The organism is Prodigiosinella confusarubida, from assembly GCF_002847015.1.
In the GTDB taxonomy this organism is placed as follows: Bacteria; Pseudomonadota; Gammaproteobacteria; order Enterobacterales; family Enterobacteriaceae; genus Prodigiosinella; species Prodigiosinella aquatilis.
The window spans coordinates 3,283,668-3,514,353 of sequence record NZ_CP025085.1; the positions used below are offsets into that span (position 1 = coordinate 3,283,668).

Here is a 230,686-nt window from a genome sequence, read left to right on the forward strand (position 1 = left end):
CCTGAACACGCCTATCAAACGCGGCGAGATACTGATTGAATCCATCACACTGATTAAGCCTACCGCTGGCACGCTGCGCGGCATCGGCCTGGCTGCGCTAGCCAATGCCGATGTGGAGGCGTTAATTAAAGTACTACCCCGTATGACCTACCCTTCTTTGACGGAAGCTGACGTGATCGCACTGGAACTGCCAGATCTGATCGTACTGGCGGGCAAGGTGATCGGTTTTTTGTCACCGAGCTTGGCACACTAACGCTGCCTTCCAGCCTGACGGTTGACGATTTGATGGCCGACATTGCAGTCGTTTTTCATTGGCCGCCATCAGAGCTTTACCCCATGAGCCTGGCTGAGCTTGTTCACTGGCGTGCCAAGGCGTTACAACGAAATGGACAACCCAATGAATAGTTCCCCTCAGCTGCGAGCATTCGCACTTGCCACTACTCAGGCGTCATATCGCCTTTATGACGCCGAGCAAGGTATTAAGTCGGTCAATGATAGTCTGGACACTATCCAGGCGAATTTTAGAAAACTGACCGAACTGGCCGATTTAGTCTCTCAGGGCAGCACGCATGTTATTGATCTCATCAATGATGGTAAAAAACTCGCCAAAACGGCAAGCAGCCTGAAAGATCGGGTAAAGGCGCTTAAAGCGCCTTTTATTCCCACGGTTGCACAACGTAAAACGCAAAACACCGCCACTAACAGCACTGAACCATTAAAAAATGTAAATAATTCAGAGTCATCTAACAAAAACAGAAGCATTGAACAGAAAAACCGCCCCCAAAAAGTCAATGCAAAATCAAAACCGCGTCGCAATAAAAAACAGAAGCTGAAAACGGGCAATCGTCCGCAAGGTAACATCGCCCGTCATCCTCAGACACAACCCGAAAATACGACTGGCAGCACTCCCCACATGGAAAAAAACAGCGTGGGAAAAGGACAGAAACTGATTGCCAGGGTCAGGAAAGGGGCAGGAACCGCCAAGGTATTTGCGCAGAAAAGCGCCGCTCTGGCACAAGCATTCGGTGAAAAAAGTGCGGAATTTCTTAAACCAGGCTATGACTTCTCCCAGAAAAACGCTGAATTACAGGCTAGCCTGGGCCTGAATTCAAACTCGACCGATGCCAGCAGACTTAAAGATCAAGCACGCCACATTGCTGACACCACCCCGCTTTCGCCTGCTGAGGCAACAGATGCACAGCTGACCATCAAAAAACTGGGCGGCAATAAAGATACCATCCTGGCAGCAGCGCCAACGACAGTTGCCATGTCTCAGACTAATGGCGGAAGTATTGAAGATAATGCGGCGATGTTGCTTAAAACACGTGATGCATTTGGACTCGCCAGCAGTGCATTACCTCACTTGGGCGATGTCATTACCACCACACTTCAACAAAGCGAAACGACTTTCGACGGATTCAAAACCGCAATAGACACAGTCGCGCCGGTCGCCAAATCGGCCGGTATGAGTGTAGAAGAAACCAGTGTAATGCTCGGTGCTCTGGCACATGCAGGCATTACAGGAAGCGAGGCGGGAAATGGCAGTCTGGCAGTACTGGAGAGTTTAAAAAATCCGACAGAGGTGGCTCAACAAGCGCTGGGACAATTAGGTGTAACTACCGTTGATGCTAGCGGACAGGCCAAATCTTTATTTGCCGTACTGGATGAATTGCATTCCAGTTTTAAACGCCAAAACATCGATGCTTCACAGCGTGACCAATACATGAATACCCTATTCGGTCCGCAGGGAGCCACTTCCGCTAACGCCTTAATGACCCAGTCGCAAAACGGCACGGTTTCACAGCTGACCGATAATATCAGCAACGCAGACGGCAGTGTTAACACAGCGTTATCCGTACGACAGAACAGCCTGTCCGGCGATATCAGTGCGCTTCAGTCAAGCTGGGAAGGACTCAGAACCGACATTTTCACCCAGCAAGATGGAGCAATTCGTGATTTGACTCAATCAGCAACTCACTATCTGTCACTACTCGACCAGTGGATTCAAAAGAACCCCGCCGTTGCCAGCACAATAGGCAATATTCTGGCTGCCGCAGAAACATTCGCTTCTGTCGTCGCAACCATTGGTTCGGTAGCGCAGACAGTGATTAGTGCCATCGATGGCATTATGTCAGCAGGCAAATTAATCGGGCCGCTGTTTATCACAGTTTTTCGTCTGGTTGGATCACTACTGAGCCTATTGATGACACCAGTAGGACTTATCGCCCTCGGTGTCGCTGCTGTTGTTGGTGGAGGATATGCCTTATGGAAATTCTTTAGTGGCAACGATGATGCGAAGAAGAAGCTAAATGAAGCCCAGGATCGCATGAGTAGCAACAGTGAAAATCCGCTTTTAGCGGAGTCCGCAAATAAATATCTCAGTGAACACAACAAAGCCAAAGAAACGCTGAATCTGCCACAAAGCAACCCCATTACCGATGCGCAATCCGCTGTATCGTCCGGGAATGTGAGTGCCGACGCCGGGAATACGCTGGGCAACGCGACAGAAAACCGCAATTACACCGCGCTGGCACCCGTGAATAACAGAAGCTATACCGACAGCAGTGTCATCAATAACAACGTACAGGTAACCGTGCCGGAAGGTTCCTATCGCGAGCAGATAAAACAGTACATCGACGACGCGCTGAATAAACAAGCTCAGGAACATCAGAATCGCCAGTTGAATTATATGACCGCCGACGCCCTTAATTAAGGAATTATTGCTCATGATGTTAACCCTAGGACTATTTGTTTTTCACCTCCGGACCCTGCCCTATTCGACCTTGAAGCGAGATGTGAGTTATCGCTGGAAAGGAAACGAACGAATTGGATTACGTAATGCTTATCAATATCTTGGGAAAGGAGATGAATCGATAACTCTTGCCGGCACGTTAATGCCCGAGGTTTCTGGCATTACCAGCAGATTATCGATGGCAGCCTTGGAATATATGGCAGCGTCAGGTCGGTCCTGGCCGCTGATTGAAGGTAGCGGCACCATTTACGGCATGTTTGTCGTCGAAAGCTTTAACTATACCGGCTCTCAACTCTTTTCAGACGGCAGTGCCCGCAGCATCGCATTCACCCTGACGCTCAAGCGTATTGATGAATCACTCATTTCAACATTTGGCGATCTTTACGACCAGGCAACGCAGTTATACAACGACAAGGTCGCCCCCGCATTGTCTGAGGCGACGAGTGCTATTGGAGGATTGCTGTCGTGATTACCAATAATCGCATTGATATTGGCGCCCAAATGGCGCCAGATTTTCTGATCACGTTAATAAAAAACGAGACTGCCGCTTCATCGAGTACAACCAAGTTGCAACAGAACAGTGTCAACATCAGCCAGCGTCTAATCTCAATGAGTCTTGAAGATAATATTGGTTTTACGTCAGATAGCCTGACAATAACCCTGGATGACAGCGACGGGCAGTTACAGATGCCGCAGCGTGGAGAAAAGATAGCCGTCAGTATTGGCTGGAAAGGTCAATGGCTAACGCGGAAAGGGAGTTATATCGTCGATCAAATCACTTATACCGGTGCCACAGATAAGATCACAGTGATGGCCCGCAGCGTGGATTTTCGTGGCACGTTTAATAGCCCGCGTAGTGATTCCTATCACGCGACGACACTTGGCGATATTGCCAAAACCATTGCTGAACGCAATGAACTGAGCGTTGCGATCGACACGTCATTGTCCCTGAAAACCATCGAGCATGTTGACCAATCAAACGAATCGGATGTGAAATTCATCAGCCGGATAGCCCGTCAATATGGTGCCACGGTGACCCTTAAAAACGATGTGCTGATCCTATTTATCGCTGGTTACGGGAAATCGATTAGCGGTAAGTCACTGGCCACCGGGTTGATTGAACGCCGTGATGGCGATTCGCATAAACTCTCTATTGTGGACCGGAAATCGAAACCGGTGGTGATAGCAAAATGGCACGATTACAGAGACGCAAAAACACATTTCGTGAAGATTTCAACCAGGGAAGTTCAAACGACTGACCCCACCATTACACATCCCAAGGCACAATCAACGACCACCGCGCAACAAACGTCGGGGAACTTGCTATCCGGCGATCAACAAAACACCACCACACTGTCAAAAAGTTATGCAAATAAAGACGACGCCACGCAGTCAGCTGTTAGCCAGTGGGCACAGCTTCAGCGCGAAGGCGTTCAATTCACACTTAGGCTTGCCAAAGGGATGGAAAAACTGATCCCCGGCATGTTAGTGAATATCAAGGGTTTCAAGCAGATCATTGATGATAGGCTCTGGAATATCAAAAAGTTGACGCACACCATTTCCAGCACGGGTTTTGTCACCGAAATGGAACTGGATGTGATGATGCTCGACCTGGAATACGATATTGAATACGGCATTGAGAATGAAAAAAAATCGTAGGGCGAATTTGCAAACTTTTAAGTTTGCAAATTCGAATTTAATGCTACAATGAACCTGTAACGTACTTGATTAACCCGAACATATAAGGTGATTTCAAAATGATGCATTGTCCATTGTGCCGCCACGCCGCCCATGCCCGTTCCAGTCGCTATCTTTCAGAAAATACGAAAGAACGTTATCACCAGTGTACTAATGTGAATTGTGGTCATACATTCGTGACGATGGAAGCGGTTACGCGTTCCATTATGGTTCCGGGAAAAACCGAACCCGTTGAAGAACAGCGCAGCGATAAATCCAATACTCTCAGTGTCTGAGTTTCTTTAGTCTCCTCTCCTTCTCTGTCCGTCTTCCCCACCGCCCGGTGGGGTTTTTTGATCATATCACCGCGCGCGTAATCATTGCCTGCCCCTCGTGATACCCCCGTTATATTAGAAAAACTTATTATTGACGCACAATCACCTGTGCTTTTAATATCAGTTTGCTTTTACTGATTTTCAGTCACTTGCCGTGCCAACACGTTCGGATAAACCGTTGAGCGCGGTAAGCAGATAAACCTTCATGACGATGGTGTTACTTCCCGCCTGCACTATCAAAAATCAGACTTTATTTCCATTTCATAAACTCTGATGTCAGGATTGATTTTTATGGACAAATTTCTTCGTTACACACTTGTAATTCTATTTATGGGGATATGCATGACTGCTGAGGCCGACACCCAGGCATACCGTGCCAGCGTGTTATATTTTGTCGCCGACCCGCAGCACGATGCACAGGCGACTCATTTCCTTGAAGATGGTTTACTGGTTATCCGCGACGGTAAAGTCGTTGAAGCCATTGATTACACCAGCGTACCGACTGCTCGCCTGAAGAGACTTCCCATCACCGATTATCGCGGCAAACTACTCTTGCCCGGATTCATTGATACGCATATCCATTTTCCACAAACAGAAATGATTGCGTCTTATGGTGAACAATTGCTGGCGTGGCTCAATACCTATACTTTCCCTACCGAACGCAAGTTTGCTAACGCAGACTATGCCCGGCAGCGTGCTGATTTTTTTATTCAGGAGCTACTGCGTAACGGCACCACCACCGCGATGGTGTTCGCCACGGTGTATCCACAATCGGTTGATGCCCTGTTCAACGCGGCGGCCCAAAAAAATATGCGGCTGATTACAGGTAAAGTAATGATGGACCGCAACGCGCCCGATTATTTGCGCGATACGGCGCAGCAAAGCTATGAGGACAGTAAGGCGCTGATCAAAAAATGGCATCACCATGGGCGGCTGCTGTATGCGGTGACGCCACGCTTCGCGCCCACATCAACGCCGGAGCAGTTGGCGCTGGCGGGTCGTCTGCTTAAAGAATTCCCGGATGTCTATTTGCAAACGCATCTTAGCGAAAACAAAAATGAAATTGCCTGGGTAGAATCGCTGTTTCCGGAAAGAAAAAATTATCTGGATGTCTATGCACACTATGGTCTGACCGGGTCTCATTCCGTATTTGCCCATGCAGTTCATCTGGATAGCGATGAAATCCATACGCTATCTGCCAGTCACTCTGCCGTAGCATTTTGCCCAACCTCAAATCTGTTTCTGGGCAGTGGTCTGTTCCGGCTGCGTCCGCTGAAAAACGCCGGTATCCGCGTCGGTATGGGAACCGATGTCGGCGCAGGAACCAGTTTTTCACTGTTGCAGACACTGAATGAAGGCTACAAAGTGCAGCAATTACAAGGCGAAAAACTGTCAGCGCGCGAAGGGTTATATCAGGCGACATTGGGTGGTGCCACGGCATTATCACTGGATGATAAAATAGGGAATTTCCTGCCCGGTAAAGAAGCGGATTTTGTGGTATTGGACTGGGCCGCCACACCGTTACAACAGTTGCGGCAGAGTCAGGCCCACTCGCTGGATGAAAAGCTATTTGCCTTGATGATGCAAGGTGATGATCGCAACATTCTGGCGACCTATGTCAACGGCACTCGCGTCTACTCGCGCTTATAGTGCGAAAAACCGGGTACGGCGGGTACCCGGTTTTTCTACGATCCCCGGCAAGCTGTCGCTACCGCCATTTAGCAGCATAAATTCCTGGTAATCCGCCCGGCCACCGCTTTCCTGCATCTAAAGATATAGTAGTTATAATTATGTCATCACTATCGCATGGCCGGCTATCCCATGCTTTTCAACTCCACAGGAAGGAGAATTAACAATCCACAACAACTCAATATATAAGGCATAAACATGACGCCTCTTGGACCTGACAGTACTGAGGAACAGCGGAGCACTCTTCTGCGAATGATGAATATTCTTGATGCGCAACCGATCGAAGAAATGGAACACATCACGCGCATTGCCCAGTCCTTTTTTCAGGTCAGTAATATAGTAATTTCGTTGCTGGATACCAAACGGCAGTGGTTTTTACCGCGCCAGAATCCGCCCAGGTCGGAGGCACTGCTGATTGCCAACGATTCACATGAAGACGCGCATTTTTACAACGATCCGACAGTGACCGATGAAAAACACATCCAGTTTCATGCCTGCTATCCATTGTGCTCTGTTCACGGTATCTCGTTAGGCACACTCTGTTTGTATCACAATAAACCGAGAGCATTTACCACTACACAACTTGAGCAGTTAGGTGCCCTGGCATATATGATACAAACCTGCCTGCAGAAAATGGAGATAGAAGCCGAGTCAGCAATCACACATGATATGCTGCGCAAAACCAACTATATCAACACGCAGATTTTCTCACGATCCGCCATCGGACTGGTGCTGATGTCACTGGACAAGCGGCCTTTAAAAGTCAATCCGGCCATATGCACCATGCTGGGTTATAGCGAAAAGCAGTTATTAAACACAGCGATGAAAGATATTACTTTCCAGGATGATTTATCGATATCAAATGCGTTGTATGGCCAAATACTGCGGGATGATGAGCATCATGGGGTGATCCAGAAACGGTATATCACCGCTGATGGCTCTCTGTTATGGGCAATGGTATCAATTTCCATGTTGTACAACCCGGATGGTAGCCAATATGGACTACTGCTGGCGATCAGTGATATCAGCGAGCAGAAAGACGCTGAATCAGCACTCATCACCTTAAGTCATGACCTGGAACAACACGTTGAACAACGCACCCAAGAACTGCAACGCAGTCACAACTTTATTCAGGATATTACCGACCATATTCCGGCGATGATCTCCTGCATTAGCCCAGACAATACCTTTACCTTTGCTAACCGCCATCTGCGTTCACTATTGGGATACAGTGACAATAGTTTTTATCATCTGGATATCCGCGGTATTATACATCCGGATATCGTAAATCTCTTTATCAGGAAACTGGAAGAGTCACGTCAGCAACACAAACCGATATTTTTTGACCATTCCATTGATATTCCTCCGAAAAAGAAAATCACGCTCCATACTGAAATGGTCCCGGCCAAATCGCCGGAAGATGGTACCTACGTGCTTTCCACGGATATTACTAAGCTGACATCACTGCGCGATCAGCTTGAGTTTGAAGCCAATCACGACCATCTGACCGGGCTACCCAATCGACGAGCGATAATTGCCTATCTGACCCATCTCGCCGGGAAACAACGCCACAGAGGTTTGGCTCTGCTGTTTTTCGATATTGATAACCTCAAATATTATAATGACCACTACGATCATGATTTTGGTGATCGGGTTATCAAGGCTTTTGCCCGTATTCTACGCAAACACACTCGCTCCGATGATCTGATTGGTCGATTATCCGGTGACGAATTTGTAATGATCGTCCATGAGAAAAAGAATCTGATTAAAGAGGTGGATGCCATTAGCAGGAAACTGAAGTTCTATATTGAAAGACCCATACTGATCAAAGGGGAAACCCTGTCTTTGTCAGCCAGTATGGGAAATACCCTGTTGAGCAAAGATGTCAAATTAGATGTAAGTGAATTTATTCGTCAGGCTGATGCCGCGATGTATCATGTTAAACGGAATAGAAGCCGGAAGGCCTGAACAAAACGGTGTCATTCTCACCAAAAAGTTTACTGCTGGCTTCATTGAAGCTGAATCAGGGTTAATTTTTTGGAAAAAAACGCCCCGGTGTCGATGTAATACTGATTCCAAAAGGTTTCAGGTTTATTGGTCGGCGTGTGGCCGAAAATGAACAAATCGGCCCCGGTTATCGGACCGCCAATCTTGTTCATCGCGTTACTGATACGCTTCCTGTTCCAGAGAACCTGGTTCAGATCGATAGTTTGTTCAAACGCATAGACGTCCGACGGATAATCCGCGTGAGCGATCACCGTCACGCTTCCACCCGCATTAACCTCAATGACATAGGGTAATTGAGCCGCGTTCACCAACAACGCGTTGACCAATAGCGCCTGATTATGCTCAAGACGAAAATACCAGCCACCCCCGTTATACACCCAGTTGGTGATGTTCCCGTCGTCGCGCAGACTGTCGATCGCCATTTGCTCATGATTGCCTCGCACAGCCCTGAACCATTTCTGATTAATCAGTTCAAGGCATTCCACACTCTGAGGACCGCGGTCTATCAGGTCACCAACCGAAATCAGCAAGTCCTGTCCGGTGTCGAAGCCAACGTCATCAAGTTTGCTCAGCAGCAACTGGTAGCAACCATGCAAATCACCTACAACATAGATGTGCGACCACGCTGAACCATCAATTCGTTGATAGATATCCATTGCCGTTGCCCCGCAAAACAGAGTGATAAATTAAAAAGACAGAGAACATGCATTACATCATTATAATAATGATTAATTATTTCGCTTGTATCTGTCCGTTTTATATCATATTTATATTCTATCGTTTTACACCGCTTCACGACGAAATAGTGATTTTGACCCTTTCAATATTGTTATCTACAGTTAAAACGTTAGCTATATATACCCGATAGAATTCAATATGCAGGAAAGTGACACGCCTATAGGTACTGCCGCACTTACCTAAGTAAGTGATTCAGATAAATAATGGCACTGACATATTCGCCATTTAAAAAATATCGGGTATCTCACTTAATGTAATATTCACGATACAGGAACAAATATAATGCAGAGAAAAATCACTCCGCGGTGTTGCGGTGTCGCTACCACTTCAGCATTACTCGTGTTACTCGTCACCTCCGCTAGTGCGTTAGCCGCTAATGTCAGCGGCACACTCACCAATTACAAGGGCAGCGGCACGAATTTTACCTATGTCGAACAAAAGTACGGCGGTGCTGGTGCGGGTCCTCGTGGTATCCGCATTATGTCGGGCACCCGTGACCAGACGTATAAATTCAGCCCTAATCCGCATGATGATCGCTGGTATAACAAGAATCAGACGGCATTCTACAAGCAAGCTGCTGAAGCATTGGCCGACGCCTACCTGGCCAAGACGACCAATCCCATGTTCCCAAGATATGGTTTTAAATCCACCATTGGTAACGTTGAGTATACTTATAATCAGCCATAATGTGGCTGGTAGCACAGCGACGGACTCGACGATTTATCATGATAATCGTCTGTCCATTCAGAGAATGGATTCTAATGATATTGTCGATGGCCTGTAAATATTGAGCATTTATTTCAGGCCAGATAAAAACACCATACATTCACGCCGCGATATTAAATATCACCCGTATTGAAAGTACATTTCGTTTTAATAGACGCTATTCAGATACTGCAATCCGTATCATGTTATACTGAACATCCTTCTGTTGAGTACCCATTCATGAAATCAGATGACACGCTAGACTGGTATCCAGCCCAGCTCCCCCCCGTTAAAATCATATTAGGCAATGCGGTGCTTGAGGTTTCAAAACTCGGTCGCCCCATTAATACCAGAACGTTGCTTGAGTTTCTTCAGGTAACTCAGGAAAAACAAAAACGGCGTGATGACAAAATCGCCATGCAAACAGCCATTGATGTACTTAGAGATAATCAGAGAATACATGGACGAATTTAATGATTAAAAACCGTCGCCACCGCCTGACCGGGACAACGGCTGGCTACAACAGTGTTACACACCATGCCGGTTTTTTTTCACATGATGTTTGCCGGGGTGGCGTTTGTTACTGCCGGAAACGGTCAAATGTCGACGTTAAATAGCTTTCTGAAAGCCCGCTTGCCATCAGGGGTTATGGTTACTTCCCTGAAACCTGGTGTTTTGGTTAACCATCCCTTCTGCTCACAGGTAATGAAGAATGCCGCCCCCGCCGCCCCGCCGAGATGAAATCGTCTTTCACTCCAGTCGAGACAAGCGCAACACGCCTTACGCCGCGTTTTCGGATCAAGCACTACGCCCAATTTCTGAAACTGCATACTGCCAGTGGGTGTCATTGCGGCGCCATCAGGGGTAACCCAACCGTTATTCGCCATATAGTCGTAAATTCTTACAGCGATTTCTCCAGCCAGGTGATCATAGCAAGTGCGGGCATGACGTATTTTTAGTGGCGCACGGGTTTTCGGTGGCGGAGTCCTTTTCCATGAAACGCCCATGATTGTTTCAACCAGTTCAGCAATATCACATCCGGCAAGGCGATAATAACGATACCGCCCCTGGGATAAGCAAACTATCAATTTACGCTCCACGAGTCTGGCCAGGTGAGTGCTGGCGGTTGAAGAAGCGATATCAGCAACGGCACTCAGCTCGGTTGCCGTCCATGCGCGACCGTCCATCAGTGCGCACAGCATTTTTACGCGTGAAGCATCAGACAGGGCAGCGGCGATGGCTGCCACGGAAAGCTCCAGTGAGTCGTCATCTTCAATAGGTTCGCTATTTTTATGCATGCTCACTGAGGTAAAACAGCCCATTTTTCGGTTACTTTGTCAGCAACAGTATTATTGTCCGTGACAAGGATTAGTTGATTTTCATGATCGCTGTATTGAGTAAGGATGTTGATTCCGTTTTCAGCCAGCACCGTCGCTATTTCACCCAGTTCTCCGGGTCGCGCCTGCCTGAGCTTTCTGATCAGCGGCTTTTGTACATTTTGTACCTGGAACCCTTCAGTCTCAAGCACTGAACAAGCCTTTTTGCCATCGTTGACCAAGAAGTGGGCGTGACTTTCATTACCGATGGCGAACACACCACCGCCCTCAAGACCGACGCCGTGGCGGCCCAGAACAGTCCCGAGGGAGGCTAACGCGCCAGGTACGTTTTTCAATACAACATGAACATCATACATCTGATTATCCTTTTGTATTTGATGAGTAATCTCTGATTACGTTGACAATACGAATCCTGTAGAAAGAAAAAATGGACTCACGTCCTTCAGCCTGGGCTGCTTTGTGAAAAACATTCTCCTTCCATAGAGTTACCGCGTTTTCATCCCGCCACCAGGATAACGAAAGTATTTTCCCCGGTGTTGACACACTTTGGAATCGCTCAATGGCAATGAATCCATCTATATCGGCAAGCCGCGGTTTTAGTTCTGCTGCGAGCTGTAGGTAACGCGCTTGTTTGGCTGGAACCGTATCCGCTTCAAAAAGTACCGCTATCATGATTTTTACCTCTGATATTCGAGTGAGCGTCACTTTACTGGTTTCATGGTTGAATACTTCGATGGTGAGCGAAATAAGAATGGAGTAATGGTGCTTTTTCCTGCCGCGTTGACATCGGCACCGTTCCCACGGTATTTCGCTGCAAAAAAATGAGTGGGTAGAAATTTAACCAAATATCAAAACCAGCATTATTGCAAGCATTGCCGGCATACTATTTTTGCGGTCCGTTATTCTGGCCATTTGCAGTCGGTTGAAATAAGGAAGGTCCGCTAATGGACCTTCCTCTTCAGGAGTTACTTTTTATATTGGCAGGCACTCTGCTTTACCAAGCATTTGCATCTTCACAGACAACGGTCTGTCTGGTTTTCTGCTACGGCTGGCAGTGACATAACCAGTTGAAACCAAGCCTTATTCCGGCTTTCAGCTTCGCTATTCCCCCGTCCAACCCCGAAGACAAGATCATTTTGCCATGTTGCCCAGACGTAACTCATAATCTGCGAATCCCGGGTCCGGTGGCTATCCCATTGTGGTTGCAAATTATATTGAGTGGCATCTGGTCGTTCTTCATCATGGCTGAATTTCTTGGCCTCAACGTCGAAGAAAGCCAGAAACTGGCGATATAAAAACTCGTGCCCCAGTTCCTTATTACAGATATCAGCCATCACCTGGATATGCTGTTGAAAACGAATTAACAGCGGACGGGGTGGACGAATACCGTAATAATAATCCAGTAAATACCCCAGCCCCCCTTTACCCGACTGTCCATTAATCCTGATGATCCCTTCGTAATTACGTCCTATATCATGTGGATCAAGCGGTAAATAAGGTACATCCCAATATGTCCGATATTTTTGTAACTCCAGAGATTTACGGATTGCATCCTGATGCGAGCCAGAGAATGCTGTGAATACCAGACTACCTGCATAAGGGTGGCGAGCCGGTACAGCCATACCGGTGGAGGATTCATAAATATTCACCACCTTAGGTAGGGAGCGGAAATCGATCATGGGATCAATGCCCTGGACGAGCATATTAAGTCCAAGCGTCACCAGGTCGACATTACCGGTTCGTTCTCCGTTGCCAAACAGCGTTCCTTCGACACGTTCGGCACCGGCGAGCATGGCCATCTCCGCTGCTGCAACCGCACATCCACGATCGTTATGCGGGTGGATACAGAGGGTCACTTTATCCCGGTGATGCAATTGCCCAGATATCCACTCTATTTGATCTGCATAGACATTGGGTGTACTCAGTTCAACGGTCGCAGGGAGGTTGATGATAATATTGCGTCCCGTTTCGCCAACCCACAGATCGATAACCGCATTGCAGATTTCCACTGCAAAATCCATTTCGGTAGCAGTAAAACTTTCCGGCGAATATTGCAGAATCCAGCGTTGCTCAATGGGTTCCATTGCAGCCATCAGCCAACGGATGCCCTGCAATGCCAGTTCTGTCACCTGCGTACAGGAAAGATTAAAAACCTGCTCCCGCTGTTGTGGTGAGGTGGAGTTATAGAGATGAATGACCGCCTCTGGCACGCCGCGTAATGATGCTACGGTTTCAGCAATCAGACTTTCCCTTGCCTGTGTCAATACCTGTATCCGCACATCATCAGGAATCAACTGCTTATCAATTAATGCACGAACAAATTGATAGTCAGTTTCGGAGGCCGCGGGAAAACCCACCTCGATCTCCTTGTATCCCATTGCAATCAGTTGATGGTAAAGCGCCAGCTTCTGTTGCATTTGCATAGGCTCGGGTAATGCCTGATTACCATCACGCAAGTCAACGCTACACCAACGGGGGGCTTGCTTTAACATTCTGTCCGGCCACTGCCGTTCCTGCCAGCTAAATGGTGTTGAATGACGGTACTTCACACCAGAGAGTTGTGCTGTCATGCCGTTTCCCTCGATGTTGTGACTTCCACTTTCGGAAAGAAAATCAGTGCAATAACAGCACACAATGCCGATGCCAGCCAGACGCTACTCCAGCTCATTGAGGTTTGTAGCCAGGGAATGGCAATTGGCGTGATAAACATCACCACAAAAACACTGGTATTTCCCATTGCCAGTGCGGTTCCTGCCCTCTTTGCCCCGGCCATTGAAGCAAGTTCCGTATATGCCACACCATGCCATGCTGAAACCACCATGCCAGACAGAATAAACAGGCCGACCAACAGTAAAACTATTTCCCGCGTGTGCGATAACGTTGGCCATAACCACACCAGTACACTCAATAGAACAAAAGAGAGGATGCTTAACAGCGTACAGCCACGAAGATAACCTTTGCGGTTTTTCTTCTTGTCGGTCCAGCGCCCGCTCCAGATACGCAGTACCATGGCACCAATCTGAATCACCGCAAGGCAGACGGAAACCACGACCACATCAATATGTGCAAAGTCATGCAGAAATACGGAACCGAACGTCAGTAGCGCAAACTGTGGGCCGCATAAAATGCCAATTGCCAGCACGATCTTCCAGATCGCCGGGTCCTGCAATGGCCCTTTGCCGGTTATGGGGGCGGCAACGGCTGTCACATGTCTTTTTTCTCTTGCAAGATCAGGTTCGTGCAACCAGAGCCAGGCATAGTATCCGGCGACAACACACAGCAACGCGGAAACGATAAATAGAACGACAAACCCATAACGTGCTGCCAGCCAGGGCAGCAAAAGCGCTCCCAACCCATACCCCATAGGAACCGCCGTCTGGCGGATACTCATCGCCAGACCCCGTTCCCCTTCCTGAAACCAGGCCATGATCGCCCTACCACTGGAGCCATTGACACTACTTCCCAGCAACCCGATACCCAGAACGCCGGCAATCAACAGCCAATAGGCTGGCACAAAACCGTTATGCGGCGCCGCAAATGCCGCCATCAACAACAACATGGCACCGGTGCTTAACAGCCCGGTAATCAAAACCGGCCGATCACCCCACCGGTCTGTCATTAACCCCCAGGGCAGCTCACTGATAGCGATCCCAAGCCCCAGCATCCCGAGGACAAACCCCAACTCAGCATTAGTAATATGGTAATCGGCCCGCATAAAAACAGCCGTCGCAGGCAATCCGCCGACGACCATAGAGAAGCATGCATTGGCGGCCACACCAATACTTAGTACTTTCCAGCGATGGCGTACACCACGCAGTGTTGTTGTCACAGTATCAGTCATTGGATTGCCTCCGGTGATTTTTTCGGTGCTGTAATAAGCGAGAGTTCTGCCGTTGTAGACAAGGTTGCTATGCTGCTGATAACTTCCAGGCCAGCCTGATGTTTCACTTCACTGATTGCGGATACCGCATCCTTCAGCACTATGATGTTAAAACCACGATCATGAGCACTCATCGCCGTTGCCAGAACAACAAATTCGGTTGATATGCCAGCAAGGATCAGGGTATCTACGCCCATACTTCGCAGCGTTAGCTCCAGGTTAGTTTGGTAAAATGGATCAACGCGGTGTTTGCGAATAACGTTCTCTTTAGAAAGTGGCGCTAACTCGGCGATAATATCTGTCGACCACGTATTGAAGCACAGCAGGTGATTGTGGCGTGCTATGTCAAATATTTCAGATCCGACCGGACATTCGACATAGTTTTCAGAAAACCCGACCACCACATGCAATACAGGAATTTGGCTGGCGCGAGCCAGTTCAAGCGCCTGGGCTGCATGTTTCACCACATCATTTTCTTTGGCCTGCTGAAAATAGCCCATCTGTGCGTATACACCATGGGGGTGGACAATTTCATTGAGAAAATCCAACATCAGTAACGCCATTTTCTTCATTGTCTAATATCCTGATTCAGGTTCGGGACGACGGGTAAGGCCGTCAGAATGTGTTCTGCAATAGCATCCGCATCACAAATAAAATCCGTCCAATAGCCCGGACGACTACTCCCCGCAGACATAAACCATCGTGTGTGTTCACTGGGTATTCCGATAACATAGAGTTGCCGGACAGCTTCTCCCTGCTGGTTTAGAGGATGGAAAGGTGCACGTGTTACAGCAACGCCCCCGGTTACCACCCGTGTATGGCCATCTTCCGGCGTAAAGTTTTGCCAGATACCACGCTGGCAGAGTGCCTGGGTAAGCGGTGATATATCCCGTGCCAGATCCTGGGAAGGTACCCTGGCATCCAGGAGTGTCTGTACATGCCAGACGGCGCCTTCGACCTGTGGAGAGGTGAGTTCAAAACAGCCCGACGCATCATCACAGGAAATCTGCATATGTGGCCCGACGACATGCAGAATATTTGCATCTATCAGCGCCAGCATTTGTCTTGTGCGATACCGTGGTGGACCTGCAGAAAGCAACGCACTAACGGGAGAATAACGGTGGAGAAACGCATCCCTGAAGGATGACGGCGTCAATCCACCGAAATCGACCACTCTGCGGACAAGGCCGCGCGTATCGCGCAGCGTATCCAGGGCAGCCTTCAGTGGGTTATCAACATTCCCCCCTTCGGCCTCCAGATAATCACGGACAAGCTCTTCGCGAAGTACGGCACGGAAATGGTCCGCTGAGATAAACTGGCGAGCGCCGAACGGATCCCCAAGCTGATAAATATCCAGCGCAGGTAAGTCTGTAACACCAAAATTTCGAGCGATATCGGGAAGGGAGTCAAACGCCTCTTCAGGCAAGGACTGTATATAATGACGGAATTCATTTTCTGCCGATGCACCATAGCGCTGACGGATTACAGTGGCGTACCATGTCAGATTGACCTCTGCCATTAGCAGAGGTAACACCTCACGATCAAAGTCAACTTGTCCTCGCAGGGCAAGTGCCTCGGCATGCTCAGGTGTAAACAGAACACTCTCATAGCGAAAATTATGGTGCTTCTGATTCCGTCCACGGCCAGGAATCGGCAAACTACTCCGCGAACCGGCAATTAATTGAGGTTCACGACCCGAAGGCAGGTAGCGCAGCGAACCGTCAGGTTGTTCTTTGAATTCGCCTCCTCGCGCGGTTGTCAACGCCGCCATTACATCCAAAAAAGAGAGTCCCAAACCCAGGATGCCGACATGACTCCCTGCAGGGATCGTATCCAGCGGCATATCTGCCGCCGAATCACCCTGGATCCAGCGCAGTCCTGGGTGGTTTTCAGCGAAGTTTTGCCATTGCTGTTCCTGAATTGAGAGCCGATTTTTAGGATGTCCGGTGGCAATGACGACGCGATCCACCGTCAGCGTCTTGCCATCCAGAAAATGTAAAGTTGCCTGCTGTTCGTCAACAGGAATGATATCGACAACCTCTGCTTGTCGAGGGAAAAAACGCTGTGTATCGGTGAGTGATTTTTTAATACAGTCCAGGACAAACTGCATGTATTCACCATAGAGTGCCCGTGGAGCCCAGGCATTGGTGCCAGGAAAATCATCGCGAGTCTGTTTCCACCAGATTGCCAGGGACGGTCCACTGCCAGGTCTGGCATTTTCGACATCTCCCTCGCCAGAAAAGGCGGACACCTCTTCGGCAACAGTGTTCATTACAAAGCAACTGTCTTGATCCTGGCGCCATATCCGCCCGGTTCCTGGATGCTGTTTGTCGATGTAGTGGATATCGATCTCAGCATTCGGCTGGCTCTGCAACCTGGCGGCTAAACGTTCCAGTACGGACAGCGCCCGTGGACCGTTGCCGATAATGGCAATACGTAGCGGCGTCGTCATGACACCTCCCGTAATACATCATATTTGGCAATAGACTGTGTGATGCTATCCATTGCAGCGACAATAGTTTCCATTGCTCCCGCAAAAGATAATCTGATCGCCATTGATTCTTCTTTGCCAAATGCGGTTCCGGGGGTTACAGCGACATGCGCATGGGTGAGCAACCAGTGCGTAAATGCCTGTGCATCTCCCATATCCAGCCCACTGATATCGGCATAGACATACAGTCCTCCCTCGGGGGCCCGGCATTCGATACCGTCTATCATATTCAGGCAACTGACCATAAAATCACGGCGTTTTCGGTATTCCGTTACCATATCAAGCATGGGTTGCCTATCACCTATTAGTGCGGCCAGTCCCCCTTGCTGGATAAATGAACCTGCGCAACCCACACTGTGTTGCTGTACCTTCAGCATTTCATTCAGCAGGTATTCCGGAGCGCAGAGATAGCCCAAGCGCCATCCCGTCATTGCCCAGGCTTTAGAGAAACCACTAATCGTTACCGTCCGCTCGAACATTCCAGGCTCGGCCGCAATGCTCCGATGAGGATCGGGAATGTAGCGTATGTGTTCATAGATCTCATCCATGACGACGAATAGATCATGTTCCTGAGCAACCTGACAGACAGCCTGAATTTCATCCTCAGTAAGAATGCGCCCGGTTGGGTTATTTGGATTGTTGAGCAGTAATACACGCGTTTTGTTGGTGATACAGCTCTTCAATGCCTTACGGGTTAACTGAAACTGATTCTCACGCTTTAACGGTAAGGCAACTGCTTTTGCTCCAGCCATTTCAGCCATCGCTATATAACTCACCCAACAAGGTGAAGGGATAACAATCTCATCCTCTGGATTAAGTAATGTCATCAGGGTAATAAATAATGCATGTTTCGCTGAGGGGGTAACGATAATATTTTTATCCCAACTAACAGGGAGATGATTTTCCTCAAAAAACTGATTAGCTATTGCTTTTAACAAGCTGGGAGATCCTTTGCTTGCTGTATAATGTGTAATACCATTTTTCATAGCTGAAACAGTAAAGTTTACTATATATTCAGGTGTGGCAAAATCTGGCTCTCCCCCACCCAAATCATAAATCACTTTACCTTCCGCTTTCATTAATTTCACTTTATCAAGAATGGCATAGGTTTCAGAAAGGCCTATGCGTTTAACACGATCGGCTACGCATCTCATATTAGATTTTCTGCTTTTAATAGATGGAAGAATTATTTTTATAACGAATTAATCATTAACACGCCCAAATATTCCATTGTCCCAGTAGTCCTTATACTGCGCTGCTTGTTTCTCGTCACGAAAGGCATATGTTTTTAATAGCCAGCGACGCGCAGCATTTTCTTTATTCTGAATATCAATTTTCTCCCGATTATGCAAACCATCCTGGTTAGCAAAAACCAACAGATCCCCCTGAATAATACGGTGGCGTTGTTTTTCTGCTTTTGTCATTGCCTGCATAAAAGCAATCAGTGCTTCTTTTGCCTGAACCGGAGCACATGGAGCAACCTGGGTCAATGTGTCCAAATAACGAATACTGTGATGGTTTTTAAGGATAGCATGGTCTGGCGAACTGATCTGACGGCTATTTGTCTCACGGGAATAAACATCAAACTCCGTTCTGTACCATGGCTGACGCAGTGCTTCCTGCAACTCTTCTGACAAATGCTTTATTAGCTCTTTGCCATCAATATAGCCGGTAAAAATCAGTTCTTCATCAGGACAACGTAAACCGAGTAGCGTGACAAAATCAGCACGTACCGCATGTGCTGTACGATCGTTGTGATAAACAAGTTCGCTGTCACTGAACCCGGTTAATTGTCCACTGTATTTCCGAATTGCAACGACATCAGTAAAGAAGTCTCCATTATGGCGACTGCCATATGCCAGAAGTGGTGTGCCTGTTAATAATGAAAAGGTTTCAAGTAATGCTTCACCAATAAACGTTTTTTTCTTTTTATATTTATCTGCAAGTGGATTGTCAGGGTCTAATTCCGGAATATCAGTATCTCGTGGGCAATTACGTAAAACATGAATATCACTGATACCCTGTTTTCTTTCATCCTTTATTGAATTGCAAATATCAACAAAAAAGCCTGGCACTCTTTTTAATTGGCAAAGCTCACTGACTACATATTTAAATTCTTGATAGTGTACATAAGGACTTATAACAATTTGATTAAAAAAATGAGTTAATTGCTTATTCTCTTCATCTGAGAAATGATAAAAAGGCTTCATGATTTTTTGCATCCTGTCAATGGAATTGTAATTAATCAACTGTACTGAATTTTCAAATCATTGAATGAAATTATTTCACCCTTTATTGCACTGGCAACCACCGTAGAAGGACTGGCAAGCCAGACTTTTCCTGGTCCGGAACGTCCCGGGAAATTTCGATTAATCGCACTGATCGTTACCTGGTTGTTATTAATAGAGGAACCAGGGCCGCAATTTGCGCAGGCACCACAAGCAGGTTTCAATAATATTGCCCCGACTTTTTCGAAAGTCTCCAGATATCCTTGTTCGCGGCAATATTCATAAACATCCATAGTGCCAAATTGAAGATATAACATGACGTCTGATGAGCGTTTTTTCCCTCGCTGTACCGCCCAGTGGAGAACCTTATGATACTCATCAAAGTCATCCCGTTTGCCTGCAGTACATGATCCCCCGTAAGCAATGTCGATTTTTACAGGTTCAGTCAGTTGCGACAACGCCAGACCATTACCCGGATCGCCGGGATAAGCAACCATGGGGGTCAGTTCCCGACAGTCAATTTCTATAACGGAGGCATAACTCGCGCCTTCATCACTGCACATCCACGGTTCAATAGTGAAGCTAATACCACGACGCTCTTTCAGAAACGCAACCGTATTGGCATCAGGCGCAATCAGTCCGGACACGCCGCCCAGTTCGGCAACCATGTTGGTCAGCGTGATACGATCATCAATAGATAATCGTTCAATAGTATCGCCACAGAACTCAAAGACCTTGCCAATTCCGTTGCCCTGACGGATCCATTCCGTAGCCAGCAGGCGGAGTATCATATCTTTTGCACCAGTTCCTTCTGGCAAAATACCGGTGAAAACGACCCGCACGCTTTCAGGCAGCGTCAGACGAAAGGCTCCAGTTACCATGCTAGCTGCCATATCTGTGCTGCCGACACCGATGGCGAGGCAGCCCAATGCCCCACAATGTGGGGTATGGGAGTCAGTACCGATAATCAACTGGCCTGGCAGTGCATAGCGTTCAGCCATAAGGGCATGCGAGATACCTTCTGCGCCATCACCATCTGAATTATAACGGTGTGCATTAAGTCCCCATTCCTGGGTAAATGCCCGGTGCGCAGCCAGCAAATGTTCAAGATCGCCAGTTAACTGCTGTTCCACATGAACCTTACTTTGATACATGTAAGGAAGATGATCTTCGAAGGTAATGATCGATTCAGGCTGCCAAAGTGCCAGATCATGGCCAAAGGTGCGTCTTAGCATATGGCCGCACATGGCGGTGTAGTATTCATGAATAAAACGCCAATCCGGGCGTAGTTGTACTACATTGCCTGAAGAATGGGTTTCAGCATTGCCTGAAGAATGGGTTTCAGCGAGTACATGGTGGGCAATAATCTTCTCGCATAACGTCATGGCTTTCCCTGTCATGACGGTTTCAGCCAGCTTTGGCGCGCCCTGCTGTTCCAGTTGTGTTTTCCACCAGGACAGCAGCCCACCAGACTGAATAACTCGACGAGAAGTCTCTCCTCGATCGGCAGTAATCTCCTCAAGCGTGACGGTTTCGCCTCGTTCCAGCCTGGCAATCAATCCCATATCGGTCGATGTCAGCAGACCGATATTATCTGCATTCTGTCGATAGATACGCTCAAAACTTTCAGCGACTACCAGTTGTATCCCCGCCGCTTTTTCCGCTACCGGACTGTGTTCACGCGACGAGCCTTTACCGTAGCGCAAGCCACCTACCACAATATTTATGCCGGATTTTATAATGGCGTTTTTACCGATGGGGTTCTCGCTTCCGCATTTTAGTCCAGTCCAGACAAAGCTCCCCAGTCGCTCGTCATAATATGCCAGCGCCGGAATGGGGGTAATTTCATCCGTTGAAATGTTATTGCGCAAAGGCCGGGAGGACGCCAGTGTTAATTCCTCCCCACGCAACTGAGCTGCGATTTTTTGAGGGTCCTCCGCCAGAAATAAAATTCTGGCCTGCATCAGAGTGGGTTTCATGCTACAGCACCCGTCAATTCTGACTCTACACGATCACCCCATGTTGCATATATCAGTGCACCCTGAGGTGTGCGCCAGGCATGCTGACTCCCTGGCGCATAACAGATAAGGTCACCTGGATGATAAACACCATTGTCATCTTCAAATGATCCATCCAGAATCAGAAATGTTTCATGTCCTTTATGGAAATGGGATTTTGCCGATGCTCCAGGAGCGCAATGCACCAGTGCAATGCGCTGTCCGGAATCATTATGGAAAATGTCAAAAATACGTGCGTTCTGGCGACCAAGCGCACTATGTTCGTCCCATTTAATAGTATTAATGTCTTTAATCACCGAAAATAAATTCATGGTAACGGGTAAACCGTTATTCATTTCTTTTCTCCATAAGACCAGCATGACCTTTAGTTGAGCATTTCAATCACTCCAGCGATGGCCTGTTTGTAATAAGCTTCGGACTGTGTCGCCCGGGCAATAACAAACGCTCCCTGCATGACTGAAATAAGTGTTAATGCTGTATTTTTAACATTCAGATTGGCGGAGAACTCTCCGGATGCTTTACCGAATTCGAGTACCTTCTCTATCTCGCCAATCAACCATTCGAAATTATTTGCAATCGGTTCACGGAGTAAGTCATTACCGATAATTTCACTGTCCTGCGCCAATCCTCCCATTCGACAACCAGAAAGAATGTCGCGCTCACGCTGCAAGTAGTTCTCAATGCGTTCACGGGCACTTTTCTGGGTATGTAAAATTCCGGAAATCTCATGTTGCAATTCCTCGGCATTACGCAGAATTGTCTGACGAGCCAGATCTGCTTTACCTTTGAAGTGGTGGTACATGCTTCCCTGCCCTACACCAGAAACCTGCTGTATCTCTTTCGGGCTAGTGTTGGAGTACCCCTTCGTCCACAAAAGTTCTTGCATCGTTTTTATCAGTGCGTCTTTAGCTTTCATTTTGTACCTATTAGTATGTAAAATGGCAATCACAAAAAAATAAAAAGTTGTTAATTCTAAAATCATAAAGTTTGTCTATTGTTAATTTTATGTTTACTTTTGTGTCCAGCATAAAAAACCATTCCTTCATCCTTATGTGCGAGCGATCACAGTTCAGTGTCTTAACATCAATGCGTTTACTAACACAGCATTGGTAACAGTAAACGTCTTGGTAGTGTGTCTGATTGAGGTTGCTTTTCATTCCACCCTGCTCCTTAGCATGTAACAAAAATGGAAACTTTCGGAAGTGTAGCATGCTCAGAGAATAGGCTAAGCAGTCAGATGGCGAGCAAAACGAGGATGGAGTAATGGTGTTTGAACGACGCTCAATCCGATTTTGTCATAGTCTTTGTTAAATATATTATCGAAGCTCCTTACGAAGCGCCATTCTGTAGATCTCAGGCACATGTTGAGAGCGTTAATAATTCTGTATCACGTTAAAAATCACTACAACGTAATCACTTTATTGAGGCAACCTTCAAAATAAATCACTAAGCGGGACAATGTCAAATTTCAGCTCTGGATCGGCATTATCCATTTTTCCCGCGCACGCATCCGCCCCAGACAAAGTAACATTAACAGGTTGTTTTTATTAGTAAAAATGCCATTTTTTAGCAGCTTTCTAAATTGACGTTACACCGATTCAATCGCATGTGTCGTGTAAATCACGTTACGGATCGTCGCCGGATGCCGGAAGTAACACGACAGGTTGACCCATTTTCTGCGCCACAACGGAAGCACCGCCGGATACTGGCTGCCCCATTTATCCTTCAGCTCGTCCAACGTGTTTTCTGCCGCCTTTTCGATACCGCAACGGTAAACCGGTCTGAAGCGCCTTCAGCGCTTTATCAAAGTGGAATGTTGTCGGTATTTTATTCAAGTGACACAGAGTCTCTAACACTCCCCCACATAATCTATGGCCTGAGACCAAAAATCCCGTACACTTTGGCTTCAGATAGATACAAAAGGAGTTGTCATGAAATACGTAATGTCAGCATTAGTGGCTGTACTAGTTACCTTCAATGCCTATGCCGTCGATGTCTCGCCTATCTATGGACGAATTCAGATTGTTGATGCATTCCCAGATTATCGCGTTCAGGTAGTGAGTGCATTTGCAGATCTTGATGTCAAAGTTGTTAATGCCTTTGCAGATGCTCCCGGCAAGTGGCAGATAGTAAATAATTTTCCTGATTATAAAATACAGATTGTTAATAACGCTGCTGACTTCAAAATCAAATACGTCGATGCATTTCCGGGTGTTCGTTAAAAGGCATCGTAACGACAGTTAGCCAGTGAGTAGTACACCTTCGATTAAAATCATTACGTCGGGGTTATCAAACGGCACCCGCTGTTTTTATTGCTCCTCCGGCCGGAATATAGCACTCTGGGTTATCAACTTTACTAGTCAGGTGTTTTTATGGATCATCCGGTTAAAAAATTAATACAAAATGCAGATATCGCTATAACAGCGGAGGATTTCGATACCTTAATGACCTTCTACTCCGATGATGCCGTACTGATTATCAAACCAGAGTTGCAAGCAGTGGGTAAACAGCAGATTAAAAAAGCTTTTATCGCTATCGCTGAATACTTCAACCACAGCATTGAAGTCAGCCAGGGTGACATGATGGTTATAGAATCTGGCGATACGGCATTGGTTATTATGGAAACAATGCTGAAGACTCAAGATATACATGGTATCCAGAATGACATAACCCGCAAGGCAACCTATGTCTTTCGTAAGTACGATGACGAGAAATGGCTATGTGTTATTGATAACTCCTACGGTACTGACCTGCTAACCAATACACATGAATAAAATGACAGTAAAAAACCGCTCCGGTGAAATACCCAAGATATAAGGCTTACTTAATCAAAGCGACGAGGTTAATTTTTCAGTGTTTTTGTGTGGCTGTGGTCGTTTCACTGGCTCCAGCGTTGTTGGATACTCCAGCGCATTACCTGGTATTTTAGCCCCAGTTCCCGGCGGCCAGCTCATTATCCAGTATCTGATCACCTGGAGAGGCTTATAGGGCATATGAGTTCACGCTAATCAGATAACATAAAACCCACCGTCAGGTGGGTTTTATAGTTTGTTGAATAAATCAGATTCAGTGCAAATTCCCGGCGATAAATACATCTCAGGCAACAGGCGAATTATTAGGTTGCACTTACCGCTTACGACGACAAAATTATTACCACACACTCTCTTTTCCATCTATTACATATTTCAGTATATATTCAGTTGGTGATGTGGGGATCTTGGTATTTTTCTTATATTCCATATAACTTTCTACCGTCATCCATTTATGTAACCACCACGCATGCTCTGGGCCAGCTGTAAAAAAAACCTCATTTGTAACTGGGTTAATGAGGGTAAAACTAATTTCTTTCTTATGCTGATGATCCGGCCACCACATTTTAGGCTGCCAGCTTTTGTAATAAATTCCAACTTCAGCGCCAAACCCACCCACGAGCCCCGGCATGTAAGATGGGCAAAAACCCTTCCAGAGTTGGATTACCACATCACGACCATTAACCTTTGTGTCAATAACCTTAGTGTCATATTCAGGCCAATGCATTAGAGCCGTGCATGGGAATGCTTCTGCTAAACCTTCAGGAGGAAGCTCAGTGAATTTATAACTCATTATTTTCCCCTTTTTATATTTACTTTCTATACCCAAAATAATTCGAGTTGCAGGAAGGCGGCAAATGAGCGAATCTCGATGAGCTTACTCAGGTAAGTGATTCGGGTGAGCGAACGCAGCCAACACACCTGCAACTTGAAGTATAACGGGTATATATTCAAAGATTGTGTGTAGTAGTCAATAAAAATGGGCTATCTTTTTCAAGTTTAACGGCTTTGTTGAATAAATCGAACTTTTGGTCACTATTGGGATTAGATCACTCTCTTCCTGATGACATCCTGGCATTCCGTAGCAAAACAGGCATGCAAAATTATCCAACTGAGAAAAATACAGCAAGGTGCGTATCGTCCGCTGGTTGGCTCCTGCTTTTAAACTCTGGCATTCGGTGTCGATTTTCACTGACCGTGAGACAACCCGCTAGCCGACCACCTGATATTCCAGGTCTATAATTTTCGGTTGGCAACGCCCCCTTTCCAGTTGTTCCATTTCAGTGGGGATAATCAGCATATTGCGACACGGTTGTTAGACAATACCCAATGCAGCCGGAATGGCGTTGAATTTTTCCTATTTTCCTGTTTTTTTGTCATCGGTGTTGAAATTCATGACATTCTCCTTTATTTTTAGGCCGTTAGTTCGTTCAACGCTATCTGACTACTTCTCAAAAGTGACAGTGTGCGGTTAAATGCTATCTATAACATATGAACAAATATGCACCATTCGTCAATGCCTGGACTGCATATAAACAGTCTCTACCTTGAGTAAGTGAACGTTTATAGCCTGCAATTTAATTTTCCTCTGGAGGATAGCCAGATTATGGGAATGGCCAGGTGAACATTGAAATTTCACCAAAAATTTATTTGGGATGATGCAAAAAAGACACGTGCAAAAGAATTCTTCTCGAGAGAAGTATAGGCGCACGGCGGCTTCCACTGAGAAAACCCTGGGTTGATTTAGATGTGAGCCAGACAATCTACTTTCAGAAAAAAAAGAGGATGTTAACTATAATGGCAACAAGAATTAAAATGGAAAACCTCAAAACGGGCGAGTGTGTGGATGGTTTTTATGGCTATTCATGGACGAGTCTTTTCTTTGGTTTTCTTCCCGCGTTGTTCCGAAAAGACTTCATTACTTTTATTGGTTATTTCGTTATATGGGCGATATTAGCCACATTTACCTTAGGTGTGGGTAGTTTGCTAGTGACCATAGCGTGGTCTTTCATCTATAACAAATACTATACGACGAATTTGCTGAAGAAAGGTTTTGCCTTTGCTGGCAATCATACTGAAAACGAGATAGCCGCAGGTCGTATCGGGGTAAAACTGAATTCTCAGAATTGTTTGACCGTCTCCTGAGACCAGCCAGCCTCGATCAGATAACAGCCTCATCTCTATGGGGTTGTTTATCTAATCCCGTAGATCCAGTGACACAAATCCTGCCTGACGACGGGGTTTTATACGAGACAGACGTTATTCTTGCGTTAAATAGAGAGAATCATTAAACGCATCTTTCTGTTCTTTCAAATAATCTCAACCGCAGTTATTGCGGCACTATAAGTACCTGTTTCTACAGGGATATCAACGATCTTAGTCCCAATATTCAGTATAAAATCTGGTTTGTACTTGCTGGAATATTTTACTGCTGTGGTTATCTCTAATTTAGCCGGGACTTTGAGGCTAATACTTTCCGGTAGCGCTTTTTAGCATCATCTTTTTTAGCGCCATTAATTGCATCAGTAAATTCCTGGATTTTATACTTAATAGCACTCTTATAATCATCGGCATTACCTTCTAGCATCAAGAAATCATTTGCGCTTTTGTCTTCAAAAATCATTTCTACCGATATGTGGACAAGCTAAAAGCAAAAATTCACTGATATATTGAGAGTCCACCTGTAAGCATCCTGGTAAACCGAACCATTCAGATAATAAACCAGTAACTGAGTGCGGTGGTGCTCTTCTTCCAGATGTTCCCGTTCTTCTTTCCGTTTTGCGTAATACGTTTTCACGGTAAAAAATGCCGAGATAACAGCACCAATGGCAAAAATGTGGTCTTGAAGGCTTAGGGTAGAAAAAAATGCCAATGAACCAGAGGTGGTTAATATAAAAATAAGTGTTGTGTTATACGCAACACATGATATAGTGTTTCTCATGACGCAACAGCAGGAAAGCGATTAATGATTAAAAGCTTCAAGCATAAAGGGTTGCGTCAGTTCTTCGAAAAAGGCTCCACCGCAGGAATAGACGCAAAACAAGCTGGGAAAATCAGGCTTCGTCTCGCGGTTATTGATGCAGCGGAAGAGATAAAGGATATTGACCGCCCTGGCTACAGTCTCCACCCGTTAACCGGAGACAAAAAAGGGCAATGGTCCATAACCGTCACAGGGAACTGGCGCATTACATTTGAATTTATCGATGGGAATGCCTACATCGTTAATTATGAGGATTACCACTGATGACTATGCATAATCCCCCGCATCCGGGGGAAATCATTGCCGAAACCCTAGAAGAATTGGGTGTAGGCATCAGAGAACTAGCCAGGGCACTCGGTGTAGCGCCTTCCACTGTACAACGTCTTGTTGCAGGGAATGCTGCTATCAGTCCTGAAATGGCAGTAAAACTATCTGCCGTTCTGGGTAGTTCGGCGAAATTCTGGCTAAACCTTCAGGGCAATTACAGTCTATGGGTAGCTCAGCAGACCGTTGACACGTCAACCTTGCACAAACTTGTTGCTGCATGATAAGAGGCCACTACGGTGGCCTGAGTTTGATGACAACGTCTCTATAGCGGCGATAATGAGAAGATCGTAAAGACGCTGCAAGTCCCTCCCTGTAAGCTCAAGCCGCGCCATCCCTGGCGCGGATGCTTTACTCTTCTCTCTCATTATCACCGTTCTGACGCTATACGTAGGTTTGTCAACGGTCTGAGGCCACTACGGTGGCCTTCATGTAATTACAGAATGCTCTAAAATTGAAGGCTATCGGACTAACCATTGCTGGCGTGATAGAAACATGTCGGAACACCAGTAAAACTGATTACCTGACAAGCGCCGGTGTCAGAAAAATTAGCCCGGACGGACTGATGAACGCAGACAGTCTGGCAAAAGGATTTGTAACAGCGAGGAACGCGACAGGGAACACTTTTGATGAAAATCCACCGACATTTCATGAGATAAGACGCCTGGCTGGCAGATTATATGAGAAAGCATATGGAAAGGAATTCGCTCAGAAGCTACTGGGTCACAAGTCAGCAAAAATGACCGATAAGTATCTGGATACAAGGGGAAAGGAATACACTTATCTGTAAAAGGCCGGATATCGAATTTCGGACAAATTTCGGACATTTTCGGACAAATGAAAATAAATTGTTTAAAATCAATGCATTAAAAAAAGACCGAATACGATTCCTGTATCCGGTCTAGGGAAATGGCTCTAGGGAAAGAGCCGTGCGCTAAAAGTTGGCATTGTTCAATCTGTACTAGCTTACCGTTCAAGCATAGACAACCCTCACTGGTTTGCCAGTTTGTTGCGCAGGTAGGTTCTTAAAAACGGAATTTTATGTACACTTTGTGACAATTTGCGCAAACCCAAAATTTAACCGGCATCAGTCACCGATATATGTTAAGGACACAGTAATAACGCCCGGTCAATAAAGGGTTGCAGGCTTTTTTTCTGACCCGGGTGTTCAGGATCGTCCCGTCGGATAATATCGATGGATTGCGCCGTAACCTTTCCGGTTTGCATCTGTACCTGAGCCGTATCATTGAGTGGATATTGCATTAGCGTACTGGGATTAAGCACGTACAATGCGCGGTCCGCACGACACATTAATTGAACTTCCTCTCGAGTAAACGCCCAACGTTCACCGTATTCCAGCTTACTGATAGTGACCAGTTGAGCCGCCGCCAATGTGTTGCCGGACAACGTGGTTAAAACAAGTGATAACAGTAGTTTCTTCATCATGATATTCCGCAGCAGTGTTGCTTTCAGCACAGTACATAACTGAGCGCTATTAGCCTGAAATTCAGTCGGTTGTTGGCGGATCATAGCCGCTGTATTCAATGAAGTCGAGCCAGCGGAATAGACCCGGTCAAAGGGCAGAGCAATCAGGCTAGGCGTGGGGAGGTGATCCCTTTCGAAACCACCTCACGCCTTGATAATAGAAAGGAATATTATGCGGTGCTTAAACAAAATCAGGCCGAGGCGGACGTGCCGATCGACATTTTTTTGAGATCCTGGTCGATAAAGAACAGACCACCTTCGGTGTTGTTGACCATAGCCAGCTTGTCCAAAATAGATTTGAACAGTTTTTCTTCTTCATGCTGCTCGGAAACATACCACTGTAGGAAGTTAAACGTGGAATAGTCATGCTGCGACATCGCAGCGTGGGCCAGTTCGTTGATTTTACCCGTAATGAGTTGCTCATGCTCATATGTCAACTTGAACACATCTGTCAACGATGAAAAATCGACTGGTGGCGCCGCAATGGTACCCAGCACAGGCATACTGCCGGTATCATTCAGATAATTAAACAGCCGATGCATGTGCTGCATTTCTTCCTGCGATTGCGATTTCAAAAATAGGGATGCGCCTTCATATCCTTTGTCGCCGCACCAGGCGCTCATCTGCAAATACAAATTTGCAGAGTAAAACTCCAGGTTGAGCTGATCGTTCAACTGCTTAACCATCGCTTTTTTTAACATGACAACCCCTTATTTTACTGGCCAAGTGACTGGTACTGCTTTCAGTATGCACTGAAATAATAAAATTAAAAACAGATCATCAACCCGATGTCGCCACCCTCGCTTACCTCCTGCAAGGCAACAGGCATAGCAGGTATTGTCTGACAGCACTGCATATAGGCATACGTTAACCAATAGAAATATATACCCGTTATACTTCAAGTTGCAGATGTGTTGGCTGCGTTCGTTCACCCGAATCACTTACCTGAGTAAGCTCCTCGGGATTCACTCTCTTTCCGCCTTCCTGCAACTCGAATTATTTGGGGTATAAAAAATAGTGTAAACAATGAGTTGCTAGACTTATTTTCCACTGGGGTCATTAATTATTACCTGCATAGTTCGTTATAATTAATGCCATTTTTTTAGCTTAATTTCCCCACATAGAGTAAGTGTTCTTATTCTACCTACTCCTTGCCATTTGTCGGGGACTGATTTATTTTCTGTGCGCGGCATGTGTAACTGTAATAGACAGAGGAATATCAGTATGAGTCACAATCTGGCGGAACTTCCATTCGAAGAGATGGAAAAGGTAAATGTGGATCTGGCTGCTTCCGGTGTGGCATTCAAAGAGCGTTATAATATGCCGGTTATTCCTCAGGAGATTGAGCAACAACAGCCGGAGCATCTACGCAGCTATTTTCGTGAACGGGTGAGTTATTATCGCCAACTGTCACTCCAATTTTCCACCCTGCCCTATGAGCCGAAAGCCAAGTAATGCCATGTGCATGTACATAATCAGGCCATGCTGGCCATTGGCGGGTATCAAGCCGGTGCCTGAGTGGCAAAAATGCTGACCAGCATGAGTACCACTGTCGCGAGAGCAAGTTCCAGTTGCGTCAGGCGTATCAGTTTGTGCCGTGCCGTGGCGCTTTCCTGCCGCAAGCGAGGAACCAGCCAGTAACGATTAGCCAGGGCTATCATTACCATTAGCGCGACGAGAAAAATCTTCACCGACAACAGCTGGCTGTAAAGGGCGAAGCTAACCAGTGGAAAGCCAAGGATCATCACGCTATTGACGATCCCGGTCATGATGACAAGCGCCACAGCCAGATGACCATAACGAGAGAAGCGCATCATGATGCATATAGCATCGGTGCGGTTTTGCATCTGCCTATCCCGCATCAGAATCAATAGTGGCAACAGCCCGCCTACCCAAAATGAAGCGGCGATCAGATGCACAACCTGATTGATACGCTGTAGTGCGCCAGGCCAACCATCCAGCATCACTGCATGTCCGACAAACGCTAACCCACACAGTTGAGCGAGACCGGATACCAACAATACTCGTTGTCGCACCTCGCCACGCAAGGTAAATGCCATACCGGCGATGAGCGGCAGGATTATCTGCCAGCGCCATGCCATACCGAACTCGGTGCCCAGCACCGCTTGCCATGTTTGCCGGTCAGCGATGTTATGCCAGTCACCGATGAAGCCGAGACAGTGGGATTAAAACGATTAATCCCTGCTCAGCCACAAACCGCTGGGATCCATGCCTGCAATTTTTCAAAATCCCGACGTAAAACCACCGAATCATCATTCACAAACGTCAGGATACCGGCAGTGTCAATTAATGATCGTGAATCGACGTCTTGCCCCACGGTAATATGCCAGTCAATATGGTACACACTCTCTATATCTGGTTGATTGAGTGAGAGTACTTTACCGTGACCAACCGGCAAGAGGGCCGAGACAACATTATTTTTTACTTCAGGTTTGATATCCGCCAGTGCGGGAGAGTCTGCGGACAATAACAGATTGGCATCAATAAGATTGATATTGCTATTTTTAGTATGATAAGGCACGCCGATACCACCTGGGACTCTGGCCGCTATTTCAAGAAAAATGATCTCGCCGGAATCTTTAACAAAGAGTTCATGATGCGTAGAACCATCACTAAATCCGAGGGTAGTGATAATATTCTGATTAAAGGCAAAAAGTTTATTATAAAGCTCATGAGAACTGACCGGATATACCGATAGTGGTTTGCCGAGTACAAAATCAAAATTAGTGCATCCTAATTCAAGTATCCCGGAAAAAACCACTTTCCCATTCCTGATAAACGAATCACACTGATACATCTTCCCGCTGATAAACTCATCGACCTCATAATCAAATACATGTTCATCATGATTTATCATGTCCACTGCGGTACAGAGATCATCAACACTATCAACGATTTTGACATTGAAGCTGCCAGCACCAGACGTCGGTTTTATAATTAATTTACTGCCCAGTTTTGCTACCAATTCATGGTAATATGTTACGGCATCATTTTTAATTGATTCAATGTCTAAGCGTTCGAATTTAGGCAGTGCCTGTGGAAAAATAGCGTTTACGGCTTTTTTCATTTCTATTTTGTCACGGAATTGACAGATTATTTCTGGTCTATCGCCAGCAATGTTAAACTTCGCTCTCAACTCGGCAGCCAACAGAACGTTATCTTCCTGCTGGCAGAAAATAGCCAGGTCATTCACACTACCCGCGCGTTTTATTTCCGCCGCCAAGATATGTGATACCTCGTCAAAATCCAATACCGGTCGTAGGCTATTTTCGAATGAACCGCTAACTTTATAGAGTCTTGTAATATGGTTTTTAATGTGAGGGTGTACCTCTTCACTCTCATGAATAATTAATATCACATCGATGTTTTCTTTAAGATAAGAAAGAACCGACTCTGATGCGAAATGCAAATAAGATTGAGAAACCAAAATTATTGACTTTTTCATATTAACGCTTCCTATGATACATTACATTCATTCTATGGAGTAAACGACTATCATCTTTTACATATCGTGGCTGAATATTATATCCTCTGTGCAGCGTGCTCATATTATCCCATAGCACCAGGTCATGAGGATTGTACACATGCCGATAGCATTGCGCATTTTCAATAATGAAATCTTCAAGCTCATTTAATATTTCCAATGAGTCCTGCGCAGATACTCCCGGTATAAACATTGCCGTACCCGATATGGCAAATAATGATTTTTGACCTGTACAGGGGTGTGTTTGAATCATTTTGTGTAACACCGGCTGCATGTCAGCTTTCTGCTGCGAGGTCAGCTTCTGTTCGCTGGCTTCAGGATTAGTCTGCTTTCTTCGGTTGCCGAAAATATGCGTGATGACCACATCGTCCAGATCACATTGACATAGCGTGGTTATTTTATCAGTAAGACGGGTATTACATTTAAGCTCATCAAGGCCGTCAACCAGATCAATAAAGTGTGTTTCTCCGCCCTGACGTTGCGTTCTCACTGAATATAACGCAGTAGCAATACCGGTAATCGGTTTATATGACATATCGCTGTGCCAATATGCCCCGCCATCAGTCACCCCTTCAGGCTGACCTTGATGATCAACAAAGTTGGAAATTTTTATAATATCGGGATAATCCGGTAGCGCGAACTCTTGTAATACATGTCTGATGGGCTGACCTAAGGATGAGATGAAATCATAATAATCCTTATAGGTAAAACCAACATTTTTTATAACCAAAACTTTATATCGATAAAGCCATTCGGAAATGGTAGCAGCATCAACCTCATTTACGCTATCAATCTCGAGAGCGAAATTATTTTGTAGTAAAGTAGACTTCATGCTAATACTCCGTTATCTGCATGTCATTAACCGATCTGGCACCCGCCAGCGTTCCACAAACGTAAAGACCGCTTAGCCCAGTTTTCCCTTTTACGTTATCCACAAACCCTTCATGGTTGAGTTTTAACGACGGTATATCATTTTCAGGAATACAGCCCTCGGTACCAATCGCCGAAATAAACAACGTTTCAGCCGTCGAAATACACAACTGTTTTTCCGTATTATTCTGCCGCGACGTATTATCACAAGACGATATATAACTGGCATTATTGATCGATAAATTTGCTATATGACACGCATTTTCGCACTCTAATAAATTCACAACTAATTCATCGTTATAGAATGCAAGAGAGGTATAGATAAAAAAATTAAGTGGTGTTATTAATGGATCGGTTTGACTTTTCCATATACGTTCAATAACTGATTGTGTCGGTGCCCGTAGAGCATAACGGTCATTCGTCTCTTGTGGAAATACACCCAAATAATTTTTTGCTAATATGGTGGTATTCAGCCCCGCCGCCGCCGCTGACTCGGCCAGTTGAAACGCAGAGTTTCCACCGCCGATAATAATGGCCTGTTTGTATTCCCTTAAGGCTGGATTACCCTTTATCAATAATTTATAAGCATCAAAACAGGTAATGGTATTAAACTGATATAGCGCTTCAGAAATACGTTTAGGCTGTATACCTGTGGCCAGAACCAGATGCGTGGCACGATATCCGTCAACACCTTGTCGGTTACTCACTTTACAGATGAAAACATTATCATCATGCGTAATGAAAACCACATCACCTATAATCCGTTCGACGGGTTGATTATCAATATAATGACTGACATAGGTAATATATTCATCGGCGGTTGGGGAAAATGTCAACTGTGACATAAAGTTATCCAACCCTATTGCACTGTCCGGAAGCTCCAGTTCATGACAATAAGATTGTAGTCGTCGGCTGCCCATCATGCTCATTGTGCCGCCAGGCTGTTTATAAATCATTAAAACAGAGGCGTTGTTCATTGCCAGCCGGTGCGCTTCAATTGCCGCTGACGGGCCGCCACCGACAATGATGTAGTCATACATAGTCAGACTCCCTTGACATTGTTGATGAACGCAATCTTTTGCCGACTTCAGCAATTAATGTTGAATTGACGGCAAATGAAAAACGCAGCCAACAGCGGGTATTTTCTTCTAAGAAGCCATCCAGTGGTAATGGTGTAACACCGTAATTATCGGTTAACATTTCACAAATTTGAAAGGCACTTAAATTCTCAACGCCTTTCAATCTCGCCATGATAAAATGGCCTCCATCTGGATTTATGACGTCAAAGCCAAAATTAATCAGGGCATTACGCAAATCATCTCTTTTCAACCGATAATGATGCCGGATCGCTTCCAGCCGGGAATCTTCTATTCCATTGATCATTTCCGCCGCAGCCTGTTGAATAATGCCAGGAGAACAATTTGACATATATCGATGCGCATCACGTGCGTGCTCAATAGCGGGTCCGTTACCGGTTAACCACCCGATTCTGGCTCCGGTGGCCGCGAGTGATTTAGACAGTGAACCGGCAATAATAGCCGTCTTCCCCTGAAGAAGAGAATAAGGCGTTTTATAATGGCTATAATTAAAATCCCGATAAACATCATCAAATAACAGTGCCGTATGATTGTTGCTTATTATATCGAAAAGATGATTCCAGTCGTCGGGAGTCAGAACATATCCTGTCGGGTTATGTGGAGAATTGATGAGAATAACGCTTTTAGATAAAGTGGCTTTCCTTTCTATCGTATCGAGATCTAACGCTAATTTACCCTTTTGCACCAAAAAAGGCACTGAGACAAAATGCAAACCAGACAGTTTTGCCATTCCCGTATAGTAAGAATAATAGGGTTCAGTAACAATAAGTTGCGTATAACCTACCTGACGATATGCATGCATCGCACACAACAAAGATTCAGTACATCCTGATGTTATTGTCACCTCGTCAAAACAATCATTATAAAATCTGGATTTTACTGCATCCTGTAAACAGTCCATACCATTGGTTGGCATATATTGCCAGTTAACCTTCTTTTGGACGCTTATTGCCGTTTCCCAAGCGGCATCCATACAGTTCTCAGGAATACCTTGCGATAAATTAACAGAGTTTTTATTGCGTGCCATTTCAGACATCATCTGAAATATACGAACAGTATCCGGTAAAGATAAATCCCTCATCATCCCTCCAGAAAGCATCAGCTAATGCAATAAACATCGACGAGTACAATATTTTTAGATATTGCACTCGTGTCTATACCCTAAATAATGCGCGTTGCAGAAAGGCAGCCGAGTGAATGCCCAGTCACGGAGATAAATCAGTGACTGGGGTGAACAAGGACAACCAACTCACTTACAACGGGGTATATTCTACGATTTCGCGCTCTATTGATGTATTGATGCTTATTATGCGGCCATCTTTAACGCTAACTGATTCAGCCCATGCCAGAAATCATTTAATATGGCCAGAACCTGTTCCGCTCCGCTGATAATCTCTTCGCAGGCGGTTTCATCTGTAGCCGCCGCAAACAAAGCATCCTGGATCCAGTCAACATGGTTGCATTCGATAAGAATATGAAGATAAAAATAGTTAAAATCTTCATGCTTCCATCCGTCGTATAACCGGAATCCTTCATAGAGATTCGCTATCATGGGAAAGCCGAATTCCTCTATGACATAGTGAGCACCAATAGCATAATTAGGTGATTCACTCAGAAATAGCCGTCTCAAGCCATTCACTAAATTCTCTGCTTCAGGAATATAGTGGGCTTTCTGGTAATCATCTAACTTAACACCAATTCCTTCGAGAGATTTTTCGAACATAATATAGTGTGGTTCACCTTTGCCATCACCCAGTTCAGAGACGACTGTCCGGCATATTTTTAAGCGAATGAGTTCATCATCTACTCTTGGTGCCAGGCCAGATAGAATTTGGGGGAATGTCCGGATGTAATAATAATACTGTTGAAAAATATCCTTTACCGTATTTAGTGGCAACTTTTCTTGCTGAAATGTTTTATAAAAAACATTTTCGTTTATGCCCGAACTGTCAATCATTTCTCTGATCGTGTTGACAAGAACATTACCGCTTTGCGTTTCCTGATAAGACATAACTACTCCTTACTTAGCGTTGATAATATTACTCGTTTTTTATCTGATGATATCCACAGATTCGTCATAATTAAAGAAAAACATACCATTACAATAAGTACCGGAACAATAATGCTGCTCCAGGGTGAATAGATATACTCCACAGCCAGTGCAATAACCGGAACCAATGGTGTGATAACGGAAACACGAACGGCACCCAGCTCGGAGATAGAATATTGTAGGCAAAAAATAGGTATAATGACAAACAATATAGACAGTAGTGTTAATTTAAACACGACTGAAATATTGGTGCTAAGTAATTCTACTAATTGATGTCTGGCAAGAAATCCGGTCACCATCAGCAGAATAAAAAATCGGGTAGCCAGTATATTTACCGTAGAGGCATTTCCGTTTATATGCATTCTTGAAGAGAAATACACATAAACGCCGCCAGTGCTACCTGCTAATGAAGCCAGTAAAATTCCGGTGATAACATTGGAATAATTGGCATTATCTGATGATGCTGAATAGATTCGCGCGGCAACGAGCATAAAGATAAACAAGGCAATAATAAAAGGCCCCATGGCCGACATACTTCTAAAGCGCTGCTGCCCGACAAAAAGCCCAATGAGTAATACAATAACCGGCACCCATCCTTGATATATTGCAGACTCAACTGATGCTTCAATTCTTTGTAATGCCATGAACATAAAGAGCCAGCTGGTTAACGTTAGTACATTAATAATAAAAACATTTTTTTTATTTTCTTTAACAAACTGTAATGGTTGCGATTTTTTTACTATACTCATCAATAAAAAAAACACTTGTGCCAGTAGCAGAGTAAAGAATGTCAATGTCGAGCCGCTAATCGACGAGAAAGACGATGAAACCCACACCGCTGAAATGGAAGTAAACAAGCAGTAAATAATAATGCATGTCCATCCGTTGAAATTAAGGCCTCTTCGTATTAATTGAAGCATTATTCATACGTCCTATTAAATGAACCCGTTACTGATTCATAAATTTCACTTAACCTATCTTTAACACAACAAGATATGTATCGACAATGAATATTTACATATTGATTTTTTATATAAATTGGAATTATAGACTGAGGAAATTATATTTAAATGATGTAAAAAACCTCAATTAATCAAATAATCCCATACCAGTGCAATAAATTAACATTCACATCGTGAATATCACCAAAATAGTGCATAGCAATCGTACTATATTATGGATAAATAGGAATAGTATTATGTACAAATTGGAATAATGAAAATCATAGTCCACAGAATTAAATGATCAATTAATGTGTTCATGTCATATTGAATACATTAATTGCATGAATGTGTATCTATTTATATCCACCATGACGAGCGACAGAAAGGCAGTAATAGGTCAACCCCGATAAGCTTACACCGCTAACGTGATTCCGTTGAGGAATAAATCTGCCAGGGACCGAGGCGAACGCCGCTTGCTGTGGCGCATAAATAGGCGAATCATGCGATCAATACACCGACAACGGGAAAGATAACGGGGTTATCACTTGCCATTTGTCAGAGACTGTTTTACTTTTTGCCGCGCTTAACAGAGGAGTATCAGTATGAGTCACAATCTGGCGGAACTTCCATTCGAAGAGATGGAAAAGGTAAATGTGGATCTGGCTGCTTCCGGTGTGGCATTCAAAGAGCGTTATAATATGCCGGTTATTCCTCAGGAGATTGAGCAACAACAGCCGGAGCATCTACGCAGCTATTTTCGTGAACGGGTGAGTTATTATCGCCAACTGTCACTCCAATTTTCCACCCTGCCCTATGAGCCGAAAGCCAAGTAATGCCATGTGCATGTACATAATCAGGCCATGCTGGCCATTGGCGGGTATCAAGCCGGTGCCTGAGTGGCAAAAATGCTGACCAGCATGAGTACCACTGTCGCGAGAGCAAGTTCCAGTTGCGTCAGGCGTATCAGTTTGTGCCGTGCCGTGGCGCTTTCCTGCCGCAAGCGAGGAACCAGCCAGTAACGATTAGCCAGGGCTATCATTACCATTAGCGCGACGAGAAAAATCTTCACCGACAACAGCTGGCTGTAAAGGGCGAAGCTGACCAGTGGAAAGCCAAGGATCATCACGCTATTGACGATCCCGGTCATGATGACAAGCGCCACAGCCAGATGACCATAACGAGAGAAGCGCATCATGATGCATATAGCATCGGTGCGGTTTTGCATCTGCCTATCCCGCATCAGAATCAATAGTGGCAACAGCCCGCCTACCCAAAATGAAGCGGCGATCAGATGCACAACCTGATTGATACGCTGTAGTGCGCCAGGCCAACCATCCAGCATCACTGCATGTCCGACAAACGCTAACCCACACAGTTGAGCGAGACCGGATACCAACAATACTCGTTGTCGCACCTCGCCACGCAAGGTAAATGCCATACCGGCGATGAGCGGCAGGATTATCTGCCAGCGCCATGCCATACCGAACTCGGTGCCCAGCACCGCTTGCCATGTTCCCCAGTCAGTGATGTTATGCCAGTCACCGCTCATTAGTCCTGTTTGCACTGCCAGCAGTGTGCTGGCGCTCAACAACGCCAGCCAGACCATGCTCATCAGGATCGAATGCAAACGCGCAGCCAATTGCGGCCTGAAATGCTTAGGTGAAAGCAATGCGCTGTAAAATGCACTGCCCGTCAGTAACATCACCGAGGTAAAATGCAGCCAGCGCAACAGGATGTACAGGGTTTCTAGCGTCATGATTTACTTCACGCGGAAGGTATAGGCTCCTTTGGTTTTATGACCGTCCACTGACAACGCATGCCACTTCACCTGATAACGTCCACTCGACAGCGGTTTTGCCAATACGACGCTCAACTGATTATGCATCCCTGGCGTGAGCTCGGTTTTAGCCGTTGAAATTCGTTGATGATGGCTTCCGGTGAGTTCAATACCCGTGAAAACCGGCTCAATATCTTCAGAGAAGTTCAGCTTCAATACTTTTGGTGAGACATTAACTTGTGTATTGGCTGCCGGCTCCTGACTTTTCAGATGGGCATGCGCCAACACCGGTGAGGAAAAAACGACAGTAATCGCTAACGCAGCAGTACTCAAAATGGCAGGTGATTTTAGGTTAAACACGGTTTTCTCCAGTAATATTGCGGCGAGAGTGGCACCGGGAGGCGTCCCGGAGAATCCGCAGCATATCTGCCAGACTACGTTATGTCGAGACGGCCACCGATTGGGTACAACCCGACATGTCTTGTCAAACCACGCATCAGCCATCAGTACAATGCCGGCGCGGCGCGGCAAGCAGTGGTATGACAGGATTGTGGCAGTGTCCAGCGAGGTGCGCAGATGACATTTTTAGACATTAAAAACTGTTTTTTTCGCTTGCATCTGTACGCAAACAGGAGGTTAATGAACAGGCAAACCACACTTTTACCAAGAGAGGTAGATATGAGTAAAGGAATGGACAGCAAAAAGAACAGTAAAAAGAAACCCTTGAAAACAGTCGCTGAAAAACGGGCTGAAAGGCGTGCCAAAAAAGGCCAACAAACAGACATTGTTTAACCCCAACCTTGCCACGACAAGTAAACCCGCGCCAGCGGGTTTACTCTGAGTCACCCTCTGACTAGACCTTTTCCCGAATCATCAGGATAAACGCATACTCCAGCGCAATATCCTCGTAATGTGTAAAGCGACCAGACTTGCCACCGTGACCGGATTCCATGTCGGTATAGAGCAGTAGCAGGTTGTCATCGGTTTTGAATTCCCGCAATTTAGCTACCCACTTTGCCGGTTCCCAGTATTGCACCTGAGAATCATGTAAGCCGGTGGTCACCATCATGTGTGGGTAACGCTGGGCCTTCACACCATCATAGGGACTGTATCGCTCAATGTAACGATAATAGTCGGGATCATTTGGATTTCCCCACTCATCATACTCACCGGTCGTTAGTGGAATCGACTCATCCAGCATGGTAGTTAATACATCCACAAACGGCACCTGCGCGACTACGCCCTTAAACAATTCCGGTGCCATATTCACTACCGCGCCCATCAATAATCCCCCCGCGCTGCCGCCCATAGCGAACACCTGGTGTGGATCGCCATAGTCTTGCGCCAGTAGCGCGCGGGAAACATCGATAAAATCGGTAAAGGTGTGCATTTTATTCAGCAAACGGCCATCGTCATGCCACGGTTGTCCCAACTCACCCCCGCCACGAATATGGGCCAGCGCAAAGACAAACCCCCGGTCGAGCAGACTGAGACGGCTGACACTGAACTCAGGGTCCATACTGCTGCCATAAGCGCCGTAGCCATACACCAACAGCGGATTTTTCCCCAGTTGGCACGTCTGGCGATGGTATACCAGTGATACCGGTATCTCTTCACCGTCGCGCGCGATAATCCAGAGTCGCTCGCTACAATAATCCTCAGTGTTGAAATTTTTCACTTCGGCCTGCTTCAATCGTTGCTGCTGGCCGGTAGCCATATCCAACTCATACAGTGTGCCGGGCGTTGTCATTGAGGAGTAGCCATAGCGCAGTCGTGAGGTTTCCGGCGTCGGGTTATACGCCAGCCAGGTCACATAGCTGGGGTCGCTAAAATTGATGCACTGCGCCGTACCACTCTGCCAATCGATATAGCGAATGTGGGTCAACCCTCGCGACCGTTCTTCCACCACATACCAATCGCGGAACAACGAGAATCCTTCCAGAATACATTCCGTTCTTGGAGCAATCAGAGTCCCCCACTGCGCCTCCTGCCCGTCAGAGGCACGATACAGGCCGAACGTTTTACCCTCTCTGTTGGAGCGGAGATAAAAATAGTCCCCATAATGGTCGAGATCATATTCATGATCCTTACGGCGCGGTACAAACATCTGCGGCATGGCTTGCGGATCACGGGCATCGAGCAACAGGACTTCACTGTTGGTGGTACTGCTGAGATGAATCAGGATGTAACGTTCAGAGGTGGTTTTTTCCAGGCTGACGTAATAGGTATCGTCCTGTTCTTCGTAAATCAGTGCATCTTGCTGAGGATCGCTGCCGATGCGATGGCGGTAAACCTGATATGGCAGCAGCGTCTGCGGATGTTTGCGCACATAATAGATGGCCGTGGAATCGGCGGACCATTCGGTGACAGCCGAAACATGTTCGATCAGGTCCGGCAACCATTCGCCGGTGGTGAGATCACGCAGGCGCACATCATATTGGCGACGGGAGAGGAAATCTTCCGAAACCGTCATCAGACGATTGTCCGGGCTGACATCCAGTGATCCCATGTCGTAAAAGTCGCCATTTTCCGCTCGCTGGTTGCCATCCAGTAACGTTTCCCACGGTTCCGTCGCTGACGCTGGCTGGCGCAGATAAACCGCATAATCTTTACCCGGCTCATAACGGTTCTGATAGCGGTAGCCATTCTTTACATAAGGTACGGAGGTATCTTCACGGGGAATACGCTGCACCATTTCATCATAGAGCGCCTGTTTTTGCTCTTGGCAGGGCGCCATAACCTGTTCGCTATAGCGGTTTTCCTGCTCCAGCCAGCTCAGTACATCCGGATTGTTACGCTGGTCATCGCGCAGCCAGTAATAGTTATCGATGCGGGTTTCTCCATGCCGGGTTAATGGATGGGGACGCTTTTCAGCGCGCGGGGCTTTCATGACACGTAATTCCTTCTGGTGAAAAAATAAAATTCGCTATGCAGGAGCATCAGACAATGGGGGAAAAGAGTGGCACGAATTTTCATCCGAATCCAGGCGTGATCACGCATCCCGATAACAGTTGCTGTGCATTTAGCTATAATCCGGTACGGATGCGTACGCAAACGTTTTCGTTTATACTGCGGCGATTTTTACAACCCGATCAGGTACTAAAGTTATGTTAACAATGGGAACGGCTCTGCGTCCCGGCGCGACCCGCGTTATGTTGCTGGGCTCTGGCGAACTGGGAAAAGAAGTGGCGATTGAATGTCAGCGTCTGGGGATCGAGGTCATTGCCGTCGACCGCTATGCTGATGCACCGGCGATGCAGGTTGCCCACCGCAGCCATGTCATTAACATGCTGGATGGCGAGGCGTTAAAGCAGTTGGTGGAAAGCGAACGTCCGGATTATATCGTGCCGGAAATTGAAGCCATTGCCACCGATATGCTGGTCGTGCTGGAGCAACAGGGGCATCATGTCGTGCCCTGCGCGCAAGCCACCCGGCTGACCATGAACCGTGAAGGCATTCGTCGTCTGGCGGCTGAAACCCTGGGACTCCCCACCTCCCGTTATCATTTCGCCGACAGTGAAGCCAGCTTCCATCAGGCGGTTAACGCCATCGGTTACCCGTGTATTGTAAAACCGGTAATGAGCTCTTCTGGTAAAGGTCAGAGCCTGATTCGTGAACCACAGCAACTGGAACGTGCCTGGCGTTATGCGCAGGAAGGCGGTCGGGCCGGCGGTGGCAAAGTGATTGTGGAAGGGTTGGTGCAATTTGATTTTGAAATCACATTGCTGACCATCCATGCCGTTGACGGTATCCATTTCTGCGACCCGATTGGTCATCGTCAGGAAGATGGCGACTATCGCGAGTCCTGGCAACCGCAACAGATGAGCAGTGAAGCACTGGCGCGGGCCAGGCACATTGCCAGCGAAGTGGTGAAAGCGTTAGGTGGTTTCGGTCTGTTCGGCGTTGAACTGTTTGTCTGTGGTGATGAGGTTATTTTCAGCGAGGTTTCTCCCCGGCCACACGATACCGGGATGGTCACGCTGATCTCTCAGGACCTGTCTGAATTTGCGCTGCATGTGCGGGCGTTTCTGGGTTTGCCGATTGGCGCCATCCGTCAGTATGGCCCATCCGCCTCAGCGGTGATCCTGCCGGAGCTGACCAGTAATGACGTTCGCTTCCACGGATTGGAACAGGCGCTGCAAGCGCATACCCAGATCCGACTGTTCGGCAAACCGGAGATTAGCGGCAAGCGCCGTATGGGCGTGGCGCTGTCCACTGCGGAAAATACGGATGCGGCGGTCCAACTGGCAAAAGCGACGGCCAGCGCGGTGAAAGTCAGCGGCTGAACGCCCCTGCTTGAAGATGGGTGGATCAGGCCAGGCGTTATCTTCGGGAAAGGATGTCTGACACCAACACGAATTGAATGGGTAACCGATAGATTCCCGCCCGTTGGGCGGGAATGAGGGACTTATGCCTTGGCGCCAGCCACCGCTTCGCGAGCCAGTTCAGTGATCCGCGCATAATCACCGCTTTCCAATGCATCCACCGGTACCAACCAGGAACCCCCTACGCACAGCACGCTTTTCAGTGCCAGATAATCACGATAGTTTTTCGGTGTGATCCCACCGGTCGGGCAGAAACGGATTTTCCCGAATGGTCCGGCAATGGCCTGTAGCGCCTTCACACCACCATTGGCTTCCGCCGGGAAGAATTTGAATTCACGCAATCCATAATCCATCCCCAGCATCAATTCAGACACCGTGCTAATACCCGGAATCAATGGAATGGTGCCGTCAATAGCCGCTTTCAGCAGCGGTTCGGTCAGACCCGGACTAATGGCAAACTGCGCACCGGCTTCAGTCACTTGCGCCAATTGCTGTGGGTTGGTCACCGTACCGGCACCGACAATAGCGTCTGGGACTTCTTTGGCAATCAGGCGAATCGCGTCTACCGCGCAGTCAGTACGTAGTGTCAGTTCCAGCACACGGACACCACCAGCTACCAGGGCTTTTGCCATGGGTACGGCATGTTCCAACTTGTTAATCACAATCACAGGAACAACCGGACCGGCTGTCAAAATCTGTTCCGCACTGGTCTTCCAGTTTTTCATCTAGGGTAATCTCCAGTCATGCCTTCAAGAGGCATCATTAATTGTCTGGCGCGCCCCTGCCACAGGGATCCACAGTTACCCACGGATGTCCGACCGCACCGTTAGCTACACACAAAAAACCGGCAAACGACCACCCCAAAAACCAGGGTGGTGGCGCCATTACTCTACTTCATTCCAGGAGCGTCCATCGCGGGTAATCATCGCAACCGAGGCAACCGGGCCCCAGTTCCCCGCCGGATAAGGCTTCGGTAAATCATTGTCCATGCCCCAGGCTTCCATAATGGAATCAACCCATTTCCAGGCTTCTTCTACTTCATCACGACGAACAAACAGCGCCTGAATGCCGCGCATGGTTTCCAGCAGCAAACGCTCATAGGCGTCAGCCAGATGCTGTTGATTAAAGGTTTCGGAGAAACTCAGATCCAGCTTGGTGGTTTGCAACCGGTGTTTATGCTCCAGCCCTGGGATCTTGTTCAGGATCTGGATTTCAATACCTTCATCCGGCTGTAAACGAATAATCAGCTTGTTCTGCGGTAATTGCTGATAAGAATCATGAAACAGATTCAACACCGGATTTTTGAAATACACCACCACTTCAGAACATTTGCTCGGCAGTCGCTTACCGGTACGCAGGTAAAATGGCACGCCGGACCAGCGCCAATCGTCAATATCCACACGAATCGCCACGAACGTTTCGGTGCTGCTGGACTTATTGGCGCCCTCTTCTTCCAGATAGCCGGGCACTTTCTTACCTTGTACAAAACCCGAGGTATACTGCCCGCGTACCGTGGTTTCATGCACGTTGGTACGGTCGATACGGCGCAGCGAGCGCAGCACCTTCACTTTTTCATCACGGATGCGGTCAGTGCTGAGATCAGATGGCGGCGACATGGCAATGATGGTCAGGATTTGCAACAGATGGTTTTGGATCATGTCACGCATTTGACCGGCCTGGTCAAAATAGCCCCAACGTCCTTCAATCCCCACTTCTTCCGCCACGGTAATCTGCACATGGTCAATAGTGCGATTATCCCAGTTGTTCGCGAACAGCGAATTGGCAAAACGCAGCGCCAGCAGGTTCAGTACGGTTTCTTTACCCAGATAGTGGTCGATGCGATAGACCTGGCACTCGTTAAAGTACTCCGCCACCTGATCGTTAATTACCCGTGACGACGCCAGATCAGTACCCAGCGGTTTTTCCATCACCACACGAGCCGGTTCTTTGTTCAGCCCGGCTTTACCCAGGCCACGACAGATCGCACCAAAGGTGCTGGGCGGCATGGCAAAATAGTTAATGGTGGCGCGATTTTCTTGATCGAGCATCGCTCCCAGGCGCTCAAACCCGGCGGTATCCTCAACATCCAGTTGGCAGAAATCCAGACGTTCGCTCAGTGTTTTCCATAATGTTGCATCCAGCGGCTCTTTGAGAAAGGTATCAAACGCTTCCTTCACCACCTCGATATAAGCGGTTTTATCCCACTCCGCCCGGCCCACGCCGATAATACGGGTATCCGGGTGAATATGGCCTGCTTTTTCCAATTGATACAGTGAAGGCAGCAATTTACGGCGCGCCAGATCGCCCTTCGCACCGAAAATCACCAGGTCACACGCCTGGGCTGTAGAAGTTACCGCCATTTTCAATCTCCTCATAGCAGGATGCTGTAATTTTATTACAGTAATAATGTACTCTTTTTGACTATAACCAGTAAACCCGTAATAAAATAACAAGAAATATTGCCTCTACTGTGACAATACTTCATATCGCAGGTGTAAACACGGGTAAATAGGCTACAAAATCATCAAAAAAAGAAATTTTCTGTCTTTTATGACAGTTGATTACTATTCTGAAAGTTAGACACAAGTCATGTTCTGGAAAAAAAGCACATAACTTCGCATGTTGTTCTCTAACAACCTTTACAGGGCCGTAGTATATTTCCACAAACCCCGTATTGGTTTCACCTTTGGCTGAAATCGAAAATACCATAGATGGTCTTTGTCTTATGAATATGCTGGAAAAAATCCAGAGCTATCTGGAGCTGCTGAGTAAATCTGAACGAAAAGTGGCTGAAGTCATCCTCGCATCACCCCAGACAGCCATTCATTCCAGTATCGCCACACTGGCCGGTGTGGCTGAAGTCAGTGAACCCACGGTCAATCGATTCTGTCGCCGCCTTGAGACCAAGGGTTTCCCTGATTTTAAACTACATCTGGCCCAAAGTCTGGCTAATGGCACACCTTATGTGAACCGCAATGTAGAAGAAGATGATACGGTGGAGGCCTACACCAGTAAGATCTTTGAATCCACCATGGCGGGATTGGAACACGTGAAATCCTGTCTGGATATTGCTGCCATCAATCGCGCCGTGGATCTGCTCACGCAAGCCAAGAAGATCTCTTTCTTCGGGTTTGGTGCGTCGGCGGCCGTCGCTCACGATGCCATGAATAAATTTTTCCGTTTTAATATTCCGGTGGTTTACTTTGATGATCTGGTGATGCAGCGTATGGGCTGCATGAACTCGGGTGAAGGCGATGTGGTGGTGTTGATTTCGCACACCGGCCGCACGAAAAGCCTGGTGGAAATGGCACATCTGGCCCGTGAAAACGATGCCACCGTTATCGCCATTACCTCAGACGATACACCGCTGTCCAGGGAAGCCTCACTCACTCTACGCGTGGAAGTACCGGAAGATACTGATGTCTATATGCCAATGGTATCGCGAATTGCCCAGCTTACATTGATTGATGTGCTGGCCACCGGATTTACCTTGCGTCGCGGCGCAAAATTCCGGGATAACTTGAAGCGTGTCAAGGAAGCATTACGAGAATCGCGTTTTGATAAGGAAGAACGATTCAGCAAACCCTTTGGTTAATTTGGTATGATGCAGGGTGAGGGTGTACTTCTTTTAGCGGTACGGGCAGCTCACCCATATAATAATCAATAACCTCACGGCATCCGGATAACAATGGTGAAATAGTTTTATTGTAAAAGTAGTATTTCATTCGCGTTATCCGACGTTACCGCACTACAACAGCTTCACTAGTCAACGGAGTTATACATGTCCAGACGGCTCAGAAGAACCAAAATTGTTACTACACTGGGGCCGGCTACTGACCGCGACAATAATCTGGAAAAGATTATTGCCGCAGGCGCGAATGTAGTCCGCCTGAATTTTTCTCATGGCATCCCCGAAGATCATATAATCCGTGCCAATAAAGTTCGTGAAATTGCGGCCAGACTCGGCCGCCATGTTGCTATTCTGGGCGATCTCCAGGGTCCCAAAATCCGCGTTTCCACCTTCAAGGAAGGTAAAGTTTTCCTCAATATCGGTGATAAATTCCTGCTTGATGCCAACATGACCAAGGGCGAAGGCGATAAGGAAAAAGTCGGTATTGACTATAAAGGCCTGCCAGGTGACGTCGTGCCGGGTGATATTCTGCTGCTGGATGATGGCCGGGTGCAGTTGAAAGTATTGAAAGTGGAAAACATGAAGGTGTTTACCGAAGTGACGGTAGGCGGCCCACTTTCCAACAACAAAGGCATCAATAAGCTGGGTGGTGGTCTTTCTGCCGAAGCGCTGACTGAAAAAGACAAAGAAGACATCCTCACCGCCGCCAAAATCAATGTGGATTACCTGGCAATTTCCTTCCCGCGTACCGGCGAAGACCTGAACTATGCTCGTCGTCTGGCCCGTGATGCGGGTTGTAACGCTAAAATTGTTGCCAAAGTGGAACGTGCGGAAGCCGTCGCCAGCGACGAAGCGATGGATGATATCATTCTGGCGTCTGACGTAGTCATGGTGGCACGTGGCGACCTGGGTGTGGAAATTGGCGACGCGGAACTGGTTGGTATCCAGAAAAAACTGATTCGTCGTGCCCGTAAACTGAATCGTGCAGTGATCACCGCTACGCAGATGATGGAATCGATGATTACCAATCCAATGCCAACCCGTGCGGAAGTAATGGACGTCGCCAACGCCGTGTTGGATGGTACCGACGCCGTCATGCTCTCGGCGGAAACCGCGGCGGGTCAGTATCCGGCGGAAACCGTGGCCGCCATGGCAAAAGTGTGTCTGGGCGCGGAAAAAATCCCCAGCATCAACATATCCAAACATCGTCTTGACGTGCAGTTTGACAACATCGAAGAGTCTATTGCGATGTCTGCCATGTACGCGGCCAATCATCTGAAAGGGGTGACCGCGATTATTGCCATGACCGAATCTGGCCGTACCGCGCTGATGATGTCCCGTATCAGTTCTGGTCTGCCGATTTTCGCCATGTCTCGTCATGAACACACGCTCAACCTGACCGCATTGTATCGTGGCGTCACACCCGTACAGTTTACCGGCTACACTGACGGCGTTGTGGCCGCCAACGACGCCGTGCTCATATTGCGCGACAAAGGTTTTCTGGTGTCCGGCGATCTGGTGATCGTCACTCAGGGTGATGTGATGGGAACCATAGGCACAACGAATACAATCCGTATTCTGCGGGTGGAATAACCGGTTGATTCCCGCTCAGCAAGCGGGAATCCCCCTGTCTAATCAATAAAAAATATCCGATGTGACCCCCGTTTTTCACGGGGATCACTGCACTTGCTCTAAACACTCGCCCTGAATCCTGATGCGCCACGGTTACTTACGCGGATAAAGATCCTTGCGTAAATATGGCTCTGTCTCGCCTGATTTACGTGTTTTCAGTATTTTCAGAATCCAGGTGTATTGTTCCGGGTAAGGTCGCACCAGCGTTTCGACCTCTTCATTCATCCGCCGGGCAATATAAGTATCATCGGCACCGTCCAGATCGCTCATCGGCGGGCGAATATAGACTTCCAATCGGGATTCTTTCGCGTTATATACCGGGAATAACGGCACAATCTCGGCCCGGCACACTTTCATCAAACGCCCTACCGCAGGCAATGTGGCTTTATAGGTCGCGAAGAAATCCACAAATTCACTGTGTTCCGGCCCATGATCCTGGTCAGGAAGATAATATCCCCAATACCCTTTTCTTACCGAGTTGATAAACGGTTTGATACCGTCATTACGTGCATGCACACGCCCACCGAAGCGGATACGCAATGCATTCCACAGATAATCCACCAGGGGATTTTTCTGATTATGCATCATGGCCGCGATCCGGTGACCACGCCAACTGATCAGCATCGCCGGGACATCCACAGCCCAGCCATGTGGCACCAGAAAAATAATATTACGCTGCTGGGCTTCCAGTTGTTCAATGATCTCATAACCATGCCAGCGCACTCGTTCATTCACCCGCCGGGGAGAAATGACCGCCAGCTCCATCATCAAAATCATGGACTGTGTGGCGGTGGCAAACATGTCATCAATGATTTTTTCCCGCTGTAACTCGGGTACATCCGGCATGCAATACAGCAGATTGATGCGAGCACGTCGCCGTGCGCCACGTGACACACGCCCGACCAGACGGCCAAGCGCCCCCAGTACCGGGTCACGCAGACGCCCAGGAATGCAGGCAACCACGATCATCATCCCAACACTCAGCCACACCCCCCAATAACGCGGATGAAAAAACTCACGACGGAACCGGGGAATATATTCAATGTTAGCTTTTTGCTCTTTTTCCATGCATCAACTCTTCATAACAATTACGCGGCAATAATAATTGCTAACCATTGTTTCGCAATTAACCTCACCGATATAGCAGAAAATCGTGACATAACCGCGAATAAAAAACAGCCGGCAGCACACTGGCTACCGGCTGGATAAATGAACTCAGGTATTAATCAAACTGCAACTGGGGCGCCATTTTACGTACCTGAGCCAGATAATCGCGGCGCTCTTTACCGCTCAACCCTTCAGAACGTGGCAGTTTCGCCGTTAGCGGATTTACCGCCTGCTGATTGATCCAAACCTCATAATGCAGATGTGGTCCGGTTGAACGGCCCGTATTACCAGAGAATGCAATACGTTCACCGCGTTTCACCTTCTCACCGGGTTTCACCAGCAGCCGATGCAAGTGCATATAACGCGTAGTGTACTGGCGTCCATGACGAATAGCGATATAACTCCCTGCCAGGGGATCACGTTTAGCCACCACGACTTCACCGTCACCGGTCGCCAACACTGGCGTACCAACCGGCATAGCAAAATCGACACCTCTATGTGGTGCCACACGCCCCGTTACCGGGTTAAGGCGCCGCGGATTAAAGTTGGAAGAAACCCGGAACTGTTTCATGGTGGGGAAACGCAAGAAACCGCGTGAAAGTCCTGAACCTTCCCGATCGTAGAATTTGCCGTCGTCAGCACGGAACGCATAATAATCTTTGCCGCCGCTTCTCAGACGTACACCCAGCAGTTCGCTCTGCTCATTGTGGCCAGCCAGCACTTCGCGGGACATCAATACCGCAAAACTGTCATCTTTATGCAATTTGCGGAAATCCAACTGCCACTGCAATGCTTTGATGACTTCCCTAATCTCGTTGGTGGTTAATCCGACACTGCGGGCGCTGTTAACAAAACTGCTAGTCAGCCGTCCGGCGATTACACTGTTATGCCACTCACCTTCAACATTCTCGATGGATTCTTTGAAATTATCGCCAATGCGTTGATAGGTCCGGGATTCACGACGGGAAACCTGCCAGTGCAGGCTTTGCAACAGACCGGTATCACCCAGTTGCCAGGTGATCTGCTGACCGATTTTCAGATTACGCAATGCGGGATTCTGCTCAGCCAGTGCAGTGATATCGGCGATATCAATACCATACTGAGTCAGAATACTGCTGAGGGTATCACCAGCCGACACCACATACTCGTGAGATCCGCTATCATCAGACACTTTATCGTCCAGCTCATCAGACGGGATATCCTGCCCCGGTGCTGGCTGATCAAGTGGTTCGCTGTTCATTTCCGTAGATTCTGCAGAGGCTGTCGGAGGCGCGGCAGGAGTGGCATCCAACGGTTCACTTGCAGACGGAGTGAGTGATTGTGAAGATAGGGTTTCAGTTTTACTGCCAGGCGTATTAGTAACCGGAGGATAAACAAATGGCCGCCAGACAGCGACGGCCAGGGTGACTACAGTTAGCGACCCCAGCATCACGCGGTGGGGTCTGGGTAGACTGTTATACGCCAGAGCGATAGTTCGGACTATCTGCTGCACTTATTCGCATCCTCATTATTTTTTCTCCAGGCAGCTCAGATATTCGTTAGACAATTTCAGCAGAAAATGCGTGTAGCTGTCTTTATCCAGAGCGACGTTGCTTCCCAATGGATCGAGTACGCCGATACGCACACCCGTTCCCTTAGCGACAGCATCAATAACTGCTGGCCTGAATTGTGGCTCAGCAAAAACGCAAACGGCCTTATGCTCAACCAACTGAGTTCGTATTTGATGTAAACGCTGCGCACCAGGCTGGATGGCCGGGTTGATCGTAAAATGACCAAGTGGCTTTAATCCATAGTGTTTCTCAAAATAGCCGTAGGCATCATGAAACACGAAATAGCCTTTCCCTTGCACAGGCGACAGCATATTACCAATATTTTTATCCGTTTGTGCAAGTTTCTCAGTGAAATAACGCAGATTGCCGTCTAATTTGTCTCTATTCTGTGGCATAAGTTCCAATAATTTATCATGTATAGCGACAGCGGCGGCTTTTGCTATCACTGGCGACATCCAGATATGCATGTTGATATCCCCATGATGATGCCCGTCGCCATCATCATCTTCCGCCTCCGCGGTGGCATCATGTGCAGAATTCGCTGTCATTTCATGCTCGTGATGCAGTGGTGCTTTCAACAATTCAGCCTTGATGGCCGGCACATCCGCCAGTGAAATCTGCCTGGCTGCGGCGACCTGCTGTAGTGGTTTAGCCAGAAACGCCTCCATGTCAGGACCGATCCAAATAACCAAATCCGCAGACCGTAAATGCTGGACATCAGACGGGCGCAGAGCATAATCGTGGGGCGATGCGCCATCGGGCAACAAAATATCTACCGGCGTGACGCCATCCGCAATCGCGGCGGCGATAAATCCCAGTGGGCGAATTGATGTCAGTACGGCGGCTGAGGCCACGGGTATTGACGCAACTGACGTCAAAAGCACGCTGGCAGTCAGTACAGATTTCAGCCAGTTATTTAAGTGATGCGTGGGCATAGCAAGTCTTCCATCGATTTCAACATGAATTTCGTTATATTATAACGTCATAAAGTACTTTCAAACTGAGTTATATGTCTACTCTGGTCACGCTTGATAATATTTCTGTGCAATTTGGCAATCGGCGCGTGTTGACCGATATTTCCCTCACCCTTCAGGCAGGGCGGATTTTAACCCTGCTCGGTCCGAACGGTGCCGGAAAATCGACACTGGTGCGGGTGGTTCTGGGTTTACTCTCTCCCGATAATGGCAATATTCAGCGTGTCCCGAATCTGCGTATCGGTTACGTGCCGCAAAAATTGCATCTGGACGCCACACTGCCGTTGACCGTCAGCCGCTTTATGCAGCTGCGCCCCGGCGTAAAAAAGCAGGATATTATGCCGGCGCTTAAACGCGTCCAGGCCGGACATCTGCTGGACCAACCGATGCAAAAACTCTCTGGCGGGGAAAACCAGCGTGTCCTGCTGGCCCGCGCCATTCTCACCAATCCGCAGTTATTGGTGCTGGACGAACCCACCCAGGGTGTCGACGTCAATGGTCAATTGGCACTGTATGAACTGATTAACCAGTTGCGACAAGAGCTTAACTGCGGCGTACTGATGGTTTCTCACGATTTACATCTGGTTATGGCCAAGACCGATGAAGTGCTGTGCCTTAATCAACATGTCTGCTGTTCTGGAACGCCTGAAGTGGTTTCCCTGCATCCGGAATTTCTGGCGATGTTCGGTCACCGCGGCGCGGAACAACTGGCTATCTACCGTCACCACCATAACCACCGGCATGACTTGAATGGACGCGTTATTTTGAAAAAACAGGATGGGAACGACAAATGATTGAGCTGTTGTTTCCCGGTTGGCTGGCGGGGGTTTTTCTGGCCATAGCGGCAGGCCCGCTGGGGTCGTTCGTTGTCTGGCGTCGAATGTCCTATTTTGGCGATACGCTGGCACACGCGTCATTACTGGGCGTCGCACTGGGTCTGCTGCTGGATGTGAATCTGTTTTATGCGGTGCTCGCTGTCACACTGGTATTGTCGCTGGGGTTGGTCTGGTTGGAACAACGCCCTAATCTGGCGATTGATACTTTGTTGGGCATTATGGCCCACAGTGCGCTGTCGCTGGGGTTGGTGGTGGTCAGCCTGATGAATAATGTTCGCGTGGATCTGATGGCCTACTTGTTTGGTGATCTGCTTTCCGTTACCACTCGCGATTTACTGCTGATTGGCCCTGGTATCGTGCTGGTGGTCATAGTTCTGTGCTGGCAATGGCGCGCGCTGTTATCCATGACCATCAGCCCGGAACTGGCCCATGTCGATGGTATCCATCTGCAACGCACCAAACTGTTATTGATGTTGATAACCGCATTAACCATTGGGTTGGCGATGAAATTTGTTGGGGCGCTGATTATTACTTCGCTGTTAATCATCCCTGCCGCCACTGCCCGTCGCTTTGCCCGCACGCCGGAACAAATGGCCGGAGTAGCGGTGATTATCGGGATTCTGGCGGTAACGGGTGGACTGGCGGTTTCTGCCGATCTCAATACACCGGCCGGCCCGTCGGTTGTATTGTGCGCATCACTGCTGTTTATGCTGAGTCTGCTAAAGAAGCAGGCCGCGTAACGCAACCTGTCTGCATCAACAATGAGTAGATCCCCGTTTCGACGGGGATAACCACGGTGACGGAATGCGGCGGTAGTCCGAATAACATGCACGAATAACAGATAGTACGGATGGCCGAATCAAGGCAAGTGGCGAGGCCATTACTCCTCGCGAGTCAGGCCAAAATGACGGTAAGCGTGCTGAGTGGCGATACGCCCACGCGGTGTCCGTTGCAAAAAGCCTTGCTGAATCAGATAAGGCTCCAGCACATCTTCAATGGTTTCACGCTCTTCACCGATGGCCGCTGCCAGGTTATCCAACCCTACCGGCCCACCCATAAATTTATCGATCACAGCCAACAGCAGTTTGCGGTCCATAAAATCAAATCCTTCAATATCTACCGCCAGCATATCCATCGCCTGAACGGCCACGTCCAGCGTAATCGTGCCATCCGATTTCACTTCAGAAAAGTCACGTACCCGGCGCAACAGCCGGTTGGCAATACGTGGCGTACCGCGGGAACGACGAGCCAATTCCAGTGCGCCATCTTCCGTCATCTCCAGCCCCAGACACAGTGCGCTACGGCTGACAATATGCTGCAAGTCCGCGACCTGATAAAACTCCAGACGCTGCACGATCCCGAAACGGTCACGCAGCGGAGAGGTCAGCGACCCGGCACGGGTGGTCGCGCCAATCAGCGTAAACGGGGGTAAATCCAGTTTAATGGAGCGCGCCGCCGGCCCTTCACCAATCATGATATCCAACTGATAATCTTCCATAGCCGGATAAAGCACTTCTTCTACTACTGGCGATAGACGGTGAATTTCATCAATAAACAGCACGTCGTGGGGTTCAAGATTGGTCAGTAACGCCGCCAGGTCACCCGCTTTCTCCAGCACCGGGCCGGATGTGGTACGCAAATTGACCCCCATTTCGTTCGCGACAATATTGGCCAGTGTGGTTTTACCCAGCCCCGGCGGGCCGAAAATCAGCAGATGATCCAACGCGTCACCACGCTTGCGCGCCGCCTGAATAAATATATCCATCTGCTCACGGACTTTCGGCTGTCCGACGTACTCCGACAACAGTTTAGGCCGGATAGCCCGGTCGAAGATCTCTTCCTCTTCAACAACAATCGGCGCAATCAAACGATCAGCTTCAATCATGAATACCTCACAGTACCGCGCGTAACGCGTCCCTGATCAGGGTTTCGCAGGTAGAATCCGGACGGGATACCTTGCTTATCATCCGGCTGGCGTCCTGCGGTTTATAGCCCAGTGATACCAGCGCGGCTTCCGCTTCTGCCAGTGGATCCGCTACCGGTTCGCTCACGGGCGTTAACGGTGGCAAGGCCATGTTACCCGGTGAATTGAACAGATCGCCATTCAGTCCCTTGAAGCGGTCTTTCATTTCCACCACCAGCCGCTCCGCAGTTTTCTTGCCTACGCCCGGCAGTTTGATCAGGACGCCAATTTCCTGCCGCTCCACCGCGCTGACAAACTGCTGCGCCGACATGCCGGACAAAATCGCCAGTGCCAGTTTCGGCCCCACACCGTTAACCTTGATCAGCTCGCGGAACAGTGAACGCTCCTGCTTGTTATTGAACCCAAACAGCAGTTGCGCATCTTCCCGCACCACAAAATGGGTGAAGATCACCGCTTCCTGGCCAAGATCTGGCAGTTCGTAAAAACAGGTCATCGGCATATGGACTTCATAGCCCACACCGTTGGCTTCAATCAATACCTGCGGTGGTTGTTTCTCCAGAACGATGCCTCTGATACGACCTATCACGTGTTGTTTTCCTTATGGGACTAACCTGGAACAAGGCGTATAGCTTATAACACAAAAAAAATATCTGATACAAAAAAGCTGGATGCATATCCAGATATTGTTGAGAATAAAAGGAAAGTCTCCGGCATCGGTATGACCACCATAAAATACCGGAGATATCAGTGAAGAATCGCGGTTCATCACCCCTGACGGCTGGGTTCTGCTGTCGGGTTATGCAGGGCGTCGTAATTTTTCCAGCGGTAGTTGCACAGCGAGATCACCCAGCAGGCGACAAACAGCGCCACGACATAGAATCCGGCGTTGCCGAGTTGCGCATTGAAGGCCTCGACCACGCCCCACAGCCCGGCATGCAGGTCAAGTTTGTCCGCCAGTAGTCCCAGCGCTTCCATACCGCCGATAAAGACCGCCACCACTACCGACGTCGCCGTAATGGTCATATTGTAGTAGAGCTTGCGCTGCGGTTTACTGAACGCCCAGCCATAAGCGCCGACCATCACCACATTATCCAGTGTATCCACCAGTGCCATGCCGCAGGTAAACAACGCCGGGAAAAACATGATCGACCAGATTGACATGCCCTGTGAAGCGCCGGCCGCCGAGATACCTAATACGCCAATTTCGGTAGCCGTATCAAATCCCAGTCCGAACAGCAGACCAACCAGATACATGTGCCAGCTTTTGCGCACCAGACGGAATGTTGAACGGAAAATCCAGCCCATCACCCCTGACGCGGGAATATCGTCCATCTGATCAGGCGCCTCGCCCATCCCTTGTTTGAATTGTTGAAAACGTTTCCAGACATCGCGCAGAATCACCAGATTCACCAATGCCATCAACAACAGGAACCCGGCTGAAACCAGCGTGCCGATGACGCCCCCCACTTCATGAAACCAGGCCATATCATCCCGCAGCGCCGTCGCGGTGGCGGCCAGCGCCAGTGACGCCAGAATAACGATGGTGGAATGTCCCAGCGAAAACCAGGTCCCGACACTCAGCGGCCGTTTCCCCTCTTGCATCATTTTCCGGGTGACATTATCGATGGCGGCGATATGGTCCGCATCCACCGCATGGCGCAGTCCGAAGCACCAGGCCAGCAAACTGGTCGCCATCAAGGCACCATGTTCATGAAACAGACGCCATGCCAGCAGCCATACCAACGCGTTAACCATCACCAGACCGCCCAACATCACCATCGAGCGTGGATTGTCCCTGAAAAGCGAAGACAGCATGTGAAAACCTTTTGTCAGTCCGGCGGGCGATCACCGTCGGGTTCATTGCGAGTATGAGATTTTATAAATTGTTCATACATCACTGTGTTATCACAGATCAAAGGAAGGCTAATTATGACGGATGTGTTTGCCCAAAGGCGAAGATGGCGTTGCTCAACGGCGAGAGTTGAACCGGATAACGGAAAGCGGCATCAGAACAAGGGGTGGGCTGCCTTTCCTGGTAAAAACAGCGCTTCGGTCAGGAAAGGCAGTAAAATATCACACGCCAATCAACGAAGACGTCCGCGGGCCATCGTAAGCTTATCGACACTGATACGAGTAAGGTTCTGGCTGAAATGACAGTGCGTGATGGCAATGGCCAGCGCGTCGGCCGCGTCCGATTGCGGGCTGGCGGGTAACTTCAACAACACGCGTACCATGTGCTGCACCTGCTTTTTGTCGGCGGCACCGGTACCGACTACGGTCTGTTTTACCTGACGCGCCGCATACTCGAACACCGGCAGATCCTGATTTACGCCCGCCACAATAGCCGCGCCGCGCGCCTGTCCCAGTTTAAGCGCCGAGTCCGCATTCTTGGCCATAAACACCTGCTCTATCGCCAGACAGTCGGGATGAAACTGGGTAATGATCTCACTGACGCCGGCAAAGATCAGCTTCAGACGGCTGGGGAGATCGTCCACCACAGTGCGGATGCAACCGCTACCGATATAACTGAGCTGCCTGCCCCGTTGCTGGACGATACCGTAACCGGTGACACGGGAACCGGGGTCGATGCCCAGAATAATTGTCATCAGTTACTCCCCGGACACTGATTGATGCCATGTGGCAATGCCATCACAGCAATGCCGCCACCTCGTCGGAGATCTCACCATTGTGGTAAACCTCCTGCACGTCGTCGCAGTCTTCCAGCATATCGATCAAGCGCATCAGTTTCGGTGCGGTTTCTGCATCCATATCCGCGCTGGTGGACGCGACCATTGATACCTCGGCGGATTCTGCCACCAGACCAGACGCATCCAGCGCATCTTTCACCTGACCGAATGTTTCCCACGGTGTGAAGACGTCAATAGCGCCATCATCATACGTCACGATATCGTCAGCACCCGCTTCCAGCGCCGCATCCATCACCGTATCTTCATCCAGACCCGGCGCATAGGAAATGACGCCCTTCTTGGTGAACAGATAGGCAACCGAGCCATCCGTTCCCAGGTTGCCGCCGCTTTTGCTAAAGGCGTGGCGAACTTCGGAAACCGTACGATTACGGTTGTCGCTCAGACACTCCACCATCACGGCAGTGCCGCCGGGGCCGTAACCTTCATAAATGATAGTTTCCATGTTGGCATCATCATCGCCCCCTACACCACGGGCAATAGCGCGGTTCAGGGTATCGCGTGTCATGTTATTGGACAGCGCTTTGTCGACAGCGGCACGCAGACGCGGGTTGGCACCGGGATCACCCCCGCCCAGTCTGGCGGCGGTGACCAGTTCACGGATAATTTTGGTGAAAATCTTACCGCGTTTGGAATCCTGTGCTGCTTTACGATGCTTGGTGTTGGCCCACTTACTATGACCTGCCATAAAAATCTCCGAAAAAAGCCTGTTCAGGCCGGATAAATAACAAATTCTTCAATCGCCTGCCGGTTGCTCCACGACTTGGTGAGCTGCGCGGCACTGGGGGCATCAAGCCACTGGTAAGCCAGATGTTCGGTTAGCTCCACCTCACGCTCTTTGGGCAACACCAGACAGAACCAGGATTCTGTATTGTGCGTCACCCCCGGGGCATAGCGATGTCTCAGATAAGCAAATATCTCAAATTCCACACAGCGCTGGCAATCGATCAACGATAGCGACTCTGCGCCGATATCAATGTTAACCTCTTCCTTAACTTCACGCTGTGCGGTAAACCACGCACTTTCACCTTCCTCCAGGCTGCCGGTCACCGACTGCCAGAAATCAGGATCATCGCGTCGTTGAAGCATCAGCACCCGTCCGGTATCAGCAGCATAAATCACTACCAGCACCGAAACGGGTCGCTTGTATGTCATAGCTGTTCTCTGCTTTTCTCTGCGTCCTTCGCATCCTGTGCGGATTTCCCTTTACCCACCACCGCAATGGAAAGCTCTTCCAGTGCCGTCGAATTGGCAAAGCTCGGCGCTTCCGTCATCAGACAAGCCGCCGCCGTGGTTTTCGGGAAGGCAATCACATCACGGATATTATCGGTGCCGGTCAGCAGCATCACCAGACGATCCAGGCCAAAAGCCAGACCGGCGTGCGGCGGCGTACCGAATTTCAGTGCATCCAGCAGAAAACCGAACTTCTCACGCTGTTCCTGCTCGTTGATACCCAAAATGCGGAACACCGTCTGTTGCATATCACCATTATGAATACGCACGGAACCACCACCCACTTCATAACCGTTCAACACCATGTCATAGGCATTGGCAATGGCGGACACCGGGTTGGCTTCCAGCGCTGCCGGCGTCATGTCACGCGGCGCGGTGAACGGATGGTGCATGGCCGTCAGACCACCCTCACCGTCATCCTCAAACATCGGGAAGTCAATCACCCACAACGGTTGCCAGCTATTTTCATCGGTCAGTTTCAGGTCGCGACCCAGTTTCAGACGTAGTGCGCCCAGCGCGTCGGTGACAATGCTGGCACTGTCGGCACCAAAGAACAGGATGTCACCATCCGTCGCCGCTGTGCGATCCAACAGCGCGCTCAGGATGTCATTGGTCAGGAACTTGGCCACCGGGCTTTGTATACCCTCCAGCCCCTTGGCCCGCTCATTGACTTTGATGTAGGCCAGCCCTCGGGCGCCATAGATTTCAATAAACTTGGTATATTCATCAATCTGCTTACGGCTGAGTCCCGCCCCGCCCGGTACGCGAATAGCGGCCACGCGGCCTTTCGGATCGTTAGCCGGGCCGGAGAAGACTTTGAATTCAACGTCTTTTAGCAGATCAGCCACATCCACCAGTTCCAGCGGGTTACGCAGGTCCGGTTTGTCGGAACCGAAACGGCGCATGGCTTCAGCAAACGTCATCACCGGGAAGTCACCCAGTTCCACGCCTTTGATTTCCAGCCACAATTCACGCACCAGTTTTTCCATCACTTCACGCACCTGCGGCGCGGTCATAAATGAGGTTTCCACATCGATCTGGGTGAATTCCGGCTGACGGTCGGCACGCAGGTCTTCGTCACGGAAACATTTGACTATCTGGTAGTAGCGGTCAAAACCGGACATCATCAATAACTGCTTGAACAGTTGCGGAGACTGCGGCAGCGCATAAAACTTGCCTTTGTGGACACGGCTCGGCACCAGGTAGTCACGTGCGCCTTCCGGTGTGGCTTTGGTCAGCATCGGCGTTTCGATATCCAGGAAACCGTGGCCGTCCATGAAGCGACGCACAAAACTGGTAATACGGGCGCGGGTTTTCAGACGCTGCGCCATTTCCGGGCGACGCAAGTCCAGATAGCGATATTTCAGTCGCGCTTCTTCGGTATTGACCTGATTGGAATCCAGCGGCAGCGGCTCGGCGCGGTTGATAATAGTCAGCGTCGTCGCCAACACCTCCACTTCCCCGGTAGCCATGTCTTTATTAATCTGGCTGTCCGGACGGGCACGTACCAGACCAGTAAGCTGAATACAGAATTCATTGCGCAGTTCAGAAGCCAACTTAAAGGCGTCCTGACGATCCGGGTCGAAAAATACCTGAACCAGACCTTCACGGTCGCGCATATCAATAAAAATCAAACCACCCAGATCACGGCGACGGTTGACCCAACCACACAATGTCACTTCCTGGCCCATATGGGCCGAGTTCAACTGCCCACAATATTCAGTACGCATTACGATGTCCTTTTACTCAGCCGCTGCTACCACGCCTTCCCCACTCAGATAGCTGATGGGAAAAAGCGGTCTGTTTTGCCGGACGGCATAGTTTTTCTGGATTACTGTCCGATGAAAAAAGGGGGACATTATAAAGGAAATTCCCCCCAACGATAAGTACGATGGTAGCGGTCTACGTGTTGTCCCGCCTACTCTTTTTTACTGTTGGCGTTATCGGTTAACAAAATGGAGGTTATTATGAAAGGAATTTGTTACCGGGCTGACGTTATTTTATCAGGGTTAACCTATGTATATCGGATTACCACAATGGCAACATCCCGCCTGGGGGCGGCTGGGATTACGAGATCTGGCAGACTACGCACGCTATTTTAACTGCGTGGAAGGCAACACCACATTTTATGCCCTGCCATCATCGGATGTTGTACTGCGCTGGCGTGACATGACCCACGATAACTTCCGCTTCTGTTTTAAATTTCCCGCGACCATCAGCCATCAGGCCAGCCTGCGCCATTGTCAGCAGGACGTATTGCAATTCTTCCATTGCCTTGAACCGTTAGCCGCCCGCATCGGCCAGCTCTGGTTACAGTTACCGGCAACGTTCGGCCCGGATCGACTGGATGATCTATGGCAATTCATGACCGCGCTGCCGCAGAGTTTCAGCGCTGACGCCCCCGGCTTCAGCTATGGCGTCGAGGTCCGCCATCCCCTGTTTTTTGCCAAAGGCGACGACGAACGCCGCCTTAATCAGGGCTTGCATCAGCGCGGTATCAATCGGGTTATCCTGGATAGCCGCCCGGTACACCATGCGGTGGCTGACAGTGCGTCTCTGCGCGAGGCACAGCGGAAAAAACCGAAAGTGCCGCTGCATGTGGTACTGACGGCCAACCAGCCGTTAGTGCGCTTTATCGGCAATGAAGATCTGGCTGATAATTTGCGCTGGTTTGCCCCGTGGATTGACAAGCTGGCCCAATGGCAGCGACATACACCGTACTTGTTTATCCACACACCGGATGTGGGCGATTCCCCGGCATTGGCGCAACAGTTGTGGCCACGGCTAAGTGCCGTTATCCCCGGATTGCCCCCTTGCCCTGACTGGCCACAGCAATCATCGCTGTTCTGATTTTGCGTTATTGCCAGACTGTTAGTACATTTTCTTATAACGGGAATTTTTGAGAGACGAATTTCACACAAAGAATCAAGTCTTTTCAGGCGACAGTCAGGTGGCAGAAACGTTATTATTCTGCCAGCCGTATTGGTCAGGCAAGGGAGTAGAAAATGGTAAGCGCGCTTTATGTAGTGCTTGGCGCATTGTTGTTGATTAAGTTATCGATTGATGTAGTTAAACTACGGATGCAATATCGTGTGGCTTATGGCGATGGGGGTTTTTATGAGTTGCAAACAGCGATCAGAGTTCATGGCAACGCGGTAGAATACATTCCTATCGCCGCCATTCTGCTGGTACTGATGGAGATGAATGGCGCGATTACCGCCATGATCCATCTGTGTGGCATTCTGCTTATCCTTGGCCGGTTGTGTCACTATTATGGCTTGCGTAACCGCGAGATCACCTGGCGTCGTTACGGCATGCTCGCTACGTATCTATCACTGATACTGATGGTGATGGCCAATCTTTACTATCTGCCCTGGGAACTGGTGCTAACCCTTCGTTAATCCCGCCCGACGGTAAGGTCGCACCTTGCCGTCTTTCGCAATACCGCTTTACTGCCCCTTTCTGCTAGAATACGCGACTATTATTGTTTATTTGTGCGTTTTTCCCGCTATGTCAAACCGCGATATACTTTTTTCTGCTCCCGTCGCCAATCTGGGCGACTGGACTTTTGATGAACGTGTTGCCGAAGTCTTCCCGGATATGGTTCAGCGTTCCGTGCCGGGCTATTCCAATATCATCTCCATGATCGGTATGTTGGCGGAGCGTTTTGTCCAGCCAGACAGTCAGGTCTACGATCTGGGCTGCTCACTGGGCGCGGCGACACTCTCCATGCGGCGTAATATCCATGTTCCCGGCTGTACCATCATCGCCGTCGATAACTCACCGGCAATGGTGGAACGTTGCCGCCGTCATCTTGACGCATTCCGGTCAGAAACACCGGTAGAGATCCACCAGGCCGATATTCTTGACACCGTGATCGAAAACGCGTCCCTGGTGGTACTCAATTTCACATTGCAGTTTGTTTCTCCTGAATCGCGCCTGCCGTTGCTAACGCGTATCTATCAGGGGCTGAGACCCGGCGGCGCGCTGGTGCTATCGGAAAAATTCAGCTTTGAGGATGAAAAGACAGGCGAACTGCTGTTCAACATGCATCACGACTTCAAACGTGCCAATGGCTATAGCGAACTGGAAATCAGCCAGAAACGCAACATGCTGGAAAACGTCATGCTGACGGACTCGGTAGAGACGCACAAATCACGTTTGCGTCAAGCCGGTTTTGAGCACAGTGAAGTCTGGTTTCAGTGTTTTAACTTCGGCTCACTGCTGGCGATGAAGGCGGAGAACGGTCGATGATTGATTTTGGCAATTTTTACCAACTGATCGCCAAAAGCCCACTGAGTCACTGGCTCAACACGCTGCCCGCGCAAATCAGCAGTTGGCAGCAGGAATCGCTGCACGGCAAGTTCAAACTGTGGTTTAACACCATCGATCACCTGCCGATGTTGACACCCGACACACTGGATTTGATCCACAGTGTTACCGCCACCACGCAACCCGAACTAAGCGATGGCCAGCGTGAGGGCGTCGAAAAACTGTTACGTAACCTGATGCCGTGGCGCAAAGGTCCATTTTCCCTGTATGGCGTAAATATCGATACCGAATGGCGCTCTGACTGGAAGTGGGATCGCGTGCTGCCGCACATCAGTCCGTTGCAGGATCGGCTGATTCTGGATGTTGGCTGTGGTAGTGGTTATCACCTGTGGCGCATGGTCGGCGCTGGCGCAAAACTGGCCGTCGGTATCGATCCGATGCAATTATTTTTGTGTCAGTTTGAAGCGGTTCGCAAGCTACTGGGGGATGATCAACGTGCCCACGTCCTGCCGCTCGGTATAGAACAGCTCCCGTCGCTGGCGGCGTTTGACACCGTATTTTCCATGGGGGTGCTGTATCACCGCCGCTCACCACTCGATCACCTCTGGCAGTTGAAAAATCAACTGGTTTCCGGTGGCGAACTGGTGCTGGAGACGCTGGTGGTGGAAGGTGATGAACACGATGTCCTGATGCCGGGCGAACGCTACGCTCAGATGCGCAACGTCTACTTTTTGCCGTCGCCGACCGCGTTGATGGTCTGGCTGGAAAAATGCGGTTTTGAAGATGTGCGACTGGTGGATAAATGCGTCACAACCCCCCAGGAGCAACGCCGTACCGACTGGATGATCACCGAGTCGCTGGCGGATTTCCTTGATCCAACCGATCAGACTCGCACAGTGGAAGGCTACCCGGCCCCGCTGCGGGCAGTATTTGTTGCCCGTAAACCCTGATAATTTCCGGCTGTCATTGCGACCGCCGGAAGCCTCTGAGAACGGGCGCGAAATACTGCTAACGATTGACCGTTTTGACAATCAGTTCTATAGCGTCTTTCTCGGTCACGATGCCATCCTGAATTTCAACCGATAATTCCTGGCCGTTGGTTTCATTCAGTAATACTGTATTGCCGGTAACATTCAGATCCCCGGTAATAGCATCTCCCCGTTCAGCCCCATAGTTGCCATTCAAACGGGCGACGATGACCCCGCCCTCAAGCTCGCGGATAACGATGAAACCAATGCGATGCTCATGATGCACAACGATTCCACGCATAACAGGATTCCTTATTGATAAGTCGGTTCTGCAACATAACACTCACCATAAAATATAAAATGCAGACGTATAACAATTCAGGAAATTAGCGTCACGCCGACAGTTGACGAAAAAAAGCCCCGGCAACATGCCGGGGCTTGGTACTCGCAAGCAGACGCTAAACGTCATGCTGCGCGGGAAACGCTACACCTGTAGGCAAATACTCATACAGGTGCTTGATTTATCATTATAAAACCGGCAAGGATACTTTATCCGGATTCAAGGCGCTTTTCATGGCAGCCACCATATCGCCATCAACACAGTAGTGTTGGAGTTCATCCATACCGGCATCACCGTCAGAACACAACGTTACGCCAACCTTACGGTAACGCATCGGAGACGCTACCCACTGTCCCGCCGAGCTGTGCAGTTCCTGAATACCACATAGACGAAACTTGTTCAGGTTGGTTAATCGAATACCAGAACCAGCCATAATGATTGGACCCCGACTGGCCTGATTAAGTTCCCTTAATAAGATTAACCCGTTTTCTGCGCTTTGCTGCTGACCGGAAGTAAGAATGCGCGCGACCCCCATGTCGGTCAGTTGATCCAGTGCCAGACGTGGGTTCAGACTCATATCGAACGCCCGATGAAATGTCACGGCCATGCCGTCACAGCGCGACATTATTTTTTTCATCCGCGGCAAATCAATATGTCCTTCTTCATCCAGCACACCGACGACCACGCCGGGAAACCCCATTTCACGGATTTGATCAATATCGTATTGTATGGACGCAAATTCCGCCGCACTGTAGCAAAAATCGCCACCACGCGGACGCACCATTGGATGCACGGGAATAGAAATCCGCTCTCGGGCCTGACGTAACACACCATAACTTGGCGTCAAGCCACCGTCGCGTAGCCCTGAACACAACTCAATCCGATCAGCCCCCGACTGTTCCGCCGTTAGCGCACAGTCAATGCTGTAGCAGCACACTTCTAGTTTTGCCATCACCACCCCCCCATTCAATCTACTGAAAAAACAGCAAATGATGCTGTGAAATGATCGTTTTACTTAGAGAAACAACTAACTATGACACTCAACGAAGAATTCGGGAGAGACAAAGGTCACAATGAAGGGGCTAATTCGCTACAGAATATGACCGGCCACACAATTTCAGATAATACCGGTGTAAATCAGCTAGGCTGACGGCCTGTTGACGCCGCGCTGCTCACTAGTGACAACGTCACGGATATCAAATGGATGAAACTTAAGGGTGACGATGCCATCGGAAACCGCCAGCGTCGGATTGGGTAACCGTTCACGCTCGCCTTGTGGTGCGCTGAACTTCAGTTTTATCCCCGGCGTGGTAAGTGCCGCATCCGGTAAACAGGCCAGCGCCCGCTGATGCAGCGTCGCCGGATCGCCCGTCAACACCAGTTCCACATGCTCCCAGCCCTCATGCGGATAACGTTTGTTGCCCGGCCACGGCAGTTCCACACAATCCATCCGCCACGGCCCGACGACCAGCGGCTGCGCCAGAATAAACAGGCAAATAGGTCGGTGATTGATGATGTTCTCTGACAGCAGCGTGCCGCAGGCCAGCAACTGCTCACGCCAGCGTTCGGCGGTCGCATTCTGATGGCAGCGCAAGGCAATATGATCGGCCTGAAAGTACGATAGATCCAGTTGTAACCGCTGCGCCAATGCCAGCAATGCCTGCTCAAAACGCACTAAATCGTCCATTAATTCAGGCGGTAACAGCGAATGGGATGGTTCGCGCATTGTGACCTCATGTTTGTTGGCACTATTTTCCCGTCGTAATGTACCTATCCGGCTCATCAACATCCATCATTTTCTCCGCCCCACGCGGGTATCCACGCCTTATATTGCGGGGGTCTACAGCGTCGTGCTGCTGACGAACAAACCCGAATATGGTATAAGAACAACTTGATTTGTCATTTAAGGTAACCCGGTGAATATTCAGGCTCTTCTTTCGGAAAAAGTCCGTCAGGCATTGATCGCTGCGGGCGCGCCCGCTGATAGCGAAGCACAGGTTCGCCCATCAGCCAAGGCGCAATTTGGTGATTATCAGGCGAATGGCGTCATGGCCGTCGCTAAAAAATTAGGCATGCCACCACGCCAGTTGGCGGAAAAAGTGGTGCAGTTATTACCACTGGATGGTATTGCCACCCAAACGGAAATTGCCGGTCCCGGTTTTATCAATATTTTTCTCGATCGCCAATGGTTAGCAAGCCAGTTGGAAACCGCGTTGACCGCGCCGAAACTGGGTGTCACGCCGGTTGAACCACAGACCATCGTCATTGATTATTCAGCACCGAATGTGGCGAAAGAGATGCACGTTGGCCATTTGCGATCCACTATCATTGGCGATGCCGCAGTACGCACTCAGGAGTTTCTCGGCCACCACGTGATTCGTGCCAACCATGTCGGCGACTGGGGCACTCAATTTGGTATGCTGATCGCTTATCTGGAAAAAGTGCAGAATGAAAATGCGGGCGAAATGGAACTGTCCGATCTGGAAGTGTTCTATCGCGAAGCGAAAAAGCATTATGACGGAGATGCCGCCTTCGCCGAGCGGGCCCGTGGCTACGTGGTGAAATTACAAGGCGGTGACGAATATTGCCGCACCATGTGGCGTCGGCTGGTGGATATCACCATGAGCCAGAACCAGCGCAATTATGACCGACTGAATGTCACGTTGACCCAAAACGACGTGATGGGCGAAAGCCTGTATAACGATATGCTGCCGGATATCGTGGCAGATTTGAAAGCCAAAGGGTTAGCGGTGGAAAGTGAAGGCGCCACCGTCGTGTTTCTTGATGAGTATAAAAACAAGGATGGCGATCCGATGGGCGTCATCATCCAGAAAAAGGATGGCGGCTATCTCTACACCACCACCGACATCGCTTGCGCCAAATACCGCTATGAAACGCTGGGTGCCGACCGGGTGCTGTATTACATCGATTCCCGCCAACATCAACATCTGATGCAGGCCTGGACCATTGTGCGTAAAGCCGGTTATGTGCCGGAATCGGTCAGCCTGGAACATCATATGTTTGGCATGATGCTGGGCAAAGACGGCAAACCGTTCAAAACCCGTGCTGGCGGCACCATCAAGCTGTCGGATCTGCTGGATGAAGCCTATGAGCGTGCGCTAAAACTGATTGCCGATAAAAATCCGGATATGGACAGTAACGAACTGGCGGCACTGGCGCAGGTGGTTTCGGTTGGTGCAGTCAAATATGCCGATCTGTCCAAGAGCCGCACCACTGATTATGTGTTCGACTGGGACAATATGTTGGCGTTTGAAGGGAATACCGCGCCGTATATGCAATATGCCTACACTCGCGTGGTGTCAATCTTCAAACGTGCCGGGGTGGAAGCTGCCGACCTGACGCAACCGGTGGTGCTGAACGATGATCGTGAACAAGCGCTGGCAACCCGGTTGTTGCAGTTTGAGGAAACCATTACCACCGTGGCTCGCGACGGTACGCCGCATGTGATGTGTAGCTACCTGTACGACCTGGCCTGCCTGTTCTCCAGTTTCTATGAACACTGTCCGATCCTGAATGCACAGAGCGACGCCGAGCGTCAGAGCCGTCTGAAGCTGGCACTGTTAACCGCCAAAACGCTGAAGCAAGGGCTGGACACACTGGGTATCCAGACTGTCGAGAAGATGTAGCCACTATCTGAATAAAACGCCGGAGATGACGGTTTACTGTCATCTCCGGCGGCGGAACCTGCTTTGAGAAACAATAGGTTATTATGATAGCTCCCCGCCTCATGGCAGACGGTGCAACATCAATGGCAACCGTGGCAGGGACCGCTCACATGCCATGACGAGCAAAATCCCGCAGACGAAATCCCAGCAACGCCAGCGTCGCAAAATAACTCCCCGCCCCGACCACGACCACCAGCAGCAGCCGCAGAATACGTGACGTCATGCCACCCATATCCCAGGCGGGCATCCATGCGCAAATCCCCAACAGCACCAGCGACATCACGACAACGGCCACCACAAGCTTAATGAGAAACAGCCGCCAACCGGCTTGTGGCTGAAAGATCTGCTGTTTACGCAATTGCCAGAACAGCAACCCGGCATTAAGACAGGACGCCAGACCGATGGACAACGCCAGACCCGCATGTTGCAGCGGCCCGATAAACACCAGGTTCATCAATTGGGTACAAATCAATGTCACAATGGCGATTTTTACCGGCGTCTTGATATCCTGCCGGGCATAAAATCCCGGCACTAATACCTTCACCAAAATCAGTCCCATCAGACCAACGGAATAAGCCACCAAGGCACGTTGCGTCATGGCCGCATCAAACGCGTTAAACCGGCCATACTGGAATAATGAAACAATCAGCGGCTTGGACAGAATGCCCAGCGCCACGGCGCTCGGTAACGCCAGCAGGAAACAGAGCCGCAGCCCCCAGTCCATCAGCCGCGAATAGTCTTGCAGATTGCCGCTGGCCACGCTTTTCGACAACGATGGCAGCAGAATCGTCCCCAGCGCCACGCCCAACACCCCAGAGGGAAACTCCATCATGCGATCGGCGTAATACATCCAGGAAATCGCGCCCTGATTGAGGAAAGAAGCAAAAATCGTGTTGATGATCAACGAAATCTGGCTAACAGACACCCCGATAATCGCCGGCCCCATCAGCCGCATAACCCGCCAGACACTCGGGTCGCGCCACTTGAGGCGCGGCAACACCAACATGCCGATTTTTTTCAAGTGCGGCAGTTGATAGCCCAGTTGCAAAAACCCACCCACCAGCACCGCCCATGCCAACGCCAATACCGGCGGGTGGAAATACGGCGTGGCAAACAGCGCAAAGCCAATCATGCTGACATTAAGCAGTGTCGGCGCAAACGCCGGTACCGAAAAACGGTTCCAGGTATTCAGCACCGACCCGGCCATTGACGTGAGGGAAATCAGCAGAATATAGGGGAACGTAATACGCAGCAGCGTCGAGGTCAGCGCAAAGCGCTCTGGTGTGGCGGCAAATCCGGGCGCGGTGGCCATAATCACCCAGGGTGCAGCCAGCATCCCCACGACCGTCACCGCAGCCAGCACCAGCGTCAACATCCCGGCGATATAGGCGAGGAAGGTGCGGGTCGCCTCTTCACCCTCCTGGCTCTTGTACTCGGCCAGAATCGGGACAAACGCCTGGGAAAACGCTCCCTCAGCGAAAATGCGCCGCAACAGATTCGGCAGTTTAAACGCCACAAAAAAGGCGTCGGTCGCCATACCGGCACCAAACACCCGTGCCACGATCGCATCCCGCACAAAACCCAACAGACGCGAGAGCATCGTCATAGAACTGACCGCAGCCAGTGATTTAAGTAGATTCATTTAAATTTTTCTGAATACCGGGAAAATCGGATGTCCGTCATCCCCGCACCGGCAGGGAGCCATTGCCAATCAATACGTTACTGTTCAGAATCTCTCCCGGCGTTCATCGGGTTGACAAAGAGAAACCGATCATGGTGCTCACACTCATCGCTGAATGCGCCGCCTAGTCTACGCATTGTGTGACCAATAGCTACACTCGCATGTCATGACCGCCTGTTTTTTCAGCTTTTTCCCAGCAGTGATTCAATAATGCGCTGCGCACGCAACGCCTGCTCCCCCGAGGTTTGTGGCGGTTGTTGTTCAGTGACCGCATCGATGAAATGATTAACGGCACCAACAAAACCGCGCTGTTCCAGCGTAGTTTGCCATGCTGGAGCTGGAGATTGCAGCACGCATCCGTCACGTTCCTGTCGCCATTCGCACAAATTGGCTACCTGATACAGCGCCCCGGTCGTCACCGCCTGAATGGCTTCACGCTGACTGCCCGCCTGTCGATGCATGCTGGTGGTTATCTGACACGTCCCAACCTGAAAATGGTGTTCGGCATACACCAGTTGTCCTTGTGGATTACAGCGGATTATGCCGTTGTACAGCGTAACGTCGCCTTCTGCCAGCCACAGTGCCGTATCCACCACATGCAGATAATCATCCAACAGCGTGAAACCGGCATCCTGTGGGCCAATGTCATCAAGACGGTGCTTCTCCATACGAATAGCATCCGGCTGCACCAGACACTGCTTGAGTTGCAGATACAACGGTGCAAAGCGACGATTGAACCCAACCATCAGCGTCCGTTGCTGCTGCTGCGCCAGCATCACCAACGCCTGCGCTTGTCCCAGTGTTTCCGCCAACGGTTTATCCACGTACACATGCAGCCCGGCCAGCAACAGCGTTTCCACTATCGCATAATGGCTGGCGGTGCTGCTGTGAACAAAGACGGCATCACACTGTCCCATCAAGTCGTCCAGACTGGCAAAACAGGGGATGCGATACGATTGACAGATCGACTGCGCCCGGCGTTGATTAGGCGAATAGGCTCCCGCCAGTACCCAGCGCTCTGCCTGACTGAGAATAGGAAGATAGGCTTTACGGGCAATTGACCCCAATCCCACCATGCCGATGCGCAATGGTGTTATGTCCACGGAGCGGCTCAATTTGTTTTTTCCGATAAATGTGTTTTTTCCGATAATAGCGCCGCCAGTTGCTGGCGTAGTTCAGCGACGTCATTTTCCAGCGCCGCCACCCGTACCGACAGACTGCTGTCAGTGGTGTCGTCCTCAGTTGACAACAGCGCTTCATCCGTAACATCGCCGTTAAAAAGATGCATAAACCGGCTTTCACGCTTTCCCGGCTCCCGCGCCAGCCGCACCACAAACGGGCCATCATCACGCTGTTGCAGTTGCTGGAGTACGCTTTCCGCTTCGCTGACATCGGCAAATTCATACAAACGGGCCGCGCGTGTGCGCAGTTCGCCGGGCGTTTGCGCCCCACGCAGCAACAGGGTACACACCAGCGCCAGTTCCGCAGTAGAAAATTTCAGATCGCCAAATTCGGAATTGCAAAAACGGTGTTCATATTTGATGACCCGGTTGCCAAATCCGCTGACGGTACGCAGGAAATGCTTTTTCACCAGCCTATCCAGCGTCTGCTGAACCTCGCTTTCGCTCAGGTTCATGACCGGCTCACGATTGGTTTTCTGATTACAGGCGGCGGTCAGTCCATTTAATGACATCGGATACTGTTCTGGCGTGACGACCTGCTTTTCCAGCAGGCAACCAATCACTCTGGCTTCGTGGGCGTTTAGCTGATATTTCATGACAATTCCTTAGCGCTTGTCGGCATTATCTTACCGCATCGGTGTCCATTCATGGTTAGTCAGGGCGGTGAGCACGTGATCCTGCCACTTACCATCAATCAATAAATAATGTTTGGCGTACCCTTCTTTTTCAAAGCCCAGCCGGGTCAACAGGTCGCCGCTACGATGATTGTGCGGCATGTAGTTCGCCATAATACGGTGCATATGTTGCTGATGTTGCATATAGCGCAGTGCCGCCCGCAGCGCTTCATACATCAACCCTTGTCCCTGCCACTTTTGCCCCAGCGAATACCCCAGATAACAGGCATGAAACGAGCCGTGCAGTACATTGCTGAAATTGGCGACGCCACACACTTCTTTTTCATCTTGATCAAGCAGCAGGAAATAGTAGGCACTGCCCTGCTTGTGCATATCACCAATGACACTTAAACGCGCTTGCCAACCGGAAGGATAGCAGTGACTGGCATCACGCACCGGTTCCCAGGGCTTCAGAAAATCACGATTTTCCGTGTAATACTCTGCCAGGCGCCAGGCATCACGCTCATAAGCCAGACGCACCACCAGACGGTCCGTCGTCAGACGTACTTTGTCCGGCATGGGACGATAACCAAACATTCCTCTCTCCCAAGGTTACTGATCGTCGATAAGTAAAATTCATTGAATAGACGGGGCCTACCTCTGTCGAAGGAAAATAGGGTAAGTAACCGTTAATCCTTACTATAACCACATAAATTCTCTGACGTAAAATCCCTATCGCCGAGTTATTATGCAATCAGAATGATAAAAATTCCTTTTCTTCAAAAATTGCTACTCAGATAACGCTAAGTCGATAAAAAAATATTATCCCCAATGATCTATCGTAAATGTTGAAGAGACGCCAGAATAGCCATGTCAGTTATTTTCTCTCTGCCTCTCGTGGTGAAACATGTCGTTGATGGCGCAGGCTCGCAGCCTGGGTAAATATTTTCTTCTACTGGATAACATGCTGGTAGTATTAGGTTTCTTCGTCGTATTTCCTTTGATTTCCATTCATTTTGTCGATCAGTTGGGTTGGGCCGCACTTACCGTTGGGGTCGCGCTGGGCCTTCGCCAGCTTACCCAGCAAGGTTTGGGGATTTTTGGCGGCGCGATTGCCGACCGGTTTGGTGCCAAACCGATGATTATTACCGGTATGCTGATGCGCTCCGCCGGGTTTGTGTTTATGGCACTGGCGACTACCCCTATCATGCTGATCCTGTCGTGCATTCTCTCCGCACTGGGTGGCACACTGTTTGATCCGCCGCGTACCGCGATGGTGATCAAGCTCACGCGCCCACACGAGCGTGGTCGTTTTTTTTCGCTGCTGATGATGCAGGACAACGCAGGTGCCGTGATCGGCGCCCTGATCGGCAGTTGGCTGATGCAATACAACTTTACGGTGGTGTGCTGGGTGGGCGCATTCGTATTCGTACTGGCGGCCGGCATGAATGCCTGGCTGTTGCCGGCTTACCGTATCTCCACGATTCGAACGCCGGTACGTGAAGGGTTGTTGCGTGTTATGCGCGATCGCCGCTTTGTCGTCTACGTCCTCAGCCTCACCGGTTATTTCATGTTGGCGGTTCAGGTGCTGCTGATGATGCCGATTATGGTCAACGAACTGGCGGGCACACCAAGTGCGGTGAAATGGATGTATGCGATTGAAGCGGCACTATCGCTGACGCTGCTCTACCCAATTGCCCGCTGGAGCGAAAAACGCTTCCGGCTGGAGCAACGCTTGATGGCCGGATTGTTTGTCATGACCCTCAGTCTGTTCCCGATGGGTATGGTTACCAGCCTGCAACTGTTGTTGATGTTAATCGGCCTGTTTTACATCGGTTCAATCATCGCCGAGCCGGCACGAGAAACGCTCGGCGCCTCACTGGCGGATGCCCGCGCCCGCGGCAGCTACATGGGGTTCAGTCGTATGGGACTGGCGCTGGGTGGCATGCTGGGTTATAGCGGCGGCGGCTGGCTGTTTGACGTTGGGAAGTCGCTGGGACAACCCGAACTCCCGTGGTGTATGCTCGGCATTATTGGTCTGATAACGTTGGCGGCGCTGTACTGGCAGTTCCATCTGCGTCGCATTGAACCGGCGATGCTGGGCAGTTAATGACATCATAAGTATCACCCATTGGCGTTTTTTTTCGGCACTATCCGATTGGCGCATCGTCATGAATATCGCACGCTGCCCAGGCTCCGTACTGACGGAAGCACTGAGGGAGATTAACGAGGTTATAACAATGAAAAAATCAGGATGGGCAACGCTGGCGTTGCTGGGCACATTTTTGCTAAGTGGCTGTAATCAACTCACGCAGTACAGTCTGAGCGAGCAGGACGTCAATCAGTACCTGCAAAAACACAATGATTACCAAAAACAGGTAGGGGTTCCCGGCGTGTTGGATGCCCACATCGTTTTAACCGATTTATCAAGCCAGATTGGCCGAGCCGAGCCGGGTAAAGTCACGCTGACGGGCAACGCCAAAATCGATATCAGTTCACTGCTCGGCTCTCAGTCCGCCGATATGAAACTGACACTGAAAGCACAACCGGTATTTGATAAATCCCAGGGCGCCATTTACCTGAAAGATCTGGAATTGACCGATTACACCGTTCAGCCGGAGAAGATGCAGTCGGTAATGAAAACGCTGACGCCTTATCTTAATGAGTCGCTGAAAAGCTACTTCGACCAGAAACCGGCTTATGTGCTGAATGGTGATCACAGCACCAAAGAGGCGATAGCGAAAAAGCTGGCGAAAGGCATTGTAGTCAAACCCGGACAACTGGTGATTATGCTGACCGATTAAAAACAATAAACCGGTGGTCATGACGGCCACCGGTTTATCTATCTGTGTCTACTACGTTTTATTCTGCTTCGTCAACGTCCGCCGTATCATCTGACACCGCTTCTTCCAGCTCATCGCGCATTGCCCCCAGCGCTTCGCGGCACACTATCGCCAGCGTGCGATAAAACGCCGTCGTCGCGTGACTCTCCACCTGGCCCAGAAAACGGTTGCTCCACGGCAGCAAATAATTATCGAACAGCGCCGTCTGTGCAGCGGTTTCATCTTCCTGCGCGTGATCTTCCAGCCAGGAAGCCGCCAGCAGTAAACCGCCGAAGTGATCTACCGGACCATCACCCAACGGCATCCCGCGCTGTTGCAGAAAGGCGCGGATTTCCGTTTCAGGCGAAGCAGGTTCATAGGCGGACCGCCACGGCGACATCGATGCGGCTTCGCCGACGAACAACGCCTGATAATCCTCATTCAGCGCCGGCAGGTCGACACTTTTTTGCAGCCGTTCCAGCAACGCATCCTGCTCCAGAGGCCACTCCTGACGTAGTTTGCCTTCGCGAATCAGGGTAAACAACGGTGCCAACAACGGATCCTGTGGCTGACGATAAAACAGCGTACCCAGGATACGGCACACAATGGAAAACTCATTCATTTCACAACCTTGTAATTATTGGTGACAACGTCACAACTCCGCAAATTCAGGAATCACTGGCCTGCCGCGTTGTTCCAGAAAATCAAGAACCCGACGAGGGCTGACATTCAACACGCGTTGCTGTGGGAAATCAATATCCCGCAAAATCTGCTCGCACTGGGAAAATTCCCCCAGAGAAAAAGCGATGTGCGAATCTGAACCGAGTGCCAGATAGCCACCGGCATCCCGCACCGCTTCCGCAATCGCCCGACAATTCGGTTCACTGCCTTTACGGGAGTGAGTAAACGAAGAGTTATTCAATTCCAGCGCCACATGATATTTTGCCGCCGCCTGCGCGACAGCGCGAATATCAATCGGAAATTTAGGGTTACCCGGATGGCTAATAATATGCACATCGCCTTGTGCCATCGCGGCAATCATCGCCTCGGTATGCGTGGCTTCATCCCGTGGCGGAAACACCGGTTCATGAAAACCAGCAATCACCACATCCATGCACTCCAGCATGGGACCGGTGCAATCGATATCACCGGCCAGGTTTTTGATATTGGATTCAATTCCGCGCAGGATCCCTACTCCATCCACCATCCGTGGCCAGACCCGCATATTGATAAAATGCCAATGATGCGGCGCGTCCGCCATATCCGGACCGTGGTCGGTAATGGCAAACAGACGGATCTGCTTTTGCTTGGCGATAGCGATGTAATCATGCAGGGTACTGTAAGCGTGCGTACTGGCAACAGTGTGCATGTGTAAATCGACGGGATACATGATTTCTCCTGGTTCGGCATTTGATAGCCAGCATATCATTTATCCGCTGACGATACAGCGGACACGACCAGGACGTAACCATAAATTAACATAATGGCAACCCATTCCAGCATGGCCCATATCGTGTTTCTCTGTCGAACTGGCGAGGAAAGCAGCAAATTGCGTTAAGTTTGGCTAAACGCACTGTTTCATGACACAAGGAGGTTGACGCTGTGGCTGAATTTCCCTAGAGTAGCGCCGGTCGCCGATAGGCGCATCCGGTGAGGTGTCCGAGAGGCTTAAGGAGCACGCCTGGAAAGTGTGTATACGTGAAAACGTATCGAGGGTTCGAATCCCTCCCTCACCGCCATTTCAGTCCCATCGTGTGTTGGCGCACGGGCGCCGACATGATCGGCCACCAGACGGACAATGCGCTCGTCATCTTGGTCGCCCGGAAGTCCTGTTCAACACCGAGATGAACTTTCAGACTGTCTCATCCAATCCAGCACCCGCCGCGAGCAGCAACTCGTCGTCGGGCGGAAACTGCGCCACCTCGAGCGGCCTCCCCTCATCAGCAACGCGTCTCGCTGACTGTCAGCGAGACGCCACGATGAACAATCGTGGGAAGGGCAGCAGCACAGTACCATCAGACAATGTCGGATATGCATCAGAAACGGCTGCACGATATTGAGAAAGATATCTCTCTTGTTCAACATCGTTGAGTGGTAAGAGGAAGGGACGAAGGCCGCTGCCTTTGAACCACTCCACCACAGCGTTCGCGCCTCCTGCGAGTGGGTGGTGATAAGTGGTTCGCCATATGTCCACTCTGCTGCAGAGCGGCCGCAAGAGGCTATAATACCAATCTGCACTTTCCACTATCGTACGCTCACCCGCAGACTTGGCGAGTTTGTCGGCCCATGGCTGTTCGACGGCTATTTCACGCATAAGCCGGTGCGCGGGTTCGTTGAGGTTGTCCGGCATCTGTATGGCCAAACTTCCTCGACTGCTAAGAAATTTGATCAATCGCGGTAATAGAGATGCGTGGTTGGGCACCCAATGGAGAGCCGCATTTGCGAGAATGACGTCAAATGAACCGGGCCCATCCCAGGCCTCGATAGACGTGACCGTGAATTGGCATTTCGGGAGACGCTTTCTGGCAGATTCGATCATATCTGCGGAGCTATCTATTCCGCTGACCGATGCATTTGGAAATCTGTCTACAAGAATCCCAGTTGAATTGCCGGGGCCGCAACCGAGATCGATTGCCGCCATAACATCGGTAGTAGATACCGCATTGAGTAAATCGCGTACTGGACGGGTGCGTTGATCCTCGAATACAGTGTATTGTTTGGGTGACCAGCTCATTGCAAATTGCCTCCGAATTTTCCGAACTTGGCGACCGGCGCATTTATTGTCTTCTGACTTTGAGCCGGTTTATGCGCCAGAAATTCCAATGGGCTGGATGAGAGGCACACGCGATAGCCCAATGCGTTGTGCTCGCGTCACTACCTCCCGTCAAGCGCCTCGGGATTAATCATGTGGATAGGTTGTCCCCGATCGAAGGCGACGATCTGATCGAAAACATCCGAGAATTGCAGATCCCATTCCTCGAGCGTGACATAGCCAATATGGGGGGTTGCCGTTACGTTCGGCAGGGTTAGTATGGCATGGTTCTAGGCCGGCTTCTATATTTTGTGACGATCGCGAAGGCGCGACATATCACGCACGCTGCGGCACAGCTCGGGATACAGCAGGCACCCCTGAGCCAGCAGATCAAGGTGCTGGAACAGGAAGTTGGCGTTGGAACTCTATCACGCCAGCTCACCGGATCTCATCCGGAAGCTTCAGTCGCTGGAGCTACATGTCGCCTTTGCACGCACGACACTTCGCGTCCCCTCTGACCTTCAGGTCGTGCATCTCTTGGAAGAGCCGATAATAGGTCGCCATGACACATCCGAAGTGGGTCATGGTTAAATCCTCCGCCGTTTGAGCCAAGCCTGATGGCGCACAAGCGTGTAGAAGCCCGGCATTCAGAGGGCTATGGCGAACCGTGGCGAAGAAACAGCGGCTTACAGCGTGCCGGATTTAGAGGGTGCTGATTCCGGCACCCCGGCGTCGGTCCAGGGGGTGACGATTGAAAAGAAGCGCACCGCGCAGAAAGATGTTCGGAGACGATGCGGCTCACACGCCCGGAGGGAGTTTGGAGCGCATCATTTCCTTGCGGTCGAGCCTGCGACCGTCCACAACGAAGGTGCCGTCCCCAACGGCGTGCAACATGCGCTTCTCCTTACGCATTGCGTCCAGATAGGCCGCAACACCCTCCAGGACGACGATGCTATGCCGCTCGACGATGTCCGTGACGCGGCATTCGATATTCGCCAGACATTCCCCGATGAGCGGGGCGCGCACATGTTTCGCGGGCAGAGCCGTAAGGCCGAATTTCTCGAACTTGTCGGTATCTGCGCCGGAGCAGGTTCCTATTCCGACGACGGTGTCGATCATGTCCACCGTCGGGATCGAAATCACGCATTCCCGTGAGGATTCCAAAGCAGCGTAGGAATAGTTCCAGGCTCCCGTGGTGATCGCGAACGCCGCAGAAAACCCCATGACCATTGTCCAGGTAATGGTCATGATATTGTTCTTCACACCGTCATTCGTCGTCACGAGGATGACGGGTCCGGGTTCGACCAGGGTGAATGCTTTTTCAAGGGAAAGCGTGTGCATGTCGCGCTCCTTCGTCGTGGATAGTCACATTATATACGCTTCTGCCGGATGCTCATGTCGGGTCTTGTCCGCTGTCGGGCTGCGGCAGACGGACCGGACGCTCGATGCGCTTCGTCGCCTCTTCAAACGCGGGCTGGACGAAGGCCCGCACCAGCATTATCATAGTGCTCATCTTCGTCGGGCGCTGCCCGCCATATTCGACGTACATTAACCCCCAGACGACAGTCTGGGGGTTTTTCGTTTATAGCAAGGCGAAAAAGTCAATGTCACAATAAAGCCTGACGACGGCCCAGCCGTGGTCAAGCGACTGGACGTTGGCGATGAACAGGCATTGATGCGCAATTGCATATTCGGTTAGTCACCAGGAACGGGAGGACTGAACCCAGACCCTTTAGCGCCTATTACGCTGTTTTCAGTCTTCGTGGCAGGATATTAAATTCATGCAGGAAGATTGCAAAAAATACTAATCCACCGCCAATATATTGGGATATGGTTGATACCTGCCCCAAAAATACCATACTAAAAATTATTGCAAAAATAGGCTCTGACAATTCAATCAACTGAACTGACTGGCTTGATGTCAACGTCAGCGCTTTAGTGGTACACCAAAAGCCCCCTATCGTTGGAAGGATAGCGAGAAGAATAAGAATTAAAGTAACCTGTGGTGATATATCGCTTATTTTTAACTCTTGATGGACAGGGATGTAGAGATAAATTGAGCCGAATAATAGCAAGATGCACATTTGCGGTATGCCAGAACCCAACTTTAGCTTTTTTGACAAAAACAAGAAAAGCCCATACCCAAGCCCGGCCAAAGCAGCATTAATAAGCCCCTTATCAAGAGAGAGATTAATACCACCATCATTAGAGAAAATAAGGTACAACCCGACAATGGATAATACTATGGCCTGTATTTCTTTGACGTTAAAAAAACGTCTCTCAGAAATAGCTGACAGGAGAAATGAAAATACAGTAGCACTGCCGAATAGAATAAAAACGACTGTCGAGACATTCGTTGTAACGTAGGCATTTGTTTCAAAGTGGTATAGCACGAAGAAACCAAAGAATGCACACACCGCGACGACTATCCATTTAGATTGGAAAAAAGTCACTAACGCCTTGCCTTTTCTAAAAGAAAATACAATTAGTGAAATGATGATCAGTCCAAGAGAGCATTTATAGAACGCAACTTGATTGGGAGATAAACCAGACTGGAATAATTTCACGCTGAATACACCCACGGTGCCATTGAATATAGCGGCCAGTAAGGCATATATTATTCCTGATAATCTCGTTGCTTTCATTGCCTAACTCCTTGCCACAGTGTTTAGTCCTGCGTGGTTATTAAAAGATGACAGTGGAGCCAGCTTCTCCATAATTTCATTGTTGAATTCAAATTTCATTATTAACCCTCAAAGCGATTTACGACAGATTTTGAATTCAATGAATATTGACATAGAAGTCTACCTTCAGAAGGATGGCGATCCATTAAATCAAGGAATTTTCGTTCTGATGTACTGGCACTACCAAGGTTATCTTGCACCACCCCGACGAAACACTCACCACATTTTTCTTGTAAGCCCCAGGGGTTTAGAGCGTCAGTTGATGAAATAACAATTGACAATGCAGGCCCTATCAAAACGTTAAACGCCGTTCCATTTACAGTAAGCTCGGTCATTTTTGTTAAAAATATTTAATGTTACTTGTCAGAGTTGCAAAGTTACAACACTGTGAATTTTTAGTCAATAAATCTGATTTAAAATTCACTATTGTGGTTATTTTATATTTATAATCAAATAGTTAAATTATTAGCATGCTATTTTTTTTCAAAAAAGGCATCTCAATCGCGAATTTTCTGCATGGCAAGCGTAAGCCTGTTTTTAACCAACGCAGTTGTCGCCTAAGTGGCGCGTTTGCGCATTCTATCTCCTGTTGAGCTGGTAACGCCAGATTGGGTAATCACCGCAGCCAACAGGTGCATATACGCCTGTTGAAGCAGAAAAAGCGCACGACACCACATCTCTGATAGTCGAGATGCTGATAGTCAAAAAAACACGGATCAAAGAAGTATCAATATATTTTTTAATTTTTCAATTGATAAATATTCATTATGATTTTGTTGCATGGTTGTTTCCCGATGGTCTAGCATTTCCTTACAAAATAGTAGAGATGTTAATTAATAACTGATAATCGAGAGAGAAACTTAATGGTTACCACTGATGCAATGTTAAAAAAGCTTGAGTCCGCCGTTGATACCTGCATGGAAGCGGAGTTTGCCAAAGACGAAATCATGGCGGAGTTTCACAAGGCAGACTGGTTCAATGAAGGGTATTACAAGCGGCATATCCTGGAATGTGTCATTCGCATTCATATGAATAATGAACTGGATGCACGAGCGGTACAGGCCGCAGCCATCAATAACATCTCTGCTGCCAAGCAGCTTTCCTATTATTTGTATGACGAGTTCGGCCATGACGAAATGTTCGGTCAGGATCTCAATATTTATGGCTATGCAAAGTCTGACATTCAGGCGGAAAACGCCTTCCCGGAAACGTGGAAACTGATGGGCTACCTCAACCTATGCGTCAGTAAGTTCGGTCCACTCGCGGCAATCACCTGGGACTGGTTCCTGGAGTATTATGGCGATAAATACAACCCATTCATTACGCAGAAAGCGAGCGCGAACATGGGCCAGCCGGCAGTAAACGGCGCCGCGTCACACGTCGCCTTTGATGAAGCAGAAGACCACAGCGGTATGATGAATAACATGCTGTCTTCCGTCATCAAGGATGAAAAAGACCTGGAAAAAGCGGTCGTTCATATCAAGGCCTTTGTGCCGATGGTAGGCGAGTATTTCCAGGCACTGCGCGCCGCAACGCTTTAACTCAGAAACGCAGACCGGTGTAATGGCAAAATATCGCGTTCGCATTGGAGACCTGACGTATACCGCCGACAGCAGTCAACCTCTAATCGACGCGATCCCCAGCGGAAAAGTCGTAAAAGGCTGCCTCAAAGGTGTATGCAGAGTTTGCAGATGCAAGTTGGTTTCAGGGAAAGTGATGGAAAACGGAAAAGTAATCACCGCCAAAAGCGAATTCCTGCCCTGCATTAGCCAAGTGGCAGCTGATGTTGAAATTATCCCTGCCATCAGTAACTTTCAGCCAGCCAGAGTCAAAAGCAAAACGTGGCTGTCCGAACAAATCCTGGAAATCGTTTTAGAGGTTAACCGGGTTTTCTACAATGCCAAGTCGATCGTGACGTTAAAACACCCCGAAACTGCGGCAGTGCGCAGCTACTCTGTGGTGTCATTGGGCAAAAGAGCTTACGACAGCCTCACCTTCCACGTGAAATTACGCGCCGGAGGACTCTTCTCCACTCTGTTTGCAAACCTGTCCGTTGGCGATCGGCTGGATTACACCATGGTAAACCCTTTGCTGCCCCACTATGACACACCGGTGAGCCGCGTAAACGTCGTGAGTGGCGGCAGCGGTATGGGGGCTGCGCTAAGTCGCGCCCTGGAGCTGGCCACTAAATACAACCCTCGGGAGATTGGGGTCTACGCCATCAATCGTGCCGAGATCTGCGACTATCATCTTGGCTGCATAGCGATGTTCTGCCGCTCTGTTGAATGTGAGGTCAACGTTACCAACATTCCCTTCCATGACTGGACCAGTGTCAATTTCGATATCGAAGCACACCTAGCCCAAGACGCACTGACCGTTGGTGTGGGATCGGATTTGGTGATTAGCAGGTTACAAAACCTGCCCTTTTGTGAACTCGAAAGTTTTGGATAATTGGAGATTGAGCAATGTCCGTAGTCATTATTGATCCTGTGTCGTCTGGTATCACCTATCTCACCGCGGCACAGCAACTGGGTGTCGATCTGTATGTGTTTTCCGCTGACGAGGGTGAACGCCAACTCAGCCCAGAGCTACGCGCCAAGGTACGCCAGGTCATCAAGATTGACACCAGTGATTTTGACCTCCAGAAGGCGATGCTGGATGAACTGGGAAATATCAATGCCATTCTGCCCGGCGTAGAGTATGCGGTGCCGATGGCCGCACGCTTAGGGGCGGCACAAGGAAAAAGACATCTCAGTGATTACGCCGTGCAGCGGGTACGCAATAAATTTAACTTTCGCAGCCAACTTACTGAAGCCGGGCTAAGCAATATCGGTTTTTTCCTGCTTTGTGCCGGACAGCCGGTGCAGATACCTTCTAGCTTCAACTTTCCGGCGGTAGTTAAACCGGTTGATATGGCCGGCAGCATCAGCGTGCGCAAGGTTCACAATCTCGGGGAACTAACCACCGTAGTGGACGCCTTCAGCCAAGCATTACCAAACGACGTAGGTTTCACCGCCAGCGGATGTGTCATTGTCGAGGAGTATATCCCCGGCAAGGAGTACAGCATTGAAGGCGTGGTGCGTAAAGACGGCAGCATTACCATCGCCTCTGTTACTGAAAAACTACTCGGTGCGGAGCCATACTTTGTTGAAATCGGACATATAGTAGGCCAGCGTTACACCGAAGCGTTTTACACGACCATGAGCAACTATGCGCTGGCGGTGTTGGACGCCATACAGCTGAACATCGGCCCATTCCACCTTGAACTACGCGTCACACCGGAAGGTCGTCCCGTGGCAATTGAGCTGGCGGCCCGCCTGCCCGGCGACAATATCGTTGAGCTGATCAGATACTCCAGCGGGATCGATCTTGCCACTGAAACGCTGTGCCAATACCTGGGCACCGATAGCCCTGCCGTACACGGCACACCCGGTATCAGTGCCATCGCGTTTATTCCCCGCGGTGAAAAAAACGAATTTACCACGTTGTCCGGTCTGGAAGAATTCATCGACCATTCACACTATCTCGCACACCAGGTGTATTACCAGCCAGGGGATGCACTGGGCTGCGCCCAAGACTGGACCTCGCGAGTCGGCTACGTGATGTTCGGTGGTGATGATGAAGCGGAAGTAAGAAGCCTGGTCAAACGGGTACACACCGAGGTAAAAATTGCATGAAACACGTTCTGGTCATTAACCGCTACGACGACGAACTATCTGACTACCGCAAATATATCGATCACACACAGGTTGGCGTCTCCTATATCTCTTTGGTGGGGCACTCCAGCCTGATCGACCCCGCTATCAGTGTCGCCATTGTGGAAGTCAATACCCTGGATGCAGACACGGTTCTGCGCGAGGCATGTCGTATCCATCATCAACGTCCCATTGATTTTGTGCTCGCTTTTTCAGAATACGATCTGGATGCGGCCGCACTGGTGCGCACCGAGCTCAACATTAGTGGGGCAAAAATAGCCGATAACCTGCTGTGTCGCAACAAGGCCAGCATGAAGGCGTCGTTAACCGGCTCGACCGTGCGTTACCCGCACTATCGGCAGGTGTTGTCGCGTGAAGACATTGAAGCGTTCTGTTGCGAACAGGGCTACCCGGTTATATTAAAACCGCAGGTCGGCGCCGCCTCGGACGGTGTCGTGAAGCTCGAACGTCGGGAAGATATACCCGAGCTAGTGGACTTCACCGGCTATGAAGTCGAAGAGTATATAGAAGGCGATATTTATCACGTCGACGCCATTCTCGCCAACGGCAGCATGCCTTATTTTAAAGTGTCGAAATATCTCAACACCTGCCTGGACTTCCGCAATGGTCAACCGCTCGGCTCGGTAACCGTTGACAACCCCGAGTTTATCGCCACAGCGCAAATCTTCACTCAGGAAGTCTGTACCCGATTGAACCTGGAAAACCAGGCTATTCATTTAGAGCTTATCGAATGCCACGGGGAACTGGTCTTCCTGGAGATTGGCGGTCGGGTTGGTGGCGGAGAGATTCCATTCATCACCTTACGCAGCGAGGGGATCGATCTTTATGCGCTGTGGACTCAGGCCGCGCTCGGTATCGCCATTTCCCCAGTGAAAACGCGAATCACCGGTTTTGTCATGATGCCGAACCCGTTTTCCGGAGGTTATGCCTTCGATCCGAAGATGAATCTGTCTCACCCCCTGCTGACATATCACTGTATCCAGCCTGGAGGCGAAAATAGCGAATTCAGTTACGAAGATATCCCCGCCAAGCTGCACTTTACGGGAGATAACCAGGCCGACGTGGAAAGCGCCATTACGCAGTGTATGAACATTCTACAGAAGTCTATCCGTGCGGTTTGAGTTAGCAGGAAACGATTAGTGAAAGTCCTTCTACAACTCCCCTCCGTTGCGCAACCCGTCACTATGTCGGTGTTTATGGAGACGCAACAGCCCTACTTGCTCCGGCAAGCTGATGCCGATGTGCTGGCACTGGCCAGGTCGTTTAATGCTGCGGGTATCCTTACCGCTTTCTTATCTGATGCCCTGTTTAACGATGATGGGCCGCATGTTCCGATAGAAGAGATGCAGCGACTTGCTGGACGCGCGCTACGATTTGCCGATGACGTTCCGGAGACCCGCCAGCACCTTGCCCACGAGCAACTGGCTTGCATCAGTCGCCAGGCGCTGGCAGAGATTGTCATCCATCAGCCGAAACTGCGGTTGCACTACAATGATGAACTCGGTCGCATCAGTCCTGACGCTACCTACGAAAGCTATGAAATTAACCCACTGTATGGGTTGTTGTTTCCGCGTGACCACTTTATTAACGTGGGTGGTCAACCGGTTTTCGGTCGTCTGAAACGCCAGGATCGGGCTCGGGAAGTCGAGGTCGTAAAGAAGGTCGTTACCGCTCACGGACATAGACTTGTAGAGCTCGAACAATTACTTGAGGGAGGTGACTATCAGGAGAATGAATTCGTCTCTGTTATCAACGTCGGTTTCCGCACTGAAGAACAGACCCTACATTTTTTGCTTGCTTCCGGCCTGCTCAAAACCGATGTTGTGTTGGCGGTACAGGACACATGGCGCAATCCCGAACAGTTCCATCTCGATCACTATGTCTGCCTGCTGCGAGATACGCTGTTGATTGACACAAGAAGAGCGGACGCTATTGACCGTTCAACGGTCAGCATTTATCGCAGGACACCATCGGGCTGGCGTGTGACGGAGGAAAACCTGACACTACGTCAGGCAGCGCAGTCCGCCGATCTGAAGCCGATCCTGCTTGATGAAAAGATGATGGCGGCCTGGTGCGCTAACGCGTTCTCGTCGGGGAACCATATCTGGATTAATAACGCCGCACCATCGCGCCTGCTTGACCAACTGTCGGCCCGTGGCTATGACATACATCCGATCTCTTTTTCCGAGCACCAGAAGCAGTCTGGCGGCATACACTGCTCAACCCAACTTATATAACTGTAAGGACGCGTCATGAAGGTGAGTAATAATGCTTTACTTCCCGTTTTAGCATTAATAGTAAGTACCATCGGCGTTGCATCTGCGATTGCGTTCGTCAAGCTCAGCGAGGTTGATGCGACGTCAACGCTGATGTTACGCATGTTCCTGGCTGGCGGTTTAGCCTCCGCCGCCTTTGCCTGGCCTTCAGGCAAGAACCAGGATATAAAACCCAAAAATTTCAGGCGTAGCAATCGGGCGATGCTTGGGTTGCTGGTGCTATCCGGCGCAGTATCGTCCGTAGATTTACTGTCAAACCACTGGGCGGTAAAGCTGACCAGTCTGGCAAACACGTCGATCTTAATGAACTTGTCTCCCGTCTTTGTGGCACTGCTGTCTTTTCTTTTCCTGAATGAAAAGATCGGCACATATAAGCTGCTGGCGCTGGCGTTGAGTATCCTTGGGGCCTGTCTACTGGTATTTGATGGCAGCGCCGGAGTCGCGTTTTCCAGGCTGTCGGTGACCGGCGACCTGCTCGCGCTTAACTCAGCATTTTTCTACGCTATCTATTTACTACTGGTTAAGTCGCTGCGAGATTATTTCACCTCTCACCAGATTATTATCTGGAACAGCTTCACCTGTGCGTTACTGCTATTACCCGTGGCGCTAGCCACTAGCGCGCAAATTCTGCCGGATACGCAGAAGGGCTGGTTAGTGATCGCCTTGCTGGCGCTGATCAGCCAACTTCTGGGCCATGGACTGATGGCGTATGCGCTCAAGCACGTAGATGTGGTGCTGGCCTCGGTCTCGACGCTCGCCCGCCCGGTAGTATCGATTCTGCTTGGCTTTTTTATTTTTGATGAAAAGCTGGCATTGCTGCAATGGATTGGCGTCGCCGCCGTACTGTTGGGGATCTGGTGGTATAAAAGTCCGGCGCCGGCAACCCGTTCGGCGGTACAGGAAAAGACGTCCAGTGAAGTTTAACTGCGTGAGGCGCCAGGCGGGCGTCATTCACCAGTGCAGTCTTAACAGCTGCGTTGATTGCCAGAATCAACATTAAAAAACCGTGTGCCGGCACGTCCCCTGTGTCACCAGGGTTCACGACCTTCAGCGCTGAAAAACGCGCCCGTTGGACCGTCGTCGTCGAGAAGCGCCAGGCGAATGGCTTCCGCCGCGCCTTGTGGAATGGTTTGGTGTCCCCGATAGCCATTGAGATCCGTTGCCGTAAAGCCGGGATCGGCGGCGTTAACCTTGATACCGGTATCGCGAAGTTCAGCCGCGAGTTGTACTGTCAGCATGTTCACAGCGGCTTTGGCGGCACCGTAGCCGATGAGCCGATAAGGGGCGTATTCCCAGTTCGGATCACTGTGGAGCGCGAGAGAACCGAGACCACTGGAGACGTTGACGATCCGCGCCGGGATAGACTTTTTCAGCAGCGGCAGCATGGCCTGCGTGACGGCCAACGTACCGAAAAAGTTCGTGTCGACGATCCGCCGAACAGCGTCCAGATTGGCCGAGCCCGGTGATCCATCTCGAAGGTCCGTGATACCAGCGTTGTTGACCAGGATATTCAGCTGCCCTTCCCGGTTGTGGATATCCGCAGCGGCGTCTTCTGCGGATACGGGATCAGTCAGATCGATGCACAAGAAACGGGCTACAATCGCCTCATCCTGAAGAACCTGAGTCGCTTTCATTCCTCGCTCCCTATCACGAGCCGCCACGATAATGTGCAGCCCTGCTTTCCCAAGCTGACGGGCGATCTCCAGGCCAATACCCTTGTTGGCTCCCGTGACGAGAGCGGTCTTACCGATAAACTGTGTCATCACTCATCCTCTTGCGAATTTGTTGAAGCGCATATGAATTGACTGTATTTTATGAGGTATTATTCAGCTTTGGAATTCGCCTATGCCGAGGATGTCTCCCGAACACCTAAAAGCCCGGAAACAGCCGCATCAGACCCGTGCGAAAGTCACTGTCGATGCCATATTCGAGGCGACCATTCAGGTTTTGCTGTCGGATGGGTTATCGCGTCTGACCACTACGCGGGTTGCGGAGCGTGCCGGTGTCTCAGTCGGCACGATGTACCAATACTTCCCGCAAAAGCAGGCGCTACTTTTTGCTCTGCTACAGAGGCACCTCGAGGCTGTATCCGATGCGGTTTTGACCACTTGCGCGCGTTGCCGTGGCATGTCACTGAAGAGCATATCCGATACACTGGTCGATGCCTTTCTTGATGCGAAAACGCGGGATACCGACACAGCTCGCGCACTTTACGCCGTTGCAGCGGAACTCGACACGGACGACCTCATCGGTAACGTCGCCCGACGCAACCACGCGGCGATGAGTGAGCTGTTGAAAAGCGCCAAAGATGCAACTTTCGACGACCCAGATGCGGTTGCCTTCACCTTGCGTGCTACGTTGGCAGGCGCTACCCGCGCCGTGCTGGAGCGCAACGCGACACGGCAAGAACTCGCGGCACTGCGTCGAGAACTGCCGATGCTGTGCCGGGCCTATCTCTTTGCAAGAGCGGTCGTTTTTGAAGATAACGGTTCTGTCATTACCTGACGTCCCCCGAAATTTAATCGTACTGCGGAACCCTCACTGGCAGTGATACACAATCTGGAGAAATACAGCATGATCAAGAAAGTCGGAAAGACTGAAATTCAGCTAAAACACAAAGCGACGTGCCACTGCGGTGCGGTTGAATTAGAGCTAACGTTGCCAAATGGCATCGAGAATCCAAGACGTTGCGATTGCTCAATCTGCCGGAGAAAAGGGGCAATTGTTGCATCGGTTAAACTCGATGGAATTCGTATCGTGAAAGGTCAAGACATGTTGAAGCTCTACCAGTTCAATACCCATACCGCGAAGCACTATTTCTGCTCAAATTGCGGTATTTATACCCATCATCAACGACGCTCAAACCCGTCTGAATATGGCTTTAATGTAGGTTGTCTGGAGGGTGTAAATCCGTTTGATTTAGGTGAGGTTATCACTAACGATGGTGTAAATCACCCTGCCGATCGAACGGCTTCATAACCAACAGTTCGATCGGGTTATCAATGTGCGGTATTTATCAATCGACACGGTGGTCATGGCCACAATCACAATGCTCGGGTTGCCTGTAGTGTGACAGTTTTGAGGTGTGGCCGATCCCCGGATTGAAACAATTCAGCGGGTCCAGGTTTTCATAATGGGCCTTCAACGCGGGTTTGGCATGATAGAGGTGACCAACATTGTGCTCAGCCGGATATTCAGCGCCGCGCTGGTCCAGTAATTTCCACATCTGATGCTCAATAGCCATGCAGTCGTTGCCTTTTTTTACGATGTAATCCTGATGGAAGACATAACACAGGAAGTGGCCGTAATAGAGTTTCAGCGCCAGTTTTTCTTCCATGTCTTTCGGCAGGGTTTCCAGCCACTGATGGGTATTTCTTGGCAAGGCGATATCAAGGGCCATAATATCTTCAACCTCCTGGGTGTGTACGGCCCGATAGCGATTTGCCGCACCCGCGGCGGCAAAACGGTGCAGAAATGCTTTGGCCCCCTCTTCATCCGTACATTCAAAGAAACTGCCGCCCGCCCTCTCAAAGTAATCCTGCAAATAAGCGCGGGCTTCATCCACACCGGCAGCGGAGACTTTCAGCAGTAAATGGTGTTCATACTGATCCCGGAATTCGAGCATCCGTTTCGGTAAATGGCTCGGGAACAGATGACTCAGCCCCTGCATCACCCGATCGGTGAGATTTGCCGGCAAGAAAGGAATTTTCCCGAAGATCGCATCACATTTTGCTTTCAGAGCAAATAAACCGGGTAACCGGTTAGTGCCGAGCCACTCAATCATCAGGAAGGTATCTTTGCCGTAGATTTCCGCAATATTAAACGCGTCGCGGTGTAGATATTCGCCAGAGATCGGCAGATATTTAAATTTGCCCAGAATATCGCGGCGAATATCTGTCAGCTCATCAGCACTGTTGGTGCCGATATAGAAAACTTTCGCTCCTTTCTCGATAGGGAACGTGTCCAGACGTACCGCAAACACCATGACTTTACCCGCCGAGCCGGATGATTCATAAAGACGGGCCGGATCAGCATTAAAACGAGCTGGCGTCTCTTCATCAATCTGGCGGACATGTTCAGCATAGTGATGATCCGACGCCTCACCGACGTTGTGCTGAATATCTTCTGGTTTGAATGTGCCGTTATCCAGCGCCGCCAGAATCTGTTCCGGTTCATCGCCGAGTTGAATACCGAGGTGGTTGATGAGTTCCAGTTTGCCGGATTCATTCACGCGGGCGAAGACCGACATCTGGGTGTAGGCCGGGCCACGGTGCACCAGTGCACCGCCGGAGTTATTACATACCCCGCCGAAAACCGAGGCGCCGATGCAGCTTGATCCGATGACCGAATGCGGTTCGCGGCCATGCGGACGTAACGCTTCTTCAAGCTGGTTGAGCGTTGAGCCCGGTAAGCAAACCACCTGTGTTGCATCTTCAACCAAGTAGATTTTCTTCATGCGGGTCATACTGACAATCACGATTTCACGGTCATAATCATCACCATCCGGGGTTGAACCGCCGGTCAGACCCGTATTGGCGGCTTGTGACAAAACGATCACATTTGCTTTAATGCAGGCGGTCAGCACATTCCATTGCTCCACCAGTGAACCGGGGCGAACCACGGCCAGTGCTTTGCCATTGCCGAAACGAATGCCTTTCCGGTATTGCTGGGTAGCGCTTTCATCGGTCAGGACATATTGATGACCAACAAGGTGTTGAAGTGTTTCAATCAGTTGTTTATCTGTTGTTTTTTCGCAAGCCAGTTCAACTTCAGAGGTATGAATAAGCGTCGGCATAACGGAAGCTCCTGATGGTCTTATGACCATGGACATTTAAAACCTTTGTAAAGTATATGTTAAATATATCCATATGAATCTGTGACGTCTAAGACTTTGTTATTGTCTTTTTAATATGGAAAAGATATTAGTTACCCCATAACAGAGGTGCTCAAATGGAATTCAGACAATTACGGTATTTTCTGGCCGTGGCAGAAACCCTGCATTTCACGGCGGCCGCCGAAAAGATAGGCATTGCTCAGCCGCCGCTGAGCCAGCAGATTCAGAAATTAGAGCATGAAATTGGCACAGCGCTGTTTATCCGCAATAAGCGTCATGTTGAACTGACCGAGGCGGGCATCTTCTTTCGTGAAAAAGCACAGAAGATTATCGCGGAAACCGAAAGTGCGCTGGCTCAAATAAAAATGGTCGCCAGGGGAGAAAGCGGCCATTTATCGGTCGGTTTTGCCGGTTCGATCGTCTTTCACGGTTTCGTCGCATCAGCGATGCGGGAATTCAGGAAAATATATCCAGAGGTGGTTATCCATTCGAAAGAGAGCAACAGTATCGATTTAATGGATAAGGTTCGTGATGCGGCAATTGACTGCGCACTGGTTCGGCTGCCGCTAAAAATTGAACACCTCAATTGCGTGCAATTGGTCGATGAACCGATGATTGCGGTATTGCCGGTTGGGCATCAACTTGCACAAAACCCGGAAATCTCGCTGAGTGATTTGGCTGGCGATAGCTTTATCACCTTTCCCCGTGAAATCGGTCCGGTACTGTATGACTCGATTATCCGGGCTTGTCAGGACGCGGGTTTCTCCCCGCGCCTTAAAATGGAATCCCCGCAGATTTCGTCCAGTATTAATCTGGTCGCGGCAGGATTCGGGGTCGCGGTAATTCCCGAATCGCTAAAAAGCATTCATTCCGATGGCGTGACCTATCATGGTATCAGTCAACCGTTGACGACGGCGCTGGGGTTGATTTACCGCGAACAGGAGAAGTCGGCTGTGATCCGGAATTTTGTCAGAATGATGAGTCAGGCGAGCGGATCGTAATCAGGAAAAGACCGGGGCTTTGACACGCTTAGAAAATAAGCCATTTTTATCATTCCATGAACTTCGGAGCGTCATATGGAAAGTGGAAGAATCAAATTGGTGCCACCGTCAACAGATGTTGCGCCTAAAATATTTGAAGCCATTGTGGAAAGCCAGATAGCACTTTCCGAGTTTCTGCCCTGGGTTCCTTATGCATTAACGTTGGAAACTGCGGTGAGCAATACCCAGGAGGCGATAAAAAACTTTAAAGATTTCAATAATGAGCTACGATTCAGCATTGTTTGCCAGGAAAACAACACTCTACTCGGTGTTATTGGCTTGATGATTATCGATAAATCAGTGCCTTATTTTGAAATAGGTTATTGGTTGAGAACCAGTCAGGTTGGTAAAGGTTATGCGTCAGAGGCCGTACGTCTTCTACAGCAATATGCTTTTAGAGAGCTTGGGGCACAAAGGGTTGAAATCAAAATGGCTGAATCCAATCGTAAAAGTCAGGCTGTAGCCGAACGTTGTGGTTATGTCTACGAAGGCAAATTGCATAACGCACGCCGTTTACCATCAGGAAAGCTGGACAACACCTTTATTTATGCAAAAACGGGCCTATAACCAACGGTTCATACAGATGAAGCCCTATGAAAATTGTCTCTTTTAGCGAAGCTCGAAAGAGCTTTAAAAGTGGCGTCAGACCATTAACAAACCTACGTATGGCGTCAGAACGGTGATAATGAGGAAGAAGAGTAAAGCATCCGCGCCAGGGATGGCGCGGCTTGAGCTTACAGGGAGGGACTTGCAGCGTCTTTACGATCTTCTCATTATCGCCGCTATATAAACATTGTCATCAAACTCACTCCTGGTTTTCATCCGGGGGTTTTCATTTTAAACCCGACGAAAAAGCCAGTTTCACGATAATGCATCACGATCTGTATAAATTTCCCGCCTAAATGAGCCATTCCCCGGATGTATGCCAGCGCGAATTTGGGAGGAAATCCTCATGCCTCTTATGTAGATCACGCCACCATGAACTACAGTTTCTTAATAAGAACCTCATCACTATTCTTCATGCCGAACATGGGTTTTCACAAAGGGTGTCATATGAAGAAATCGACTAATGATATGACCCAGCCGCCTGATTTACGGACTAAAACAGGCACGGGGCCGATCCGACGTACTCATCCCGTTTATCAAAATTCACTACCGCCTTGTAATCAGGCCTGTCCGGCTGGCGAGAATATTCAGGAGTGGCTGGCGTTGGCACAGGAAGAGCGCTACGAAGAGGCCTGGCAACATTTGGTGGCCAATAACCCGATGCCCGCCGTGCATGGCCGGGTTTGCTACCATCCTTGTGAAAATGCCTGTAATCGAGCCCAGGTCGACCAATCCGTCAGTATTCATGCCGTCGAGCGTTTTCTGGGCGATCAGGCGCTACTGCATGGCTGGAAAACCACATTCACCGCCGTTCCGAGCGGTAAAAAGGTCCTGGTGATCGGCGCCGGTCCCTCGGGATTATCCTGTGCCTGGCAACTCCGTCGCCTCGGCCATGAGGTGGAAATTCACGAGGCCGGTCCGATGGCTGGCGGGATGATGCGTTTCGGCATCCCTGCTTACCGAATGCCCCGTGATGTGCTGGATCAGGAGATCCAACATATCCTCGATACGGGCATTACGCTGAAGCTCAATCAGAAAGTGAATGATGTCCTCAAGGTAAAAACCGAGTATGGCTTTGATGCCGTTTTTCTGGCTATCGGTGCGCATTTAGCCAAGAGAATCGACATTCCAGGGCGTGATGCCGGGCGCATTCTGGATGCGGTCAGTTATCTTTCGGCGGTTGAACAAGGCGACGTGCCCAAATTGGGTCGTCGTGTCGCTATCTATGGTGGCGGCAATACGGCGATGGATGCAGCGCGTACCGCGCATCGTCTGGGGGCGGAAGAAGCGGTTATCATCTATCGACGAGATCGTGAACATATGCCGGCGCATCAGTTTGAAGCCGATGAAGCATTAGAAGAGGGCGTCATCATTAACTGGCTGCGCACCATTCGGGATATTGATGGTACGACGTTAACCATTGAAGAGATGGAGATTGACGACAACGGACGGCCACAGCCAACCGGCCGATATGAAACGCTGGAAGCTGACAGCGTGATCCTGGCGTTGGGACAAGATGTGGATCTCTCGGTTATCGCCCGCATTCCCGGCATTGAATTACATGAAGATGGCGTGGTGGTGGTTGACGAACACATGATGACCAGCGTGCCGGGTATTTTTGCCGGTGGCGATATGGTGCCATCGGAACGCACCGTCACGGTCGCCACCGGGCATGGCAAGAAAGCGGCGCAACATATTGATGGCTGGCTACGTCATCAACCCTACCGAAAAGCAGACACTAACGCCGGCATTCCCTATTCAGCATTGAATCTGTGGTTCGACACGGATGCCGAGTCAACCAGCCAGCCGGTTGTCACCCCGGAACAGCGCGATGGATTTGACGAAATCATCGGCGGACTCACCGCCACACAAGCGCGTTATGAAGCGGCCCGCTGCTACTCCTGTGGCAATTGTTTCGAGTGTGATGGCTGTTACGGATCATGCCCGGAGGACGCCATTCTCAAGTTGGGTAAAGGACGGGGATATCGTATTGATTACGATAAATGTACCGGCTGCGGCGCGTGCTATGACCAATGCCCCTGTCATGCCATTAGCATGGTAAGTGAGGTGGTTGATAATGAATACACATTCTGAGACGTCCATCTCCGACATGGTGATGACGGATGGCAATGAAGCCGCCGCGTGGATAGCGTATAAGCTCAGTGAAATCTGCGCGATTTACCCCATCACGCCCTCTTCCACCATGGCGGAGCTGGCTGATGAGTGGGCGACGCAGCACATTCCCAACCTCTGGGGAAACATTCCAACCGTCGTTGAGATGCAGCATGAAGGCGGTGCGGCGGGAGCGGTTCATGGCGCATTGCAGGCTGGCGCACTGAGTACCACGTTTACCGCATCACAAGGGCTGATGCTGATGATCCCGAATATGTACAAGATTGCCGGTGAACTCACGGCGACGGTTTTTCATGTGGCCGCCCGTTCGCTCTCGGCGCAGGGATTGTCCATTTTTGGTGATCATCAGGATGTGATGGCCACCAGACCAACCGGCTTTGCCTTGCTTTCATCTGCGTCGGTGCAACAGGCACAGGATATGGCGATGATTGCCCACGCCGCAACATTGCGCACCCGCATTCCGTTCCTGCACTTTTTCGATGGTTTTCGCACCTCCCATGAAGTCAATAAAATTTCCCGTCTGTCCGATGAACAAATAAGGCAGATGATCGACGATCAGCAGGTTCGTGACCATCGGGCCCGGGCGCTGAATCCGGATCAGCCATTCATCAGAGGAACGGCTCAGAATCCGGATACCTATTTTCAAAGTCGGGAAACAGTTAATTCGTATTACGATCGCGTGCCGGATGTTGTTGAACGGACCATGACCCAGTTCGCTGAATTAACCGGGCGACAATATCATCTGGTTGACTATCATGGCGCAGACGATGCGGAACACGTCATCGTCATTATGGGATCTGGCGCATCGACCGTGGAACAGACCGTTGCGGTGCTCAATGCCCAGGGGGGAAAATACGGTGTGGTGACCGTTCACCTGTATCGTCCCTTCCCCAACGACATATTCATTAAGGCGTTCCCGTCCACCACCCGATTTGTCACCGTCCTGGATCGCACCAAAGAGCCCGGTTCACGGGGTGAACCACTGTATAAAGACACCGTCAGCGCCTTCGTTTCCGCCACTCAACATGGACAATTACCACACCTGCCGAGGATCACCGGCGGGCGATATGGTTTGTCATCCAAAGAGTTCACCCCCGCGATGGTCAAAGCCGTTTTTGAGGAGCAACAGAAAACCAGCGCGAAAGAGGGCTTCACCATCGGCATTATTGACGATGTCACGCAGTTAAGTTTGCCGTGGGATGAAACCTGGCAAATCGAACCGCCCAATCAGGTACGCGCCTTGTTCTTCGGTCTGGGAGCCGATGGCACGGTCGGCGCCAATAAAAACAGCATCAAAATCATCGGCGAATTACCTGATTATTTTGCCCAAGGCTACTTTGTCTATGACTCGAAAAAGTCGGGTTCAAAGACCGTTTCACATTTGCGTTTCGGCCCTGAACCCATCGACGCCCCTTATCTCATTACCTCGGCAAATTTTATCGGTTGTCATCAATTCAATTTCGTCGAATCCCTCGATTTATTATGTTACGCAGAAACCGGCGCCACCTTTCTGCTTAACAGTCCCTACCCGGCAGAGGACACCTGGTCACATCTGCCACGCCGGGTACAGCAACAGATCCAGCAGAAACAATTGGCGTTCCATGTGATCAATGCGGCGGAAGTCGCGCGACTGACCGGCATGGGAACACGCATTAATACCATCATGCAGACCTGTTTTTTCGCCTTATCCGCCATCATGCCCAAAGAGCAGGCCATCGCGCTGATCAAAGAGAGTATTGAGAAGACCTATCAAAAGAAAGGCCGCGACATCATCGAAAAGAATTTTGACGCTGTGGATGTCACATTAGCGCACCTGCATCCGGTGGATATTTCACAACACGGCGCCGGTGCTTCAGACGCCGGCTGGAAACTGCCCGCCACCGCCCCATTATTTGTGCGCAACATCACCGCTGAGATGTTGCAGGAACGGGGTAATCAGATCCCGGTGTCACGATTACCGCCCGACGGGACTTATCCATCAGCAACCAGTCAGTGGGAAAAGCGCGATATTGCGCTGGCGATCCCTGACTGGCGCGAAGACCTGTGCATTCAATGTGGTAATTGTTCCTTTGTCTGCCCACATGCTGCCATCAGAGCCAAGTTTTATCATCAGGATTTGGTCGAAAACGCCCCACCAGGCGCCAAATGGATGCCGATAAGCGCCCGGGGATTTCCAGATACGCTCTACACATTGCAGATCTATCCGGAAGATTGCACCGGTTGTGGTCTGTGTGTAGAGGCTTGCCCGGTTCGAGCTGACGATACCGGCCAGCGCGCCATTAACATGGTCGATAAGTTACCGATCCTTGAACGGGAAAAAAGGGCGCTGACGTGGTTCAACACCCTGCCCTGGCCGAAGCGCTCTGCGGTTGATTTTTCAACGGTACGTGGCGTGCAGTTTTTGGAGCCGCTGTTTGAATTTTCAGGTGCTTGCGCCGGTTGCGGTGAAACGCCCTATCTGAAAACGCTCACTCAGCTCTTTGGTGACCGCATGATGGTAGCCAACGCCACCGGCTGCTCATCAATTTATGGCGGTAATCTGCCCACGACGCCGTGGGCAAAAAATAGCGACGGTAAAGGCCCAGCCTGGTCAAATTCATTGTTCGAGGATAATGCCGAATTCGGCCTGGGTTTTCGCCTGACCGCCGATCATCATCGGATTCAGGCGGCGAATGCCTTGAGGGCCACCGCGCAGCAACTGGGTCCCGAGCTGATAGAGCAGATAATCAATGCGCCCCAGCAAGTCGAATCACAGATCCAACAGCAACGCGAACGCTTACTCGACGTCCGGGCGTTATTACAGTATGACTATTCGGAAGCCGGGCTTAATCTACTCAGCTTGTTAGACCATCTGATCAGGCGTTCGGTCTGGATCATCGGTGGCGATGGCTGGGCCTATGATATTGGCTCTTCCGGATTGGACCATGTGATCGCCTCCGGTCGTGATGTCAACATTCTGGTGATGGACACCGAAGTTTATTCCAATACCGGCGGCCAGATGTCAAAATCCACCCCCCTGGGCGCGGTGGCCAAATTTGCCGCCGGCGGCAAAACCATGGCGAAGAAAGATATGGTGTTACAGGCTATCGCTTACGGCAATGTGTATGTCGCCCAGATCGCTTTCGGTGCCAATCCCCAACAGTCGCTTCAGGCCATGCGGGAAGCCGAAGCCTATCCGGGCCCGTCACTGATCATCGCTTACAGTCATTGCATCGCACATGGCATTGATATGAAGACCGGGTTAGCCCAACAAAAACGTGCCGTCGCGTCAGGTCACTGGCCGTTAATTCGCTTCAACCCAATATTGCGGGAACAGGGGCGTAACCCCTTTACTCTTGACAGTCTGCGACCCACACTGCCACTCAGCGACTATCGGCAACATGAAAGCCGTTATCAGTCGCTGGTACAGCTTCATCCGGAAGAGGCGCAGCGGCTCATCGATATTGCACAAAAAGTCGCTGAACAAAAATGGGCAACCTATGAAGGAATGGCGCGCTCTTCCGCCGAAGCGTTCCACCCCGACGCCCGAAAGAACCGGCAACACCATTGACCCGACACCCTGTGATGTCGTGGATTGACCTGTTGCGCATTCGCGGAGTGATGCAACGCACCGTCAGGAAGAGATAACGGAAGAAATCGAGATGCTTCGGTTATCGAGTGATAGGGTAAAAACCACCAAAGATCTCCTCTAAACCTATTAGGAATAGCGGTTATGTTCATCATATTCGGAGGCTTGCCCGCGACCGGCAAAAGCACGATTGCCCGGCAACTGGCCTATGACCTCAACGCCGTTTATCTGCGCATCGACTCCATCGAGCAGGCGATCCGCTCATCCGGTATCCTCGCCCCCGACGCTGACATCGGGCCAGCAGGATATCTGGCGGCTTACCGCGTCGCGGCGGATAACCTCCGTATCGGCCGTACCGTCATCGCCGATTCGGTCAACCCGCTTTGCATCACGCGGGATGACTATCGCGCCGTTGCCGAAAAAGCCGATGTCGCCTTCCTAGAAATAGAAGTCGTGTGCTCCGACAAAACCGAACATCGGCACCGGGTGGAAACCCGGCGTTCCACTGTCGATGGTCTGACGCTTCCGACCTGGGAACAGGTTGAATCTCGCCATTATGAAGCCTGGAATCGCGACCATCTGGTGCTGGATACGGCCACGTTGTCTCCCGCCCGATGTGTAGCCATCATTATGGAACGCCGCCGCAATTTACCCCGCTAAAAATTTTTTTCAATTGCAGTGTAAGAAACCGGTGCCTTACTCCGACTATGTATGTGAAAGAGAGAATTGACGGTCCATCGCCAATTTCCCTTTGCCACATACACCTGCCCTTTGGGCGTTAAAAATAAATAGCCAGGAGAATCACCATGACGACAAAAACGACCGCCGCTGCACTTGCCCTTGCTTTGGGTACCGTGTTGACCATGAGCGCCTCTGTTGCACACGCTGCCGACAAAACAGGTATGAAGGGGATGGAGAAGTGTTTTGGCGTCGCCCTTAAAGGTAAAAACGATTGTAAAGCCGGTGCCGGCACGACCTGTGCGGGAACCGCCAAGAAAGATTATCAGGGCAATTCCTGGAAGTTGGTCCCGGCCGGAACCTGTGTGACCACCGCGTCCCCGACGTCACCAACCGGTATGGGTCAGTTGAAAGCGTTCACAGAAAAACAGGCTTAATCTTTTACCCACATTGCCAACACCAGGGAGCACCCAGGATGAAATCGACTGTTTCTTTTGCACCATCAGCCTGCGGTGCTTCTCTTATCACCACGGGTAGCGCATTACCCCTTCGGGCGGGAATCGGGCTTAAACCCGAGCATTTTCTGGCGATTATTGAGGAGCAGCCCGACCTGGGCTTTTTCGAAATTCACGCCGAAAACTATATGATGGCAGGCGGACCTTTCCACCACTATCTGACCCGGATCCGGGAGCAGTATCCTTTATCCATTCACGGCGTTGGCTTGTCAATTGGCAGCGAGCGTCCTTTGGACAAACCGCATCTCGACCGACTGGCTACCTTGATAGACCGCTATCAGCCCCAGTCGTTTTCAGAACATTTGGCCTGGTCCAGTCATGGCGGCATCTTCCTTAATGACTTGTTGCCACTGCCTTACAACCAGCAGACGTTACAGCGGGTCTGTGAACATATCGATCAGGTGCAAAACCGGTTACGTCGTCCGATGTTGCTGGAAAACCCCGCCACCTATGTTGAATTTACCACCTCCGATCGTAGTGAGACCGATTTCATCCGCGAGGTGCTTCGGCATACCGGCTGCGGCCTGTTGCTGGACGTCAACAACGTCTATGTCACCTGTACCAATCATGGACGCGATCCTTACGCTTATCTTCAGGCGCTGTCCGGGTTATGGATTGGCGAAATACATCTGGCCGGGTTTGCCCGGGAAGAGGATGCGCTCGGCGACCCATTGCTGATTGACAGTCATGGCGCGCCGATTGCCGACGCGGTCTGGCAACTCTATGCGTTTGCCCTGTCTGAACTGGGGCCGGTTCCGACCCTGATCGAGCGCGATAATGATATTCCCTCGCTGGCGGTGCTGTGCCATGAAGCCCATCTGGCGGAACAGCGATTGAACGCCCATGCCGCCCGACATCATGATCCCATGGAGGGCACAGTATGAGCGGACAACACGCGTTTTACGATGCGCTGCGTGACCCCGATGCCCCGATGCCGCCAGATCTGTTCACCTGGAACGGGTCAAGCCCCCGGGCACGCTTTGACGTCTATCGCAATAATGTCATGGTTTCGCTTATTGATGCGCTGGCCGACACCTTTCCAGTCACTCAGCAACTGGTTGGTGAGCCCTTCTTCCGCGCCATGTCAGCGCTGTATATAACACATCATCCACCGCGTTCACCGATTCTGGCGGATTATGGCGCCACACTGCCCCGCTTTATCGCTGATTTTCCCCCGGCGGCATCGGTGCCTTATCTGGCGGATATCGCGACGCTGGAAGTGCTTCTCGTCAGGGCTTATCACGCGGCTGACGGCGTGTTGTCGTCACACGATCATCTGGTCGCCGCGCTGTCCGATACGACATTGCTGTCGGATCTGCGCGTCGGTCTGCATCCCTCGCTGGGATTACTGAATTCACCCTACGCCATTGTCTCTATCTGGGCGGCACATCAGGAGACTGGCTCACTGGCCGACATCAACCCTTATCAGACTGAACATGCGCTGATCATCCGACCCGCGCTGGAGGTCAATGTGCTGTCTATCGATAACGGAACGGCGCTGTTTCTCGCGCAACTACAGCAAGGTGCCAGCCTCGGGCAGGCACTGACACAGGTTCAGCAGCACATATCCGACTTCGATCTGATTACCGCGCTGAGCCTGTTAATTCACAGCCATACACTGGTGTCGTTGCATCCATAAGGAACATTCCCATGGCCATCACCTCTCTGCACTCCAAACCCGCCAACGCGCCACGGTTCAGGTTATGTTCACGGGTTATCGCCGGTTTTAGTCTGATTCCGGATAGCCTGATTACCTTGCTGGCCCGATTTTCCATTGCCGCCATTTTCTGGCGCTCGGGACAGACCAAGATTTCCGGTCTGGCAATTGATCTTGTTGCGGGGAATATTCACGTAGGCTGGCCTCACCTGAATGAGTCCGCCTTGTATCTGTTTAAAGAAGAGTATCGCCTGCCCTTGATTCCACCGGAGTTAGCCGCCCTGATCGCGGCCAGTGCCGAGCATGTGCTGTCGGTATTGCTGTTAATCGGTCTTGCCACCCGGTTTTCAGCCTTGGGGTTATTGATTATGACCCTGACAATAGAAATCTTTGTCTATCCTGACGCCTATCCAACACACGGCGTCTGGGCCGTGGCATTACTGTTCTTGATGGCTAAAGGTCCGGGACGGATCTCCATCGACCACTGGCTTATTCGACGCTATGGCTGAACAAACCGCCCGCGTTCTCATCAAGAGAAAGGGGCGGTCATCCATCATTGCCCGTCATCGTCGGAATCGTCCCCTTTCCTTTTGGCATAAGCCTGCGATATCTGCCGGATAGAGAAGATTTGCTGATTAAAATTACGGCAGCCGGTACAGAGCATCAAGTGTAATCTGAGCGCTGCTTTTTCTTTTAAAGCCAGCGGACGATCCTGTGCCTCGGATAACAGGCGGGTGGCCTGACGACAAGTCAACATGACGATTTCTCCATGAACCAGTTTGCATCCAGACACAGCCGTAAACGCATGCGAGCGCGGTATAACATAATATTTAAATTGCTGACGGAGATGTTGACCGCCGTACAAATTTCATGGCTATCCAGTTCAATAAATTCACGCATCATAAACACCCGCGCCTGTTTACCAGGCAAATTCTCCAGACAGGCTTCGAAAACGCGCCAGAATGCGGCTTCCCGCACTGACTCTTCCGGGGTTTCCCATTTTCCGGGGCGTTCATCGGCGGGCCAATGTTCACGCTCGTCAAAAAGCGCCGCGAAATCCTGACTTTCGTCCTCTTCATGTAACAAACTACGGGCTTCCGTCGTGCGCTGCTTCTGCCGCAAAATATCTGCAATCTTGTTTTTCAAAATGGCAAACACCCAGGTTTTCAGCGCGGCACGGCCACCAAAAGAAGCGGCGTTCTTTAATGCGCCAACCAGCGCTTCCTGCACAGCATCCTCAGCCTGATGATGTTCAGAAAGTTGTAATGTGGCAAACCTCAGCATTTGAAGCCGCAGGTTTTCTAAAAATTCGCGATCCATAAAGTGTGACGCGGCATCATCGTTTGAGCCACGTTTCTGATTTGCCGGAACGTCTGTCATGACTACTCTCTCTTCCCGTATTTTCTATCGCTCATCTGGCAGCGGGTTCGGCACCATGATGGCGTATTTCCGATGCGCAATACAGCACTAAAGGATGCGCTAAAGTAGGCTATGCTAATACCAGAGAGCACATATCATCGTCCAACAGGACCGTCTATGCGGGGACATTATGAGAATCTCAACTGCGTTTCAAACCTTTCTGACTGAAGCTCCCGGTTATGCCAAAATCTGGATGAAAACTGTTCACGAACTCGGCGACACCAGTGCGCTCGACAACAAAACACAAACGCTTGCCTATCTTTCGGTACTGGCCGCAACCCGAATGACATCTGGCATTCCGTTTCATGTTGATTGCGCCAAAGCGGCGGGAGCCACGCGTGAGGAAATTACCGGCGCCATACTGATCGGCCTGCCTGCGGTGGGTAATACGGTTATTGAGTCGCTTTCTATTGCTCTGGCGGCCTTTGACCGGGCTAATGGTGAAAAACCCTGCTATCCGCGTGCGGGAGGCGATCCCTCCTGAGGCCGACACAGTAACGCCAGCACTATTCCCGCAACAGTGCAGGAATAATACTGGCGTTGATGTCTGTGGTGTCGATACCGACATCACGGCATGAAACAATGTGGTTAATTAAAACCTCAGACCAACTCGCCCAGTGAGGCAGGCTCAAACCCTTGCAGGTGCTCAGTGTCATGCTGACGCACTTTCACGACCCAATTCGGATCGGTTATCAATGCACGGCCAATCGCGATTAAATCAAACTCGTCACGCGTCATCCGTGTCAGCAGATTGTCCAATTGTGCCGGCGTTGCGCTTTTTCCGCTAAACGCCGTCATGAACTCATCCGACAGCCCCACCGAACCCACACTGATCGTGGCGGCGCCGGTCATTTTTTTCGCCCAGCCGGCAAAGTTCAAGCCATTTTCGCCATCCACCTCGGGGAATTCTGCCTCCCAGAAGCGACGTTGCGAACAGTGCAGAATATCCACACCGGCATCCACCAGCGGGGTGAGCCAGTCGGCCAGCTCCAGCGGTGTATTGGCCAGACGTACGCTGTAATCCTGCTGTTTCCACTGACTGACGCGCAACAGGATCGGGAAGTCCGGTCCAACCGCCTGACGCATGCCCTTTATCACTTCGGCGGCAAAGCGGGAACGCTGCTTCAGCGTAGCGCCACCGTATTCATCCGTGCGCAGGTTGGTTTTCCCCCAGAAAAACTGATCGATCAGGTAACCATGCGCCGCATGTATTTCCAGTGTATCAAAACCAAGTCGGACGGTATCTGCCGCCGCCTGGGCATAAGCCGCGATGGTATCGGCGATGTCTTCTTCACTCATGGCCTGACCACGCGGCACATCCGGCGCCACCAGACCAGAAGGACTTTCAATCCCGGATTGTGGTTCCCACTCCGTTCCCGGCGCTTTAACCGAACCCACATGCCAAATCTGCGGCCCCATTTTACCGCCAGCCGCATGGACTTCATCAATCACTTTCTGCCAGCCTTTCAGCGCCGCCTCACCATGAAAAAAAGGAATATCGGGATGATTACGCGAGCCGGGCCGGTCAATAACCGTGCCTTCAGACAGGATCAGACCCACCTCTCCCTCTGCACGCCGGCGATAATAAGCCGCCACATTGTCTCCCGGTACACCATTCGGTGAAAATGTACGGGTCATCGGCGCCATGATAATTCGGTTCTTTAATTCCAGCGATTTCAGTTTAAACGGACGAAACAGGACATCAATGTTAGGTATAGTCATCTGATTTAGCTCCTTTAATTTGCCACCATGATGGTATACATTGTAAACCTAGTGTCAATCAGGCACTCTAAAGTTACCAGGTAGCCTAGAGGAAACTTAAATGCCGTCCCCCGATAACTCACAACAGCATAACGCCTGCCACACCCGCTTTCTACTTGATCAGATCGCCGATAAATGGTCAGTGCTGGTACTGAATGTATTGTGTGAAAATCCACTGCGCTTTAATGAAATCAAACGCCGCTTGGATGGCATTACTCAGAAAGCGTTGACGCAATGTCTGCGGCGTCTGGAACGCAACGGTATCGTGGAACGCCGCGTGATAACCGCTTCACCGGTCGCGGTGGAGTATCGGATAACACCACTCGGCCATACGCTTAAAGAACCTTTTCAGGCGCTTTGTCTGTGGACGGTGAAATATCTGCCACAAGTCGAGCTGGCCAGACAGGCATTTGATCAGAAACAATTCGAACAAGAGACGACATTGTGATGGGCTATTCCGCATCTCATACACGCTGGCGTCGTCATCACAACACCGTGAGTTTTACTGTTATGGAGCGCTTCAATGTGGAATGAAAAATATGCCAACGAACAGTTTGTTTATGGCACTGAACCCAATGATTTTTTGAAAAAAAGTAGCCATCACTTTGTTCCGGGTAGCCGCATTCTCTGTATTGCTGAAGGCGAAGGACGCAATGCGGTCTGGCTGGCGAGCCAGGGATTTGATGTCACGGCGGTAGACGCTTCCGACGTCGGTCTGGCCAAAGGCAAAAAACGGGCTGAAGCCAATGGTTTGAAGATCCAGTGGATACATGCTGATCTCGCGACTTATGATATCGGCAGACAGCAGTGGGGGGGCATCGTCGCGATTTTTGCCCATCTTCCGCCGACATTGCGCCATCAGGTACATGGAAATTGCGCCAGCGGATTGCAGAGCAGTGGCGTGTTCCTGCTTGAAGCCTATACGCCGGAGCAACTGAAATTTAAAACCGGCGGTCCTTCCGATATCACCTGGCTGATGACCCCGGAAACCCTGCGTCAGGAATTACCGGGATTACGGTTTGCGCATTTACAGAAACTGGAACGTGAAATCCATGAAGGGATCGCGCATACCGGGCATGCCAGCGTGGTACAGCTGATCGCCCGGCGAGATTAGACCGCATCCGGACACCGGCACAATGCGCGACGTCACGCTACCGTGAACGACGTCATCATGCCGGTGTCTTCATGTTCCAACAGATGACAGTGCGCCATGAACGCCCGTTCTTTAGGGGCGGGATGATCGAACTTCACCAACACCTGGCTGACGCCCCCCTCCACCCGCACCGTGTCCTTCCAGCCACGACGGTGCGCTGCTGGTATCTGACCATTTTCGGACAGAATACGGAACTGGGTGCCATGAATATGGAAAGGATGCAGCATCATGTCACCCACCGCGGAAACGGACCAGACTTCATATTCGCCACGCTTGACGGCAAACATCGGCTGTCCCATCTGGAAGGCGACGCCATTGATACGGTTGGCGGTCATGATATCCAGTGGCTGTGACGTTGATTGATCATTCATCATGCCGCCAGATGTCGTTTGATCATCCATCATGTCGCCGGGAGATGTCGTTTGGCCATTCATTCCCTGGTGTCCTTCGTGGATGGGCATCTCGTTCGTGCCGGCACGCCCGCCATAATCGCCCATCATCCCTTGTCCTTGCATCATTCCCGACATGCCGCCATTCGCACCCATATTCATCTGCATGCCGGCCATAGCCTGCGGGCCATAACGCTGCATCAATGCCAGCATACCGAGCCGGTCAAGTCGTGGGTCCATCGTCAGTTGCAGGTTGCGAGTTTTCAAGCCTGACGTTGGCGGCAGAGCGGGAAGCGTAGCCAGCTTGTCCGGCAGTTTTCCGCTACTGGTCTTCAGTGTTGGCTGAATGTGCAGCACTGGCAGTGGTGCATCAAATGGCGGTAGTGTCATACCCATTTGCGAGACCGGCAACGTCACGATATCAAAGGCCTTACCATCGCGGGTATCCACCAGCACTTCAAAACGTTCGCCCATCAAGATCGGCAGCGACGTCACTTTCACTGGTTCCGCCAGCAGACCGCCATCACTGCCGATCACATACAGTGGCCGACCATCGCTGGTCGCCAGCATCAATGAGCGAGCATTACACCCATTGAGCAGACGCAAGCGCAACCATCCGCGTGGTGCCGCATGCTGTGGGTAACGCATGCCGTTGGTCAGCATCAGATCGCCAAACCAACCCACCGCCGCGGACATTTCGTCCAGATGGTAGTCGATCTGCCCTTTTTCGTTCAACTTTTTATCTTGCAAAATCAAAGGGATGTCATCCACTCCCCACTGAGAAGGCAGTGCAAGTCCGCGGCTTTCGCGATCCTGAATCAAGATCAAACCGCCCAATCCCATCGCCACCTGACGCCCGGTGACACCATGCGTGTGGGGATGAAACCATGCCGTCGCGGCTGGCTGATCAACCGTAAAGCGCGCAGTCCAGATCTTGCCCGGCGCGATCAATGCCTGAGGCCCACCATCGGCATCGCCCGGAATCTCCATGCCATGCCAGTGCATGGTGGTCACGTCTGGTAGCGTATTATTGACATTGATGGTGACGGTCTGTCCTCGTTCCAGTTGCAACGCCGGGCCGAGAAAACCTCCGTTGACGCCCCAGGTCGCGGTTTTCATTCCCGGTAGCCAGCGCATATTGCCGGTCTGAACTTTAAGAGCCAAATTGCCGCCCGCATCCGGCGTCAATAATGGCGGCACCGGCAACACCGGACGATCAGCGGCAAACGCGCTGCTGCTCCACCCAGGCAGCGCGCTGGCGGCCCCCAGCAGAGCGGTAATTTTGATAAAATCACGGCGATACATATCAATTTCCTCTGTACAGTAATAAAGCAGGAAGAAAAACGATAACCGCTGTCAGCCTGCACCTTCCCGTAACTGGAAGGTCAAGGCCTTTTATATCTTATATCCGCTGACGCGGCAGGTCCGAGACAGGCACGACGCCTAATACTCCTTACGCCCCAGCCAACGCTCTTTAAGTATGCTGCCTTGCACGCCGAGATCAAGAAATGGACGTGGTGGAATATAATTGGGTTTTCCCAACGCCAGCATATCGGCAATCAACGGATTATCCACACCAGTCGCCAAATCCGCCAATGTGCTGCCAGCCACCGTCTGTTTTGAAATTCCCGCCCCGTTGCATCCCACGGCGGCATAGACATTGTCGCCGTATTTTCCCCAGCCCGGCGCACCATTGCGCGTCACGCTGATCATCCCGGACCAGGTGTGGGCAATCTGCACATCCGCCAATTGCGGGAAGCGCGATAGAAAAATCTGGCGATGCTGCACGACCAGTGGTGTGGTTCTCAGCGCCGTCACCGTGTAATCCGGCACATATTTCACATGCTGACGTATCAAAAAACGGTGATCGCAGGTATAGCGCAACGTCGCGCCGGCAATCGCATTGGCCGGTGTCATGCCCCATGCAGCGATATTGCCGATGCGCTGTTGTTGTTCCGCAGTCAAGGGTTCGGTGAGCGTGGCGAAAGTGGAAAGCCCCACCAATTGGTTGGAAAATGGCGCCAACTGGCGAGCGCACCCATTAGTTGCCACCATCAACTGTCCGGCCCGCACTTCACCATAAGGTGTACGCACATGAACATCGCGGCCCGTGTTGATCTCCAGCGCCGGGGATTTTTCATACAGGGTGACGTTATCCGGCAGGCTGTCCACCAGCCCATGCACCAAGGCGGCCGGATTAAGCAAGACACAGCTCGGTGTATAGATAGCGGCATGGTAATAATCGGTGCCCAGATTTTGCGCCAGAGACTTACCCTCCAGTCGTTGATAGGGCTCATCCAGCGCCTGTAGTTCATCAGCGTACTGCGCCAGCAACCCATCCCGTTCAGGACGCACGATGCAGTGATATTTCCCGCTACGGTGCCAATCACACTCAATTTGATGTCGGTGTATCAACGCGTCCAACTGCGCAATCCCCGCCTGTAATAAGCGGCGGTAGTTGGCGGCTTTTTCCAACTCGGCGGTGGAGCTGCCGATGTTATGCGGCAAATCAATGGCAAAACCGGAATTACGCCCAGAGGCACTCTCTCCCGTCATGGCGGCATCGATGATCACCACCTGCTTATCAGGATGGTTTTCCGCTACGCGGCGGGCAAAGGCGAGCCCGGCATAACCGGCGCCGATCACCAGCCAGTCGGCCCGAACATGACCACGCAAAATCTTTTTCACCTGCCGGGCAGGAATGATCGCCGACCAGCCATTGATGTTGTCATCCAACGGTAATGCCTTGATTTTCAATTTTTCTCCCCTGAAGCTAAATCAGATTTCCGTTAACGCCATAACTCATCCGCCATCCGAACGATCCACATAAATGCCCGTCTACGCAAATTGCGCAATATAACGGGTGTCCGTGGCGGGTATCGTGACCAAATAGTCGATGATGCCCGCTGGCGCGGGCATCGGTGAGAAATTATGATGCGTGCTGCGTTTGCTCGGGTTCGGTGGCGAAACCGCGCAGACCGACGACATGAACATGTTCGTGGTTCTGGAACATCTTACGCACCAGCTTATAGGTGGTGCCTTTTTCCGGGCTGATGTTTTCCGGCGCAGCGATGATCAGCTGCATTTCCAGCCGGTCACACAGCTCAAACAACGTGGCGATGGATTTGGCATCCAGACGTGCGGCTTCATCGAGGAACAGCAAACGACAGGGTGAAATATCCTTGCCGCGCAACCGTTTCGACTCTTCCTCCCAGCTCTGTACCACCATCACCAGAATTGACATCCCGGTGCCGATGGCTTCCCCGGTGGAAAGCGCCCCGCTCTCGGCACGCAGCCAGCCGTCGGCACCCCGGTTTACCTCAACCTCCATTTCCAGATAGTTGCGATAATCCAGCAGTTCTTCACCGATGGTCTGCGGCGTGCGCTGCCCCATGTCAATTTCCGGATTCAGGCGCTGATACAGTTTCGCCAGCGCTTCCGAGAACGTCAGGCGGTTGCTGTTGAACAGATCCTGATGCAGTTCCTGTTGTTCAGACAACACGTTAAGCAACGTGGTGTGCGTTTCCCGCACATTGACGTTAAGCCGTACGCTTTTCACCTGGCCGAATGACACCGATTGCAGCCCCTGATTCAGCATGCGAATGCGGTTTTGTTCACGTTGAATGGTCTTGCGGATGATATTCGATACACTGCGCGAGCTAATGGCCAGCGTTTGTTCACGCGCCGTCAGCTCTTCCGTCAGACGGTTCAGTTCAATCTCCATCTGTTCGATGGCTTCCACCGGATCGTCGGTACGGATGATGTCCTGACGGATACGTTCACGCAGGTGTTGATATACCGCGATATAGAACTGGATTTTACGTTCTGGCCGTTTTGGATCTTCCGACAGGCGCAGTACATCGCGCAAATGTTCGTTATCGGCGACCGCCAGACGCAGCGCTCCCAGCGCCTTATCCGACATGGAGCGCAATTCGTCACCCTCCAGATAGGCCAGTTCACGCCGGTGCAGACGCCGCTCTATACCATTGTCTTTCACCAACCGCATCACCGTGCACCAGCCAGATTTGGCCGTCACCACCTGTTCGCGGTTAGCGTGATAATCACGCTCCAGCTTACGCAGTTTCTTCTGTAGGCCGTCCATTTCCGCTTCACAGAAGGTAAGTTGTTTTTCCAGCTGATTACGGCGCGCTCGATTATTACTCAGTGAAGCATGCAATTCATCCCGACGCTGGCGAGCACGAGACTCCGCCTCTGCATCCGCACGCACGCCGATATCCGCCAATTCCTGCGTTAACTCTTTGAGCATATCGCTCTTGGCATCAAAAGCGCTCTTCAACGACGCTTGCACCTGACTGTACTGTGTCAGTTGGCTCTGATGCTGCCGTAACTGCTCACGGGCCTGGGTACGTTCCGCTTCCGCCTGCTCCAGCCGTTGGCGCAGCTTGTCGTTCAAATCGGCATTGGCGTGCAACATCCCCGCCGAATCGGTGTAACCAAAGTGCGCGCGACGTTGCACCACTTCCGTCAGGGAAAACGCCTGCTGTTTCGCCAATCGCTGCGCGCTTTGCGCCTGCGTATAATCTTCCTGTAGTTGCTCATGCTGCTGCGGGTCATTCTGCAACACGCTAACCAGCGGCTCCAGCTTCGCCAGTGTGGCGCCATGCTGCTGTAGAAAACGGGCCGACGCTTCTGCCTCATCCAGTTCGGCGCGAATCTCTTCAGCACGATCCGTCAGGCTGTCGTCACATAACAGGCTGATACGCGGGATCAGTCGGTTCAACAGCGACACGCTCTCTTTCGCCTGTTCATACTGCTGGCGCTGTTGCTGATTTTCGTTGTCAAAATTACTGATAGCGCGTTCCAGCTCACCCCGACGGCTGCTCAGTTGACGAATATCCACTTCCGGGTCGTCATCAAACACCACCGCCAGATGGGTGCCAATAAAACGGCTGAAAGCCTGATGCAAGCGCTGGGTTTTCTGCACGTCAAACGACAGCGTGGCATACTGCTCCGCCAGTTCTTCACGTTCATCGCGCAGGGTTTCCAGCCGTTGTTCTCGTGCGGCCCGGCCAAACAGCGGCACGTCGGGGAAGCGGGAATAGCGCCACTGGCGATCGGAAACTTTCACCACCACCGCTTTTTCCAGCTCTTCCATCGCGAACACGCTGTCATCAAATGACTGCGGATCGCCTTCAATCAGGTATAAATCTTCCGGACAATCTTCCAGATTCTCCAGGTGCTCGCGCACCAACGACAGATCCGTTACCACAATCCCATGACGGGATGGCCCGTATAACGCAGAGAAATACGGCGCGTCGTCCAGCGTGACATCGTCATAAATTTCCGACAGCAACACCCCGCCAAAGCGCTCCGCCAGCGCGTTCAAACGCGGGTCTTCCGAGCCGCCCGGTTGGCTGAGGCGCTCAATCTGCGTTTCTATCGCCCGTTTGCGGGACGCTACGTCATCACGCTCGACGGTGGTTTCCCGTTCACGTTCCAGCAGTTGCTGCATGTATTCCGTCACCTGACGGCTATCAGCAAATGTTTCGCCGCTCTGCTCACAGAGTTGAGTCAGGGTTTCCTGTGCCGCCAGCCACACCGGCGCCCGAACAGTTAACTGCTGAATACGCTGTTGGGTCTGCTCTAGTTCCTGGCGCAACGTCATGCGACGCTCACCTGCTTCCTCCACCAACACCGACAGGCTTTCAATCCGCGCTTCCAGCTCCTGCTGCAAGCTTTCCAGCGCTTCCGGCTGATAGCGCGTCTGTCCGTTACGGTTATTGAAATCCTGCAACAACCGTTCGGCGTCCTGCTGCTCACGCTGGCGCTGTTCCAGTTCGGAAAGTCGCATGCGCAGGGGATGGACACGCTCGGCCTGATACCGCTGTTGTGAACTGTCACGCAGTAATTCGCGCGCCACTTGCCAGGCGTCACGACGACTGACGGCCCCGGCGATACTGCTCACCAGTTGATACGCCTGCTCGAACTGACTGTGGGCGGCATCCGCCACGCTCAGCTTCTGTTCCAGCATCAGTAATAGCTCGGTGGCTTCCTGTTCTTTGGCGTGAATACTGTCGAGCCATTCATCGGCGTTATCGGCGCTCAGTTCCGGTAACTGGCACAACGTGCGAGCACGTTCCAGCGCCTGCTGCGCCTGCTGATACTGTATGGCGCGGGTTTGCTGTACATCCAGAGCCTGCTGATAGTCGGCCAACTGGCTTTTCAGCTCATCCACCTCCTGCTCGGCGGCATCGGCGCGGGCTTCGTTTTCCTGCTGTTGGTCACGCGCCGCTTCCACCACCTCATTCTGCTCTTCCAGCCGGTAACTCAGCTCTTCCAGATCGGCATTATAACGCGCGATCTTTTCCTGCTGGCGCATCGCCGTCTGTACCAGATTCAGGTGATCGCTGGCGGCCTGATAGTCGGTTTCCAGATCGTTTTCGGCTCCGCTCTGCTCCGCCAGCTCGCGCGCCATCTCCACATGGCGGATCTGCTCATTGCCCAGTTGTTTACGGCTACTGAACAGATCCCGGCGCAGTTCCAGAGCGCTATCCAGATGAATACGTCGCTCGTTGGCGTGGCGCATATAATCAGCGGCCACATAAGAGGTCGCTTCAGAAATCAGGTGCTTGAACAGATCCCGGTCCGACTGGGTGACGCGAATGGCTTCCAGCGTCATGCGGTTTTCCCGCAGAGCGGCTTCCATATCCTGAAACGCCTTGCGTACTCCGCTGTTTTCCGGCAACAGATAATCACGCAACGAACGGGTAATGGCGCTGGAAATCCCGCCGTACAGCGAGGCTTCAATCAAACGATAAAACTTGCTGCGATCAGCCGAGGAGCGCAGACGTCGCGGCACAATGCCCAAATCAAACATCAATGAGTGATAGTCGGTGATGGACGTGAATTGCTTGAACTGCACGCCTTCCATCTCATCAAGGCGCTCTTTCACTTCCTGCAACGACAAGACTCGTGCCTGATGATCGCCCACCAGTTGAGTCAGAATTTGCGTGGGCGAAACTGATGTCGGCAACCCCTGAATGATGAAGGGCTTGATATCGACCTTTCGATCACGGCCTGCCACCTGTTGTAATCGCACGCCGACCAGCACTCGCTGATGGCGGGAATTGACGACATCCAACGCGGAGTAGCACACGCCAGCACGCAGCTTGCCATGTAGACCTTTATCACGGGAGCCGGAGGTTGCTCCGGCCTCGGTGGTGTTACGAAAGTGCAGTAACGTCAGATCCGGGATGAGCGCGGTGATAAACGCCGCCATGGTGGTGGATTTACCGGCGCCATTGCCGCCAGAGAGGGTGGTTACCAACTCATCCAGATCAAAAGTCCGGGCAAAAAAACCGTTCCAGTTAACCAACGTCAGTGAGCGAAATTTACCGCGTTCAATCATTCCTGTTCATCCTCAACACATTGGTCTTCACCGGAAAGGTTATCACCAGCCGACTCGCTATCATCGCTATCGTCCAGCGACAGGCTGCTATCCATCGGCATGGCTTCACCATCACGGATCATTCTCAATTGGGCTTCGCGCGGATCGTCACCGCTGCGCACATCAGCGCCAAAACGAAACGCCGCTTCGGTAATGCGAAATTTGCTGTTGTCATTACCCATAAAATAAATCATGCCCAGACGACGCAAGCGGTTCAGGGAGGTACGCACTTTTTCCTGCAACTTTTGTCGGTCCAGGTCGGAACCGGTGGAACGCTGGTTTACCAGCTTCAGCAGTTTGTTTTCATCCGCCAGACTCAGCAGTTCCTCATACAGTTCTTGTTGGCTGAAAATGCCTTCGTGCGCCAGACGTTCCGGGCTGAGGTAGAGGTAGCAGAGAATTTTCCCCACCATCATATCCAGCGCAGACAGCACCGAACGTGGAATCAAGGTGGTGGAACGCGGACGCAGATAGAAAAACCCTTCCGGCGCACGGATCAGCTCCACGTTATAACGGCTGTAGAAATGTTCCAGCTCATCTTGAAAATCCATCAGAAAGGCGTGATTTTCCAGTTCTTCTACGCCAATATGTCGACCAGCGCGCAATTGACTGTCCAGTGCGGGAAACAGTGTGTTAGACAGCGCTGTCACCAGTTTGGCTGATACGATTGGTTCAATATTTGTCGATGACATGGGCCTGTACCTTGGCTCCGTATTCATTGATTGCCTGCCACAATGCTGGCAATCCGGTGAAATCTGCTTCGGCCACCCCCAGGCGTACTGCCTGGTCGACCACGATTCGGGCAACATCAAATTGTTGTGAGCGAGGATACTGCACCAGATAGTTGCGCATCACGTCGCTCAGATTCAACGGAACCTGTTGCTGTTTGTAGTGCAGTAAGGCCTGCTCCACCAGTGCCGTGATCTGCTCACGCACTTCACTGAACTCTTCATATTCCAGATCGGGCGGCAGTTCGCCGGTCACTTCTTCGCTGCGCAGCGCCAGCTCTTCATCACGCATATCCAGCAAACGGTCAGCGTTAGCGTAGGTCAAGGCCCAGGGGTTGTCGAAATAGTTCTGCACCGACTGACGCAACCGTTGGGAGAAGACCCGGTTTTTGTCCATATCAATCGCGGTACGGATAAATTTGTGTACGTGACGATCGTAACCGATCCACAGATCGATAGTTTGCTGGCCCCAACTGATAATACGGTCCAGTTTGCCCTGTAAATCGAACACCAGATTATCCACAAAACCCAGTTTGGCGTTGCCGAGGGTCGCATCCTGAATGCGCAGCAAGCTGGTTTGCAATTTGTCGCCTGCCGCTTCCAACGTATCCTGCAACTCCCGCAGGGTATCGGAGGTCTCGGTCAGCAATTGTTCGCAATTGAAAATGGCTGTGCGCCAGTCCTGACTGAGCAAGGCGGCGATATTGTCTTTCACCCCTTGCTGCTGTTCATCCATCACCCGCTGAGACAGATCGATACTGTCAAAAATTTCCGCCACCGAGTATTTCAACGGCGCGTAGACATTACGGTGCCAGTGGAACTCGTCACCGCCCTCTTCTGCGGCATCCGACGCCCGGCCCAATTCCTGAGCCACGAGCGAAAGCTGCATGGAAAGCCGCAAGGCGGAGAACTCCCGCTGACGGATGTAATAGTCGCTGATGCCGATCCCCAGCGGGGTCAGTCGATAAATAGCATTACCATCCGCCAGTTCGCTGGTAAACCGACTAAGCAGCCGCTGGCGCACCAGATCGTTAATCGCATTATTGGCACGCACCGTAATGGTTTCGTGAGTCTGCTCAAATCCTCGGCTAACGTGGCGAAAGGCATCCACCAACTCGCCTTCGCTCATTTCGCCATCCATACGTTCGCTGTTCAGCGTGGCAATCGCCAGCAGGAAAGTCAGACGCTCCGTCGGGAGTGAAAGTGCAAAGTCATTTTTTCTAGCCCAGGCGACCAGTTCGGGTACGGTCTGGGAAAAGTCACTCATAATACATCCTTCAAAAGGGGCTTATTCGCCATGACATGGATGTAGCGCCCCAGGCTGACAAAAGGTTCCTGCCGGCAATAACGCTGTTCCAACGCCAGCAAAATGTCAAAATCGTCAATCTGTTGTTGCTTGTTCTGCAAATAGTCATGAAACACCCGCACGCCGGTTTTACCACTGATGGTCAATCCCAACGAATCAAGCCACTGGTAAACTTGCTGTGGGTCCAGCGGGTGATCGGGGGATAGCGAACGCCGTTTACGTTTCGGCATTCCCGACGCCACATAACCAAAGTTACCTAACACCATGTTTCGCATCAGCAAGCCATGATGATTATAAAACATCAGCGACAATGCGCCGCCGGGTACCAGACAATTCGTCAGCGCCTGTAGTGCCTGCTGAGGCTCGGCTACCCATTCCAATACCGCGTGAAACAATACCAGATCAACCGGTTTTTCTATATATGAAGCGATATCCTGTGCGGCGCACTGCACAAAACGCATATTATGAGAAACGTTTTGCGCCAACGCCGCTGTTTTGGCGCGTTGAATCATCTCATCGGATAAGTCACACAACAAGACCTGATGTCCTAAAGCCGCCAGCTTGCAGGCCATGTAGCCAGCCCCGCCCCCGGCATCCAGAATCTGCAATGGCCGCGACGGCAACGTAGACAGCAAGATCTCCAGATCTTGCCACAATACAGCCTGACGCAGTTTCCCTTTGGTGGTGCCGTAGATATTCTGGGCAAACTTTTCGGCGATGTCGTTAAAGTTACGATCCTGCATTCCACGGTTCCAGGTTATTGGTTCAGCGCCGTCAGATGTTAACGGGCTGTTTTTCTCTCAACCTGACATTTTGTCACAGGCTAGCGTAGAATAAATCGTCTTATGCCACTATCTTATTCCGGATGGCGTTTTTTCACTCAAAACGGACACTATTTTATGCTTTTTGCCGCCAAAAAATATATCGGCAGCTTGCTGCAACCGTTGCCTTTGCTGCTGCTACTGATGGGAATGGCTCTACTGCTAATCTGGTTTTCCCGTTGGCAGAAATCCGGGAAAACGCTGCTATCGCTAAGCTGGCTGACACTGTTGCTGATTAGCCTGCAACCCGTGGCCGACTACCTGCTGCTACCGCTGGAATCGCAGTATCACACCTGGCAGTCCAGCCCGCAGGCACCGCATGTCAACTATATTGTGGTCTTGGGCGGTGGTTACACCTTCAATCCAGACTGGGCGCCCAGCTCCAATCTGATCAACAACAGTCTGGCCCGTGTGGCCGAAGGCGTTCGACTTTATCGTGCCAATCCGGGTTCGAAACTGATATTTACCGGCGCGGCAGCACAGGGAAATCCGGTCAGCAGCGCCAAGGTCGCGTCACAGGTGGCGGAAAGCCTCGGCGTGCCGACACAGGATATGCAGTTACTGGATACCCCTCGGGATACCAAAGAGGAAGCCATGGCCACCTTCGCGCTGATCGGTCAGCAACCCTTTATATTAGTCACCTCGGCCAGCCATATGCCACGGGCGATGCGCTTCTTTCAGGCTCAGGGATTAAACCCGATTCCGGCTCCCGCTAACCAATTGGCAATCACTACGCCACTGAATCCGTGGGAAAAAATCTTCCCGTCCGCACTGTATCTTTCACACAGTGAACGCGCCTGGTATGAAACGCTGGGCAACTTATGGCAATACATTAGCGGCACAACAGAACCACAACCGCAGAAGCAGGAATAATCACGCTATTCCAGCCAGGGCAGCAGTTCGCGGGAAGCGATATCGAAGACGCTCCGGTCCAGTTGCCCGGTGTGGATATAGCGGGAAATCGCTTCCCAAATGGCATACAACCAGCGGCGATAGATGAAATCTTCAGCCACCGGCGCCTTGCTGAGGTAGTGGTACAGCAATTGTTCCGGCATACCGGACTCACACAGCCGGAACAGTTCATATTCCCGTGGCGCCCACAGCACAATGCCGGGATTGATCATCGCCAGCAATTGATCGCTGCGGGCATCTTTCAACATACTGCGCAATGACAGATTGCCGTGCACCAATACACATCCATCATCGAAATCGTCAAACAATTCGGGTAAACACTCACGGGAACGATAAAGTAATGTACGATCTTCCTGCGTTAACAGCGGGGCATTGACGTTCACCACGGTGGACCATAGCACCTCTAACCGCTGCTGATACCAGTTGAACCAGCTATTTTCCTGAATGCTGTCAACTGTACCGACACAGCTGTGGCTATCAATCCGATGCCAGGCCAACACACTTTCCACGATCTGATCCATCAGTGACACCCAGCGCGCGGGGGTTCTGGGTGGCGCCTCCACCGAAACGCCGCGCAACCGTTCGATCAACAACAGTTCTTTATAAGGCGGCTGATGGGTGGTGACCAGCCCATATACGGTTGGCAAACGGACATCCCCCTCACGGGCCAGCATGGTCAGCTTGTAAGCTTCCTGTTGTGCGATACCCTGGCAGACATAACCTTTGGCAAGCAACGGAATGGCATTGCCTTCTTTATCGTACAAGGCATACAGGTTGGCGTAGGGTTGTTCACTGATACATTCGAGACGACTGAGCGATTCCCCCAGTACCGTACTTAATTCCGCTTTTAACAATTCCATAAACGGCCAGACCTCTGTTGAGCAGGAGTGCTCAAGCATTTATCATGCGGTCAGAAAATGACAATTTCTTCAATACAGATCAAATAAAGCGTAAAGCAGGCATTGATTAATAATCATCTGATCAGGCGCGGATGCCCGCTTACGCAGAAATAACATGAAATGCCACGATTTTTCCGCGACAAGAACATCCGCGCCGCGCTCAACGATGATGCCCACGGACACACAGGCATTCGTCTAAGGCTTACTCACGTTCAAACGCGCCAAGGTCCGGTGCGGATCCCTTGTATGGCAATTTGACATTACCCCCCTTGTCGATCATCCAACTGCCGGATGCCAGGTGCAGACTTTTCAACTCAGGCAGACTGCCGTCGGATTGGCGGGCTGCATCCCAACCGCTGGTGGATACGCTGCGGAATTCAGCATCGGACAACACATTACTGAAATTCCAGGAGTTATAACGCATATTGGCACCGCTGCTATTGGACAGCGCAGTACCACCGTAGGCGATATTATTGCGCAATGTCCCGAGCGCAACACCATTGCCGCTCGAATCAATCCCGAGCAGATTGAAGTTAGGATGATTTTTGTAGCCGGTATTGTTGAAGTAGTCATTTGCCAGTGGGTGATGATTGGTATAAAAACCAGCGGCTTTATTCAGGAAAGCCACCGAATTACGTACCGTATGTTTAGCGGCATTACTCACATATACACCGCCATACCCCCCGATCTTGAAACCATTCCCGTTACCCGCAGCAAGCGACGTTGTCGTACCCGGCAGATAGCCATGTAGCCAGGCCCAGGAGTTCTCAATAATCACCGATGAATAGGCGTTGATCAGGTCAAAGCCATCGTCAGAGTTCCACCATGCCCGACAGCCACTGAAAATATTGCCGGGCATATTGGCGGAAATATGAGCACCAAAGCCATCAGCACTTTGTCCTGCGCCGTTGGACGTCAACGGATCATAGTTATGGTGGGAATCGCTATTGAGAATGGTGTTGTAGGCGCCATTCTGTAAAAACAGTCCGGTCCCCATGATGTGATGAATATTGAGCTGTTCGAAGATATTGTGGCTACCTTTGATCCATACACCCCATGACTCATGGTTCTTGTTATTATGTTGCGGCACACCGGTAATTTCCAGGCCTTTCAGCGTGATCCAGTCCGCCACCACATTGAAGCCTTTGACACGACAATCATCCGTCATCTTGCTGAAATCGAATACCGGCGTTTCCCCCGTGTAGGCCATATACTCGATCCGGCTACCGGATGATCCACTCTTGTTTAAGGTAATCGCATTCACCGTATCCGTCTGGCTGGAACAGCTATTCAGACCCGCCGTGAATGTATATTTACCACCACGGATCCACAACCTATCTCCCCCCGTGAGCGTTTGTTGTGCGCGCGCAAACGTTTTCCAGGGCGCGCTCTGGTTCCCCGATGCCGAGTCACTCCCCGTCGGGGCCATATAGTATGTTTGTGCTAAACATTCAGAAAAAGAACCCATTAAGATGCATCCCAGAAGCAGTGAAATTCTATGCCCTTTAATATTCATAGCGTTAATCCATCCTTAGTCACATTAAGTTAAAATAACCATAGAAAAAGATAAGATTGGATTATCATTTAGACAAATATGAAGGCTGAATTTCTTGACACAACATGCATATTAATTGCAACAGGATGGTAAGGTCATCGCCTCGTCATCAAGGCCAGATGCCAAAATAGTGGTATAAGGTTTTGATGACACGTTCTTCATGCTAATCAGCATCATCTCCGCACAAATCAGCATTCTATCGGCCAGTCAATACAGACTGTAGGGATGATGATGGGCATGTCAGGATAGTGGACATGCGGGATGGCGACCTTCTGCTATTCCTGCGAAACGAGACATCCTTACTGACATCGGTCTTTATGCCTGTTTTCACAGGCATAAAACCGACTTCACACCGAAGAACTCAACCAGCCGCCATCGCAATCCGCACGCGGGCCAAATCTTCCGGAGTATCGACACCCACGGAGGGGATTTCTTTTGCCACTGCGACATGAATTTTCTCGCCATACCACAGCACTCGCAGTTGCTCCAGCAATTCAATCTGTTCCAGTTGGCTCGGTTCCCAACTTACATAACGGCGGATAAAGCCAGCGCGATAGGCATAAATACCAATATGACGCAGGAAATGGTCACCAATGGTTGCTTTCGATTGAGCAAACCGTTCGCGATCCCAGGGGATCGTAGCGCGAGAAAAATAGAGTGCATAGCCTTCAGCATCGGTCACCACTTTTACCGCATTGGGATTGAACGCTTCTTCGCTAGTGGTGATCGGGACCGCCAACGTTGCCATCCCGGCGACACTGGCCGCCAGGTTTTCGGCTACCTGCCGAATGATAACCGGCGGGATCATCGGCTCGTCACCTTGCACATTCACAATGATATCGTCATCAGCAAAGCCATACCGTTCAATGACTTCGGCCAAACGCTCAGTACCGGAATGGTGGTGTGGGCTGGTCAGGCACACTTCGCCCCCCGCCTGTTGGATCACCTGCTCGACATCCGGATGGTCGGTTGCCACAATCACGCGCTGAGCACCAGACTCTTGTGCCCGCTCCATCACATGCACCACCATCGGTTTACCATTGATATCCGCCAACGGCTTACCGGGTAAACGACTCGACGCAAAACGGGCCGGAATAATAGCGGTAAAATTCATCGTGAAATCTCATCCTGCGACAGTTTGCGCGCCTCATGTTCCAGTAACACCGGAATACCGTCACGAACCGGATATGCCAGCCTTTCTGTTTTGCAAATCAGTTCCTGCTTCTCTTTATCAAAGACCAAGCGCCCGTTACATACCGGACAGGCAATAATTTCAAGCAAACGGTGATCCATGCTTCCTCCATAAAGAAGCTATTTATAAGTGAAGGGAAACCCAGACCCGCATCAATCTGCACGATGCTTCCCCTGCTGATAATTCGTTAGCAGTTGTTCCAGCCGGGACAACAACGCAGCGGCAGGCACCTCGGATAATACCGCGTCTACTGGCAGATACCACCAGTTCGTCTGGGCGAAATGACGACATTTGACAGCATCCTTTTCTGTCATGATCAACGGCTGCGATTGATTGTCCGTCAGAGCACTGAGGTGCTCCGGTTGATAGCTTTGGTGATCGGCAAATGCCACTTCACGGCATAGCGTGGCCCCGTTCTCACGCAAGGTGGTAAAAAAACGCGGCGGATGTCCAATCCCCGCCATCGCCACCCATGCAGGAAAATCTGTCACGCTACGTCGTTCGCCACTGACCAGATTCACCGCTTCGCTCGCAATCAGATGCATGGCAATTTCACCCGCGCTGGCTTCACCGCCATTCACGATCACGGCATCAACGGTTTTCAGCCGCCCGGCTCGTTCACGCATCGGGCCGGCGGGCAACCACCAGCCGTTACCAAACCGCCGCACGCCATCTACCACTACCAGTTCCATATCCCGCGCCAGCGCGTAATGTTGCAATCCATCATCGGTGATAATCACATCCAGCGAATGCTGCGCCAGCAATGCGGCAACCGCCTCACAACGCTTCGGCGCCACCGCCACTGGCGCGCCGGTACGCTGATATATCAATATTGGCTCATCCCCGGCCTGTGCCGTGGTGACAGTATCACTGACCACCAACGGATAGTGATCCACTTTGCCACCGTAGCCACGCGATACCACACCGACCCGGTAACCCCGCCGCTGGAGTTGTTCCACCAGCCAGATAACGACGGGTGTCTTGCCATTACCACCGGCGGTCAGGTTGCCCACCACCACCACCGGTAAGGGCGCGCGCCAGGCGCGACGCCATCCCAGGCGATAACTTAAGCGGATGAAACCGCTGATCAGCCCGAACAACACCGACAGCGGTATCAACAGCCAATACAGCCGCGATTGTCCCGACCAGATGCGCTCAATCATGCGCCGAACTGCATTCTATACAGCTGGGCATATGCCCCGTTGCGTGACAGTAATTCAGCATGTTCGCCACGCTCGACAATCCGCCCCTCTTCCACCACCAGAATTTCATCCGCATTTTCAATGGTGGAAAGACGATGGGCAATAACCAATGCCGTGCGATCTTTCTGCAATTCATCCAGTGCGGCCTGAATCGCTCGCTCCGACTCGGTATCCAACGCGGAGGTCGCTTCATCCAGAACCAGAATCGGGCAATCACGCAGTAACGCACGGGCGATGGCGATACGCTGACGCTGACCACCAGACAACAGCACACCATTCTCGCCAATGATCGTATCCAGCCCCTGCTCCATCTTGCTGATAAAATCCATCGCGTGCGCCATTTCAGCCGCACGCTCAATATCTTCACGGCTGTAGCGATCATTACAGGCATAAGCAATATTGTTGGCGATAGTGTCGTTGAACAGATGCACATTTTGGGAAACCACCGCCACCTGGCTGCGCAGCGTAGCCAAGGTATATTCACGCAGATCATGCCCGTCCAGCATAATTTCACCGGACTGAATATCATAAAAACGGGTAATCAGGTTGGCGATAGTGGATTTACCCGAACCAGAGCGCCCGACCAGTGCCACGGTTTTTCCCGGTGGAATATGCAAACTGATATTTTTCAACGCCAACGTTTCCTTACCCGGATAGGCAAAATCCACGTTACGGAATTCAATAGTGCCTTGAACATGTTCCAGCGTCCGCTGGCCAGTGTCTTTTTCCTGTTCCAAATCCAGAATTGAGAACAAGGTCTGGCAAGCCGCCATACCACGCTGAAACTGGGAATTGACGTTAGTCAGCGATTTCAGCGGGCGCATCAGCGCAATCATGGAAGAGAACACCACAGTGATAGTACCTGCGGTGAGCGTCGCCATTACCGATGGGAAACTGGCGGCATAGAGCACAAATGCCAACGCCAGTGACGCGATCAACTGCACAATGGGATCAGAAATGGAAGCGGCGGATACCAGTTTCATGCCCTGTTGACGCATACGGTTGCTGACAATGTCAAAGCGCGCGGCCTCCACTTCTTGTCCGCCAAAAATCAATACTTCTTTATGCCCTTTAAGCATCTGTTCCGCACTGGTGGTCACCTGCCCCATGGTGTTCTGCATGTTTTTACTGATAGCGCGAAAGCGTTTGGATACCACCCGAATACAATAAGACACGACGGGGGCAATCACGATCAGAATCAGTGACAACTGCCAGCTATACCAGAACATCAGCACAAACAAGCCGATGATTGACGCGCCTTCTCTCACTACCGTGATCAGCGCGTTGGACGATGAAGAAGCTACCTGCTCAGAATCATAGGTGATACGAGATAACAGCGTACCGGTCGATTGCTGATCAAAGAAAGAAACTGGCATCCCCATGATATGGCTGAACAGGCGACGACGCATGTTCATGACTACTTTTCCGGAAACCCAGGCGACACAGTAGCTGGAAACAAAGCCCGACACACCGCGCATGACCATCAACCCGATAACCACCAGCGGCATCCATACCAGAATACTGCGGTCAGCTTTACCAAACCCCTCATCCAGCAGCGGTTTGAGCAGCGACAGCATCAGTGTATCGCCAGCGGCGTTGATCACCAGCGCAACGGCCGCCACAATCAACCCTGTTTTAAAAGGAGAGATCATCGGCCAGAGGCGACGAAACGTCTGCCACGTGGAGAGATCTTTATCATTCATCATGCAATAAACCTGAGCCTATTAAAGAAATAGCCGCCTATATTACTCATTATCCCGGCTACCGCCAAACCACCTGTGGAACCAACGAGGGGATATGTCCCTCCTGTAGCGCAATATTCGCCATGAATCGTTGAAAAAACGTACACTCAGTTGACCGAATGTCGCCGTGTCCGCCCACTGATATCCATAATCACGATAACGCCGCACAATCTTTGCAGACGGCAGCCGCCACGGGCTGTAGCGTGCTGCTGAAGCCAAAATGGTCGTGGCGCCAACGGCCCGTATGAACGGTGGCGATGACGATGTGCTACTGCCATGATGCGGTGCCTGCAATACTTCAGCCGCCAGCAAGGTGCGTTGGTTTTTTAATAACTCGGCTTCGGCTTCCGCCTCCAGATCACCGGTCAGCAACACCCGGTGCCTGCCATCGTCAATGCGAACGACACAGGAATCATTGTTTCCGGCGGATTGTACCCGTGATGGCGGCCACAGTACGCTGAATGTCAATGTCTGCCAGCGCCATTGTTGCCCGCGGACACAGGGTAGATGGTTATGCTGTCGCAGCGGACTATAAACCGGTATGGTGGGAAAAATACGCTGTAATGTCTGTAATCCGCCGATATGATCCAGATGGCTATGGCTGATAATGATTTTCTCCAGTTGTAACCCTCGCCATTTAAGATATGGCAGGATTTCCCGGCTGACCATATCCCCACCTTCCCAGCGATTACCGGTGTCATACAATATCGCCTTTCCCTGGCGCTCTATCACTACCGCCAGACCATGCCCGACATCCAGCATGTCCACCCGCCAATCGGGTGATGGCGGCTTCGGCCTGACGAGCACAAATAACAGCAGAGCGCCGATACTGACGGGATACTGTCGCCACCAGGCAAAACGCCAGATAATCACCGCCCCCCATCCAAAAGCACTGAACGCCAGAAAATCAGCCCCGCGATCCCACCAGCCATCCTGCACCACGGTCAACGGGGCGAACACCAGCGCCAGAGAACGATCCGCCAGCCACCACACACCGGCCCCGATATCCAGCACACCCGTCAACGGTAAAGCCAGCAGAATCAATGGAGTGGAAATAAACGAGACCAGTGGTACCGCCCACAAATTGGCCGGCAGCGATGTCAGGCTCATGCCATGGAACAATACAATCTGTAGCGGCAACAGCAACAGCGTGATCCCCCATTGTAAATGCAGCCAACGCAGTAGAAACCAACGTTTATCGCGCTGAAAACGAATGGGTAGCGGCGCCCACTGATACCAGAAAATTAATGATGCTACCGCCAGGCAGGATAACCAGAAACTATCCGACAGAATGCTGAGCGGATCACTGAACAGGATTAAGGCGACACACCACAACCACACTTGCCAGGGAGAGCAACTGATGCCGCGCAACCGCAACAGTGTCCAGACACTGAGCGCCAGTGCCGCTCTTACCGCTGGCGGGTTAGCGCCAGCCAGCGCGACATAACCCCAGGCCACCAGCCAGCCAAACGTCAGCGGAAAACGATAACCAACCCAGCGTGGGGGAAAACTGTATTGAATTGCGCGGGCGATACCCCAGCCGAACAGCGCCGCCAACGCAACATGCAGCCCGGATATCACCATCAGGTGCATCGTCCCGGTATGCTGCAAAAGAATACGGGTTTCATCCGCCAGCGTGGCCATCTCCCCTACCGCCAACGCCAGCAAAATAGACCGCCACGGCAGCGATGCCGTCTGTTGCTCAATCCGGGCGATCAATCGTTGGCGCAAGCTACAGTCAGCGGACACCACCTCTGCACTCAGCACCCGTCCGGTAAAGAGTTGTCGATGCGCCAGCGCCCAACGCTGACGGTCAAATCCACCTTCATTCAGGCGGCTGTGTGCTGGCCGCAAGCGCAGCCTCATCTGCCATTGTTGCCCGCCACACCAGTCGGTCATGGGCGGCATGGCATTCAACCGGACGTACAGCGGTGGAAATATCCAACGCTGATTGACCTGCCACACACGCACTTCCGGCGTCTCAATACCCGCCTTAGCGAATCGCATACTGCTGATGCTGACCTGTGCGGTCACCGGTTTGACACTGAACGCGTCTATCTGCCCGAGCGTCATGCGGGCACTGTAGCTACTCCAGAACACGCCAACCGCTACCAGTCCAACCACATAAAACCGTGTTCGCACCAATAGCAACAACGGTAGCAACAGCATTAGCGTTCCTGTATCGGGAATCCTGGGCAACACCAGCAAAGGCAACGTGCCGACGACCAATGTGACCGCCAGTTGATTCAATGAAATTCTGATGGTATGTCCCTTTCCCTTTGATGACCGTCCTGTGCGTCGCTTTCGGTCACATTGCCATCACGCTGGCGACAATTCGTTACGGCATGCAGTCTGCCAGACCGGTCATCGCCGTAACAGCATCAGAAAAGAAAGTCGGAATCACCACCGCAAATAGTCTTATCTGTTGCACTCTGTTTCAGTACATCAGGGGTGCTGATGAGAGTATTGAGCGGCTCGCTGTCTGTGCACATCACCAGCCAGCCAAACCCGAACACTGTCTAAGGCCAAATTCGAGAGGGTTTATCCGGCGGCGAAGGATTACGCGTTAGCCATTATCAAAAAAAACGAAGGGGATTATGTGTGGACAAGGCCGCATTCAGCCGTGAGTAGCGTTCTGTATGAGACAGAAACCGGCTTTGATACCCGAAATCACCGCCGGATCATCGGTCACGATCGAATACACCGCCAGGGACTTCAGGTCATTTGGCGGCGGATTTGATCAGGGCTGCCGGGCAGCCCTGGTGCAGAGCGGGGTTATTTTTCTTCAACGCTCGGTTTAATTTCACCCATTTCTTTGATTTTGTGTGATAACTCACGACGCTCTTTCGAAAGATCCGCGTTTTTGATGATGTATTCATCCACACGGTCTTCATAGTCACCACGCATGTTGGCGATAATGGCCTGAATATCTTCAATTGACATCCCTGGCTTGATGTACTCACTCAAGTTATCCAGCAGCAGTACACGCTTTTTGTTATCACGAATTTTCTTTTCGTTATCAACGATTTCACGCTGTAATTTGTTTTTACGACGGAACATACGCACGAACTCCAACACGTCCTGGAAACATGGTTTGCTGTTGCCCTTATCCATTTCTCTACCCTTACTTGACTCATATTAAGATTTGTCGACCTGTACTAAACATACAGGGTAGCAGCTATCGGCGACAAGACGGTTTTTTACTGTCATCCCGGTTTATTGATCTTAAACGGCAGGTTGACACGGTTTTATGACTTTTCTTATCGCCGGCGGTTACAAAATCCCCTTGATGTGGCTCTCCTTAATAGGATACGCGCTGGTACAGATTTTATCGGCGTATGACGTAAAACCGACAGGAAAGCGAAACAGGATGTGGAATCAATGATATCCTTACTTTTTTGCATCGCACCCAACGTTGATTGAAACGCAGATATGGCTGATAAAATCCAATCCACCTTCTTCATCCACGATTATGAAACCTTCGGCATACATCCGGCAAAAGATCGTCCGGCACAGTTTGCAGGCATCCGTACCGATGAAGACTTCAATATCATTAGCGACCCTCTGGTGATTTACTGCCAGCCTGCCGACGATTACCTGCCTGAGCCGGAAGCCGTGATGATCACCGGCATTACGCCACAGGCCGCACTAAGCCAGGGTGTCTGCGAAGCCGAGTTTACCCGTCAGATTCATGACGCCTTCAGCGTTCCTGGTACCTGCATTATGGGGTACAACAATATTCGTTTTGATGATGAAGTCAGCCGTAACCTTTTTTATCGTAATTTCTACGATCCTTACGCTTACAGTTGGCAAAACGGCAACTCGCGCTGGGATCTGCTGGACGTGCTGCGTGCCTGCTTCGCCTTACGTCCAGAAGGTATTATCTGGCCGGAAAATGACGACGGATTTACCAGCTTCCGGCTGGAACATCTGACGCGCGCCAACGGTATCGAACACGAACACGCGCACGATGCCATGTCCGACGTTTACGCCACCATCGCCATGGCCCGGTTGTTGAAACAGGCACAGCCGAAGTTGTTTGATTACCTGTATACGCTCCGCAATAAAAATAAGGTCAGTGCACTGATAGACGTCCCGCAAATGAAACCCTTACTGCATGTTTCCGGGATGTTCGGCTCGGCTCGGGGCAATACCAGTTGGGTGGTACCGCTGGCATGGCATCCGGATAACCGTAATGCGGTGATCATGTGCGATCTGGCCGGAGACATCACTCCGCTGCTGGAACTGGAACCCGAAGAACTGCGGGCTCGACTTTATACCCGCCGTGACAAACTTACCGAAGACCAGTCCCCGGTTCCCATTAAACTGGTGCATATCAACAAATGCCCGGTACTGGCGCCAGCCAACACGCTCCGCCCGGAAGACGCAGCCCGGTTGGGCATTGATCGCCAGCATTGTCTGAATAACCTGCATCAATTACGTCAACACGCGCAGGTGCGGGAAAAGGTGGTCGCGTTGTATGCGGACGCCCCGGCGTTTGAAGTGGTGAACGACGTCGATATGCAACTTTATAATGGTTTTTTCGGCGACGCCGACCGTGCCGCAATGGCGATTATCCGGGAAACCGCGCCACAGAATCTTCCCGCACTGGATATGCAGTTTGTGGATAACCGCATGATGCCGCTATTGTTCCGCTATCGTGCTCGTAATTACCCCACAACCCTGGATGATCTGGAGCAACAACGCTGGTTGCAACATCGCCGCGAAATACTCACGCCAGAGCGATTACAGGCATACATCACTCAATTGGATGCGCTGTACCAGCTTTATGATGGGGATGAAAAAAAGATAACGTTACTCAAGGCATTGTTTACTTATGCCCAGCAACTGGCAGAGTAAATACCCTGTTTTATGCGTTACTTGTCAGGCCGACGTCCATCCAGCCGATAACGCTCACATTGTTTAGCGAGGATGCACCCGCAGACGTCCCCACGCGGGTGCCGCGTAACGGGGAGAAACGGTTTCAGTTGACGACGCATCCTCCGATGCATTCATATCCTGAATCAGGACTTCTGCCGGGATTCCCAGCCCTTCATGCAGTTTTCTTATCATCGTCAAGCTTAACGGACGTTTACGGTTAATCACTTCGGAAACCTTGGACGGTGAACCGATGTATCGCGTTAAGTCAGTCTGAGACAACCCTTGTTGATCCATGATGAGCTTGATGACCTCAATTGGATCGGGTTTTGCCAGCGGATAATGTGCATCTTCATAGTGACCGACCAACAGACTCACTAGCTCAAATTCGTCCAGTGCTTCACTACCCGGTAATAAATCACCGTCCGCCAGCATGACAAGACGCGCCATTCCCTTTTCATAATCTTCATGAGTTCGGAATATTTTCCAGGATGTCATCATCATTATAATCTCCATTTATCGTAATCTGCGTGGGTGCCAATCCGCTCAACAATGACCGTCCCCGCGACATAAACCACCTGAACTACCAGCCGAAAAATTACCTTTAAGATTAAATATCACCCGGTTATGCGCCAGAAAATCCGCACTCCGATAACGCCCTTTAATATCCTGAGGCGTTACCCACTCTGCACGGCTGACATCATCGTACCAAGCTTCAACCACGCCCCTGGCCTGGTTATGTTTCATGCAAAAAGCATGAAGTTTGTCTCGTCCTCTTACTTTCATCGTCATCAAATTCCCTTTTTGGGAAGTATACACCCATCATTCCCAAAAAGGGAAGCATACTTACCGATAAAATTTCCTGTTATGACCCGCGATCAGTACGACTGAATCCCGGTATGGACAACCACGAAAGGTTCGCCGATAACTTATCGAAGGGCAGCAGGTATTGCCAAGAGAATGGATGACATCAGGAATACAGGTCGCAAAGATGCCTGAACATTATGGTCGTGGCACCGATATTGAATCCGTTCTAAAACGGATGCATTGATTAGAAAGCGAATTTCTGCCTATGCAGGCATCCCGTTGCAAAACAAAGAAGCGTTTGTCACTCATGTCTCACGCGGCCAAGAAACAGCGTGAGACATGGCGCTCAGTGGATTTACGGGACGTTAAACCAACTCTTCATTACACTGTGGAACCGGCTGACGAAAGCGGCGTGTCACGACCACCAGATACAGCAGACCCACGGCAGCCCACACCAGACCCAGGGTCATGGACGTTTGTTCCAGATTGAGCCACAGCGCGCCGACAGCCAGCGCGCCCAGGATTGGCAAAATCAGGTAATTGACGGTGTCTTTCAGTGTGGCATTACGGCGTTCACGAATATAGAACTGCGATATTACCGACAGGTTCACGAAAGTAAACGCCACCAGCGCGCCAAAATTGATCAGTGCCGTAGCCGTCACCAAATCAAAAGATACCGCCGACAGCGCAATCACCCCGACCAACAATACGTTCAATGCCGGCGTACGCCATGTCGGATGAATATAGCCAAAGAAACGCGTCGGAAAGACGCCATCACGACCCATCACATACATCAGGCGAGACACCCCGGCGTGAGCCGCCATGCCGGAAGCCAGCACCGTTACGCAGGAAAATACCAGAATGATCGACTGGAACAGTTTACCCGCCACATACAACATAATTTCCGGCTGTGAGGCATCCGGGTTTTTGAAGCGGGAAATATCCGGGAAATAGAGTTGCAGGAAGTAGGACACCACCACAAAAATGATGCCGCCAATCAGCGCCGTCAGGAAAATCGCTTTCGGGATAACCCGCCCGGCATCCGGCGTCTCCTCTGACAGAGAGCTGATACCATCAAACCCGAGGAACGAGAAACACAGAATGGTCGCACCGGTCACCATCGGCACCACATGGGCATTCTCCGACCAGAACGGTTTACGGCTGACCAGCGTTCCTGTGCCTTCTCCATGAGACACACCGTGGATCACCAACGCAAGAAACACCAGCATAACCGCCACCTGCACCACCACAATGATGGAATTCAGGTTGGCGACAATATTGATGCCGCGCAGGTTAAACAGCGTCATCAGCCCTACCAGCGCTGCCACGAAGATCCATGACGGCACACCGGGGAAAATCGCTTCCAGATAAATTTTTGCCAGTAGAATGTTGATCATCGGCATAAACAGGTAGTCCAGCAGCGAAGACCAGCCAACCATAAAACCAATATGCGGACTGATGGCCTTTTGGGCATAAGTGTATGCCGAACCAGCGGAAGGAAAGCGGCGCACCAGTTTGCCATAGCTCAGTGCGGTAAACAGAATGCCGATCAATGCGAAAACATACGCAGTAGCAACATGTCCATCCGTTAACCCCGACACAATACCGAAAGTGTCGAAAATAGTCATGGGTTGTAAATAGGCAAGCCCCATCATGACCACTTGCCATAACGTGAGGGTTTTTCTTAATTGGATACGCTGACTGGACACCGTCGTCTCAAGCGACATGCTGCGTCCCTCCATTGCCAGCACCGGCGAGTGACGCCTCATCTGATACACCCGCTGTCACCATGACAACATCATCACGGATCTTACGGGATAAACCGGCGGGCACCGGTACAAAAACAACGACTTGCCCCATTTCTTTTTCCTCTGCGTTGCACTATGGCATACGTTTTACTGATATCTATCCGGAATGTGTTCCGGCCTCTTGCGGGAAACATGACTACAAAAAAATAACCGACGCTATCAACGTCGGTTACTTGTAGGGCGCGTATTTTGCCCCAGAGAAGTTGTGGTGACAAGACCAGGCAGACCTGGTTGTTTCCTCTATGGCAGAAGAAGCCGTATACATTGACAAGCCACATCCGATAATTCCGAAGTCGGGTATGAAAGCGCATCTCGAGAAAGTGGCCTGGGCTAATTTTCCTGATATGACATTCGACACGTTGAAACTTTTCGGCTGCACCAACATCTACGCCTGGGAGTGGGCACTCCATGCGTCAAAGTGTGGCGTGCTGGTTGGACAAACATCCGATCGGAACATCTATTGCGAGGGAGTGGACATACTGATGCTCCACGCAAAAGGGCAAATTGTACAGTCCGTTTGTCACCTCGACAGGAAATCCCTGTGGGATTCAGTTGTAAATTGGAGTGGTAACTCAACTGGGCCCCCACAGTGACAGTAGTAATAAAACGACGACTCACATTATCGTCGCTCAAATATAGGCGTTGTGTACCAGCGTCGCTATTATCATTACTGAAATTTTTTACGTTTCTTGCTCTGTTCTAACTCCAGTTCAACAATCACCTGTTGAAGCTCGCGCTCCTCCAACGATGTCAACTGTGGAAATCGGAAACTCAGGCGTTGCATTTTCTTTATCTCACCTTTGTTACTCACCAACTTGGTGGTAGCGTGCCCTACCAACTCCAGATCCAGCGTAAAGTGACCATAGTTATTCAGGTCTATTTCCGCACTTTTAATCACATCACCGGGATTGATTAGCGTGTCAATATCGTCACGCTCCGTATACAGGCAGACACCGCCCAGCGAAAGGTCTTTAACCGTAAACTGGAACTGGCTTTTATCCGACAAAGTACCCCGGCAAACCATCGGCGGCCATGCCGGAGAAGTGATACGGAAAAAATTACGGCGCTGTATATAGTAGAGTTCAGACGGGATATCAGCACAAAACGCCGGCAGGCCTTCATACATCATCGTGCGCGTGATATGTGATTTGAACTCGATTTTTGCACCGGCAGGTTCAGCCAGAAAATCCAGCTCGCCGGCAAACAATGCCCGGCTGTTTTCCTGCTCCAGACCACCCAAATCAAACAGAAAAATATCGTTATCAGGCTGGACATCCAGAACTTTACTGATGAACTGTCCACGTGAATGGAAAACCATTACGGTGGTATCGTTTTTCTTTAACTCCCGCAATGTCGCACAAATTGCCAGCTTGTTGCGCTTAACAAACTGCTCTTTCAAATTTTCATCCACTACATCCAGCCCCACGAATTAGTTGAATGGTAAATACCTGATAATTTCTCTACATCATTCACGTTACAGGAAGGCGGCAAGCGAAAAGATCCCGATGAACTTACTCAAGTAAGTGATTCGGGTATCATCGAGCGCCGCCAACGCACATGCAACTTGAAGTATGACGAGTATAGATTGAATGAACCACAAGAGATCAATCCGTTCAATCGGTATCGGCATTTACCACATCAACTTTAGCTATCGCTGACAGAACGTCAGGCAGCCGGATAGTGGGACAGCAGCCAAGTCAGCGCCAACAAGTCAGCACTGCCTCCCGGGCTGAGATTGCGAACGACAAATGCCTGATTCATATCCTGTAGCGCCGCAATACTGACGCCCTGCGCCAACAGACGACGAGCGGAAGACTGTACAAACGTCAGGCCTTCCATCCCACCCCGCGACACCACATTGGTATCCGGGTTGTGAGCCATCAACACCACCAGCGTGTGTAGCAACGCTTTTTCTTCATCCATACCCTGCTGTAACGCTTGCTGATATGCCGGTAGCGCATACTGCCGCACGGTGCCAAAACCACTGGCCGCTTCGCCCCGCGCCCCAGTCAACCCGTGACGCTGAAACAGTCGCTCCCCGGCGGTGACCGCACTGCCGCCCTTCTCCAGCTCATTGCGTACCAGATCACCACACATATCCGCCACGGCCTGACACAGCCGCGCTTGAGTTTGTGGCTGACCGCAGCCCACCAGCCATCCTGCGGCGGTACACAATAATCCGAATGCAAAAATCCCGCCTTTATGGGTGTTGACCCCGGACGTCGCCTTCAGCATCGATTGTTCGCAGGCAATTCCCACCGGGCGAGCGTAGCTGAGTAACTGGCTGAGCGGCAGGGATGCATGATGGAAACCTGTTTCGGTAAACCGCCGGAACCAGGGTGCTACCGCCGTAATGCTTGACTGAAACAGCGGCACGTCCATATCCCGGTGTGAACCGTTATTCTCGCTGTCCACCAGACCGGGTTTTGGTGTCAACATGACTTCAACGGTTAACGCCCGGGCGACCAGACGGTCGATATCGGGTAGCCCCGCAGCGACGGGATTGCGCACAAAGGCGTTTCCCATCTGATGGCAGGAGAAGATCGTACCGGTATCAGTGCGGGTCGAAATAGGCATGAAGCATTCCTTCAATCTGCTGGATGAGCTCGGGCAGTGGATGACGCCGCGAGCGAGCGCAGGCATGCGCCGGTTCACCACACAACATACACGAACGCCCGGCATGCGCCAGCAGGGAACGACCAATAGAACCTTCTTGTGGGCAAAATACATCGAAATCCCACAACCGACCCAATGCGTGATGCTCTTCCAATGCTATCGCCGCTGCTTTTACCGACAGAGCGTCTTTCTTCACTACCCAGAACCCTTCGGCCCCGGTTTCCAACCAATGTAATTGATGTTCCAGCACACGCCAGCCCCGCGCGCGACACAGTACATCGAAGGCACTTACCGCTTCGTGCATAGCCTGGCGGTACAGTGTCGAATCCTTCACCGGACCCGGCGTCACCAGTGTCAACGACACCAGCGTGGCGCTATAGCGCACCAGCAGCTCGCGCTGCCGGGCGGCGCGGCGATCCTTCGCCGCCAACAGGTTTTCCAGTGAAACGGCGACCGATTCGGTCAACGTATCATCACTCACTCGTTATCCTCTTTTACCTGACGGACTACATCGATCACACTACCATCACGGTAGCGAATCACCCCGACAATGCGGTCGTGGAACGCAATCGCTCTCGGCTCGCCCACCAACGCGGTGGCGCGTTGATACAGCGCTTCCATCGACATGACGTTAAGACCGGCCTGTTGCAAGCGCTCTGCCACTTCCGGACGTGCCGGGTTAACTGCAATACCGTGATCGGTCACCAGGACATCAACACTCTCTCCCGGCGTAACACACGTCGTCACCTGACGCACCACCGTCGGAATACGGCTACGGATCAGCGGAGCGACCACGATGGTCAGGTTCGCAGCGGTAGCCACATCGCAGTGACCGCCGGATGCGCCACGCATCACACCATCCGAACCGGTAATAACGTTGACATTGAAATCGAGGTCGATTTCCAACGCACTCAGAATCACCACATCCAGTTGGTCACAGCAGGCTGCTTTACCCGTCGGGTTGGCGTAGACATTGGTGGAAATTTCCACATGCTGCGGGTTTTTCGCCAGCGACGCAGTGGCGCCAGCATCAAAACACTGCGTATCCAACAGTGTCTCAATCAGTCCTTTCTCGTGCAGATCGACAATACTGCCGGTGATGCCGCCCAAGGCGAAACGCGCCACAATATTCTGCTGCTGCATGCGATCTTCCAGAAAACGGGTGCACGCGGTAGAGGCTGCGCCAGAACCGGTCTGGATAGAGAAACCTGATTTGAAGTAACCGGAGTGTTCAATCACGTCAGCGGCACTACGGGCAATCAGCAGCTCACGCGGGTTACTGGTAACTCGGGCCGCGCCGACGCTGATTTTAGCCGGATCACCGACTTCATCCACCTGAACGATGTAATCTACCTGATCCTGAACAATGCTGGCAGGCATGTTCGGGAATGGCACCAGACTTTCCGTCAGCAGCACCACTTTGTGGGCAAATTCGGCATCCACCATGGCATATCCCAGCGAACCACAGCGAGATTTACCGACCGTGCCGTTGGCGTTACCGAATTCGTCACTGCACGGTACTCCCAGGAACGCCAGATCGATCTTCAGTTCACCGCTCTGTAGCAGATGCACACGACCACCGTGGGAATGAATCTGTACCGGTTCTTTCATCAGACCGTGAGAAATGGCATCGGCCAGTTTGCCACGCATCCCGGACGTGAAAATACGGGTTACCACACCATTGCGGATGTGCTCAATCAGCGGGGCATTGCAGCTCATCAGGGAGCTAGAGGCCAGCGTCAGGTTTTTGAACCCCATCTGTGCCAACGTATCCATCACCCGGTTGATGACTTTGTCACCTTCACGGAAATGGTGGTGGAACGACACTGTCATGCCATCTTTCAGCCCGCTTTTACGAATAGCGTCCTCCAGAGAGGCGCACAGCTTACGCTCATGCTTCTGCGTGATATCGTTCAGCCAGGGCGTGTGGTGATTGGCGCTGACGAACGGTTCTAAATGGTTTTTTTCCGGGTACTGCTTTTGCAGCGCTTCAATAAAGTTACTCATGATCTTATCCTGTCATTGCTGATGACCCGCCGGTTCGGCACTCAGTCCATACCGGGCCGGTCAGTGCATAAAACGGTCTGTACAGAAAAACGGGCGACGCTTATTTACGAACGCCAGAAGCCTTAACACGTTCCACTACCGTTCTGGCGTGGTTGATTATCGGGCCATCAATCATTTTTCCGTTGAGTGAAATCACGCCTAACCCGGCACGTTCGCCCTCTTCTGCCGCCTTGATCACCAGGTGCGCATAATCCACCTCGTCCTGCGTCGGGGCATACGCATTGTGCAGCAATTCAATCTGGCGGGGGTTAATCAGGGATTTACCGTTAAAGCCCAGCCGGCGGATCAGGTCCACCTCACGCAGGAAACCCTCATCATCGTTGACGTTGGAATACACCACGTCAAAGGCATCAATACCGGCGACACGGGCAGCATGCAGCACCGCGCAGCGGGCATAGAACAATTCGGTGCCGTCGCCGCGTTCGGTCTGCATATCCATCACATAGTCAAAAGCCGCCAGCGCGATACCGATCATGCGCTCGGATGAACGGGCAATGGATACGGCATTGACGACTCCGATTGCCGACTCAATCGCCGCCATAATGCGGGTAGAACCGACTTCACGACCGCACGCCTTTTCAATGCGTACCAGATGCTGTTCCAGCTCGTCCACGTCGTCGGTGGAATCGGTTTTCGGCAGGCGAATGACATCAGCACCACCACGTACTGCGGCTTCCAGGTCTTTCAGACCAAACGGCGTGCAGAGCTGGTTAATGCGCACTACCGTTTCAATTTCACGGTACATCGGGTGTTGCAGCGCATGAAATACCAGCAGGCGTGCGGTATCTTTTTCCCGCAGGGACACGGCGTCTTCCAGGTCAAACATGATGGAATCGGGCTTGTAGATAAACGCGTTGGACAGCATGGCGGCATTGGCGCCTGGGAGGAATAACATACTACGACGAAGTTTTTTCATGATAATTTCTCCCAGTCAATCTGCTCTTCATCAGCGCCACGTAATACCGCACTCTGCACACGGGCGCGGATAACACAATCCAGCGCGCCCTTGTCATCGACAATAATGGTGCCTTCCTGTACGTCCAGCGCTTGCAGGGTCTCGTTGATGACCGCTTTAATCTGGTGACCAAACTGTTTGATGACTTCACTGTTGACGACGACCGTCAACTGCCCTTCAGCTGGTGCGACCTTCACCAGCAAATCGCTGGATTCAAAGGTGCCCGCCAGGGCTTCCTTAATAATTTTCATCTCTTTTTCCTGCTCAATACTATTAAATGTGCATCACGCGCAGGCGGGTTCGCCATAACGCTGTAGCTGTAAATACTGAAAAGTGGTCGCGGGGACAATATCCTGAATAGAATCAAACTGACGCAGTTTTAACAGCTTGCGCACCTCGGACGCGGAAATCGCCCGTCCGGCTTCACACTTGCGTTCAATTTCAATCACTTTCAGAGCCGGGGCATTGACTAACTGCGACTGTTCCAGCCAATAATGCATGTCCTGGTTATACTGATGGGTGACCGGACAGAATGGCTCAGTCCCGACAAAGCGTTGGTTAATACCGAGAGCCGGCGCGATATATTGCCGGAAAATGATCAGATCCAGCGCGGAGTGCGCCTGGGTGATCAATTTTTCTTCTTTCAGGAAATAACCGGGGAAAGTGGCCTTGGAGATCATATATTCTGACCCGATATGCACCGTCAGATTTCGGATGTGGGCCACGCCCTGTCTCACCATATCCAGGCGTTCGGTAAACGGGAAAAAGGAGACATCTTCCCGCACCACAAAGATGTGTAGCCAATCGCAGGCCGCTGCCGCCTGCTCCGCCAAATAGCAGTGCCCCAGGGTAAACGGATTGGCATTCATCACGATGGCGCCAATGTTATCACCCGGTTGTCTCTGTTTGGTCAGTGTCTGGCAATACTGTTTGATGCCGATGGGCGTATTTTCCATCAATACAGCGGCATTATCATACTGAGCCAGCGGGTAGAATCCGCAGCCACGGAAAATATTGATATTATCGGGTTTGGTATACAGAAACAGGTGAAACCGGCCACGCAAAGCGGCCTGTTGCACCACTTCATTCACCACCTGGACACCCAGGTTGAGGTCACGAAAAGCGGGATCGACCGCAACACATTTAATGGTGTTAGCCGCCAGTCCGGCACAGGCGACCAGTTGGCCATCATGCCTGCCCACCACAAAGGTCTCAATGTCATTATCCATCCCCAGTTGGCAATGGGCCAGAAACTGACGCACAACCACGACATCCTGCGTATGGACGCCCACCTCAAGGGTGGTAAAAACAAGAGCCTCATCGGCATACATAACAGTAATCCTGCATATAGCTAAAGTAATTCAACATAAACGCTGACAGACGTCTTCGGGTCATCCCGAAGCCTGATCTTCAGTGAGCCAGCGCAGCGGCGGGCATCGCTTTTGCCGGCCGGCTGACTTCGGCGATGGTGTTACGTAAATGACCGACATTTTCAATCTCAACTTCGATGCAATCACCCGGTTTCATAAACAGCGGTGGCGTGCGTTTTTTACCTACGCCGCCAGGTGAACCGGTAATGATCACATCACCCGCGCTCAGGGCAGTGAAAGTGCTGATGTATTCAATCAGTTCGGCAATGGTATGGATCATGCTGCGAGTGTTGTCGTCCTGTACCATACGCCCATTCAGATAGGTGCGAATGGCCAACGCGTGCGGATCAGGGATTTCGTCACGGGTAGTCAGATACGGCCCAAAGGCGCCGGTTTTCTGCCAATTCTTGCCAGCGGTAAACCAGCTGTGCTGCCAGTCACGAGCGGAGCCATCCATATAGCAGCTATAACCGGCGACGTGAGACAACGCCTCTTCGCGGGAAATGTTCTGGCCATCTTTGCCAATCACGACGGCCAGTTCACCTTCATAGTCAAATTCATTGGAGAAGGTTGGTTTGAGTACGTCGGTACCGTGGCCGGTCTGTGAATCGGCAAAGCGGACAAACAGGGTCGGTGCCGGGTTCAGTTCATTGAACTCTTTACGTTTTTCGGCATAGTTCATCCCGACGCACAAGATTTTGGACGGTGTCACAATCACGGGTAAGAAGGTAACGTCCGACACTGACACATCCGGTGTGGCATGGATAAATTCAGCCGCCTCGTGCAGGGCGTCACCCGCCAGCAGCGCTTTCAAATCTGCATAGCGCTGACCGAGTTTGCTGCCCAGGTCGATTAAGCCAGCCGGGGTGTAAATCCCGTAACTGTTTTTGCCGTTATAGCGATAGCTTGCAAGTTTCATAATAATTCCCGGTTAAAATGAAACTGCGGTGATTTGCAGTTTCATCTTTTTACTTAACAAAACATCAGACCAAAAAGTTGCCCAGAATCAGTAGTGCCAGAGAGACATTGATAGCCCCGCCGATACGCGTGGCAATCTGTGCGAAAGGCATCAGCACCATACGATTACCGGAAGTCAGGATAGCAACGTCGCCGGTACCACCCTGTCCACTCTGACAACAGGAGACAATGGCAACATCAATCGGGTGCATACCAATTTTCTTACCAACAAAGAAACCGGTAGCGACCAGAGCGCCCACAGTGGAAACGATAACCAGCAGATTGGAAATGGTGAACGCATTCACCAACTCCTGCCATGGTGTAATCGCCACACCCACCGCGAACAGAATCGGGTACGTCACTGAAGTCTGGAAAAATTTATAAACGACCTGTGACCCTTCCTGAATGCGCGGAGAGGCACCGTGAGCCAATTTAATCAATACCGCGACAAACAACATGCCCACTGGCGCTGGCAGACCGATCAGTTTGTTACCCAGCATACCTACCATGTACAGCAGTACCGCCAGCAGAGCGCCGGTAGCGATGGTAGTTACATCGGTTTTACCACTGGTTGACGCCGTCAAAGACGCTGGGGTGCTGCCTATTGAATTACTCTTGTTCGGCATCAGTTCGCCTTCACCGGTCAGGTGTGGATAACGTTTACCCAACTGATTCAAACAACCGGCAATGATGATAGCGGTCAGACTACCCAACATCACGATAGGCAGAATCCGACCCAAGGCGACACCTTGTTCCATATGCAGCAGGGTGGCATACCCCATCGATAGCGGGATGGCACCTTCACCCACCCCACCAGCCATGATCGGCAACACCAGGAAGAAAAAGATATGGAACGGATTCATACCCAGCGCCATACCGACGCCCATGCCCACCAACATACCGACCACTTCGCCACACACCATGGGGAAGAAGATACGCAGGAAACCCTGAATCAAGGTCTGCCGGTTCATGCTCATGATGCTGCCGACGATAATGCAGCAGATGTAGAGATACAGAATGTGGGTGGATTTATAGAATTGAGTAGTAGACTGAACAATGGTGTCCGGTAACAGGCCGTAATGCACCATTGCAGAAGGAATAAAGGTAGCGCAGATCGCTGCTGCCCCCATTTTACCCACGATAGGTAAGCGTTTACCGAACTCGCCGCAGGCAAAACCAAAAAACGCCAGTGTTGCAACCATCACGACGATGTCGCTAGGCAGTTTCCCATTCAGACAATCAATTCCGATTAACGCACCAGCCAATAAAAATAGCGGTACCGGAATAATACCTACTTTATAGGTATCCAGAATGTGCCACCATTTTTCTTTTAATGAAACCTTCGCCGAGGCCTCATCTTTCACAACAATATATGAATCATCAGTGGTACTCATAACCTTCTCCCCTTATTATTTTCCTGGGCATAGTAGGAGGTCAATGACTATTATTATGTGATAATCATCAAATTAAAAAACGAGTTTTAATGGCACTTATGGTTTTTATGGTTTTTATTAAAAATTCATTTATAAACAATATGTTAATAAAACAAAATTCATGCTAAAACTTTAAAAACTTTATGGTTTTTATGGTGTTAATTAGGCGTTTTATAATAATTTATTCTTATGTTGTGAAAAGGTAATTAACTTGTTTATCAAGACGATTAATTTGGTCTAAATGTTGCCAATAATAAGTAACAAAAAAACACATGATTTAAAACTTTATCGCGTGACGGCTCACAAGATTATATTCACCGCCCCTTCTTCTACTCCATTCATGATAAATTATCCACTCCAGCACAGATTGATTTGACGGTTTTTAATGGCGATGAAATACAGACTCACTTTTCACCTCAAGTTATTCATTTACTTGATTATTTTTTTCTCGGTACTGCTATTGATGGTAGGAGGCTACTACTATTACTCGGTAGATAAGCAGCTTTATACCGAGTTAGGTAATCGTGCCCAGGTGCAGGCACGGGAGATCGCCATCATTCCGTCGCTAATTGACGCCGTAAAAAAACGGGATATTGCCGCCATCGCCACGCTGGGTAATAAGCTAAAACAGCGCAGTGACGCCAGCTTTATCGTTATCGGCGATCAGCACGCCATTCACTTGTACCATTCCGAAGATCCCGCGGCGCTGGGTAAAAAAATGGTTGGTGGAGACAATAAGGATGTGCTGGCGGGGAAAAGCATTATTTCATTGCGGCGCGGTGGTATCGGCATTTCTTTGCGCAGCAAGGCGCCGATCATGGATGGAAACACCGTGATTGGTATCGTTTCCGTGGGTTACCTGAAAAGCCACATTGATAACCTGACACTCGGTAAAGTCGGCCACGTTCTGTTAGTCATTCTGTCCTTGCTGCTAGCGCTATTCTGTTTTTCCTGGTGGTTCTCACGCAATCTGAAAAAACAGATGTTCGGGCTGGAGCCGCTGGAGATCCGCCTGCTGGTCCGGCAGCAAAAAGCGCTGTTGGAGTCCATTTACGAGGGCGTGATCGCCATTGATAAACAACATCGTATTGCCGTGATTAACCATGCAGCTAAAGAGTTGCTGGGGCTGGACGGACCATCTTACAAATTGCGTGGCAAACCGATTGAAGAAGTGATTAAATCCGTTCCCTTTTTTGCCAATGAGGACATGTGGGTGACAGACACGCACGACGAAATCTGTCGTTTCAACCATATTACGGTGATTGCCAGCCGGGTACGTATCATGCTGAAAGATGAGCTACAGGGTTGGGTCATCAGTTTCCGTGACAAAAACGACATCCACAGTCTCAGTCTGCAATTGAGCCAGGTAAAGCGCTACGCCAACAGTTTGCGTATTTTGCGCCATGAACAACTCAACTGGACTGCCACGCTAGCCGGATTATTACATCTGAAACGCTATGATGAAGCGGTGCAATATATTGAAGCGCAATCAGAAAGCGCCCAGGTGGTACTGGATTTCGTTTCGCGTCGTTTCTGTTCCCCCGCGCTCTGTGGTCTGCTACTGGGGAAATATGCCAGCGCGCATGAAAAAGGCATCGAACTACTGTTTGACCCACGCTGTCAGTTGAATGGAATTCCCGCCGCACTCAATGAAACCGAACTCATGTCGATTATCGGCAATTTGATCGATAATGCAGTGGAGGCCACACTAACCTGCCAGGAAGCCCATTATCCTGTTGAAGTTTACATTCATGACGGTGAGCAGGAACTGGTGATTGAAATTGCTGATCAGGGAACAGGTATTGACCCGAATATCGCCGAACGAATATTTGAGATGGGTGTCACCAGTAAGTTGGAAGGCGATCATGGATTGGGGCTGCATCTGGTAGCCAGTTATGTTAATCAGGCTCACGGGATAATTGAAGTTTCCGCCAACCAACCGCACGGAGCAATTTTTTCCATTTTCATTCCCAAAAATTCTTCCTTTAATCAACCTACAGAGACTCACAGGGATTCAGAGCACCATGCCTATTGATAATTTCAACGTTTTGATCGTTGAAGATGAAAACAAGCTGGCGACTATCCAGGCTGAATTTATCGAAAAAAACTTTAACATGCGCGTGGTCGGCATTGCCGCCACCTTATCCGAAGCAAAACGGTTGTTACAACTGTACAAGCCACGGTTGATTTTGCTGGATAATTATCTGCCGGATGGTGAAGGTGTATCACTCATTGAAAGCGAATTGCTGAAAGGCATGAACTGCTCGGTTATTTTTATCACCGCCGCCAGTGATATGAACACCTGCGCGCAGGCTATCCGCTGCGGAGCGTTTGATTACATCATCAAACCTGTCTCTTACCCGCGTCTGCGTTCGTCGTTAGAGCGTTTTATCCAGTTTGTGAAAACCCAGCACACTTACAAAATCGTCGATCAGCAAAATGTGGATGTGCTTTATCAGCTTCAGGCGTCTACCGTACCAAATGGCCCCGGCAGCAAAGGCATTGAGGAAAATACCCTGAATCTGATTCAGCAGATCTTCCTCAATGAGTCGGAAACGCTATTCTCCGTTGATGATGTGGTCGATAAAACCGGACTGAGTAAAACCACTGCCCGCCGTTATCTCGAATTTTGCGTGGAAAACCAGTTTCTGGAAATCGAAATGCGCTATGGGAAAATCGGTCATCCACGGCGACTGTACCGCAAGAAAAACACGGATTGAACGGTTTTTTCTCGCCGTGCGATACCTGCAAACGTATCGGAAACCTGCGTGGTAAAACCTGAACCCACGCAGGAAATAACATCATCAAGCGTCATTTAACACTGACTTTTCCTTACGCTTTCTTAGGCAGTAATACATACGCGATAATGGGTTCTATCTTTTGCGGTGCCTGTAACCAGCCATTGAATACGTTACCAATCCCTTTCTTTTTATAGGTCGCATCGCAACTTGCCGAGGTCCCCGTTATCCCCAGACCGTATGTACCGCCACCTTCCGCTTTAATCTGACAGTGGTGTTTGGTCGTGAAGTCATCGTATAACCAACCAGGCTCAATGGTACTAAACAGAATCATTACACCAGGATCTTTAATCGTCAGATAGCTCGCGGAATAATCATATTCCGGCGCAATACCGCAGAAACTTGCCTGGGAAACACAGGGTATTATTTTATATCTATTGGTATCAAATTGTTTATATTCGGCGATTCCCATGCCTCGATACCAATACATTGAATGTGCGGCATCGATATTACTTTTCGCCGCTTTAGGATTAGTCAGAATAATTTTATTTGCTGTATCGGTTGTAAGCTGTAATGTTCCATTTTTATACATGGTCATGACACGGGTATTGTCCAGACCATTACTTGCAATCACGCCCACTATCGCAGGATCGGGTGCCGCCTGCGCACTACACGCCAAAGATGCGTAGAGTGTCATCGCGCTGAAAAGGCTTATTATGCCTCCCAGTATTTTTTCTCGTCTCAACATAAATTATTCCTTATCAGAAAGTAAATATGCTTAATATCAATAAAACCTGATAAAGCACAGCTCATTTATTCTGCTGATTCCGATAATAAAAATAGACCACGACACTTTACAGCGCAAAAAATAAATACGCTGAGTGGTTCATATTGCTGAAGAGAGATTCAATTAAATATTATTCAATCTGGATTATTATGGTTGATATTATTTATATAAAATAGATTTCATACTGAAGCAAAGCAGCGAGAAAATGAACCCGGAAGTGAAAATGATTCAACTAAAAAAGCCCCGAAAAGCCAAAACGCCTATCCGGGCCTGAAATTAAAGGGGAAAGGTCATCCCGCCAGATCTTCCGTGGAACGCCTTACCCCATCGGCATGGTCATCGGATCCGGGTGTTGATATTCAAACCCCAGCTCGCTACAGATTTTATGCCCATCCACCAGCCGCGCCAGTGCCGGATCACCCGGCAGAAATTGCGGCGGGTCCAGGTGCATGTTACGCGCCTGCGCCGGATAAAAATCCTGCCTGGCTGGATGTTCCGGTGCACAAAGGTTGTAAAGATGACCCCCCTGTGGCAGTTGTAATAACAACAGGATCGCCGCTATCACATCTTCCTGATGGACCAGATTGACGCCGTGCGACCCATTCGGCAGATTACGCCGCCCAGCCAGAAAACGCCCTGGATGGCGATCCGCTCCCACCAATCCCGCCAGACGCAGAATATCTACCGACGTATTGGGCAACGCGTGCAACCACTGCTCCAGTTCTACCAGCGCTTTCCCGGTCATGGTCTCTGGCTGTAGTGGACTGTTTTCTTTTACCCGGCCATAGGTTCGACCATAAACCGATGTCGAACTGGTAAACAGAATACGCGGCACGCCATAGGCCAGCGCGCTATCGACCAATTGCTGCACCGCCTGCATGTAGCTCTCTCCATTCTGTGCGGTACGGCTGGGCGGCAAGGTGATAATCAATGCGTCAGTCTGTAACAACACCGCTAAATCTCCAGCGCCACACTCCAGTTCCGGCGTCAGTTGCAAACGATAGCAGTCAATACCGCTCAGCTGTGCCGCGGCCACACCATCATCCGTCGTTTTACTCCCGACAACGTGATACCCGCGACCAAGCAGCGCCAATGCCAGCGGCATTCCCAGCCAGCCAAGCCCAATAATCGATACTTTTTTCATCGTTCCTCTCCTGACCTACACCGACGCTTCACACCCACTATCCACGCCCTTTCAGTTATAGCAATATCAATTGACTACATCAGGTAAAAAAGTGTTGCATCACCACCGCAACATGGTTTAGGTTAGCTGACAAGCGACACAAACACTATCGCCAGAAAAGAGAAAATTCATGTTACGTATTCTGATTAACCACCATCATCACCATCATCCTGACTAGTCTTTCAGGCGATTGGTGCTGGAAGACACGCGGATCTTCCAGTGGTGCAGAACGTAAAGAGAGCCCTCGGAAGATCACTTCCGAGGGTTTTTTTATGGCCCGAACTTTTTAGAAGTCTATTTGAAAATAGACATTATCAGACAGGTTAAATTGAGGTTCACATGCTGGATAAAACACGTTTGCGCATTGCTATGCAGAAATCAGGTCGCCTGAGCGACGATTCCCGAGAACTGCTGGCCCGTTGCGGGATTAAAATCAATTTGCAACAACAACGACTTATCGCCTTTGCGGAAAATATGCCGATTGATATTCTGCGCGTGCGTGATGACGATATACCCGGTCTGGTGATGGATGGTGTTGTGGATTTAGGCATCATCGGGGAAAACGTGCTGGAAGAAGAGTTGCTTAACCGACGCGCCCAGGGTGAAGATCCGCGCTATTTTACCCTGCGACGTCTTGATTTCGGCGGCTGCCGTCTGTCACTGGCCATGCCGCTGGATGAAACTTATTCCGGCCCGCAATGCTTGCAAAACAAACGTATCGCTACCTCCTATCCGCACTTGCTTAAAAAATACCTCGATGAACAAGGTATTGATTTCAAATCATGCCTGCTGAATGGCTCAGTGGAAGTGGCGCCGCGCGCCGGGTTGGCCGATGCCATCTGCGATCTGGTTTCCACCGGCGCCACACTGGAAGCCAATGGCCTGCGCGAAGTAGAAGTGATCTACCGCTCTAAAGCGGCGCTCATTCAGCGTGATGGCGAGATGCCCGCCGACAAGCAGCAACTCATCGATAGACTGCTGACTCGCATGCAGGGCGTGATTCAGGCGCGTGAATCCAAATACATCATGCTGCACGCGCCCAGCGATCGGCTGGAAGATATCGTGGCCCTGTTGCCAGGCGCCGAACGGCCGACCATCCTGCCACTGGCGGGCGACAAGAACCGCGTCGCCATGCATATGGTGAGCAGCGAAACCCTGTTCTGGGAAACCATGGAAAACCTGAAAATGCTCGGTGCCAGCTCCATTCTGGTGCTGCCAATTGAGAAGATGATGGAGTAACCGCGATGGCGAACAGCTTCAACACTATTATTGACTGGCAGTCCTGTTCGAAGGACGAACAACAGCAGTTGCTGACGCGTCCGGCAATCTCCGCCTCCGAACGTATTACCTCCATCGTCAGTGAGATTCTGGACCGGGTCAACGCTGAAGGTGACACCGCGCTACGTGACTACAGCGCGCGTTTTGACAATGTACAGGTGAGCGATCTGCGCGTCAGTCAGGCCGATATCGATGCCGCGGCGGATCGTCTGGATGATGACATCAAACAAGCGATGGCAACAGCGGTGCGCAACATTGAAACCTTCCACAATGCGCAGCAACTGCCGCCGGTTGATGTGGAAACCCAGCCTGGCGTCCGCTGCCAGCAAATCACCCGGCCGATTGCCAGTGTCGGGTTATATATTCCAGGCGGCTCGGCACCGTTGCTTTCCACCGTATTAATGCTGGCGACACCCGCACGTATCGCGGGTTGCCAACGGGTGATTCTGTGCTCACCGCCACCCATCGCCGATGAAATTCTCTACGCCGCAAAATTGTGTGGCGTGCAGGAAGTATTTCAGGTCGGTGGCGCGCAGGCAGTGGCGGCAATGGCATTCGGCACTGACAGTATCCCGAAAGTGAACAAGATTTTTGGCCCTGGCAATGCCTACGTCACCGAAGCCAAGCGCCAGATCAGCCAACGGCTGGATGGCGCGGCGATTGATATGCCCGCCGGCCCGTCAGAAGTGCTGGTGATTGCCGACAGTGGCGCCACCCCGGATTTTGTCGCTTCCGACCTACTGTCACAGGCGGAGCACGGCCCGGACTCTCAGGTTATTCTGCTGACGCCGGATGCAGTAATGGCCCAGGCGGTAACCGATGCGGTAGAACGTCAGCTTACCTCGCTTTCCCGAGCCGATATCGCCCGCCAGGCGCTGGCCAGCAGCCGGGTGATTATCGCCCGCGATCTACAACAGTGTGTGGAAATCAGCAACCAGTACGGCCCGGAACATTTGATTATCCAGACCCGTAATGCCGCCGATCTGGTGGATAGCATTACCAGCGCCGGTTCAGTATTTTTGGGTGACTGGTCGCCGGAATCCGCCGGTGACTATGCTTCTGGCACCAACCATGTTCTGCCGACTTACGGTTACACCGCCACCTACTCCAGCCTGGGACTGGCGGATTTTCAGAAACGGATGACCGTCCAGCAATTGAGCCCGCAAGGTTTATTGCGACTGGCGCCCACCATTGAAATTCTGGCACAGGCGGAACAGCTTACCGCCCACAAAAATGCGGTTACGCTGCGGGTTAATGCCCTCAAGGAGCAAGTATGAGCATTGAAAATCTGGCACGTGACAATGTGCGTCGGTTAATGCCCTATCAATCAGCCCGTCGTCTGGGCGGCAACGGTGATGTGTGGCTGAACGCCAACGAATTTCCTCAGGCACCGGAATATCAGCTCACGCTGCAAACGCTAAACCGCTACCCGGAGTGCCAGCCGAAACAGGTGATTGAACGCTATGCCAGTTATGCTGGCGTCACGCCGGAACAGGTGCTGGTCAGCCGCGGTGCGGATGAGGGGATCGAACTGCTGATCCGGGCGTTTTGCGAGCCGGGAAAAGACGCCATTCTGTTCTGCCCGCCCACTTATGGCATGTACGCCGTGAGCGCCGAAACCTTCGGCGTGGAACGCCGCACCGCCCAGAGCACTGCTGACTGGCAACTGGATATGGCCTCCATCGAACGGCAATTGGACGGCGTGAAACTGGTTTACGTGTGCAGCCCCAATAACCCGACCGGCAATCTGGTGAAACAGGAAGATCTGCGTCGCCTGCTGAATATGACGCGCGACAAGGCGCTGGTGGTCATTGACGAAGCCTATATTGAATTCTGTCCGCAAATGTCCACCGTTGACTGGCTGGCGGATTATCCACATCTGGTGATTCTGCGCACGCTGTCAAAAGCTTACGCGCTGGCCGGGCTACGCTGTGGTTTTACGCTGGCTAATCCGGACGTCATCCAACTGCTACTGAAAGTGATTGCACCTTATCCGCTCTCGTTGCCAGTGGCCGACATCGCCGCGCAAGCACTGAGTGAAGACGGTGTAGCGCGCATGAGGCAGAATGTGGCGCATGTCGTGGAAAACCGCCGTTGGCTGGCCGACGCATTAGCGCCGCTACCCTACGTAGACACCGTGTTCCCCAGTGAAAGTAACTACCTGCTGGTACGCTTCATAACGTCCAGCACGGTGTTTAAAACCTTATGGGATCAGGGCATTATTCTGCGTGACCAGAATAAACAGCCCGGACTGGCGGGTTGCCTGCGGATCACTATCGGCAACCGTTATGAATGCGAGCGTGTCATCAGCGCGCTGCAAGCGTTATCCGCTACCACCGCTTAATCTTGAGGAACCATTGTGGGAGTAAACTATCTTTTTATCGACCGAGACGGCACCCTAATCGCTGAACCTCCCGAGGATTTTCAGGTCGATCGGCTGGATAAGCTGGCCCTGGAACCAGATGTGATTCCGTCGCTGCTGTCATTACAGAAAGCAGGCTTTAAATTGGTGATGATCACCAATCAGGATGGACTGGGCAGCGACAGTTTTCCGCAGGACGCCTTTGATGCGCCACATAACCTGATGATGCAGATTTTCACCTCACAGGGTATCCGCTTTGAAGGGGTATTGATCTGTCCGCATCTGCCAGCGGATAACTGTGACTGTCGCAAACCAAAAACTGCGCTGGTGGATGCCTTCCTGAAAGACAATGCGATGGATAGCGCCAACAGCTACGTGATTGGCGACCGGGAAACCGACATGCAGCTGGCACAGAATATGGGCATTTCCGGTCTGCGCTATCAGCCCGACGGGCTGAACTGGCAAGCGATCACTACCCAACTTACCCGCCGTGACCGTCACGCCCATGTTAATCGAGTAACACGCGAAACCGCCATTGACGTTAACGTTTGGCTGGATCGGGAAGGCGGCAGCAAAATCAATACCGGTATTGGTTTCTTCGACCACATGCTGGACCAGATCGCCACTCACGGCGGTTTCCGTATGCAAATTGAAGTAAAAGGCGATCTTTACATCGACGATCACCATACCGTGGAAGATACGGCACTGGCGCTGGGCGAAGCGTTAAATAAAGCGCTGGGTAACAAGCGCGGCATTGGTCGATTCGGTTTCGTGCTGCCGATGGATGAGTGTCTGGCCCGTTGCGCACTGGATATCTCCGGCCGTCCACACCTGGAATACAAAGCGGAATTCAACTACCAGCGTGTCGGCGACCTGAGTACGGAAATGGTGGAACACTTCTTCCGTTCACTGTCTTACGCCATGGCCTGCACCCTGCACCTTAGAACCAAAGGCCGCAACGACCATCACCGTGTCGAAAGCCTGTTTAAAGTGTTTGGCCGCGCATTGCGTCAGGCAATCCGCGTTGAGGGCGATACACTGCCCAGTTCCAAAGGGGTATTGTGATGAGCGTAGTGATTCTTGATACCGGTTGTGCCAACCTCTCATCCGTTATGTACGCCGTGAAACGGCTGGGTTATGAGCCACAGATCAGCCGCGAGCCGGATGTGGTACTGCGTGCGGACAAGCTGTTCCTGCCGGGCGTCGGCACGGCACAGGCGGCAATGGATCAACTGGCGGAACGTCATCTGATCGATCTGATCACAGCCTGTACCCAACCGGTACTGGGGATTTGCCTCGGTATGCAGTTATTGGGTTCCCGCAGCGATGAAAGTGGCGGCATACCAATGCTGGGTATTGTTGATACCCCAGTGAAACAGATGGAAGATCGGGGACTGCCATTACCGCATATGGGTTGGAACCAAGTGGCAGCCCAGCGGGGACATCGCCTATTCCGTGACATCCCCGATAACGCCTATTTCTATTTTGTACACAGTTATGCCATGCCGGTGTGCGCCAACACGATCGCGCAGGCACAGTACGGCGACGCCTTTACCGCTGCCGTACAGCGCGATAACTTCTACGGCGTACAGTTCCATCCAGAGCGATCCGGTGCCGCCGGGGCGCAGCTACTGAAAAACTTTCTGGAGATGTAAACAGTCATGATTATTCCCGCGTTGGATCTGATTGATGGACAAGTGGTCCGTTTACATCAGGGTGATTATGGACAACAGCGTCAATATGGCAGCAACCCTCTGCCTCGGTTGCAGGATTATCAACAACACGGTGCGCAGGTACTGCATCTGGTAGATTTAACCGGTGCCAAAGATCCGGCCGCCCGTCAGATTTCCTTACTGAAAACATTGCTGGCCGGTGTCACGGTACCGGTACAAGTCGGTGGTGGTATTCGCACTGAGCAGGACGTGGAAGCGTTACTGGCAGCCGGTGCCCGTCGGGTAGTGATTGGCTCTACCGCCGTGAAACAACCGGCACTGGTCCAGCAGTGGTTTACCCGCTACGGTGCCGAAGCGCTGGTACTGGCGCTGGATGTGCGCATTGATGTCAACGGCGTTAAAAACGTCGCCATCAGCGGCTGGCAGGAAAGCGCTGGCGTTACACTGGAACACGCCGTGGAACGTTATCTGCCGTTCGGCCTGAAACACGTGCTGTGTACTGATATCTCTCGCGATGGCACACTACAAGGTTCCAATGTCGACCTCTATCGTGAAGTCAGCCAACGCTATCCGCAGGTGGCGTTTCAGGCCTCTGGCGGTATCGGCTCACTGGACGATATCGCTCACCTGCGTGGCAGCGGCGTGCAAGGCATTATTGTCGGTCGTGCGCTTTTGGAAGGTAAATTTACTGTAGCGGAGGCGATTTCATGCTGGCAAAACGGATAATTCCCTGTCTTGATGTCCGTGACGGACAGGTGGTCAAAGGCGTACAGTTCCGCAATCACGAAATCATTGGTGACATCGTACCATTGGCGCAGCGTTATGCGCAGGAAGGTGCAGATGAATTGGTGTTTTATGATATCACCGCCTCGTCTGACGGCCGGGTGGTAGACAAAAGCTGGATATCCCGCGTATCCGAGGTGATTGACATCCCCTTTTGTGTCGCTGGCGGCATCAAAAGCGTGGAAGATGCAGGCCGGATGCTGTCATTCGGCGCGGATAAAATTTCCATCAACTCCCCGGCACTCGCAGACCCGGAACTGATTACCCGGCTGGCAGACCGCTACGGCGTGCAATGTATCGTGGTAGGGATTGATACCTGGCATGACGCCAAAACCGGTCGTTATCATGTTAACCAGTACACCGGTGACGAAACCCGAACCCGTGTAACCCAGTGGGAAACGCTGGACTGGGTAGAAGAAGTACAAAAACGCGGTGCCGGTGAAATTGTCCTCAACATGATGAATCAGGATGGTGTGCGTAACGGCTACGATCTGGAACAACTGAAATTGGTACGCAATATCTGTAAAGTACCGCTGATCGCCTCCGGCGGCGCCGGTACCATGGAACATTTCCTGGAAGCCTTTCAGATCGCCCAGGTCGATGGCGCACTGGCCGCTTCCGTGTTCCACAAGCAAATCATCAATATTGGTGAACTTAAACAATTCCTTAAGCAACAAGGCGTGGAGATTCGGGTGTGTTAAGCGAACAACAACGAAGCCAGCTAGACTGGCAAAAAACTGACGGCATGTTGCCCGCCATTGTACAGCATGCCATTTCTGGTGAAGTGCTGATGCTGGGTTACATGAATCAAGAAGCCCTGCACGTTACCGAAGAAAGCGGCAAAGTGACCTTTTTCTCTCGCACTAAACAGCGCTTGTGGACCAAAGGCGAATCCTCCGGGCACTTTCTGCACGTGGTATCCATCACGCCAGACTGTGATAATGACACACTGTTGGTGCTGGCTAACCCGATCGGTCCCACCTGTCACTTGGGCAACACGAGCTGTTTCTCCCCGGCATCCAGCGAATGGCAGTTTCTGTATCAGCTGGAACAACTGCTCGCTGAACGGAAAAATGCCGATCCGGCCAGTTCCTACACCGCGCGACTGTACGCCAGCGGTACCAAGCGTATCGCGCAGAAAGTGGGGGAAGAAGGACTGGAAACCGCACTGGCGGCCACCGTTCATGACCGTGAGGAGCTGACCAACGAAGCTGCTGATTTGATGTACCATCTGCTGGTTCTATTACAGGATCAGGATCTGAATCTGGCCACTATCATCAATCGCCTGAAAGAACGACACACGAAATAGCCCGGTCATTCCGCCCATTTGATCCCATCGAGAATGGCAGCAGGGGCAACCCGCTGCCACAGCTTAATCTGATAGATTGGGATTGCGATTGGGATAAAAAAATGGCACTCCTAAGAGTGCCATTTTAGCGAAATTGCAGGTAATTTACCGTTATTGATTAACCGTAGATATTGGCGCGATCACGTAATTCTTTGCCCGGTTTAAAGTGCGGAACATATTTACCTTCCAGTTCCACCTTATCTCCAGTTTTCGGATTACGACCAACACGCGGTGCACGGTAGTGAAGCGAAAAACTGCCGAACCCTCGGATCTCAATACGATCACCTTCAGCCAGCGTTGTGGCCATTTGTTCGAGTATCTCTTTCACTGCATCCTCAACCACTTTGGCCGGGATATGAGATTGCTGTCCAGCAAGTCTTTCAATAAGTTCAGACTTGGTCATGATTCCTCCAAGCATGTGGTTAATCACCACCACAATAACTTACTACCGTTTCAGGTTAAGCGGCAAGAGCCACTTAACCCACCGTGATTACTCGCCTTTTGCTGCTTTGAACGCTTCAGCCATCGCGCTGGAGAAATTGCTTTCTTCCTGCTTGCTGCTGCTGCTATTCACAGAAGCGATAGCGTCTTTCTCGTCAGCTTCGTCTTTAGCACGAACAGACAGGCTAACAACGCGGTTTTTACGATCAACACCAGTATATTTCGCTTCAACGCTGTCACCAACGTTCAAAACCAGAGTGGCATCTTCAACGCGATCACGAGAAGCTTCAGAAGCACGCAGATAACCTTCAACGCCGTCAGCTAATTCAACTGTAGCACCTTTGGCGTCAACTGCAGTAACTTTCCCCGTAACAATTGCACCTTTCTTGTTTACAGACAGGTAGTTATTGAACGGATCTTCCGCCAGTTGTTTCACACCCAGGGAGATACGCTCACGTTCTGCGTCAACCTGTAGTACAACAGCTGCGATTTCGTCGCCTTTCTTGTATTCACGAACCGCTTCTTCACCTGCAACATTCCAGGAGATATCAGACAGGTGAACCAGACCATCAATACCGCCATCCAGACCAATGAAGATACCGAAGTCGGTAATAGACTTGATCTTGCCTTCTACACGGTCATTCTTGTTGTGAGTTTCAGCGAACAGCTGCCACGGGTTGGATTTACACTGTTTCAGGCCCAGGGAAATACGACGACGTTCTTCATCGATATCCAGAACCATAACTTCCACAACATCGCCCACGTTAACCACTTTGGACGGATGGATGTTTTTGTTAGTCCAATCCATTTCAGAAACGTGTACCAGACCTTCAACGCCTTCTTCGATTTCCACGAAGCAGCCGTAATCAGTCAAATTGGTCACGCGACCGGTCAGGCGAGTGCTTTCCGGATAACGTTTGGCAATAGCTACCCACGGATCTTCGCCCAGTTGTTTCAGGCCCAGAGACACACGAGTACGTTCGCGGTCGAACTTCAGCACCTTAACGGTGATTTCGTCGCCCACATTGACGATTTCGCTCGGATGTTTAACACGTTTCCAAGCCATATCAGTAATATGCAGCAAGCCATCAACGCCACCCAAGTCAACGAATGCACCGTAGTCAGTGAGGTTCTTGACGATACCTTTGACTTCCATGCCTTCTTGCAGGTTTTCCAGCAGTTGATCGCGTTCAGCGCTGTTTTCAGATTCGATAACGGCACGACGGGAAACAACAACGTTGTTGCGTTTTTGATCCAGCTTGATTACTTTGAACTCAAGCTCTTTGCCTTCCAGATGAAGCGTATCACGTACCGGACGTACATCTACCAGAGAACCCGGCAGGAACGCGCGAATACCGTTCAGCTCGACAGTGAAACCACCTTTCACTTTACCGTTGATAATACCGGTAACCGTAGCTGCTTCTTCGTACGCTTTTTCCAGCACTACCCATGATTCGTGACGTTTCGCTTTCTCACGAGACAGCAGGGTTTCACCGAAACCATCTTCTACTGCGTCCAGAGCTACATCTACTTCATCGCCAACCTGGATTTCCAACTCGCCTTGGGCGTTTTTGAATTGCTCTATCGGAATAGCAGATTCAGATTTCAGACCAGCATCAACCAGTACGATATCTTTATCAATAGCAACAACAACACCGCGCACGATGGAACCAGGACGGGTTTCAATTTCTTTCAGGGATTCTTCAAAGAGTTGAGCAAAAGATTCTGTCATGTTGATAATCTTAGGGTTTTTAAATTTAACGTCCATCTGGCATCCTGCTCAATGGGGTTGTTTAACATACCTCGCTGCAAATCCTTACTGTGAGGTTGATATTCATTGTTTTTCGTTGCTCAGACTAAAACCTGACGCACGTACGCCAGTGCCCGTTCAACGACTTCATCCAGTGCCATATCTGTTGAATCCAGCACCAAAGCATCTGGGGCTGGCACCAGCGGCGCAACAGAGCGAGTCCGGTCACGGTTATCCCGTTCCTTTATCTCGGACAAAAGACGTTCAAAGTTAACACTAAAGCCACTTTCCTGCAACTGTAGCATGCGGCGTTGCGCACGTTCTTCCGCGCTGGCATCCAGAAATATTTTTACTGCCGCATCGGGAAACACCACTGTTCCCATATCCCGACCATCAGCAACCAATCCTGGCGCTTCACGAAACGCCCGCTGGCGGCGCAACAACGCCTCTCGCACCCGAGGAAAGGCGGCCGTCTGAGATGCCGTGTTACCCACCGCTTCAGTTCTGATTTCATTACTGACATCTTCACCTTCAAGAATGATTCTCAACTGCCCATTCTCTGGGATAAACCGTACATCCAGATGAGTTGCCAAGGGAACCAGGGCGTCTTCCGCAGTGATATCCACCTGATGATGCAGTGCTGCCAGCGCCAGTACCCGATAAATCGCACCGGAATCCAGCAGGTTCCACTGCAAAGCCTCTGCCAGCCCTTTGCATAAAGTACCTTTGCCCGCGCCACTCGGTCCGTCGACCGTAATCACTGGTGCAGTCGCCACCATTTCATTCTCCTTCAGGGAAAAACGATCCCGTCATTGTGTAGACAATATGGTAGAGCATTATACGCATCTCTGGCGATAATCGTTAAATTAAAGACTTATCCTCGCAATAAATAGGGCAAAATCCGAAGAGAGCGGAGGAAAAAACTATGTCCAGGGTATTCACCCACCCTAGACATTTTGGATTACACGTGTTGACTCAGCCGTTCCAACTGGTCGAAATAGTCCGGGAAAGTCTTCGCCGTGCATTTCGGGTCCATAATTGTGACAGGCGTGTCAGATAACGCGACCAACGAAAAACACATTGCCATGCGATGATCATTGTAAGTAGCAATGTTTGCCGCCTGTAGCTGTTGTGGCGGCGTAATACGGATGTAATCCTCACCTTCTTCAACCTCGGCACCGACTTTGCGTAATTCTGTCGCCATCGCAGCTAATCGATCGGTCTCTTTTACGCGCCAGTTATAGATATTCCGCAGGGTGGTCGTTCCCCCTTGAGCAAATAACGCAGTAGTCGCAATCGTCATAGCCGCATCGGGAATATGATTCATATCCATGTCAATAGCATGAAGTTCACCACGTTGGCATTCGATATAATCGTTACCCCAGCGGATTTTCGCGCCCATTTTTTCCAGTACATCAGCAAAACGGATATCACCTTGCACACTGTTACGACCCACGCCGGTTACGCGGACTGTCCCGCCCTTGATCGCGGCCGCGGCCAGAAAATAGGATGCTGAGGACGCATCACCTTCCACCAGATAATCACCCGGAGAACGATAATGTTGATTCCCGGTCACCATAAAGTGCTGGTAATTATCGTTATCCACCTCAATTCCGAAGGTTTTCATCATATGTAGCGTGATGTCGATATAAGGTTTGGATACCAGCTCACCTTTGATACTGATCCTGGTATCGTTTCCCGCCAGCGGCGCCATCATCAGAAGTGCTGTCAGAAACTGGCTGGAAACGCTGCCATCGACACTGATTTCTCCGCCCTGAAAACCGCCGTAAAGACGCAGAGGCGGATAGTTTTCCTGCTCCAGATAATCAATTCTTGCACCACCTTGACGTAACGCGTCCACCAAATGGCCGATGGGGCGCTCTTTCATTCGTGGTTCACCTGTCAGCACAACGTCACCGGCAGTCAGGCACAGCGCGGCGGCCAGCGGACGCATTGCCGTACCGGCATTCCCCAGAAACAACGCTATCGGAGTTTCAACCGTGAACGCGGTTCCCAGCCCAACGATGTCACACCGAGTACGATCGTCTGAGAGTTGATAACTGACACCCATTGCTTGCAGGGCATTGAGCATGTGACGCACATCATCACTATCCAGCAGATTGGTCAGGTGGGTAGTGCCTTCAGCTAGCGCAGCCAGTAACAGTGCACGATTGGATACGCTTTTCGAACCGGGCAAATTGAGGGTGCCATTAACTAATTTAATAGGATGTAGAGTCAGGGATTCCTGCATGTGAAACACATTCTCCAAAAGCATTGATATAAAAACCCCGGCAACACAACCGGGGGTTTTAAAATAACAGCGACGTTGTCGGTTCAGAATGAAGATAACCGCTCTGATGCTACACGGTGCCATTTCCGCATAAGCGAGGATTTATCAACAACATATCCACATCAGATTGAAACCCTGCCTCAGCAGGGAGACGAAACCTTTATCAGCAATCTCGGAACATCGTCGCCTTGATGCGGGTTATCAGCCGTGACGGCGTTCAAAATCGACCATAAACTCAGTCAGTGCTTGCACACCAGCCAACGGCATCGCGTTGTAAATAGATGCGCGCATCCCTCCCACTACCCGGTGACCTTTCAGCGCATGCAGACCTGCGGCCTGAGCCTCCTGCAAGAACACGCTGTCCAGCGCCGAATCTGCCAGCAGGAACGGAATGTTCATGCGTGAACGGTTAGCGGGTGACACATCATTGCGATAGAAGCCACTGCCATCAATCGTAGAATAGAGCAAATCAGCTTTCGCCTGATTGCGTTTCTCCATATCAATCAAGCCGCCTTGTTCTTTCAACCATTTGAATACCATACCGGAAAGATACCAGGCAAACGTTGGCGGGGTATTGAACATGGAGTCGTTATCCGCCAGCACTTTATAATCCAGAATAGAAGGCAGCTCACGACGTGCCTTACCCAGCAGATCGTCCCGCACGATGACCACCGTCAGCCCTGCCGGACCGATATTTTTCTGTGCGCCGGCATAAATGACACCGTAACGACTGACATCAATCGGGCGGGACAGAATGCTGGAGGAGTAGTCTGCCACCACGACTTTGTCGCCAAAATCAGGCTCTTCTTCGATAGCCAGCCCGTCAATAGTCTCATTCGGACAATAATGAACGAAGGCGGCATCATCAGACAGAGACCACTCACGCATCGGTTTTACTGCGCGCAGACCATCAATCCGGGTTTTAACATCAATAGTATTCGGCGTGCAGTATTTTTCCGCTTCATTAATAGCGCTGTGTGCCCAGTAGCCGCCGTCAATATAGTCAGCTTTATCGCTGCTACCGAGAAGATTAAGCGGCACAGCGGCAAATTGCGCACGCGCACCGCCGTGGCAGAATAACACCTTATAGTTGGGAGGGACTTTCATCAAATCACGTAAATCTTGCTCGGATTCTTTGGCAACCTGAATAAACTCTTTGCTACGGTGGCTAATTTCCATCACCGAAGTACCCAGACCATGCCAATTGCATAATTCCTGTTCTGCCCGACGTAACACTTCTACCGGCAACATTGCTGGACCGGCACTAAAATTGAAAACTTGAGTCATGTCCCCTCACCACATATCTATAACCGCGACCATATTTAGCACATTCGTGCCGCCGCATTTGTTTTTGCCCTGCTACCGGTTTTATCACTCGGCTTACGCTCCTGCAACGCTTATTACGCGCTGTAGACGAAAACTTTAGCACCATATTCAGCGATCTTCCTCACTGTTACCCATCTGTTACAGAATAAATAGAGTCGGCACGCAAAAGCCCGTATTATGCGGTTTCTATTTAAAACATCACCGAGTGAGTGCCATGACTCAAACGTTTATCCCAGGCAAAGACGCCGCCCTGGAAGATTCCATCGCCCGTTTTCAACAACAGCTCCTCAATCTGGGGTTTAACATCGAAGAAGCCTCGTGGCTGAATCCGGTTCCTAATGTTTGGTCAGTACATATCCGTGATCGCGACTGCGCGTTGTGCTTCACCAATGGTAAAGGCGCGACGAAAAAGGCAGCATTGGCCTCCGCGCTGGGTGAGTATTTTGAGCGCCTGTCTACCAACTATTTTTTTGCTGATTTCTATCTGGGCAAGGAGATTGCCGAAGGCGATTTCGTGCACTATCCAGATGAAAAATGGTTTGTGCTGCCGGAAGATGACACGCTGCCGGACGGTATTCTGGATGCGCGCCTGCGCGCCTTTTACGATCCCGAGCATGAACTGGCAGCCAGCGACCTGATCGACCTGCAATCCGGTAACGCCGCCCGCGGCATCTGCGCGCTGCCCTTTACCCGTCAGTCCGATCAGCAAACGATTTATATTCCGATGAACATCATCGGTAATCTGTATGTTTCCAACGGCATGTCTGCCGGCAATACCGCCAATGAGGCCCGGGTTCAGGCGCTTTCCGAAGTTTTTGAGCGTTATGTGAAAAACCGGATTATTGCGGAGTCTATCAGTTTGCCGGAAATTCCATCTGCGGTTCTGGCTCGCTATCCCACCGTGATTGAAGCGATTGCCGCACTGGAAAAAGAAGGCTTCCCGATTTTTGCCTATGACGCTTCTCTTGGCGGTCAGTATCCGGTCATTTGTGTCGTACTGTTTAACCCCGATAACGGTACCTGTTTCGCCTCTTTCGGCGCACACCCGGATTTTGGCGTGGCACTGGAACGTACCGTAACCGAACTGTTGCAAGGGCGGAGTCTGAAAGATTTAGACGTATTTACGCCCCCTACTTTTGATAGCGACGAAGTCGCAGAACACACTAATCTGGAAACCCATTTTATCGATTCCAGCGGTCTGATTTCCTGGGACATGTTCCGACAAAAAGCCGACTATGCTTTTGCTGACTGGGATTTCAGTGGCACGACCGAGCAGGAATTTGCCACGCTGATGTCCATTTTCCGCAAGGAAAATAAAGAAGTGTATATCGCCGACTACGAGCATCTTGCTGTGTATGCCTGCCGAATCCTGGTGCCAGGTATGTCTGACATTTACCCGGCCGAAGATCTATGGCTGGCCAACAGCAGCATGGGCGCACATCTGCGGGATACCTTGCTGACATTGCCTGACAGCCAGTGGGAACCACAGAATTATCTGGAATTACTGCAACAACTGGATGATGAAGGGCTGGACGATTTCACTCGGGTACGTGAGCTGCTGGGTATTGCCTCCGGCAAAGATAACGGCTGGTTCACATTGCGCATTGGTGAACTGAAAGCCATGCTCGCGCTCGCGGGTGGCGATCTGGATCTGGCGCTGAGTTGGGTCGAATGGTCGCAGGACTTCAATCAGTCTGTCTTCAGTGCCGAACGCAGCAATTATTACCGTTGTTTGCGCACACTGCTGCAACTGGCACTCGAACCAGAACGCGACCCGGCACAGTATTATGATGCTTTCGTAAAAATGTACGGGCAGGATACGGTAGATGTCGCCAGCGCAGCCATCGCCGGAGAACAGTGTTTCCATGGGTTGTTTGCGATAGATGCCGAGCTGAAGGCGTTGCCTGCGCATCAGTCACTGCTGGCCGCCTACGAAAAGCTACAGCAGGTTAAACGTAAGCATTGGCAAAAGCAGTAGTCGCTCTGCATATCGACAGTGCTGACCGCGGCAAGCGCCTGTGCCACAGGAGCTTGCCATTTTTTTCGTAAAATAGAATAGCCATGCGCCGTAAAGAATACATTCCCATTAGCGGTGTTTTTATTTTACACTTCTGCATATTCTTTTTTTATCGTCAATTAACCTTGTTTTTATTATGGTTAATTTTACTTTTCTGACGATATGTCATTATTTATTTACCGCCATTTCGTTTGGTGAAAATATGCTGACAGCAATATTGTTAGCAAATGGTGAACAAGTAATTAAATATCGTCGAAGTAGCAAACTGAATTACTACAAAACCTTATTTTTTTTAACGCTTGATTGGTATTGAAGAACGGGTTCATTCAACTCTTTTTGTAAAATTTAAAAAAATTTTTCTTTTTATTTTTCATATAATTAGACATAAAAATAAGGATTAAACCTCGCCTAATAACCCCAATAGTTTCTGCCAATATGATCCATATCAATTTTTGGATTATACTGCTTTGTTAATATCTCGACGCTGATAAATTTTAAGAGAGAGTTAGTGTGAAAGCTGACAACCCCTTCACATTGTTATTACCTGCTGCCATGGCGAAAGCTGCTGAAGATGCCGGCGTTTATAAAGCGACAAAACAGCCGCTTACTACTTTTTATCTGGCAATTACTGCCGGTGTTTTTATCTCTATTGCATTTGTTTTTTATATTACCGCCACCACTGGATCAACCGCTATGCCATTTGGTGTGGCAAAATTGATTGGTGGCATCTGCTTTTCTCTCGGGCTGATGTTGGTGGTAGTTTGTGGTGCAGACTTGTTTACTTCGACGGTGCTGATCGTCATTGCCAAGGCCAGTGGCCGAATCACCTGGAAACAACTCGCCTTCAACTGGATAAACGTGTACATCGGCAACTTGATCGGCGCCCTATTCTTTGTTGCGTTAATCTGGTTTTCTGGTGAACACATGGTGGCGAACGGATCCTGGGGGCTGAATGTAATGCAAACAGCCAATCATAAACTGGAGCATACCTTTGTCCAGGCGCTCTGCCTCGGTATTTTGGCTAATCTGATGGTCTGCCTGGCCGTATGGATGAGTTATTCCGGCCGCAGCCTGACCGACAAGATGTTCGCCATGATCCTGCCGGTTGCCATGTTTGTGGCCAGCGGCTTTGAGCACAGCATCGCTAATATGTTTATGATTCCGATGGGGATCGTGGTGAAGAACTTCGCCTCTGCCGAATTCTGGCATGCCATCGGCATGGTACCCACACAATTTGAGCATTTAACCGTTAGTAACTTTATTACTAATAACCTGATTCCAGTCACGATCGGCAACATTATTGGTGGGGGGTTGATGGTAGGCTTGACCTATTGGGTTATTTATTTGCGCGGTGGAGAAAAGCACTAAGGTGCTATCGGCCGCAACATCGGGTTCTAAGAAATCCATATCTAAAGGTAGGTGTAAAATGACCGAGCTGAATGAAAAATTGGCCAGTGCATGGCAAGGTTTTAGCAAAGGTGAATGGCAGGATGGAGTCAACGTTCGTGACTTCATTCAGAAAAACTACACGCCGTATGAAGGTAATGAATCTTTCCTGGCTGGTGCCACCAAAGCGACGACTGCGTTGTGGGATCAGGTAATGGAAGGCGTCAAACAGGAAAACCGCACTCACGCGCCTGTTGATTTCGATACCGATATAGCCGCCACCATCACGTCTCATGATGCAGGCTACATCAACAAGAATCTGGAAAAAATCGTTGGTTTGCAGACTGATGCTCCACTGAAACGTGCACTTATTCCGTTTGGTGGCATCAAAATGATTGAAGGTTCCTGTAAGGTCTATGGCCGTGAACTGGATCCGCAACTGAAGAAAATCTTCACCGAATACCGTAAAACCCACAACCAGGGCGTATTTGATGTTTATACCCCAGATATCCTGCGTTGCCGTAAATCCGGTATTCTGACCGGCTTGCCAGACGCCTATGGCCGTGGCCGTATCATCGGTGACTACCGCCGCATCGCGCTGTACGGTATTGATTACCTGATGAAAGACAAGTTTGCCCAGTTCACTTCTTTGCAGTCCAGACTGGAAAACGGTGAAGATCTGGAAGCGACCATCCGTCTGCGTGAAGAAATTGCTGACCAGCATCGTGCCCTGGGCCAGATTAAAGAAATGGCTGCCAAATATGGTTGCGACATTTCAGGTCCGGCTACCAATGCATGTGAAGCTGTTCAGTGGACTTACTTCGGCTACCTGGCGGCGGTTAAGTCTCAGAACGGTGCAGCGATGTCCTTCGGCCGCGTGTCCAGCTTCCTGGATATCTTTATTGAACGCGATCTGAAAGCAGGCAAAATCACTGAAGAACAGGCTCAGGAACTGGTCGACCATTTAGTGATGAAACTGCGTATGGTACGTTTCCTGCGTACGCCAGAATATGATGAACTGTTCTCAGGCGACCCAATCTGGGCAACCGAGTCTTTGGGGGGTATGGGCCTGGATGGTCGTACTCTGGTTACCAAAAACAGCTTCCGTTTCCTGAATACCCTATACACCATGGGGCCATCACCGGAACCAAACATCACGATTCTGTGGTCTGAAAAACTCCCGCTGAACTTCAAGAAATTTGCCGCCAAAGTGTCCATCGATACCTCTTCTCTGCAATATGAGAATGATGATCTGATGCGTCCTGACTTCAACAGCGATGACTACGCTATTGCCTGTTGTGTCAGCCCGATGGTGGTTGGTAAACAAATGCAGTTCTTCGGTGCCCGTGCAAACCTGGCAAAAACCATGCTGTACGCTATTAACGGCGGTGTGGACGAAAAAATGAAAATGCAGGTTGGTCCTAAATCTGCGCCTATCATGAGTGATGTGCTGGACTTTGATGAAGTGTTGGAACGTATGGATCACTTCATGGACTGGCTGGCTAAACAGTATGTCACTGCGTTGAACATCATTCATTACATGCATGACAAATACAGCTACGAAGCCGCTTTGATGGCACTGCATGACCGTGACGTCTATCGCACCATGGCCTGTGGTATCGCTGGTCTGTCTGTAGCAGCTGACTCCTTGTCTGCCATCAAGTATGCCAAAGTCAAACCGATCCGTGACGAAGACGGCCTGGCTATCGACTTTGACATCGAAGGTGAATACCCGCAGTTTGGTAACAACGACTCACGCGTTGATGACCTGGCCTGTGACCTGGTTGAACGTTTCATGAAGAAAATTCAGAAACTGACCACCTACCGTGGCGCGGTACCGACTCAGTCCATACTGACCATTACGTCTAACGTAGTTTACGGTAAGAAAACCGGTAACACTCCAGATGGTCGTCGCGCTGGCGCTCCGTTCGGACCCGGTGCCAACCCGATGCACGGCCGTGACCAGAAAGGTGCTGTTGCTTCGCTGACCTCTGTTGCCAAACTGCCGTTCGCCTATGCTAAAGATGGTATTTCTTACACCTTCTCTATCGTTCCGAATGCGTTGGGTAAAGATGATGATGTGCGTAAATCCAACCTGGCAGGTTTGATGGATGGTTACTTCCATCATGAAACCAGCATTGAAGGCGGTCAGCACCTGAACGTGAACGTGATGAACCGTGAAATGCTGCTTGATGCGATGGAAAACCCGGAAAAATATCCGCAGTTGACTATTCGCGTATCAGGTTATGCCGTGCGGTTTAACTCACTGACCAAAGAACAACAGCAAGACGTTATTACCCGTACCTTCACTAAGTCTATGTAATTGGCTGACTGATACGGTGTAAATACTCAGGCTCCACTTTGGTGGAGCCTTTTTTTTCATGCACGGTCAGAGAAACACGGCCAGAGGCAAAGATACCCTGGAAATACCTGTTTTCACTATTTCAATGCAGATTTGCCACGCATTTTATGCCGAATAGAGGTAAAATTCAGACGTTGTGAATCTCCGGTGCATTCCGTAATTCAATCGTTCCTGCTCTAGTATGTCTTTTGCTTCGGAACGCTGGCTGATGCCACGCTCCTTAGCTCAATGAGAGGAATGCCACTATACTGTCCACAATGCTGAACCTGTTGGTGTCACTGATTATCTATGAATGAGTTAACCCAGAGCGTTACCCTTGAGTCTCCTGAAGCAACCAATGCCACCCCCGTGGTGAAAGGTCGCATCCACTCTTATGAATCCTGTGGCACCGTTGATGGCCCGGGAATTCGTTTCATTGTCTTTTTCCAGGGTTGTCTGATGCGTTGCCTGTATTGCCATAACCGCGATACCTGGGATACCCACGGTGGTAAGGAAATTACCGTTGACGAGTTGATGAAAGAAGTCGTGACCTACCGGCATTTCATGAATGCATCCGGTGGCGGCGTTACCGCTTCTGGCGGTGAAGCCATTTTACAGGCCGAATTTGTGCGTGACTGGTTCCGCGCCTGTAGAGAACAAGGTATTACTACCTGTCTGGATACCAATGGTTATGTCCGCCGTTACGACCCGGTGATTGACGAATTGCTGGATGTTACCGATCTGGTCATGCTGGATCTGAAACAGATGGATGACAGCGTTCATCAGAATCTGGTTGGCGTGTCCAATCACCGTACACTGGACTTCGCCCGCTATCTGGCCAAGCGCAACCAGCGGACCTGGATCCGTTCTGTCGTCGTTCCCGGTTGGACTGATGATGACAGGTCAGTCCATATGCTGGGGGAATTTACCAAAGATATGTCCAACATTGAGAAAATTGAGCTGCTGCCCTACCACGAATTGGGGAAACACAAATGGGTGGCAATGGGCGAAGAATACAAACTTGACGGGGTAAATCCACCCAAAACCGATACTATGGATCGGGTAAAGGCCATCCTCGCCAGTTACGGCCATAAAGTCATCTACTGATGTACGGCGGGGCGGGGCCGGCCCCATAACCCATAAATCACCATGCCAACCAGTATCCCATCCAGCGAACTCACGGTAGTCATTGTCAGCAGATTAAAAAAATCCGGCGATGTGAGCAGACTAACCCCGCTACCGCCACACCAGGCGGCCATTGCGGTAGGGTTCAGCGATGAAAGCTGTGGGGCATTTTGCATCAAACGTGACGCTCCCCAGACATAATATTCCACCAGATACACACCGGCGACGGGCGAGATCAGCACCCCCAGCAACGATAGAAACGGGGTAAAGTTGTGAACCATGCCATTACGTGCCAATAACAGGCCGGCGACAGCCAATAACAGCACCAGTACAGGACGCGGTAATCCCCTGACCACCACAGACAATCCCAGTGCGGCCGAAACCAGATTGCCACTGTTAGTCGTCCATTGAGCCAGTATCAGCACCACAATCGCGGAGATTCCCAGCCCGATGCTGAAAAATATTTCAATCAAATTATCGCTTCCCACCAAACGGGCTAATATCAAAGCAACCAGAATGGTGGCACTGTTACCGAAAAAGAACCCCAATCCGGCGCCCAACAGCGCATCATGTCGCGTTTTGGCATAACGAGCGATATCCGGTGCCATCACCGCCGCGACAATCCAGATTGAGACAACATAGGAAATGGCGGCCCCCATACTGATCGGCGCTTTCACTGCCATCAAGGGTGGCGAGCCCTGCACGCCTGCCGCCGCAACGATCCCGGAAACAATCAGTATCATCATCAGCGGTACGCTGAACATACTGAGTTTTCCCAATGCGCTGACACCCCAGATAGCCGTTAGCGCCATCAACGTCATACCAAAAATCAGAATTGGTAGTCGGCCGGGATCAAACTGATAATGTAACAACGCTTTTTGTAGCATCATGCCGAAGAAATCGAGCTGAAAAGCAAACCAGCCGAGAAGTGAAAGCGCGGCTATCAGCCCAATCAATTTGCCACCCAAACGGCCAAACACTGAGATACATAGTAGTGTGGTAGACACTCCGCAGCCATGACCGACATTGGCACACAAGGCCGCGATGACACCCAGTAATGCCGATCCGATCAGGGTTGCGCCGACAGCCTGAGGAAACAACAGTCCGCTGCTTAGAAACGTACCCAAAAAAAGACCCGAAATATCGAGGCCCATCGCCACCCAGATAAGTGTGATCACATACCAGCGTTTACGCGCGGTCTGTGGTACAATTTCGTATTCAAAATCATAGGGTTGTCGTTTTGACGGCAATGTTTCAGGTGCGGTATTTCCTTGAGACATAATTCCCCAATAACAATACAGGGTAAATAATTAGCGTAGAATAAGTATTTTATAGTTCAGACAGCAGATGGCATAGAACAATTCTGCCGCCATTCGACGGCAGAATTGTTAATGAAAAACCCTGGGGTGACGCATAAACCACATTTTTTTTGTGGTAACTGCCTCAAACAGAGACAGTCTGAGCGTAACATAATGGGTAATTACATCGATTAAAATGAATTTATTTCAATGTTAACATCTAAATTATTTATGTTTATCAGAGACACTATATGCGCTTAGACAAACTTGAAATCCGCTGGCTGAAGCTTTTTTGTAAAATCGTGGAAAAACAGGGCATCACCAATGCTCAGGATACCACCGGGCTCAGCCAGCCGGTGTTAAGCCACTATCTTTCCCGATTGGAAGACACACTGGGGCTGATACTGTGTGAACGTGGTCGTGGTGGCTTTTCTCTGACCACCGAGGGTGAGATGGTTTATCAGGAAGCCAAATCGGTAATTGCCACACTGGATGATTTTGCTAATCGGTTGGCCAGGATTAAACACGAACTGATTGGTGAAGTCCGCATCGGATGCCTGGATAATATTGTCTCTCACCCGGCTCAAGCTGTCTCCAAGGCTATCCGCACGCTTTACGATCTCAGTCCAGAAGCATCAGCGTACCTCAAAATCAGCGACTATCACTCCTTGATAGAACAACTGAAAAACGGCGATCTCGATGTGATGTTGACGGTACTGCCGGATGATGTTCCACCAGATATTTTTTTCCAGCCGGCGTTTACCGAGCACAGCTCTTTTTATGTGGCCAGCGAGCACGCCGTGCGCGTTGAACGGGAATGGCAGGAAGGCACCCTAAATCCCCGACGACTGTTAATAGGCGGTTACGCACTGAACGAAATTTGTAAAAAACTAGGTCCCGTTGCCAAACAAGGTTTGCAAAATACCACCTGGAACGAAGAAGGCAACTTACTGCTGCTACTGGCGGGGACACATATGGGATTCTTGCCGGATCACTATGCTACGAGTTGGGTTAAGGCTGGCCGACTCACAGCCATTGCCCCTGACCGGCTGAACCTGACCAGTATTTTTTACCTGGTGCGCAATGCCAAGTACCGCCTAAGCCCGGTAGCGGAAGTGCTGTGGAATAGCATTATTGAAGCTGGTCGGCCTTCGTTAACCGAAAAAATACACCAGCCTTAGGCAGTGGCAAACGGTTTGGGATGGTGATCGCCCTTCTTCAGCAGCATGACCAGATAGCAGGAAGAAACGGCGGCAATCAGCACAAACAACAACTTATCGGAGTAGTTTTGCATCAACATTGCCGCCATCCCCGGACCACATAAACTACCGATGGTATAACTGAGCAACAGCGCCTGGTTCATCGCCACCAGTTCATCTGGCAAAACTTTTTCACATGCCCAGGACATAGCCACCGGATACAGGGTAAAACCAGCGCATCCCAGAATAAACAGCGCCGGCACCATCACATAGTGACTGACACCCAGCATCACCAGACAACCGACAATCACGGCAAAGACCAATACCCGCAGCACCAGTAAACGGCCATACCGATCGGCCATCTTGCCTATCGGCCACTGCCCGACAATCCCGGCACTGATCAGCAACGCCATCCAATAACCTACCTGGGAATCACTCATGCCCTGATGAGATAGATACAACGGCATCAACCCATATAGCGATCCGAGAATAACACCGGAAATGGCGCATCCATGGATACCCAACCTGGCGTGACGGTATTTCATCATCCGCCATAAGTTAACATGATGTGTGACGGGTTGCGGCGGCGGGATCATGGTAAACAGTAACGGAAGCGATGCCAGCACAACCAGCGATACCACCCACGGCAATACGCTGAATATATTGGTAGGCAGAATGCTCAGCAATAATTGCCCGACCACACTCCCCAGATAGTAGGCAATCATATAAGCAGCCAACAGCTGTCCACGGTTGACTGACGTTCCACTGCACAGCAGCGCACTTTCCACTATCACCCAAATCAGCGCACAACCCACACCAGCGATAAAACGCCACAGCAACCAGTTCCAGATATCTGGTGACAGCACCAGCGCCGCCGAGGCGATGCCAAACAACAGAGAGGCAAAATAATAACTGCGGTTAAATCCGCAATAGCGAATTAATTTCCCGGCAATCAGCGTTCCCAGTAAATTTCCGCTGAAATAGAAAGACCCAACCATCCCCACTTGCCAGACTGAAACTCGTTGATAGTTAAGCCATAATGGTACCAGCGTATTCAACACAGCAATACATACCGTCAACAGCAAAAGACTGCTGAGCAGCAACAAAACTGGACGCGTGTAGGTGGACATGGGGACAGGTGACCGAGCAGAGATGATGATTTGCGCGCATCATGCCACTGGCAAAAATAAAGTCAATCGACACCCAACAGTGTGCCGCACAATTTGTTCATCACCAGGGAAAATCGGAGATGGAGGGGAGCCCATTATCCCGACGAGTATTGATGATACTTCATCCCTACAGTTTCATCGGTATTATCCACTATGGCTTACTCTCTCTTGCCTATGGGGCAATTTTATTTCCAACTTTGCGATCAACAATCAGAGAAAATTTTGCCTTGGTCTCCTAACTCTCAGGAAATAGGTAATAATATGAAAATAGCGCTACGTAATTCAGCGAGTTATCGTCGCTTTCCTCGGCAAGCAGGGATTTCAGACGCAACGACATCCGGCACCTCATTTTAACCAGTTCGGCATACGGAGCAGATACATGAACACGCTACACTATATTTTTGACCCGCTATGCGGCTGGTGCTATGCCGCAGCGCCGTTGATACGCGCTGCACGTAAAATAGAGGGCCTGCCTATCATATTACATGCGGGCGGCATGATGACCGGGCCGGGCCGCCGCCGAATCACCGCCGAATGGCGCGACTATATTCAGCCTCACGATCGTCGCATCGCCCAGATAAGCGGCCAGCCTTTTGGCGATGGCTATTTCAATGGATTGTTGTGGGATATCACGGCCATCCTGGATTCAGAACCACCCATCACGGCGATTTTGGCAGCGGAAACGCTTGGCAAACGAGGGATCGATTTACTGGAACGATTGCAGAATGCACATTATGTAGAAGGATTGCGTATCTCCGACCTTCCAGTACTGATAAAAATGGCGGCGGAAATCGGTCTTGATGTAACGTCATTTGAAGCGGCCTACGCCCGCTGGTGCGGACTACCTACCCGAAAACATATTGAAGAAAGCCGTCTCTGGCTAACGCAATCGGGTGGTGCCGGTTTCCCAACGCTGGTGTTTGCCGTAGACGATATCTATACCACCATCAACATTGCCTCCTGGCTGGGACGCCCCGAGCAGTGGCATGATTATCTGACCAAACTGGTCGCCGATAACAAAGTGGAATGAACCCCGTCAAAAAGAATAACCGGTCTGAGGCGCACCCTGTCAGACCGGATTCCGGCTATTAATAAAACAGTGTTCTTTCGGTCAAAGTAATCTGGTAGCGTCCCTGCCAGTCCAGCAATGTCGTGCGGGTGAGCACAGCCAGTCCCTGGTAAAAAGGATGCTCAGCCCCTTGCTCCAGCAATTCGAGATAGCGCATAGCCCAAGGCAGCAAATGTTCAGACAGCAGCACCGGCACACCATCTGGCTGGTTTTCCGCACACCAGGCCGCCAACATCAACATCAGCCCGATATGATCTTCCGGGTCACGCTGCTCGCTCTGTGGTTCAATACCTTGCTGGCGTAACCATTCACGCAATGCCAATGTGGAATCACCAAACAGCACATTTTCCCGATCAAGATAAACCGAACCCCACGGAGGGGCCGGCAGCGCATAAGGACCGATGAACAGTTTCTGCCAGGCATCGGACAGTTTTTCATCGTAACCCGTCTGTAAACCGTCATTAATCTGCTGTGCCGCTATGGCAATTTGCTCTGCATCACCACAAGGCCACATCTGATACCAATCATGCTGCCGTAGTTGGGAAAGCAGCTCAGCGTTACGCTCGTCATCCGGAGCGTAATACAACAATGCACCTAACATGCGACCAGTCAGACTAACGATCTGTTTTGTCATGGGAAACCTCACTTACAAAGAGGCGGAAATATCTTCCGCCACGCGGTTATCCAGCATCCAAACCATAGTATTTCCCTCTGGAGGACACCATAAGGCGGTATCTGAATTCTCATGCATCAGAATATTCACCGCTGTCATGCGTGCAAACCGCTTACCCTGCCACCGCCATTCCCACCGTCATATGCAAACCATAAAAGATGACCCGGCCCAATAACTCACCGCCGACCACCAACACCATGGCGCCTATCAGCCCACTCAATGCCGGTGTCTTACCGCGGGATAACGGATAAATCCAGCATCCCAGCCCGGCGACCAGCAGTATCAGCCGACCCAATTGAATATCACCATACAGTGGTATCAGCTGCGATGCCTGCTGGACCGAGCTGTGGATTTCCGCCAGTCCAGCTGTCTGCATCAGGGTAGCGGCAATACTGGCTACCAGCCCCAACAAGCTGACCAGCGGCAACCAACGCATCAGGTTGTTCGTCTCTCCTGCCGAACGTAGCAGCAAATACCCCAGCAACGGCCCGCCAATCACGGCGGTCATGATAAAATGCACCGGCGTAAAGCTGTTGTACCAGGTCGGCACGGTGTCGATGTCATAGACATGAATCATCGCGTACATGTACACCAGCGCCGCTATCAGCGTGACCCATAGCCAGATCCGGCCAGCTACAGCCGGCAGTTTGCCTACAACAGACAACAACCAGTATAGTCCGCCAAGCACCAAGAACAGGGAACCCGCAGCAATTTCATTGCTGAGTGACGACGATCCCAGTCGGTTCAGCGCGTTCATCGCCCGTAACGGCGACCCCAGGTGCAGGAACGACGCCACAAATCCCACCCCCATCAGCACCCACAGGAAAAACATCATCCGGTTAATACGTTGGGCCCGTTGCACATCCATGTCACGACTCAATAAGACCAGCGCCATCACGATAAACCCACCCGCCACACACTGTCCCAGTACGGTGAAGATCACCAGTGGCCATTCATACCATCCGCTTCCCATGTTACACCTCCCTCGGATTTGCCAGATAACCGGAAGTATCCCCTACCGGGCGGCTGTTAGGATTAGGTTTCAGTACAATATTGGGCTGCGTAAAATGAGCCTGTGGCAATGGGGCTATCTCCGCCAAGTCACCATATTTCGCCCGCAGCTCTTCGATTGGAGCCATATCCAGTGCCCGTAGCGGACAGGATTCCACGCAGATAGGCTTCTTGCCTTCCGCCACCCGCTGATAACACCCGTCACATTTGGTCATGTGTCCTTTTTGCGCATCAAACTGCGGCGCGCCATACGGGCAAGCCATTTCGCAATAGCGGCAGCCGATGCACACCTCTTCATTGACCACCACAAAATTGTCCTCCTGCTTGTGCATGGCACCACTTGGGCACACCTTGACACAGGCAGGATCACTGCAATGGTTACAGGCAATGGAGAGATAATAGGCGAACACGTTCTGATGCCAGGTCTCACCATCCTGTTGCCAGTTTCCCCCGGCATATTCATAAATACGACGAAAATTCACATCCGGTGACAGGTTTTTAAAGTCTTTGCATGCCAGCTCGCAGGTTTTACAACCGGTACACCGATTTGAATCAATATAAAAACCATATTGCGTACTCATCGGCTATCTCCTAAATTTTTTGCACTTCAACCAGATTGGTATGAGAAGGATTCCCTTTTGCCAGTGGAGAAGGCCGTTGTGTCGTCAACACATTAATACACCCGCCCTTATCGATACGCTGTGCGTCAGGGGAATACCATGCGCCTTCACTCAATGCGACGACACCGGGGATAATCCGTGGTGTCACTTTGGCTTCAATATCGACCTGTCCTCGATCATTCCAGATACGAACCTTGTCGCCACTTGCGATGCCACGCGGAGTAGCATCGACGGGGTTAATCCACATCTCCTGCGGACAGGCGGCTTTCAGTAACTCAACATTTCCATAAGTGGAATGCGTGCGGGCTTTATAATGAAAACCACTCAGTTGAAGAGGATATTTGTCGGCCAGCGGATCGCCATAACTTTCGAAACCCACATTGTAAACGGGCAACGGATCAATCACGTCCCCCGGTGATAACGTCCAGGTAGCCGCTATCTTCGCCAGTGCCGATGAGTAAATCTCGATTTTTCCTGATGGCGTCGTCAGTGGATGCGCCAGTGGATCTTCGCGGAACGCTTTATAAGCGACAAAGTGTCCTTCGGGATCACGCTCCTTGTAGAGACCTTCCTGGCGGAAAGTGTCAAAATCAGGCAATTTAGGCATAAGCGCCTGAGACTGTTGATGCAAATAGCGCATCCACTGTTCCTGTGTGCGTCCTTCCGTGAATGGCTGCTCCACACCCAACCGTTTTGACAGCCCGGTCATCATGTCATACACCGTGCGGCATTCAAATCTTGGCTTGATGACCTGATCAGCAAAGATCACATAAGCCATGTTGCCGCAGGAGGCATCCAGACAAAAATCCATCTGTTCGGAAGCCGTGCAATCCGGTAGCAAGATATCCGCATATTTCGCTGACGCCGTCATGTGATTATCAATCACTACAACCATCTCGCATTTGCCGTCATCTTGCAGAATATTATGTGTCTGGTTAATCTGAGAGTGCTGGTTTATCAGACAGTTACTAGCATAGTTCCAGATGAATTTGATCGGCACATCCAGCTTGTCTTTACCACGCACACCATCTTTCAGCGCCGTCATTTCTGGCCCGCGCTCAATGGCATCAGTCCACATGAACATGGAAATACTGGTTTTTACCGGATTGGTTAATGTCGGCATACGGACAAATGCCGTTTCATAGGAACTTTCTCGCGCACCACTATTACCGCCGTGGATACCCACATTGCCGGTAAGAATAGGGAGCATGGCGATCGCCCGTGAAGTCAACTCGCCATTCGAGCGTCGTTGCGGCCCCCACCCCTGCGAGATAAACGCCGGTTTGGTACTACCGATCTCCCGGGCCAATTTAATGATATTTCCAGCAGGAATACCGGTGATAGCCGAAGCCCATTGTGGTGTTTTAGCGATACCATCCGGCCCCTGCCCTAGAATATAGGCCTTGTAGTGGCCGTTAGCCGGTGCTCCAGCTGGCAGCGTTTTTTCGTCATAGCCAACACAGTATTTATCCAGAAAAGCCTGATCCACCAGATTTTCGTTAATCAGTACATGTGCCATACCCGCCACCAGCGCGGCATCAGTACCAGGACGAATGGGGATCCATTCATCTTCCCGACCAGCGCCAGTATCCGTGTAACGGGGATCAATAATAATCATTTTGGCGTTGGATTTCTGGCGTGCTTGTTCCAGATAGTAGGTTACTCCACCACCACTCATTCGGGTTTCAGACGGATTATTGCCGAACAGCACCACCAGTTTACTGTTTTCAATATCGGATGGACTGTTACCGGGAGCCCAACCGCCATAGGTATAGTTCAAGCCAGCCGTAATCTGCGCTGTACTGTAATCACCGTATTGATTGAGGTAACCGCCATAACAGTTCATCAAGCGGGCAATCAGCGTTTTTCCTGGTGGCCATGAACGCGTCATGGTGCCGCCCAGCGTGCCGGTGCCATAATTCAGGTATACCGCTTCATTACCATACTTTCCGACAATACTCTTCAGACTGGCGGCGATGATATCCAGAGCTTCATCCCAGCTAATTCGTTCAAACTTACCCTCTCCGCGCTTGCCTACACGCTTCATCGGGTATTTCAGTCGATCGGGATTATAGACACGACGGCGCATCGAACGCCCTCGCAAGCAGGCTCGTACCTGATGGAAACCGTCATAGATATCCTTACCGGTGTTATCCGTTTCGACGTAACGAATCTCGCCATCAACCACATGCATACGCAGCGGGCAACGGCTACCACAGTTTACGGTACAGGCGCTCCAGATGACTTTTTCCGCTGGTGCTACAGGAATTGTCTGCCCGGCAATGGCCTTGCTGACGAAAGGTAACGACAAACTACTGGCCGCCGCAGCGACGCCGCAAAGCGCACCGCTTTTTACCAGTGCACGTCGACTGACAGGCTGCATGAGCAAACGAGAATTTTTGGCATTGTTCATAGGCTAAACCCACTTTTCGTTAAGGGGGAGCAGGGAGTCAGAACGAAAAACGCTCCGGCTGGCAACATTTATGAAACTACTTTTTAATCAAAATGTTGTCACTAAAACCAGTTTAGGCTTACAGATGATATGGGTATTGATAACTATCAACAAAAAAATAGTTAGCATGACAAGTAAATGGAAATGGGATCTGCAACGCAAAAAATCGCCACCGAGCGTAAACATGACCGGAATTCACGCTCGGCGACACCCTATATTTTTTCTATTTGAACAAGATTGGTATGTTGAGGATTCCCTTTCGCCAACGGAGAAGGCCGGAGTGTCGTCAGTGTGTTGATGCAACCGCCATGATCAATACGATCACCGTTCATCTCCGCCTGATGCCAGGAGCCTTGTGGCATGGCCGTCACCCCGGGGATAATCCGTGGTGTTACTTTCGCCGGCAGACGCACCTCGCCCCGACCATTAAACACTCGCACTTCATCACCATTGGTGATACCACGAGATGACGCATCAACAGGGTTAATCCATATTTCCTGTGGGCAGGCTGATTGCAATACCGCAATGTTGGCGTAACTGGAGTGTGTTCTGGCTTTGTAGTGAAAGCCCGTCATTTGTAACGGGTACTGTTTACGTAATGGATCATTCCAGCCTTCAAACGTAGAGGCATAGATCGGTAACGGACTAATCACTTCATCGGGTTTCAGTTCCCAATTCGCGGCCACACTTGCCAGTGCTGACGAATAAATTTCAATCTTTCCCGATGGGGTTTTCAACGGATGTGCTATCGGGTCGTCACGGAAATCCTGATAGGCGACATAGTGCCCGGCAGGGTCTTTTCGCTTGTATATTCCCTGCTCACGCAGTTCCTCAAAGGTGGGCAACATGGGATCTTTTACCTGGGTTTTCTCATACAGATATTCCAACCATTGCCGTTGTGTTCGCCCTTCGGTAAATTTTTGATAGACATCCGGCCCCAGCCGTCGCGCGACTTCACTCATGATTTCATAAATGGGCTTACGCTCATATTTGGGTGTCGTCGCTGGCTGGATGAAGATCAGATACCCCATGTTCCCGGCATAATCATTAGGAATAATGTCTTCCTGCTCAATGGTCATCAGATCCGGCAGCAGAATATCGGCATATTTGGCCGATGAGGTCATGAAATTTTCAATCACCACAATCTTTTCGCACAGATTTTCATCTTGCAGAATCTGGTGAGTGCGATTGATTTGTGAATGCTGATTCACCAGACAGTTACCGGCATAGTTCCAGATAAATTTGATCGGCACATCCAGCCTGGACTTACCGCGCACGCCATCTCTCAGCGCCGTCATTTCCGCTCCGCGGGCAATCGCATCCGTCCAGGTAAAACAGGATATTTTGGTTTTGACCGGGTTAGTCAGCACCGGCATTTTTTCAATATTAACCACATAAGTCGATTCCCGCGCACCACTGTTGCCGCCATGAATCCCTACATTTCCGGTAAGAATCGGTAACATGGCTATCGCCCGCGACGTTAGTTCGCCATTGGCCTGACGCTGTGGTCCCCAACCCTGACAAATATAGGCGGGTTTGGTACTGCCAATCTCACGCGCCAGATGAATAATACGGCTTTGTGGAATGCCGGTGATAGCCGCAGCCCAGTCTGGCGTTTTAGCCGTACCATCTTCTCCCTGCCCCAGGATATAGGCTTTGTAGTGACCATTGACTGGCGCATCAGCCGGCAGTGTTTTTTCGTCATAACCAACACAGTATTTATCCAAAAAGGCCTGATCCACCAGATTCTCGGTAATCAACACATATGCCATACCGGCCACCAGTGCGGCATCGGTTCCTGGTCGGATGGGGATCCATTCATCCTCTCGTCCGGCGGCGGTATCGGTATAACGAGGATCAATCACAATCATGCGGGCATTGGAACGTGCACGCGCCTGCTCCAGATAATAGGTAATACCGCCACCGCTCATACGGGTTTCAGCAGGATTATTGCCGAACATCACCACCAGCTTGCTGTTTTCGATATCGGATGTGCTATTACCCATATTACTGCCGTAGGTATACGGCATGGCACAGGAAATCTGCGCGGTACTGTATGTGCCATATTGTCCCAATGAACCGCCATAGCAGTTCATCAACCGAGTCACCAGTGATGCAGAGGGTGATGAACGCGTGATATTCCCGCCGACGATCCCCGAACTGTAATTAATATAGACGGCTTCGTTGCCGTATTTTTTGACCACCTGTTTCAGGCTGCCCGCAATCTCATCCAACGCTTCCTGCCAGCTGATACGCTGGAACTTGCCTTCTCCACGCTTGCCCACACGCTTCATCGGGTACTTCAACCGATCCGGATGGTTAATACGCTGGCGGATAGAACGTCCGCGCAGACAGGCGCGTATCTGATGGTTACCGTAGTGATCGTCGCCGGTATTGTCAGTCTCTACCCAGAGAATCTCATTGTCCCGTACATGAAAACGTAACGCACAGCGGCTACCGCAGTTGACAGAACACGCTCCCCACACCAGTTTCTCTGGTGCGTTTTCACCCATTACGCTAGGGGCATTATTGGCAAACACCGGGCGATAAGGCAGCATAATCTGTCCAATCGCGGCGGATAACCCAGTCAACGCCGCGGTTTTGACCAACGTTCGTCTTTTGATTTTTTGCTGCAACAGACCATTCATATTTTCCATTGGCACAACAGGCTCCTCTAACCAGACAGAAACAGTTCAGCGCGCTTGATGACTTATCAGGCTTGCAGGAATAACGTGGGTACCCTCCTGTTTGCCCGAACCTGAATATTTTCAGGCCGTTTGTATAAAATTCTTTTCTATTTGTAAGAATTATCCCGTTGCTGATCTGTTTTATTGTCTAACATCAACAAAATAATAATGAGCAGACTTTGTTTTTGATAAGCCGGACAGAGAGCATGGCAGAGGAGCAGAAATGGCGGTGCAAGTAAAACAACCCGTGGCATCCATAAAAAAAGCGCCCCGATGAGCGCTTTTCTAGTTGACTGGGTGCAATCGGGATTAGCCGATAAACGCCAGACCGTTCATATACGGACGCAAAACTTCTGGTACGGCAATACGACCATCGGCTTGCTGGTAATTTTCCAGCACGGCCACCAACGCGCGACCAACCGCCAGACCAGAACCATTCAGCGTATGGACCAGCCGTGTTTTCTTGTCGCTTTTGCTACGGCAACGCGTCTGCATCCGCCGCGCCTGAAAATCCCACATATTGGAACAGGAAGAGATTTCACGATATGTGTTCTGCGCAGGCAACCACACTTCCAGATCGTAGGTTTTGCAAGAACCGAATCCCATGTCGCCAGTGCAAAGCAGAACTTTGCGGTACGGCAGATTCAGCAGTTGTAATACCTTTTCCGCATGACCGGTCAGTTCTTCCAACGCCTGCATGGAATCTTCCGGACGAACAATCTGCACCATTTCCACTTTGTCGAACTGATGCACACGGATCAAGCCACGGGTATCTCGGCCATATGAACCGGCTTCAGAACGGAAACACGGTGTATGGGCGGTCATTTTGATCGGCAATGAGGCTTCTTCCAGAATCTCGTCACGAACCAAGTTGGTCAATGGCACTTCCGCTGTCGGGATCAGTGCATAATTACTGGTTTCCGCTTCTTCATCCAGCGGCTTGGTATGGAACAAATCTTCACTGAATTTAGGTAATTGCCCGGTACCATACAGCGTGGCCTGGTTGACCAGATACGGTACATACGTTTCCTGATAGCCATGCTGACTGGTATGCAGATCCAGCATGAACTGAGCCAGCGCACGGTGCAGATGCGCAATTTGCCCTTTCATTACCGAGAAACGCGCGCCGGTCAGTTTTACCCCGTCGGCCATGCTCAAGCCGCCACACAGTTCGCCCAGATCAACATGGTCGCGTACCGGAAAATCAAATTTACGGGGTTCACCCCAGCGACTGATTTCCTGATTTTCTGATTCATCTTTGCCCAGCGGGACACAATCGTCGGGTAGATTGGGGATCGTCAACGCCAGATCACGGATAGCATTTTGCAGTTGTTCCAGCTCGACCTTGGCGGCATCCAGTTTTTCACCCAACTCGTTAACGTCGCGGCGTAGTGGTTCAATATCTTCACCGCGGGCCTTGGCCGCACCAATCTCTTTCGATCGGGAGTTACGTTCTGCCTGCAAACTTTCTGTTTCGACTTGTAGAGTCTTGCGACGTTCTTCCTGTTTACGCAGTGTATCTACATCCAGTTTAAAGCTTCTGCGAGCCAGTAGTTTTTCGGCAACTGCGTCTAGCTCATTACGCAGTAAATTGGGATCGAGCATGCTAGTCCTGTGCTTGTGATTATTAATGAATTATTGATGTTACACGCTACCTTACGAAGCATCGTGCAGCAGAAAGTATCGGGAATAACCTTACCGCAACGTCTACACTAGCGGTAGCGTTTTGTCGGGCTATTTTGATCCTGAGCAGCAAGCCAGGCTAGCTTTTCACCAATCTTGGCTTCCAACCCCCGGGAAGTGGGCTGATAGTAGTGTGTTTCCGCCATTTCAGGCGGGAAATAGCGTTCACCCGCAGCATAAGCGTTAGGTTCATCATGGGCATAGCGGTACTCCGCTCCCAGTCCCATTTCCTTCATCAGTTTGGTCGGTGCATTGCGCAAATGTTCCGGCACATCATAATCCGGTTTTTCCCGTGCATCATGCAGCGCAGCCTTAAAAGCCGTGTAAACCGCGTTACTCTTCGGCGCACACGCCAGATAAACAATTGCCTGCGCAATGGCGCGTTCGCCTTCTGCGGGGCCGACGCGGGTAAAACAATCCCAGGCGGAGATAGCGACCTGCATCGCACGCGGATCCGCATTTCCCACATCTTCAGACGCAATCGCCAGCAGACGACGCGCGACATAGAGCGGGTCACCACCGGCGGTAATAATGCGGGCATACCAATACAGCGCCGCATCTGGCGCAGAACCACGGACAGATTTATGCAGCGCCGAGATCAAATCGTAATAGCGGTCGCCCTTGTTATCAAACCGGGCACTGCGTTCACCAGAAATCGACTGCAACAGTTCGGCCGTGAGCACGCGTTGTCCCGTGGCATTCACTTCAGCCATATCCGCCATCATTTCCAGGCTGTTCAATGCCCGGCGCGCATCACCATTCACCAGTTCAGCCAACATCCGGCGAGTATCGTCCGGCAAGACGATATCCTGCCCGCCCAACCCCCGATCACGATCCTGCATGGCCTGATCGATAACCTGACCAATATCTTCTGCCGTTAAGGCTTTCAGCAAATAAACGCGGGCACGGGACAACAAGGCGGAATTCAGTTCAAAGGAGGGATTTTCAGTGGTGGCGCCAATAAAAGTGATGGTGCCATCTTCAATATGCGGCAGAAACGCATCCTGCTGACTTTTGTTGAAACGATGGACTTCATCCACAAACAGGATGGTCCGTCGCCCTGCATCGCGGTTCTGGCGGGCGCGTTCAATAGCTTCCCGAATCTCCTTAATGCCCGACGTCACCGCTGAGATACGTTCCACATCCGCATTGCCATAACGACCAATCAACTCAGCCAGTGTGGTTTTCCCGGTTCCGGGCGGCCCCCACAAGATCATGGAGTGCAGTTGCCCCGCTTCAATTGCCCGTGGCAACGGCTTACCCGGCCCCAGTAAATGCTGTTGCCCGATATACTGCGCCAATGTCACTGGCCGCATACGCGCCGCCAGTGGCTGGAACGCCTGATCGGAAAAATCGAGTGACAGAGTACTCACTGGCACCTCACTGACGTTGATCGTCCACCGCAACACCTTTAGGCGGTGTGAAAGTAAACTTCGCCGCGTTTATCGCCCCATTTTGCTGGTTCTTCAACGTAAAGGTACTGCGCTGACCATCACGCTCGGTAGCAATAAACCGCTTGATCGTACCCGTGTCTGTCACATTGATAGCAAACTGCTTCAGATTGCCACCAACTGACTTGGGTGTTAACTCAAAATCATCGCCTTTCCGTGTGACATTATATTTACCCCAGTCACCAGCATTATTGCGGGTAATCAGCATAAACGGCGTATTGCCGGTGGCATCTTTCAACCAGGTAGCCGTAACTTGTTCGACAAATGGATTATAAAACCATAGGGTTTTCCCATCAGACACGAGTACACTTTTATCAGGAGAAGTGGTTTCCCAGTTAAACAAATTGGGACGCTTCACCCACAGCTCACCTTCCCCTTCTTGTACTGCCGCGCCATCACCAGTAGTCACTCTCTGGGTAAAACTGGCGTGAAAACTGTTCACCTTGCTCAAACGATGTTGCAAATCACTGGCGGCATCGGCATACACAGCCGTGGACAGCATGCCTGACAATAAACACCCCGCCATTAACCAATTTCTTATCATACTCAATCCTTTAACTATTCTGACCGGTTCAGCGGCCTCATCTAACTGGACGCTGTTTCTCTGTGCGCTACTGTAGCGCAGCTGTGCAGGACACAATAGGTGAATTCTCCGCTATTTACCGTGTTTACGCTTCTTTGCACAATATCTGTCTCGAACTATACCCATGAGCACAAAAATGGACCACACATGCTGATTATTCCATCGGCGGTGGCGCCAACACTTCACGGTTTCCGTTATGTCCAGGGCTGCTGACTATTCCCTGCGCTTCCATCTGTTCGACAATACGGGCTGCACGGTTATAACCGATACGGAACTGACGCTGTACACCAGAGATAGAGGCGCGGCGTTTTTCCACCACAAACGCAACAGCCTGATCGAACAACTGATCCAACTCTTCATCACTGTCAAATCCCAGACTGCCGCCTTCGCCATCGTCTCCGCCTTTGACAACACTGTCGATGTATTCTGGTCGTCCCCGTGCTTTCCAATCCTGCACTACCGCGTGAACTTCCTGATCACGGACAAAAGCGCCGTGAACACGCACCGGAATCGAGGAATTGGGGGCCATATACAGCATGTCGCCCATTCCCAGCAGCGACTCGGCACCGCTCTGATCCAGAATGGTCCGAGAGTCGATTTTGCTCGATACGGTAAAGGCGATACGTGTTGGGATATTGGCCTTAATCAGACCGGTAATAACATCCACAGAAGGGCGCTGGGTGGCCAGTACCAAATGAATACCCGCCGCACGAGCCTTCTGCGCCAGCCGGGCAATAAGCTCTTCAACTTTTTTCCCAACCGCCATCATCAGATCAGCGAACTCATCCACCATCACCACGATATACGGTAGTTTTTCCAGTATCGGCGGTTGCATATCCATACTGTCTCCCGGCTTCCAGAATGGATCAGGAATCGGGCGTCCCATCGAATCAGCCTGCATTACCCGCTCGTTATAACCACTGAGGTTACGTACCCCAAGGGCAGACATCAGCTTATAACGACGCTCCATTTCACCAACGCACCAACGCAACGCATTGGCCGCATCTTTCATGTCTGTAACGACTTCGGTGAGCAGATGCGGGATCCCCTCATACACTGAAAGCTCCAGCATTTTCGGGTCGATCATGATAAAGCGGACATCCTCAGGCTTCGCTTTATATAGCATGCTGATGATCATCGCGTTTACCCCGACCGATTTACCCGAGCCCGTAGTACCAGCCACCAGCAGATGCGGCATTTTGGCCAGATCAGCCACCACCGGTTGGCCGGCAATATCTTTCCCCAGCACCACCGCCAACGGTGACGGATTATCACGAAAACGCTCACAATCCAGCACTTCGCGCAGAAATACGGTCTGCCGGTGTTTATTCGGTAATTCCAACCCCACATAAGGTTTGCCGGGAATAACTTCCACAATACGCACCGCGACTACGGACAGAGAGCGTGCCAAATCTTTTGACAGATTCGAGATGCGCGCCGCTTTCACCCCTGGGGCCAAATCCAGCTCGAAACGGGTAATAACCGGCCCTGGATGGTACCCAACCACCGTCGCTTTAACCCGGTAATCAGCCAATCGGGCTTCTATCAACCGAGCAGTTTGCTCCAGTGCGAATTCATCGACCGGATCGTCATTAACCGAAGGCGGCGTCAATAGATCAAGAGACGGTAACGGTGTCGTGGGTTTTTGTAACGGCTGATCGTTACGTATCAGGAACGGGTGAATCAAGCTATCCATCACCGACGTCGCCGAGGTCTCTGTTTCGTCATCGTCTATCGGCGGATATTCAACCGGCGACGTCCCGGCCGGATCAAACGTCGGTGGTGACGTGACAAACGACGGTTCACGATGGGCAGGGGAAGATGGCGCATCGTCCTGCGACGGCAGGGTAAACAGAGGGTCGTTCGGTCCATCATCCATCAGATCGGCCAGTGGAGAAATGGCGAACAGGCTTTTCGGCACTGGCGGTTCATGCACTGCCGGGAGGATAGACGAATCATCATGGCGCTCCGGCGTCAGATCCGGCCCATAACGCATCTGCTGCCGGGCTGCAAAATCTCGCGCTAACTGAGCCTGTAACAGCGCATCTTCATCGTCTTCATGCCCAGGATAAGCATCATCGTCATAACGTTGACGCTGCTGTTCCACATAAGCCTCGCGTAACGCAGCGTCCTGCAATAGCTCATCATGCTCACCCGATTCAGGTTCTGATGTTTTTACCGCATATGGCATCGGTGATGTAGTCGGTACACCATCGACTTCCTGCGATTGAGCCTCTTCACGGGCCTGTTGCTCCGCCAGCCGCTGGGAAGGCAGTTTTATTCCGTAGGAAGCCAGCTCACGCCGGGTAGGGATTCGTACCGGATTAGGACGTGGCAATTCTGGTCCCATGCCACGTTTCACCTGCGAATGTATAGCGTCATCGGCACCGAAAATCGGCATAAAGGTAGTATCCCTACCGTAATCCGGCGTACTGCTGGCTTGCATGCCAATCGTCGGCGGTGCCGATTCAACAGAGTGTGGATGCGCCGCCGCAGGCTCTGGCATCTCGAAGGAGTACAGCGGTGGCAATGGTGTCTGGATTTCCTCCGCTTCTGGAGATGTCTGCACATCCGCTAACGTGGAGGAAACAGACGATATTGCGTCACTTTCCGCCGCCACGTCTGATACGGCAGAGGCTTCCGCTTGCACTGATGTTCCCTGCGACAGAATCGCCGGCGCCAGGAGCAGCACATCATTATCATCTTCCGATGTCACTGATTCCATCTTGTCAGTATCGGAAACAGGATCAATAACCTTCAGCTCATCATCATACAGATCATCATCGGCACGGTGACGGCGGGAGAAAAACGACAAACTGGCCATTACCGCCGCACCGATTTTCTCTGCAATAGTCAACCATGACCATCCGGTAAAGAGTGTGAGTCCGGCAGCCCACACACACAACAGGATCACGGTAGACCCAATACTGTTAAAGTGCGGGATCATGGAACTACTGAGCAGACTGCCCAGCACACCACCGGAAGCGAAGTAGTAAAGGTCATCTGTATTTAACGCCGCCAATCCACAAGAAGTCAGGATCAGCGCCAGAGTCCCAATCAAACGTAGCGAAAAGGTAAAATAGTCGATGGTGTAACGTTGATCTCGCTGACGGTAAATCACCCAACACAGGGACACCATCACCGGTGGAATGGCATAAGCCAGTACCCCGAAAACGAAAAACAGCGTATCGGCTAACCAGGCACCAACGCCCCCTCCAAGATTGTGGATCGGTTCATGCCATGCGGTTTGTGACCAACTGGGGTCGGAAGGGCTGAAACTCAGCAGCGCTATCGCCAGATAAATGGCAAACAGCACCACAACGATAAGTATCGCTTCCAGTACACGTCGTCCAGCACTGAGTTTTTTCAGTGTGACGTCTTTATCTTCTGTATATTCCTGGCTCAAGCGTCTCTCCAGGGTCCTGTAAATGTTTTATGACAAAGCGCCGAGGATTTCCCGGCGCCATGACTGTATAAATTAACAGGAGTGTAGCTGAGTTTATCGGGTTTTGCACCCATACCGTTAACGGGTCTTGATAACCAGTCGGTTACTTTGCTTCACTTCTTCCATTACCACATAAGTACGGGTGTCATTAACGCCCGGCAGACGCAACAACGTTTCACCCAGCAGCCGACGGTAAGCCGACATATCCGGTACACGGGTTTTAAGCAGATAGTCAAAATCCCCGGAAACCAGATGACACTCCTGAATTTCTTCCAGCTTCTGAACTGCCGTATTGAATTGCTCAAAGACATCCGGTGCACCACGGTTAAGCGTAATTTCCACAAAAACCAACAGTGACGCATCCAGATAATGCGGGTTCAGCAACGCAGTATACCCGTTAATAAACCCCTGTCTCTCCAGACGACGAACACGTTCCAGACAAGGTGTCGGCGACAACCCCACTCGCTTGGAAAGCTCTACATTGGAGATACGCCCATCTTTTTGTAATTCGTTCAGGATATTACGATCGATACGGTCAAGATCTTTTCCCGGACGTTTTTTCGTGTCTACCATTATTATTGTCTCTCTTCATTCATCCCTGCACTTGCTGTCTCCGACTCACGTCAATATGTCAGAGTTGCCCCTAAAGAAGACCGCTGACCATTTTGTATATAAAAAGTTCACTTTCCTTCAGCTTGCCACCGGTCGCCACCAGTCCCTGCCAGAAAAGCGCACCGAAGATCAGATTTGGCGACACTGAACTCATCACAATAGATGCCAATATGCGGCAGGTCATAAAATACGAACACACGCCAACAAGCGCTATTGGGATAATGATCTATGTCATCCTGATCGGCCACATAAAAAATGAACGCGAAGCCGAGCTTTCAACCATTCACATACAAAAAATTTCCTCTTCCATGGAAGTTTTCGCAAAAGTACAGCCGATTGTCAAAGTAAAACAATTAAAATCAGAAGAAAGTGCCAGATTGGAGTAAAAACCGGTTATTGGCACTGTGTTTCCTGGCGCTGAAACGATTTGTATAGCATCAATCGGTACGGCGTTAATCATGAAACCGCCATACGTGATAGTCGATAACAATCAGACAAATCGTTAACAACATTCCCCCATACTTTTTTTACGTTGGTAATTTCCCTACAATCGACTAAATCGTCCGTTCAAATGAATTGAGGAACTCATGAGCACCGTAAAACACCGTAAATTATTAATTCTGGGCTCAGGGCCGGCTGGATATACCGCTGCCGTTTATGCTGCACGGGCAAACCTGAATCCGCTGCTGATCACCGGAATGGAGAAAGGCGGTCAGTTGACCACCACCACCGAAGTAGAAAACTGGCCGGGCGATCCCGATGACCTGACTGGTCCACTGCTAATGGAACGCATGCATGCCCATGCCACCAAGTTCAATACAGAAATTGTGCTTGACCACATTACTCATGTCGATTTGCAAACCCGCCCGTTTCGTCTGTCTGGCGACAGCGATGTGTACACCTGTGATGCATTAATTATCGCTACCGGAGCATCCGCACGGTATCTCGGCCTGCCGTCTGAAGAGGCGTTCAAGGGCAAAGGTGTATCTGCCTGCGCCACCTGTGACGGTTTTTTCTACCGCAATCAGAAAGTGGCCGTGGTCGGTGGTGGTAATACCGCCGTAGAGGAAGCGCTGTACCTGTCCAATATTGCAGCGGAAGTGCATCTGATTCATCGTCGTGACAGTTTCCGTTCAGAAAAAATCCTGATTGATCGGCTGATGGAAAAAGCCACGAAGGGCAATATCGTACTGCATACTGACCGTACGCTGGATGAAGTGCTGGGGGATGAAATGGGGGTAACTGGTGTACGTCTGCGTGATGCACACAGTGAGGCCACCGAAATGCTGGAAGTCGCCGGGGTATTTATTGCTATCGGCCACAGTCCGAATACTGCGGTATTTGGTGACCAACTGGAACTGGAGAATGGCTACATAAAAGTGCAGTCCGGTATTCACGGCAATGCAACTCAGACCAGTATCCCCGGCGTGTTCGCTGCCGGTGACGTGATGGATCACATTTATCGTCAAGCTATTACATCGGCCGGTACTGGCTGTATGGCCGCACTGGATGCCGAACGTTATCTGGATAGTCTGAACGATATAAAATAAATACGTTCTGTCATCCGCAGAAAGAATGTCACGCCATCATCCCGGTCTACACCGGGATTCATTGGCGCAATGCAGTCGTTAAAAACAGACTTCTGCGGTATTGAAATAATGGTTAATGATGGCGGATTTATCAGCAAACGCGTCCGGAAGAGTCAACTTTTTGGACGCGTTTTTTCGTTCTGTTACGCAAAAATTGATCGAAACACACTTATGAGATGGTCTTTTCATTTGCAGACCGGCATTGTCAGGGTAACATGGCGCTATTCTGACCGTTGGCAAACAGTTGTGTTAACCAACGGTTATATAAGCGTTATTTTTATTAACGCCTCACTGAAAAGACAATCTGCTCCTGATGAAAAACACCCGACAACAAGAACTGACTCGCTGGCTGAAACAACAAAGCAAGCTGGCACAACGTTGGCTACGTTTATCGCTACTGCTGGGATTCGCCAATGGTCTGCTGATCGTGGCGCAAGCCTGGCTGTTAGCCTCACTACTGCAAGCGCTGATTATTGACCGAATTCCCCGCGATACATTACTCAACACATTTTTGCTATTGGCGATGACTTTTACTCTGCGGGCAGTGGTCACCTGGATACGAGAGCGGGTCGGTTTTCATTGTGGTCAGGCTGTGCGCCAGCAGATTCGTAAAATGGTATTGGATCGCTTACAACAATTGGGACCAGCCTGGGTACAGGGAAAACCGGCCGGCAGTTGGGCGACAATGATCCTGGAGCAGGTGGATGACATGCAGGATTACTATGCTCGTTATCTGCCGCAAATGTATCTGGCCACCTTGATCCCGGTACTGATTTTAATTACTGTCTTTCCGATCAACTGGGCCGCCGGGTTGATCCTATTTCTGACCGCCCCACTCATTCCGCTGTTCATGGCACTGGTCGGTATGGGTGCCGCCGATGCCAACCGTCGCAATTTTCAAGCACTGGCGAGACTGAGTGGGAATTTTCTTGACCGCCTGCGCGGTCTGGAAACATTACGGCTGTTTTATCGTGCACAAGCAGAAACCGAACATATCAGCCAAGCGGCTGAAGATTTTCGCAGCCGGACAATGGAAGTCTTGCGCATGGCGTTTCTCTCCTCCGGCGTACTGGAATTTTTCGCTTCTATCTCTATTGCTGTGGTCGCCGTCTATTTCGGGTTTTCCTACCTGGGAGAACTCAATTTTGGTCATTACAGTACGAGCATCACACTGTTTGCCGGTTTTCTGGTATTGATTCTGGCGCCTGAATTTTTTCAGCCGCTGCGCGATCTGGGTACCTTTTATCACGCCAAGGCACAAGCCATTGGTGCAGCAGAAACGCTATTCAGTTTTTTGTCTGCGGACAGTGAACAGGTCGGCGATGGGCAGCAGACATTCACCAGCACGTCACCAGTGGGCATAGAAGCTTGTGACCTGGTAATCCTGTCACCCACCGGCACACCGCTTACCAGCCCCCTCTCATTCGTGATTCACCCCGGTCAACGTATCGCACTGGTCGGCACCAGTGGCGCGGGGAAAAGTTCTTTGCTGAATGTCCTGCTGGGCTTCCTGCCCTACCACGGCACATTGCAGGTAAACGGCTGCGAATTGAGCTCACTTTTGCCATCATCATGGCGACAACATATAAGCTGGGTGGGGCAAAACCCACATCTGCCGGAGCAGACACTGCGACAGAATATTTTACTGGGTCACCCAGAGGCGGATGAAACACAGTTACAACACGTGATTGAACGCGCTTATGTGCACGAATTTACCGACCAATTGCCATTGGGTCTGGAAACACTGGTCGGTGAGGGTGCCGCCCGGCTTTCTGTTGGTCAGGCCCAGCGTGTCGCTGTGGCACGAGCATTGCTGCATCCTTGCCACCTGTTGCTGCTGGATGAGCCCGGCGCCAGTCTGGATGCCCACAGCGAACAGCGTGTCATGCACGCCCTGAACGATGCCGCCAGGCAGCAAACGACCTTGCTGGTAACCCATCAACTCAATGATCTGTCGGACTATGATGATATCTGGGTAATGGCGAATGGCCGCCTTGTGCAACAAGGACGCTATGACACCCTGAGCACAACACCGGGCGCGTTTGCCGAACTGCTGAACCAGCGTAAGGGAGATCTGTGAGATGAAGAAGATTCAAGCTATGCAGGCATTAAAACCCTTTCTCGCCCTCTATCGTCGTCATATCTGGCGATTAAGTCTGGGCGTTATTCTGGCCATTGTTACCCTGCTGTCCAGCATCAGTCTGTTAACCCTGTCCGGCTGGTTTCTCGCCGGGTCGGCACTGGCGGGAGTCGGCGGATTATATACATTCAACTATATGCTGCCTGCCGCTGGTGTGCGTGGCGCGGCCATTCTTCGTACCGTCAGCCGCTATGCGGAGCGGCTGGTCAGTCATGACGCCACATTCCGGGTTCTCCAACATCTGCGCGTGTTCACTTTCAAGCGTATTTTGCCACTCTCCCCCGGTGGAATCGCTCGCTTTCGTCAGGCAGAATTGCTCAACCGGCTGGTGGCCGATGTCGATACACTGGATCATCTGTATCTGCGCGTCATTTCCCCGCTGGTAAGCGCCTTGCTGGTGATACTCGCCGTGGCTTATGGTTTAAGCTGGTTAGATACCACTCTGGCTACCGTGCTGGCGGCAATTATGCTGGCATTGCTGGTGATATTACCGCTGGTGTTCTATCGTGCCGGTCAGCCAGTTGGTTTCGCGCTGACAGACTTGCGAGCACAATATCGAGTACAACTCACGACCTGGTTGCACGGGCAAGCCGAACTGACCGTGTTCGGCGCTCTGCTGACATTTCGCCAACAACTGGAACACCTTGAAAGCCGGTGGCTCTCTCATCAACGCCACCAGGCGGCATTAAACGCGCTGGCGCAAGCTATCATGATATTCAGCAGCGGCCTGACCATCACCCTGATACTGTGGATGGCAGCGGATGGCATCGGTGGTGACAGCCAGCCAGGCGCGCTGATCGCCCTGTTCGTCTTTTCCTCTCTGGCAGCCTTTGAAGCGCTGGCTCCGGTTGCCGGCGCTTTCCAGCATATGGGACAAGTCACCGCATCAGCAGCACGAGTCAGCCAACTGATGGAACTTACCCCCGCTGTCGTTTTCCCGGAACATGGCCCCGCACGCCCACCACAAGTGACCTTGACACTGGATAACATCAGCTTCACTTATCCAGACCAACCACTACCGGTATTGAAGCAGATATCGCTATCCATTAAGTCCGGCGAGCATATTGCGTTGCTGGGACGCACTGGGTGCGGAAAATCAACCCTGTTACAACTGATTACCCGTGCCTGGGATTGTTCTCAGGGTGAGATTCGCATTAATGATGTCCCCATGACGCAATGGCGTGAAGAGACCCTGCGCAGCATGATGCGCGTGGTACCACAGCGCACCCATATTTTCAGTACCACGCTGCGGGACAATTTACGTCTTGCCGCGCCAGACGCCGATGATGAACAGTTGAAAACGGTGCTAAGCCAGGTCGGGTTAGAAAAATTGCTAGAGAATGAAGGGCTTAATGCCTGGCTGGGCGAAGGTGGACGCCAGTTGTCTGGAGGCGAATACCGACGCATCGGGCTGGCCCGAGCACTACTTTATTCAGCACCATTGATACTGCTGGATGAGCCAACGGAAGGATTGGATGCCGAAACCGAACAACACATACTGCAACTCCTGCGCCAGCAATGTATTGGGAAAACACTGATCGTGATTACTCATCGGCTGCGCGGTCTGGAGGAGATGGATCGTATCTGTGTGATGGATGGCGGGCGTATCGTCGAACAAGGTAATCATCAGGCATTAATGGACCAGCAGGGACGATACTGGCAATTCCGGCAACATGTATAACGCCAGCCGTTTATAGTGTAATAAAGGTCATTTAAGTAAACTGGCATCGACAAGCCATATGGGCCGTGCCAAGCCTGCATGGTTGATTCAAGATACAGAGGGAAACACAGAGATAAGGTTCCTGGATGGGGGCTTCACTCTGTGATCGCCCCTGGTATTCCGGTCTGTTAACTGACTGCTTTTGGAGGGTTATGGTGCCATTATTTGAACTCTCTCCGTACTCACTGCAGTTCCCCGATCCGGAAAATGCATTAGGTGAACCTAACGGACTGTTGGCATTGGGTGGGGATTTGTCTCCTCAACGGTTACTCGCCGCTTATCAACAGGGCATTTTCCCGTGGTATTCCCCAGGAGAAGCGATCCTATGGTGGTCGCCCGATCCACGCGCAGTGCTGTTGCCAGAACAATTCCATATCAGCCGCAGCATGAAAAAATTCATGCGCAAAACAGACTATCAGGTCACGCTGAATTACGCTTTCGAACATGTTATCGCCGCTTGCGCCAGTGAGCGGGCGGAGGGCACCTGGATCAGCCAGGAAATTATGGCGGCTTATTGTCAGTTACATCAGTTAGGAAGGGCACATTCAGTAGAAGTGTGGCATAATCGCCAACTTGTCGGGGGAGTGTATGGTATCTCGCAAGGCGCGTTGTTTTGCGGAGAATCCATGTTTAGTCGGGCTGACAATGCCTCCAAGTATGGATTGCTGTCGTTCCAACAACACTTCATACGCTGCGGCGGTCGTCTGATTGATTGTCAGGTACTTAATGCACATACCGCCTCATTAGGGGCCTGCGAAATACCCCGCCACCAGTTTTTGCAGCGACTTTCCCAGCTTCAGAACACAGCTATTTCAGAGACCTGCTGGCACCCGCAAACGGTAGTGCGCCCTACCCTGGTGCCGTAAATAGTTGTTGATAAATCATATTCAGATTATCAACGCTTCTTTACATAACGCGGGTTTTTCGGCATTATCTTGCCGGTAAAAAACTAAGGTAGTTAAACCTAGAGGATTCGATGGCCAAAGAAGACAATATTGAAATGCAAGGCACCGTGCTTGATACGCTGCCCAACACCATGTTCCGCGTTGAATTGGAAAACGGCCACGTGGTCACCGCTCATATCTCCGGTAAAATGCGTAAAAACTATATCCGCATCCTGACGGGTGACAAAGTCACAGTGGAATTGACCCCGTACGACCTGAGCAAAGGCCGCATTGTCTTCCGTAGCCGTTAACCGGTTCGCCCATCGCTAACCATAGCGATCCCGAGGATATTTAATTTCTCTGCTTAGCCCTTTCCGTCCGCGGTAAAGGGCCTTTGCTCTCTTCTCGCCACGCTTGCTTACAATTTTCTATTGCAATATATTGTAAGAGTATACTTTCTTCGCCATGGGTGCGAAAACCAGCAATCACGCGCGATGCACACCATCCTCGCTGGTCATTATCATAAAAGCCGATGATTCAATATCATGGTTTTTTTATTCTATCAGTCCCGAGTTGGACAATATCCCCTTAGCGTCTACTTTTCATTAACAGCCACATTTGCAAACATGGAGACTTGCCAATGATTTCATTCCGCGTAGTAAGGAGGTACCTTCTGCTAATTATTCTGCAATGTATTATCGCCAATAATGTTATACCTATTGCCTGGGCTGAACCCGTAACAGCTTCAGAAGTAAATTCACCGCCAGATGTTCTGTTTGGCCCACTGTTCAAAGCCGTACAACGCGCAAAGCTGTTCCCCGACCAAAAAACGTTTGCTGATGCCGTTCCCAAATATGAGCCATCAGCAATCATGGCGGATTACTACGCACAAAAGAATCAGCACCATTTCGATCTGAACTATTTTGTGCAAAACAACTTTACGCTACCTTCGGATGGGAAAGGCTTTATTCCCCCCGGCGGTCAGACATTGCGTGAACATATCAACGCTCTCTGGCCACATTTGACCCAAAGTACACCGGATATTGCCCGCTGGGACTCGCTGTTACCATTGCCTAACGCATATGTCGTGCCCGGTGGACGTTTTCGGGAGGTTTACTACTGGGACAGTTACTTCACCATGCTGGGGCTGGCCGAAAGCGGCCAGTGGGATACCATTCGAAACATGGTGAACAACTTTGCCTGGCAAATCGATCAGTACGGCCATATTCCTAACGGGAACCGAACCTATTATCTCAGCCGCTCTCAACCCCCGTTTTTCAGCAAGATGGTGGAATTGCTTGCCACACACGATGGCCAAAACACATTAGTAACTTATCTGCCGCAGATAAAAAAAGAGTATGACTACTGGATGGCGGGTGCAGAAGATCTGAAACCCGGACAGGCCAGTGAGCGCGTAGTACGTTTGCCGGATGGTACCGTACTGAACCGTTACTGGGATGAGCGCGATGTGCCCCGTACCGAATCCTGGCTGGACGATGTAACCACCGCCAGTGCGGTCAAAGGGAACCAACGGGCTCACCTCTACCGCAACCTGCGAGCGGGTGCTGCCTCAGGCTGGGATTTCAGCTCCCGTTGGCTGAAAGATCCCATGAAACTCTCTACCATCAACATCACAGAGATCTTGCCTGTTGACCTGAATTCGCTGATTTATCATATCGAAAGGGTTCTGGCAAAAGCCAGTCAGTTAGACAATCATACTGACGCTGCCAGGCGCTATACCGAACTCGCTGCAAAACGCCGGCAAGCCATCAATCACTATTTCTGGAATACCGCCAAAGGCTACTACGCTGATTACGACTGGAAACAGAAAGAAGTACACAATCAACTCACCGCCGCGACCCTGTTTCCGTTATATGTACAGGCGGCAACCGATGAATATGCCAACAAAACAGCAGAAGTCGTCCGCGCCGAGTTGTTGAAAAAAGGAGGATTGGCTACGACCACCATTCATACCGGTCAGCAATGGGATGCGCCTAACGGCTGGGCACCGTTACAGTGGGTCGCAGTTCAAGGCTTACGTTACTATCACCATGATGCGCTGGCACGGGATATCGGTACCCGCTTCCTGAATAGCGTAGTTCAAACCTATCATCTTGAAAACAAACTGGTAGAGAAGTATGACATCGAGGGTGACACTGGCGGCGGCGGTGGCGGTGAATACCCGTTACAGGACGGTTTTGGCTGGACCAATGGCGTTACCATGAAACTGTTGGCACTGTATCCGCTGCCGGAGGATCAACCAGGCACCGTGTCAAACGATAAACTCGCGCAGTGACCCTGGTGGCACTATCCTGGCATCTCAGCGCCATGAGATGCCGCTCACTCACCCAAAATCATGCCATCACACGTTGTCTGTCATGACTACTCTGGCAATACCCATTCAGTTGTCGTATTGATTGAATAGCATTGCGGAATGACGCAATGTCATGACTGAAAACCGACCAAAAGAAAGGGCATCCGAAGATGCCCATATATGCTCGCCATACTTCAAGTTGCTGTGCGTTGGCTGCACTTAATCACTCGGCCCATCCCTGGGTTCGCTCCTTTGGAGCCACTGCAAGCCGCGTTCAAACTGCTCCCGACAGATTTGTCACCCAAACCACTTGAGTATTGGATGATGATGTCGGCAAAGAAACTCAGTGCACCGCACCTTCTGCCTTCTTCTTCTGCGCGCTAAGGAAACGGTAAGTCAACTGCTGTGCTTCCTTATCCAGTTCCACCGTGACGGAACCACCATCCACCAACGCCCCAAAAAGCAGCTCGTTGGCCAATGGTTTTTTCAGGCTTTCCTGCATAACGCGAGCCATGGGCCGGGCCCCCATCGATTTGTCATAACCTTTTCCTGCCAGCCAGTTACGGGCATCCTCACTGACTTCCAGCGATACACCTTTCGCATCCAACTGTGCCTGTAGTTCAACCACAAATTTATCCACCACTTGCTGAATAACCTCAGGTGAGAGATGGTTGAACCAGATAATGCCGTCCAAGCGGTTACGGAACTCCGGCGTAAACACTTTTTTGATCTCTTCCATTGCGTCGCTGCTATTATCCTGATGGATAAGCCCGATAGACTTACGCTGCGTTTCACGCACGCCGGCATTGGTGGTCATGACCACGATCACATTGCGGAAATCTGCCTTGCGACCATTGTTATCCGTCAGTGTGCCATTATCCATTACCTGTAGCAGCAGGTTGAAAACATCCGGATGCGCCTTCTCGATTTCATCCAGCAACAATACAGAATGCGGATGCTTGATCACTGCATCAGTCAGCAGACCTCCCTGATCAAACCCTACATAGCCCGGAGGTGCGCCAATCAGGCGGCTAACCGTATGACGCTCCATATATTCGGACATATCAAAGCGTAATAACTCGATATCCAGCGCCTTGGCCAATTGCAGCGTCACCTCGGTTTTCCCGACCCCGGTCGGACCGGCAAACAGGAAGGACCCTACCGGTTTGCGATCATGCCCTAACCCGGCACGACTCATCTTGATGGCTTCCGTCAAGGCTTCAATCGCCTTGTCCTGACCAAACACCAGCATTTTCAAACGATCGCCAAGATTTCTCAGCACATCGCGATCACTGGCCGACACCGTTTTTCCGGAATACGGGCAATACGCGCCACCACAGATTCAATATCTGCCACATTAACCGTCTTCTTGCGTTTGCTTATTGGCAACAAACGGCTGCGCGCACCAGCTTCATCAATAACGTCAATGGCTTTATCCGGCAAATGGCGATCATTGATGTATTTCACCGCGAGATCTACCGCGGCACGAACTGCTTTTGCGGTGTAACGGACATCATGGTGTGCTTCGTATTTCGGTTTCAGGCCATTGATGATCTGTACTGTCTCTTCCACACTGGGCTCAGTGATATCAATCTTCTGGAAACGACGGGCCAGTGCCCGGTCTTTTTCAAAGATATTGCTGAATTCCTGATAGGTCGTGGAACCAATGACTCGAATCTTGCCGCTGGAAAGCATTGGTTTAATCAGATTGGCAGCATCCACCTGACCGCCCGACGCCGCACCGGCACCAATAATAGTATGAATTTCATCGATAAACAGAATGCTACTCTGATCTTGCTCCAGCTGTTTCAGTAGCGCTTTGAAGCGTTTTTCAAAATCACCACGGTATTTGGTACCAGCCAATAGCGAACCGATATCCAACGAATAAAGTGTACAGTCAGCCATCACTTCCGGAACATCGCCCTGCTCAATACGCCAAGCCAACCCTTCCGCGATAGCCGTTTTCCCTACTCCTGATTCACCTACCAGTAGCGGATTATTCTTACGACGGCGGCACAGTACCTGAATAGTCCGCTCCAGTTCTTTTTCACGCCCAATCAGCGGATCAATACCGCCGACACGGGCAAGCTGGTTCAGATTGGTGGTGAAGTTTTCCATACGATCTTCCCCTCCGGCCGGCTCTTCATTTACCGGATTTTCCAGGTTTGGTGACTGTCCGGATTCCTCTTTGCGCGTTCCATGTGAAATAAAATTCACAATATCCAGACGGCTGACATCATGCTTGCGCAGCAGATACGCAGCCTGAGATTCCTGTTCGCTGAAAATGGCAACCAGAACGTTGGCACCAGATACTTCACTGCGTCCCGATGATTGTACGTGGAACACTGCACGTTGTAATACCCGCTGAAAACTCAGCGTTGGTTGAGTATCCCGCTCTTCATCACTTGATGGCAACGTCGGCGTGGTCTGTTCAATGAACGTCTCCAACTCCTGACGCAAAACGGCCAAATCTACCGTACAGGCCTCCAGTGCTTCACGCGCAGCAGGATTACTGAGCAGTGCCAGTAACAGGTGCTCCACGGTCATAAACTCATGCCGGTGCTCACGCGCCCTGGCAAAAGCCATGTTGAGACTGAGTTCCAGTTCTTGATTGAGCATAGGCACCTCCCAAAATAAAATTGCCCTAATTCAGGCTTTTTCCAGCGTACAGAGCAACGGGTGCTCATTTTCCGTGGCGTAACGATTCACTTGCGCGACTTTCGTTTCCGCCACTTCGGCGCTGTAAACACCACAGATTGCTTTCCCTTCGTAGTGAACAGTAAGCATCAGTTGCGTTGCACGTTCAATATCATAAGAAAAGAACTTTTGCAGCACGTCAATAACAAATTCCATCGGTGTGTAATCATCGTTGTTTAATATCACTTTATACATCGATGGTGGCTGCACTGCTTCAGTCTGTTTTTCTTTGATCGAGCCCTCGGTATGTGGCCCTGTACTGTTATTTCCCATCATCTGCCCATTGTGGTCTGACTGTCATCTACCAGCGACTTACTCTACTGCATTAATACTAGCCTACGTGATTTTCATTTTACATCGTCAGGCCAAACACGTCCCTATCAACCACTGCATTATGAAATAGTCTTGATCATTAACGTCGAATAAACATCTCAATAGCGTTACCTATATCAAACTTTGACAAACTCCCCTACGGGTGAAAAGCCGGATCGCTTGACGCCGAGATCGATTTCACTAGAGTGTAGAAGTGAATTGATGGCGTTTTAATCAATTCAGATTCACCTTAACCAATAACCTCGCCTCAAAGAATATTTTTGAGAAGGATGGAGATGCATGGAGATAGGTACTGTTAAATGGTTCAATAACGCCAAAGGCTTTGGCTTTATTTGTCCTGAAAGGGGTGGTGAAGATATTTTCGCTCATTATTCAACCATTCAGATGGACGGTTACAGAACGCTCAAAGCTGGGCAGGTCGTGCAGTTCGATGTGCACCAGGGACCAAAAGGCAATCACGCCAGTCTGATCGTGCCAGTAGCCAGTGAAGCCATCGCCTGAGCATCCACAGCGCTATTCCCGGTTCACATTCCCTAATCCTGGTCTCAGGTATATATACAGATGCTGGTCACTTTCGCGACCAGCATCTTTTCCCCTGTCTCAGCCCGCCCGACCCCGCGCCAACCATAATACGTGGGAAAACATGGTACGGATCAACGGTGGAATTGCACCATTTCCCAATGCCATTGACTCCATCGCCACTTCAATGGCCAGATCCGGTTTGGAACTGCGATGAATCGCTTTCGTGATAACTTTGGAGGCAGAAAGCGGCACCGAGTCTGGTAACTGCGCCACCCGATGGTAAACCTGTCTGAAACCATTTTTATACATGAAATGCTCCATATCCGGTGATGGTAGCATCGTCAAATGGTCACGTTCCTGCTCCGCTTGTGCTGTCAGCAGACTGCGTGCCGTCGCTGCATATTTTTTACCGGCGTCGTCTCCATCCACCAGCACATACCACTCAATCCCCATCCGATGGGCAAACTTCAACAACGGCTTCAGTCCCGACTGGGCGAATTCAATCACCTTAATCCCTTCCGATTCAAAATGATGGCCGCACTGTCGAGCTAATTCACTGAGCATCCAGACTTCGGTTTCACCTTCCACCAGCAACCAACAACGCGCAAACAACGATGCTGGTCGGTTCAACCGGATATGAAAAGCGATACGGCGACTATCTTCCGGGCTCATCCCTGACCGTCCGATACGATAAGTGGAAACTTGTGACGACTCTCGCACCAGACGGCACAATTGTTCCACTGGCACCAGTGATAACAGCTCTCCTGAATTAGTGGTGGTCACTTTCTGCAATGGCAACTGATTCAGTAATCCCCACGCCACTGAAAGCATAATTGGATGCAGACGGGTTTCAGGGTCTTCTATCAGCAACAATGGACGGGAGTGTGGATCCAACGATACCGAACCTTTCGCCTGCAACAGGGTAGAGAACAGTTCCAGCAGAATAATTCGTCGACTACGGCTGTTCGGCCCCGCAATCATCCGATTGATATTGTCCAGTGAACGCCAATATTTGCCGTTGCCGGAATGCGTATGACGATGATGACTATCACCCGTATCGCCACTCTGTGCGGAAAAATAGTGATCCACTAACTGACGTATTGCCGACATTCCCTGACGGAGATCCTGGTTGGTCAACTTGTTAGGATTTTGGTCCAGTTCCCGCATGAGGATTTCAAACTGACGGGACAGTTTTTTATCGACATCCAATGTTGGCATCAGCGCACCGGAGCGGGTGTGACGGATAAAGCGGGAATCTCGCATCCTTAATACTGGATGCAGACGGATCACTTCACTCGCCAGCCAGTCAATGTTGTCCAACGCAAGCGCGTGTCCATTGGCATCCAGAAAGCTGCGCCAGGTGCATACCGACTTAGTTTCATCCACTTCGGCTTCCAGTCGGTAGAAGATACGGTATAGCCGTCCTTCTCCTTTTATCCACACAGGCTCGAGCGAACGGTAACGCGCGGCCAGATGATGGCCAGGCGACGTTTCACAAAAAGTGAAGACAATCTGCAAATGATGCTCCCGACTGGTTTCATCGCCGGGTGTAAAATGAAAGTCATGGAGTTCAAAATGATAGAGTGGTAACGCCGGAGCCAGTAAAAGCGACAGAGCATCCAGCAGGCTGGATTTTCCCCAGGCATTCTCACCAATCAATACGGTGGTTTCATCCAGGGTCAATGACAGACGGTTAATCCCACGGAATCCGAGAATCTCTACTCTTTCCAGATGCATTCTCACCTCCTGTTCGGTTTTCCTTACATGAGCATGACGATAAAACGGTTGCAGGGTCAAGTTCTGTCGTCTGGATATGCTTTACTCCGCAAAATAATTTGTTTAATTTGAGCAAATTATCTCTGTGTGGTCGCGATTCTCCCGCCAGTTTTTATCAAAGCCTATCTCAATAGGCGTTAAGGATGCCGCTTCATCATGTATTCAGGATTATTGATCATCTTACTGCCGTTAATTCTCGGCTATCTGATTCCCCTGCGCGCAAAAAAGGTGTTACAGATTATCAACCGTCTACTGAGCAGCATGGTGTATATCATTCTGTTCCTGATGGGGATCAGTCTGGCGTTTCTGGATAATCTGGGCAGTAATTTGCTGGCTATCTTCCGCTATGCATCCGTCTGTTTTATCTGCATCACCGCAGCGAATCTATTGGCACTGTGGTTGCTGGAAAAGCGAACTCGCTGGACCGGCAACAACACCGGTCAGGAGGCGTTACCTTCCCGTCTACACATGGCACTGGAGTCGCTCAGGTTATGTGGTGTGGTATTCGGCGGTTTTTTGTTGGGGCTCAGCCAATTATCTATCCTGACCTTTGCGGCCAAAGGCAGCGAATACGCCTTACTGTTTCTGCTGTTTCTGGTGGGCGTGCAGTTACGCAACAGCGGTATGACGCTGCGTCAGATTGTACTCAATCGACGGGGAATGATTGTGGCGCTGGTGGTCGGCATCAGTGCGTTGGCGGGTGGCGCACTAGCATCAGTATTGCTGAAACTGCCGCTGAATACGGCGCTGGCGATGGCATCCGGCTATGGCTGGTATTCGCTCTCCGGTATTCTGCTGACTGACGCTTTTGGGCCAGTGATTGGTAGTGCCGCCTTCTTTAACGATCTGGCGAGAGAACTGACAGCGATAATGCTGATCCCCACACTGATTCGTCACCATCGCGCCAGTGCGCTGGGCTTGTGCGGCGCGACTTCCATGGACTTCACCTTGCCCGTACTGCAACGCAGTGGCGGCATGGATATGGTGCCACCCGCTATCGTGCATGGTTTTTTGCTGAGCCTGTTAGCCCCCATATTAATGGCGCTGTTTTCATCATGATTTGCGCCTCGCCGTAATCAGCCCAGAGGCTGATTGAGAGTCATTTTCATCCTCTGCTGCGAAAAATTGCGCTGCATCAAGTTTTCGTAAAGTTGCATTAAAAAAGCCTTTTTACCGGAGGCATCCGGTTCTATGCTCTTAAACAGGTATTAAAAATGCAACTTTAAAAGGACGCGATGATGTATTGTGTGCAATGTGAACAAACCATGCGAACACCGGCTGGTAATGGTTGTGCTTACGCTCAGGGCATGTGCGGCAAAACGGCCGAAACCTCCGATTTGCAAGACCTGTTAGTGGCCGTCCTGCAAGGCTTGTCCGCCTGGGCACTGCAAGCCCGTGCACTGGGCATTGTTGATCATGACGTTGATAGCTTCTCGCCACGCGCTTTCTTTTCCACGTTAACCAACGTTAACTTCGACTCCCAACGCATTATTGGCTACGCTAAAGACGCCATTGCCTATCGCCAGGCATTGGCTACGCGCTGTCGTCTACTGGATGCCAGTGTCAAGGTCAGTCATCCGATGGCCGAATTGCAACTGGCCGGTGATGATATCCCTACGCTACAAGAACAAGCACTCAGCTTTGCGCTGAATAGCGATAAAACCAGCGTCGGTGATGATATTCACGGACTACGTATGTTGTGTCTGTATGGTCTGAAAGGTGCCGCCGCTTACATGGAGCACGCCCATGTCCTCGGTCAATATGATGATGAGATTTATGCACACTATCATGCGCTGATGGCCTGGCTCGGTACTCGGCCTGCGGATATGGACACACTACTGAATAACGCCATGGACATCGGCAAGATGAATTTTAGCATCATGGCAATTCTGGATCGGGGTGAAACCGAAGCTTATGGCAACCCACAACCAACGGCAGTTAACGTGCGCCCGGTGGCGGGCAAAGCCATTCTGATCTCCGGTCATGATCTGAAAGACCTGCAAACACTACTGGAACAGACTGAAGGCACTGGCGTCAACGTCTATACCCACGGTGAAATGCTGCCAGCCCACGGCTACCCTGAATTGAAGAAATTCTCGCATCTGGTGGGAAACTACGGCAGTGGCTGGCAGAACCAGCAGACTGAATTCGCCAGGTTTCCCGGCCCGATCCTGATGACATCCAACTGTATTATCGATCCTGACGTAGGCAATTACAGTGATCGCATCTGGACGCGCAGCATTGTGGGTTGGCCAGGCGTGAACCATCTGGAGGGTGATGACTTCAGCGCGGTGATTGCTCAGGCGCAACATCTGAGCGGCTTCCCATACAGTGAAATCGAACACCTGATTACCGTAGGGTTTGGTCGCCAGACCCTGTTGAACGCCGCTGATACCGTTATCGACCTGGTGGCACAGAAAAAGCTGCGCCATGTGTTTCTGGTAGGCGGATGTGATGGCAGCCGTGATGAGCGCAGTTATTACACCGATTTCACGCTCAATATTCCACAGGATTGCCTGATTATGACGCTGGCCTGTGGGAAATATCGTTTCAACAAGCTGGATTTCGGCACACTGGAAGGTTTGCCACGGCTGTTGGATGTCGGTCAGTGTAACGACGCTTACTCCGCCATTATGCTCGCCGTAAATCTGGCGGAAAAACTGGGCTGCGGCGTGAACGATTTACCGTTGAGTCTGATGCTGTCCTGGTTTGAACAAAAAGCCATTGTGATTCTGCTGACGCTGTTGTCTCTGGGTGTAAAGAATATTTACACCGGGCCGACGGCACCGGGCTTCCTGACGGAGAATCTGCTGGCCATCCTGAACGAAAAATTCGGTATGCGCGCCATCACGACGGTTGAACAGGATCTGAACGAGATTCTGAACGCCTGATCGCGACGATTTACGTTTCTGTCCCGTTGCACCGATGGCGACGGGAAGACCGGATAGACGGAGAATTGCCATGACTATGCCAACACCTGTGTGCCCTTACCGTATGCAGGTACATTCAATTCATCAGGAAACGCCGGACGTATGGAGCATTTCCCTGATCAACCACGATTTTTATCCATATCAGCCCGGCCAGCATGCACTAGTCTGCATTGCCAACCGAGCGGATACTCTGCGAGCCTATACACTGTCGTCATCTCCGGGTCTGAGTCGCTTCATCACCCTGACGGTGCGTCGACTGGATAATGGCATTGGTTCACGCTGGTTGACCGGGCAGCTCAAACCTGGCGACTATCTGTGGCTGTCTGATGCCGAGGGAGAATTCACCTGTACCCACGCGGTAAGTGATCAGTACCTGATGCTGGCCGCTGGGTGCGGTGTTACACCGATAATGTCTATGTGCCGCTGGCTGTTGGCTCACCGCCCGCAAACCGACATTAGCGTGATAGTGAATGTGCGCGATCCACAGCAAGTGATCTTTGCCAACGAGTGGCAGGCACTGCGCCAACGATACCCACAACAATTACAGCTGACGCTGATGGCGGAAAACAACGCCAGTGAAGGTTTTCTGCATGGCCGTATCACGCAGGACATCCTATCAAGACAGGTGCCGGATATTGCCCACCGCACCGTGATGACCTGTGGCCCCATCCCGTACATGAAACAGGTGGAAGCGCTGTGTACGCAGGCCGGTGTCGCAGCCAACCACGTCTATAGAGAACACTTTGGTGCGCCGGAAACGTCGGCTGATATTGGCAGTGAGCAACTCACCATGACCATCAGCCATCTATTGCGACAGGTAAACGTTCCGGTAGGCATCAGCCTGCTGGCCGCGCTGGAAAGCCATAAAGTGCCGGTTAACGCCGCCTGCCGGGCCGGAGTTTGTGGTAGCTGTAAAACCAGGATACTCAGTGGACAGTACGTTACCACCAGCACCGCGACACTAACCCAGGATGAGATCTCACAAGGTTATGTACTGGCCTGTAGTTGTCAGCTACAAGGGGATGTCGTTCTGGCCTGAAATATTACGGCGGACTCGTTTCCGCCACTGTTAACATCTCGCCTCGTGGTTCACGTTTTTGTTACACCGCTTTTTCCCCATACCGATTTCCCGCTATAGTAAAGGCTTCATCCGCACATTTGCGGTAGGGAGCTGACTGCTGTGATAACAAAACCCGCACCGATTTTAATTCTGGGTGCCAGTGGCTATATTGGCCGTCATTTAACGTCCCGCCTGAGCCAGCAAGGTCATCAGATTATTGCCGCTTCCCGTCACGTTGAGTCGTTAGCATCACGCCAGTGGCCCGGTGTACAGTGCGAATATGTGGATTTGATGCGGCCCCACACCATACCGGAAGGATTGTGGCAGGCGGAAACCCTCTATTATCTGGTACACAGCATGGGAGATGGTCGTGACTTTACCGATAGGGAACGGCTGTCGGCACAAAACCTGCGGAAAATTCTGCGGACCAGCAAAATAAAGCACATCATTTATCTGGGATCAGCGCAGTCGAAAACAGACAGTTCCGAACATATGTATGCCCGCAGAATCACCGGAGATACGCTACGTAGCAGTGGTATTCCGGTAACTGAACTGCGTGCCGGTATCATCATTGGCTCAGGTTCTGCCGCCTTCGAAATCATGCGTGATATGGTGTACAACCTGCCGCTATTGACGCCACCGCGCTGGGTAAGATCCAGAACATCACCGATTGCGCTGGAAAACTTGCTGATTTATCTCACTGAAATACTGAAACATCCCACCACACAGCACCGTATCCTGGAGGCTGCCGGGCCGGAATACATCAGTTATCAGACCATGTTTGAGCGCTTTATTCGTATCAGCGGCAAACGACGTTTACTGGTTCCACTGCCGGTACCAACCGGACTCATCTCCGCCTGGTTTCTGAATCTGATTACGTCCGTCCCCACCAATATCGCCAAGGCGTTGATCCAAGGGTTGAAGCATGATCTGCCGATGGACGACTCCGCATTGCAACAATTGATTCCCCAACCGTTGATCAATTTTGATGATGCCGTGCGCATTACCCTGAAAAATGAAAAGGACATCGTGCATAACCCGGAGTGGGGCTACGATCCGGAAGCCAAAGAACGTTGGCAACCCGGTTACTGTTTTTATCCTAAACAGGCTGGATATAACTATAAAACCGGCGCCAGTAGTCAGGCATTGTGGCAGGTGGTGCAACAAGTCGGCGGAAAAAACGGGTATTTTTATGCCAACATTTTGTGGCAGATCCGCGCCCGCATTGACGATTTTTGCGGTAACGGTGTGATCTATGAACGCCCGAAACACCGGGCACTGGTGATAGGTGATCGCATCAACGGCTGGAAGGTTATTGCCATCAGACCCCAGCAACAATTGGTACTGTTGTTTGGCATGAAGGCACCGGGACTCGGTCGGTTGACATTTACCATTGATGATAAAGGCACCTATCGCACACTGGATGTCCGGGCATGGTGGCATCCAGCCGGTTTTAGCGGCCTGGGCTACTGGTTTTTAATGATGCCGGCCCATCTGTTTATCTTCCGGGGCATGGCGCAACGTATCTCCACACTGGCCATTGATACCGAGCAGTTGCATGGGGACAACGTCCGATACCACGACTAACGTAATCCGCCGCCATACTTTTCCAACAGCGCATCAACGATGGCTTCCGTCTCCGCATCTGGATTGCCATCATAGCGCTGTGGGCGAAAATGCATCTGGAAAGCGCTGATCACTCGCCGCTGCTCTCGCTCAGTCATTCCAGCGCCTACCTGATAACCATAGCGCGCCAACTTTGTCAGCAAATCGGCTTGCGACACCGGTGCCGTCGTGTCGCGGCCCTGTAGATAAAATATCACCCGCGCCGGATCCGGCCAGGCACCGATACCGGCAGCGGCCAGACGCTGCCAGGGAAACAGCGCCCCGGGATCTATCTTGCGCTGCGGCGCGATGTCACTGTGTGCCACCACATTTTGCGGTGCAATCTGATAACGCTGGATAATGTCACTGGCAAGATCGATCAATACCGCCAGTTGCGGTGCGGAGAAAGGTGCCCATGAGTAACCCAGTGGCGTACGGTGATAACCCGGATTTTCCAGCTCAATGCCGACTGAGACAGCATTCAGTCGCGTAAATCCACGCCAGTAACTGTTACCGGCATGCCACGCGGCCTGTGATTCCGGCACCAGTTGCCAGGCCACCCGCTTGCCATGCCGTAGTGGCGGCATGGCCGGAATCAGGTAATGCACACTGACATCAGTATCCGCCAATGTGTGTAACGAATCAGGAAAGTCTTCCGCCGTATAATGGATCACCAGAAATTTGATCCGCGCTTCCTGCGACTGTGCCGCCACCGCCGTTTCTAACTGATAACGGCCATGATCCACCAACGTCGTCGGGGATGGCGTCTGACATCCGGTGAGTGCCAACAGCAGCAACACGATGATATATTTTTGCATCAAGATTCAACGACTGATCTTAACTGCCGTACCGCTGATGGAAACCATCAGCATACTGTTGTCCTTACCCACCGTTTGATAATCAATATCAATACCCACAACGGCATTCGCGCCTAGCGCTTCCGCCTGCTCCTGTAGTTCGCGAAACGCAATCTGTCTGGCACGGCCCAACTCTTTTTCGTAAGCCCCGGAACGTCCACCAACGATATCGCGAATACCGGCAAAAAAATCACGGAAAACATTGACGCCCAGAATGGCCTCTCCAGTGACCACACCACAATATTCGGTAATGACATACCCTTCCAACGTCGGGGTTGTGGATAATTGCATGACGCGCTCCTTAATCAAATGTTCCACACCTGAACAGCCCTTTGTGTCAAAAAATCGTGTAATGGCAACATAAAATCCACAATTAATTGTTTTGTGCAACGTTTGCATCAAGCGTAGCCAAGACAAACAAACTGAAGATTGTCTGTCGAATTCGTTGCCAACCCGACAAATCGGAGAACCGCTGTAGTAACGCACTATTTTATGCTGTTATATGAGTAAAAAATCACATGTTTGCAAATTTTAACCCCTGGTGATTGCATAACTATTCTGTCGACGTTAACATTTGCGGCATCAATGTCTATTCAATTATTGCGCATGAGTATTCAACTAAGCAGCATTAACTGTTTTTATGGCGTACACCAGGCGCTATTTAATATTACCCTCGATTGTCCCGCCGGCGAAACGCTGGTGCTTCTTGGCCCCAGCGGTGCGGGGAAAAGCTCGCTACTGCGAGTGCTGAACCTATTGGAAATGCCACGCTCGGGTACCTTGTCGATCGCCGGCACCCACTTTGACTTCAGCCATACTCCGGCGGATAACGCCATCCGCGAACTGCGCCAGAACGTAGGGATGGTGTTTCAACAATACAACCTATGGCCACATCTCACCGTGCAGCAAAACCTGGTGGAAGCGCCCTGCCGAGTGCTGGGTCTGAGTAAACCGGAAGCCCACGCACGAGCGGAGAAACTGCTGACACGCCTGCGGCTAAATGATTTTTCCGACCGCTATCCGCTGCATTTATCCGGTGGACAGCAACAGCGGGTGGCCATTGCCCGCGCATTGATGATGGAACCTCAGGTGCTGTTGTTTGATGAACCCACCGCAGCGCTCGACCCGGAGATCACCGCCCAGGTCGTCGGGATTATTCAGGAACTGAGCGAAACCGGCATTACTCAGGTTATCGTGACGCACGAAGTGAGTTTCGCCAGGAAAACCGCCAGCCGCGTAGTGTACATGGAAAACGGTCATATCGTGGAACAAGGCGATGCTGGTCATTTTATCCAGCCACAGACACCTGAGTTTGCCAGTTACTTATCACATTGATTATTATCAGGAACATACAATGAAAAAATTACTCGTTGCTGCACTGTTCGCTGGAATGAGTGTTTCTGCCAGCGCGGCTGAAACTATCCGTTTTGCTACCGAAGCTTCTTATCCTCCGTTTGAGTTCGTGGATGCCAGCAATCAGATTCAGGGTTTCGATATCGACCTGGCCAACGCCCTGTGTAAAGAGATTAAGGCTACCTGCACTTTCAGCAATCAGGCTTTTGACAGTCTGATCCCCGGACTGAAATTCCGCCGTTACGAAGCCGTTATCGCCGGGATGGACATCACGCCGGAACGTCAGAAGCAAGTTTGGTTCACTCAGCCATATTATGATAACTCAGCCTTGTTCATCGCCCGAAAAGGCACTATTGCCGACATCGCGGCACTGAAAGGTAAACGTGTTGGCGTACAAAATGGGAGTACCCATCAAAAATATCTGATGGATAAACATAAAGATATCATTACCGTACCTTACGACAGCTATCAGAACGCCGTGCTCGACCTGAAAAATGGCCGTCTGGATGCCGTATTCGGTGACACCGCAGCGGTGGCCGAATGGCTGAAACAGAACCAGAACCTGACTTCAGTCGGTGACAACGTGACCGACAAAGACTACTTCGGCGAAGGGCTGGGGATTGCGGTACGCCAGAATAATGATCTTCTGCTGAAGCAATTCAACGATGCGCTGAGCAAAATCAAGCAGAATGGTACTTACCAGACTATCTATCAAAAATGGTTCCATCAGTAATCTGACACCTAATGATTGAATTTCAACCTTTAGCGAGCGCCGCCGGGATGACCGTCGGCCTCGCCGTTTGTGCATTGGTGCTTGGTCTGATCCTCGCCATGCTGTTTGCCCTGTGGGAAACCGCACGCTGGCAGGTGGTAAGCTGGCTCGGTACCGCACTGGTGACCTTAATCCGTGGACTGCCGGAAATTCTGGTGGTGCTGTTTATCTATTTTGGCTCATCGCAACTGCTGTTAACCTTATCAGATGGCTTCACGATTAATCTGTATCTGTTCCAGATCCCGGTGAAACTGAATATCGCAAGCTTTGAGGTTAGCCCATTCCTGTGCGGTGTGATTGCACTGGCGCTGCTTTATGCCGCTTATGCGTCACAGACACTGCGTGGCGCATTAAAAGCGGTACCCCGCGGTCAATGGGAATCCGGCCAGGCGCTGGGAATGAGTAAAGCGGTAATCTTCCGACGCCTGATTATGCCGCAGATGTGGCGCCACGCGCTGCCGGGATTAGGCAACCAATGGCTGGTGCTGCTGAAGGATACGGCACTGGTGTCGCTGATCAGCGTTAATGATCTGATGTTGCAAACCAAAAGCATTGCCTCCCGTACTCAAGAACCGTTTACCTGGTATATGATTGCCGCTGGCATCTATCTGGTGATCACGTTACTGAGTCAGGCGGTGCTACAACGGATAGAAGCCCGCACCACCCGGTTTGAACGGAGGCCATCCTGATGCTCGCCTATATTCCGGATCTCCTGAAAGGGCTGCACACCAGCCTGACCTTAACCGTCGTGGCGTTAATTGTGGCACTGTTATTATCACTGCTGCTCACCGTTATCCTGACGCTGAAAACACCGCTGCTGGCGCCGTTGGCAAAAGGCTACATCACGTTATTCACCGGTACACCGCTGCTGGTACAGATATTCCTGATTTACTACGGCCCCGGTCAGTTTGACACGATAAAACAGATTCCCTGGCTGTGGAACCTGCTCTCTCAACCATGGCTATGCGCCATGAGCGCGCTGGCGTTAAACAGTGCCGCCTATACCACCCAACTGTTTTATGGTGCGGTAAGGGCTATTCCCGCCGGGCAGTGGCAATCCTGCGCCGCGCTGGGGATGAATCAACGTCAGACGATGCGCATTCTGCTACCGTTCGCTTTCAAACGCGCCCTTTCATCCTATTCCAACGAGGTAGTGCTGGTCTTCAAGAGCACCTCGCTGGCGTTTACTATTACGCTGATGGAAGTGATGGGCTACAGCCAGTTGATGTACGGTCGCACCTATGACGTGATGGTCTTCGGTGCCGCCGGGATCATTTATCTGTGTGTCAATGGACTGCTCACGCTGATGATGCGTTTGATTGAGCGCCAGGCACTGATGTTTGAACGCCGGAATTCATGATTGATCTATTGACCCGATAACCATAACGCTCAGCCGCAAGACCTCTACGCTGAGCGTTTTTTATGCATGTCACGCCCTACTCCATTCGTAATGAAAAATCGTCGCCGCCAAGAATAAATAGCAGAAGATTATTTATTTTATAGTTTATTTATAGGCAGTTACTTATATTATCCAGCCCATCTAAAACCTGACGGCGGTTCTTCTTTCTTGCCTGCGATCAATATAATTAAGAATTTATAATCATTTTATTTGCATATAAATTCATTAAGAGGCAAAGTAATTATCACTGAGCCGGAGGTATCCGCGCCTGAAAACAGCAACCTAAAAACAATAAAATGATCTGGAGTAACCACATGAAAAAATTACTGGCAGCTACGTTACTGGCAGGGATGGCATTCAGCGCCAGCGCGGCAGACACCATTCGGTTCGCCACATCAGCCACCTATCCGCCGTTTGAATCTCTGGTGGCCAATAACGAAATTGTTGGCTTTGACATGGATTTAGCTAAAGCACTGTGCCACCAGATGCAGGCCAGTTGTACTTTCACTAATCAGGCGTTTGACAGTCTGATCCCGGCGCTGAAATTCCGTCGTTATGATGCGGTCATTTCCGGGATGGACATCACGCCGGAACGCGCCAGGCAGGTAGCGTTCACTCAGCCTTACTATGCCAATTCGGCTATCGTCATCGCCCAGAAAGGCAAATACCACTCTCTCGCGGATATGAAGGGTAAGCGTATCGGCATGGAAAATGGCACCACCCATCAGAAGTATATGCATGACCAGCACCCTGAAGTGCAGACCGTCGCGTATGACAGCTACCAGAATGCGGTACTGGATCTGAAAAATGGTCGGCTGGATGGGGTCTTTGGCGATACGGCCGTGGTGAATGCGTGGATCAAAAATAACCCGGAACTGGCGACCGTGGGGAAAAAGATAACCGATCCTGATTATTTCGGTATCGGCCTGGGTATTGCGGTGCGCCCGGAAAACCAGGCGTTACTGAAAAAGCTTAACCAGGCGCTGGAGGCCATTAAAGCCAATGGTACCTACAAAACCATCAACGACAAATGGTTCCCGCAACAGTAATCTCTCTTGAGGCGATACCCTGTCACACCATCCTCTTACACTGCTGGCGCATTTCGTTGCAGCAGTGTAAGGACTTCATAATGTGCCGTATGTGGGAACATATCGAACAGTTGTATCCGTACTGCCTGATAATCCGCCAGCATCGCCATATCCTTCGCCATGGTTTGCGCATTGCAACTTGAGTACAGAATGGCATCCGGCGCCATACGGCTCAGATACTGACACAACTCGACGCCAATACCCCGTCGCGGCGGATTAACAATCACCAGATCCGGCACATCCTCTTTGCCGATAGCGAACCCGGTTGAGTCCAGAGCTTGAAACTCAACGGCTGCCAATCCCAGACGTTCCGCCGAATGGCGGGCGCAGGCAATCGCCTCGGCATTGATTTCAATGCCAGTCAGGCGGGTATGTTGTGTCGCGCAATGCAGGCCGAATCCTCCCACACCACAAAATAGATCCCACAGGCTACGCACATTCAACTCCGCCACCCAATGCCGGGCAGTGTCATAAAGCGCGGCGGCAACCTGGGGATTGGTCTGGAAAAAGCTCTGGGGACGGATATAGAGCGGCACCTGATTGAATTGCTCTTCCAGCGTTTGCTGCTCACTCAATGGGATCTCCCGCGCCCCTTCCATAATGGCCTGATGAACCGGCTGGATATTGGCGGAAATCACTAACAGTTGCGGCAATTGCTGTTGTAACCAGGGTAATGCATTCTGCAACTGCGTCAGTTTGGTTTCCGAACGTAATACAATGCGCAGCATAAACGCGCCACTGAAGGTACTTTGCGTCAGCAACAGGTATTTAAGTTCACCACGACGCCGGGCCACGTTATAGGGCGTCAGACCCGCGCGGGCGATAAATGTTTTCAGAACAGCAAACACCGTGGCGAAGCCAGGCGGATAGAGCGGACAATCACACAGATCCACGGCCGATCCATCACGGTGCAGCATTCCCAATAATGGTCGTTCCACACTGCCGCTGACCACCATTTTGGCCTTATTGCGAAAGGCAGACGGTTTCGACGCATAGGCCGGCAACCACTCACGAACCGGATGTGAAGCCAGTAACTCCGCCAAATGTTGCTGTTTATCCGCCAGTTGCTGTGGGTAGGGTTTTTCCAGCCATTGGCAGGAACGGCAGGTTCCTTCGTTGTAGCGTGCGCACTGCATAGCGTTGAGTCTGAAACCTATAAAGGAAAATGGGGGGCCGATTGTACCACCCGGACAGAGAAAAGTTATTTCTGCCGCAGAAAAAACCGTTGGCTGCGACGGGGAATAAACAACAGCAGAATCACCAGAAAATCAGGCACTTTCTGCAATAATAACTGATTCAGCATCGCCGCATGTCCATCACCATGAAAATGAAATATTGGCGGTAAAACATCGGCCAGTAACGCGATAGCCATCGACAACGTGACCAGACACTGACACGCCAGATAGCACCAGCGTCCCCAGTTAATTCCGGCCAGAACGGCGAATCCACAACGAATCTCAACACAGATCACCAGCACCGCCGCTAGCAACATCAGGGTAGAATCCCAGGTTTCAGCACTGTGTTTTAACCAGCCGAGCAGTCCGCTCAGTCCCAGTTCACCTACGATCAGGAAAACACTCACGCAGCGAGTGGCAATAATTGCCGTCCCCGCGACCATAACCGCAACCGGCGCACGCATACCACGCCCCATGCCCTTTTTACTGTACAGAATAGTCGCAATCTCCCTGATACAACGACGCCACCAGACATTATGGCGGCGTTGTTAACATTGGCAAAATCCAGACAGAAAAACGATTGGCGATCAGCCTCGCCTCGCTTTTTGTAAATCCCGCTGACGCTGCTTTTCTGCCCGAGCCATAAACCACCACGCAATAAAGCCAATAATACCGACGACTAATAATATCAAAGAAGCCAACGCATTAATTTGTGGATTAACACCCATTCTCACACTGGAAAAGACCAACATCGGCAACGTTGTCGCGCCGGGGCCCGACACAAAACTGGCGATCACCAGGTCATCCAGTGACAAGGTAAAGGCCAGCAACCAGCCGGAAATCAGCGCTGGCGCAATCATCGGTACAGTGATGATAAAGAACACTTTCAGTGGCGTTGCTCCCAAATCCATGGCGGCCTCTTCAATCGAGTGATCCAACTCGCGTAACCGGGCGCTGATAACCACGGTCACATAAGCTGAACAGAACGTGACATGTGCCAACCAGATAGTCAACATGCCACGCTCAGCCGGCCAGCCAATAGCGTGCCCCAACGCGACGAACAGCAGTAACAGCGATAAACCGGTGATCACATCCGGCATGACCAACGGTGCGGTCAGCATAAAGGCAAAACCGGTTGAACCACGGAAATGGCCAAAACGGACCATCACCACCGCAGCCAGCGTACCAATCACTACCGCCATTGATGCCGCCGCCGCGCCGATAGTCAAACTCAATATCACCGCGTTGATCATCGCCGTGTCTTCGAATAACGCGCTGTACCAGCGTGTTGACACTCCGGCCCATACCGTCACCAGCTTGGAGCTGTTAAACGAATAGATAACCAGCATCAGCATTGGCGCATACAGAAAGGTAAACCCGAGCACCAGAATCAGAATCCGCCACGGCGAACGCACCACCGGTAAGTTGTTCATCCCTGATCCTCCGTTTCCTTGTTCTGATACTTGTGGAACCACATGATGGGCATAATCAGCAATACCAACATGACGATCGCCACGGCCGAGGCAACCGGCCAGTCACGGTTATTAAAGAACTCCTGCCACAGGATACGGCCAATCATGATACTGTCTGGGCCACCCAGCAGTTCCGGGATCACATATTCGCCCACAGCCGGAATAAACACCAACATAGAACCAGCGATAATGCCCCCTTTGGTCAGCGGCACAATGACACTGAAAAAGGTTTTCACCGGTCTGGCACCCAGATCGAGCGACGCTTCCACCAGAGAGTAATCCAGCCGTGTCAGCGCGGTATAAATGGGCAGCACCATAAACGGCAAGTAGGAATAGACTACGCCGATATAAACCGCCAGATTGGTATGCAGAATCACCAGAGGATGATCTATCACCCCCAGCCACAGCAGGAAATTATTCAGAATTCCGTTATTTTTAAGAATCCCCATCCAGGCATAAACGCGGATCAGAAAAGAGGTCCATGAGGGCAGGATCACCAACAGCAACAGAATATTGCGTGTTGCCGGTTTACTGTGCGCTACCGCCCAGGCCAGCGGATATCCCACCAGCAGACAGCAAAGCGTGGAAACTGCCGCCACCCTGAGCGATTGCAGATACGAGTCGATGTATAGCGGATCCGACAATAATTGCAGGTAGTTGCCAATATTGAGCGAAAGATCCAGCTTATCGTCCACCCAGGAGAGTAAATCAGTATACGGTGGCACCGCACGGGCCATCTCTGCCAGACTGATTTTGAAAACAATCAGGAACGGCAGCATAAACAGCAGCAGTAACCACAGATACGGCAGCGCGATCACCAGCTTGCGGCCATGCGCCATGCGCCAGTGCGTCAATGCGGTACGAACCGCCCCGACTCTGTGGTCCGGTGGTTCCTGTTGCTCAGATAACATTGCCATCACACTACTCCTCCCACTATACCGTCAGCACCACACAACTATCCGCATCCCAACAGAGATGCACTTCATCTCCCCAGGTTGGCGCACCTTTGCGATAACGATAAGTATTTTGCAGTTGAGCACTGATAATCTGGCCACTACTGAGCCGGACGTGATAAATGGAAAGATCACCCAAATAGGCAATGTGTACTACCTCACCCACCGCGAAATTACAGCCGTCGGCCGGAGCGTCGTCACACAGCATGATTTTTTCCGGGCGCAAGGCAATAAAAACCGGCACACCATCCACAACGGACACATCGGAATCAACCTTGAGGGGATGAATCAATCCGGGGCTTTGGACGATCAGTGCATCATCCCGGCGTTCTTGCAACAACCCTTCAAACATGTTCACCGAACCGATAAATTCCGCGCTGAAACAGGTATTCGGGTGCTCGTATATCTCTTCCGGCTCACCGATCTGCACAAACTTGCCGCGATTCATGATGGCAATTCGGCCCGCCATGGTCATCGCCTCTTCCTGGTCATGTGTCACCATGACACAGGTCACGCCCACCCGCTCCAGAATATCCACCACTTCCAGTTGCATACGATCACGGAGTTTTTTATCTAACGCGCCCATCGGTTCATCCAGCAACAGCAGTTTTGGCCGTTTCGCCAGACTGCGTGCCAACGCCACGCGCTGACGCTGACCACCGGAAAGCTGATGCGGTTTACGCCCGGCATATTCCTGCATATGCACCAGCGTCAGCATCTCTTCCACGCGATCTTTAATCTCTGAACGCGATAACTTGTCCTGTTTCAGGCCAAAGGCGATGTTCTTTTCTACCGTCATATGTGGAAACAGAGCGTAGGACTGAAACATCATATTGATAGGCCGCTGATATGGCGGCACCAGAGAAAGATCCTGTCCATCCAGAACGATTTTCCCTTGGGTTGGATGTTCAAAACCAGCCAGCATACGCAGCAGTGTAGATTTACCACATCCTGACGCGCCTAATAGTGCAAAAATTTCCCCCTTGTAAATCGTCAGACTGACATCATCAACTGCCGCCTGACCGTCATAGAACTTGGTTAGATTGCGAACTTCCAGCAACGGTATTGCCGCTTTCTGGAGTTTAGGCTGAGGGCGGGGAATTACATCGTTCACTTAATATTGCTCTCCGGTAAAAGCAGAACAACGTCACAGCCACAATGCTGCGACGCAAATAGCACAAACAGGCGGGTCTTGGCCGCCTGTTGAGTCATGACAATCACAATAAAAAATCACATACCGCTTTTTACTTTAGTCCAGGCACGGGTTCGTACTCGATCGATTTTCGGTGACTGAACTTTCAGCGTAAACAGTTTGGCACGTACATCAGCCGGTGGATAAATACCCGGGTTATTACGCACCGCATCGTTTACAAACGGAAGCGATTCCTTGTTCACATTGGCATAGAACACGTGATTACTGATATTGGCAATCACCTTGGGTTCCAGCAGATAGTTGAGGAACTTATAGGCTGAATCCACATTTTTGGCATCAGCTGGCATAGCAAAAACATCGAAAAACGCCAACGCCCCTTCTTTCGGGATGCTGTAACCGATATTGACGCCGTTTTTGGCTTCTTTTGCCCGGTTGGCTGCTTGCATCACATCACCGGCCCAACCGATGGCCACACAGATATCCCCGTTCGCCAGGTCATTAATATACTGGGAAGAGTGGAAATAACGGATGCTGGGACGCAGTTTTAACAGTAAATCAGTGGCGGATTGCGTGTAGTCGCTGGCGATCGTGCTGTTAGGATCTTTGCCCTGATAATTCAACACCGTAGCAAAAATTTCTTCGGGGGCATCCAGGAAAGAAACGCCACAGCTTTTCAGTTTTGCCAGATTTTCCGGCTTGAGGACCAGATCCCAGCTGTTAACCGGGGCATCTTTGCCCAATACGGCTTTCACTTTATCGATGTTATAGCCGATACCGGTCGTTGCCCACAGATACGGCACCGCATATTTGTGACCAGGATCATGCGGTTCTATCAGTTTCATCAACTCCGGATCGAGATTTTTGTAGTTCGGCAGCTTGCTCTTATCCAGTGGCTGAAAGACGCCGGCACTGAGCTGACGCTCCATGAAACTGGCTGATGGCACAACCAGGTCAAATCCCGTGCTCCCCGCCATCAATTTGCCTTCCAACACTTCGTTGGAGTCAAACACGTCATAGACGACTTTTATGCCGGTCTCTTTCTGAAAATTCTCCAACGTGTCTGGCGCAATATAATCAGACCAATTGTAGACATGTAGCGTTTTCTCTTCCGCAGACGCAGCGACGGACGCGGCCATCAGCACACTGACAACAACACCCGATAACCATTTTTTACGTTGGGTGAACATCCGTTCCTTCCTCCATAGCAGGGAGTGAATCAAGGGATTGATTTGTATCACCTGGATACAATAATACATACATACGCTGCCTAAATGAGCAGCATAACAGCGATGACCGATGAATGGTTATGCACTGACATCCATCCTGCCAAGTATAGGCGTGGACACGATGCGGTTACATTCCCATACAAAAATAAGCATAACTGTAGTAATACAGCCATACCATAGCTGAATGAAAAAAATGGGTTTTAGCGATTATTTATGCAGGTTCTGCCTATGAGCTACGTCTGTAACGCTTAAATGCCAATGAATATCTGGCAATTAAACGTTATCAGCGAAATAAAATAGGGTCTGATAAAAATAAGAAAAAGTGATTACAGTCATTGATAGATAACGGAATCAATGCAGATTTGTGGTATTTATCTGGACAGTAGGGGTATCTTCATCATCACTCAAAAACAGCAGATTATTAGCACCGGCTTCCAGGATAACCATTGAGGTCTGCTGTTCCGCCTGCTGCATAAAGTGGCGGAACTGCTCCAGCGTGATACCTGCTCCGGCGCTGAACGTCTGGCAGACAATCAGTCTGGGCATGTTGTCGTCCTGAATATCAAGGAATACTTTGGCAGTCAATGAACTGGCGTTAATCTGACTGAGCTCCCCGACCAGCGGAATCAGTGCCGTCGGTTTCACTTCTGCCAGCGCAGAAAACAGGATGACACTGTCGGCGATATCAACTTTCGCGTCAAAGATACCATCAAAATTCTGCATATGAGGCAGATGCAACGCCTGGCAGGAATCACATTCAAAATAGATAATACCCAGTTGATCCAGCCACCGTCGCAGCAAATTCAAATCAGGGACGATGACCGAATCCATATTAACCTGCCTCATACACTAACCAATCGATGAAAAACAAAAAAGTGCGCCTAGCTTACGGAATATCACGTCTCGATGCCATGTCAACAGACGGAAACATCGAAAAGCACCGCGCTAATACGGTTTTGGGCTATTATTGACCACACGATTACCGGCTGAACGGGACACTGCATGGCGATGTTGCTCAATGAATTCAATCATCATTCCAGCGATATCCAGCCCGGTGGTGGTTTCTATTCCTTCCAGCCCTGGTGACGCGTTCACTTCCATGACCAATGGCCCGCGCTTGGCCCTTAGTATATCAACACCAGCGACATTCAGTCCCAATGTTTTTGCAGCCTTCACCGCAATTGCCCGCTCCTGTGAACTAATTTGAACCCGATTGGCTGACCCGCCACGGTGCAAATTGGACCGAAAATCACCCGGTTTGGCCTGCCGTTCAATGGCGGCCACCACGCGATCACCGATCACCAGACAACGGATATCCTTACCTTCCGCCTCGCGGATATATTCCTGCACCAGGATATGGGCATTCAATCCGCGAAAAGCATCAATCACACTCTCCGCCGCTTGTTGCGTCTCCGCCAACACCACGCCAATACCCTGAGTGCCTTCCACCAACTTGACCACCAGCGGCGCGCCGCCGACCATTTTAATCAAATCGCCAGTATCATCCGGCGAATGCGCAAATCCGGTGATCGGTAAATCAATGCCCTGACGCGCCAGCAATTGCAGAGAATGTAATTTATCCCGGGCACGGATCACCGCAACCGCGTTATTCAGCACAAAACTGCCCAGCATTTCAAATTGCCGCAACACGGCCGTGCCGTAAAACGTAATAGCCGTTCCGATGCGCGGAATAACGGCATCATATCTGTCGAGCTGTCGTCCGCGATAATGCACCGAAGGTGCCGCCGAATTGATATTCATATAGCAGGATAGTGGATCGATAATTTCAATACTGTGCCTGCGTTCTGTTGCTGCCTCACGTAGTCGTTCGCAAGAATAAAGGGAACCGTCCCGTGACAGAATGGCAATCTTCATAAGACTCCTGTGCTACCGGGTAGCCCATCCTTGTTGGTGTAAGTAGTCCAGCATAAACAGACGACGTTCTTTGCTCAGTGTCTGCCGAATCTGGTCACTCCAACTTTCATTGCGCGAGTGGTCACGGTGCAGATAGTAGTCGACAATATGTTGATCATATTGTGCCAGCAAGGTGCTATCAATTGGCTGATAGGTGTTTTCATGTACCACCAGTGCAGCGGGCAACCGTGGCTTAAGCGCCGGTTGCGCATTCGGATATCCCAGACACAGACCAAACAACGGCAATACCTGTTTGGGCAGTGCCAGCAACTGGGTAACATCGGCGATATTGTTACGGATTCCACCGATGAACACACCACCCAATCCCAACGATTCCGCCGCGATCAGTGCGTTTTGCCCCATTAACGCCGTATCCACACACCCCAATAGCAATTGCTCCGCCAGCCCGACTTCTGCCTGCGGAAAGATTTGCAGATGACGATTGAAATCTGCGCAGAACACCCAAAATTCAGCGGCCTGTCCTACATAAGCTTGTTCACCAGTCAGATGCACCAACGTTTGACGCACAGAATGATCGGTAATACGAATGATGGAAGTGCATTGCAGAAAGCTGGAACTGGAAGCACTTTGCGCAGCAGCAATGATGGCATCCCGCTGCTCATCCGTCAGTGGCTGTGCAGTAAACGCCCGGATGGAACGATGTTGCCGTAATAAATCGATAGTTGGCGTCACAATAGATATCCTTCGAAACAAGATTTTTATTTCCCGCAGCACTCACCACGTGTGCTATTCCGTCTGATCCGACTCCGCGATAGATGAGATGGAAAAGACACACGCCGCTATTTTGTCATATTATGACGGCGACAATAGTATTGTTGGTCAATCCAAAACACCAACAACTTGTAACCGGTATTCACTGTGTATCTGATAGATAACGCAAATCAGTACAACAGGCAGTGACTGCTTTTTTTCGTTGCCTGTTGCGAGCATAGTGCGTGCGGTTAGCGTTGCTTTGAGCATTATATTCAACGTTTCCGCTGGAAACTGCGACTGATTAATTAAGTAAGGAGTTTACATGTTTGCTGTTATTTTCGGACGCCCTGGTTGTCCTTATTGTGTTCGTGCCAAGGAGCTGGCTGAAAAACTCTCAACTGAGCGTGATGATTTCCGTTTCCGCTACGTTGATATTCGTGAAGAAGGCATTTCAAAAGAAGATTTATCCAAAACTGTGGGCAAACCGGTCGAAACCGTGCCGCAGATTTTTCTGGACGAAAAACATATTGGTGGTTGCACTGAGTTTGAAGCTTACGCTAAAGAACATTTGAACCTGTTCAGGTAAACCATAAGTCGATCAATCCCCACGGCAACAAAATTCATTAATAATAAAAAACGCCCTGAGACGTTGAACCGCCTTGGGGTAATCATTCTCTCTCCCGACAGTGTTGCATCACTCCCGTTTTACACCGACACACATTAACGAAAATAACGCCGACTCGCTGCGTGCAAAAACAGCAGCATTAATCCCCCCATGAGGCTCCAGAACAAAGCACCGGCAACATAGGCCAGTTCTTGCCAGAATGAAATCACCGAGCCAATCCATAAATGCAGGATAAGCAGACATATCAGCGAGGCAATCAGTGAGCCGATGAAGGTATAGCGTAACCGTCTACCTCCAGCAAGACAGCTGGATACTACCCCCGGCAACAGAAATAACAGCATTCCGGGATCACCATGTAATGCTTCTCCCGCGACGCTGGAGACGACCATTTTCTGACTCAGGAAAATAAGGGTAAACAATATGAAACAGCTGACGACGCCCACCCAACCTCTATTGCCTGCCATACTTCGCCTCCCGACATGTACATACGTCATATCAACCTGACGGTAAATAGTTCTCCGACATTCAACACCGGCATAGATGTATATCCCTGATATGGTACGAAGCGAGGCTTATTACTATTTATCTGCACCGGCGACTGGTTGTCAGACTAATAAACCTCTAAAATGGCGACCGCCCCAACAATTGCTCTGAATAAGATCGGTTTTTGCGTTTTATAATGTGTTACCGGCATAGCCAACATCATGTGATTAGGGAAAATTTAGCCCTAATCACTTTTTATATCAAGAACTTACTAGTAAACAACAAGTTACATCCAATGAATATAAACGTCGCTGATTTGTTAAACGGGAATTACATTCTGCTCTTATTTGTGGTTCTGTCATTAGGACTTTGTCTGGGGAAATTAAGGCTGGGTTCTGTACAACTCGGTAATTCTATTGGGGTTTTAGTTGTATCGTTATTACTGGGACAGCAACATTTCACCATTAATACCGAGGCGCTTAATCTAGGTTTTATGTTATTTATTTTTTGTGTCGGTGTTGAAGCTGGCCCTAACTTTTTTTCCATATTCTTCCGCGACGGAAAAAATTATCTCATTCTGGCGCTGGTGATGGTCGTCAGCGCATTAATCATCGCGCTGCTGCTGGGTAAGGTTTTCGGCTGGGGTATCGGGTTAACCGCCGGGATGCTGGCGGGCTCGATGACATCCACACCAGTACTGGTCGGTGCGGGAGACACGTTACGCAACTCCACTAGTCTTGGTCAACAACTGGGTATCGAACAGGAACACCTGAGTCTCGGTTATGCGCTTACCTACTTAATCGGTTTGGTCAGTTTGATTTTTGGTGCCCGTTACCTACCAAAACTACAGCATCAAGACCTGCCCACCAGCGCCCAGCAAATCGCTCGGGAGCGAGGCCTGGATCCAGATAGTCAACGTAAGATTTATCTGCCAATTATCCGTGCTTATCGTGTTGGTCCGGAACTGGTCGCCTGGGCTGATGGCAAAAATCTGCGGGAGCTGGGCATCTACCGCCAGACAGGGTGCTATATTGAGCGGATTCGTCGCAATGGGATTCTGGCCAGCCCGGATGGTGATGCCGTATTACAACTGGGTGATGAAATTGCCCTGGTGGGCTACCCGGATTCTCATGCCCGACTCAACTCCAACTTCCGCGATGGCAAAGAAGTTTTTGACCGCGATTTGCTGGATATGCGCATCGTTACTGAAGAAATTGTGGTGAAAAACCACAATGCCGTAGGTAAACGACTCAGCCAGCTTAAACTGACCGATCACGGCTGTTTTCTTAACCGCATCGTGCGCAGCCAGATTGAGATGCCGATTGATGATGGCGTCGTGCTAAATAAAGGTGATGTTTTGCAAGTCAGCGGCGATACCCGTCGCGTAAAAAGCATCGCTGACCGTATCGGTTTTATTTCTATCCACAGCCAGGTCACGGATCTACTGGCATTCTGCGCCTTTTTCATCATCGGTATCATGATAGGGCTGGTCACATTCAAGTTCAGCAACTTCTCATTCGGTATTGGAAACGCCGCCGGTCTGCTGTTCGCCGGTATTTTGCTGGGCTTTCTGCGGGCTAACCACCCCACATTCGGTTATATCCCACAAGGGGCGCTGAATATGGTGAAAGAGTTCGGACTGATGGTATTTATGGCCGGCGTCGGCCTGAGCGCCGGCGGCACCATTAACACCAGTTTTGGCGAAGTAGGTGTACAAATGCTGTTTTCAGGATTGATGGTCAGCTTGCTGCCGGTAGTGATTTGTTTCCTGTTTGGTGCCTATGTTCTGCGGATGAACCGTGCGTTGCTGTTTGGTGCCATCATGGGTGCCCGTACCTGTGCCCCGGCGATGGAGATTATCAGCGATGCAGCTCGCAGCAATATTCCGGCGCTGGGATATGCTGGCACCTATGCGATTGCCAACGTACTACTGACATTGGCGGGTTCATTGATTGTGATTATCTGGCCGGAATTGCCTGGCTGGGGTTAAATGTAAAAATATGTCAATTTTTTTCAGTTTTATCTGAACTTTTCCAGATAGCTGGCGTCTGATTAAGTGCCACTGCTTTTCTTTGAAATCTCAATATTGAGGAGCCCATCGTTCACGCCTTTCAGGTTCAAGAACGATGGGCCTTTTCTTTTTCTGCTCAATTAGAATCCCTTATTAACTTCAACGTGTTATAACTTTTTCACTCCCCGTTTGCGCCAACCCGTCCCGAGAGGTTATAAAAGAAATATTGTGAAACTTCCGGGTAAAACAAGGAGAATACTTATCCTGCGTTTAACAACACATGGCTTATTTTTTATCGGGGAAAGAAATGGAAACGCGGCGTGAAAAACGAATCAATAAACTGGCCCAGGCTCTGAAAAAAGCAGACAAATTACATCTTAAAGATGCGGCCCAGTTACTCGGCGTTTCTGAAATGACGGTGCGTCGCGACCTTAATACCCGACCAGATTCCGTGCTACTGCTGGGCGGATATGTGGTCAATGGTCTGAAAAACAACAGTCCCTCCCGCTATTTCGTTTCTGAGCAACAGACTAAACACGCAGCAGAAAAAAGAATCGTCGGGGAAATAGCGGCGTCACTGATAGAGGCTAACGATACGGTCTTCTTCGACTGTGGCACCACTACCAGTTACATTATTGAAGCCATTCCGCATGAATTGCCCTTTACCAGTATTTGTTATTCGCTGAACACCTTTTTGGCCCTGCAAGAAAAACCCAATAACAAAGTCATCCTCTGTGGCGGTGAATTCCATCCCGATAGCGCAATCTTCACACCGCTCAGCCAATGCAACGGCATGGACCACATCTGCCCTAACAAGGCCTTTATTTCCGCGGCCGGTATTGATCTGGATGTCGGTGCAACCTGCTTTAACTTTGCTGAATTGTCGATGAAGCAACGGGCACTGGCGATGTCACAACGTGCAATCCTGGTCGTTGACAGCCGTAAGTTTGACCAGCGAAAACCCGCCCGTATCGGCCCTTTTTCGCTGTTTGATACGCTGATCACCGACCGTCAACCCACGGAGAATTACACCCATTACTGTAGCAATAATGGCATTGTGCTATTAACCCAGCATTAGCTGAACAGCTCGCCAAACCACTGCGTAAATTTCAGCACTACCTCATCCCATATCCGGCTGAGCAAGCCGGATTCCGGAATATCATCCATCACCACCAGCGGCCGTTGGGCGACAGATTTTCCGTCCAGTTGAAAATCAATACTGCCAACCACCTGGCCTTTCTTCAATGGCGCAGATAAGTAAGGTTGATTCAGCGTAAAACTGGCTTTCAAATTTTTCATCTGTCCTTTTGGAATGGTCAGTGCCGCATTCTGCGCCGTGCTTAAACGCGCGTCTTTAGTTGTGCCAAACCATACTCGTTGGGTTGTGAAAGGTGTATCGGCACGAAGAGGCGTAACGGTTTCAAAAAAATGGAATCCCCAGGTCAATAGTTCCTCACTATCCCGAAAACGAATACTGTCCGTTGGTGCTCCCAGCACCACCGAGATCAAACGCATATTCCCCTCCGTCGCCGACGCCACCAGATTGTTCCCGGCACCACTGGTGTGTCCGGTTTTCACACCATCCACATTCAGGTTGGTGCTCCATAACAGACGGTTACGATTAAACTGATGGATCTTATTAAACGTAAACGACTTCTCCTTATTCAATGCGTATTCATCCGGAACATCACGGATTAGTGCTTGACTCAACAGCGCCATGTCACGCGCAGTGCTGTACTGCCCTTCAGCATCGAGCCCATGTACGGTAAGAAAATGCGTATTGACCATACCCAGCGACTTGGCATACTGATTCATTAGGTCAACGAACGCGCTCTGGCTACCGGCCACATAATCTGCCAACGCAATACTGGCGTCATTCCCTGATTGAATCACAATCCCTTTATTCAGTTCGGATACCGGGACACGATCTCCTGGCTTGAGAAACATTAATGAAGAGCCACGCAACACTGGGTTGCCGGTTGCCCAGGCATCATTACCCACAGTAACGATATCAGTGGGATGGATCTTTCCAGCCTTTATCGCCTGTCCGATTACATAGCTGGACATGATTTTGGTCAGACTCGCTGGGTCAAGGCGGTCATCAGCATGATACTCTGCCAAAACCTTACCACTTTGATAATCCATCAAAATAAAGGCTTTGGCATCAAGTTGGGGAACCTGGGGAACCACCGGAATCGACTCGGCATGAGCCGCGGCGGGAAATATGGCAACTAGCAGTGCCCACACTGTGGCAGCAGTTACTCTGGAGAGAAAAGTCATCATCTTCATGTGTTGGCTGCTCTTATTTAAAGGTCATCAAAAACGTTATGGATCAAACTGTTTTGAATTTACTGACCATACAAAAGTAGTCGGTCATCGCCAGTAATTAAACGCCCAACACTGTAAAGATAGTAAAAGACATAAAATAGTTATAAAAATCAAAAGGAAATGTAAAGCCTATGCCATATGATAGGTGCGACATGGCCCAGCCGTCATACTCATCCCCACGACGGTCATCGTTAACACATCGTACCACTAATTTTACGCCATATAATTTCACTGCTACATTATTTATGGCGACGCTTTTTATGCTCTATTTGGCTTTGGGAAGAGAAATAATCCGAATAAATTTCGTGACGTTTATCTCACTAAAGCATTGTGATAAATTCACCGTTAAGTTAATCAAGGGCAGGGTCTTTCGTTTCGATCGGAAATTAAGATAACACATACCGATTAAATCCAGACAGAACTACGTCAAACAGCATTCAATTTCATGTAATGTACTAGATCCAACTAGCGCAAGGTCTCCTTGTGCTGCAAGGAAGATTTAAATAAAGGGAATCGATCATGGCTATAGAGAAAAGTATTGTCAATTACAAGTCCTGGAATGTATATGTTGAAAAGCACATATCCAACCCTGATAATGAAACTGTGATAATGGTTAATGGTGCATTATCAACCACTGCTGCTTTTAAAAATACCGTCAAAAACCTTTCAGGAAAATTCAACATTATTCTTTTCGATTTGCCTTTTCTTGGTGAGTCACTGGAACATAATGATTTAAGTCATGTCATTACCAAAGATGATGAAGTCAATATCCTGCTTAATTTAATCGAAGTGCTTGAACCACAGTACATTATCTCCATTTCATGGGGTGGTTTGTCGTCATTGCTGGCATTGTCAAAAAAACCAGGACAAATCAAGAAAGCAGTCATTGCCTCATTTTCGGCTAATCTCAACGACAAAATGCGCAATTATGTTGAACGAGCCAGAACATGCATTCACTCCAAGCGGTTTGAAGATGCAGCGATATTATTGAATGAGGAGGTCGGTAAATTTTTACCGCCATTATTAAAGCATATCAATCTCAAACACCTTTCTGCACTGGATGAATTTGCGTTCCAGCAAGTCAGTTTTCATATTGATCAGGTTCTTACTCTGAAAGAAGAAAATTATATTGATATCTTTAAAAATATTAACGCAGAGGTACTATTCCTCAATGGCGAAGATGATGAATACACAACAGCTGAAGATATTCAGAAAATGGGACGTTACATCGGTAATTGCCAATTCAGCACCGTACCAAATGCAGGCCACTTCCTGGATTTGGAAAATAGAAAAGCCGCAAAGAAGGTTGCACAGGCCATTATTTCATTCCTGGCTTGATGATTTTCCCCTTTAGTTATCCCTCTTCCATAGCGCTAACCACCTCTTGTTGAGGTGGTTAATTATTTTCAAATCCAAATAATTACCAGGCTAATTTTATGCACTCAATAATTCGAGTTGCAGGAGAGTCAATGCATCTGCAACATGAAGTATGGCGGTACTAAACTCAGCATTTAGCAACGTTCGCGCTTATCGGCACATTTGGCAAACCAGTCGCAAGACCAGCCACATTACAACGGGTATTGAACGAATGATATTTACCCGCACCGTACTGAACAGCGGTCTACCGTCCGCGTTCCTGCGCTTTGCCGGCGTCAGAGTGAGCCGAACATCATCACTGAATTCACGTACCACTATCTTATAGCCTTTTTCGGCAGTTCAGGCTTTACCGCCTCCTGGCACCCCCTTAAATATAATGGTATGTAAATCGTTTTGCGCCACGACGAGCGGTATACTGGGAGCTAACCGTCTACACAGTGCCGCACGGATCCGCTGGGTAAATGGCCATAAAATACTTTCCGGTCGGATAAATAACTGGCTGTCATTGTCGGGAAAGTTAACGTAATTCATAAATAGTAAAAATCTATATCATTATTTCCTATGCTCTGGGGTGTGACTACGGGACATAGCACTTTATGCCCGTAAAGATTTGACTTATCGCAACGACCTTACCGATATCAGGTTTGAGTTAATGAGAGACAAAGGAGATATTCAATGTTGAAAATATGGGGGCGTGACAACTCCACAAATGTGAAAAAAGTACGCTGGTGTGCCACTGAATTGGGACTGCCATACGAACATATTCTGGCGGGTGGTAAATTTGGCCGCAATCATGATGCAGACTTTCTGGCCATGAACCCTAATGGATTGGTTCCTTGCTTGCAGGATGACGAGTTGGTGCTATGGGAATCCAACACCATTGTGCGTTATCTGGCTGCGCAATATGGACAAGGTTCATTGTACCTTGCTGATGCCAAAGCGCGTGCCAGTGCGGAAAAATGGATGGACTGGACAATGGCCTTCAGCATACCGTTCCAAAGTGTGTTTCTGGGCATGGTACGCACCGCGCCGGAAAAACGAGATATGTCAGTCATCGAAGCAGGGATTGAACGCTGTGAAAAACTGTTTACGATCATCGATATGACGCTGGCAAAACAGCCCTGGCTTTCTGGTGAAACATTCGGTATCGGCGATATCCCATTAGGTTGTTATGCCTATGGCTGGTTTTCGATGGACATTCCGCGCCAGACGCATCCTCATCTGGAACGGTGGTACCAGCAGCTCACCCAGCGTAATGCTTTCAAACAGACAGTAATGTTACCATTGAGCTAAAAACATCACACCCATCCGTCCAAGGTGGGTGTGATTTTGAATAAACCCGAATCCCGACCGGGCTGGCTGTTTTTTGAACATACGGGACTGTTTCTTCACGCCTATTCAGGTATAATCCGCCGACTTTTCCGGCACCACTCCGGCGCCACTCCGGCACAACACGATGTATGAGATGCTATGACTGTTAACACCTTTGATCCTTCACAGACCACAACACTTGCTGCCCCCCAGAAAACACTGACGACGATGGACAAAGGCGGCAACCCCTCCCAATCCCGAAAAATCGGAGTGATCAGTCTGGGGTGTCCGAAAAATCTGGTGGATTCTGAGCGCATCCTGACCGAGTTGCGAACCGAAGGTTATCAGGTCGTGCCTAGCTATGACGACGCCGATCTGGTCATCGTCAATACTTGCGGTTTTATTGATAGTGCCGTGCAGGAATCACTGGAAGCCATTGGTGAAGCCCTCAATGAAAACGGGAAAGTGATTGTCACCGGGTGTTTGGGCGCCAAAGAAAATCGCATCCGTGAAGTTCACCCCAAAGTGCTGGAAATTACCGGGCCGCACAGCTATGAGCAAGTGCTCTCCCATGTGCATCACTATGTGCCCAAACCGGAGCACAACCCCTTTACCAGTCTGGTGCCCGCCGCCGGTGTAAAACTGACACCACGCCATTATGCCTACCTGAAAATTTCTGAAGGTTGCGACCATCGTTGCACCTTCTGCATCATCCCCTCCATGCGTGGCGATCTGGATAGTCGGGCCGTTGGCGAGGTACTGGATGAAGCAAAACGTCTGGCTGAATCCGGCGTGAAAGAACTCTTGATCATCTCGCAGGATACATCCGCCTACGGCGTCGACATCAAGCACCGCACCGGTTTCTGGAATGGACAGCCAGTAAAAACCAGCATGGTTAGCCTATGTGAACAGTTGGCAACGCTGAATATTTGGATACGCCTGCATTACGTCTATCCTTATCCACACGTTGACGAAGTCATCCCGCTGATGGCCGCCGGCAAAATCCTGCCTTATCTGGATATTCCACTTCAACACGCCAGCCCGAAAATTCTGAAGCTGATGAAACGTCCCGGCGCGGTGGAACGGACACTGGAACGCATTAAACGTTGGCGTGAAATCTGCCCGGATTTAACATTACGCTCAACCTTTATCGTCGGCTTCCCCGGTGAAACCGAAGAGGATTTTCAGATGCTGCTGGATTTTCTGCAGGAAGCACAACTGGATCGCGTGGGCTGTTTCAGATTCAGCCCGGTAGAGGGTGCCAGCGCCAACTTGCTGCCTGATCCGGTACCGGAAGACATCAAAGAAGCACGCTACCATCGATTCATGCAACTACAGCAACAGATTTCCGCCCAGCGTTTGCAGGCCAAGATTGGCCGAGAATTGCGGGTTCTGATCGATGAAGTGGATGAAGAAGGCGCGATCGGTCGCAGTATGGCGGATGCACCGGAAATCGACGGCGCGGTTTATCTGAATGGAGAAACACGCGTTAACGTCGGCGATATGGTGACAGTGAAAATCGAACACGCGGACGAGTATGATCTGTGGGGCAGTCTGATCTGAATATTGGCACGCAAACCCTGAACCGATGTCCAGGGTTTGCTTTCGGCCAGAACTGGCAATAAATTCCCCCTCACCCCCAGACACGGCTGCCGTAAAAAGCGCCAACAACCCCGTCATCCAGACGCTTCACCTTGCGTCCATCGGATAGGTAAAGTAGCCTTGCCTGATGATTGTTTGTGCGGAGTAAGGCAGAAAGCATGTGGCTACGCCTGATATACGGTTTTTTCATCAGCTTTATCGTGCTGGTGTGCGCCGCATTTCTGCTTGACCGTTGTATAAGTTGGCGCACAGCGCCTTATATTTATGATCGGTTGCAGGACTTACCATCACGCAAAGTCGGTGTAGTTCTTGGCACCGCCAAGTATTACCGTGCCGGAGTCATCAACCAGTATTACCTTTTTCGAATTCAGGGCGCGTTGAACGCTTATAACAGTGGGAAAGTCAAATACCTGCTTCTCAGTGGTGACAATGCACAGCAAAATTATAACGAACCGATGACCATGCGGCGGGATCTGATATCCGCCGGCGTCCCTCCGGCGGATATCGTGCTGGATTACGCAGGATTTCGTACCCTGGATTCCATTATCCGAACCCGCAAAGTCTTTGATACCAACGATTTCACCATCATCACCCAACGTTTCCATTGCGAGCGTGCATTATTTATTGCCCTGCATCTGGACATTCAGGCTCAGTGTTATGCGGTTCCTTCGCCGAAGGATATCTGGCTGGTACGACTCAGGGAATTCGGTGCCCGTATCGGCACGCTGTTCGACCTTTACATACTAAAACGGGAACCCCGATTTCTGGGACCGGTAATTCCTATTCCGGCAAAATACAAAATAGACACTAATGAACCGGGCTATCCAGTGGTGCTACCAGAGCAGATTGTCCCCTCGGTCACCAAAACGGAACAGCCACTTAATACCCCCGAGACAACGATTGGCGACGACCCTCGACCTTAAACCGGCTTTTCCGCCACCCATCGGGTGAGATAACGCCACATCCACTCCATCGGTCCCTGCTGGAAAAACCGTAACCAAGCGCGGGCAAACAGAAAATTGAGTAACCATACACCCGGGACCAGCGCCAGCAATTGTAAACGGTCCAACTGCATAAATAGCCCCATACGGTTGAACAGTGTCGTGCAAATCAAGGTCTGCAACAGATAACTGCTCAAGGCCATCCGTCCAATATCGGCAACCCAGTAAGTGATTCGCCAACGACTTAATATGGGCCAAAAGCCGTAGCATAACGCCAGATAGCCAATCGCCTGCAATGGCGCGCCAAGTTCGCGGGGAATTTGCAGCAACAATCCACACCAGCGATATTCCCAGTGCAACTGCCATTGCAGCGTGATCCCTACCCCATTAATCACCACTGCCGGGATGATCGACCATACTGCGACCCGCCGATAATGGTTCTGGCTGAACTGGCCTTTCAGCCAGCCACAGCGCATCAACGCCGCGCCAAGCAACATTGCTCCCATCAACAACCAGCCAGACTGTACCCCCAGAGACAGCAGACTATCGCCCAACAACGATAACC

Annotated in this window: 213 protein-coding genes, 1 tRNA gene, 3 pseudogenes and 1 other annotated feature (2 of these 218 only partly in view); of the genes and pseudogenes, 95 read left to right on the forward strand and 122 right to left on the reverse strand. The window is 50.5% G+C overall.

All coding sequences use genetic code 11. From position 1 onward, the window contains the following. From CWC46_RS14950 to CWC46_RS14985, 8 genes are all read left to right on the forward strand, one after another. A protein-coding gene (locus tag CWC46_RS14950) for a phage tail assembly protein (RefSeq protein WP_021015752.1) crosses the window boundary here: on the forward strand, positions 1-253 show its 3' portion. 38 nt of this gene lie to the left of the window's left edge; only the last 253 of its 291 coding nucleotides appear in the window; its start codon lies beyond the left edge, outside the window; it ends in the stop codon at positions 251-253. A gap of 32 nt (positions 254-285) precedes the next feature. Further along, positions 286-405 (forward strand): GpE family phage tail protein, encoded by a 120-nt coding sequence (locus CWC46_RS14955; RefSeq protein WP_071790860.1) that lies wholly within the window; start codon positions 286-288, stop codon positions 403-405. Further along, positions 398-2,713, forward strand: a complete 2,316-nt coding sequence (locus CWC46_RS14960; protein ID WP_021015751.1) for a phage tail tape measure protein — start codon at positions 398-400, stop codon at positions 2,711-2,713. The genes CWC46_RS14955 and CWC46_RS14960 overlap by 8 nt, the downstream gene beginning before the upstream one ends. Before the next feature lie 13 nt (positions 2,714-2,726). Next, positions 2,727-3,221: a phage tail protein gene (locus CWC46_RS14965; protein ID WP_021015750.1), complete on the forward strand. Its 495-nt coding sequence runs from the start codon at positions 2,727-2,729 to the stop codon at positions 3,219-3,221. Next, positions 3,218-4,411: a contractile injection system protein, VgrG/Pvc8 family gene (locus tag CWC46_RS14970; RefSeq protein ID WP_021015749.1), complete on the forward strand. Its 1,194-nt coding sequence runs from the start codon at positions 3,218-3,220 to the stop codon at positions 4,409-4,411. Before CWC46_RS14965 ends, CWC46_RS14970 begins: the two co-directional genes overlap by 4 nt. 98 nt (positions 4,412-4,509) lie before the next feature. Beyond that, positions 4,510-4,725: an ogr/Delta-like zinc finger family protein gene (locus CWC46_RS14975; protein WP_021015748.1), complete on the forward strand. Its 216-nt coding sequence runs from the start codon at positions 4,510-4,512 to the stop codon at positions 4,723-4,725. Positions 4,726-5,106: 381 nt separating this feature from the next. Next, complete coding sequence (gene guaD / locus CWC46_RS14980) at positions 5,107-6,414, forward strand: guanine deaminase (protein ID WP_037380909.1); 1,308 nt, start codon at positions 5,107-5,109, stop codon at positions 6,412-6,414. A gap of 237 nt (positions 6,415-6,651) precedes the next feature. After that, the gene (locus CWC46_RS14985; protein WP_021015746.1) at positions 6,652-8,421 is read left to right on the forward strand and encodes a sensor domain-containing diguanylate cyclase; all 1,770 of its coding nucleotides are present in this window, start codon (positions 6,652-6,654) and stop codon (positions 8,419-8,421) included. 41 nt (positions 8,422-8,462) lie between these two features. Here CWC46_RS14985 and CWC46_RS14990 read toward each other — a convergent pair whose 3' ends face one another. Continuing rightward, a complete protein-coding gene (locus CWC46_RS14990; RefSeq protein ID WP_021015745.1) occupies positions 8,463-9,116 on the reverse strand; it encodes a metallophosphoesterase in 654 nt (217 codons plus the stop codon). Positions 9,117-9,480: 364 nt separating this feature from the next. On the opposite strand from CWC46_RS14990, the gene CWC46_RS14995 reads away from it, so the two are divergent. Both CWC46_RS14995 and CWC46_RS15000 read left to right on the forward strand, forming a co-directional pair. After that, positions 9,481-9,885, forward strand: a complete 405-nt coding sequence (locus tag CWC46_RS14995; protein ID WP_021015744.1) for a hypothetical protein — start codon at positions 9,481-9,483, stop codon at positions 9,883-9,885. 258 nt (positions 9,886-10,143) lie between these two features. Next, the gene (locus CWC46_RS15000) at positions 10,144-10,377 is read left to right on the forward strand and encodes a hypothetical protein (RefSeq protein ID WP_021015743.1); all 234 of its coding nucleotides are present in this window, start codon (positions 10,144-10,146) and stop codon (positions 10,375-10,377) included. A 122-nt stretch (positions 10,378-10,499) separates the two neighbouring features. Here the strand turns inward: CWC46_RS15000 and CWC46_RS15005 are convergent, their stop codons facing one another. From CWC46_RS15005 to CWC46_RS23565, 13 genes and pseudogenes are all read right to left on the reverse strand, one after another. Further along, complete coding sequence (locus CWC46_RS15005; protein WP_021015742.1) at positions 10,500-11,201, reverse strand: ArsR/SmtB family transcription factor; 702 nt, start codon at positions 11,199-11,201, stop codon at positions 10,500-10,502. Positions 11,202-11,203: 2 nt separating this feature from the next. Further along, the gene (locus tag CWC46_RS15010) at positions 11,204-11,596 is read right to left on the reverse strand and encodes an amino acid-binding ACT domain-containing protein (RefSeq protein WP_021015741.1); all 393 of its coding nucleotides are present in this window, start codon (positions 11,594-11,596) and stop codon (positions 11,204-11,206) included. Between the two features lie 4 nt (positions 11,597-11,600). Then, entirely contained in the window at positions 11,601-11,912 is a 312-nt protein-coding gene (locus CWC46_RS15015) for an antibiotic biosynthesis monooxygenase family protein (RefSeq protein ID WP_021015740.1), read from the reverse strand. Between the two features lie 341 nt (positions 11,913-12,253). Further along, positions 12,254-13,810: a 2-isopropylmalate synthase gene (locus CWC46_RS15020; RefSeq protein WP_021015739.1), complete on the reverse strand. Its 1,557-nt coding sequence runs from the start codon at positions 13,808-13,810 to the stop codon at positions 12,254-12,256. After that, the gene (locus CWC46_RS15025; protein WP_021015738.1) at positions 13,807-15,081 is read right to left on the reverse strand and encodes an MFS transporter; all 1,275 of its coding nucleotides are present in this window, start codon (positions 15,079-15,081) and stop codon (positions 13,807-13,809) included. Before CWC46_RS15025 ends, CWC46_RS15020 begins: the two co-directional genes overlap by 4 nt. Then, the gene (locus CWC46_RS15030) at positions 15,078-15,692 is read right to left on the reverse strand and encodes a cysteine hydrolase family protein (RefSeq protein ID WP_021015737.1); all 615 of its coding nucleotides are present in this window, start codon (positions 15,690-15,692) and stop codon (positions 15,078-15,080) included. Before CWC46_RS15030 ends, CWC46_RS15025 begins: the two co-directional genes overlap by 4 nt. Continuing rightward, positions 15,689-17,572 carry an FAD/NAD(P)-binding protein gene (locus CWC46_RS15035; RefSeq protein ID WP_021015736.1) on the reverse strand — a complete coding sequence of 628 codons (1,884 nt, stop codon included), beginning with the start codon at positions 17,570-17,572 and terminating at the stop codon, positions 15,689-15,691. Before CWC46_RS15035 ends, CWC46_RS15030 begins: the two co-directional genes overlap by 4 nt. Then, a complete protein-coding gene (locus CWC46_RS15040; protein WP_021015735.1) occupies positions 17,569-18,765 on the reverse strand; it encodes a pyridoxal phosphate-dependent aminotransferase in 1,197 nt (398 codons plus the stop codon). Before CWC46_RS15040 ends, CWC46_RS15035 begins: the two co-directional genes overlap by 4 nt. A gap of 48 nt (positions 18,766-18,813) precedes the next feature. After that, positions 18,814-19,821 carry a TauD/TfdA family dioxygenase gene (locus CWC46_RS15045; RefSeq protein ID WP_021015734.1) on the reverse strand — a complete coding sequence of 336 codons (1,008 nt, stop codon included), beginning with the start codon at positions 19,819-19,821 and terminating at the stop codon, positions 18,814-18,816. A gap of 35 nt (positions 19,822-19,856) precedes the next feature. After that, positions 19,857-21,818 (reverse strand): aconitase family protein, encoded by a 1,962-nt coding sequence (locus CWC46_RS15050; RefSeq protein WP_021015733.1) that lies wholly within the window; start codon positions 21,816-21,818, stop codon positions 19,857-19,859. Beyond that, positions 21,815-22,192 carry a cupin domain-containing protein gene (locus CWC46_RS15055; protein ID WP_021015732.1) on the reverse strand — a complete coding sequence of 126 codons (378 nt, stop codon included), beginning with the start codon at positions 22,190-22,192 and terminating at the stop codon, positions 21,815-21,817. Before CWC46_RS15055 ends, CWC46_RS15050 begins: the two co-directional genes overlap by 4 nt. Before the next feature lie 29 nt (positions 22,193-22,221). After that, on the reverse strand, positions 22,222-22,773 hold the full coding sequence (locus CWC46_RS15060) for a TetR family transcriptional regulator C-terminal domain-containing protein (protein ID WP_021015731.1): 552 nt from the start codon (positions 22,771-22,773) through the stop codon (positions 22,222-22,224). Between the two features lie 486 nt (positions 22,774-23,259). Beyond that, positions 23,260-23,640 (reverse strand): annotated as a pseudogene (locus CWC46_RS23565) (transposase); the annotation flags it as partial. A 148-nt stretch (positions 23,641-23,788) separates the two neighbouring features. On the opposite strand from CWC46_RS23565, the gene CWC46_RS15070 reads away from it, so the two are divergent. Then, entirely contained in the window at positions 23,789-24,079 is a 291-nt protein-coding gene (locus tag CWC46_RS15070; protein ID WP_021015729.1) for a 7(1) septoil knot domain-containing protein, read from the forward strand. Between the two features lie 150 nt (positions 24,080-24,229). After that, a complete protein-coding gene (locus CWC46_RS15075; protein WP_021015728.1) occupies positions 24,230-24,631 on the forward strand; it encodes a YybH family protein in 402 nt (133 codons plus the stop codon). Between the two features lie 376 nt (positions 24,632-25,007). Here CWC46_RS15075 and CWC46_RS15080 read toward each other — a convergent pair whose 3' ends face one another. After that, complete coding sequence (locus CWC46_RS15080; RefSeq protein WP_021015727.1) at positions 25,008-25,460, reverse strand: hypothetical protein; 453 nt, start codon at positions 25,458-25,460, stop codon at positions 25,008-25,010. 1,004 nt (positions 25,461-26,464) lie between these two features. Here CWC46_RS15080 and CWC46_RS15090 point away from each other — a divergent pair. After that, a complete protein-coding gene (locus tag CWC46_RS15090; RefSeq protein ID WP_021015726.1) occupies positions 26,465-26,812 on the forward strand; it encodes a hypothetical protein in 348 nt (115 codons plus the stop codon). A 298-nt stretch (positions 26,813-27,110) separates the two neighbouring features. Here CWC46_RS15090 and CWC46_RS15095 read toward each other — a convergent pair whose 3' ends face one another. Both CWC46_RS15095 and CWC46_RS23315 read right to left on the reverse strand, forming a co-directional pair. Then, positions 27,111-27,290, reverse strand: coding sequence for a hypothetical protein (locus CWC46_RS15095; RefSeq protein ID WP_037380902.1), 180 nt, complete (start codon positions 27,288-27,290; stop codon positions 27,111-27,113). Positions 27,291-27,377: 87 nt separating this feature from the next. After that, positions 27,378-27,608: pseudogene (locus tag CWC46_RS23315) on the reverse strand (hypothetical protein); the annotation flags it as partial. A 24-nt stretch (positions 27,609-27,632) separates the two neighbouring features. Here CWC46_RS23315 and CWC46_RS15105 point away from each other — a divergent pair. The 3 genes from CWC46_RS15105 (at position 27,633) to CWC46_RS15115 (ending at position 28,761) form a co-directional block, all read left to right on the forward strand. After that, positions 27,633-27,911, forward strand: a complete 279-nt coding sequence (locus tag CWC46_RS15105) for a type II toxin-antitoxin system RelE/ParE family toxin (RefSeq protein ID WP_021015725.1) — start codon at positions 27,633-27,635, stop codon at positions 27,909-27,911. After that, positions 27,911-28,195 (forward strand): HigA family addiction module antitoxin, encoded by a 285-nt coding sequence (locus CWC46_RS15110; protein WP_021015724.1) that lies wholly within the window; start codon positions 27,911-27,913, stop codon positions 28,193-28,195. Before CWC46_RS15105 ends, CWC46_RS15110 begins: the two co-directional genes overlap by 1 nt. 341 nt (positions 28,196-28,536) lie before the next feature. Further along, positions 28,537-28,761 carry a tyrosine-type recombinase/integrase gene (locus tag CWC46_RS15115; protein WP_021015723.1) on the forward strand — a complete coding sequence of 75 codons (225 nt, stop codon included), beginning with the start codon at positions 28,537-28,539 and terminating at the stop codon, positions 28,759-28,761. A 314-nt stretch (positions 28,762-29,075) separates the two neighbouring features. On the opposite strand, the gene CWC46_RS15120 is transcribed toward CWC46_RS15115, so the two are convergent. Next, entirely contained in the window at positions 29,076-29,414 is a 339-nt protein-coding gene (locus CWC46_RS15120; RefSeq protein WP_037381545.1) for a YebY family protein, read from the reverse strand. 233 nt (positions 29,415-29,647) lie between these two features. Beyond that, positions 29,648-30,157 (reverse strand): non-heme ferritin, encoded by a 510-nt coding sequence (gene ftnA, locus CWC46_RS15125; RefSeq protein WP_021015721.1) that lies wholly within the window; start codon positions 30,155-30,157, stop codon positions 29,648-29,650. Positions 30,158-30,680: 523 nt separating this feature from the next. Here ftnA and CWC46_RS15130 point away from each other — a divergent pair. Next, a complete protein-coding gene (locus CWC46_RS15130; RefSeq protein WP_021015713.1) occupies positions 30,681-30,911 on the forward strand; it encodes a DNA polymerase III subunit theta in 231 nt (76 codons plus the stop codon). Positions 30,912-30,958: 47 nt separating this feature from the next. Here CWC46_RS15130 and copD (CWC46_RS15135) read toward each other — a convergent pair whose 3' ends face one another. The 7 genes from copD (CWC46_RS15135) to CWC46_RS15165 form a co-directional block, all read right to left on the reverse strand. Further along, a complete protein-coding gene (copD, locus tag CWC46_RS15135; RefSeq protein WP_157831397.1) occupies positions 30,959-31,624 on the reverse strand; it encodes a copper homeostasis membrane protein CopD in 666 nt (221 codons plus the stop codon). A gap of 38 nt (positions 31,625-31,662) precedes the next feature. Then, entirely contained in the window at positions 31,663-32,922 is a 1,260-nt protein-coding gene (locus CWC46_RS15140) for an ATP-grasp domain-containing protein (protein WP_021015719.1), read from the reverse strand. Between the two features lies 1 nt (position 32,923). After that, positions 32,924-33,793 carry a TauD/TfdA dioxygenase family protein gene (locus tag CWC46_RS15145; protein WP_021015718.1) on the reverse strand — a complete coding sequence of 290 codons (870 nt, stop codon included), beginning with the start codon at positions 33,791-33,793 and terminating at the stop codon, positions 32,924-32,926. A gap of 1 nt (position 33,794) precedes the next feature. Continuing rightward, positions 33,795-34,871 carry an FAD-dependent oxidoreductase gene (locus tag CWC46_RS15150; protein ID WP_021015717.1) on the reverse strand — a complete coding sequence of 359 codons (1,077 nt, stop codon included), beginning with the start codon at positions 34,869-34,871 and terminating at the stop codon, positions 33,795-33,797. Further along, positions 34,864-35,955: an aminotransferase class I/II-fold pyridoxal phosphate-dependent enzyme gene (locus tag CWC46_RS15155; protein ID WP_157831377.1), complete on the reverse strand. Its 1,092-nt coding sequence runs from the start codon at positions 35,953-35,955 to the stop codon at positions 34,864-34,866. Before CWC46_RS15155 ends, CWC46_RS15150 begins: the two co-directional genes overlap by 8 nt. Positions 35,956-36,234: 279 nt before the next feature. Then, entirely contained in the window at positions 36,235-36,939 is a 705-nt protein-coding gene (locus CWC46_RS15160) for an iron-containing redox enzyme family protein (RefSeq protein WP_021015715.1), read from the reverse strand. 2 nt (positions 36,940-36,941) lie between these two features. After that, the gene (locus tag CWC46_RS15165; RefSeq protein WP_021015714.1) at positions 36,942-37,898 is read right to left on the reverse strand and encodes a DMT family transporter; all 957 of its coding nucleotides are present in this window, start codon (positions 37,896-37,898) and stop codon (positions 36,942-36,944) included. A 626-nt stretch (positions 37,899-38,524) separates the two neighbouring features. Here CWC46_RS15165 and CWC46_RS15170 point away from each other — a divergent pair. Continuing rightward, positions 38,525-38,755, forward strand: a complete 231-nt coding sequence (locus tag CWC46_RS15170) for a DNA polymerase III subunit theta (RefSeq protein ID WP_021015713.1) — start codon at positions 38,525-38,527, stop codon at positions 38,753-38,755. A 47-nt stretch (positions 38,756-38,802) separates the two neighbouring features. Here the strand turns inward: CWC46_RS15170 and copD (CWC46_RS15175) are convergent, their stop codons facing one another. Both copD (CWC46_RS15175) and copC read right to left on the reverse strand, forming a co-directional pair. Beyond that, the gene (gene copD / locus CWC46_RS15175) at positions 38,803-39,678 is read right to left on the reverse strand and encodes a copper homeostasis membrane protein CopD (RefSeq protein ID WP_021015712.1); all 876 of its coding nucleotides are present in this window, start codon (positions 39,676-39,678) and stop codon (positions 38,803-38,805) included. Between the two features lie 3 nt (positions 39,679-39,681). Then, positions 39,682-40,059 (reverse strand): copper homeostasis periplasmic binding protein CopC, encoded by a 378-nt coding sequence (gene copC, locus CWC46_RS15180; RefSeq protein WP_021015711.1) that lies wholly within the window; start codon positions 40,057-40,059, stop codon positions 39,682-39,684. Positions 40,060-40,338: 279 nt separating this feature from the next. Here copC and CWC46_RS22905 point away from each other — a divergent pair, with 279 nt between their 5' ends. Further along, positions 40,339-40,491, forward strand: a complete 153-nt coding sequence (locus tag CWC46_RS22905; RefSeq protein ID WP_021015710.1) for a hypothetical protein — start codon at positions 40,339-40,341, stop codon at positions 40,489-40,491. 61 nt (positions 40,492-40,552) lie between these two features. On the opposite strand, the gene CWC46_RS15185 is transcribed toward CWC46_RS22905, so the two are convergent. Next, positions 40,553-42,589 (reverse strand): S9 family peptidase, encoded by a 2,037-nt coding sequence (locus tag CWC46_RS15185; RefSeq protein ID WP_021015709.1) that lies wholly within the window; start codon positions 42,587-42,589, stop codon positions 40,553-40,555. A gap of 217 nt (positions 42,590-42,806) precedes the next feature. Between CWC46_RS15185 and purT the strand changes: the two genes are divergently transcribed. Further along, complete coding sequence (gene purT, locus CWC46_RS15190) at positions 42,807-43,985, forward strand: formate-dependent phosphoribosylglycinamide formyltransferase (protein WP_021015707.1); 1,179 nt, start codon at positions 42,807-42,809, stop codon at positions 43,983-43,985. A 122-nt stretch (positions 43,986-44,107) separates the two neighbouring features. On the opposite strand, the gene CWC46_RS15195 is transcribed toward purT, so the two are convergent. After that, entirely contained in the window at positions 44,108-44,749 is a 642-nt protein-coding gene (locus tag CWC46_RS15195) for a bifunctional 4-hydroxy-2-oxoglutarate aldolase/2-dehydro-3-deoxy-phosphogluconate aldolase (protein ID WP_021015706.1), read from the reverse strand. Positions 44,750-44,908: 159 nt separating this feature from the next. After that, positions 44,909-46,384, reverse strand: a complete 1,476-nt coding sequence (gene zwf, locus CWC46_RS15200; RefSeq protein WP_021015705.1) for a glucose-6-phosphate dehydrogenase — start codon at positions 46,382-46,384, stop codon at positions 44,909-44,911. Between the two features lie 365 nt (positions 46,385-46,749). On the opposite strand from zwf, the gene CWC46_RS15205 reads away from it, so the two are divergent. Then, complete coding sequence (locus CWC46_RS15205) at positions 46,750-47,619, forward strand: MurR/RpiR family transcriptional regulator (protein ID WP_021015704.1); 870 nt, start codon at positions 46,750-46,752, stop codon at positions 47,617-47,619. Positions 47,620-47,805: 186 nt separating this feature from the next. Further along, on the forward strand, positions 47,806-49,248 hold the full coding sequence (gene pyk, locus CWC46_RS15210; RefSeq protein ID WP_021015703.1) for a pyruvate kinase: 1,443 nt from the start codon (positions 47,806-47,808) through the stop codon (positions 49,246-49,248). Between the two features lie 132 nt (positions 49,249-49,380). Here the strand turns inward: pyk and lpxM are convergent, their stop codons facing one another. The 3 genes from lpxM to znuA form a co-directional block, all read right to left on the reverse strand. Beyond that, on the reverse strand, positions 49,381-50,355 hold the full coding sequence (gene lpxM / locus CWC46_RS15215) for a lauroyl-Kdo(2)-lipid IV(A) myristoyltransferase (protein ID WP_021015702.1): 975 nt from the start codon (positions 50,353-50,355) through the stop codon (positions 49,381-49,383). Positions 50,356-50,509: 154 nt separating this feature from the next. Then, entirely contained in the window at positions 50,510-51,886 is a 1,377-nt protein-coding gene (mepM, locus tag CWC46_RS15220; protein WP_021015701.1) for a murein DD-endopeptidase MepM, read from the reverse strand. Between the two features lie 15 nt (positions 51,887-51,901). Beyond that, the gene (znuA, locus tag CWC46_RS15225; protein ID WP_021015700.1) at positions 51,902-52,879 is read right to left on the reverse strand and encodes a zinc ABC transporter substrate-binding protein ZnuA; all 978 of its coding nucleotides are present in this window, start codon (positions 52,877-52,879) and stop codon (positions 51,902-51,904) included. Between the two features lie 74 nt (positions 52,880-52,953). Between znuA and znuC the strand changes: the two genes are divergently transcribed. Continuing rightward, a complete protein-coding gene (znuC, locus tag CWC46_RS15230) occupies positions 52,954-53,712 on the forward strand; it encodes a zinc ABC transporter ATP-binding protein ZnuC (RefSeq protein ID WP_021015699.1) in 759 nt (252 codons plus the stop codon). Continuing rightward, positions 53,709-54,494, forward strand: a complete 786-nt coding sequence (gene znuB, locus CWC46_RS15235; RefSeq protein ID WP_021015698.1) for a zinc ABC transporter permease subunit ZnuB — start codon at positions 53,709-53,711, stop codon at positions 54,492-54,494. The genes znuC and znuB overlap by 4 nt, the downstream gene beginning before the upstream one ends. Positions 54,495-54,634: 140 nt before the next feature. On the opposite strand, the gene ruvB is transcribed toward znuB, so the two are convergent. The 7 genes from ruvB to aspS form a co-directional block, all read right to left on the reverse strand. After that, complete coding sequence (gene ruvB, locus CWC46_RS15240) at positions 54,635-55,639, reverse strand: Holliday junction branch migration DNA helicase RuvB (RefSeq protein ID WP_021015697.1); 1,005 nt, start codon at positions 55,637-55,639, stop codon at positions 54,635-54,637. A 7-nt stretch (positions 55,640-55,646) separates the two neighbouring features. After that, positions 55,647-56,264: a Holliday junction branch migration protein RuvA gene (gene ruvA / locus CWC46_RS15245; protein ID WP_021015696.1), complete on the reverse strand. Its 618-nt coding sequence runs from the start codon at positions 56,262-56,264 to the stop codon at positions 55,647-55,649. Positions 56,265-56,443: 179 nt separating this feature from the next. Then, entirely contained in the window at positions 56,444-57,493 is a 1,050-nt protein-coding gene (locus tag CWC46_RS15250; RefSeq protein ID WP_021015695.1) for a HoxN/HupN/NixA family nickel/cobalt transporter, read from the reverse strand. Positions 57,494-57,762: 269 nt separating this feature from the next. Continuing rightward, positions 57,763-58,284 carry a crossover junction endodeoxyribonuclease RuvC gene (gene ruvC / locus CWC46_RS15255; protein WP_021015694.1) on the reverse strand — a complete coding sequence of 174 codons (522 nt, stop codon included), beginning with the start codon at positions 58,282-58,284 and terminating at the stop codon, positions 57,763-57,765. A gap of 43 nt (positions 58,285-58,327) precedes the next feature. Beyond that, positions 58,328-59,071 (reverse strand): YebC/PmpR family DNA-binding transcriptional regulator, encoded by a 744-nt coding sequence (locus CWC46_RS15260; RefSeq protein WP_021015693.1) that lies wholly within the window; start codon positions 59,069-59,071, stop codon positions 58,328-58,330. A gap of 23 nt (positions 59,072-59,094) precedes the next feature. Next, a complete protein-coding gene (nudB, locus tag CWC46_RS15265; protein WP_021015692.1) occupies positions 59,095-59,538 on the reverse strand; it encodes a dihydroneopterin triphosphate diphosphatase in 444 nt (147 codons plus the stop codon). Then, on the reverse strand, positions 59,535-61,346 hold the full coding sequence (gene aspS / locus CWC46_RS15270) for an aspartate--tRNA ligase (RefSeq protein ID WP_021015691.1): 1,812 nt from the start codon (positions 61,344-61,346) through the stop codon (positions 59,535-59,537). Before aspS ends, nudB begins: the two co-directional genes overlap by 4 nt. 286 nt (positions 61,347-61,632) lie before the next feature. Here aspS and CWC46_RS15275 point away from each other — a divergent pair, with 286 nt between their 5' ends. The 4 genes from CWC46_RS15275 (at position 61,633) to cmoB (ending at position 64,838) form a co-directional block, all read left to right on the forward strand. Beyond that, positions 61,633-62,466: a DUF72 domain-containing protein gene (locus CWC46_RS15275; RefSeq protein ID WP_021015690.1), complete on the forward strand. Its 834-nt coding sequence runs from the start codon at positions 61,633-61,635 to the stop codon at positions 62,464-62,466. A 155-nt stretch (positions 62,467-62,621) separates the two neighbouring features. Next, positions 62,622-63,017, forward strand: a complete 396-nt coding sequence (locus CWC46_RS15280; protein ID WP_021015689.1) for an MAPEG family protein — start codon at positions 62,622-62,624, stop codon at positions 63,015-63,017. A gap of 109 nt (positions 63,018-63,126) precedes the next feature. After that, complete coding sequence (cmoA, locus tag CWC46_RS15285) at positions 63,127-63,870, forward strand: carboxy-S-adenosyl-L-methionine synthase CmoA (protein ID WP_021015688.1); 744 nt, start codon at positions 63,127-63,129, stop codon at positions 63,868-63,870. Further along, positions 63,867-64,838, forward strand: coding sequence for a tRNA 5-methoxyuridine(34)/uridine 5-oxyacetic acid(34) synthase CmoB (cmoB, locus tag CWC46_RS15290; RefSeq protein ID WP_021015687.1), 972 nt, complete (start codon positions 63,867-63,869; stop codon positions 64,836-64,838). The genes cmoA and cmoB overlap by 4 nt, the downstream gene beginning before the upstream one ends. A 58-nt stretch (positions 64,839-64,896) precedes the next feature. Here the strand turns inward: cmoB and CWC46_RS15295 are convergent, their stop codons facing one another. From CWC46_RS15295 to CWC46_RS15305, 3 genes are all read right to left on the reverse strand, one after another. Then, a complete protein-coding gene (locus CWC46_RS15295) occupies positions 64,897-65,157 on the reverse strand; it encodes a hypothetical protein (RefSeq protein WP_021015686.1) in 261 nt (86 codons plus the stop codon). Positions 65,158-65,383: 226 nt separating this feature from the next. Further along, entirely contained in the window at positions 65,384-66,148 is a 765-nt protein-coding gene (gene cutC / locus CWC46_RS15300) for a copper homeostasis protein CutC (protein ID WP_021015685.1), read from the reverse strand. Positions 66,149-66,337: 189 nt separating this feature from the next. After that, positions 66,338-66,922: a VOC family protein gene (locus tag CWC46_RS15305; RefSeq protein WP_021015683.1), complete on the reverse strand. Its 585-nt coding sequence runs from the start codon at positions 66,920-66,922 to the stop codon at positions 66,338-66,340. Positions 66,923-67,112: 190 nt separating this feature from the next. On the opposite strand from CWC46_RS15305, the gene argS reads away from it, so the two are divergent. Continuing rightward, the gene (gene argS, locus CWC46_RS15310; RefSeq protein ID WP_021015682.1) at positions 67,113-68,843 is read left to right on the forward strand and encodes an arginine--tRNA ligase; all 1,731 of its coding nucleotides are present in this window, start codon (positions 67,113-67,115) and stop codon (positions 68,841-68,843) included. Between the two features lie 145 nt (positions 68,844-68,988). Here argS and murJ read toward each other — a convergent pair whose 3' ends face one another. From murJ to rimJ, 4 genes are all read right to left on the reverse strand, one after another. After that, the gene (gene murJ / locus CWC46_RS15315; protein ID WP_021015681.1) at positions 68,989-70,524 is read right to left on the reverse strand and encodes a murein biosynthesis integral membrane protein MurJ; all 1,536 of its coding nucleotides are present in this window, start codon (positions 70,522-70,524) and stop codon (positions 68,989-68,991) included. Positions 70,525-70,745: 221 nt separating this feature from the next. Beyond that, positions 70,746-71,639 carry a Gfo/Idh/MocA family protein gene (locus tag CWC46_RS15320; protein ID WP_084297633.1) on the reverse strand — a complete coding sequence of 298 codons (894 nt, stop codon included), beginning with the start codon at positions 71,637-71,639 and terminating at the stop codon, positions 70,746-70,748. A gap of 35 nt (positions 71,640-71,674) precedes the next feature. Next, complete coding sequence (locus CWC46_RS15325; protein WP_021015679.1) at positions 71,675-72,340, reverse strand: YceH family protein; 666 nt, start codon at positions 72,338-72,340, stop codon at positions 71,675-71,677. Positions 72,341-72,370: 30 nt separating this feature from the next. Further along, positions 72,371-72,955: a ribosomal protein S5-alanine N-acetyltransferase gene (gene rimJ, locus CWC46_RS15330; protein ID WP_021015678.1), complete on the reverse strand. Its 585-nt coding sequence runs from the start codon at positions 72,953-72,955 to the stop codon at positions 72,371-72,373. 310 nt (positions 72,956-73,265) lie between these two features. Between rimJ and mdtH the strand changes: the two genes are divergently transcribed. Together mdtH and CWC46_RS15340 are read left to right on the forward strand one after the other, a co-directional pair. Beyond that, positions 73,266-74,468, forward strand: a complete 1,203-nt coding sequence (gene mdtH, locus CWC46_RS15335) for a multidrug efflux MFS transporter MdtH (protein WP_021015677.1) — start codon at positions 73,266-73,268, stop codon at positions 74,466-74,468. A 130-nt stretch (positions 74,469-74,598) separates the two neighbouring features. Beyond that, on the forward strand, positions 74,599-75,162 hold the full coding sequence (locus tag CWC46_RS15340) for a lipoprotein (protein WP_021015676.1): 564 nt from the start codon (positions 74,599-74,601) through the stop codon (positions 75,160-75,162). A gap of 58 nt (positions 75,163-75,220) precedes the next feature. Here the strand turns inward: CWC46_RS15340 and CWC46_RS15345 are convergent, their stop codons facing one another. Further along, the gene (locus tag CWC46_RS15345) at positions 75,221-75,802 is read right to left on the reverse strand and encodes a TorD/DmsD family molecular chaperone (RefSeq protein ID WP_021015675.1); all 582 of its coding nucleotides are present in this window, start codon (positions 75,800-75,802) and stop codon (positions 75,221-75,223) included. A gap of 30 nt (positions 75,803-75,832) precedes the next feature. Further along, complete coding sequence (locus CWC46_RS15350; RefSeq protein ID WP_021015674.1) at positions 75,833-76,570, reverse strand: phosphatase; 738 nt, start codon at positions 76,568-76,570, stop codon at positions 75,833-75,835. Between the two features lie 259 nt (positions 76,571-76,829). On the opposite strand from CWC46_RS15350, the gene CWC46_RS15355 reads away from it, so the two are divergent. Continuing rightward, positions 76,830-76,919, forward strand: a tRNA-Ser gene (locus CWC46_RS15355). 224 nt (positions 76,920-77,143) lie between these two features. Here CWC46_RS15355 and tam read toward each other — a convergent pair. Next, positions 77,144-77,914 carry a trans-aconitate 2-methyltransferase gene (tam, locus tag CWC46_RS15360; RefSeq protein WP_021015673.1) on the reverse strand — a complete coding sequence of 257 codons (771 nt, stop codon included), beginning with the start codon at positions 77,912-77,914 and terminating at the stop codon, positions 77,144-77,146. A 302-nt stretch (positions 77,915-78,216) separates the two neighbouring features. Here tam and CWC46_RS23495 point away from each other — a divergent pair, with 302 nt between their 5' ends. After that, positions 78,217-78,450, forward strand: coding sequence for a helix-turn-helix domain-containing protein (locus tag CWC46_RS23495; RefSeq protein ID WP_037380896.1), 234 nt, complete (start codon positions 78,217-78,219; stop codon positions 78,448-78,450). A 280-nt stretch (positions 78,451-78,730) separates the two neighbouring features. On the opposite strand, the gene CWC46_RS15375 is transcribed toward CWC46_RS23495, so the two are convergent. Further along, positions 78,731-79,273, reverse strand: a complete 543-nt coding sequence (locus CWC46_RS15375) for a flavin reductase family protein (RefSeq protein WP_021015672.1) — start codon at positions 79,271-79,273, stop codon at positions 78,731-78,733. A 401-nt stretch (positions 79,274-79,674) separates the two neighbouring features. Beyond that, a complete protein-coding gene (locus CWC46_RS15380) occupies positions 79,675-80,577 on the reverse strand; it encodes a DMT family transporter (protein ID WP_021015671.1) in 903 nt (300 codons plus the stop codon). 902 nt (positions 80,578-81,479) lie between these two features. Here CWC46_RS15380 and CWC46_RS15385 point away from each other — a divergent pair. The 6 genes from CWC46_RS15385 to CWC46_RS15410 all read left to right on the forward strand — a co-directional run bounded on the left by CWC46_RS15385 (position 81,480) and on the right by CWC46_RS15410 (position 87,532). Next, positions 81,480-82,157: a hypothetical protein gene (locus CWC46_RS15385; RefSeq protein WP_021015669.1), complete on the forward strand. Its 678-nt coding sequence runs from the start codon at positions 81,480-81,482 to the stop codon at positions 82,155-82,157. 175 nt (positions 82,158-82,332) lie between these two features. Then, complete coding sequence (locus CWC46_RS15390) at positions 82,333-83,067, forward strand: FAD-binding oxidoreductase (protein ID WP_021015668.1); 735 nt, start codon at positions 82,333-82,335, stop codon at positions 83,065-83,067. 14 nt (positions 83,068-83,081) lie between these two features. Next, entirely contained in the window at positions 83,082-84,293 is a 1,212-nt protein-coding gene (locus CWC46_RS15395; RefSeq protein WP_021015667.1) for an ATP-grasp domain-containing protein, read from the forward strand. Beyond that, the gene (locus tag CWC46_RS15400; RefSeq protein ID WP_021015666.1) at positions 84,290-85,453 is read left to right on the forward strand and encodes an ATP-grasp domain-containing protein; all 1,164 of its coding nucleotides are present in this window, start codon (positions 84,290-84,292) and stop codon (positions 85,451-85,453) included. Before CWC46_RS15395 ends, CWC46_RS15400 begins: the two co-directional genes overlap by 4 nt. A gap of 18 nt (positions 85,454-85,471) precedes the next feature. Further along, positions 85,472-86,569 carry an arginine deiminase family protein gene (locus tag CWC46_RS15405; RefSeq protein WP_021015665.1) on the forward strand — a complete coding sequence of 366 codons (1,098 nt, stop codon included), beginning with the start codon at positions 85,472-85,474 and terminating at the stop codon, positions 86,567-86,569. A 15-nt stretch (positions 86,570-86,584) separates the two neighbouring features. Continuing rightward, positions 86,585-87,532: a DMT family transporter gene (locus CWC46_RS15410; RefSeq protein WP_021015664.1), complete on the forward strand. Its 948-nt coding sequence runs from the start codon at positions 86,585-86,587 to the stop codon at positions 87,530-87,532. Between the two features lie 104 nt (positions 87,533-87,636). Here CWC46_RS15410 and CWC46_RS15415 read toward each other — a convergent pair whose 3' ends face one another. Further along, on the reverse strand, positions 87,637-88,371 hold the full coding sequence (locus CWC46_RS15415) for an SDR family oxidoreductase (RefSeq protein WP_021015663.1): 735 nt from the start codon (positions 88,369-88,371) through the stop codon (positions 87,637-87,639). 82 nt (positions 88,372-88,453) lie between these two features. On the opposite strand from CWC46_RS15415, the gene CWC46_RS15420 reads away from it, so the two are divergent. Both CWC46_RS15420 and CWC46_RS15425 read left to right on the forward strand, forming a co-directional pair. Next, entirely contained in the window at positions 88,454-89,113 is a 660-nt protein-coding gene (locus CWC46_RS15420) for a TetR/AcrR family transcriptional regulator (protein ID WP_021015662.1), read from the forward strand. Between the two features lie 69 nt (positions 89,114-89,182). Then, entirely contained in the window at positions 89,183-89,587 is a 405-nt protein-coding gene (locus CWC46_RS15425) for a GFA family protein (RefSeq protein ID WP_021015661.1), read from the forward strand. Positions 89,588-89,624: 37 nt separating this feature from the next. Here the strand turns inward: CWC46_RS15425 and dld are convergent, their stop codons facing one another. Beyond that, complete coding sequence (dld, locus tag CWC46_RS15430; protein WP_021015660.1) at positions 89,625-91,403, reverse strand: D-lactate dehydrogenase; 1,779 nt, start codon at positions 91,401-91,403, stop codon at positions 89,625-89,627. A gap of 155 nt (positions 91,404-91,558) precedes the next feature. Between dld and CWC46_RS15435 the strand changes: the two genes are divergently transcribed. From CWC46_RS15435 to CWC46_RS15475, 9 genes are all read left to right on the forward strand, one after another. After that, positions 91,559-92,443, forward strand: coding sequence for a LysR family transcriptional regulator (locus CWC46_RS15435; protein ID WP_021015659.1), 885 nt, complete (start codon positions 91,559-91,561; stop codon positions 92,441-92,443). 75 nt (positions 92,444-92,518) lie between these two features. Beyond that, entirely contained in the window at positions 92,519-93,049 is a 531-nt protein-coding gene (locus CWC46_RS15440; protein WP_021015658.1) for a GNAT family N-acetyltransferase, read from the forward strand. Positions 93,050-93,535: 486 nt separating this feature from the next. Then, entirely contained in the window at positions 93,536-95,182 is a 1,647-nt protein-coding gene (locus tag CWC46_RS15445) for an NAD(P)-binding protein (protein WP_037380888.1), read from the forward strand. Between the two features lie 16 nt (positions 95,183-95,198). Then, the gene (gene nifJ, locus CWC46_RS15450; RefSeq protein WP_201797199.1) at positions 95,199-98,771 is read left to right on the forward strand and encodes a pyruvate:ferredoxin (flavodoxin) oxidoreductase; all 3,573 of its coding nucleotides are present in this window, start codon (positions 95,199-95,201) and stop codon (positions 98,769-98,771) included. A gap of 162 nt (positions 98,772-98,933) precedes the next feature. Next, positions 98,934-99,449 (forward strand): P-loop nucleotide/nucleoside kinase family protein, encoded by a 516-nt coding sequence (locus CWC46_RS15455; protein ID WP_021015655.1) that lies wholly within the window; start codon positions 98,934-98,936, stop codon positions 99,447-99,449. A 146-nt stretch (positions 99,450-99,595) separates the two neighbouring features. Beyond that, positions 99,596-99,904, forward strand: a complete 309-nt coding sequence (locus CWC46_RS15460) for a BufA1 family periplasmic bufferin-type metallophore (RefSeq protein WP_021015654.1) — start codon at positions 99,596-99,598, stop codon at positions 99,902-99,904. A gap of 38 nt (positions 99,905-99,942) precedes the next feature. Next, complete coding sequence (gene bufB, locus CWC46_RS15465) at positions 99,943-100,866, forward strand: MNIO family bufferin maturase (RefSeq protein WP_021015653.1); 924 nt, start codon at positions 99,943-99,945, stop codon at positions 100,864-100,866. Further along, positions 100,863-101,621, forward strand: a complete 759-nt coding sequence (locus tag CWC46_RS15470; protein WP_021015652.1) for an HvfC/BufC N-terminal domain-containing protein — start codon at positions 100,863-100,865, stop codon at positions 101,619-101,621. The genes bufB and CWC46_RS15470 overlap by 4 nt, the downstream gene beginning before the upstream one ends. A gap of 11 nt (positions 101,622-101,632) precedes the next feature. After that, positions 101,633-102,148 (forward strand): DoxX family protein, encoded by a 516-nt coding sequence (locus tag CWC46_RS15475; RefSeq protein ID WP_021015651.1) that lies wholly within the window; start codon positions 101,633-101,635, stop codon positions 102,146-102,148. A 44-nt stretch (positions 102,149-102,192) separates the two neighbouring features. On the opposite strand, the gene CWC46_RS15480 is transcribed toward CWC46_RS15475, so the two are convergent. Then, positions 102,193-102,396: a zf-HC2 domain-containing protein gene (locus CWC46_RS15480; protein WP_021015650.1), complete on the reverse strand. Its 204-nt coding sequence runs from the start codon at positions 102,394-102,396 to the stop codon at positions 102,193-102,195. After that, positions 102,390-103,019 carry an RNA polymerase factor sigma-70 gene (locus tag CWC46_RS15485; RefSeq protein WP_021015649.1) on the reverse strand — a complete coding sequence of 210 codons (630 nt, stop codon included), beginning with the start codon at positions 103,017-103,019 and terminating at the stop codon, positions 102,390-102,392. Before CWC46_RS15485 ends, CWC46_RS15480 begins: the two co-directional genes overlap by 7 nt. Positions 103,020-103,188: 169 nt before the next feature. On the opposite strand from CWC46_RS15485, the gene CWC46_RS15490 reads away from it, so the two are divergent. Continuing rightward, on the forward strand, positions 103,189-103,542 hold the full coding sequence (locus tag CWC46_RS15490) for a carboxymuconolactone decarboxylase family protein (RefSeq protein WP_021015648.1): 354 nt from the start codon (positions 103,189-103,191) through the stop codon (positions 103,540-103,542). A gap of 116 nt (positions 103,543-103,658) precedes the next feature. Here CWC46_RS15490 and CWC46_RS15495 read toward each other — a convergent pair whose 3' ends face one another. Next, complete coding sequence (locus CWC46_RS15495) at positions 103,659-104,780, reverse strand: NADH:flavin oxidoreductase (RefSeq protein WP_021015647.1); 1,122 nt, start codon at positions 104,778-104,780, stop codon at positions 103,659-103,661. Positions 104,781-104,880: 100 nt separating this feature from the next. Here CWC46_RS15495 and CWC46_RS15500 point away from each other — a divergent pair, with 100 nt between their 5' ends. Beyond that, positions 104,881-105,267 carry a winged helix-turn-helix transcriptional regulator gene (locus CWC46_RS15500; protein ID WP_021015646.1) on the forward strand — a complete coding sequence of 129 codons (387 nt, stop codon included), beginning with the start codon at positions 104,881-104,883 and terminating at the stop codon, positions 105,265-105,267. A 75-nt stretch (positions 105,268-105,342) separates the two neighbouring features. After that, a complete protein-coding gene (locus CWC46_RS15505) occupies positions 105,343-105,933 on the forward strand; it encodes a class I SAM-dependent methyltransferase (RefSeq protein WP_021015645.1) in 591 nt (196 codons plus the stop codon). A 32-nt stretch (positions 105,934-105,965) separates the two neighbouring features. On the opposite strand, the gene cueO is transcribed toward CWC46_RS15505, so the two are convergent. The 6 genes from cueO to cmoM form a co-directional block, all read right to left on the reverse strand. Continuing rightward, positions 105,966-107,666: a multicopper oxidase CueO gene (cueO, locus tag CWC46_RS15510; protein ID WP_021015644.1), complete on the reverse strand. Its 1,701-nt coding sequence runs from the start codon at positions 107,664-107,666 to the stop codon at positions 105,966-105,968. Positions 107,667-107,804: 138 nt separating this feature from the next. Then, positions 107,805-109,118 carry an NAD(P)/FAD-dependent oxidoreductase gene (locus tag CWC46_RS15515; RefSeq protein ID WP_021015643.1) on the reverse strand — a complete coding sequence of 438 codons (1,314 nt, stop codon included), beginning with the start codon at positions 109,116-109,118 and terminating at the stop codon, positions 107,805-107,807. Between the two features lie 172 nt (positions 109,119-109,290). Next, complete coding sequence (gene mukB, locus CWC46_RS15520) at positions 109,291-113,730, reverse strand: chromosome partition protein MukB (RefSeq protein ID WP_021015642.1); 4,440 nt, start codon at positions 113,728-113,730, stop codon at positions 109,291-109,293. After that, positions 113,727-114,461, reverse strand: a complete 735-nt coding sequence (mukE, locus tag CWC46_RS15525) for a chromosome partition protein MukE (RefSeq protein ID WP_021015641.1) — start codon at positions 114,459-114,461, stop codon at positions 113,727-113,729. The genes mukB and mukE overlap by 4 nt, the downstream gene beginning before the upstream one ends. After that, entirely contained in the window at positions 114,442-115,764 is a 1,323-nt protein-coding gene (gene mukF, locus CWC46_RS15530; RefSeq protein WP_021015640.1) for a chromosome partition protein MukF, read from the reverse strand. Before mukF ends, mukE begins: the two co-directional genes overlap by 20 nt. Next, positions 115,761-116,546, reverse strand: a complete 786-nt coding sequence (gene cmoM / locus CWC46_RS15535; RefSeq protein WP_021015639.1) for a tRNA uridine 5-oxyacetic acid(34) methyltransferase CmoM — start codon at positions 116,544-116,546, stop codon at positions 115,761-115,763. The genes mukF and cmoM overlap by 4 nt, the downstream gene beginning before the upstream one ends. Before the next feature lie 156 nt (positions 116,547-116,702). Here cmoM and elyC point away from each other — a divergent pair, with 156 nt between their 5' ends. Then, the gene (gene elyC / locus CWC46_RS15540) at positions 116,703-117,497 is read left to right on the forward strand and encodes an envelope biogenesis factor ElyC (RefSeq protein WP_021015638.1); all 795 of its coding nucleotides are present in this window, start codon (positions 116,703-116,705) and stop codon (positions 117,495-117,497) included. A gap of 5 nt (positions 117,498-117,502) precedes the next feature. Here elyC and CWC46_RS15545 read toward each other — a convergent pair whose 3' ends face one another. The 8 genes from CWC46_RS15545 to tmaR form a co-directional block, all read right to left on the reverse strand. Then, entirely contained in the window at positions 117,503-118,396 is an 894-nt protein-coding gene (locus CWC46_RS15545) for a YcbJ family phosphotransferase (RefSeq protein ID WP_021015637.1), read from the reverse strand. Positions 118,397-118,637: 241 nt separating this feature from the next. Continuing rightward, entirely contained in the window at positions 118,638-119,951 is a 1,314-nt protein-coding gene (pelN, locus tag CWC46_RS15550) for a pectate lyase PelN (protein WP_021015636.1), read from the reverse strand. A 400-nt stretch (positions 119,952-120,351) separates the two neighbouring features. After that, entirely contained in the window at positions 120,352-121,104 is a 753-nt protein-coding gene (gene kdsB / locus CWC46_RS15555) for a 3-deoxy-manno-octulosonate cytidylyltransferase (RefSeq protein WP_021015635.1), read from the reverse strand. Then, positions 121,101-121,283 carry a Trm112 family protein gene (locus CWC46_RS15560; protein ID WP_021015634.1) on the reverse strand — a complete coding sequence of 61 codons (183 nt, stop codon included), beginning with the start codon at positions 121,281-121,283 and terminating at the stop codon, positions 121,101-121,103. The genes kdsB and CWC46_RS15560 overlap by 4 nt, the downstream gene beginning before the upstream one ends. 51 nt (positions 121,284-121,334) lie before the next feature. Further along, positions 121,335-122,345: a tetraacyldisaccharide 4'-kinase gene (gene lpxK / locus CWC46_RS15565; protein WP_021015633.1), complete on the reverse strand. Its 1,011-nt coding sequence runs from the start codon at positions 122,343-122,345 to the stop codon at positions 121,335-121,337. Beyond that, entirely contained in the window at positions 122,342-124,090 is a 1,749-nt protein-coding gene (msbA, locus tag CWC46_RS15570; protein WP_021015632.1) for a lipid A ABC transporter ATP-binding protein/permease MsbA, read from the reverse strand. Before msbA ends, lpxK begins: the two co-directional genes overlap by 4 nt. 39 nt (positions 124,091-124,129) lie before the next feature. After that, the gene (locus CWC46_RS15575; protein WP_037380882.1) at positions 124,130-126,382 is read right to left on the reverse strand and encodes a ComEC family protein; all 2,253 of its coding nucleotides are present in this window, start codon (positions 126,380-126,382) and stop codon (positions 124,130-124,132) included. Between the two features lie 519 nt (positions 126,383-126,901). After that, complete coding sequence (gene tmaR / locus CWC46_RS15580) at positions 126,902-127,240, reverse strand: PTS system regulator TmaR (RefSeq protein WP_021015630.1); 339 nt, start codon at positions 127,238-127,240, stop codon at positions 126,902-126,904. Positions 127,241-127,558: 318 nt separating this feature from the next. Here tmaR and sbcB point away from each other — a divergent pair, with 318 nt between their 5' ends. After that, entirely contained in the window at positions 127,559-128,986 is a 1,428-nt protein-coding gene (sbcB, locus tag CWC46_RS15585; RefSeq protein ID WP_021015629.1) for an exodeoxyribonuclease I, read from the forward strand. 63 nt (positions 128,987-129,049) lie between these two features. Here the strand turns inward: sbcB and CWC46_RS15590 are convergent, their stop codons facing one another. The 14 genes from CWC46_RS15590 to CWC46_RS15655 form a co-directional block, all read right to left on the reverse strand. Further along, complete coding sequence (locus CWC46_RS15590; protein ID WP_021015628.1) at positions 129,050-129,508, reverse strand: helix-turn-helix domain-containing protein; 459 nt, start codon at positions 129,506-129,508, stop codon at positions 129,050-129,052. After that, the gene (locus CWC46_RS23500; RefSeq protein ID WP_255401462.1) at positions 129,508-129,582 is read right to left on the reverse strand and encodes a type II toxin-antitoxin system HigB family toxin; all 75 of its coding nucleotides are present in this window, start codon (positions 129,580-129,582) and stop codon (positions 129,508-129,510) included. The genes CWC46_RS15590 and CWC46_RS23500 overlap by 1 nt, the downstream gene beginning before the upstream one ends. Next, positions 129,551-129,796: a type II toxin-antitoxin system HigB family toxin gene (locus CWC46_RS15595; protein ID WP_021015627.1), complete on the reverse strand. Its 246-nt coding sequence runs from the start codon at positions 129,794-129,796 to the stop codon at positions 129,551-129,553. Before CWC46_RS15595 ends, CWC46_RS23500 begins: the two co-directional genes overlap by 32 nt. Before the next feature lie 380 nt (positions 129,797-130,176). After that, on the reverse strand, positions 130,177-131,538 hold the full coding sequence (locus CWC46_RS15600; RefSeq protein ID WP_021015626.1) for an APC family permease: 1,362 nt from the start codon (positions 131,536-131,538) through the stop codon (positions 130,177-130,179). Further along, on the reverse strand, positions 131,528-131,671 hold the full coding sequence (locus tag CWC46_RS22915; protein ID WP_021015625.1) for a hypothetical protein: 144 nt from the start codon (positions 131,669-131,671) through the stop codon (positions 131,528-131,530). Before CWC46_RS22915 ends, CWC46_RS15600 begins: the two co-directional genes overlap by 11 nt. 615 nt (positions 131,672-132,286) lie before the next feature. Then, positions 132,287-133,030: a flagellar regulator YcgR PilZN domain-containing protein gene (locus tag CWC46_RS15610; RefSeq protein WP_037381522.1), complete on the reverse strand. Its 744-nt coding sequence runs from the start codon at positions 133,028-133,030 to the stop codon at positions 132,287-132,289. A 254-nt stretch (positions 133,031-133,284) separates the two neighbouring features. Further along, the gene (citG, locus tag CWC46_RS15620) at positions 133,285-134,145 is read right to left on the reverse strand and encodes a triphosphoribosyl-dephospho-CoA synthase CitG (protein ID WP_051391497.1); all 861 of its coding nucleotides are present in this window, start codon (positions 134,143-134,145) and stop codon (positions 133,285-133,287) included. Between the two features lie 28 nt (positions 134,146-134,173). Beyond that, positions 134,174-134,716 carry a citrate lyase holo-[acyl-carrier protein] synthase gene (gene citX, locus CWC46_RS15625; RefSeq protein WP_021015622.1) on the reverse strand — a complete coding sequence of 181 codons (543 nt, stop codon included), beginning with the start codon at positions 134,714-134,716 and terminating at the stop codon, positions 134,174-134,176. Next, a complete protein-coding gene (citF, locus tag CWC46_RS15630; RefSeq protein WP_021015621.1) occupies positions 134,713-136,242 on the reverse strand; it encodes a citrate lyase subunit alpha in 1,530 nt (509 codons plus the stop codon). Before citF ends, citX begins: the two co-directional genes overlap by 4 nt. A 100-nt stretch (positions 136,243-136,342) precedes the next feature. After that, the gene (citE, locus tag CWC46_RS15635) at positions 136,343-137,218 is read right to left on the reverse strand and encodes a citrate (pro-3S)-lyase subunit beta (protein WP_021015620.1); all 876 of its coding nucleotides are present in this window, start codon (positions 137,216-137,218) and stop codon (positions 136,343-136,345) included. Then, positions 137,215-137,508: a citrate lyase acyl carrier protein gene (gene citD, locus CWC46_RS15640; RefSeq protein WP_021015619.1), complete on the reverse strand. Its 294-nt coding sequence runs from the start codon at positions 137,506-137,508 to the stop codon at positions 137,215-137,217. Before citD ends, citE begins: the two co-directional genes overlap by 4 nt. A gap of 33 nt (positions 137,509-137,541) precedes the next feature. Further along, positions 137,542-138,588 (reverse strand): [citrate (pro-3S)-lyase] ligase, encoded by a 1,047-nt coding sequence (citC, locus tag CWC46_RS15645; protein ID WP_021015618.1) that lies wholly within the window; start codon positions 138,586-138,588, stop codon positions 137,542-137,544. A 79-nt stretch (positions 138,589-138,667) separates the two neighbouring features. After that, the gene (locus CWC46_RS15650; protein ID WP_021015617.1) at positions 138,668-139,546 is read right to left on the reverse strand and encodes a fumarylacetoacetate hydrolase family protein; all 879 of its coding nucleotides are present in this window, start codon (positions 139,544-139,546) and stop codon (positions 138,668-138,670) included. Between the two features lie 64 nt (positions 139,547-139,610). After that, the gene (locus CWC46_RS15655) at positions 139,611-140,978 is read right to left on the reverse strand and encodes a 2-hydroxycarboxylate transporter family protein (RefSeq protein ID WP_021015616.1); all 1,368 of its coding nucleotides are present in this window, start codon (positions 140,976-140,978) and stop codon (positions 139,611-139,613) included. A gap of 430 nt (positions 140,979-141,408) precedes the next feature. On the opposite strand from CWC46_RS15655, the gene CWC46_RS15660 reads away from it, so the two are divergent. Further along, the gene (locus CWC46_RS15660; RefSeq protein WP_037381514.1) at positions 141,409-143,052 is read left to right on the forward strand and encodes an ATP-binding protein; all 1,644 of its coding nucleotides are present in this window, start codon (positions 141,409-141,411) and stop codon (positions 143,050-143,052) included. Continuing rightward, positions 143,042-143,737 (forward strand): response regulator, encoded by a 696-nt coding sequence (locus CWC46_RS15665; protein WP_021015614.1) that lies wholly within the window; start codon positions 143,042-143,044, stop codon positions 143,735-143,737. Before CWC46_RS15660 ends, CWC46_RS15665 begins: the two co-directional genes overlap by 11 nt. 112 nt (positions 143,738-143,849) lie before the next feature. Here CWC46_RS15665 and CWC46_RS15670 read toward each other — a convergent pair whose 3' ends face one another. Both CWC46_RS15670 and CWC46_RS15675 read right to left on the reverse strand, forming a co-directional pair. Beyond that, positions 143,850-144,503, reverse strand: a complete 654-nt coding sequence (locus CWC46_RS15670) for a hypothetical protein (RefSeq protein WP_021015613.1) — start codon at positions 144,501-144,503, stop codon at positions 143,850-143,852. Positions 144,504-144,861: 358 nt separating this feature from the next. After that, positions 144,862-145,686, reverse strand: a complete 825-nt coding sequence (locus tag CWC46_RS15675; RefSeq protein ID WP_021015612.1) for an NAD-dependent epimerase/dehydratase family protein — start codon at positions 145,684-145,686, stop codon at positions 144,862-144,864. Positions 145,687-145,878: 192 nt separating this feature from the next. After that, positions 145,879-145,999, forward strand: a sequence feature (His leader region). Positions 146,000-146,064: 65 nt separating this feature from the next. Between CWC46_RS15675 and hisG the strand changes: the two genes are divergently transcribed. Genes hisG through hisIE form a run of 8 tightly spaced genes read left to right on the forward strand, consistent with a single transcriptional unit; the run spans position 146,065 to position 153,130 of the window. Then, on the forward strand, positions 146,065-146,964 hold the full coding sequence (gene hisG, locus CWC46_RS15680; RefSeq protein ID WP_021015611.1) for an ATP phosphoribosyltransferase: 900 nt from the start codon (positions 146,065-146,067) through the stop codon (positions 146,962-146,964). A gap of 5 nt (positions 146,965-146,969) precedes the next feature. Then, entirely contained in the window at positions 146,970-148,280 is a 1,311-nt protein-coding gene (hisD, locus tag CWC46_RS15685) for a histidinol dehydrogenase (protein ID WP_021015610.1), read from the forward strand. After that, positions 148,277-149,347 (forward strand): histidinol-phosphate transaminase, encoded by a 1,071-nt coding sequence (gene hisC, locus CWC46_RS15690; RefSeq protein WP_021015609.1) that lies wholly within the window; start codon positions 148,277-148,279, stop codon positions 149,345-149,347. The genes hisD and hisC overlap by 4 nt, the downstream gene beginning before the upstream one ends. A 15-nt stretch (positions 149,348-149,362) precedes the next feature. Then, positions 149,363-150,430 carry a bifunctional histidinol-phosphatase/imidazoleglycerol-phosphate dehydratase HisB gene (gene hisB / locus CWC46_RS15695; protein WP_021015608.1) on the forward strand — a complete coding sequence of 356 codons (1,068 nt, stop codon included), beginning with the start codon at positions 149,363-149,365 and terminating at the stop codon, positions 150,428-150,430. Beyond that, on the forward strand, positions 150,430-151,020 hold the full coding sequence (hisH, locus tag CWC46_RS15700) for an imidazole glycerol phosphate synthase subunit HisH (RefSeq protein WP_021015607.1): 591 nt from the start codon (positions 150,430-150,432) through the stop codon (positions 151,018-151,020). The genes hisB and hisH overlap by 1 nt, the downstream gene beginning before the upstream one ends. A gap of 6 nt (positions 151,021-151,026) precedes the next feature. Beyond that, the gene (hisA, locus tag CWC46_RS15705; RefSeq protein WP_021015606.1) at positions 151,027-151,764 is read left to right on the forward strand and encodes a 1-(5-phosphoribosyl)-5-[(5-phosphoribosylamino)methylideneamino]imidazole-4-carboxamide isomerase; all 738 of its coding nucleotides are present in this window, start codon (positions 151,027-151,029) and stop codon (positions 151,762-151,764) included. After that, positions 151,746-152,522 carry an imidazole glycerol phosphate synthase subunit HisF gene (gene hisF / locus CWC46_RS15710; RefSeq protein WP_021015605.1) on the forward strand — a complete coding sequence of 259 codons (777 nt, stop codon included), beginning with the start codon at positions 151,746-151,748 and terminating at the stop codon, positions 152,520-152,522. Before hisA ends, hisF begins: the two co-directional genes overlap by 19 nt. Then, on the forward strand, positions 152,516-153,130 hold the full coding sequence (gene hisIE / locus CWC46_RS15715; protein WP_021015604.1) for a bifunctional phosphoribosyl-AMP cyclohydrolase/phosphoribosyl-ATP diphosphatase HisIE: 615 nt from the start codon (positions 152,516-152,518) through the stop codon (positions 153,128-153,130). The genes hisF and hisIE overlap by 7 nt, the downstream gene beginning before the upstream one ends. 157 nt (positions 153,131-153,287) lie before the next feature. Here the strand turns inward: hisIE and ihfB are convergent, their stop codons facing one another. The 5 genes from ihfB to serC form a co-directional block, all read right to left on the reverse strand. Beyond that, positions 153,288-153,572 carry an integration host factor subunit beta gene (ihfB, locus tag CWC46_RS15720; protein WP_021015603.1) on the reverse strand — a complete coding sequence of 95 codons (285 nt, stop codon included), beginning with the start codon at positions 153,570-153,572 and terminating at the stop codon, positions 153,288-153,290. A gap of 87 nt (positions 153,573-153,659) precedes the next feature. Continuing rightward, positions 153,660-155,342, reverse strand: a complete 1,683-nt coding sequence (rpsA, locus tag CWC46_RS15725) for a 30S ribosomal protein S1 (protein WP_037381511.1) — start codon at positions 155,340-155,342, stop codon at positions 153,660-153,662. Positions 155,343-155,461: 119 nt separating this feature from the next. Next, entirely contained in the window at positions 155,462-156,139 is a 678-nt protein-coding gene (cmk, locus tag CWC46_RS15730) for a (d)CMP kinase (RefSeq protein WP_021015601.1), read from the reverse strand. A 182-nt stretch (positions 156,140-156,321) separates the two neighbouring features. After that, the gene (aroA, locus tag CWC46_RS15735) at positions 156,322-157,611 is read right to left on the reverse strand and encodes a 3-phosphoshikimate 1-carboxyvinyltransferase (protein ID WP_021015600.1); all 1,290 of its coding nucleotides are present in this window, start codon (positions 157,609-157,611) and stop codon (positions 156,322-156,324) included. Between the two features lie 240 nt (positions 157,612-157,851). After that, positions 157,852-158,937 (reverse strand): 3-phosphoserine/phosphohydroxythreonine transaminase, encoded by a 1,086-nt coding sequence (gene serC, locus CWC46_RS15740; protein WP_021015599.1) that lies wholly within the window; start codon positions 158,935-158,937, stop codon positions 157,852-157,854. Positions 158,938-159,190: 253 nt separating this feature from the next. On the opposite strand from serC, the gene ycaO reads away from it, so the two are divergent. The 4 genes from ycaO (at position 159,191) to pflA (ending at position 165,827) form a co-directional block, all read left to right on the forward strand. Further along, a complete protein-coding gene (gene ycaO, locus CWC46_RS15745) occupies positions 159,191-160,954 on the forward strand; it encodes a 30S ribosomal protein S12 methylthiotransferase accessory factor YcaO (protein WP_021015598.1) in 1,764 nt (587 codons plus the stop codon). Between the two features lie 549 nt (positions 160,955-161,503). Continuing rightward, positions 161,504-162,361, forward strand: a complete 858-nt coding sequence (gene focA / locus CWC46_RS15750; RefSeq protein WP_021015597.1) for a formate transporter FocA — start codon at positions 161,504-161,506, stop codon at positions 162,359-162,361. A 58-nt stretch (positions 162,362-162,419) separates the two neighbouring features. Beyond that, the gene (gene pflB / locus CWC46_RS15755; RefSeq protein ID WP_021015596.1) at positions 162,420-164,702 is read left to right on the forward strand and encodes a formate C-acetyltransferase; all 2,283 of its coding nucleotides are present in this window, start codon (positions 162,420-162,422) and stop codon (positions 164,700-164,702) included. 390 nt (positions 164,703-165,092) lie between these two features. After that, positions 165,093-165,827: a pyruvate formate lyase 1-activating protein gene (gene pflA, locus CWC46_RS15760; RefSeq protein ID WP_037381508.1), complete on the forward strand. Its 735-nt coding sequence runs from the start codon at positions 165,093-165,095 to the stop codon at positions 165,825-165,827. On the opposite strand, the gene CWC46_RS15765 is transcribed toward pflA, so the two are convergent. Then, positions 165,821-167,125, reverse strand: a complete 1,305-nt coding sequence (locus CWC46_RS15765; protein ID WP_021015594.1) for a cytosine permease — start codon at positions 167,123-167,125, stop codon at positions 165,821-165,823. The two genes, pflA and CWC46_RS15765, sit on opposite strands and share 7 nt — an antisense overlap. Before the next feature lie 269 nt (positions 167,126-167,394). Here CWC46_RS15765 and CWC46_RS15770 point away from each other — a divergent pair, with 269 nt between their 5' ends. After that, positions 167,395-168,324, forward strand: coding sequence for a LysR family transcriptional regulator (locus tag CWC46_RS15770; RefSeq protein ID WP_021015593.1), 930 nt, complete (start codon positions 167,395-167,397; stop codon positions 168,322-168,324). Here CWC46_RS15770 and CWC46_RS15775 read toward each other — a convergent pair. After that, complete coding sequence (locus CWC46_RS15775; protein WP_021015592.1) at positions 168,321-169,472, reverse strand: MFS transporter; 1,152 nt, start codon at positions 169,470-169,472, stop codon at positions 168,321-168,323. The genes CWC46_RS15770 and CWC46_RS15775 overlap by 4 nt on opposite strands. A gap of 418 nt (positions 169,473-169,890) precedes the next feature. On the opposite strand from CWC46_RS15775, the gene CWC46_RS15780 reads away from it, so the two are divergent. Beyond that, positions 169,891-170,541, forward strand: coding sequence for a DsbA family protein (locus CWC46_RS15780; RefSeq protein ID WP_021015591.1), 651 nt, complete (start codon positions 169,891-169,893; stop codon positions 170,539-170,541). 58 nt (positions 170,542-170,599) lie between these two features. Here CWC46_RS15780 and dmsD read toward each other — a convergent pair whose 3' ends face one another. The 10 genes from dmsD to lrp all read right to left on the reverse strand — a co-directional run bounded on the left by dmsD (position 170,600) and on the right by lrp (position 185,758). Then, positions 170,600-171,214: a Tat proofreading chaperone DmsD gene (dmsD, locus tag CWC46_RS15785; protein ID WP_021015590.1), complete on the reverse strand. Its 615-nt coding sequence runs from the start codon at positions 171,212-171,214 to the stop codon at positions 170,600-170,602. Positions 171,215-171,365: 151 nt separating this feature from the next. After that, the gene (locus CWC46_RS15790) at positions 171,366-172,226 is read right to left on the reverse strand and encodes a DmsC/YnfH family molybdoenzyme membrane anchor subunit (protein WP_021015589.1); all 861 of its coding nucleotides are present in this window, start codon (positions 172,224-172,226) and stop codon (positions 171,366-171,368) included. Position 172,227: 1 nt separating this feature from the next. Next, positions 172,228-172,845, reverse strand: a complete 618-nt coding sequence (locus CWC46_RS15795; RefSeq protein WP_021015588.1) for a DMSO/selenate family reductase complex B subunit — start codon at positions 172,843-172,845, stop codon at positions 172,228-172,230. A 10-nt stretch (positions 172,846-172,855) separates the two neighbouring features. After that, on the reverse strand, positions 172,856-175,297 hold the full coding sequence (gene dmsA / locus CWC46_RS15800; protein ID WP_021015587.1) for a dimethylsulfoxide reductase subunit A: 2,442 nt from the start codon (positions 175,295-175,297) through the stop codon (positions 172,856-172,858). A 251-nt stretch (positions 175,298-175,548) separates the two neighbouring features. Continuing rightward, positions 175,549-177,984, reverse strand: coding sequence for a DmsA/YnfE/YnfF family dimethyl sulfoxide reductase (locus CWC46_RS15805; RefSeq protein WP_037381505.1), 2,436 nt, complete (start codon positions 177,982-177,984; stop codon positions 175,549-175,551). Positions 177,985-178,332: 348 nt separating this feature from the next. Further along, positions 178,333-179,628, reverse strand: a complete 1,296-nt coding sequence (gene serS / locus CWC46_RS15810; RefSeq protein ID WP_021015585.1) for a serine--tRNA ligase — start codon at positions 179,626-179,628, stop codon at positions 178,333-178,335. Between the two features lie 107 nt (positions 179,629-179,735). Next, a complete protein-coding gene (locus CWC46_RS15815) occupies positions 179,736-181,079 on the reverse strand; it encodes a replication-associated recombination protein A (RefSeq protein ID WP_021015584.1) in 1,344 nt (447 codons plus the stop codon). Between the two features lie 7 nt (positions 181,080-181,086). Then, on the reverse strand, positions 181,087-181,701 hold the full coding sequence (gene lolA / locus CWC46_RS15820) for an outer membrane lipoprotein periplasmic chaperone LolA (RefSeq protein ID WP_416354386.1): 615 nt from the start codon (positions 181,699-181,701) through the stop codon (positions 181,087-181,089). Positions 181,702-181,894: 193 nt separating this feature from the next. Continuing rightward, positions 181,895-185,146, reverse strand: coding sequence for a DNA translocase FtsK (locus CWC46_RS15825; RefSeq protein ID WP_021015582.1), 3,252 nt, complete (start codon positions 185,144-185,146; stop codon positions 181,895-181,897). Between the two features lie 117 nt (positions 185,147-185,263). Further along, positions 185,264-185,758 (reverse strand): leucine-responsive transcriptional regulator Lrp, encoded by a 495-nt coding sequence (lrp, locus tag CWC46_RS15830; protein WP_021015581.1) that lies wholly within the window; start codon positions 185,756-185,758, stop codon positions 185,264-185,266. Positions 185,759-185,850: 92 nt separating this feature from the next. Between lrp and CWC46_RS22920 the strand changes: the two genes are divergently transcribed. The 7 genes from CWC46_RS22920 to treA all read left to right on the forward strand — a co-directional run bounded on the left by CWC46_RS22920 (position 185,851) and on the right by treA (position 194,426). Continuing rightward, positions 185,851-186,183: a hypothetical protein gene (locus tag CWC46_RS22920; RefSeq protein ID WP_157831379.1), complete on the forward strand. Its 333-nt coding sequence runs from the start codon at positions 185,851-185,853 to the stop codon at positions 186,181-186,183. 201 nt (positions 186,184-186,384) lie between these two features. Further along, complete coding sequence (trxB, locus tag CWC46_RS15835) at positions 186,385-187,347, forward strand: thioredoxin-disulfide reductase (RefSeq protein WP_021015580.1); 963 nt, start codon at positions 186,385-186,387, stop codon at positions 187,345-187,347. 352 nt (positions 187,348-187,699) lie between these two features. Continuing rightward, positions 187,700-189,466 carry a heme ABC transporter permease/ATP-binding protein CydD gene (gene cydD, locus CWC46_RS15840; protein ID WP_021015579.1) on the forward strand — a complete coding sequence of 589 codons (1,767 nt, stop codon included), beginning with the start codon at positions 187,700-187,702 and terminating at the stop codon, positions 189,464-189,466. A gap of 19 nt (positions 189,467-189,485) precedes the next feature. Beyond that, the gene (cydC, locus tag CWC46_RS15845) at positions 189,486-191,207 is read left to right on the forward strand and encodes a heme ABC transporter ATP-binding protein/permease CydC (protein ID WP_037381499.1); all 1,722 of its coding nucleotides are present in this window, start codon (positions 189,486-189,488) and stop codon (positions 191,205-191,207) included. 194 nt (positions 191,208-191,401) lie between these two features. Continuing rightward, positions 191,402-192,112: a leucyl/phenylalanyl-tRNA--protein transferase gene (gene aat, locus CWC46_RS15850; RefSeq protein ID WP_037381497.1), complete on the forward strand. Its 711-nt coding sequence runs from the start codon at positions 191,402-191,404 to the stop codon at positions 192,110-192,112. A gap of 110 nt (positions 192,113-192,222) precedes the next feature. Further along, positions 192,223-192,441, forward strand: coding sequence for a translation initiation factor IF-1 (gene infA / locus CWC46_RS15855; protein WP_002211347.1), 219 nt, complete (start codon positions 192,223-192,225; stop codon positions 192,439-192,441). Positions 192,442-192,770: 329 nt separating this feature from the next. Next, a complete protein-coding gene (gene treA / locus CWC46_RS15860; RefSeq protein ID WP_021015576.1) occupies positions 192,771-194,426 on the forward strand; it encodes an alpha,alpha-trehalase TreA in 1,656 nt (551 codons plus the stop codon). 361 nt (positions 194,427-194,787) lie between these two features. Here treA and clpA read toward each other — a convergent pair. Both clpA and clpS read right to left on the reverse strand, forming a co-directional pair. Further along, positions 194,788-197,063, reverse strand: a pseudogene (gene clpA, locus CWC46_RS15865) (ATP-dependent Clp protease ATP-binding subunit ClpA). A gap of 30 nt (positions 197,064-197,093) precedes the next feature. Further along, a complete protein-coding gene (gene clpS / locus CWC46_RS15870; RefSeq protein WP_037380869.1) occupies positions 197,094-197,414 on the reverse strand; it encodes an ATP-dependent Clp protease adapter ClpS in 321 nt (106 codons plus the stop codon). A 339-nt stretch (positions 197,415-197,753) separates the two neighbouring features. Between clpS and cspD the strand changes: the two genes are divergently transcribed. After that, positions 197,754-197,975 (forward strand): cold shock-like protein CspD, encoded by a 222-nt coding sequence (cspD, locus tag CWC46_RS15875; RefSeq protein ID WP_021015572.1) that lies wholly within the window; start codon positions 197,754-197,756, stop codon positions 197,973-197,975. Between the two features lie 99 nt (positions 197,976-198,074). Here the strand turns inward: cspD and CWC46_RS15880 are convergent, their stop codons facing one another. Further along, complete coding sequence (locus CWC46_RS15880; RefSeq protein WP_021015571.1) at positions 198,075-199,733, reverse strand: ATP-dependent nuclease; 1,659 nt, start codon at positions 199,731-199,733, stop codon at positions 198,075-198,077. A gap of 195 nt (positions 199,734-199,928) precedes the next feature. Between CWC46_RS15880 and CWC46_RS15885 the strand changes: the two genes are divergently transcribed. The 4 genes from CWC46_RS15885 to CWC46_RS15900 all read left to right on the forward strand — a co-directional run bounded on the left by CWC46_RS15885 (position 199,929) and on the right by CWC46_RS15900 (position 205,349). Then, positions 199,929-200,831, forward strand: coding sequence for a LysO family transporter (locus CWC46_RS15885; protein WP_021015570.1), 903 nt, complete (start codon positions 199,929-199,931; stop codon positions 200,829-200,831). Positions 200,832-201,010: 179 nt separating this feature from the next. Next, complete coding sequence (hcp, locus tag CWC46_RS15890; protein WP_021015569.1) at positions 201,011-202,663, forward strand: hydroxylamine reductase; 1,653 nt, start codon at positions 201,011-201,013, stop codon at positions 202,661-202,663. 70 nt (positions 202,664-202,733) lie between these two features. Further along, positions 202,734-203,741 (forward strand): NADH oxidoreductase, encoded by a 1,008-nt coding sequence (hcr, locus tag CWC46_RS15895; protein WP_021015568.1) that lies wholly within the window; start codon positions 202,734-202,736, stop codon positions 203,739-203,741. Between the two features lie 144 nt (positions 203,742-203,885). Then, positions 203,886-205,349: a DUF2867 domain-containing protein gene (locus tag CWC46_RS15900; RefSeq protein ID WP_037381493.1), complete on the forward strand. Its 1,464-nt coding sequence runs from the start codon at positions 203,886-203,888 to the stop codon at positions 205,347-205,349. On the opposite strand, the gene CWC46_RS15905 is transcribed toward CWC46_RS15900, so the two are convergent. Continuing rightward, positions 205,346-206,185, reverse strand: coding sequence for an N-acetylmuramoyl-L-alanine amidase (locus CWC46_RS15905; protein WP_021015566.1), 840 nt, complete (start codon positions 206,183-206,185; stop codon positions 205,346-205,348). The two genes, CWC46_RS15900 and CWC46_RS15905, sit on opposite strands and share 4 nt — an antisense overlap. A 6-nt stretch (positions 206,186-206,191) precedes the next feature. Next, entirely contained in the window at positions 206,192-206,515 is a 324-nt protein-coding gene (locus CWC46_RS15910; protein WP_021015565.1) for a heavy metal-binding domain-containing protein, read from the reverse strand. A 315-nt stretch (positions 206,516-206,830) separates the two neighbouring features. Between CWC46_RS15910 and artP the strand changes: the two genes are divergently transcribed. The 5 genes from artP (at position 206,831) to CWC46_RS15935 (ending at position 210,797) form a co-directional block, all read left to right on the forward strand. Further along, on the forward strand, positions 206,831-207,559 hold the full coding sequence (gene artP, locus CWC46_RS15915; RefSeq protein WP_168187286.1) for an arginine ABC transporter ATP-binding protein ArtP: 729 nt from the start codon (positions 206,831-206,833) through the stop codon (positions 207,557-207,559). Positions 207,560-207,578: 19 nt separating this feature from the next. Continuing rightward, positions 207,579-208,310 (forward strand): arginine ABC transporter substrate-binding protein, encoded by a 732-nt coding sequence (gene artJ, locus CWC46_RS15920; RefSeq protein WP_021015563.1) that lies wholly within the window; start codon positions 207,579-207,581, stop codon positions 208,308-208,310. An 11-nt stretch (positions 208,311-208,321) separates the two neighbouring features. Continuing rightward, positions 208,322-209,038, forward strand: coding sequence for an arginine ABC transporter permease ArtQ (gene artQ, locus CWC46_RS15925; protein ID WP_037380860.1), 717 nt, complete (start codon positions 208,322-208,324; stop codon positions 209,036-209,038). After that, positions 209,038-209,709, forward strand: coding sequence for an arginine ABC transporter permease ArtM (gene artM / locus CWC46_RS15930; protein ID WP_021015561.1), 672 nt, complete (start codon positions 209,038-209,040; stop codon positions 209,707-209,709). The genes artQ and artM overlap by 1 nt, the downstream gene beginning before the upstream one ends. A 353-nt stretch (positions 209,710-210,062) precedes the next feature. Beyond that, on the forward strand, positions 210,063-210,797 hold the full coding sequence (locus CWC46_RS15935) for an arginine ABC transporter substrate-binding protein (protein ID WP_021015560.1): 735 nt from the start codon (positions 210,063-210,065) through the stop codon (positions 210,795-210,797). Between the two features lie 35 nt (positions 210,798-210,832). Here the strand turns inward: CWC46_RS15935 and rlmC are convergent, their stop codons facing one another. From rlmC to nfsA, 9 genes are all read right to left on the reverse strand, one after another. Continuing rightward, positions 210,833-211,972, reverse strand: a complete 1,140-nt coding sequence (rlmC, locus tag CWC46_RS15940; RefSeq protein ID WP_021015559.1) for a 23S rRNA (uracil(747)-C(5))-methyltransferase RlmC — start codon at positions 211,970-211,972, stop codon at positions 210,833-210,835. A gap of 65 nt (positions 211,973-212,037) precedes the next feature. Next, positions 212,038-212,475 (reverse strand): YbjO family protein, encoded by a 438-nt coding sequence (locus CWC46_RS15945; protein WP_021015558.1) that lies wholly within the window; start codon positions 212,473-212,475, stop codon positions 212,038-212,040. A gap of 123 nt (positions 212,476-212,598) precedes the next feature. Further along, positions 212,599-213,444 carry a putrescine ABC transporter permease PotI gene (gene potI, locus CWC46_RS15950; protein WP_021015557.1) on the reverse strand — a complete coding sequence of 282 codons (846 nt, stop codon included), beginning with the start codon at positions 213,442-213,444 and terminating at the stop codon, positions 212,599-212,601. Then, a complete protein-coding gene (gene potH, locus CWC46_RS15955; RefSeq protein ID WP_021015556.1) occupies positions 213,441-214,400 on the reverse strand; it encodes a putrescine ABC transporter permease PotH in 960 nt (319 codons plus the stop codon). Before potH ends, potI begins: the two co-directional genes overlap by 4 nt. A 16-nt stretch (positions 214,401-214,416) precedes the next feature. Further along, positions 214,417-215,550, reverse strand: coding sequence for a putrescine ABC transporter ATP-binding subunit PotG (gene potG, locus CWC46_RS15960; protein WP_021015555.1), 1,134 nt, complete (start codon positions 215,548-215,550; stop codon positions 214,417-214,419). 116 nt (positions 215,551-215,666) lie between these two features. Further along, entirely contained in the window at positions 215,667-216,776 is a 1,110-nt protein-coding gene (gene potF / locus CWC46_RS15965; protein ID WP_021015554.1) for a spermidine/putrescine ABC transporter substrate-binding protein PotF, read from the reverse strand. Positions 216,777-217,166: 390 nt separating this feature from the next. Then, on the reverse strand, positions 217,167-217,646 hold the full coding sequence (locus CWC46_RS15970; protein ID WP_021015553.1) for a YbjN domain-containing protein: 480 nt from the start codon (positions 217,644-217,646) through the stop codon (positions 217,167-217,169). 114 nt (positions 217,647-217,760) lie between these two features. After that, positions 217,761-218,690, reverse strand: coding sequence for a 30S ribosomal protein S6--L-glutamate ligase (gene rimK / locus CWC46_RS15975; RefSeq protein WP_021015552.1), 930 nt, complete (start codon positions 218,688-218,690; stop codon positions 217,761-217,763). Between the two features lie 12 nt (positions 218,691-218,702). Next, positions 218,703-219,422 (reverse strand): oxygen-insensitive NADPH nitroreductase, encoded by a 720-nt coding sequence (gene nfsA, locus CWC46_RS15980; protein WP_021015551.1) that lies wholly within the window; start codon positions 219,420-219,422, stop codon positions 218,703-218,705. A 343-nt stretch (positions 219,423-219,765) separates the two neighbouring features. Here nfsA and CWC46_RS15985 point away from each other — a divergent pair, with 343 nt between their 5' ends. Further along, complete coding sequence (locus CWC46_RS15985; protein ID WP_021015550.1) at positions 219,766-220,029, forward strand: GrxA family glutaredoxin; 264 nt, start codon at positions 219,766-219,768, stop codon at positions 220,027-220,029. Positions 220,030-220,163: 134 nt separating this feature from the next. Here CWC46_RS15985 and ybjM read toward each other — a convergent pair whose 3' ends face one another. Beyond that, positions 220,164-220,532: an inner membrane protein YbjM gene (ybjM, locus tag CWC46_RS15990; RefSeq protein ID WP_021015549.1), complete on the reverse strand. Its 369-nt coding sequence runs from the start codon at positions 220,530-220,532 to the stop codon at positions 220,164-220,166. Between the two features lie 314 nt (positions 220,533-220,846). Between ybjM and CWC46_RS15995 the strand changes: the two genes are divergently transcribed. Together CWC46_RS15995 and deoR are read left to right on the forward strand one after the other, a co-directional pair. Beyond that, positions 220,847-222,541 (forward strand): aspartate:alanine antiporter, encoded by a 1,695-nt coding sequence (locus CWC46_RS15995; protein ID WP_037380855.1) that lies wholly within the window; start codon positions 220,847-220,849, stop codon positions 222,539-222,541. Between the two features lie 328 nt (positions 222,542-222,869). Then, positions 222,870-223,640 carry a DNA-binding transcriptional repressor DeoR gene (gene deoR, locus CWC46_RS16000; RefSeq protein ID WP_021015547.1) on the forward strand — a complete coding sequence of 257 codons (771 nt, stop codon included), beginning with the start codon at positions 222,870-222,872 and terminating at the stop codon, positions 223,638-223,640. On the opposite strand, the gene CWC46_RS16005 is transcribed toward deoR, so the two are convergent. Beyond that, positions 223,637-224,851, reverse strand: a complete 1,215-nt coding sequence (locus CWC46_RS16005; RefSeq protein ID WP_021015546.1) for a serine hydrolase — start codon at positions 224,849-224,851, stop codon at positions 223,637-223,639. The two genes, deoR and CWC46_RS16005, sit on opposite strands and share 4 nt — an antisense overlap. 558 nt (positions 224,852-225,409) lie before the next feature. On the opposite strand from CWC46_RS16005, the gene CWC46_RS16010 reads away from it, so the two are divergent. The 4 genes from CWC46_RS16010 to sanA all read left to right on the forward strand — a co-directional run bounded on the left by CWC46_RS16010 (position 225,410) and on the right by sanA (position 230,103). After that, positions 225,410-226,228, forward strand: coding sequence for an alpha/beta fold hydrolase (locus CWC46_RS16010; protein ID WP_021015545.1), 819 nt, complete (start codon positions 225,410-225,412; stop codon positions 226,226-226,228). 714 nt (positions 226,229-226,942) lie between these two features. Continuing rightward, positions 226,943-227,560, forward strand: coding sequence for a glutathione S-transferase family protein (locus CWC46_RS16025; protein WP_021015544.1), 618 nt, complete (start codon positions 226,943-226,945; stop codon positions 227,558-227,560). 177 nt (positions 227,561-227,737) lie between these two features. Then, positions 227,738-229,141 carry a 30S ribosomal protein S12 methylthiotransferase RimO gene (rimO, locus tag CWC46_RS16030; RefSeq protein ID WP_021015543.1) on the forward strand — a complete coding sequence of 468 codons (1,404 nt, stop codon included), beginning with the start codon at positions 227,738-227,740 and terminating at the stop codon, positions 229,139-229,141. Between the two features lie 197 nt (positions 229,142-229,338). After that, positions 229,339-230,103, forward strand: a complete 765-nt coding sequence (gene sanA / locus CWC46_RS16035; RefSeq protein WP_021015542.1) for an outer membrane permeability protein SanA — start codon at positions 229,339-229,341, stop codon at positions 230,101-230,103. Here the strand turns inward: sanA and yeiB are convergent. Beyond that, positions 230,100-230,686, reverse strand: the 3' end of a protein-coding gene (gene yeiB / locus CWC46_RS16040; RefSeq protein WP_021015541.1) for a DUF418 domain-containing protein YeiB. The gene runs 592 nt beyond the window's last position; the window shows 587 of its 1,179 coding nt (coding positions 593-1,179); the start codon falls outside the window, past its right edge — the gene reads right to left on this strand; the stop codon is at positions 230,100-230,102. The two genes, sanA and yeiB, sit on opposite strands and share 4 nt — an antisense overlap.

Coding starts and splice junctions, on each gene's coding strand:
- CWC46_RS15030 (WP_021015737.1), bottom strand. CDS start 15,692: ATGAAGAAAATGGCGTTACTGATGTTGGATTTTCTCAATGAAATTGTC.
- CWC46_RS15595 (WP_021015627.1), bottom strand. CDS start 129,796: ATGACGATGAAAGTAAGAGGACGAGACAAACTTCATGCTTTTTGCATG.
- ihfB (WP_021015603.1), bottom strand. CDS start 153,572: ATGACCAAGTCTGAACTTATTGAAAGACTTGCTGGACAGCAATCTCAT.
- hisD (WP_021015610.1), top strand. CDS start 146,970: ATGGCGAACAGCTTCAACACTATTATTGACTGGCAGTCCTGTTCGAAG.
- CWC46_RS15070 (WP_021015729.1), top strand. CDS start 23,789: ATGAAATACGTAATGTCAGCATTAGTGGCTGTACTAGTTACCTTCAAT.
- CWC46_RS16025 (WP_021015544.1), top strand. CDS start 226,943: ATGTTGAAAATATGGGGGCGTGACAACTCCACAAATGTGAAAAAAGTA.
- CWC46_RS15775 (WP_021015592.1), bottom strand. CDS start 169,472: ATGTCCACCTACACGCGTCCAGTTTTGTTGCTGCTCAGCAGTCTTTTG.
- CWC46_RS15130 (WP_021015713.1), top strand. CDS start 30,681: ATGAGTCACAATCTGGCGGAACTTCCATTCGAAGAGATGGAAAAGGTA.
- CWC46_RS15380 (WP_021015671.1), bottom strand. CDS start 80,577: ATGAAAGCAACGAGATTATCAGGAATAATATATGCCTTACTGGCCGCT.
- CWC46_RS23495 (WP_037380896.1), top strand. CDS start 78,217: ATGGTTCTAGGCCGGCTTCTATATTTTGTGACGATCGCGAAGGCGCGA.
- CWC46_RS15935 (WP_021015560.1), top strand. CDS start 210,063: ATGAAAAAATTACTGGCAGCTACGTTACTGGCAGGGATGGCATTCAGC.
- ybjM (WP_021015549.1), bottom strand. CDS start 220,532: ATGGCAGGCAATAGAGGTTGGGTGGGCGTCGTCAGCTGTTTCATATTG.
- citG (WP_051391497.1), bottom strand. CDS start 134,145: ATGGGAAACGCCTTTGTGCGCAATCCCGTCGCTGCGGGGCTACCCGAT.
- CWC46_RS15650 (WP_021015617.1), bottom strand. CDS start 139,546: ATGAAACTTGCAAGCTATCGCTATAACGGCAAAAACAGTTACGGGATT.
- cydC (WP_037381499.1), top strand. CDS start 189,486: ATGCAGGCATTAAAACCCTTTCTCGCCCTCTATCGTCGTCATATCTGG.
- CWC46_RS15165 (WP_021015714.1), bottom strand. CDS start 37,898: ATGCTTCAATTAATACGAAGAGGCCTTAATTTCAACGGATGGACATGC.
- CWC46_RS15415 (WP_021015663.1), bottom strand. CDS start 88,371: ATGACACAGTTTATCGGTAAGACCGCTCTCGTCACGGGAGCCAACAAG.
- CWC46_RS15055 (WP_021015732.1), bottom strand. CDS start 22,192: ATGAATAACGGTTTACCCGTTACCATGAATTTATTTTCGGTGATTAAA.
- lpxK (WP_021015633.1), bottom strand. CDS start 122,345: ATGATTGAGCGCATCTGGTCGGGACAATCGCGGCTGTATTGGCTGTTG.
- CWC46_RS15970 (WP_021015553.1), bottom strand. CDS start 217,646: ATGGATTCGGTCATCGTCCCTGATTTGAATTTGCTGCGACGGTGGCTG.
- CWC46_RS15350 (WP_021015674.1), bottom strand. CDS start 76,570: ATGTATCCCGTCGATTTACACATGCACACTGTTGCCAGTACGCACGCT.
- CWC46_RS15485 (WP_021015649.1), bottom strand. CDS start 103,019: ATGACAGACGTTCCGGCAAATCAGAAACGTGGCTCAAACGATGATGCC.
- CWC46_RS15155 (WP_157831377.1), bottom strand. CDS start 35,955: ATGGCACGCAATAAAAACTCTGTTAATTTATCGCAAGGTATTCCTGAG.
- CWC46_RS15105 (WP_021015725.1), top strand. CDS start 27,633: ATGATTAAAAGCTTCAAGCATAAAGGGTTGCGTCAGTTCTTCGAAAAA.
- CWC46_RS15110 (WP_021015724.1), top strand. CDS start 27,911: ATGACTATGCATAATCCCCCGCATCCGGGGGAAATCATTGCCGAAACC.
- CWC46_RS15435 (WP_021015659.1), top strand. CDS start 91,559: ATGGAATTCAGACAATTACGGTATTTTCTGGCCGTGGCAGAAACCCTG.
- serC (WP_021015599.1), bottom strand. CDS start 158,937: ATGACTCAAGTTTTCAATTTTAGTGCCGGTCCAGCAATGTTGCCGGTA.
- CWC46_RS15045 (WP_021015734.1), bottom strand. CDS start 19,821: ATGAAGCCTTTTTATCATTTCTCAGATGAAGAGAATAAGCAATTAACT.
- CWC46_RS15670 (WP_021015613.1), bottom strand. CDS start 144,503: ATGTTGAGACGAGAAAAAATACTGGGAGGCATAATAAGCCTTTTCAGC.
- cmk (WP_021015601.1), bottom strand. CDS start 156,139: ATGGTGGCGACTGCACCAGTGATTACGGTCGACGGACCGAGTGGCGCG.
- CWC46_RS15765 (WP_021015594.1), bottom strand. CDS start 167,125: ATGTCTCAAGGAAATACCGCACCTGAAACATTGCCGTCAAAACGACAA.
- CWC46_RS15490 (WP_021015648.1), top strand. CDS start 103,189: ATGAGAATCTCAACTGCGTTTCAAACCTTTCTGACTGAAGCTCCCGGT.
- CWC46_RS15260 (WP_021015693.1), bottom strand. CDS start 59,071: ATGGCAGGTCATAGTAAGTGGGCCAACACCAAGCATCGTAAAGCAGCA.
- CWC46_RS15345 (WP_021015675.1), bottom strand. CDS start 75,802: ATGAATGAGTTTTCCATTGTGTGCCGTATCCTGGGTACGCTGTTTTAT.
- lrp (WP_021015581.1), bottom strand. CDS start 185,758: ATGGTAGACACGAAAAAACGTCCGGGAAAAGATCTTGACCGTATCGAT.
- CWC46_RS15010 (WP_021015741.1), bottom strand. CDS start 11,596: ATGTATGATGTTCATGTTGTATTGAAAAACGTACCTGGCGCGTTAGCC.
- nudB (WP_021015692.1), bottom strand. CDS start 59,538: ATGACATACAAGCGACCCGTTTCGGTGCTGGTAGTGATTTATGCTGCT.
- tam (WP_021015673.1), bottom strand. CDS start 77,914: ATGAGCTGGTCACCCAAACAATACACTGTATTCGAGGATCAACGCACC.
- rimO (WP_021015543.1), top strand. CDS start 227,738: ATGACTGTTAACACCTTTGATCCTTCACAGACCACAACACTTGCTGCC.
- copD (WP_021015712.1), bottom strand. CDS start 39,678: ATGACGCTAGAAACCCTGTACATCCTGTTGCGCTGGCTGCATTTTACC.
- CWC46_RS14995 (WP_021015744.1), top strand. CDS start 9,481: ATGCAGAGAAAAATCACTCCGCGGTGTTGCGGTGTCGCTACCACTTCA.
- CWC46_RS14960 (WP_021015751.1), top strand. CDS start 398: ATGAATAGTTCCCCTCAGCTGCGAGCATTCGCACTTGCCACTACTCAG.
- guaD (WP_037380909.1), top strand. CDS start 5,107: ATGACTGCTGAGGCCGACACCCAGGCATACCGTGCCAGCGTGTTATAT.
- CWC46_RS15185 (WP_021015709.1), bottom strand. CDS start 42,589: ATGAAAGCCCCGCGCGCTGAAAAGCGTCCCCATCCATTAACCCGGCAT.
- purT (WP_021015707.1), top strand. CDS start 42,807: ATGTTAACAATGGGAACGGCTCTGCGTCCCGGCGCGACCCGCGTTATG.
- CWC46_RS15090 (WP_021015726.1), top strand. CDS start 26,465: ATGGCAACAAGAATTAAAATGGAAAACCTCAAAACGGGCGAGTGTGTG.
- CWC46_RS15425 (WP_021015661.1), top strand. CDS start 89,183: ATGATCAAGAAAGTCGGAAAGACTGAAATTCAGCTAAAACACAAAGCG.
- CWC46_RS15025 (WP_021015738.1), bottom strand. CDS start 15,081: ATGACTGATACTGTGACAACAACACTGCGTGGTGTACGCCATCGCTGG.
- CWC46_RS15790 (WP_021015589.1), bottom strand. CDS start 172,226: ATGGGAAGCGGATGGTATGAATGGCCACTGGTGATCTTCACCGTACTG.
- bufB (WP_021015653.1), top strand. CDS start 99,943: ATGAAATCGACTGTTTCTTTTGCACCATCAGCCTGCGGTGCTTCTCTT.
- cmoA (WP_021015688.1), top strand. CDS start 63,127: ATGTCAAACCGCGATATACTTTTTTCTGCTCCCGTCGCCAATCTGGGC.
- citE (WP_021015620.1), bottom strand. CDS start 137,218: ATGAAAAAACTTCGTCGTAGTATGTTATTCCTCCCAGGCGCCAATGCC.
- CWC46_RS15945 (WP_021015558.1), bottom strand. CDS start 212,475: ATGCGTGCGCCGGTTGCGGTTATGGTCGCGGGGACGGCAATTATTGCC.
- CWC46_RS15495 (WP_021015647.1), bottom strand. CDS start 104,780: ATGACTATACCTAACATTGATGTCCTGTTTCGTCCGTTTAAACTGAAA.
- cutC (WP_021015685.1), bottom strand. CDS start 66,148: ATGGCAAAACTAGAAGTGTGCTGCTACAGCATTGACTGTGCGCTAACG.
- CWC46_RS15665 (WP_021015614.1), top strand. CDS start 143,042: ATGCCTATTGATAATTTCAACGTTTTGATCGTTGAAGATGAAAACAAG.
- lpxM (WP_021015702.1), bottom strand. CDS start 50,355: ATGGAAAAAGAGCAAAAAGCTAACATTGAATATATTCCCCGGTTCCGT.
- pelN (WP_021015636.1), bottom strand. CDS start 119,951: ATGAATATTAAAGGGCATAGAATTTCACTGCTTCTGGGATGCATCTTA.
- CWC46_RS15505 (WP_021015645.1), top strand. CDS start 105,343: ATGTGGAATGAAAAATATGCCAACGAACAGTTTGTTTATGGCACTGAA.
- citD (WP_021015619.1), bottom strand. CDS start 137,508: ATGAAAATTATTAAGGAAGCCCTGGCGGGCACCTTTGAATCCAGCGAT.
- deoR (WP_021015547.1), top strand. CDS start 222,870: ATGGAAACGCGGCGTGAAAAACGAATCAATAAACTGGCCCAGGCTCTG.
- CWC46_RS16010 (WP_021015545.1), top strand. CDS start 225,410: ATGGCTATAGAGAAAAGTATTGTCAATTACAAGTCCTGGAATGTATAT.
- dld (WP_021015660.1), bottom strand. CDS start 91,403: ATGCCGACGCTTATTCATACCTCTGAAGTTGAACTGGCTTGCGAAAAA.
- hisF (WP_021015605.1), top strand. CDS start 151,746: ATGCTGGCAAAACGGATAATTCCCTGTCTTGATGTCCGTGACGGACAG.
- CWC46_RS15480 (WP_021015650.1), bottom strand. CDS start 102,396: ATGTTGACTTGTCGTCAGGCCACCCGCCTGTTATCCGAGGCACAGGAT.
- CWC46_RS15325 (WP_021015679.1), bottom strand. CDS start 72,340: ATGAAATATCAGCTAAACGCCCACGAAGCCAGAGTGATTGGTTGCCTG.
- CWC46_RS16005 (WP_021015546.1), bottom strand. CDS start 224,851: ATGAAGATGATGACTTTTCTCTCCAGAGTAACTGCTGCCACAGTGTGG.
- CWC46_RS15545 (WP_021015637.1), bottom strand. CDS start 118,396: ATGGAATTGTTAAAAGCGGAATTAAGTACGGTACTGGGGGAATCGCTC.
- artJ (WP_021015563.1), top strand. CDS start 207,579: ATGAAAAAATTACTCGTTGCTGCACTGTTCGCTGGAATGAGTGTTTCT.
- dmsD (WP_021015590.1), bottom strand. CDS start 171,214: ATGACAAAACAGATCGTTAGTCTGACTGGTCGCATGTTAGGTGCATTG.
- CWC46_RS15600 (WP_021015626.1), bottom strand. CDS start 131,538: ATGTCGCTTGAGACGACGGTGTCCAGTCAGCGTATCCAATTAAGAAAA.
- CWC46_RS15460 (WP_021015654.1), top strand. CDS start 99,596: ATGACGACAAAAACGACCGCCGCTGCACTTGCCCTTGCTTTGGGTACC.
- CWC46_RS15080 (WP_021015727.1), bottom strand. CDS start 25,460: ATGAGTTATAAATTCACTGAGCTTCCTCCTGAAGGTTTAGCAGAAGCA.
- CWC46_RS15470 (WP_021015652.1), top strand. CDS start 100,863: ATGAGCGGACAACACGCGTTTTACGATGCGCTGCGTGACCCCGATGCC.
- potH (WP_021015556.1), bottom strand. CDS start 214,400: ATGGCAATGTTATCTGAGCAACAGGAACCACCGGACCACAGAGTCGGG.
- pyk (WP_021015703.1), top strand. CDS start 47,806: ATGTCCAGACGGCTCAGAAGAACCAAAATTGTTACTACACTGGGGCCG.
- CWC46_RS15375 (WP_021015672.1), bottom strand. CDS start 79,273: ATGCACACGCTTTCCCTTGAAAAAGCATTCACCCTGGTCGAACCCGGA.
- CWC46_RS15590 (WP_021015628.1), bottom strand. CDS start 129,508: ATGATGATGACATCCTGGAAAATATTCCGAACTCATGAAGATTATGAA.
- CWC46_RS15390 (WP_021015668.1), top strand. CDS start 82,333: ATGGAAAACGGAAAAGTAATCACCGCCAAAAGCGAATTCCTGCCCTGC.
- cydD (WP_021015579.1), top strand. CDS start 187,700: ATGAAAAACACCCGACAACAAGAACTGACTCGCTGGCTGAAACAACAA.
- CWC46_RS15275 (WP_021015690.1), top strand. CDS start 61,633: ATGTATATCGGATTACCACAATGGCAACATCCCGCCTGGGGGCGGCTG.
- CWC46_RS15115 (WP_021015723.1), top strand. CDS start 28,537: ATGAACGCAGACAGTCTGGCAAAAGGATTTGTAACAGCGAGGAACGCG.
- CWC46_RS15455 (WP_021015655.1), top strand. CDS start 98,934: ATGTTCATCATATTCGGAGGCTTGCCCGCGACCGGCAAAAGCACGATT.
- ruvB (WP_021015697.1), bottom strand. CDS start 55,639: ATGATTGAAGCTGATCGTTTGATTGCGCCGATTGTTGTTGAAGAGGAA.
- CWC46_RS15005 (WP_021015742.1), bottom strand. CDS start 11,201: ATGCATAAAAATAGCGAACCTATTGAAGATGACGACTCACTGGAGCTT.
- cmoM (WP_021015639.1), bottom strand. CDS start 116,546: ATGCAGGATCGTAACTTTAACGACATCGCCGAAAAGTTTGCCCAGAAT.
- CWC46_RS14990 (WP_021015745.1), bottom strand. CDS start 9,116: ATGGATATCTATCAACGAATTGATGGTTCAGCGTGGTCGCACATCTAT.
- sanA (WP_021015542.1), top strand. CDS start 229,339: ATGTGGCTACGCCTGATATACGGTTTTTTCATCAGCTTTATCGTGCTG.
- znuA (WP_021015700.1), bottom strand. CDS start 52,879: ATGCCCACGCATCACTTAAATAACTGGCTGAAATCTGTACTGACTGCC.
- CWC46_RS15385 (WP_021015669.1), top strand. CDS start 81,480: ATGGTTACCACTGATGCAATGTTAAAAAAGCTTGAGTCCGCCGTTGAT.
- murJ (WP_021015681.1), bottom strand. CDS start 70,524: ATGAATCTACTTAAATCACTGGCTGCGGTCAGTTCTATGACGATGCTC.
- CWC46_RS15020 (WP_021015739.1), bottom strand. CDS start 13,810: ATGACAGCACAACTCTCTGGTGTGAAGTACCGTCATTCAACACCATTT.
- CWC46_RS15035 (WP_021015736.1), bottom strand. CDS start 17,572: ATGACGACGCCGCTACGTATTGCCATTATCGGCAACGGTCCACGGGCG.
- CWC46_RS15320 (WP_084297633.1), bottom strand. CDS start 71,639: ATGGTGGGATTGGGGTCAATTGCCCGTAAAGCCTATCTTCCTATTCTC.
- CWC46_RS15395 (WP_021015667.1), top strand. CDS start 83,082: ATGTCCGTAGTCATTATTGATCCTGTGTCGTCTGGTATCACCTATCTC.
- cspD (WP_021015572.1), top strand. CDS start 197,754: ATGGAGATAGGTACTGTTAAATGGTTCAATAACGCCAAAGGCTTTGGC.
- ftnA (WP_021015721.1), bottom strand. CDS start 30,157: ATGTTAAAAAAAGCGATGGTTAAGCAGTTGAACGATCAGCTCAACCTG.
- kdsB (WP_021015635.1), bottom strand. CDS start 121,104: ATGAATTTTACCGCTATTATTCCGGCCCGTTTTGCGTCGAGTCGTTTA.
- CWC46_RS14955 (WP_071790860.1), top strand. CDS start 286: ATGGCCGACATTGCAGTCGTTTTTCATTGGCCGCCATCAGAGCTTTAC.
- CWC46_RS15340 (WP_021015676.1), top strand. CDS start 74,599: ATGAAAAAATCAGGATGGGCAACGCTGGCGTTGCTGGGCACATTTTTG.
- mukE (WP_021015641.1), bottom strand. CDS start 114,461: ATGTCATCGACAAATATTGAACCAATCGTATCAGCCAAACTGGTGACA.
- hisH (WP_021015607.1), top strand. CDS start 150,430: ATGAGCGTAGTGATTCTTGATACCGGTTGTGCCAACCTCTCATCCGTT.
- sbcB (WP_021015629.1), top strand. CDS start 127,559: ATGGCTGATAAAATCCAATCCACCTTCTTCATCCACGATTATGAAACC.
- CWC46_RS15050 (WP_021015733.1), bottom strand. CDS start 21,818: ATGAAACCCACTCTGATGCAGGCCAGAATTTTATTTCTGGCGGAGGAC.
- CWC46_RS15795 (WP_021015588.1), bottom strand. CDS start 172,845: ATGAGTACGCAATATGGTTTTTATATTGATTCAAATCGGTGTACCGGT.
- CWC46_RS15910 (WP_021015565.1), bottom strand. CDS start 206,515: ATGCAATTATCCACAACCCCGACGTTGGAAGGGTATGTCATTACCGAA.
- mukF (WP_021015640.1), bottom strand. CDS start 115,764: ATGAGTGACTTTTCCCAGACCGTACCCGAACTGGTCGCCTGGGCTAGA.
- artP (WP_168187286.1), top strand. CDS start 206,831: ATGAGTATTCAACTAAGCAGCATTAACTGTTTTTATGGCGTACACCAG.
- CWC46_RS15160 (WP_021015715.1), bottom strand. CDS start 36,939: ATGTCTTATCAGGAAACGCAAAGCGGTAATGTTCTTGTCAACACGATC.
- CWC46_RS14965 (WP_021015750.1), top strand. CDS start 2,727: ATGATGTTAACCCTAGGACTATTTGTTTTTCACCTCCGGACCCTGCCC.
- znuC (WP_021015699.1), top strand. CDS start 52,954: ATGTCTACTCTGGTCACGCTTGATAATATTTCTGTGCAATTTGGCAAT.
- CWC46_RS15880 (WP_021015571.1), bottom strand. CDS start 199,733: ATGCATCTGGAAAGAGTAGAGATTCTCGGATTCCGTGGGATTAACCGT.
- dmsA (WP_021015587.1), bottom strand. CDS start 175,297: ATGAACAATGCCAAAAATTCTCGTTTGCTCATGCAGCCTGTCAGTCGA.
- hcp (WP_021015569.1), top strand. CDS start 201,011: ATGTATTGTGTGCAATGTGAACAAACCATGCGAACACCGGCTGGTAAT.
- CWC46_RS15475 (WP_021015651.1), top strand. CDS start 101,633: ATGGCCATCACCTCTCTGCACTCCAAACCCGCCAACGCGCCACGGTTC.
- CWC46_RS15040 (WP_021015735.1), bottom strand. CDS start 18,765: ATGAGATGCGTAGCCGATCGTGTTAAACGCATAGGCCTTTCTGAAACC.
- serS (WP_021015585.1), bottom strand. CDS start 179,628: ATGCTCGATCCCAATTTACTGCGTAATGAGCTAGACGCAGTTGCCGAA.
- zwf (WP_021015705.1), bottom strand. CDS start 46,384: ATGGCGGTAACTTCTACAGCCCAGGCGTGTGACCTGGTGATTTTCGGT.
- elyC (WP_021015638.1), top strand. CDS start 116,703: ATGCTTTTTGCCGCCAAAAAATATATCGGCAGCTTGCTGCAACCGTTG.
- potF (WP_021015554.1), bottom strand. CDS start 216,776: ATGTTCACCCAACGTAAAAAATGGTTATCGGGTGTTGTTGTCAGTGTG.
- artM (WP_021015561.1), top strand. CDS start 209,038: ATGCTCGCCTATATTCCGGATCTCCTGAAAGGGCTGCACACCAGCCTG.
- potI (WP_021015557.1), bottom strand. CDS start 213,444: ATGAACAACTTACCGGTGGTGCGTTCGCCGTGGCGGATTCTGATTCTG.
- clpS (WP_037380869.1), bottom strand. CDS start 197,414: ATGGGAAATAACAGTACAGGGCCACATACCGAGGGCTCGATCAAAGAA.
- treA (WP_021015576.1), top strand. CDS start 192,771: ATGATTTCATTCCGCGTAGTAAGGAGGTACCTTCTGCTAATTATTCTG.
- CWC46_RS15075 (WP_021015728.1), top strand. CDS start 24,230: ATGGATCATCCGGTTAAAAAATTAATACAAAATGCAGATATCGCTATA.
- mukB (WP_021015642.1), bottom strand. CDS start 113,730: ATGATTGAACGCGGTAAATTTCGCTCACTGACGTTGGTTAACTGGAAC.
- znuB (WP_021015698.1), top strand. CDS start 53,709: ATGATTGAGCTGTTGTTTCCCGGTTGGCTGGCGGGGGTTTTTCTGGCC.
- CWC46_RS15205 (WP_021015704.1), top strand. CDS start 46,750: ATGAATATGCTGGAAAAAATCCAGAGCTATCTGGAGCTGCTGAGTAAA.
- CWC46_RS15805 (WP_037381505.1), bottom strand. CDS start 177,984: ATGAATGGTCTGTTGCAGCAAAAAATCAAAAGACGAACGTTGGTCAAA.
- CWC46_RS15170 (WP_021015713.1), top strand. CDS start 38,525: ATGAGTCACAATCTGGCGGAACTTCCATTCGAAGAGATGGAAAAGGTA.
- hisA (WP_021015606.1), top strand. CDS start 151,027: ATGATTATTCCCGCGTTGGATCTGATTGATGGACAAGTGGTCCGTTTA.
- aspS (WP_021015691.1), bottom strand. CDS start 61,346: ATGCGTACTGAATATTGTGGGCAGTTGAACTCGGCCCATATGGGCCAG.
- CWC46_RS15905 (WP_021015566.1), bottom strand. CDS start 206,185: ATGCAAAAATATATCATCGTGTTGCTGCTGTTGGCACTCACCGGATGT.
- rlmC (WP_021015559.1), bottom strand. CDS start 211,972: ATGCAGTGCGCACGCTACAACGAAGGAACCTGCCGTTCCTGCCAATGG.
- pflB (WP_021015596.1), top strand. CDS start 162,420: ATGACCGAGCTGAATGAAAAATTGGCCAGTGCATGGCAAGGTTTTAGC.
- CWC46_RS15295 (WP_021015686.1), bottom strand. CDS start 65,157: ATGCGTGGAATCGTTGTGCATCATGAGCATCGCATTGGTTTCATCGTT.
- CWC46_RS15660 (WP_037381514.1), top strand. CDS start 141,409: ATGAAATACAGACTCACTTTTCACCTCAAGTTATTCATTTACTTGATT.
- hisG (WP_021015611.1), top strand. CDS start 146,065: ATGCTGGATAAAACACGTTTGCGCATTGCTATGCAGAAATCAGGTCGC.
- cueO (WP_021015644.1), bottom strand. CDS start 107,666: ATGTATCGCCGTGATTTTATCAAAATTACCGCTCTGCTGGGGGCCGCC.
- CWC46_RS15780 (WP_021015591.1), top strand. CDS start 169,891: ATGAACACGCTACACTATATTTTTGACCCGCTATGCGGCTGGTGCTAT.
- CWC46_RS15095 (WP_037380902.1), bottom strand. CDS start 27,290: ATGATTTTTGAAGACAAAAGCGCAAATGATTTCTTGATGCTAGAAGGT.
- CWC46_RS15675 (WP_021015612.1), bottom strand. CDS start 145,686: ATGAAAAAAGTATCGATTATTGGGCTTGGCTGGCTGGGAATGCCGCTG.
- CWC46_RS15770 (WP_021015593.1), top strand. CDS start 167,395: ATGCGCTTAGACAAACTTGAAATCCGCTGGCTGAAGCTTTTTTGTAAA.
- mdtH (WP_021015677.1), top strand. CDS start 73,266: ATGTCGTTGATGGCGCAGGCTCGCAGCCTGGGTAAATATTTTCTTCTA.
- citC (WP_021015618.1), bottom strand. CDS start 138,588: ATGTATGCCGATGAGGCTCTTGTTTTTACCACCCTTGAGGTGGGCGTC.
- ycaO (WP_021015598.1), top strand. CDS start 159,191: ATGACTCAAACGTTTATCCCAGGCAAAGACGCCGCCCTGGAAGATTCC.
- CWC46_RS14975 (WP_021015748.1), top strand. CDS start 4,510: ATGATGCATTGTCCATTGTGCCGCCACGCCGCCCATGCCCGTTCCAGT.
- tmaR (WP_021015630.1), bottom strand. CDS start 127,240: ATGGATAAGGGCAACAGCAAACCATGTTTCCAGGACGTGTTGGAGTTC.
- nifJ (WP_201797199.1), top strand. CDS start 95,199: ATGGTGATGACGGATGGCAATGAAGCCGCCGCGTGGATAGCGTATAAG.
- infA (WP_002211347.1), top strand. CDS start 192,223: ATGGCCAAAGAAGACAATATTGAAATGCAAGGCACCGTGCTTGATACG.
- CWC46_RS15655 (WP_021015616.1), bottom strand. CDS start 140,978: ATGAGTACCACTGATGATTCATATATTGTTGTGAAAGATGAGGCCTCG.
- rpsA (WP_037381511.1), bottom strand. CDS start 155,342: ATGACAGAATCTTTTGCTCAACTCTTTGAAGAATCCCTGAAAGAAATT.
- hisC (WP_021015609.1), top strand. CDS start 148,277: ATGAGCATTGAAAATCTGGCACGTGACAATGTGCGTCGGTTAATGCCC.
- CWC46_RS15280 (WP_021015689.1), top strand. CDS start 62,622: ATGGTAAGCGCGCTTTATGTAGTGCTTGGCGCATTGTTGTTGATTAAG.
- CWC46_RS15000 (WP_021015743.1), top strand. CDS start 10,144: ATGAAATCAGATGACACGCTAGACTGGTATCCAGCCCAGCTCCCCCCC.
- CWC46_RS22905 (WP_021015710.1), top strand. CDS start 40,339: ATGAACAGGCAAACCACACTTTTACCAAGAGAGGTAGATATGAGTAAA.
- citF (WP_021015621.1), bottom strand. CDS start 136,242: ATGAGTAACTTTATTGAAGCGCTGCAAAAGCAGTACCCGGAAAAAAAC.
- msbA (WP_021015632.1), bottom strand. CDS start 124,090: ATGATGAATGATAAAGATCTCTCCACGTGGCAGACGTTTCGTCGCCTC.
- rimK (WP_021015552.1), bottom strand. CDS start 218,690: ATGAAGATTGCCATTCTGTCACGGGACGGTTCCCTTTATTCTTGCGAA.
- CWC46_RS15985 (WP_021015550.1), top strand. CDS start 219,766: ATGTTTGCTGTTATTTTCGGACGCCCTGGTTGTCCTTATTGTGTTCGT.
- CWC46_RS15560 (WP_021015634.1), bottom strand. CDS start 121,283: ATGGATCACCGTTTGCTTGAAATTATTGCCTGTCCGGTATGTAACGGG.
- CWC46_RS15885 (WP_021015570.1), top strand. CDS start 199,929: ATGTATTCAGGATTATTGATCATCTTACTGCCGTTAATTCTCGGCTAT.
- CWC46_RS15120 (WP_037381545.1), bottom strand. CDS start 29,414: ATGAAGAAACTACTGTTATCACTTGTTTTAACCACGTTGTCCGGCAAC.
- CWC46_RS15060 (WP_021015731.1), bottom strand. CDS start 22,773: ATGAAAGCTAAAGACGCACTGATAAAAACGATGCAAGAACTTTTGTGG.
- cmoB (WP_021015687.1), top strand. CDS start 63,867: ATGATTGATTTTGGCAATTTTTACCAACTGATCGCCAAAAGCCCACTG.
- CWC46_RS15305 (WP_021015683.1), bottom strand. CDS start 66,922: ATGCGCGAACCATCCCATTCGCTGTTACCGCCTGAATTAATGGACGAT.
- CWC46_RS15445 (WP_037380888.1), top strand. CDS start 93,536: ATGAAGAAATCGACTAATGATATGACCCAGCCGCCTGATTTACGGACT.
- CWC46_RS15400 (WP_021015666.1), top strand. CDS start 84,290: ATGAAACACGTTCTGGTCATTAACCGCTACGACGACGAACTATCTGAC.
- ruvC (WP_021015694.1), bottom strand. CDS start 58,284: ATGACAATTATTCTGGGCATCGACCCCGGTTCCCGTGTCACCGGTTAC.
- CWC46_RS15250 (WP_021015695.1), bottom strand. CDS start 57,493: ATGCTGTCTTCGCTTTTCAGGGACAATCCACGCTCGATGGTGATGTTG.
- CWC46_RS15150 (WP_021015717.1), bottom strand. CDS start 34,871: ATGTATGACTACATCATTGTCGGTGGCGGCCCGTCAGCGGCAATTGAA.
- CWC46_RS15440 (WP_021015658.1), top strand. CDS start 92,519: ATGGAAAGTGGAAGAATCAAATTGGTGCCACCGTCAACAGATGTTGCG.
- artQ (WP_037380860.1), top strand. CDS start 208,322: ATGATTGAATTTCAACCTTTAGCGAGCGCCGCCGGGATGACCGTCGGC.
- aroA (WP_021015600.1), bottom strand. CDS start 157,611: ATGCAGGAATCCCTGACTCTACATCCTATTAAATTAGTTAATGGCACC.
- hcr (WP_021015568.1), top strand. CDS start 202,734: ATGACTATGCCAACACCTGTGTGCCCTTACCGTATGCAGGTACATTCA.
- CWC46_RS15420 (WP_021015662.1), top strand. CDS start 88,454: ATGCCGAGGATGTCTCCCGAACACCTAAAAGCCCGGAAACAGCCGCAT.
- CWC46_RS15995 (WP_037380855.1), top strand. CDS start 220,847: ATGAATATAAACGTCGCTGATTTGTTAAACGGGAATTACATTCTGCTC.
- CWC46_RS15410 (WP_021015664.1), top strand. CDS start 86,585: ATGAAGGTGAGTAATAATGCTTTACTTCCCGTTTTAGCATTAATAGTA.
- CWC46_RS15145 (WP_021015718.1), bottom strand. CDS start 33,793: ATGAAGTCTACTTTACTACAAAATAATTTCGCTCTCGAGATTGATAGC.
- CWC46_RS15015 (WP_021015740.1), bottom strand. CDS start 11,912: ATGATAGCGGTACTTTTTGAAGCGGATACGGTTCCAGCCAAACAAGCG.
- CWC46_RS14985 (WP_021015746.1), top strand. CDS start 6,652: ATGACGCCTCTTGGACCTGACAGTACTGAGGAACAGCGGAGCACTCTT.
- CWC46_RS15195 (WP_021015706.1), bottom strand. CDS start 44,749: ATGAAAAACTGGAAGACCAGTGCGGAACAGATTTTGACAGCCGGTCCG.
- CWC46_RS15140 (WP_021015719.1), bottom strand. CDS start 32,922: ATGAAAAAGTCAATAATTTTGGTTTCTCAATCTTATTTGCATTTCGCA.
- rimJ (WP_021015678.1), bottom strand. CDS start 72,955: ATGTTTGGTTATCGTCCCATGCCGGACAAAGTACGTCTGACGACGGAC.
- lolA (WP_416354386.1), bottom strand. CDS start 181,701: ATGATAAGAAATTGGTTAATGGCGGGGTGTTTATTGTCAGGCATGCTG.
- trxB (WP_021015580.1), top strand. CDS start 186,385: ATGAGCACCGTAAAACACCGTAAATTATTAATTCTGGGCTCAGGGCCG.
- CWC46_RS22915 (WP_021015625.1), bottom strand. CDS start 131,671: ATGGGGCAAGTCGTTGTTTTTGTACCGGTGCCCGCCGGTTTATCCCGT.
- CWC46_RS15500 (WP_021015646.1), top strand. CDS start 104,881: ATGCCGTCCCCCGATAACTCACAACAGCATAACGCCTGCCACACCCGC.